Annotated in this window: 185 protein-coding genes, 2 tRNA genes and 3 pseudogenes (1 of these 190 cut by a window edge); 91 read left to right on the plus strand and 99 right to left on the minus strand. The window is 58.4% G+C overall.

Features of this window, described 5'->3' with window-relative positions:
• The 7 genes in view from ACO07N_RS17825 to ACO07N_RS17855 are tightly spaced (at most 55 nt apart) and all read left to right on the plus strand, a layout consistent with a single transcriptional unit that may run on beyond the window.
• On the plus strand, positions 1–73 hold the 3' portion of the coding sequence (locus ACO07N_RS17825; RefSeq protein ID WP_421982311.1) for a TRAP transporter small permease. It extends 452 nt beyond the left edge of the window; 73 of the gene's 525 nt are visible here — the last part of the coding sequence; the start codon falls outside the window, past its left edge; its stop codon occupies positions 71–73.
• Between the two features lie 5 nt (positions 74–78).
• Positions 79–1,455, plus strand: a complete 1,377-nt coding sequence (locus tag ACO07N_RS17830) for a TRAP transporter large permease (RefSeq protein WP_421984448.1) — start codon at positions 79–81, stop codon at positions 1,453–1,455.
• Between the two features lie 16 nt (positions 1,456–1,471).
• Positions 1,472–2,254: a coniferyl-alcohol dehydrogenase gene (locus tag ACO07N_RS17835; protein WP_421982312.1), complete on the plus strand. Its 783-nt coding sequence runs from the start codon at positions 1,472–1,474 to the stop codon at positions 2,252–2,254.
• An 11-nt stretch (positions 2,255–2,265) separates the two neighbouring features.
• Positions 2,266–3,060 carry a nuclear transport factor 2 family protein gene (locus ACO07N_RS17840; protein WP_421982313.1) on the plus strand — a complete coding sequence of 265 codons (795 nt, stop codon included), beginning with the start codon at positions 2,266–2,268 and terminating at the stop codon, positions 3,058–3,060.
• A gap of 10 nt (positions 3,061–3,070) precedes the next feature.
• Positions 3,071–4,582, plus strand: coding sequence for an aldehyde dehydrogenase family protein (locus ACO07N_RS17845; protein ID WP_421982314.1), 1,512 nt, complete (start codon positions 3,071–3,073; stop codon positions 4,580–4,582).
• A gap of 53 nt (positions 4,583–4,635) precedes the next feature.
• Positions 4,636–5,817, plus strand: coding sequence for an OsmC family protein (locus ACO07N_RS17850; RefSeq protein ID WP_421982315.1), 1,182 nt, complete (start codon positions 4,636–4,638; stop codon positions 5,815–5,817).
• A gap of 55 nt (positions 5,818–5,872) precedes the next feature.
• Positions 5,873–6,637 carry an SDR family oxidoreductase gene (locus tag ACO07N_RS17855; RefSeq protein WP_421982316.1) on the plus strand — a complete coding sequence of 255 codons (765 nt, stop codon included), beginning with the start codon at positions 5,873–5,875 and terminating at the stop codon, positions 6,635–6,637.
• Positions 6,638–6,687: 50 nt separating this feature from the next.
• Here the strand turns inward: ACO07N_RS17855 and ACO07N_RS17860 are convergent, their stop codons facing one another.
• The gene (locus ACO07N_RS17860; RefSeq protein WP_421982317.1) at positions 6,688–7,524 is read right to left on the minus strand and encodes a helix-turn-helix domain-containing protein; all 837 of its coding nucleotides are present in this window, start codon (positions 7,522–7,524) and stop codon (positions 6,688–6,690) included.
• Positions 7,525–7,658: 134 nt separating this feature from the next.
• Between ACO07N_RS17860 and ACO07N_RS17865 the strand changes: the two genes are divergently transcribed.
• The 7 genes from ACO07N_RS17865 to ACO07N_RS17895 all read left to right on the plus strand — a co-directional run bounded on the left by ACO07N_RS17865 (position 7,659) and on the right by ACO07N_RS17895 (position 17,962).
• The gene (locus ACO07N_RS17865) at positions 7,659–9,302 is read left to right on the plus strand and encodes a sulfatase-like hydrolase/transferase (protein ID WP_421982318.1); all 1,644 of its coding nucleotides are present in this window, start codon (positions 7,659–7,661) and stop codon (positions 9,300–9,302) included.
• 3 nt (positions 9,303–9,305) lie between these two features.
• Entirely contained in the window at positions 9,306–10,571 is a 1,266-nt protein-coding gene (locus ACO07N_RS17870; protein WP_421982319.1) for an alkyl sulfatase dimerization domain-containing protein, read from the plus strand.
• Positions 10,568–12,649: a TRAP transporter permease gene (locus tag ACO07N_RS17875; RefSeq protein WP_421982320.1), complete on the plus strand. Its 2,082-nt coding sequence runs from the start codon at positions 10,568–10,570 to the stop codon at positions 12,647–12,649. Before ACO07N_RS17870 ends, ACO07N_RS17875 begins: the two co-directional genes overlap by 4 nt.
• Positions 12,650–12,685: 36 nt before the next feature.
• A complete protein-coding gene (locus tag ACO07N_RS17880; protein WP_421982321.1) occupies positions 12,686–13,660 on the plus strand; it encodes a TAXI family TRAP transporter solute-binding subunit in 975 nt (324 codons plus the stop codon).
• Positions 13,661–15,011: 1,351 nt separating this feature from the next.
• Positions 15,012–15,101: transfer RNA gene (locus tag ACO07N_RS17885), tRNA-Ser, on the plus strand.
• A gap of 411 nt (positions 15,102–15,512) precedes the next feature.
• Positions 15,513–15,890: a YybH family protein gene (locus ACO07N_RS17890; RefSeq protein ID WP_421982322.1), complete on the plus strand. Its 378-nt coding sequence runs from the start codon at positions 15,513–15,515 to the stop codon at positions 15,888–15,890.
• A gap of 29 nt (positions 15,891–15,919) precedes the next feature.
• Positions 15,920–17,962 (plus strand): trypsin-like peptidase domain-containing protein, encoded by a 2,043-nt coding sequence (locus tag ACO07N_RS17895; RefSeq protein ID WP_421982323.1) that lies wholly within the window; start codon positions 15,920–15,922, stop codon positions 17,960–17,962.
• Positions 17,963–18,231: 269 nt separating this feature from the next.
• Here the strand turns inward: ACO07N_RS17895 and ACO07N_RS17900 are convergent, their stop codons facing one another.
• From ACO07N_RS17900 to ACO07N_RS17910, 3 genes are all read right to left on the minus strand, one after another.
• Positions 18,232–19,563 carry a S8 family serine peptidase gene (locus ACO07N_RS17900; RefSeq protein WP_421982324.1) on the minus strand — a complete coding sequence of 444 codons (1,332 nt, stop codon included), beginning with the start codon at positions 19,561–19,563 and terminating at the stop codon, positions 18,232–18,234.
• Positions 19,564–20,081: 518 nt separating this feature from the next.
• Entirely contained in the window at positions 20,082–20,738 is a 657-nt protein-coding gene (locus tag ACO07N_RS17905) for a hypothetical protein (RefSeq protein ID WP_421982325.1), read from the minus strand.
• A 571-nt stretch (positions 20,739–21,309) separates the two neighbouring features.
• Positions 21,310–21,984 (minus strand): exopolysaccharide biosynthesis polyprenyl glycosylphosphotransferase, encoded by a 675-nt coding sequence (locus ACO07N_RS17910; RefSeq protein ID WP_421982326.1) that lies wholly within the window; start codon positions 21,982–21,984, stop codon positions 21,310–21,312.
• A gap of 757 nt (positions 21,985–22,741) precedes the next feature.
• Between ACO07N_RS17910 and rfbC the strand changes: the two genes are divergently transcribed.
• Genes rfbC through rfbA form a run of 4 tightly spaced genes read left to right on the plus strand, consistent with a single transcriptional unit; the run spans position 22,742 to position 26,068 of the window.
• On the plus strand, positions 22,742–23,293 hold the full coding sequence (gene rfbC / locus ACO07N_RS17915; protein ID WP_421982327.1) for a dTDP-4-dehydrorhamnose 3,5-epimerase: 552 nt from the start codon (positions 22,742–22,744) through the stop codon (positions 23,291–23,293).
• Between the two features lie 8 nt (positions 23,294–23,301).
• Positions 23,302–24,357 (plus strand): dTDP-glucose 4,6-dehydratase, encoded by a 1,056-nt coding sequence (gene rfbB / locus ACO07N_RS17920; RefSeq protein ID WP_421982328.1) that lies wholly within the window; start codon positions 23,302–23,304, stop codon positions 24,355–24,357.
• A complete protein-coding gene (rfbD, locus tag ACO07N_RS17925) occupies positions 24,354–25,202 on the plus strand; it encodes a dTDP-4-dehydrorhamnose reductase (RefSeq protein WP_421982329.1) in 849 nt (282 codons plus the stop codon). The genes rfbB and rfbD overlap by 4 nt, the downstream gene beginning before the upstream one ends.
• Positions 25,199–26,068 (plus strand): glucose-1-phosphate thymidylyltransferase RfbA, encoded by an 870-nt coding sequence (gene rfbA, locus ACO07N_RS17930; RefSeq protein ID WP_421982330.1) that lies wholly within the window; start codon positions 25,199–25,201, stop codon positions 26,066–26,068. Before rfbD ends, rfbA begins: the two co-directional genes overlap by 4 nt.
• Positions 26,069–26,113: 45 nt before the next feature.
• Here rfbA and ACO07N_RS17935 read toward each other — a convergent pair.
• The 4 genes and pseudogenes from ACO07N_RS17935 to ACO07N_RS17950 form a co-directional block, all read right to left on the minus strand.
• Positions 26,114–26,233 (minus strand): annotated as a pseudogene (locus ACO07N_RS17935) (transposase); the annotation flags it as partial.
• Positions 26,234–26,388: 155 nt separating this feature from the next.
• Positions 26,389–28,434: an acyltransferase family protein gene (locus ACO07N_RS17940; protein ID WP_421982331.1), complete on the minus strand. Its 2,046-nt coding sequence runs from the start codon at positions 28,432–28,434 to the stop codon at positions 26,389–26,391.
• Positions 28,371–30,998: an AMP-binding protein gene (locus ACO07N_RS17945; RefSeq protein WP_421982332.1), complete on the minus strand. Its 2,628-nt coding sequence runs from the start codon at positions 30,996–30,998 to the stop codon at positions 28,371–28,373. Before ACO07N_RS17945 ends, ACO07N_RS17940 begins: the two co-directional genes overlap by 64 nt.
• 271 nt (positions 30,999–31,269) lie before the next feature.
• On the minus strand, positions 31,270–33,090 hold the full coding sequence (locus ACO07N_RS17950) for an asparagine synthase-related protein (protein WP_421982333.1): 1,821 nt from the start codon (positions 33,088–33,090) through the stop codon (positions 31,270–31,272).
• Between the two features lie 136 nt (positions 33,091–33,226).
• On the opposite strand from ACO07N_RS17950, the gene ACO07N_RS17955 reads away from it, so the two are divergent.
• The 3 genes from ACO07N_RS17955 (at position 33,227) to ACO07N_RS17965 (ending at position 38,059) form a co-directional block, all read left to right on the plus strand.
• Positions 33,227–34,657 carry an oligosaccharide flippase family protein gene (locus ACO07N_RS17955; protein ID WP_421982334.1) on the plus strand — a complete coding sequence of 477 codons (1,431 nt, stop codon included), beginning with the start codon at positions 33,227–33,229 and terminating at the stop codon, positions 34,655–34,657.
• Between the two features lie 649 nt (positions 34,658–35,306).
• Positions 35,307–36,488, plus strand: a complete 1,182-nt coding sequence (locus tag ACO07N_RS17960) for a polysaccharide pyruvyl transferase family protein (RefSeq protein ID WP_421982335.1) — start codon at positions 35,307–35,309, stop codon at positions 36,486–36,488.
• Positions 36,489–37,054: 566 nt separating this feature from the next.
• Positions 37,055–38,059 carry a Coenzyme F420 hydrogenase/dehydrogenase, beta subunit C-terminal domain gene (locus ACO07N_RS17965; RefSeq protein ID WP_421982336.1) on the plus strand — a complete coding sequence of 335 codons (1,005 nt, stop codon included), beginning with the start codon at positions 37,055–37,057 and terminating at the stop codon, positions 38,057–38,059.
• Positions 38,060–38,231: 172 nt separating this feature from the next.
• Here ACO07N_RS17965 and ACO07N_RS17970 read toward each other — a convergent pair whose 3' ends face one another.
• The gene (locus ACO07N_RS17970; protein WP_421982337.1) at positions 38,232–39,581 is read right to left on the minus strand and encodes an O-antigen ligase family protein; all 1,350 of its coding nucleotides are present in this window, start codon (positions 39,579–39,581) and stop codon (positions 38,232–38,234) included.
• A gap of 704 nt (positions 39,582–40,285) precedes the next feature.
• Here ACO07N_RS17970 and ACO07N_RS17975 point away from each other — a divergent pair.
• Both ACO07N_RS17975 and ACO07N_RS17980 read left to right on the plus strand, forming a co-directional pair.
• Positions 40,286–41,218, plus strand: a complete 933-nt coding sequence (locus ACO07N_RS17975) for a glycosyltransferase family 2 protein (RefSeq protein ID WP_421982338.1) — start codon at positions 40,286–40,288, stop codon at positions 41,216–41,218.
• Positions 41,215–42,432, plus strand: a complete 1,218-nt coding sequence (locus ACO07N_RS17980) for a glycosyltransferase (RefSeq protein WP_421982339.1) — start codon at positions 41,215–41,217, stop codon at positions 42,430–42,432. The genes ACO07N_RS17975 and ACO07N_RS17980 overlap by 4 nt, the downstream gene beginning before the upstream one ends.
• Positions 42,433–42,480: 48 nt before the next feature.
• Here the strand turns inward: ACO07N_RS17980 and ACO07N_RS17985 are convergent, their stop codons facing one another.
• The 3 genes from ACO07N_RS17985 to ACO07N_RS17995 form a co-directional block, all read right to left on the minus strand.
• On the minus strand, positions 42,481–43,149 hold the full coding sequence (locus ACO07N_RS17985; protein ID WP_421982340.1) for an FkbM family methyltransferase: 669 nt from the start codon (positions 43,147–43,149) through the stop codon (positions 42,481–42,483).
• Between the two features lie 621 nt (positions 43,150–43,770).
• On the minus strand, positions 43,771–44,889 hold the full coding sequence (locus ACO07N_RS17990) for an acyltransferase family protein (protein ID WP_421982341.1): 1,119 nt from the start codon (positions 44,887–44,889) through the stop codon (positions 43,771–43,773).
• A gap of 441 nt (positions 44,890–45,330) precedes the next feature.
• Positions 45,331–47,955 carry a right-handed parallel beta-helix repeat-containing protein gene (locus tag ACO07N_RS17995; protein ID WP_421982342.1) on the minus strand — a complete coding sequence of 875 codons (2,625 nt, stop codon included), beginning with the start codon at positions 47,953–47,955 and terminating at the stop codon, positions 45,331–45,333.
• Positions 47,956–49,109: 1,154 nt separating this feature from the next.
• On the opposite strand from ACO07N_RS17995, the gene ACO07N_RS18000 reads away from it, so the two are divergent.
• The 5 genes from ACO07N_RS18000 (at position 49,110) to ACO07N_RS18020 (ending at position 56,353) form a co-directional block, all read left to right on the plus strand.
• Positions 49,110–52,013 (plus strand): LamG-like jellyroll fold domain-containing protein, encoded by a 2,904-nt coding sequence (locus ACO07N_RS18000; RefSeq protein ID WP_421982343.1) that lies wholly within the window; start codon positions 49,110–49,112, stop codon positions 52,011–52,013.
• Between the two features lie 562 nt (positions 52,014–52,575).
• Entirely contained in the window at positions 52,576–53,247 is a 672-nt protein-coding gene (locus ACO07N_RS18005; RefSeq protein ID WP_421982344.1) for a polysaccharide deacetylase family protein, read from the plus strand.
• A gap of 336 nt (positions 53,248–53,583) precedes the next feature.
• Positions 53,584–54,477 (plus strand): hypothetical protein, encoded by an 894-nt coding sequence (locus ACO07N_RS18010; RefSeq protein ID WP_421982345.1) that lies wholly within the window; start codon positions 53,584–53,586, stop codon positions 54,475–54,477.
• Positions 54,474–55,229 (plus strand): PHP domain-containing protein, encoded by a 756-nt coding sequence (locus tag ACO07N_RS18015; protein ID WP_421982346.1) that lies wholly within the window; start codon positions 54,474–54,476, stop codon positions 55,227–55,229. The genes ACO07N_RS18010 and ACO07N_RS18015 overlap by 4 nt, the downstream gene beginning before the upstream one ends.
• A gap of 14 nt (positions 55,230–55,243) precedes the next feature.
• Complete coding sequence (locus ACO07N_RS18020; protein WP_421982347.1) at positions 55,244–56,353, plus strand: glycosyltransferase; 1,110 nt, start codon at positions 55,244–55,246, stop codon at positions 56,351–56,353.
• Positions 56,354–56,490: 137 nt separating this feature from the next.
• Here ACO07N_RS18020 and ACO07N_RS18025 read toward each other — a convergent pair whose 3' ends face one another.
• Positions 56,491–56,670, minus strand: a complete 180-nt coding sequence (locus ACO07N_RS18025; RefSeq protein WP_421982348.1) for a glycosyltransferase — start codon at positions 56,668–56,670, stop codon at positions 56,491–56,493.
• A 72-nt stretch (positions 56,671–56,742) separates the two neighbouring features.
• A complete protein-coding gene (locus ACO07N_RS18030) occupies positions 56,743–57,750 on the minus strand; it encodes a glycosyltransferase family 4 protein (RefSeq protein ID WP_421982349.1) in 1,008 nt (335 codons plus the stop codon).
• Between the two features lie 264 nt (positions 57,751–58,014).
• On the opposite strand from ACO07N_RS18030, the gene xrtD reads away from it, so the two are divergent.
• Positions 58,015–59,625 carry a VPLPA-CTERM-specific exosortase XrtD gene (gene xrtD, locus ACO07N_RS18035; RefSeq protein ID WP_421982350.1) on the plus strand — a complete coding sequence of 537 codons (1,611 nt, stop codon included), beginning with the start codon at positions 58,015–58,017 and terminating at the stop codon, positions 59,623–59,625.
• A 283-nt stretch (positions 59,626–59,908) separates the two neighbouring features.
• Positions 59,909–61,252, plus strand: a complete 1,344-nt coding sequence (locus tag ACO07N_RS18040) for a nucleotide sugar dehydrogenase (RefSeq protein WP_421982351.1) — start codon at positions 59,909–59,911, stop codon at positions 61,250–61,252.
• A gap of 141 nt (positions 61,253–61,393) precedes the next feature.
• On the opposite strand, the gene ACO07N_RS18045 is transcribed toward ACO07N_RS18040, so the two are convergent.
• The 8 genes from ACO07N_RS18045 to ACO07N_RS18080 form a co-directional block, all read right to left on the minus strand.
• Positions 61,394–62,146 (minus strand): ExeA family protein, encoded by a 753-nt coding sequence (locus tag ACO07N_RS18045; protein WP_421982352.1) that lies wholly within the window; start codon positions 62,144–62,146, stop codon positions 61,394–61,396.
• A gap of 514 nt (positions 62,147–62,660) precedes the next feature.
• On the minus strand, positions 62,661–63,362 hold the full coding sequence (locus ACO07N_RS18050; RefSeq protein WP_421982353.1) for a VPLPA-CTERM sorting domain-containing protein: 702 nt from the start codon (positions 63,360–63,362) through the stop codon (positions 62,661–62,663).
• A 254-nt stretch (positions 63,363–63,616) separates the two neighbouring features.
• Entirely contained in the window at positions 63,617–64,297 is a 681-nt protein-coding gene (locus tag ACO07N_RS18055) for a CpsD/CapB family tyrosine-protein kinase (protein WP_421982354.1), read from the minus strand.
• Positions 64,298–64,513: 216 nt separating this feature from the next.
• Positions 64,514–66,067, minus strand: coding sequence for a GumC family protein (locus tag ACO07N_RS18060; protein WP_421982355.1), 1,554 nt, complete (start codon positions 66,065–66,067; stop codon positions 64,514–64,516).
• Positions 66,068–66,117: 50 nt separating this feature from the next.
• Positions 66,118–68,568 (minus strand): tetratricopeptide repeat protein, encoded by a 2,451-nt coding sequence (locus tag ACO07N_RS18065; RefSeq protein WP_421982356.1) that lies wholly within the window; start codon positions 68,566–68,568, stop codon positions 66,118–66,120.
• A gap of 259 nt (positions 68,569–68,827) precedes the next feature.
• Positions 68,828–69,400, minus strand: coding sequence for a VPLPA-CTERM sorting domain-containing protein (locus ACO07N_RS18070; protein ID WP_421982357.1), 573 nt, complete (start codon positions 69,398–69,400; stop codon positions 68,828–68,830).
• Between the two features lie 449 nt (positions 69,401–69,849).
• Positions 69,850–70,053: a hypothetical protein gene (locus ACO07N_RS18075; RefSeq protein WP_421982358.1), complete on the minus strand. Its 204-nt coding sequence runs from the start codon at positions 70,051–70,053 to the stop codon at positions 69,850–69,852.
• 301 nt (positions 70,054–70,354) lie between these two features.
• Entirely contained in the window at positions 70,355–71,011 is a 657-nt protein-coding gene (locus ACO07N_RS18080; protein ID WP_421982359.1) for an NADPH-dependent FMN reductase, read from the minus strand.
• 415 nt (positions 71,012–71,426) lie between these two features.
• Between ACO07N_RS18080 and ACO07N_RS18085 the strand changes: the two genes are divergently transcribed.
• The 5 genes from ACO07N_RS18085 to ACO07N_RS18105 all read left to right on the plus strand — a co-directional run bounded on the left by ACO07N_RS18085 (position 71,427) and on the right by ACO07N_RS18105 (position 76,542).
• Positions 71,427–72,680, plus strand: coding sequence for an ABC transporter substrate-binding protein (locus ACO07N_RS18085; protein WP_421982360.1), 1,254 nt, complete (start codon positions 71,427–71,429; stop codon positions 72,678–72,680).
• Between the two features lie 68 nt (positions 72,681–72,748).
• Positions 72,749–73,663, plus strand: a complete 915-nt coding sequence (locus tag ACO07N_RS18090) for a carbohydrate ABC transporter permease (RefSeq protein WP_421982361.1) — start codon at positions 72,749–72,751, stop codon at positions 73,661–73,663.
• 13 nt (positions 73,664–73,676) lie between these two features.
• The gene (locus tag ACO07N_RS18095; RefSeq protein ID WP_421982362.1) at positions 73,677–74,516 is read left to right on the plus strand and encodes a carbohydrate ABC transporter permease; all 840 of its coding nucleotides are present in this window, start codon (positions 73,677–73,679) and stop codon (positions 74,514–74,516) included.
• Complete coding sequence (locus tag ACO07N_RS18100; protein ID WP_421982363.1) at positions 74,513–75,547, plus strand: Gfo/Idh/MocA family protein; 1,035 nt, start codon at positions 74,513–74,515, stop codon at positions 75,545–75,547. Before ACO07N_RS18095 ends, ACO07N_RS18100 begins: the two co-directional genes overlap by 4 nt.
• Positions 75,544–76,542: an ABC transporter ATP-binding protein gene (locus ACO07N_RS18105; protein ID WP_421982364.1), complete on the plus strand. Its 999-nt coding sequence runs from the start codon at positions 75,544–75,546 to the stop codon at positions 76,540–76,542. The genes ACO07N_RS18100 and ACO07N_RS18105 overlap by 4 nt, the downstream gene beginning before the upstream one ends.
• 71 nt (positions 76,543–76,613) lie before the next feature.
• Here the strand turns inward: ACO07N_RS18105 and ACO07N_RS18110 are convergent, their stop codons facing one another.
• The 5 genes from ACO07N_RS18110 to yghU all read right to left on the minus strand — a co-directional run bounded on the left by ACO07N_RS18110 (position 76,614) and on the right by yghU (position 83,864).
• Entirely contained in the window at positions 76,614–77,144 is a 531-nt protein-coding gene (locus tag ACO07N_RS18110) for an RNA polymerase sigma factor (protein WP_421982365.1), read from the minus strand.
• 506 nt (positions 77,145–77,650) lie between these two features.
• Positions 77,651–79,339, minus strand: a complete 1,689-nt coding sequence (locus ACO07N_RS18115) for a calcium-binding protein (RefSeq protein ID WP_421982366.1) — start codon at positions 79,337–79,339, stop codon at positions 77,651–77,653.
• A 238-nt stretch (positions 79,340–79,577) separates the two neighbouring features.
• Positions 79,578–81,011: an NAD(P)(+) transhydrogenase (Re/Si-specific) subunit beta gene (locus ACO07N_RS18120; protein WP_421982367.1), complete on the minus strand. Its 1,434-nt coding sequence runs from the start codon at positions 81,009–81,011 to the stop codon at positions 79,578–79,580.
• 12 nt (positions 81,012–81,023) lie between these two features.
• Complete coding sequence (locus ACO07N_RS18125) at positions 81,024–82,607, minus strand: Re/Si-specific NAD(P)(+) transhydrogenase subunit alpha (RefSeq protein WP_421982368.1); 1,584 nt, start codon at positions 82,605–82,607, stop codon at positions 81,024–81,026.
• A gap of 384 nt (positions 82,608–82,991) precedes the next feature.
• Positions 82,992–83,864: a glutathione-dependent disulfide-bond oxidoreductase gene (gene yghU / locus ACO07N_RS18130; protein WP_421982369.1), complete on the minus strand. Its 873-nt coding sequence runs from the start codon at positions 83,862–83,864 to the stop codon at positions 82,992–82,994.
• A 428-nt stretch (positions 83,865–84,292) separates the two neighbouring features.
• Here yghU and ACO07N_RS18135 point away from each other — a divergent pair, with 428 nt between their 5' ends.
• Both ACO07N_RS18135 and ACO07N_RS18140 read left to right on the plus strand, forming a co-directional pair.
• Complete coding sequence (locus tag ACO07N_RS18135; RefSeq protein WP_421982370.1) at positions 84,293–85,693, plus strand: selenium-binding protein SBP56-related protein; 1,401 nt, start codon at positions 84,293–84,295, stop codon at positions 85,691–85,693.
• An 18-nt stretch (positions 85,694–85,711) separates the two neighbouring features.
• Positions 85,712–86,350, plus strand: a complete 639-nt coding sequence (locus tag ACO07N_RS18140) for a hypothetical protein (protein WP_421982371.1) — start codon at positions 85,712–85,714, stop codon at positions 86,348–86,350.
• 58 nt (positions 86,351–86,408) lie between these two features.
• On the opposite strand, the gene ACO07N_RS18145 is transcribed toward ACO07N_RS18140, so the two are convergent.
• On the minus strand, positions 86,409–87,668 hold the full coding sequence (locus ACO07N_RS18145; RefSeq protein WP_421982372.1) for a M24 family metallopeptidase: 1,260 nt from the start codon (positions 87,666–87,668) through the stop codon (positions 86,409–86,411).
• Between the two features lie 95 nt (positions 87,669–87,763).
• Here ACO07N_RS18145 and ACO07N_RS18150 point away from each other — a divergent pair, with 95 nt between their 5' ends.
• Positions 87,764–88,651: a LysR family transcriptional regulator gene (locus tag ACO07N_RS18150; protein WP_421982373.1), complete on the plus strand. Its 888-nt coding sequence runs from the start codon at positions 87,764–87,766 to the stop codon at positions 88,649–88,651.
• 51 nt (positions 88,652–88,702) lie between these two features.
• Here the strand turns inward: ACO07N_RS18150 and ACO07N_RS18155 are convergent, their stop codons facing one another.
• Positions 88,703–89,488: a substrate-binding periplasmic protein gene (locus tag ACO07N_RS18155; protein WP_421982374.1), complete on the minus strand. Its 786-nt coding sequence runs from the start codon at positions 89,486–89,488 to the stop codon at positions 88,703–88,705.
• 37 nt (positions 89,489–89,525) lie between these two features.
• Complete coding sequence (locus ACO07N_RS18160; protein ID WP_421982375.1) at positions 89,526–91,847, minus strand: putative bifunctional diguanylate cyclase/phosphodiesterase; 2,322 nt, start codon at positions 91,845–91,847, stop codon at positions 89,526–89,528.
• A gap of 646 nt (positions 91,848–92,493) precedes the next feature.
• On the opposite strand from ACO07N_RS18160, the gene ACO07N_RS18165 reads away from it, so the two are divergent.
• Complete coding sequence (locus tag ACO07N_RS18165) at positions 92,494–92,802, plus strand: hypothetical protein (RefSeq protein WP_421982376.1); 309 nt, start codon at positions 92,494–92,496, stop codon at positions 92,800–92,802.
• A 447-nt stretch (positions 92,803–93,249) separates the two neighbouring features.
• On the opposite strand, the gene ACO07N_RS18170 is transcribed toward ACO07N_RS18165, so the two are convergent.
• The 5 genes from ACO07N_RS18170 to ACO07N_RS18190 all read right to left on the minus strand — a co-directional run bounded on the left by ACO07N_RS18170 (position 93,250) and on the right by ACO07N_RS18190 (position 100,067).
• Complete coding sequence (locus tag ACO07N_RS18170) at positions 93,250–93,684, minus strand: universal stress protein (protein ID WP_421982377.1); 435 nt, start codon at positions 93,682–93,684, stop codon at positions 93,250–93,252.
• A complete protein-coding gene (locus tag ACO07N_RS18175; protein WP_421982378.1) occupies positions 93,681–96,308 on the minus strand; it encodes a TRAP transporter permease in 2,628 nt (875 codons plus the stop codon). Before ACO07N_RS18175 ends, ACO07N_RS18170 begins: the two co-directional genes overlap by 4 nt.
• 181 nt (positions 96,309–96,489) lie before the next feature.
• Entirely contained in the window at positions 96,490–97,458 is a 969-nt protein-coding gene (locus ACO07N_RS18180) for a TAXI family TRAP transporter solute-binding subunit (protein ID WP_421982379.1), read from the minus strand.
• Between the two features lie 53 nt (positions 97,459–97,511).
• Positions 97,512–98,381 carry a MurR/RpiR family transcriptional regulator gene (locus tag ACO07N_RS18185; protein WP_421982380.1) on the minus strand — a complete coding sequence of 290 codons (870 nt, stop codon included), beginning with the start codon at positions 98,379–98,381 and terminating at the stop codon, positions 97,512–97,514.
• Between the two features lie 198 nt (positions 98,382–98,579).
• Entirely contained in the window at positions 98,580–100,067 is a 1,488-nt protein-coding gene (locus tag ACO07N_RS18190; RefSeq protein ID WP_421982381.1) for an NADP-dependent isocitrate dehydrogenase, read from the minus strand.
• A gap of 115 nt (positions 100,068–100,182) precedes the next feature.
• Between ACO07N_RS18190 and ACO07N_RS18195 the strand changes: the two genes are divergently transcribed.
• Positions 100,183–101,091 (plus strand): LysR family transcriptional regulator, encoded by a 909-nt coding sequence (locus ACO07N_RS18195; RefSeq protein WP_421982382.1) that lies wholly within the window; start codon positions 100,183–100,185, stop codon positions 101,089–101,091.
• Here ACO07N_RS18195 and egtD read toward each other — a convergent pair.
• Complete coding sequence (gene egtD / locus ACO07N_RS18200; protein ID WP_421982383.1) at positions 101,063–102,010, minus strand: L-histidine N(alpha)-methyltransferase; 948 nt, start codon at positions 102,008–102,010, stop codon at positions 101,063–101,065. The two genes, ACO07N_RS18195 and egtD, sit on opposite strands and share 29 nt — an antisense overlap.
• Positions 102,007–103,272: an ergothioneine biosynthesis protein EgtB gene (gene egtB / locus ACO07N_RS18205; RefSeq protein ID WP_421982384.1), complete on the minus strand. Its 1,266-nt coding sequence runs from the start codon at positions 103,270–103,272 to the stop codon at positions 102,007–102,009. The genes egtD and egtB overlap by 4 nt, the downstream gene beginning before the upstream one ends.
• A gap of 529 nt (positions 103,273–103,801) precedes the next feature.
• Here egtB and ACO07N_RS18210 point away from each other — a divergent pair.
• Together ACO07N_RS18210 and ACO07N_RS18215 are read left to right on the plus strand one after the other, a co-directional pair.
• Positions 103,802–104,401 carry a TetR/AcrR family transcriptional regulator gene (locus ACO07N_RS18210; RefSeq protein WP_421982385.1) on the plus strand — a complete coding sequence of 200 codons (600 nt, stop codon included), beginning with the start codon at positions 103,802–103,804 and terminating at the stop codon, positions 104,399–104,401.
• A 32-nt stretch (positions 104,402–104,433) separates the two neighbouring features.
• Positions 104,434–104,721, plus strand: a complete 288-nt coding sequence (locus ACO07N_RS18215; protein ID WP_421982386.1) for a YciI family protein — start codon at positions 104,434–104,436, stop codon at positions 104,719–104,721.
• A gap of 146 nt (positions 104,722–104,867) precedes the next feature.
• On the opposite strand, the gene ACO07N_RS18220 is transcribed toward ACO07N_RS18215, so the two are convergent.
• From ACO07N_RS18220 to ACO07N_RS18235, 4 genes are all read right to left on the minus strand, one after another.
• Positions 104,868–105,695: an IS5 family transposase gene (locus ACO07N_RS18220; protein ID WP_421979445.1), complete on the minus strand. Its 828-nt coding sequence runs from the start codon at positions 105,693–105,695 to the stop codon at positions 104,868–104,870.
• A gap of 1,412 nt (positions 105,696–107,107) precedes the next feature.
• Complete coding sequence (metG, locus tag ACO07N_RS18225; RefSeq protein WP_421982387.1) at positions 107,108–108,628, minus strand: methionine--tRNA ligase; 1,521 nt, start codon at positions 108,626–108,628, stop codon at positions 107,108–107,110.
• A gap of 745 nt (positions 108,629–109,373) precedes the next feature.
• On the minus strand, positions 109,374–110,369 hold the full coding sequence (locus ACO07N_RS18230; RefSeq protein WP_421982388.1) for a YeiH family protein: 996 nt from the start codon (positions 110,367–110,369) through the stop codon (positions 109,374–109,376).
• Positions 110,370–110,380: 11 nt separating this feature from the next.
• Positions 110,381–111,763: a cytochrome-c peroxidase gene (locus ACO07N_RS18235; protein ID WP_421982389.1), complete on the minus strand. Its 1,383-nt coding sequence runs from the start codon at positions 111,761–111,763 to the stop codon at positions 110,381–110,383.
• Here ACO07N_RS18235 and ACO07N_RS18240 point away from each other — a divergent pair.
• Positions 111,713–112,186 carry a tetratricopeptide repeat protein gene (locus ACO07N_RS18240; RefSeq protein WP_421982390.1) on the plus strand — a complete coding sequence of 158 codons (474 nt, stop codon included), beginning with the start codon at positions 111,713–111,715 and terminating at the stop codon, positions 112,184–112,186. The genes ACO07N_RS18235 and ACO07N_RS18240 overlap by 51 nt on opposite strands.
• Before the next feature lie 457 nt (positions 112,187–112,643).
• Here ACO07N_RS18240 and dctP read toward each other — a convergent pair whose 3' ends face one another.
• Genes dctP through ACO07N_RS18270 form a run of 6 tightly spaced genes read right to left on the minus strand, consistent with a single transcriptional unit; the run spans position 112,644 to position 118,429 of the window.
• Positions 112,644–113,702, minus strand: a complete 1,059-nt coding sequence (gene dctP, locus ACO07N_RS18245) for a TRAP transporter substrate-binding protein DctP (RefSeq protein WP_421982391.1) — start codon at positions 113,700–113,702, stop codon at positions 112,644–112,646.
• Positions 113,703–113,729: 27 nt separating this feature from the next.
• Complete coding sequence (locus tag ACO07N_RS18250) at positions 113,730–115,220, minus strand: TRAP transporter large permease (RefSeq protein ID WP_421982392.1); 1,491 nt, start codon at positions 115,218–115,220, stop codon at positions 113,730–113,732.
• Positions 115,220–115,810: a TRAP transporter small permease gene (locus ACO07N_RS18255; RefSeq protein WP_421982393.1), complete on the minus strand. Its 591-nt coding sequence runs from the start codon at positions 115,808–115,810 to the stop codon at positions 115,220–115,222. The genes ACO07N_RS18250 and ACO07N_RS18255 overlap by 1 nt, the downstream gene beginning before the upstream one ends.
• Before the next feature lie 59 nt (positions 115,811–115,869).
• Positions 115,870–116,385: a flavin reductase family protein gene (locus ACO07N_RS18260; protein WP_421982394.1), complete on the minus strand. Its 516-nt coding sequence runs from the start codon at positions 116,383–116,385 to the stop codon at positions 115,870–115,872.
• On the minus strand, positions 116,385–117,275 hold the full coding sequence (locus ACO07N_RS18265; RefSeq protein WP_421982395.1) for an aldo/keto reductase: 891 nt from the start codon (positions 117,273–117,275) through the stop codon (positions 116,385–116,387). Before ACO07N_RS18265 ends, ACO07N_RS18260 begins: the two co-directional genes overlap by 1 nt.
• Positions 117,275–118,429 (minus strand): LLM class flavin-dependent oxidoreductase, encoded by a 1,155-nt coding sequence (locus ACO07N_RS18270; RefSeq protein ID WP_421982396.1) that lies wholly within the window; start codon positions 118,427–118,429, stop codon positions 117,275–117,277. Before ACO07N_RS18270 ends, ACO07N_RS18265 begins: the two co-directional genes overlap by 1 nt.
• Positions 118,430–118,647: 218 nt before the next feature.
• On the opposite strand from ACO07N_RS18270, the gene ACO07N_RS18275 reads away from it, so the two are divergent.
• Together ACO07N_RS18275 and ACO07N_RS18280 are read left to right on the plus strand one after the other, a co-directional pair.
• A complete protein-coding gene (locus tag ACO07N_RS18275; RefSeq protein WP_421982397.1) occupies positions 118,648–119,358 on the plus strand; it encodes a GntR family transcriptional regulator in 711 nt (236 codons plus the stop codon).
• Between the two features lie 36 nt (positions 119,359–119,394).
• Positions 119,395–120,519: a Gfo/Idh/MocA family protein gene (locus ACO07N_RS18280; protein ID WP_421982398.1), complete on the plus strand. Its 1,125-nt coding sequence runs from the start codon at positions 119,395–119,397 to the stop codon at positions 120,517–120,519.
• A gap of 107 nt (positions 120,520–120,626) precedes the next feature.
• Here the strand turns inward: ACO07N_RS18280 and ACO07N_RS18285 are convergent, their stop codons facing one another.
• A complete protein-coding gene (locus ACO07N_RS18285; RefSeq protein WP_421982399.1) occupies positions 120,627–121,058 on the minus strand; it encodes a hypothetical protein in 432 nt (143 codons plus the stop codon).
• Between the two features lie 222 nt (positions 121,059–121,280).
• Between ACO07N_RS18285 and ACO07N_RS18290 the strand changes: the two genes are divergently transcribed.
• Positions 121,281–123,968: an SH3 domain-containing protein gene (locus tag ACO07N_RS18290; protein WP_421982400.1), complete on the plus strand. Its 2,688-nt coding sequence runs from the start codon at positions 121,281–121,283 to the stop codon at positions 123,966–123,968.
• Between the two features lie 59 nt (positions 123,969–124,027).
• On the opposite strand, the gene ACO07N_RS18295 is transcribed toward ACO07N_RS18290, so the two are convergent.
• Entirely contained in the window at positions 124,028–124,489 is a 462-nt protein-coding gene (locus ACO07N_RS18295; RefSeq protein WP_421982401.1) for an Lrp/AsnC family transcriptional regulator, read from the minus strand.
• Between the two features lie 105 nt (positions 124,490–124,594).
• On the opposite strand from ACO07N_RS18295, the gene ACO07N_RS18300 reads away from it, so the two are divergent.
• Both ACO07N_RS18300 and ACO07N_RS18305 read left to right on the plus strand, forming a co-directional pair.
• Positions 124,595–126,061, plus strand: coding sequence for an aminotransferase class V-fold PLP-dependent enzyme (locus ACO07N_RS18300; RefSeq protein WP_421982402.1), 1,467 nt, complete (start codon positions 124,595–124,597; stop codon positions 126,059–126,061).
• A gap of 15 nt (positions 126,062–126,076) precedes the next feature.
• Positions 126,077–126,862: a class II glutamine amidotransferase gene (locus tag ACO07N_RS18305; protein ID WP_421982403.1), complete on the plus strand. Its 786-nt coding sequence runs from the start codon at positions 126,077–126,079 to the stop codon at positions 126,860–126,862.
• A gap of 35 nt (positions 126,863–126,897) precedes the next feature.
• Here the strand turns inward: ACO07N_RS18305 and ACO07N_RS18310 are convergent, their stop codons facing one another.
• From ACO07N_RS18310 to ACO07N_RS18335, 6 genes are all read right to left on the minus strand, one after another.
• The gene (locus tag ACO07N_RS18310; protein ID WP_421982404.1) at positions 126,898–127,263 is read right to left on the minus strand and encodes an STAS/SEC14 domain-containing protein; all 366 of its coding nucleotides are present in this window, start codon (positions 127,261–127,263) and stop codon (positions 126,898–126,900) included.
• A gap of 94 nt (positions 127,264–127,357) precedes the next feature.
• Complete coding sequence (locus ACO07N_RS18315; protein WP_421982405.1) at positions 127,358–127,978, minus strand: HD domain-containing protein; 621 nt, start codon at positions 127,976–127,978, stop codon at positions 127,358–127,360.
• Positions 127,979–128,027: 49 nt separating this feature from the next.
• Positions 128,028–128,600 (minus strand): helix-turn-helix domain-containing protein, encoded by a 573-nt coding sequence (locus ACO07N_RS18320; RefSeq protein ID WP_421982406.1) that lies wholly within the window; start codon positions 128,598–128,600, stop codon positions 128,028–128,030.
• Positions 128,601–128,723: 123 nt separating this feature from the next.
• Positions 128,724–129,062, minus strand: a complete 339-nt coding sequence (locus ACO07N_RS18325; RefSeq protein ID WP_421982407.1) for a VOC family protein — start codon at positions 129,060–129,062, stop codon at positions 128,724–128,726.
• Positions 129,059–129,496 carry a GFA family protein gene (locus ACO07N_RS18330; RefSeq protein ID WP_421982408.1) on the minus strand — a complete coding sequence of 146 codons (438 nt, stop codon included), beginning with the start codon at positions 129,494–129,496 and terminating at the stop codon, positions 129,059–129,061. The genes ACO07N_RS18325 and ACO07N_RS18330 overlap by 4 nt, the downstream gene beginning before the upstream one ends.
• A gap of 79 nt (positions 129,497–129,575) precedes the next feature.
• Positions 129,576–130,202, minus strand: coding sequence for a DapH/DapD/GlmU-related protein (locus tag ACO07N_RS18335; protein WP_421982409.1), 627 nt, complete (start codon positions 130,200–130,202; stop codon positions 129,576–129,578).
• A 394-nt stretch (positions 130,203–130,596) separates the two neighbouring features.
• Between ACO07N_RS18335 and phnC the strand changes: the two genes are divergently transcribed.
• From phnC to ACO07N_RS18390, 11 genes are all read left to right on the plus strand, one after another.
• Complete coding sequence (gene phnC / locus ACO07N_RS18340) at positions 130,597–131,430, plus strand: phosphonate ABC transporter ATP-binding protein (RefSeq protein WP_421982410.1); 834 nt, start codon at positions 130,597–130,599, stop codon at positions 131,428–131,430.
• A gap of 55 nt (positions 131,431–131,485) precedes the next feature.
• The gene (gene phnD / locus ACO07N_RS18345; RefSeq protein WP_306145461.1) at positions 131,486–132,403 is read left to right on the plus strand and encodes a phosphonate ABC transporter substrate-binding protein; all 918 of its coding nucleotides are present in this window, start codon (positions 131,486–131,488) and stop codon (positions 132,401–132,403) included.
• Between the two features lie 273 nt (positions 132,404–132,676).
• Positions 132,677–133,525 carry a phosphonate ABC transporter, permease protein PhnE gene (phnE, locus tag ACO07N_RS18350; protein ID WP_421982411.1) on the plus strand — a complete coding sequence of 283 codons (849 nt, stop codon included), beginning with the start codon at positions 132,677–132,679 and terminating at the stop codon, positions 133,523–133,525.
• 11 nt (positions 133,526–133,536) lie between these two features.
• A complete protein-coding gene (gene phnE / locus ACO07N_RS18355) occupies positions 133,537–134,874 on the plus strand; it encodes a phosphonate ABC transporter, permease protein PhnE (protein WP_421982412.1) in 1,338 nt (445 codons plus the stop codon).
• A gap of 88 nt (positions 134,875–134,962) precedes the next feature.
• Positions 134,963–135,487, plus strand: coding sequence for an isochorismatase family cysteine hydrolase (locus ACO07N_RS18360; RefSeq protein ID WP_421982413.1), 525 nt, complete (start codon positions 134,963–134,965; stop codon positions 135,485–135,487).
• A gap of 140 nt (positions 135,488–135,627) precedes the next feature.
• The gene (locus tag ACO07N_RS18365; RefSeq protein ID WP_319386831.1) at positions 135,628–136,827 is read left to right on the plus strand and encodes a lytic murein transglycosylase; all 1,200 of its coding nucleotides are present in this window, start codon (positions 135,628–135,630) and stop codon (positions 136,825–136,827) included.
• 139 nt (positions 136,828–136,966) lie between these two features.
• Positions 136,967–137,608 (plus strand): ParA family partition ATPase, encoded by a 642-nt coding sequence (gene parA, locus ACO07N_RS18370; RefSeq protein ID WP_421982414.1) that lies wholly within the window; start codon positions 136,967–136,969, stop codon positions 137,606–137,608.
• 93 nt (positions 137,609–137,701) lie between these two features.
• Positions 137,702–143,239 carry an MG2 domain-containing protein gene (locus ACO07N_RS18375; protein WP_421982415.1) on the plus strand — a complete coding sequence of 1,846 codons (5,538 nt, stop codon included), beginning with the start codon at positions 137,702–137,704 and terminating at the stop codon, positions 143,237–143,239.
• 8 nt (positions 143,240–143,247) lie between these two features.
• Positions 143,248–145,380, plus strand: coding sequence for a penicillin-binding protein 1C (gene pbpC, locus ACO07N_RS18380; protein ID WP_421982416.1), 2,133 nt, complete (start codon positions 143,248–143,250; stop codon positions 145,378–145,380).
• Between the two features lie 666 nt (positions 145,381–146,046).
• Positions 146,047–147,261: a porin gene (locus tag ACO07N_RS18385; protein ID WP_421982417.1), complete on the plus strand. Its 1,215-nt coding sequence runs from the start codon at positions 146,047–146,049 to the stop codon at positions 147,259–147,261.
• A gap of 462 nt (positions 147,262–147,723) precedes the next feature.
• Positions 147,724–148,905: a porin gene (locus ACO07N_RS18390; RefSeq protein WP_421982418.1), complete on the plus strand. Its 1,182-nt coding sequence runs from the start codon at positions 147,724–147,726 to the stop codon at positions 148,903–148,905.
• A gap of 153 nt (positions 148,906–149,058) precedes the next feature.
• On the opposite strand, the gene ACO07N_RS18395 is transcribed toward ACO07N_RS18390, so the two are convergent.
• Entirely contained in the window at positions 149,059–149,979 is a 921-nt protein-coding gene (locus ACO07N_RS18395) for an alpha/beta fold hydrolase (RefSeq protein WP_421982419.1), read from the minus strand.
• A 271-nt stretch (positions 149,980–150,250) separates the two neighbouring features.
• Here ACO07N_RS18395 and dapA point away from each other — a divergent pair, with 271 nt between their 5' ends.
• Together dapA and smpB are read left to right on the plus strand one after the other, a co-directional pair.
• On the plus strand, positions 150,251–151,129 hold the full coding sequence (dapA, locus tag ACO07N_RS18400; RefSeq protein WP_421982420.1) for a 4-hydroxy-tetrahydrodipicolinate synthase: 879 nt from the start codon (positions 150,251–150,253) through the stop codon (positions 151,127–151,129).
• A gap of 32 nt (positions 151,130–151,161) precedes the next feature.
• Positions 151,162–151,640, plus strand: a pseudogene (smpB, locus tag ACO07N_RS18405) (SsrA-binding protein SmpB).
• Between the two features lie 186 nt (positions 151,641–151,826).
• Here the strand turns inward: smpB and ACO07N_RS18410 are convergent.
• The 3 genes from ACO07N_RS18410 to ACO07N_RS18420 form a co-directional block, all read right to left on the minus strand.
• On the minus strand, positions 151,827–152,258 hold the full coding sequence (locus ACO07N_RS18410) for an acyl-CoA thioesterase (protein ID WP_421982421.1): 432 nt from the start codon (positions 152,256–152,258) through the stop codon (positions 151,827–151,829).
• A gap of 23 nt (positions 152,259–152,281) precedes the next feature.
• Positions 152,282–153,445, minus strand: a complete 1,164-nt coding sequence (locus ACO07N_RS18415) for an iron-containing alcohol dehydrogenase (RefSeq protein ID WP_421982422.1) — start codon at positions 153,443–153,445, stop codon at positions 152,282–152,284.
• A 96-nt stretch (positions 153,446–153,541) separates the two neighbouring features.
• Complete coding sequence (locus ACO07N_RS18420) at positions 153,542–153,949, minus strand: DUF2000 family protein (RefSeq protein ID WP_421982423.1); 408 nt, start codon at positions 153,947–153,949, stop codon at positions 153,542–153,544.
• Here ACO07N_RS18420 and ACO07N_RS18425 point away from each other — a divergent pair.
• On the plus strand, positions 153,948–154,862 hold the full coding sequence (locus tag ACO07N_RS18425) for an AraC family transcriptional regulator (RefSeq protein ID WP_421982424.1): 915 nt from the start codon (positions 153,948–153,950) through the stop codon (positions 154,860–154,862). The genes ACO07N_RS18420 and ACO07N_RS18425 overlap by 2 nt on opposite strands.
• 1 nt (position 154,863) lies before the next feature.
• On the opposite strand, the gene parC is transcribed toward ACO07N_RS18425, so the two are convergent.
• The 10 genes from parC to rpoZ all read right to left on the minus strand — a co-directional run bounded on the left by parC (position 154,864) and on the right by rpoZ (position 165,182).
• Positions 154,864–157,116, minus strand: a complete 2,253-nt coding sequence (parC, locus tag ACO07N_RS18430) for a DNA topoisomerase IV subunit A (protein ID WP_421982425.1) — start codon at positions 157,114–157,116, stop codon at positions 154,864–154,866.
• A 149-nt stretch (positions 157,117–157,265) separates the two neighbouring features.
• The gene (recO, locus tag ACO07N_RS18435; RefSeq protein ID WP_421982426.1) at positions 157,266–158,021 is read right to left on the minus strand and encodes a DNA repair protein RecO; all 756 of its coding nucleotides are present in this window, start codon (positions 158,019–158,021) and stop codon (positions 157,266–157,268) included.
• Positions 158,022–158,078: 57 nt separating this feature from the next.
• Positions 158,079–158,978, minus strand: a complete 900-nt coding sequence (gene era, locus ACO07N_RS18440) for a GTPase Era (protein ID WP_421984449.1) — start codon at positions 158,976–158,978, stop codon at positions 158,079–158,081.
• Between the two features lie 100 nt (positions 158,979–159,078).
• A complete protein-coding gene (gene rnc, locus ACO07N_RS18445) occupies positions 159,079–159,786 on the minus strand; it encodes a ribonuclease III (protein ID WP_421982427.1) in 708 nt (235 codons plus the stop codon).
• Positions 159,787–159,816: 30 nt separating this feature from the next.
• On the minus strand, positions 159,817–160,569 hold the full coding sequence (gene lepB / locus ACO07N_RS18450; protein WP_421982428.1) for a signal peptidase I: 753 nt from the start codon (positions 160,567–160,569) through the stop codon (positions 159,817–159,819).
• 116 nt (positions 160,570–160,685) lie between these two features.
• Positions 160,686–161,117 (minus strand): holo-ACP synthase, encoded by a 432-nt coding sequence (gene acpS, locus ACO07N_RS18455; RefSeq protein ID WP_421982429.1) that lies wholly within the window; start codon positions 161,115–161,117, stop codon positions 160,686–160,688.
• A gap of 62 nt (positions 161,118–161,179) precedes the next feature.
• Positions 161,180–161,782 (minus strand): DUF2062 domain-containing protein, encoded by a 603-nt coding sequence (locus tag ACO07N_RS18460; RefSeq protein WP_421982430.1) that lies wholly within the window; start codon positions 161,780–161,782, stop codon positions 161,180–161,182.
• Between the two features lie 37 nt (positions 161,783–161,819).
• Positions 161,820–162,401: an orotate phosphoribosyltransferase gene (pyrE, locus tag ACO07N_RS18465; protein WP_421982431.1), complete on the minus strand. Its 582-nt coding sequence runs from the start codon at positions 162,399–162,401 to the stop codon at positions 161,820–161,822.
• Positions 162,402–162,425: 24 nt separating this feature from the next.
• Complete coding sequence (locus tag ACO07N_RS18470; RefSeq protein WP_421982432.1) at positions 162,426–164,672, minus strand: RelA/SpoT family protein; 2,247 nt, start codon at positions 164,670–164,672, stop codon at positions 162,426–162,428.
• A gap of 108 nt (positions 164,673–164,780) precedes the next feature.
• Positions 164,781–165,182 carry a DNA-directed RNA polymerase subunit omega gene (rpoZ, locus tag ACO07N_RS18475; protein WP_306145198.1) on the minus strand — a complete coding sequence of 134 codons (402 nt, stop codon included), beginning with the start codon at positions 165,180–165,182 and terminating at the stop codon, positions 164,781–164,783.
• 378 nt (positions 165,183–165,560) lie between these two features.
• Here rpoZ and ACO07N_RS18480 point away from each other — a divergent pair, with 378 nt between their 5' ends.
• Together ACO07N_RS18480 and ACO07N_RS18485 are read left to right on the plus strand one after the other, a co-directional pair.
• Positions 165,561–166,157, plus strand: coding sequence for an NYN domain-containing protein (locus tag ACO07N_RS18480; protein ID WP_421982433.1), 597 nt, complete (start codon positions 165,561–165,563; stop codon positions 166,155–166,157).
• 9 nt (positions 166,158–166,166) lie between these two features.
• Positions 166,167–166,832 carry a uracil-DNA glycosylase gene (locus ACO07N_RS18485; RefSeq protein WP_421982434.1) on the plus strand — a complete coding sequence of 222 codons (666 nt, stop codon included), beginning with the start codon at positions 166,167–166,169 and terminating at the stop codon, positions 166,830–166,832.
• 63 nt (positions 166,833–166,895) lie between these two features.
• Here ACO07N_RS18485 and ACO07N_RS18490 read toward each other — a convergent pair whose 3' ends face one another.
• The 7 genes from ACO07N_RS18490 to ACO07N_RS18520 form a co-directional block, all read right to left on the minus strand.
• Positions 166,896–167,663: an arginyltransferase gene (locus tag ACO07N_RS18490; protein WP_421982435.1), complete on the minus strand. Its 768-nt coding sequence runs from the start codon at positions 167,661–167,663 to the stop codon at positions 166,896–166,898.
• A 19-nt stretch (positions 167,664–167,682) separates the two neighbouring features.
• The gene (locus ACO07N_RS18495) at positions 167,683–169,530 is read right to left on the minus strand and encodes an SLC13 family permease (protein WP_421982436.1); all 1,848 of its coding nucleotides are present in this window, start codon (positions 169,528–169,530) and stop codon (positions 167,683–167,685) included.
• A gap of 193 nt (positions 169,531–169,723) precedes the next feature.
• A complete protein-coding gene (locus tag ACO07N_RS18500) occupies positions 169,724–170,410 on the minus strand; it encodes a class I SAM-dependent methyltransferase (protein ID WP_421982437.1) in 687 nt (228 codons plus the stop codon).
• A 2-nt stretch (positions 170,411–170,412) separates the two neighbouring features.
• Positions 170,413–170,892: a pseudoazurin gene (locus tag ACO07N_RS18505; RefSeq protein WP_421982438.1), complete on the minus strand. Its 480-nt coding sequence runs from the start codon at positions 170,890–170,892 to the stop codon at positions 170,413–170,415.
• Positions 170,876–171,649: an ABC transporter ATP-binding protein gene (locus ACO07N_RS18510; protein WP_421982439.1), complete on the minus strand. Its 774-nt coding sequence runs from the start codon at positions 171,647–171,649 to the stop codon at positions 170,876–170,878. Before ACO07N_RS18510 ends, ACO07N_RS18505 begins: the two co-directional genes overlap by 17 nt.
• Positions 171,646–172,719, minus strand: coding sequence for a FecCD family ABC transporter permease (locus ACO07N_RS18515; protein ID WP_421982440.1), 1,074 nt, complete (start codon positions 172,717–172,719; stop codon positions 171,646–171,648). Before ACO07N_RS18515 ends, ACO07N_RS18510 begins: the two co-directional genes overlap by 4 nt.
• A gap of 61 nt (positions 172,720–172,780) precedes the next feature.
• Entirely contained in the window at positions 172,781–173,932 is a 1,152-nt protein-coding gene (locus ACO07N_RS18520; protein ID WP_421982441.1) for an ABC transporter substrate-binding protein, read from the minus strand.
• 265 nt (positions 173,933–174,197) lie between these two features.
• Here ACO07N_RS18520 and ACO07N_RS18525 point away from each other — a divergent pair, with 265 nt between their 5' ends.
• Entirely contained in the window at positions 174,198–174,683 is a 486-nt protein-coding gene (locus ACO07N_RS18525) for a TspO/MBR family protein (RefSeq protein WP_421982442.1), read from the plus strand.
• 53 nt (positions 174,684–174,736) lie between these two features.
• Here ACO07N_RS18525 and ACO07N_RS18530 read toward each other — a convergent pair whose 3' ends face one another.
• The 3 genes from ACO07N_RS18530 to hemB form a co-directional block, all read right to left on the minus strand.
• A complete protein-coding gene (locus ACO07N_RS18530; protein WP_421982443.1) occupies positions 174,737–175,255 on the minus strand; it encodes an RDD family protein in 519 nt (172 codons plus the stop codon).
• Between the two features lie 111 nt (positions 175,256–175,366).
• Positions 175,367–176,620, minus strand: coding sequence for a threonine ammonia-lyase (locus ACO07N_RS18535; protein ID WP_421982444.1), 1,254 nt, complete (start codon positions 176,618–176,620; stop codon positions 175,367–175,369).
• Positions 176,617–177,612 carry a porphobilinogen synthase gene (hemB, locus tag ACO07N_RS18540; RefSeq protein WP_421984450.1) on the minus strand — a complete coding sequence of 332 codons (996 nt, stop codon included), beginning with the start codon at positions 177,610–177,612 and terminating at the stop codon, positions 176,617–176,619. The genes ACO07N_RS18535 and hemB overlap by 4 nt, the downstream gene beginning before the upstream one ends.
• Positions 177,613–177,881: 269 nt before the next feature.
• Here hemB and ACO07N_RS18545 point away from each other — a divergent pair, with 269 nt between their 5' ends.
• The 16 genes from ACO07N_RS18545 to ACO07N_RS18620 all read left to right on the plus strand — a co-directional run bounded on the left by ACO07N_RS18545 (position 177,882) and on the right by ACO07N_RS18620 (position 194,155).
• Positions 177,882–179,021: an acyl-CoA dehydrogenase family protein gene (locus ACO07N_RS18545; protein WP_421982445.1), complete on the plus strand. Its 1,140-nt coding sequence runs from the start codon at positions 177,882–177,884 to the stop codon at positions 179,019–179,021.
• 54 nt (positions 179,022–179,075) lie between these two features.
• Complete coding sequence (locus ACO07N_RS18550) at positions 179,076–180,110, plus strand: enoyl-CoA hydratase/isomerase family protein (protein WP_421982446.1); 1,035 nt, start codon at positions 179,076–179,078, stop codon at positions 180,108–180,110.
• Between the two features lie 18 nt (positions 180,111–180,128).
• Positions 180,129–180,554: a DUF6163 family protein gene (locus ACO07N_RS18555; RefSeq protein ID WP_421982447.1), complete on the plus strand. Its 426-nt coding sequence runs from the start codon at positions 180,129–180,131 to the stop codon at positions 180,552–180,554.
• Between the two features lie 95 nt (positions 180,555–180,649).
• Positions 180,650–181,540, plus strand: coding sequence for a 3-hydroxyisobutyrate dehydrogenase (mmsB, locus tag ACO07N_RS18560; RefSeq protein WP_421982448.1), 891 nt, complete (start codon positions 180,650–180,652; stop codon positions 181,538–181,540).
• Between the two features lie 156 nt (positions 181,541–181,696).
• Positions 181,697–182,212, plus strand: a complete 516-nt coding sequence (gene ldtR, locus ACO07N_RS18565) for a transcriptional regulator LdtR (RefSeq protein ID WP_306145182.1) — start codon at positions 181,697–181,699, stop codon at positions 182,210–182,212.
• 352 nt (positions 182,213–182,564) lie between these two features.
• Complete coding sequence (locus tag ACO07N_RS18570) at positions 182,565–183,884, plus strand: L,D-transpeptidase family protein (RefSeq protein WP_421982449.1); 1,320 nt, start codon at positions 182,565–182,567, stop codon at positions 183,882–183,884.
• Positions 183,885–184,251: 367 nt separating this feature from the next.
• Entirely contained in the window at positions 184,252–184,479 is a 228-nt protein-coding gene (locus ACO07N_RS18575) for a DUF6898 family protein (RefSeq protein ID WP_421982450.1), read from the plus strand.
• Between the two features lie 225 nt (positions 184,480–184,704).
• Positions 184,705–186,003: a serine hydroxymethyltransferase gene (glyA, locus tag ACO07N_RS18580; RefSeq protein WP_421984451.1), complete on the plus strand. Its 1,299-nt coding sequence runs from the start codon at positions 184,705–184,707 to the stop codon at positions 186,001–186,003.
• 26 nt (positions 186,004–186,029) lie between these two features.
• Positions 186,030–186,506 (plus strand): transcriptional regulator NrdR, encoded by a 477-nt coding sequence (gene nrdR, locus ACO07N_RS18585; RefSeq protein WP_421982451.1) that lies wholly within the window; start codon positions 186,030–186,032, stop codon positions 186,504–186,506.
• A 19-nt stretch (positions 186,507–186,525) separates the two neighbouring features.
• Positions 186,526–187,650, plus strand: a complete 1,125-nt coding sequence (gene ribD, locus ACO07N_RS18590; protein ID WP_421982452.1) for a bifunctional diaminohydroxyphosphoribosylaminopyrimidine deaminase/5-amino-6-(5-phosphoribosylamino)uracil reductase RibD — start codon at positions 186,526–186,528, stop codon at positions 187,648–187,650.
• 1 nt (position 187,651) lies between these two features.
• Positions 187,652–188,263 (plus strand): riboflavin synthase, encoded by a 612-nt coding sequence (locus ACO07N_RS18595; RefSeq protein WP_421982453.1) that lies wholly within the window; start codon positions 187,652–187,654, stop codon positions 188,261–188,263.
• 147 nt (positions 188,264–188,410) lie between these two features.
• Entirely contained in the window at positions 188,411–188,860 is a 450-nt protein-coding gene (gene ribH, locus ACO07N_RS18600) for a 6,7-dimethyl-8-ribityllumazine synthase (RefSeq protein WP_319386874.1), read from the plus strand.
• Positions 188,861–188,865: 5 nt separating this feature from the next.
• A complete protein-coding gene (gene nusB / locus ACO07N_RS18605) occupies positions 188,866–189,384 on the plus strand; it encodes a transcription antitermination factor NusB (RefSeq protein ID WP_319386875.1) in 519 nt (172 codons plus the stop codon).
• A gap of 1 nt (position 189,385) precedes the next feature.
• Positions 189,386–190,384: a thiamine-phosphate kinase gene (gene thiL / locus ACO07N_RS18610; RefSeq protein WP_421982454.1), complete on the plus strand. Its 999-nt coding sequence runs from the start codon at positions 189,386–189,388 to the stop codon at positions 190,382–190,384.
• 190 nt (positions 190,385–190,574) lie between these two features.
• Entirely contained in the window at positions 190,575–191,798 is a 1,224-nt protein-coding gene (locus tag ACO07N_RS18615; RefSeq protein WP_421982455.1) for an MFS transporter, read from the plus strand.
• 218 nt (positions 191,799–192,016) lie between these two features.
• Positions 192,017–194,155: a sodium-translocating pyrophosphatase gene (locus ACO07N_RS18620; RefSeq protein WP_421982456.1), complete on the plus strand. Its 2,139-nt coding sequence runs from the start codon at positions 192,017–192,019 to the stop codon at positions 194,153–194,155.
• A 96-nt stretch (positions 194,156–194,251) separates the two neighbouring features.
• On the opposite strand, the gene ACO07N_RS18625 is transcribed toward ACO07N_RS18620, so the two are convergent.
• The 3 genes from ACO07N_RS18625 to ACO07N_RS18635 form a co-directional block, all read right to left on the minus strand.
• A complete protein-coding gene (locus ACO07N_RS18625; protein ID WP_421982457.1) occupies positions 194,252–195,229 on the minus strand; it encodes a glycosyltransferase in 978 nt (325 codons plus the stop codon).
• A gap of 6 nt (positions 195,230–195,235) precedes the next feature.
• Positions 195,236–196,180 (minus strand): UDP-glucuronic acid decarboxylase family protein, encoded by a 945-nt coding sequence (locus ACO07N_RS18630; protein ID WP_421982458.1) that lies wholly within the window; start codon positions 196,178–196,180, stop codon positions 195,236–195,238.
• Between the two features lie 359 nt (positions 196,181–196,539).
• A complete protein-coding gene (locus ACO07N_RS18635) occupies positions 196,540–196,977 on the minus strand; it encodes an outer membrane protein assembly factor BamE (protein ID WP_421982459.1) in 438 nt (145 codons plus the stop codon).
• A 114-nt stretch (positions 196,978–197,091) separates the two neighbouring features.
• Between ACO07N_RS18635 and ACO07N_RS18640 the strand changes: the two genes are divergently transcribed.
• From ACO07N_RS18640 to ACO07N_RS18665, 6 genes are all read left to right on the plus strand, one after another.
• On the plus strand, positions 197,092–197,640 hold the full coding sequence (locus ACO07N_RS18640) for a ubiquinol-cytochrome C chaperone family protein (RefSeq protein WP_421982460.1): 549 nt from the start codon (positions 197,092–197,094) through the stop codon (positions 197,638–197,640).
• A gap of 21 nt (positions 197,641–197,661) precedes the next feature.
• Positions 197,662–198,231 carry a YceD family protein gene (locus tag ACO07N_RS18645; RefSeq protein WP_421982461.1) on the plus strand — a complete coding sequence of 190 codons (570 nt, stop codon included), beginning with the start codon at positions 197,662–197,664 and terminating at the stop codon, positions 198,229–198,231.
• 213 nt (positions 198,232–198,444) lie between these two features.
• Positions 198,445–199,509 carry a phosphate acyltransferase PlsX gene (plsX, locus tag ACO07N_RS18650; protein ID WP_421982462.1) on the plus strand — a complete coding sequence of 355 codons (1,065 nt, stop codon included), beginning with the start codon at positions 198,445–198,447 and terminating at the stop codon, positions 199,507–199,509.
• Entirely contained in the window at positions 199,506–200,483 is a 978-nt protein-coding gene (locus ACO07N_RS18655; RefSeq protein WP_421982463.1) for a beta-ketoacyl-ACP synthase III, read from the plus strand. The genes plsX and ACO07N_RS18655 overlap by 4 nt, the downstream gene beginning before the upstream one ends.
• Before the next feature lie 143 nt (positions 200,484–200,626).
• Positions 200,627–200,941, plus strand: a complete 315-nt coding sequence (locus tag ACO07N_RS18660; RefSeq protein WP_023003819.1) for an integration host factor subunit alpha — start codon at positions 200,627–200,629, stop codon at positions 200,939–200,941.
• Positions 200,942–200,950: 9 nt separating this feature from the next.
• Entirely contained in the window at positions 200,951–201,532 is a 582-nt protein-coding gene (locus ACO07N_RS18665) for a MerR family transcriptional regulator (RefSeq protein ID WP_421982464.1), read from the plus strand.
• A gap of 13 nt (positions 201,533–201,545) precedes the next feature.
• Here ACO07N_RS18665 and ACO07N_RS18670 read toward each other — a convergent pair whose 3' ends face one another.
• The 3 genes from ACO07N_RS18670 to ACO07N_RS18680 form a co-directional block, all read right to left on the minus strand.
• Positions 201,546–202,955 (minus strand): hypothetical protein, encoded by a 1,410-nt coding sequence (locus ACO07N_RS18670; protein WP_421982465.1) that lies wholly within the window; start codon positions 202,953–202,955, stop codon positions 201,546–201,548.
• Positions 202,956–203,055: 100 nt separating this feature from the next.
• Entirely contained in the window at positions 203,056–204,309 is a 1,254-nt protein-coding gene (locus ACO07N_RS18675; protein ID WP_421982466.1) for a glycerophosphodiester phosphodiesterase family protein, read from the minus strand.
• An 87-nt stretch (positions 204,310–204,396) separates the two neighbouring features.
• Entirely contained in the window at positions 204,397–205,632 is a 1,236-nt protein-coding gene (locus ACO07N_RS18680) for a cytochrome P450 (RefSeq protein WP_421982467.1), read from the minus strand.
• Positions 205,633–206,346: 714 nt separating this feature from the next.
• Here ACO07N_RS18680 and ACO07N_RS18685 point away from each other — a divergent pair.
• Entirely contained in the window at positions 206,347–207,051 is a 705-nt protein-coding gene (locus tag ACO07N_RS18685; protein ID WP_421982468.1) for a hypothetical protein, read from the plus strand.
• Here the strand turns inward: ACO07N_RS18685 and ACO07N_RS18690 are convergent.
• Entirely contained in the window at positions 206,978–207,490 is a 513-nt protein-coding gene (locus ACO07N_RS18690; RefSeq protein WP_421982469.1) for a hypothetical protein, read from the minus strand. The genes ACO07N_RS18685 and ACO07N_RS18690 overlap by 74 nt on opposite strands.
• Positions 207,491–207,820: 330 nt before the next feature.
• Positions 207,821–209,263, minus strand: coding sequence for a hypothetical protein (locus tag ACO07N_RS18695; RefSeq protein WP_421982470.1), 1,443 nt, complete (start codon positions 209,261–209,263; stop codon positions 207,821–207,823).
• A gap of 346 nt (positions 209,264–209,609) precedes the next feature.
• Between ACO07N_RS18695 and ACO07N_RS18700 the strand changes: the two genes are divergently transcribed.
• A complete protein-coding gene (locus ACO07N_RS18700) occupies positions 209,610–210,212 on the plus strand; it encodes a VPLPA-CTERM sorting domain-containing protein (protein ID WP_421982471.1) in 603 nt (200 codons plus the stop codon).
• Positions 210,213–210,309: 97 nt separating this feature from the next.
• Here ACO07N_RS18700 and ACO07N_RS18705 read toward each other — a convergent pair whose 3' ends face one another.
• Complete coding sequence (locus ACO07N_RS18705) at positions 210,310–212,184, minus strand: adenylate/guanylate cyclase domain-containing protein (RefSeq protein ID WP_421982472.1); 1,875 nt, start codon at positions 212,182–212,184, stop codon at positions 210,310–210,312.
• A 714-nt stretch (positions 212,185–212,898) separates the two neighbouring features.
• Between ACO07N_RS18705 and ACO07N_RS18710 the strand changes: the two genes are divergently transcribed.
• On the plus strand, positions 212,899–214,524 hold the full coding sequence (locus ACO07N_RS18710; RefSeq protein WP_421982473.1) for a P-loop ATPase, Sll1717 family: 1,626 nt from the start codon (positions 212,899–212,901) through the stop codon (positions 214,522–214,524).
• Between the two features lie 58 nt (positions 214,525–214,582).
• On the opposite strand, the gene ACO07N_RS18715 is transcribed toward ACO07N_RS18710, so the two are convergent.
• The 10 genes and pseudogenes from ACO07N_RS18715 to ACO07N_RS18760 form a co-directional block, all read right to left on the minus strand.
• Positions 214,583–214,993: a hypothetical protein gene (locus tag ACO07N_RS18715; RefSeq protein WP_421982474.1), complete on the minus strand. Its 411-nt coding sequence runs from the start codon at positions 214,991–214,993 to the stop codon at positions 214,583–214,585.
• 7 nt (positions 214,994–215,000) lie between these two features.
• On the minus strand, positions 215,001–217,421 hold the full coding sequence (locus ACO07N_RS18720; protein WP_421982475.1) for a restriction endonuclease: 2,421 nt from the start codon (positions 217,419–217,421) through the stop codon (positions 215,001–215,003).
• 175 nt (positions 217,422–217,596) lie between these two features.
• Positions 217,597–219,204, minus strand: a complete 1,608-nt coding sequence (locus ACO07N_RS18725; RefSeq protein WP_421982476.1) for an Eco57I restriction-modification methylase domain-containing protein — start codon at positions 219,202–219,204, stop codon at positions 217,597–217,599.
• Positions 219,201–219,854, minus strand: a complete 654-nt coding sequence (locus ACO07N_RS18730) for an N-6 DNA methylase (RefSeq protein WP_421982477.1) — start codon at positions 219,852–219,854, stop codon at positions 219,201–219,203. The genes ACO07N_RS18725 and ACO07N_RS18730 overlap by 4 nt, the downstream gene beginning before the upstream one ends.
• Before the next feature lie 800 nt (positions 219,855–220,654).
• Positions 220,655–221,386 (minus strand): annotated as a pseudogene (locus ACO07N_RS18735) (IS3 family transposase); the annotation flags it as partial.
• Positions 221,387–221,646: 260 nt separating this feature from the next.
• A tRNA-Pro gene (locus ACO07N_RS18740) sits at positions 221,647–221,723 on the minus strand.
• Between the two features lie 52 nt (positions 221,724–221,775).
• The gene (locus ACO07N_RS18745) at positions 221,776–223,056 is read right to left on the minus strand and encodes an O-antigen ligase family protein (RefSeq protein WP_421982478.1); all 1,281 of its coding nucleotides are present in this window, start codon (positions 223,054–223,056) and stop codon (positions 221,776–221,778) included.
• Positions 223,053–224,660 carry an undecaprenyl-phosphate glucose phosphotransferase gene (locus ACO07N_RS18750; RefSeq protein WP_421982479.1) on the minus strand — a complete coding sequence of 536 codons (1,608 nt, stop codon included), beginning with the start codon at positions 224,658–224,660 and terminating at the stop codon, positions 223,053–223,055. Before ACO07N_RS18750 ends, ACO07N_RS18745 begins: the two co-directional genes overlap by 4 nt.
• Positions 224,660–225,889, minus strand: coding sequence for a glycosyltransferase (locus ACO07N_RS18755; RefSeq protein WP_421982480.1), 1,230 nt, complete (start codon positions 225,887–225,889; stop codon positions 224,660–224,662). The genes ACO07N_RS18750 and ACO07N_RS18755 overlap by 1 nt, the downstream gene beginning before the upstream one ends.
• Before the next feature lie 105 nt (positions 225,890–225,994).
• Positions 225,995–226,552: a polysaccharide biosynthesis/export family protein gene (locus ACO07N_RS18760; protein ID WP_421982481.1), complete on the minus strand. Its 558-nt coding sequence runs from the start codon at positions 226,550–226,552 to the stop codon at positions 225,995–225,997.
• A gap of 196 nt (positions 226,553–226,748) precedes the next feature.
• Here ACO07N_RS18760 and ACO07N_RS18765 point away from each other — a divergent pair, with 196 nt between their 5' ends.
• Complete coding sequence (locus tag ACO07N_RS18765; RefSeq protein ID WP_421982482.1) at positions 226,749–229,187, plus strand: exopolysaccharide transport family protein; 2,439 nt, start codon at positions 226,749–226,751, stop codon at positions 229,185–229,187.
• Positions 229,188–229,310: 123 nt separating this feature from the next.
• On the opposite strand, the gene ACO07N_RS18770 is transcribed toward ACO07N_RS18765, so the two are convergent.
• Positions 229,311–230,519, minus strand: a complete 1,209-nt coding sequence (locus tag ACO07N_RS18770) for a GNAT family N-acetyltransferase (RefSeq protein ID WP_421982483.1) — start codon at positions 230,517–230,519, stop codon at positions 229,311–229,313.
• Between the last annotated feature and the right edge of the window lie 167 nt (positions 230,520–230,686).

Below are 230,686 nucleotides of genomic sequence, written 5' to 3' on the forward strand. Positions count from 1 at the left end.
TCTGGCGAGCGACGCCGTGCAACTGATACTGCGCGGCAGGATCAGCCAGCTCAGCCTGGGGGAAACGTCGTGATCAGCATGACCGCCCTCGGGGTGCTCGGCCTCCTGTTTCTGTTTCTGCTTCTGGCGCTGCGGTTTCCGGTCGCGCTGGCCATGATCCTTGTCGGTGTTGCCGGGACGATCGTAGCAACCGCCAATCGCTTCCTGCTGCTTGGCATGAGTTCGGAGCAGGCATGGGCGCGTGGCCTGAAAACCGCGATGTCGAACCTCTCCGGCGAAACCTTCGAAGCCGCCTCCAACTACAATCTGCTCGTCATTCCGATGTTTGTCCTGATGGGCAATCTTGCCGGCGTGTCCGGCATGTCCGCGGATCTGTTCACGGCAGCCTATCGCTGGATGGGTCACATGAAGGGCGGTCTTGCCTCCGCGACGATCGCGGCCTGTGCCGGGTTCGCCGCCCTTTCGGGTTCCTCTCTCGCCGCCGCCATCACCATGGGCCGGGTCGCGCTGCCGGAAATGAAAAAGTTCAAGTATTCGGACAGCCTCGCAACCGGGTCGGTCGCGGCAGGCGGCACACTCGGATTTCTGATCCCGCCCTCCGGCGGCATGATCATCTACGCGGTGCTGACCGAACAGAGCATCGGGCGCCTGTTCATGGCCGGCGTCATTCCGGGCATCCTGATGACGCTTCTGTTCATTGCCGCAATCTATCTCACCGTCCTGCGCCGGCCGGATGCCGGGCCGCCCGGGCCGCGGGCAAGCTGGCCGGAACGCCGGTTGGCAACGCTTGCCGCGCTGCCTTTCGTTGCCGTTGTCGGGCTCACGATCGGCGGCATGTATACCGGTTTCTTCACGCCTGTCGAAGCCTCGTCCGTCGGCGCGTTCCTGACGCTGCTGGTCGCCCTCTGGCGCCGGTCGCTGTCCTTCAGGGCGCTGCGCGAGGTGGTCCTTCAGACCGTGAAGGCATCGGCGACGGTCTTTCTGATCATCATCGGCGCATTCATTTTCATTCCGTTCATGTCGATCACCGAATTGCCCGGCCAGCTTGTCAGCCTGATGACCTCACTGCCGATCGGCGACTATGGCATCCTGCTGATCATCATCCTGATCTACATGTTCCTGGGCATGTTCCTGGAGGGGATAGCCATGCTGGTCCTGACCATTCCGGTGGTGCTTCCGATCATCGCGGCGCTGGACTTCGGCTTCGATCCGTCCATGGCGGACATGAAGATGATCTGGTTCGGGATCGTCGTCGTGATCGTGCTCGAAATGGGCATGATCTCGCCGCCGGTCGGCCTCAACGTCTTTGTCGTGAAATCCATCGCGCCGGGCGTGCCCATGGGGCAGATCTTCAGGGGCATCTGGCCGTTCTGGTTCGCCATGGCCTTCATGCTGCTGCTGCTCGCGCTGTTTCCGCAAATCGCAATTTTCCTGCCGCAGACGATGGTGGGCTGACCTTGGGAGAGTTTTCATGAACAATGGCAAGACATTTATCGTGACGGGCGCTGCATCCGGCATCGGAGCCGAAACCTGCCGGCTGCTCAAGGAACAGGGCGCAACCGTCATCGGTGTCGACCGCAACGAGACCGGCAACGCGGATCAATTCTTCAGGGCGGACCTCGGCGATCCCGCTTCCATCGATGCCCTTTTGGAGCAACTGCCCGCGGGGGCGGACGGCCTCGCCAACATTGCCGGTGTGCCGCCGACGATGGCGGCCGAGGCGGTTCTGAAGGTCAATCTTTATGGCCTGCAGCGGCTGACACTCGGCCTGGTTCCGAAACTGGCGGACGGCGCTTCGATCGCAAACCTGGCGTCCCTGGCCGGCTTCGGCTGGCCCAATGCAGTCGATCAGGTCAAGCGCACCATGGACCTGTCGCTCGAGGATGACGTGGCATCCTTTTGCGAGAAGGAAGGGCTCAACGAGGCCGAGGGCGGGCGATCCTACTTTCTATCCAAGGAAGCGCTGATCGTCTGGACACTCCAGAACCGCTGGACCTGGCGGGAGCGCAACATCACCATGAACTGCATCAGTCCGGGACCGGTCGATACGCCCATTCTCGGCGATTTCCTTCAGACCCTGGGGAAGCGGGCCGAGGAGGACCGCAAGCACATGGACCGGCCGGGAACCCCGCAGGATGTAGCGCCGGTCGTCGCCTTTGCCCTCAGCGATCATGCGAAATGGTTCCGCGGGGCAAATCTTACCGTCGACGGCGGCATGTCCGGCCATATCCTGAGCAACGTTCACCAGCTTTGAGGCGGCAAGAGATGCAATCGCAGACCGGCAGCAACAAGTTAAAGCACGCCAAGGGGCTTTACCTTGAAGGAATCCGCGACGGCAGGATTTGGGAAGCACTGAACGAACATACCGGCGACCGCTACACCCAGCACTCGACAGGCGTCGGCGACGGACAAAAGGGATTTGCCGACTTCTTCGGACCGTTCCTGGAGCGCAACCCGGAGCGCCAGATAGAGGTGGTTCGCACCGTCGAGGACGGCCCGTACGTTTTTCTGCATGTCTTTCAAAGCCTCAATGGCGGCGAGAGCAGGTGGGTCACGGGCGATCTCTTCGACACGGATGAAAACGACAGGGTGATCGAGCACTGGGATGTCATCCAGGCCTTCGAGCCGGCCACGAAGTCAGGCCGCTCGATGACAGATGGTGCCACGCAGATCGGGGATCTCGACAAGACCGATGCCAACAAGGCGCTGGTGCAGGAATTCTGCGAAACCTGCCTTGTCGGCGGGGCGTTCGAGCGCGCGCCCGAGTTCATCTCGGACACCTACCTGCAGCACAATCCGCATGTCGATGACGGGTTGGCGGGATTTGCAGCCTACGCGGGCGAACTGGCCGAACGCGGCGAGGCGATGCGCTATTGGAAGGTGCACAAGCTGATCGGCCAGGGCAATTTTGTCGTCACCTTCAGCCATGTGCAGATGGGCCTGAGCCACTATTGCGTCTTCGATATTTTCCGTCTCGAGGACGGACGGATCGTCGAACATTGGGATGTCACCGAAAAGATCCTTCCCCCCGAGGAATGGAACAACCAGGGCAAGTTCTGAGGACACGAGCATGAACAACATGGATCAAGCGATCACCACGGACATCTTCATCAACGGGGAGGGGCGTCCGGCGACCGGCAACGCGGTTTACGACCTCTACAATCCGGCAAGGCCATCGGAACTCGTCGGCCATGCGGCGGCAGCGAGCCGGGAGGACATGAACGCGGCCGTGGAGGCAGCACACGCGGCGTTTCCGTCCTGGGCGGCGCTCGGGTTTCAGGAGAGGGCACGCAGGCTGCGCGAGATTGCAGCGGCACTGGTGGCGGACGAGGAAGATGTCAAGTACCGCTCCCGGCTCTTTACCCGCGAGCACGGCAAGATCGCGCGCGAGACGCTCCTGGAAATGAGCCGGTTGGGCGACCGTTTCCTGCAGGCCGCTGCTTACGGCGAGCGCATGGCCGTTGACGAGGAGCTCGGGCCGGCAGAGGTCGGTCCGAGGTTCGACACGATCATCACCCGCCAGCCGCGCGGGGTCACCGCCCTGATCGTTCCCTGGAACTGGCCGCTCTCCATCCTCGGCGCGAAACTGCCGCAAGCGCTCGTTACCGGCAACACCGTTGTGGTGAAACCATCGGAGGACAGCGCCATGGCACCGGTGCTGACCCTCCAGATCATCGCCCGGCTGCTTCCGCCGGGCGTGATCAACATCGTGACGGGCGATGCAAAGCAGATCGGCGACACGCTGACGGGACATCCCCTGGTGCGCATGGTCAATTTCACCGGCTCGGTCGGTGTCGGCCGTCACGTGATGAAGGTTGCGGCGGAGAACATCACGCCCGTGACCCTTGAACTCGGCGGCAACGACGCGGCGCTGATCCTTCGGGACGCCGAGCTGAACGAGGAGGCTTTCAACAAGATGTATTGGGGCGCTTTCGGTTCTTCCGGCCAGATCTGCATGGCGCTGAAGCGCATGTATGTTCATGAAAGCCGCTATGACGAAGTCGTCGACGGCTTCACCGCAGCCTGCGAACGGGCTGTCGTCGGCGACGGCCTCCTTCCCGAAACAACCATGGGCCCGGTGAACAATCCGCGGCAGCTGAAAGTCGTCCGCGATATGATCGCCGAGGCAAGGGCGCAAGGCGCGGATCTGAAGGAATGCGGCCAGGCGCCCGATGAGGACCTATATCGGGGTGGCGGTTACTTCCAGAAACCGGCGCTAGTCTATGATGCCGATCCGTCCTTGAAGATGGTGCGCGAGGAGCAGTTCGGACCATGCCTGCCGATCATGAAATTCCGCACCGAGGAAGAGGCCGTCGAAAAGGCCAATGACAGCGATTTCGGCCTGTGTTCCTCCGTCTGGACAACCGATGCCGAACGCGCGGTGCGCATCGCGCGCCGGCTGGAGGCAGGCTACACCTACTTGAACGGCCACGGGCCGATGGCGCAGGACGGCCGGGGTCCTTTCGGCGGGTTCAAGCAGTCCGGCATCGGCCGCAACCTTGGATATGATGGCGTTCTGGCATTTGCCGAACCGCATTCCATATCCGCACCGGCAGGGTTCCTGCTCGGTTCGAAACAATAGATCCGGTGACCTTTCACTGGTCGCGACAATCAGAATTCCGGGAGACGAAAGCAATGGCGAAGCTGGGCGAAAACATCATCGGGGAAAGCAGCCTTGCACCCTTTTTCAAGGTGTCGAATGCCGATGAGGTCGGCATAAACGCCCCTGAGAACCGCAAGGGTGACGCGCTTCGCACCTGGGTCCGGTCCCTGTCCGGCTTTCAGAAGGAAGCTCTGGTCAGGTCGGCGCGGACCGGAGACACCTGGCGGCTCGTGTCCGACGAGGGGCCTTACCTCAGCGGACATGACGCGGCGCCCTGTCCGCTTGCCTTTCTGACGACCGGCATGATCGCCAGCTACATGAACGAGATCGTCGCCCTGGGCGAAATTCAGGGCGTCCGGATCCGCAAGCTGAGGCTGATCCAGGACAATTATTATACGATGAGAGGCTCGATGCCGAAGCGCACCATGGTGGGGGGCGCCGAGCCGGTCGAACTGACTGTGGAGATCGATTGCGATCTGGACGACGGAGCGCTCAATTCGTTCCTGATGAATGCGGTTCACGCATCGCCGCTGAACGGCCTGATGCGCGGCAAGCTGGAAAGCCTCTTCAAGCTCGGCAAGAACGGAACCGAACTGCCGACCGCAAAGGTTGCCGAACTGGAGGGAGATCTCTTCCCCGATCCGGGAAACCACTTCGCGAAAGCGCGGGACCTCGCGTCTGATCTGACGCTCGTCGAGCCGGTCGGCATGACACCGAAAAAGGAGGTTGCGCTCGGAACGGCAGCCGCCGCCTCCAGCCTTGCCGATGAACAGGACCGTCGGCTGAACCCGGGCGCCATCGCCGTGCTCAGGCCGGACGGCATCAAGGACATCCAGCAACTGCTCTATTCGCCTCACGGCACGAGTTTTCGTTTCCTGAGTTCCGAAGATGGCAGGGCACCGGATGCCGGCACGTTGATCAGCGCGGGTATCGGTTTCTGTTTCATGACCCAGTTCGGGCGGTTCGTCTCCATGCTCAAGCTGAACCTGCCGGACTATCGTATCGTGCAGGACACCCACTTTTCACTCGGCGGTGCTTCGGGCGGAACCGGCAAGGCCGGCGAGGCCGATCCGATCGAGACCCACGTCTATCTCGAGACGTCCGAGAGCGATGAAATGGCCCAGGAGATGCTCGACATTTCCGAACAGACCTGTTTCCTCCATGCCTTCTGCCGCACCGACCTGAAAACCAGGCTGAAGGTCGTGCGGATTTGACGGAAAAAGCCCTTGGGCGGAAGATCCGCAACGAAACAGGTTTGGGAGGATCGGCATGCGCGTGGCGTTGACAGGCGGCTCATCGGGGATCGGGGCTGAAGTCGCCCGGAAACTGACGGAACTCGGGCACGAGGTCACGGCGTTCGATATCTCCGAGCCGGAGGTTCCGGTCGCACGCTGGATTGAAACGGATTTGAGCGATCCTGCCTCGATCCGTGCTGCCATCGAGGCGGCAACCGGTCCTTTCGACGCGCTCCTCAACAATGCGGGCCTGCCGCCGCGTGACGGGCTGGAAGAACTTGTTCTCAAGGTGAACTGGTTCGGTTTGCGCAGCTTCATGGCCGGCATGCTCGACAAGCTCGAACCCGGCAGCGCCATCGTCAACACGGCATCGCGCGCCGGCGCGATGTGGCGGGAAAACCTGGACGAAGTCAGGGCCCTGATGGCGCTCGAACCGGACGGGCTCGCCGATTTCATTCAGCGGCGCGGCATCGATGCAACGAGGGCCTACAATCTCTCCAAGGAAGCGGTGATCGTCATGACGATGGCGGAGACGGAAAGCATGATCGCCCGGGACTTGCGGATGAATTCCGTCAGCCCCGCAGCTGTCAGTACAGGGATCCTGAAGGATTTCGCCGCTGCCTTCGGTGACCGGATGGCGAGAAACGTGGCGCGCGCAGGCCGTCCGGGCCTGCCGGAAGAAGTCGCCGACGTGATCATCTTCCTGGCCTCTCCCGAAAGCGCCTGGATCAAGGGCCAGGACATCACGATTGACGGTGGCATGAGCGCCATGTCGGTGAGCGACAAGCTGGAGCTTTGAGCAAGCGGCGTATCAAGGGTGCGCGCACCAGCGTTGAATGCCCTTGCCCGTTAGAGGGACAGAATATCAGGCGCCCGGATGCGTTCCCGGTCAAGCACGTCCGCCACGCGTTTGGCCGCCTTTTGAAGATCGTCCAGGCAGCCGAAGGCCAGCACCTCGTCGATGCGCATATCATCGACCATCCACAGAATACTGATGGACCCGTGCACGCCCGACTTCGAGATGATCGGGACCGCCATGGCGCCGAGTTCCGGGCCGGGATCGAACGGAGCCTGCCAGTAAGCGGCTTCCCTGAGGCCGAAGCCGCGTGCGCGCGTCTCGGCGATTTCGGTTGCCAGGAAACCGCTCTCGATCAGGCGCAGTTCTTCCTTGCTGGCAATATTGCGGAGGCTTTCAAGATGTTTCCGTGCAACGGCTTCCGGCGAGAAGGCAAGAATGGCGCGTCCGTGCGCGGACAGCACCATGGAAGGCCGGATACCGAGGGCCGTGCGGGTCGGCGCCATGGGGCCGCGCAGACGCGTGCTTTCGATGATCTCGATGCGCCCTGGGCCGGTCACCGCATTGAGGTCGGACGGCAATCCGGTCTGCCGTCCCTTGAGATCGAGGAGAATGGGCGCGGCCAGTTCCGCAAGCGGATGGGCGCGGGCCTTTTCCCCCAGCACCTTGCCGATCGAATGGGAGAGTTCGTACTGGCCCTCGACAATGTTTCTGCGGACCCAGCCCCTGTGCTGGAGGCTGGACAGAAGCCGCAGCAGCGTCGCGTTGGAATAGCCTGTCGCGCGGCGCAGGTCGGCGAGGGACGAGCGTGTGTGACGCGAGAGAAATTCGATGATCTCGAGCCCGCGCTCTAGGGATCTGACGCGTTCGTTTTGAGCGTTTTCTGTCATCGTTCAATCGGTCCGCCTAGCGGACTGAAGATTAGACAGGCCGGAAAAGAAGGGCAATACTTCTTTCACAAACGGGCCTTGCCCGAGGGAGGAAGCTGGCTTTGAAGGCCGGCAAAAAGTGGAGAAATCCGCGCTTGAATATTCTGTTCATCATGTATGACCAGCTGCGATTTGACTATCTCGGCTGCGCCGGGCACCCGCATCTGGAGACCCCGCATTTCGACCGCGTTGCCGCGATGGGCGTCCGCTTTACCAATGCCTATGTCCAGTCGCCGATCTGCGGGGCAAGCCGGATGAGCTTTTACACCGGCCGGTACGTTTCCTCGCACGGCGCGGCCTGGAACGGCTTTCCCCTGCGTGTCGGCGAGTTGACGCTCGGCGACCACATGCGTGCGGCTGGCATGGATTGCTGGCTGATCGGCAAGACCCACATGAAGGCCGACAAGGACGGCATGAAGCGGCTCGGCCTGTCGCCGGACAGCATGATCGGCGCGCGCCAGGCCGAATGCGGCTTCGATGTCTGGATCCGCGACGACGGCCTTTGGGGCTATGGCCCAGACGGTTTCTACGACGAGAAACGGTCGCCCTATAACGAATACCTGAAGTCGAAGGGCTATGCCGGCGAGAATCCCTGGGCGGATTTCGCCAATGCAGGAATAGACGAAGACGGCGGGCTTGCCTCGGGCTGGATGTTTGCCAATGCCGACAAGCCCGCCAATATTTCCGAAAAGGACAGCGAGACGCCCTGGCTGACCGCCCGCACCATCGATTTCATCGAGGAGCAGACATCCCCCTGGTGCGCCCATGTCAGCTACATCAAGCCGCATTGGCCCTATATCGTGCCCGCGCCCTATCACGACATGTTCGGTCTGAACCACGTTCCGGCGGCCTGCCGTCACGAGGTGGAACGTGAGGACGCCCATCCGGTTTTTGCCGCCTATATGGAAAACAAGATCGCGGCAGCCTTCCAACAGGAAGAGGTCCGCCGGAAGGTCATCCCCGCCTATATGGGCCTGATCAAGCAATGCGACGATCAGCTTGGCGTGCTGCTCGATTATCTGGAGAGAACGGGCCGGATGAAGGACACGATGATTGTCCTGACCTCCGATCACGGCGACTATCTCGGCGATCATTGGCTTGGCGAGAAGGACCTTTTCCACGACCCGTCCGTGAAGATCCCGATGATCGTCTATGATCCTCGACCCGAGGCGGACGCGACCCGCGGCACGATCTGCGATGCCCTCGTGGAATCCATCGATCTGGCACCGACATTCGTCGAGGCCGCCGGCGGCAAGGTTGCCGATCATATCCTGGAGGGCCGGTCGCTCTTGCCGTTGCTGCGGGGTGAGACACCGGACTGGCGCGAGTATGCAATTTCCGAATTCGATTATTCGCCGACCCAGCAGGCCGTGAAACTGGGGCTCGACCCCAAGGACTGCCGCCTCTTCATGGTGTTCGACGGCCGCTACAAGCTGATGCATGCCGAGGGCGGTTTCCGCCCGATGCTCTTTGATCTTCAGGAAGATCCCGAGGAATTCCACGACCTGGCAAAGGGCACGTCGCACATGGACGAAATCGACAGGCTCTACACCGCGCTTGCCGAATGGGGCAGGCGCTGTGCCCAGCGGGTCACGCGTTCGGACGATGACATCCGGGGCATGCGCGGACGCTCGCTCCGCAGGGGAATTCTGCCCTTCCTGGTCGACGGCTCGGAAGTGCCGGAGGAACTGACCGAGAAATATCGCGGCCCAGCGCTGCAAAGGCACACGGGAGACTGATTGATGCCCAATGCCGCTCTCCTCCACCACAATGAAACCCAGTTCCGCAAGTCGATCGTGGAACTGGCGCCCGGACTGTGGACGGCTGTCGGTTTCGCGGCATCGACACAGCACGTGATCGAGGGCGAGACTTCGCTGACCGTCGTCGACACGTCGGAGAGCACCGGCGCCGCTGGAAACGTGCTCGCGGAAATCCGCAAGCTGACGGACAAGCCGGTCGGACGGATCATCTACACCCACAGCCACAGGGATCACATTTCCGGCGCCGCCGTCTTTGCTGAAGGGCGCGACATTCCGGTGATCGCCAATGCAAGGTTCAAATCGGATCTTGTCGGCCAGGACGCGGATGAGATTGCGCCCCATCAGGCCTTGAACCGCCGGACCGCGGCGCAGTTCGGCATCGGTCTTTCCCCGCAAGAACGCGTGTCGCTCGGCTGTGGTCCCGGCGATCGGCCGATGGAGGGTCTGGGCGCGGGGTTCCTTCCGCCGACGCTTTTCGTCGGCGAGGACCGGGACATCGATCTTGACGGTGTCAGGGCGCGGCTGATCATGGCCCCCGGTGAGACCGAGGATCACATGGCCGTCTGGCTGGAGGATGCCGGCGTTCTCATCCCCGGCGACAACTGGTACCACGCCTTTCCGAACCTTTACGCCATTCGCGGCACGCCCTATCGCGACTTCGCCGCCTGGGCAGACAGCCTGGCGCTGCTGGAAGGTCTCGGCGCTGCCGTGCTGGCACCAGGCCATACCATGCCGGTCTTCGGCCGGGACAAGGTCAGCGAAGTCCTGACGACGACGCGGCGGGCCATCCGTCACGTGATGCGCCACACGGCCGACGGCATGAATGCGGGCCTTTCCCTGGACGACATCGCCGCCACCTTGCAGCTGCCGGACGATATCGCCGACAAGCCCTGGCTCGGCGAGTACTACGGAAAGGCCGGCTGGTCCGCCAGGGCCTTTGCCACCGGCACACTCGGCTGGTACGACGGCAACCCGACCCATCTCGGAACCCTGTCTTCCGCCCAAAGGGCCGCGCATGTGGCAGAGCTCGCCGGCGGGCCGGAAGCGCTCATGGCGGCAGCGCGAACCACCGGGGATCTGCAGTGGAGGCTTGAACTCTGCGATCACCTGATCGCCCTTGGCGAACCGGCTGAAGCGCTGAAGGCCGAGGCCCTGGAAAACCTCGCCGAGGATGAGATCAACGCGACGGCCCGCAACACCTATCTATGGCATGCCCGGCGTTTGAGGAACGGGGAGGTGGCCAGATGACACCGGTCCGGTTCGAGCAGCGCGTTGCCGATCTCCTGGCGTTCCTGTTTGCCATGGTCATCCTTGTCTACGCCGCTTCCGGACCGCTGTCCGAATTCGTGCGCTGGGTCATCGAGGCCACGACTCCCGGCTTCGACGAACTGTCACGGCGCCAGCAACGGCTTTTGATGCGCGAGCACTGGCTCGGGGGCTCCTTCAGGTCGTTCGAACGGACGTTTCTTCTGCCCACGGGTCTGATCCTGGGGCTGCCGATCCTGTTCTCCTTCGCGGTTTCCTTTCTCAATCTGCCTGGAACGCGGCCTTGGCTGAGGTGGACGCTGGCGGCGCTGTCTACGGTTGTGTTCTGCATCTGGGTGGCAAACCTCTTTGCCGTTGATGGCGGCGCCCTGCCGTCGGCACAGCCGCTCGACTTCGTGCTTTTCCCGATTGCGACCGCCCTCGTTCTCTATCTGACATGGCGCGGCTTCGGCGGTTTCATCGTCGGGTTCTGCCTCTTCTGGATCATCTATTTCTTCGTGCGTGGCTGGCTGCCGGACTGGACCGGCATTCTTGCCGGCTCGGAGGCGACGCTGGCGCAGAGCATGCGCTCCATGGTTCTGAATTTCTGGTCACAGACAGGCGGCATGTTCGGGCAGCCGCTTCAGGTCGTCTCGGGCAACGTCTTGATCTTCATCGTCTTTGGCGCGGTGCTCATGGCGAGCGGGGCAGGGGATCTCCTGATGAAGATTGCCAACAGGCTGACCGGAGGGCTGACCGGGGGCGCCGCCCACGCAGCCGTCGCCAGTTCCGCGCTGTTCGGGACCTTGAGCGGGGCGGCGATCTCCAATGTCGTCTCGACCGGTGTCATGACCATTCCGGTCATCAAGCGCTCCGGTTTCCGGCCCGCCTTCGCCGCGGCGGTGGAAGCGGCCGCCTCCACCGGCGGGCAGGTGATGCCGCCGGTGATGGGTGTCGTCGCCTTCTTCGTGGCCGGTCAGATCGGCCTGGAATACCGCTACATCGTCATTGCGGCGATCATTCCGGCGATCTTTTTCTATCTCGGCACGTTCCTGACGGTCTATTTCGAGGCGCGCCGTCAGGGCGTTGGCCCGCTTCCGGCAGAAGAACGTCCGGCCCTGACGGGCATTGAACGGGTGCAGTGCCTTGTTTTCGTTCTGCCGCTGGGCGTCCTGAGTTACTTCCTGTTTGCCCAGCCTTCGGTGCCGAAGGCAGGCTTCTACGGCTTCATCGTCGCCCTTGTCAGCGCCCTCGTTCTGTTCCGCGGTTTCCGGTCGCCGGAAAAACTCTACAAGGCTTTTGTCAGTGCCGGGCGCATGTCAGCGTCGATCATCGTGATCGTCACGGCGATCGGCCTGATTGTCGGCCTGATCCAGGTATCCGGTTTCAGCGGCCGCCTGTCGCTTCTTCTGGCGCAGCTCGCCGGAGGACCCTTGTTCGCGACGCTGGTTGTCGTCGCCCTTGGCGCGATCGTCCTCGGCATGGGACTGCCGCCGGGAGCGACCTATTTCATCATCGTCATCGCGCTCAGTTCCGGCATCGATGCCGTCGGTATCGCGCCCCTGACCCTGCATCTCTTCGTCGTCTTCTTTGCCGTGATTTCGACCGTGACACCGCCGGTGGCGCTGGCTGCCTTTGCGGCGGCACCGATTGCAGGGGCAGACCCGGTGCGCACGGGATTTCAGGCCGCGCGGCTTGCCCTGGCGGGCTTCATCATTCCCTTCGTCTTCGTCTATCACCCTGCTGTTCTCTACAAGCTCCAGGTGCTGTTCGGCTGGTTCGGCGGCGAAGTGCCGACATCGAAGGCCATGATCGATATCGCGACGGTGAGCTGGTTCGACCTCGGCTGGATCGTGGTGGCCTTCACCCTTTCCATGTGGCTCCTGACTTCGGCCTTGACCGGCTTTGAGAAGAACAGGCTCAACATGATCGAGCGCGTCCTGAGGGTCGCGGCGGGAGGTGCGCTCCTGATCCCGGACCTGGCGATCGCGGGGCCCGCGCTTGCCGCTGGGATCGGGCTTGTCGTCGGACACAGGTTCCTGGGGGGAGATCCGTCACCGGTCGATGCAAGATCGGCCTGAACACACATGAACTGCATATTTTAGGGAGGAAATCGCATGCGGAAACTGGCACTGGCTGCAAGCGCAGCCATGATCTGGGCGGCATCGGCCCAGGCTCAGGACACACTCAAGATGGCAACGATCGCGCCGAGCCTCGGCCAGGCGATTACCATGGCGACCTTCGCCAACATCGTCACCGACAATCTCGATGATGTTGAAATCGAGGTCTCCGGCGGCGGCGCGGCGACGCTGCACATGATGGAAGTGGCGCGCGGCAATCTCGACATGTCGATGACCAGCCCGGTGATCTACAACCTCATGTCCGCCGGCAAGGCGATGTATGCCAAGGAGCCGGACGCACCCGAACTTGCCAAGAATTACCGGCTGCTGATGTGGTTCCCCTACGGCCAGTACCACTTCGCGGTCCGCGGCGACAGCGACATCCAGGTGCTGGACGACATCGAGGGCGCGTCCGTCTTTCTCGGGCCCCAGGGCGGCGGCGCCTACAACGCCGCGCGCGGCTGGGTCGAGGCCACCACCGGCCTCGTCGTCGGCGAGGACTACGACGCCATCAAGGCCAACTGGCAGACCGGGTTCCAGGCGTTTCTCGACGGCAAGATCGACGTCTACGTGAACGGCTGTCTTGATCCCTGCGGCCAGTTCATCCAGTTCACGGAGACGGAAAACCTGCGTTTCATCGGTCCGGAGAGCGATGAGGGCGAGGAGGTCGACACCTGGCTCGGCAAGTGGCGCTACCGTGCCGAAGTGCCTGCGGGCATGTATGACGGCCAGACCAACGAGGGGCCGGTGATGTCCTTTGACACCGCCGTCGGCATCGGTGTGCGCGCCGATCTGGACGACGAAACCGTCTACAAAATCACCAAGACCTTCTGGGACAATCTGGAGCAGGTGACTTCCGAGGCCCCGTGGGCCAAGGCGCTGGACGTGAAGTTCGCGGCATCCAAGCGCGGCCTGATGGAACTGCACCCCGGTGCGGAGCGCTACTACCGCGAAGTCGGCGCAACGGAGTGACCGGAAGGGACGGCGCGCGGGGAATTGTTCCCCCGCGTTTCGTGCCTGAGGGGGCGAAGACTGCATGATTCCGTCCGGCACCAAGTCATCATACAGAATTGTTGTCCCGGTTTGCCGCGAAAGCGGCAAGACCGGGAACCAGTATCTCTTGTGGTCGGAGAATAAAACCAACCGGAATCCAGTGGTTGCTGGGTTCCGGTCTTCCGCTGCGCTTCAACCGGAATGACAAGATCATTGATTGGTGATCGTCTTGCCAGATCCATTTCGGGTTAATCCGGACAGCAAAGGGTGGTCACGCTGAGTGGCGCTGGGCGGATGGGCGCTGGGTGAGTTTGACCGATCAACCGACCTATCCCGCATCGAACGGCCTTGTCCGTTAAGCCTTGCGGAACGCTGTTCAGCTGACCGGTTTGGGCATGTGTGTTGCCACGTTCACGATCCTGCCGTCGGCACCGTTTTACGTGAGGGCGACTGCGATCGCTTTCGTGATGTCCTGCTGCGCTTTCTTGGTAAAGGCATGCGTATCTGCAGGCAGATTTCTAAGGTCGATTTCCAGTCTGATCTTCATGGCTCTCTCCTGTCTGACACATGCTCATGCGCAACGTCGATCGCCGCGTGGTACGGCTCTTTTCACGAAAAAATTCGAATGGTTTTGCTGACCGGAAAAATGCTTCTGCCTGGCCCGAGAGGCGCCGGCGCGGTGTCCTTTTGCAGGAAATGTCCGGCATGCTGATCAGAGTTGCAACAGGTTCAAGCCCTGGGTCGCCAGTGCGTGTGATCGAGAACGAAAACGGGACGTGAACCTGCGTTCGGCTTGTGAAAACGAGCGCGTCGGGACCGTCACTATCTGAAAGAAAAAATGTCTGATTGGACATGCGTTCGCCTCGCAAAGGATTTGCTGACTTTCTTTGTTGAGGCTAAACACTACCTAGCGTCACTGTTATGCGTTTTGCGCGAAGCCGGCATCGATTCCTGTTTCGTAATACCCTGGCATCCGCACCAATTCGCCAGTCCTATCTGGCTCCTTTCGTGAGAGTTGTTATGGCCGGTTAGCTTTGGAAAAACGTCCAGTTGCTTTCCAGGCGCAACGGGTCCCGGCCTCCTGCCATGTCACCCGGGAAAACGCGTGGTTATGCGATTCGCGTCAAAAGAGGTGGGCCCGAAAAGCGAGATCCGGCAGCGGCGCTCCGGCTGGCGAAGCGTTGTGCGGACGTGAATCGCTTCAACTCGTTTTTTCTTTCCGCAAACCGCGGGAGCACAACCCGTTCTCGATCGAACCTTGTTGAAACAGCCTGATACGACCGAAAATTGATCTTGCAATACCCTCAGAAATCAAGGAAAAGGGCGGAACGGAGAGGTGGCCGAGTGGCTGAAGGCGCTCCCCTGCTAAGGGAGTATACCGGGAACGGTATCGAGGGTTCGAATCCCTTCCTCTCCGCCACCCTTTCTTTTAAGAAGCTGAAAAGTGTAGAGAAAACGGTTTAGCTGAATTTCAGTCCGTTGCTCGGCCCATCCTCCGTGATCGGTCCTCATACTTTGCCGCGCATCGAGTGAACCAATCGCGTGTGGTTCTGAGCGGTCTCGTCCGTGATTGGCGATCCAGCTTCAGATGTGCCCGGGGGCCGGCACTTCACTTGCCAATCCGGCACTGAGCGCGAGGCGCGCATGCAATGCTGATCACCGGCATTGCGGGGTATACTGGCGGCTTGCATCATCATGCACAGTCAACGCGATCGGGGTCCGAGCGACGAAACGGGCTCTTGTTATCCTTGCCTACTTGCGAGCGCTGCCGAGCCTTGCAGCGGCTTGCGTGAACCGCGATAGTCTCCTGGCACAGACCAGGGGAGGCGAGATGTCCGACAAACAGGAATTCCAGTCAGTGTTCGACGCGTATGTCGGCTGCTATCGCTCCGGAGATGCTGCCGGATGTGCGGCCCTGTTTTCTCACGACGCGGAACTTTTCTCCCCCTATGGTCCGCCGGCGGTCGGGCGGGCGGCGATCGAAGCGGCGCACCTGGAGTGGTTTGACGAGGACGCCGTCAACAAGAAGATCGAGGTGACAGGTGCCGGCAGATCGGGCGACCTCGGCTGGTGTCTTGCGCATTACAGCGAAGGGGACGAAGGCCGGGGCACGTCCTTGAATGTGCTGCAGCGCCAGGCCGGCGGAAACTGGTTGATCCTGCGCTGCAGTCTGAATGAAATCCCGGTTGCGGGGCCGATTGCGTCCTGAATGCGAAACGTCAAGTGCGGAACAAGCCTATGAAACTGATCTGCCGTCTTTCGATATTCGCCGGCCTGCTGGCCATGGTGGCCGCAGGCTCCCTCCCGGCAAAGGCATCGCCGGAAGAAGCGTTTGGCCATGTCGTTTCGGTTCTTCCTTTATGGCCTGGCAAGCCGCAGGGCGGTGCCGGTACGCGCCCCGGGGCCGCACCTGAAGGCAGCGGCGTGGTCATCCGGCCGGATGTGATCGCGACCGCCTTTCATGTCGTTGAACCCGCGGAGCGTATCGATGTGCGCCTGTCCGACGGCCGGATCCTGCCCGCGCGGCTCATCGCCGGCGACGCGGCAAGTGACATTGCGCTTCTCAGGGTGGACGCCGGCCTTGCGCCCATCGAATTCGGTCCGGACCCCGGCCTGGCGCAGCCTGTCTGCGCGATCGGCAACGCGTTCGGTCTCGGTCTCTCGATCACATGCGGTGTCGTTTCGGCAAAGGCGGTGAACAATGCAGGCTTCAACGCCGTGGAGGACTTCATTCAGACGGACGCAGCGATCAATCCGGGAACTTCGGGCGGTGCCTTGATCGACAAGGACGGGCGGCTGATTGGTCTCGTGTCCGCCATTTTCGCCTCCGGAGCGGACGCGAATATCGGTGTCAATTTCGCCGTTTCCAACGCGTTGCTCCTTCGCGTGACGGATGCACTGCTGTCGTCGGGATCGGTTGACTACGTGACGGCGGGCTGGCGTCTTGGACTTGCCGACCGTGCGCGGCTGGCCGCGGTCGCGGCGCCGGAAGTGCAGTTTGTCCAGCCGGGTGGGGTTGCCGCCTCGGCGGGCATTGAGGCCGGCGATCTCATCCTGCAGATCGGTGAGCGGCAGACACGCACGCCCCGGGACACCGTCACCGCTTTGGCGCTGCTTCCCGCTGATACTTTGAGCGTTCCGGTGGTTCTGCAAAGGAGCGGGGATCGGCTCACCGTCAGTCTGTCGTTCGGCGTCAAGCCGGACGCGGACACGACTGTTTCCGATGCGCCCGATCCGGAGTGTCCGCATCCAGAGCCTGTCTGCCGGCAGCGCCAGGCCGTTTTCCCCGTCTCTTCCTTCGATCCGGCCGCGAGCGCGACGCGGATTGCAAGTGACCTCCTTGTCACCAACAGGCATGTGGTCGGGGACCGGCGGGAGGTGACGGTCCACACGCCTTCTGGCCCCAGGACGGCAAATGTCGTGCCCTCTGCCTATGTCGGGGATCTGGTTTTGCTGGAAGTGGAGGGTTTGCCCAGCGATGGCGCGGTGCTCGAACCCGCTGCCGAATGGGGCGAGGCCGATCTTTATTTTGCGATCGGCGCGGATGTGGTGCGCCGTGAGATCCGGGTGTTCGAACCGGGCGAGCTGATCATGCTCCCGGCCGAAGGGGCGGAGCTCGGTCGCCTGCACGTGAGGGCGCATATGCAGCCCGGCGTGAGTGGCGGCGCTCTTGTGGATGAAGGCGGACGCCTGAGAGGGATCGCCGTCGGCGGGGGCGAAAAGCGCTTCGAAGCGATCCCGGTTTCTGCTGTCGAAGAGCTGTTGCGGCTGCGCGATGATCCCGAGGCGGAGCGGACTACCAGCCGGCTCGGGATCAACTTCGCCGCTTGTGCCGCGGCGATCGCGGGTGCGGCAGACGCTCAAGGCGCAGCGGGACCGGCGGATCGACTGCCGCAAGCCTGCGCGCGGTCCTCAAATCATGGCCAACTTCTGGAAGCTGGGCGCTTGCTGGCCCAGTCCGGTGAGTTCGACGCGGCGGCGGCGTTGCACCGGCAGGCGGTCGAACAGGTGCCCAACTCGATCAATTCAAGAGTGTCCCTGCTTGTTTCCCTGCAGCTGGGCGCGCGGTTTGAAGAGATGACGGAACACGCCCAATGGTTGGTGGAGGCCGTGCCTGACGATCCGCAAGCGCTGCGTTTTGCCATTCAGTCCGGTGTCTGGGGCGGTGATCCTGAACTTGCCGAGGCGGGATACCAGGCGCTCCTGAAGGCGGACCCCCTGCAGGCGCAGGCCGCAAGGCGTTTCATTGATGCCGCGCCGCCCAGACCGGAGCGCCGCTGACGGGTTATACCAACCTTCATAGATAGAAACCCATTTCACCGGGATTGTTTTGCCACAAGGCAAGGCGCGGTTTGCGCGGTAGTGCCGGCACTACAAGCAAATCGCAACGCGGCATTGGGGCAAAAGAACCCGGCCTCCGGTGGCATGAAACCGGCCATCGGCTGCGTTGTGGCGCTTGCCCGATGCGCCGGCATCGCGCTGCGCACCACGCCTGACCGAGTGGACCGGTTTGATGCCATGAAATGGGTTTCTATCTATGAAGGTTGGTATTAGTCGGCTTCCGGGTCGGGAATCCACCCGGATGACACGAGCCTGTCTTTCTGGAACGGCGACGGGACCGCACGCTCGAGGATTCTGGCTTTCAACTGCAACGCCGTCAGATCCGGTTCCTTCGCCAGCAGGCGGGCGGCGAGGGCAGCGAGACGCGGCACGGCATAGCTGGAGCCGGAAGCAACGCCCGATGCACCGCGAAAGTCAATCACGTCCATGTTTTCAGCGGGCAGCATCACGTCGACGCTCTTGACGCCCCAGTTGGAGCCGCGCGCCAGGCGCCCGAACGCGTCTGCCGACGTCACCGTGAGTATGTTGTCGAGGTCGAGACCTGCCGGATAGACGGGATCGGCGTCAATGTCGCGTCCGTCATTTCCCGCGGACACGATCGCAAGGATATCCTGATCCTTGAGCGCTGCGGCAAAAGCCTCCCAGTCGGCCGGTTTCCGGCTGCCAAGCGGCATTGCCAGGATCTTGATATCGTTTTTGAGAGCGTGCTTCACAAGCTTTTCCATTCGGCTCATGTCGGGTCTCGGATAGCGATAGGGAACAAGAGCTGCGCCGGGGGCTTCGCGGGCAATGATCGACGCGACTGCAGTTCCGTGACGGATCGGCAGAAAAGCCCCGCGCGACGTGTCGCCGTCGTAAGGAAAAGGATCCAGATCCCAGAAGTCATATCCAAGCGGTACATCGTCCGGGTCGCGCGCAAGCCGGTCTTGGAAGAGAGGCAGGTCATAGGCCAGACCTGAATCGACCAGTCCAATGCGCACACCGCCGGGATCTTGACCTTGCGGCCATGGCGCCTGCAGTGTTTCCGTCCATCGCAGCGTCTGGAGGTCTCCGTCCAGTTGATCGAGGAAAATCCAGGGATCGTCGCCATCGCGGATTTCACGCGCCGAGCGGACCGTGCAGCTGCCATCGGCGATTGCCAGGAAGCGTGGCTTGAGGGCTTGGCCGGTCTGCACCGCCACCGACGCACGGAACTGCCGCAGGACGCCATTCGCAAGGCGCGATTCAAGAACGAGTTCGTCGCCTCCCGGCAGTGCGAAGCGCGTCGTCACCCGAGCCGGGTTTTCCGGCGATGGTTGGCGCAGTTCTTCCAGCAACCAGCTGCCGGGCAGCGCGTTTTGAATGTCGAACCCGGGCCTGTCCGGATTGGCGCAGGCGTTTTCGACTGCGAGGGCAATCCAGTCGCGCACCGGTGTCCGGGAGGCCGCGAGGACGGGAGAGGGGGCGGACAGCGCTGACTGCGCCAGAAAGCACACAAGCAGCAGCAAACCGCCCGGGTAAGTGCGGACTTGCACCGGCAGCAATGATTTCACTGCGATCATGAAGCAACCTGAATTAGACAAAAAAGGCACGCGGTCCGGCAGCTCCCGCCCTGTTGCGTTGGTGAGAAACATTCAGTGTAAATCTAGGGTGCCGCAGTCTTCCGGTCCACGCAGCAAAACAGCAGGGATTGGCATCTCCGGTGTTTGAATCATGCCGGGTGCTGGCGCTCTGCGCATGGAGATGCCGTTTTGCGGCGGGAGTTACCTGCAGGCGGGCTTCGTCGAGACCCGTCCTCGCTTTGCCAGCCTTCTCCCCAGTTGGCGCGCTAAGAACTCGACGCCATCAAACTGCGTGAGCATCGAGCGTTTTCCTTCTGGCACCGACGTCCCGGGGAAAGCACCTTGCGCTTTCGGCAATCCGGATACACCCGGGTGTTCTGTAATCCACCTCCGGATTGCACTTGGCGCTCGACACCAACAAAAACGCGGGCTGGTTTGCCCAGCCCGCGAATATCTTGTGCCACGATGACCGCCTTCACGGTTTCATGACTGATCTTCGAAAGTCGACGGCCAAGCGCTTATGCGCTGCGGCGTTTCCTTGCGGCAAGGCCAAGGCCTGCAGCACCAACGAGCAGCAGACCGAGCGGAGCCGGCAGCGGTACCGCTGACACTTTGATCGATTCAAGGTAACCGGTGAACCCGGTCGAAGACAGTGAGATCGAGGTGATGCCGCAGAAACCGGCATATGATCCGCACAGATCACCTTGGCCGGCACCTTCTGTGCCTACTCCGTCAAACAGGTCTGCTGTCGAAGACAGCGGCCCGAATGTGAACGCACCGGAAGCAGCATCCGTGTGTCCATCGTTGAGCGTGAAGCCCAGGATGTTCACAGCCTTGTTGAATGTCAGGGTAAGAATTTCACCGACACCAAGGTTGTCGCCGTTCGGGCTTCCATCTACACCAAGACCACCGTGAGCCGGATGATCCTGGCGAACCACCCGATCGGCACCGCCGGACGATCCGGTTGCAGTAACCGTCAGGCCACCTTCTGTGAAGATAATTCCAACAATGTTGCCACCATCTATGCCACGGATATCCGAGGGAAGTCCGTCGAACACGAAAGTCGTCATGTCGCCGCTGGTGGAGTGAAAACTATCATACCCGGCTACCGGAGCTGCATGAGCAACTCCAGAGGCGCAGGCAAGTGCTATTGCGCCAACCAGTAGTTTTTTCATCATACGCTTCCTTTGCTGTTAAGCACACAGTGATTGAAATAAAGCAGACGCTCTCAGGCGCTGCTGAAGTATGGAATTCCAGGCATTGTTCAGTGTTTATTGTTTTTAGCCTTGCACCCTGAACATTGATTTCAAAACCTAAGGCTTGCATCAAATATCGAAGCGCCTTTCAAAGATCCGCCTGAATGAATCTCTGCAACCAAGTTTGCAACCTGCCGCAGGGCAGGTCAAGGAAATTGGTGCAATTTTTTACAAAATTCGACAAAAATTTAAGAAAAAAGCCAAAATTTTCAAGAAATAAATATGTAAAAACTCCCTCGCTGAGATGCAACCTAATCAGCGAAGACGTAAATTTTTAACTGTTCCAAGCCGCAATCAAAGAAATTATTGTTATTAAATGATTGTGGAAAATTGAATATGCCAAAAATACGAAAAATAGTGGTCAAGTTAGCGTGTTTTATATTTGATCGTACAGCAAGTCATTGTGGCGCTATCAGAATACGACCAATTCATTCTCCCGTTCTCTAACTTCAATCTCGGCTCTCAAGACGTCAACATGGCGCACCCGGCCTCAGTACCCTTTTCCGCCAAAGAACTCCTGGATTACCGTGCTCACGATAATCTTCACATCCAGAAAAATTGACCGCACCTCGATATATTTAAGGTCGTAGTAGAGGCGCATGGAGGCTGCGTGAGCGGTTTTTGTCTCGCCACGAAAACCATTGACCTGAGCCAGGCCGGTGATTCCCGGCTTCACACGGTGGCGCAACTGATAGCGCGGGTCGAACTGCTCGTAGGGGAGGCCGTTGGCCAACATACCTGGTACGTGCGGACGTGGCCCCACAAGTGACATCTCGCCCTTGAGCACATTCAACAACTGCGGCAGTTCGTCGAAATTGCTCTTGCGCAGGAAACGCCCGATCGGAGTGATCCGCGGATCGTCCTTGACTGTCTGCCGGACGCCCGATTGATCGCACTGGTCAACATACATCGACCTGAACTTGTACGCCTTGAACGTCTTTCCATCGAGACCGTGGCGGTTCTGTTTGAAAAGGACGGGCCCCTTGCTCGTTACCTTGATCGCAGCCGCGAGGATGACGAAGAGCGGCGTCAAAAGCAAAAGCCCGCACACCGCACCGAAAAGGTCCAGACTGCGCTTCAAGGTGTTGGAAGTCTGAGAGGAGCCAGCCGGATCGACCGCATGACCCAAATCCGTATTATGAAAACCATAAACATTGTCAGTCATTCTCAAAACTCATACTTTTTTATCGCAAATGCTCGCTAAAACGCGCGCATCAGGCATTGTCAGAAAACTGCCCACCACTAAAAAAAAACGTGGTACCCATAAATTTAGTTAATCGAACGTTAATCGATTGCGTTGCGCGATGCAACTTCAATTTTTTTCCTGGTTGAGCGGCAAACTAAAATTCATGCGATTAATCAGAAAGCTAGAGCGCTTCATCATTTGCCATTGAAAGAAATTCTGAGGCGCTGTCATTCTTGATCTACGGAGTATCACGTCACGAACGGGCTGATTTTCAAACTCAGCTGTTCCGATGAAACTGGAATGCATTCGCTGGTAGTCAGGGGAATTCGTCAGCCCGCAGCGGGAATACGAAGCAAGTACAGGTCAAGCACAATTTTTGACGGTCGAGAGTCATTGGATGATCGGAATTTTGCGCGCAAAGGGAGCGTGACCGTTGCAAATCTCACATCACATTTTTCCTGTGACAAATGTGATGCAATGCGACCTAAGGGAGGGAAGCAAAGCCCGTCGAAGGATGTGAATAGGATTTTCATCAAGTTTACCAAAAATCCAACGGATCGAAGAAACCTTGTGTCTTCTTTTGTCGATATGGCTATAGTCGCCGCGACGACGGTCGATTGAACGGCTGGCTCAAGCCGGTCGCGCGGCTTGCCAAATACGATCTGGTTGACCCGCAAGGATTGAGCGTCTCCAGGAGCATGCATTTTTGCTTCGGAAGGTCTGTTTTGAGGTTGAAATGATTGTCGAGCAAACCGGCCTGTCCGGTGTTTTGTTGATTACACCCAGGCGGTTTGGCGACGAGCGCGGGTTTTTTTCCGAAAGCTGGAGCAAGCGCGCGTTTGCGGAGTGCGGTATCGACATCGAGTTCGTGCAGGACAATCATTCCCTGAGCGCCACAACGGGAACAGTGAGGGGCCTTCATTTTCAAGCCCCGCCGCATGCGCAGGCAAAACTCGTCAGGTGCGGACGTGGCCGGATTTTCGATGTTGCGGTCGACATACGCCGGGGGTCGCCAACCTACGGTAACTGGTACGGAACGGAACTCAGTTTCGAAAACGGCAGGCAACTGCTCGTGCCGGCCGGTTTCCTGCACGGGTTCATGACACTCGAACCGGATAGCGAGATCGTGTACAAGTGCTCCGACTTTTATGCACCCGACTGCGACGGTGCTGTCCGTTGGGACAGTTGCGGGATTGACTGGCCGCTGGCAGGCATCGAACCGGTTCTGTCGGAAAAGGACGCGGCCGCGCCAACGCTTGCTGCATTTGAAACACCTTTTGAATATTGAGGGAATTGATGAAGATTCTTGTCACGGGCGGAGCAGGCTTCATTGGCTCGGCTGTAATCCGGCTCGCCGTCCAGCGCGGTCTGAATGTCGTCAATCTAGACGCTCTGACCTACGCTGCGTGTCTCGACAATGTCGCCCCGGTTGCCGACAGCCCTCTATATGCGTTCGAGCAGGCCGATATTCGCGACAGGCAGGCCCTGAAGCGGATTTTCGCCGAGCACCGTCCCGACGCGGTCATGCACCTTGCCGCTGAGAGCCACGTGGACAGGTCCATCGACGGTCCCTCGGACTTTATCGAAACCAATATCACCGGCACCTTCAACATGCTTGAGGCATCGCGGACATATTGGCAGGAAGCCGGCAAACCCGAATCGTTCCGGTTCCACCAGATTTCGACCGATGAAGTCTTCGGCTCGCTTGGCGAGACAGGTCTGTTTACCGAGACAACGGCATATGATCCGCGCAGTCCTTATTCGGCGTCGAAGGCGGCGTCTGATCACCTCGTTCGGGCATGGCACGAAACCTATGGGCTTCCGATTGTCCTGACCAACTGCTCGAACAATTACGGTCCGTATCACTTCCCCGAGAAGCTCATCCCCGTTGTCATTCTCAACGCGCTCGCCGGCAAGCCGATCCCCGTTTACGGCAAGGGCGAAAACGTGCGCGACTGGCTTTATGTCGAGGATCACGCCGATGCGCTTCTCCTGGTCCTGCAGAAGGGTGCTCCCGGCCGCAGCTACAATGTCGGCGGTGAGAACGAGCGCCGGAACATCGACCTGGTGAGGACCATTTGCGATCTGCTGGATCGAAAACGCCCCAAGGCTGACGGCTCCTATTCGGATCAGATCACTTTCGTGACGGATAGGCCCGGCCACGACATGCGCTATGCGATCGACCCGACGCGCATACGTGACGAACTTGGCTGGAAACCGAGTGTGAACGTCGAGGAAGGCCTGGAAAAAACCGTCGAGTGGTATCTGACCAACGAGAGTTGGTGGCGGGCCTTGCAGGATCGCAAAGGGGTTGGTCAACGGCTCGGCGTGAAAACGGATCTCAAGTCATGATCCTGGTTTTTGGTTCCTCCGGTCAGGTGGCAACCGAACTCCGGGAGCGCCTGCCGGATGCGATGTTCTTGGGAAGGGCGCAAGCCGACCTCTCGAAGCCTTCCGACATCGTCCGGACGATTGCGGAAATCAGGCCGGAAGCGATCATCAATGCAGCTGCATATACCGCCGTTGACAAGGCCGAAGAGGAAGAAGCGCTTGCCTTGAAGATCAACGCGGATGCACCCAGGATGATGGCACAGGCCGCGGCAAGTCTCGATATCCCGCTGGTTCACATCTCGACCGACTATGTGTTCGACGGCAGCGGCGAAGAACCCTTCCCGACGGACGCAGAGACAGCGCCGCTCGGCGCCTATGGACGCACCAAACTGGCGGGTGAGGCTGCGATTGCGGCCATCGCCCCCACCTGTGCGATCCTGCGGACCAGCTGGGTTTTTTCCCCGCATGGCGCAAATTTCCTCAAGACCATGCTGCGCCTTTCTGAAACGCGCGACCGTCTGACCATCGTGGCGGACCAGGTCGGCGGACCGACACCCGCCTCCGCGATCGCTGCGGCTTGCGTGAAGATCGCGGGGCTTCTGAAGGACGATCCGTCGAAGGCCGGCACCTTCCACTTTTCCGGCGCGCCGGATGTGAGCTGGGCCGATTTCGCACGCGAAATCTTCAGACAGGCAGGACGGCCGGTCAGCGTTGAGGATATCCCGACATCGGCCTATCCGACGCCGGCAAGGCGTCCGCTGAATTCGCGGCTGGATTGCCGGTCGCTTTCTGCAGTCGGGCTGGATCGTCCGGACTGGAAAGCGGGTGTTGCAGAGACTTTGGCTAAACTGGGTGTAACCGCATGACAAATCGTAAAGGCATTATTCTCGCTGGAGGATCCGGCACACGGCTTTTCCCTCTGACGATGGCCGTTTCAAAGCAGCTGATGCCGATCTACGACAAGCCGATGATCTACTATCCGCTGTCCGTTCTGATGCTGACGGGTATTCGGGAAGTTGCGATCATCACGACCCCGGAGGATCAGCCGCAATTCCAACGCCTCCTGAAGGACGGCAGCCAATGGGGCATGCGGTTCGAGTATATCGTTCAGCCAACGCCGGATGGCCTGGCGCAGGCCTATATTCTTGCCGAGGATTTCCTCAATGGAGCCGCGTCCACGATGGTTCTCGGCGACAACATCTTTTTTGGTCACGGCCTGCCGGAAGTGCTTGCTGCGGCTGACAGCCGTGAGCGGGGAGGGACCGTATTCGGATATCACGTCGCGGACCCGGAGCGGTATGGTGTCGTGAAGTTCAACGATGCTGGACTGGCGGAAGAAATCATTGAAAAACCCGCTGTTCCGCCGTCCAACTACGCTGTCACCGGCCTTTACTTCCTCGATGGCGATGCCCCGCGCCGCGCACGTGAGGTGAAACCATCCCCGCGCGGCGAGCTGGAAATCGTCACGCTCCTCGATACCTACTTGCGCGAAGACGCATTGAACGTGGAACGCATGGGCCGCGGCTTTGCCTGGCTGGACACCGGCACGCACGAATCGCTGCTGGACGCCGGAAACTTCGTCAGGACGCTGTCTGTCCGGCAGGGCATGCAATCAGGCTGCCCGGAGGAGATTTCCTTCGCGAACGGCTGGATTGATCATGAAAAGCTCCTTGAACATGCGGAGCTGTTTGGGAAGACGGAATACGGGAAGTATTTGGGGAGCTTGCTTTAAGGAGGCACGCTGCGGGCAGCTTCATCGGTTTCGCGATCGCTCATAAAGTGCTTTCAGCCGCTTTGCCCCATAAAGCTCCATGCGGCCATACTTTGAACACCACTTGAAAAACGTCGCATCGCTGACTGCTTGTTTGCGGCAAAGCTCGGCGGTCGAAAGACCTATCTAGTGTTTTTCAAAATGCCGATGCTGGGCTTCAGCGCCCCCTGGATCGCTTTATTGTCTGTATCATTCAGTTGGAAACAGTTTGACGTCAAAAAGCGGAGTTTTCAGAAGAGCAGGCCAAAACGTTCGTGGCAGGCTTGCGCGAACGGTTGTGGTCAGCTTTGCGGGTCGCTGCTGCGCTCAAATTGCTCGAGCGCTTCGATTATTTCTGACACAAGCCGTTCTGAACCCAGGTTGTTAAGGTGATTTGAATCGGCAAAGAGCGGCCGGTTGCTATCGTCAACAGGACGACATTTGTCAGAATCACAGTAAAGTTCGCCGCTTTCGATCTTGATCAGATTGTTCGGCCAGTCAACTTCGCTGAAGATCCTTGTTACTTCTTCGTTGCGACGCTCATAGTCTTTGATTGGCAAGTCCAGACGCGCAGGGTCAAGTTCTAAATGAAGCAGCATCGCTAGCTTGTGAGGAACGTGAAACTGATACTCCGGCGTTGACTTGGCAAACACGATGGGGATTCCAATTTCTGATAGTCGATCGAGCGTGGCCTGGAGTGCTTGCGCCATCTGACTTGGATTGTTCGCGATCCTCGAATTGCCATTGTCCCCAAAGGTGAATGCTGACGGGCCCGAATCCCCCCACCGTCCACCAGACGTGTAGTTTGCCCATTCAGCAAACATTACGACCGGTAATCGAGTTTTTTCGATGTTTGCCAAAGCAGCTTCAATTCGGGATCTGCATTCAGGGTTCTTTCTCGTTGTTGCAGTACCAAAGCGTGTCAATGGCGCGCACCAGCCGGAAGTTATCACGTATGCGGCCTTCCCTTGGTCTGCTAGCTCTCTTGATAGAACAGGCGTCAACGCTGATGAATGGCTATCTCCAATCAAGTAAAATGCGATCGGTGCCTCGAGATCTCCAATCCTGCACATTTCGCCGGCAGCAATCCGTTCAACACTCGGTACGCCATAACAGCGGTTGTTTGCCCCCCCGCTCGGAAAACTCCTAACTTGGTTCAGTGTTTCGGCGTCGAACCTAATTGTATCAAAGAATCTGGACTGCATGGCCCCCCCAAGGCTTGCGCAAATAAAGATCACCACGACGGAAGCCGCCAACAAGCTCGATCTCGCCTGAAACACTCCTCCACGTTTTCTGAACGGCCTTTCAACGAACCGCCATGAGAACCAGGCTAAGATGACGGAAAGAACAGCCATCGCAATCATGATCGTTGCTTCAGGCGGGTTTATGCTCCGGATCCTTGCAAATGCCATGAGTGGCTGATGCCACAAGTAAAGACTGTAGCTGATCAAACCGATGGCGACGAACGGTTTCCAGGCAAGAATTTTTGCTGCGATTGTTCCCGCTTGACCGAAAAGCAATACCAGTGCGGTGCCCGCTACCGGCAGAAGGGCATAGGCAGAGGGAAATGGAAGTTCCTTGTTCAAAAAGACTATGGACAAGACCACCATGAAGATCCCAGCAAGCGAGAGGACTTCGTTGGGAGCCGTCGGGTTTCGCAACACCCAAAGGGCGCATAAGGCTCCTACGAATAACTCCCAAGCTCTTGCCGGCAATAGATAGAATGCTTGTTCGGGAAAAATGTTCGTGGAGTAAACACACCATATGAAGCTCGAAATTCCCACCAGCGCAACCGTGTGGATCACAAGACTTGGGCGCCACCTCCAGACAATGATTAGGATCACAGGGAAGAGGATGTAGAACTGCTCCTCGACTGCAAGGCTCCAAGTGTGCAGCAAAGGCTTTTCTTCCGCAGCTGCCGCGAAATAGTTGTTTTCTCGCCAAAACAGAACATTGGATAGAAACAGGCTCACGGCTAAAACACTCTGCCCAAAATCGCGAAACAATTCAGGTGGCATCCACGCAAATGCGAAGGGCACGCACGCGAGGACAACCACTGTCAGCGCAGGCAAGATACGTCTGGCTCGCCTCTCGTAAAACGTCAGAATTGAGAAGGTGCCTTGACGCAGTTCTGTTGCGATGATGGTGGTGATCAAGAAACCGGAGATTACAAAGAAAACGTCCACTCCAGCGAACCCGCCCGGGAAGAGGGGAAGGCCGGCGTGAAAAAGAACCACTGGAACGACCGCTAGGCAACGAAGCCCGTCAATCTCGCTCCGGTACTTCATCGTTGATGCACCAGAATTTTCTTCGCGACAGATGTTTTGAGTGCGAGCGCTTCCATCCACCTGAATATCTCCAGCACGAGCCAGGAGATCGAGAATGAAAGCAGAAGTGCCAGCAATATATAGACAGGTTTGCCCAAAACAGGTTCGATCAGATTGTCGTAGCGCATGAAGTGAAGCACGATCGGGTGCAGGAGGTAAACGAACAGTGCCGTTGCTGCCATCTGACGGGCGACACGCCCAAGCCAGAGTGGAGTTCTTACCACGAGACCCGACGCGAGCATTGCTCCGCCAACCAGCAAGGTGATGACATGGGCGATCGACAGTGTCGGGAAAACGAGCGTGTTCAGAACAACAGCACCGAGAAGCAAAAAGAGGCGCTCGCGCTCTTGGTTTGCGGCGATCATGATGCCTAAAGCGACCATCGGCAGGCATGTGAGGGGGCTACCAACCCGGTAAATGCTATCGAGATTGTGATCAACCCCGTCAAACCAGCCGGCGAGCCAGGCCTGCCACATCAGCGAACCAACGAGAGATATGGCGAAAATAGTGGTCGTTACCAAAAACGGTGTTTGCAGCGTCCTGCGCCTGAGCGGTTCGATTGAAAACAGGAGAACGGCGAAAATAACAAGCTGGACATAGAGGCTGATAAACCAATTGAGATTAATGATAAACGCAGTGTCGTTACTGCCAAGATTTGCCGTGAGGGTAATTATCGGAGTCGGCACATCTTTTCCGGCTGCGAGTAAGGCGAATACCATCAAAAAATAAAGTGGCAGAACAGGATAGAACATCTTTAGCAAGACACGTACAGGCGACAGCGTTTCAAGCGCAGGAACCTGAAAGCGGTAGAAAGATGCGCCGAGAGCCATGAGCAGGACCCAGGTTCCACCGTTGAAGCCGCCATTCGCGGCATGATTGATCACGATCAGGCTAATGGCCAAGATCCTTACAATCACGTCCATCCCAATCTCGGCGCGTGGTTTCGCTGCCGGTTTCTTTCGCATCAATTCACCGACCGGCACGGTTTCCCAGCCTTCCGGCAGATAGCCCAATCGCGCTTCAATCGCCATTGTAACCTGCAAGTAACCCAGTGAATCGCCTCCCAGGTCTTGGAAACTTTCATGGTCCTTCACAACGCCGCTGCGGGTTGCTTGTGCCATGACTTCGCGCAGGTCCATTTTGTCGGAGGACGGATCGCGCACTTGCCGGGCAACTTCTTCTTTTGCGATCCTGTCGAGCGTCTTGTAGTCAACTTTTCCGCTGGGAAGCAGGGGCGGCTCAACCAGTGTGCTCACAAGGATATCGCTCGGCGGCACACCTATAAGACCGGAAACGATCTCAACAGCACGAGCCTCTTCCGACTTTGTGTCCACAAACAGCACGAGGTGTTCGTCATTTCCAGCAGCGAACGCCGTGATGCCGTGCGCATTCAGATGGGTTTCGACTTGGTCAAGGCTGACGCGCATGCCGTAAAGCTTCACGAACCTCTTCAACCGTCCGACGATGCGGGCAAGACCCGTCTCGGTCCACTCGGCCAGATCACCGGTAGAGAGAAAGTCTGTTTCTGGGCCCCGTGCAAGTTCCTCATCGGTGCTCGCATAGCCCATCATCACGTTGGGGCCGGAATAAATGAGCTCGCCCGGCTTACCAGGCTCCGTGATGTTCGAACCGTCATCGGCTCTTATCTCGAGCCGACCGCCCGGAATTGCCCGTCCTATCGCGTTCGCAGCTTCGGGCAGAGCTTCAGGAGGGACATATGCTATGCGCGGCGATGCCTCCGTCTGACCGTACATAACGAAGAACTTCCAACCACCTTGCAGACCGAGTTCATTCATTTTGCGAACAAGTTCAACGGGAAGGCGGCCCCCTGCCTGGGTGACATACTTAAGGTCGGGCAGGGGATAGCCAGACATGGCAGAACGGTCGATCAGTTGCACTTGATGAGGAACAAGTGCCAGGCTGGTTGCTCCGTGAAGGCGGGCTGTTTCCCAGAAATCAGGCTCCGTGACAGAAGCCTCTGTAAGAATGAGAGCGCCTCCGGCGGTCAATTGGCTGTGCAAAACCGACATTCCATAGGAATAGAACATCGGCAGGGTCGTGATCGCACGGCTGTCCGCAGAGAGTTCCAGGTAGTCAGCGATGGCCGACGCATTGGACTGAACTGAAGCTGCTGACAAGCGAACCAGCTTCGGCTCTCCGGTGCTGCCGGATGTCGACAGAAGCAGAGTGAGATCTTCATGCAGCGTGACAGGAGTGTCCGCGCCCTGCGAACTGAACTCTACCTTGAGTTCGCCCTCTGAAAACGAGATGAAACAGTCAAAACCAAACCGGGTCGCGATCGGGTTTTGGGTATCGAGAATGCTGCAATCGCATAGCAAAATGACGTGCCCGGCGCGTAACGCACCCAGGTAAGCCGCAATGACATCAATGTTTGGAGACATGACCAAGGCAATGAGGAGCCTTTTTCTTCCCTTTGCTTGGTCTGCAAGATCTTTTGAAAAGGCGTCCCCCTTTGCAGCGAGTTCGGCGAAACTGACAGTTTTGGACGACGTGATCAGGGCGATACGGCTTCCGTGACTTTCCAATGAATGCCAGAATTCTTTGAGATGACCCTCGGTCTGCATGCACCAATCTCGCTTGATATGTACTTGAATCTTCTCGACGTAAAATGCTCTAAAAAACGCTTAAGAAAGCAGAAGAATTGCTGAGAAACTAAGAGCATTTGTTTCGTAGAAGATCAAGATTTTTCAAGAAGTTTACGTTAACACTGAGCAATGGGTGTGAGAATGCCAAATGCCGGGTATGGACTTGCAACCCTGTTCAACGAAAGTCACAGTGTGAACAGCGCTGACGCATGAACGCGGACAATCGGGGAGCGCGACTGTCCAGAGACAGTCAAGGCGAAGCGATATGCGTGATGTTGGGTTCGACATCGTTTCGGTCAAAGTACTCAAGCTGAAAATTGAGCGGAAGAAAGTAGCCGACAGTGGTGCGGCTCCCGCTGATATCGGACGATTTAAGCTGTTCGATCGTCCTTTTGTCGAACAGATCGATATCGCCGATAGCCGACCAGTCGAGTCTTTCGATCAAGTCTGTCGACGACAGTTTCTGCTGGAAATTTTTGCCGCCGAGATTCAGCTTCCTTGAGCCGCCAAAGCGCTGAAGCAGTTTCTTCTCGAGTTTCGTGACCTTCTGCCTGAACCTCGCGAACTTCATTGCAAACCCGCCGCTCGCGATCGCGGCAGGCAACAAGCCGCTGTCGAGGGGTATGTTGGCAAGATTTGTATCAAGGCCTTGCAGAACCTGGCACAACGCGACCGAATCCTTCTTCGAAGAAGCTGAGATGCCCCGGGTCCACTTGATATAGTCGGTATGAAAGAAGGGTGTGAGGACAACGCGGTCTGTCATTGCGCGGGAAATGGCGCTCCCGGCCCAGCGTCGCATTCTCTGGTTGAGATAAAAGCGGTCGAGGGCGCTTCCGAGTGTCTCCTGGTGATCGGCGACAAGCCGGGTCACCAGTTCACCAAGTTGCGCTTGAAATGCTTCTTTTTTGTCGCGGTTGAAAACGGCTTCGGGAGCTGCATCGTTTGTCGTCAGCCTCCAGGTCAACAGTCTGTTGATGCTTTCCTGTGTGACCGGTTTTTCAATGGGCATGGCGGCATAATAGAAACCTCTCGCAAACTCACCGTTGACCCCTCCGATACGGGACGTTTCCAGCAGGAAGTCGTCGACACAGTCAATCGTGAGGCGATCGTAGATGTTGGTTGAAAAGTCGTCGCGGTAAGCGACCCTCCGGCTTCGATTCCAAACCGTTTCTGTGGACTCGCTGTTGAATTGCGTGAGATCAACGATTTCGTGGGACAAACCGCAAATCTCTGCGAGCTTCTTGGCGCTTTCGATGTCCGGCGAGCCAGGGTAGCCGATCGTAACGGCGCGTCTGCCTGTCCTGAGTTGTTCAGGAATGGCGCTCAGAACAACACGTGAATCCAGGCCGCCGCTCAGTTCCATTCCCGCGTCGGGAAGCGCGTTCACGCAACGCTCAACGGATTTGCGAACGAGATCCACTCCGTCTTCAATTCTCAGGCTTTGCGGTTCCGCCGAGTGATCGTAATTTTCCCGAAAGGACAGCTTGCCATCACTGAGATGCGCGCTCGATCCCGCCGGAACCATGGCGACATCTTCGAACAGGGTCGTATTGTCGAGGAGATGTCCCACTGTCATCTGCTGAAAAAGACCGAACTGGTTCAAAGGCCGTGCAAAGGTCCGGGCGATCGCCGATGCAGATGTGCCGACGGCGGCGCAGCCATCGCCCTGATACGAAAAAATCTGTCCGAGACCCAAAAAATCCGAATGTGCCGATGCCGTCTCTTTGTTTCCAGTGATCGCCACAAATGGTGGTTCTAGCTCATTCAGGTGATCGGCACCGTTTTCCGTGACCATTGACAACAGCGCATTCGCATCAAGCAGTCTGCCGTCCGTTGTCAATGCCATCTTGCTGTGCAAGAACAGCCACTGATCGCCTTTTTGGGCAATTTTTTCAGACGGATAATTTGAAAGGATCGTTGTCGCATCGTCAATTGTGGCGACAGAAACATCGTTATTGCCAAATCCTGCTACGGCTGCAGCAGCTTCGTTAATGATTTTCTGTTTTTTGTCTGGTGCGAACCTTCTCGAAAACGACAAAGCCAAGATACAAGATTGGACTCGTGCGATCACTGGCATGTTCTCCTGAATGAGTTCGGTTTATGTGCTTTGAAATATTATGAAAATTTACGAGCAAGGAACGATGGAATAATGTGGGTTCAAGCAAATAGATACTGTCCGAATCCGGACACGTTTTAGAGACCGATTTATGTTAAAGCAAGCACTTTCCCTAAGCGCAAGCAACGGTGTCATTGCATTAGTTAATCTATTTCGCAATATCTTGATCGCTCGACTTATAAGCGTCGAAGACTTCGGTATCGCAAGTACTTTTGTTGTCACGATGTCTTTGATCGAAATGACGAGCAACTTCGCCCTGGACCGCATGCTCGTGCAGACGCCAGACGGCGGATCCAGCCGATTTCAGGCGAGCGTGCAGATGTTGCAGGCATTGCGCGGCGCCGTTGGCGCGGCGATCATGTTCTTTGCCGCCGGACCGATTGCTGCACTGTTCGGCGTGCCGGACGTGGCATGGGCCTATCAGCTTCTTGCGATTGTGCCGTTGCTGAGAGGACTTGCCCATTTCGACATGTTCCGGCTGCAGCGGAAACTCGAGTTCAAGACCATTGTCTATGTCGAAATGGGGGCAGTCCTGTTGGCCACGGCATCCGCCTATCCCTTGTCGATCTGGTTGGAAGACTACCGCGCCATGCTCTGGGTGCTTTTGCTGCAACAAACGACCTACACGACATTGTCGCACGTGCTGGCGAAGCGTTGGTACCGTTGGTCGTTCGACCAAGCAGTCGCGCGCCGAGCTTTTACGTTCGGTTGGCCGCTTCTTCTGAATGGCATCCTGATGTTCGCGATCTTCCAGGGCGACAGGGTGTTGGTCGGCAGCATGATCGGCATGAGAGAGCTTGGATGGTTCTCTGCTGCGCTCACGCTCGCGATGGCGCCGACCGTCGTAATTGGAAAAACGATGGACAGGTTCTTCCTGCCCCAGTTGAGCAAGGTGCAAAACAAGCCTGAAAAATTTGAATACCTGTATCTGGCGGCAACGCAAGCTGCGCTATTCTCGGGTGTTATCCTGGCGCTGATGGCAGTTCTGTTCGGCGATCTACTGATTCATGGTCTGTACGGGACAAGATATGAACCTGCGGTGCCCTTGCTGGTCATCCTTTGTGTCGCCCAGGGCCTGCGAATTAGCAAGGCCGGCGCGTCGATCGCTGCGATAGCAAAGGCGAATACGACCAACCCAATGATCGCCAACGCATGCCGTGTGCTCTCATTGCCTGTTGCGTGGTTCGCGCTCACCCAGGGTGCCGGAACCTATACGATCATTTGTTTTGCTATTGCCGGTGAAGCGCTTGCTCTCGTCGTTTCTCTGGTGATGCTGCACAAGCGGCAGAAGCTGCCATCGAAGCCGCTGCTGATGCCCCTTGCGCTCTCCGCACTCGCCTACAGCGCTGCGACCGCAAGCGGCCTGTTCGTTACTGTGGGCTCAATTGAAACCTGGTTGGCACAGGCGGTGTTCATCGCGATCCTTATCGCCTTGATCCTTTGGTCGATGCGCGAGCTGCGTGTCTGGGGCAAGCAGATGCTGATCATGAACCGGCCGGTGGGCGACAAAGCGACCAATTGAACCGGGAATGGCTTGGAAATCGGCCAAGTCTTCCCACCGGCAGCCCAGTGGCACAAGCGCTTGTGTCACGCGTCGAGCATTTGCGAGTAGCTGACTTTTCCTGTTGTTCTGCCCGATGTCTGCAGATTGTAATTGCTCGGCTCGAGTAAGTGCGCTTCTTGGAAGACACGGCCGAGGCAAGCGTGTTCGTGATCTGCTGGTCCTTTGGAGCCCTTATGGTCGCTTCGTGTCTTAACCATGCGACCCAAAACTCTGCAGCGGCACTTTGTGTGAAGCACCGGGACGGGTTATCAGAACGTGAGTGCGATCCGTCAAATGGCTGCGGCCGCTGACGAAAGCAAACCAAGTTGGGGCCGGTGAGGTTTGCAGCGAGCCGGGCAGGTTGCAAATCGGTTGGGAACGGGGCAGTAATTGGCGCGGGTTTTGCGAACGCGTGATGTTCTGGCCAGGATGGCTGGCTGGTGCGATCGCGGCGAAACTCCAAGAAGGTATCGTGAAGACATCGTTGGTCCCTCGTTCGGACAGCCGCAATGGTGGGGCGGAGGACAGGACATTTTCGCCGATGCAGAGAAGGTGGTTTTTACAGCCGTTGTTGTAAAAAACATATTTGAATCAGAAATTTAATGATATCGAAGAAGTTTAGCCGCAGATGACAGACAACAGTGTTCTAACGATAGGCCTTTTGTGGCATTCCACGAATTCCGACAACTTGGGGATAGGGGCGTTAACGGCCTCCCAGATCGTGATACTCGAGGAGGTTGCCGCTGAGCTGAATTTGAAACTGACGTTCAAGATTCTTGGCTGGCGAGACCCTGAACCGTCTTATATCAACGGACCCAACATACAGGTCGTTCCGATGCGGGCGAGGGACTTGTTGAGCCCGTCGGGTCTCTGGTCATCGGCGCGCAGTTGCGATCTGATTCTCGATATCTCCGCTGGCGACAGTTTTGCCGACATCTACGGTCGGCAGCGCTTCTTGTACAACATCATATCGAAGACGAACGTTATTGCCTCCCGGCGCCCGCTCATTCTCAGTCCCCAGACCATAGGTCCGTTTCAAAGATGGTGGACCAGGCTTCTGGCAACTGTTGCGATGCGTGGTGCCCGGAAAGTGCTGACACGCGACCGGCTCTCCAGCGACTACCTGAGCGAGCTTGGGTTGGCAGACCGATTGATTGAGTCCACTGATGTGGCCATGCGACTGCCTTATGAAACGCCCGCGCCGCGCGAAGATGGAAACGTGAGGGTCGGGCTGAACGTGTCCGGTCTTCTATTCAACGGGGGCTACAGCCAGGACAATATGTTCGCGCTCTCAGCGGACTATGCGGCGGTTATTCACGCACTTTGCGAGTATTTCACCAAGCAACCTGGCGTGGAGTTACATCTCCTGGGCCACGTCAATTCGCGCAACCACGAGGTCGAGGATGACTACCGGGTCGCGGAAAGGCTTGCCGAGAAGTATCCTTCGGCGGTGCTCGCGCCACGGTTTGAAAATCCGTCGGCTGCAAAAACGTATATCGCGACCATGGATTTTTTCGCAGGCGCCCGCATGCATGCGTGCATCGCAGCTTTTTCTTCCGGCGTTCCCGTGCTGTCCATGGCCTACAGCCGGAAGTTTGCGGGTTTGTTCGGCACGCTTGGTTATGACCATCTTGCGGATTGCAAAACGCAATCGACGGAAGAGATTATCGAGGTCGTTACCGACGCATTCGCGCGACGGCAGGAACTGAAAGCGGATGTTGACAACGCGTTTCAGGAAGCAGAGCGTAAGCTCTTACACTACAAGGACTATTTGCGGGAAGTGATGAAGAACGCCAAGCTTGGCTCCTAGAAACCCGGCAGTTGCTGCATCGCGCCCCACGCGGCAGGCGGTGAGCGCCCACGCGAGGTTTTGAGAGCGCGCTGCATCGGATTTCGGTTCAGGCGTTTGTGTGAGACGGTACTGAGTTCGGACGCCGGTTCTGGTGAATGCCGTTCTAGACACGAAACTGGATCAAGCACACGATTGCCTTGATCTGCGTTGCCAAGGCGGCAAATTTGCAAACGGTCGCAGTGGCGGGCGAGGAATGCTTATCTGGCAGGGGAAGCACTTGATCGGCGGCACGCGACCAGCGTAACTACCATTGACAACGAATTCCAGTTAGCGATTGACGGTTAATGAGTTTAGAGACTGATATCAAGCGCCTCACCGATCCGCGGCTGTGTCTGGGCTGCGGTCTGTGCTCCTATCTTTGTTCCAGGGACGCGGTCTCGATGATCGATATCGATGATCTTGGAGTGCGTCCCAGGTTTTCCGACAATGTGAGTCCGGCTTCGGTAAAGGAAGCGATGTCGGCCTGTCCGACTGTCTCCACCGACTTCGGAATGCTCACGAGGAGAAACGACTACCAGCCTGTCGTGGACGCCAAGACCGAGATGGCCTGGGGGGCGATAACAGGGATCTGGGAGGGGTACGCCAGCGACAATGAAACCCGGTACAAGGCCAGTTCCGGTGGCGCACTGACCGCGATCGCACAATATTGCCTTGAGGTGTTGGAAATGCCCGGGGTGTTGCATTCCGGCGAAAATCGGGATGATCCAATTCGAAACAAAACCAGGCTGTCGCGTTCCCGCGAAGATCTTCTTGAAGTCCTGGGTTCCAGGTACTCTCCGGCCTCGGTCTGCGACGGGCTGGACTTGGTGGAGCAAGCTTCGGGGCCGTGCGTTGTCATCGGTAAACCGGTTGAAATCGCGGCAACACGAAATGCAATGACGCTTCGGCCCGCTCTGGAAAAAAATGTAGGTGTGACGCTTTCGTTCTTTTGTGCGGAGACACCGCCGACCAAGGCGACGAGATCCCTTCTGGAAAAACTGGGTGTGGTGGCCGACACGCTGACAAGTCTGCGCTATCGCGGTCATGGATGGCCAGGGTATTTCGTGACGCAGAACGCCTCCGAAGAGCCAAAACAGCATTGGATCTACGACAAAACCTGGGCTTATCTGCAACAGTATCGGCCCTGGGCCGTCCACCAGTGGCCGGATGGGTCGGGTGAGCTGGCCGACATTTCCTGCGGAGATCCATGGTACGAGGAACCGGATGGTGAAAATCCGGGTTTCTCGCTGGTCGTCGCGCGAACCAAGCTGGGCAAGGAAATAATAGAAGGTGCAATCGAACACGGTTATCTGACGGCGTCTTCAGCTGAAGTCTGGAAGCTTGAGAAATCCCAGGCTGGATTGTTGAGAAAGAAGGCCGCCGTGTGGGGCCGCAGACAGATGCATCGCGTTTTGTGTATGCCGATCGCGAATTTCAAGGATCTGGACCTGTTCACACTTTGGCTTGACTTGCCGTTTCGCACCAAGGTTCGTTCCACGTTGGGAACGATGCAGCGGATCCTGCGACGCCGTCTTTGGAAGCTTCCATAGTCATCCGCATTAGAACTTTGCAGAGCGACGTGCCAACGACAGATCCGGCTTGAAACGGCGCCCGAAAAGAGGCAACGCGGGCGTGGTCAACCGTTCCAGCGGGCAGATCATGTCCAGTGCGCAAGCATCCGAAAACAGGGCTGCTGCTGGCTCCTTGTCGCGCAAAGGAGCGTCAGGAGAGGCTTTGGTCTCCGCTTTGTCTTTGAAGTCTGTGTGCCGACCGTGGTCCTCGCGTGTATGGCAGCCTGCGCTTTTCGGGCTTGACCTGGACATTGGACTGCATCGCTGCGTTGCCCTCTTCGGCCGGGATCGCGTGCATTCCGAGGTAGAACACGAACACGATGATCGCCGCGCCCCACATGTGGACGGTAATGATGGCGGTGCCCAGTCCGACCAGCATAATGATGTAGCCTCGCCGGAACGCGATTGCCATTGGATCAACGAAGTCTTGCTGGATGAGATATCGGATTGCGAAGATGAACGCCAAGAAGAAAAACAGGAAACCGACGATTCCGTAGTTGAGCGCGATCACCAGCCAAAAATTGTCCGTACTTGCAGAGTGCATCCACGCCGGACGGTCCCATTCATTGAAGCCGATACCGAAGATTGGGTTCCTGAAGAGGTCATCTTGCGAAAAGCGCCAGATGAGTATTCGATTGTAGGCGGATCCGGAGCTGAAACTGAGATAGCTGATCAGGACGGCATAAGGCGTTCGTGTGGAAAGCAAGTCGACCGCCACATAGGCCGTAGCCGCCAGGGCTGCTAGAATTTTCCAGCGGTTTTTCGCCTTGACGACCATGTCCCAACCCATCAAGCCGATCTGGATTGCGACGCCGGCAAACGCTCCGGATGAAAGCGAAGTGAACGCACATACCAGTGGGATCGAAGTTCTCAGGATTTTTTGGAAAAACGACTTGCCGTGAGCGAGCAGGTAGTATGATGGTGCCAAAATACTCCCTGCAAACATTCCCAGTAGTATCGGGTGGTCGAATGCGGCCTGTGCCCGAAAGAAACCAAGACGGGTATCTGCCAATACCCTGGCGGGTCCGATGGGTCCCAGGAACGTCTGAAAGAGACTTCGGTTCGTGACACTTTCAAAAAGTGCGAACGGCAACAGAAACAGAACACCAAGCCACAACAGCATGAACGCATCCCTCGCTGCCTTCACGCTTCGAATCTGTGTCCTTGCGATAAAGTATGTTCCGCCAATCTCGATAAAATAGATCGCCATCTTCTCGATGAGGACAAATCCATGATTGTGCAGCGTGGCAATCATCGACCAGATGACGTAAATCAGCATGAAGTAATCGGATTTGGTTTTTTTGCCGGCTGCGCCCGATAGCCAATTCATCATTACTGGCGCAATCGCAATCAATATTACGATCCGGTATGGCGTCAAAAGCAGGGAGCCAACGTTCAGTTTGACCGGAATGAAAAGGGAAATGATTAAGAGTTGCGCAAATAATCCGATACTTTGATTTGAGCCAATGTCATCCAGTGTTCGATCTTGGTTCATGGCCATGGACAATGAGTCCTTCTCGGTGTGGACAGTCTGGGAAATGACATAAGTGAAAAAATGCTTGGTGACACGCAGTCGCGGAATTAGGAGTGTTTTCGTCGCCTATGTGGATTCATCGCCCTGACTCTGTTCGGCAAGTGGCGGATCCGGGATCTTGCACGGTTGCGCGTCGGTATATTGGGCTTTCTGCAGTTGCCAACCCTGGAATACATGACACGGTCGTCTCTGCCGACCGCCTTCATGCTACCAACAAATAGTATACCCTTCCTGAACGTGTCTAGGCTGGCACGTGTGCTGAAACATAAATTGTCCGTGCGTTATTCGTGCGGTCGGGTTCAAAAACTGGCGATGTGGCGGTTTCCGCTCAATAGGCCCAAAAAGCGGAACAAAGGCGCCCTACGCTGAGTTGTAATGGCTCTGGTTTTGCGCAATTGTCTCCCGGACGCGATCAGGTAGCATGCGTCGCGATTGCCGTAAGCAGAAAAAATGACCAACCGGATACTTTTCAAGGAGCAGGGGACGGGGAATACCTGTCCGCCGGCACTCGGAACGGCAAAAATTGTTTGTTAAGCATCATTCCAATTGATAGATGCATGGAGAACCGGGGGATAACCTCTGGTACAATTTTTGATGTTACACAATGCGTATCTCACTGAAAACAACTAGCGAATTTTCAATTGAGCGCTAGTGAGATCATGGAAACCGGCATGGATATTTCGATCATTGTTGTGAATTGGAATACAATCGATCTGTTGAGGGACTGCTTGAGTTCAGTCGTGCAGAATCTTGGTAATCTCGATGCGGAAATCATTGTTGTCGACAATGCGTCCAGCGATGGCTCCCAGGAAATGGTGGAGCGCGAATTCCCGAGCGTCGTACTCGTCCGCAACTCGGAGAATGTCGGATTTGCCGCTGCAAACAATCAGGGTTTTCTCATTGCGCAAGCGGACTACGTCCTGCTGTTGAATTCCGACACCATCGTTCACGGCGATGTCTTGCAAAAGTCCGTCGACTATCTTGAAGAACATCCGGATGCGGGAGCAATGGGATGCCGCGTCTTGAATACGGACGGCACCGTTCAGCTGACCTGCAGCGAATTTCCCACGTTGACCAATCTCTTTGTCATGTCGTCCGGATTGTGGAAGCTTAAATCGCCGAAATGGTTCGGAAAGTATCTGATGACGGATTGGCAGAGAGACAGCGAAAGGTCAGTGGAAGTCATTTCGGGTTGCTATTTGCTGGTCCGCAACAGTGTCATCCGCGAGATCGGCCCGCTCGATGAGCATTTTTTCTTTTTCGGCGAAGAAACTGACTGGTGTTACCGAATGCGTGAAGCAGGATGGCGATTGATGTTTGCTCCAGTCGGAGAAATCACCCATCACGGTGGTGGTTCCGTCAAAAAGCTCAATCACAAGCGTGACATTCTTCTCACCAATTCGAAGGTCAAGCTGCACAGGAAGCACGGTGGCCTTGTTGCCGCGTTCGCATGTTGGTTGATCTTGGCTTTTTTCAACGCGACACGTGCTGTGTTCTGGACGCTCCGCAACATGCTCGCCTCGTCTCCCGCTGCAAAGGAACGTGCCGTTCACTTTAGACGCGTGTTTTTGGCGCTGGGAAATGCGTGGAGCGGCAGAATATGACTGCGAGGCTGAGGGCAGTGATCCTCGCGCCGCATCTCGATGCACATGATGTCGGAGAGAGCCTGACCCGGTTTCGTCTCGTCGAGGAACTTGCGAAACTGGCGGACCTGACCATCCTGGCACTGGAATGTACCAAGGGTCCGCCGCTCTCTGAGCAATTGCCGAACGCCGAAGTCGTTACCTTTGAAGAACCGGAATGGCTACGCCGTTATGAACGCATGCGAGCCATGTTTCGTCCGAACATATTTTACGTCGCCCGGTTTGCCGAACAGTGGCTTCGCAATTCGCTGTCGAAGGGAAGAACGTGGGATGTCGCACACCAGATTCTCCCGGCAGCACCGCGGTATCCGACGATTTTCCGGAAATTCGACATTCCCTACATTATCGGATCGCTTGGCGGCGCTTTGCCGACACCGAAAGCCTTCGCGAAGGAATGCGGTTCCGCCAGCTGGTACACGCGACTGCGCGGCCTGGACCAGGCACGTTTCAGGTATGACCCGTGGCTGAGGTCGAGCTATGGAGCAGCGGAGCTCGTTCTCGGCGTGGCGCCTTACATGAACGAGGTTCTGAAAACGGTTCCCAAGAAGCGTTTTGAACCATTTTTGGCAATTGGCGTCGATAGTATAGAGCCGCAAGTTGAGCGCCAGGTCGTGCCAGACTCGTTGAAACTGTTGCATGTCGGGCGCGCCGTAAGAACGAAAGGATTGCGCGATGTTGTCCGCGCCATGGGACACTTGAAAGACCTTTCGGGCGTGACCCTGACGAGTATTGGAGGCGGTGAGGAAGTCGCGATCTGCAAGGCTGAAGCCGAGAATTTGGGGATCGCGGACAGAGTACAGTTTCTGGGTAAACTGCCGCGCGAGGAAATCGAAAAGCACTATCTTGAGAGCGACGTTTTTGTGTTTCCGAGCTTCCGCGAGTCCATGGGAGGCGTTTTGTTTGAGGCGATGCGCTGGGGTCTCCCTATAATAACCGTAAACGCCGGCGGTCCGGGCTTCATTGTCGATGAAGAGACGGGCTTGAAAGTTGATCTGACCGATCCGGAGAAGATGCCGAGAGACCTTGCCGATGCCATCAGGCAACTCCTCGCCGACCCGTTGTTGCGTGGCAAACTTGGAGAAGCAGGACGGCAAAAACTGTTGACGGAGCAACTTTGGCGTATCAAGGCGCAGGAAATGCTCAAGCTGTATTCTTCAGTGAAACGGTCGGGCTGAATCAACTTTCAAAGCGCAGCCCTTCTGCTTGTCAGTCGGCAATCGGCACTATGTGGGTCTTGCAATCGTATAAAAAGTGCACTCTTCGACCTGTTTTTCGCTGCCGTCTCCGTTCAGGTGGAATATCTCGTACTGATGGGACCTGAGAAGGTCGCTGACCTCAGCCGCATTGTGTGGGGAAACCTCGAGATAAAAAACCGGCCGTACTTCTGACAACAGCCGTTTACTGCCTCTCAGGGCAAGTAATTCAGCACCCTCAACATCCATTTTTACGAATCCAGGCGGCGACCAGTATTCAAGAAGGTCGTCTCCGGAGACCGTGATAACCTGTTTTTGGTAGGCAGTTCGAAATCCTTCGTCATCTGAGATGCCGAGCAGCTTGCTGCGCGCGTGCCCCTTGTCGGCAACACCGAAAGTCATGACGCCGCGTTGGTCGGCGATCGCGGCACACAGAACGGTTATCGGCGCGTAAGTGTTGGGGAGCTTGCTCGCCGTCAGGCTGATCATGCGCGCATACTCAGGATCGGCCTCAAGAGCGAACACGGAGCCCCCGGGCCCTGCCTTGCTGGCAGCCATGGCAGACAGAATGCCGAGATTGGAACCGACGTCCCAAACGCACATGTCCTTTTCGACGATGTTTCGGACTACGAGCATCAGGTCCAGGGCACACGCCGTCCAGCCCGGCTTCAAGACGCGCACATCTGAACGTCCGGTCACGAGCACACGTCCGTTTCCGAACTCGGCGGGAAGTTTCTTTCTGAATTGAAAGCTCAACAAGTCCCTAAGGGGCATAGGTTCAAACCTCTTCTTTAACGGCTTGTGGCTGGATCTACGAAACAGTTTGGTCGCACGATCTAGTTATCAGGCCTTACTCGACAGCGTTTCCGGGACATAAACTCGAATAGCACACGGGCCAAAGTCATTGATACGATTGCGTTATGATAGATACGAGTTATGAATTTGGGGTGTATGAATATGGTGTTTGTTCAAACTGCGTGGCACAGATTTCTGCCGTTTGGCTCAAGAGCTGGACCATGTCATTAGCTGATCATGACGACACAAATCTAGCTTTTTTGCTCCATGACGATGCCCGGTTCGGCGGAAGGGCAGTTTTCTCGTTTCGCCCGACATTCGCGCCGGAACGGCATTGGAACCGGCAAGGGAAACATTTCCGCGCAGCCTGGGACGTTGAAACAAGTGATGTGTCTCCACACTGATGCCTAAAACATGATGGGCGCCATGCGCCAGACCATAGGCGCGTCGCTTGAAAGGGTGCGCAATCAACTGCCCACCGGACAGCGGAGCGTGCGTGAGGTGAGTGTGGTGTTGATCTCTCAATCACCCCGGAACGCCGTATTTTCTGGTGGAAGTGATCGACCTGTAGCGTTGCGCCAGCAAGCTGGTGATTGGCTTTTCAACGACGCGATAGAACACATAACCGGCTATAGCGCTGATTGTGATCATCAAGGCAATCCCGATGTCCGGATGCAGAAGTGCGATATGGTCGACCCGGGTCTGGATCAGCGCCAGCGCCGGCAGCGTGAATATATGGGTGAGATAGATACTGTAAGAAGCGTTCCCGAGTCCAAGGAGCCACTTCGGAACCTTGAGAGACACCAGTCTCGGGCAAAGCACAAACGCCGTAACGATGCTCGCTGCCGGCAAACCCCACCACATGAAGCGCTGGAAGCCCCTTATCTCCTGGTCTGCGCCTGTGATAATCCACGTCAAAAGGGTCGCCAACGCGGCCACGATCAGAAGTATCGCAACCGGCAGGGGCAGTTTGTTGTATCCGGATTTCAGAGCGTAGCCGATCAGGCATCCAAGGAAAAATTCGAGCAAAAGCCAGTTCGTTATCAGGATGACGAACAATTTCTCACGTACGATCAATTCGCCGATCAAGATGCTTGTTCCAAAAAGCAACAGCATGAAAGGCAGCAGGAATTTCCTTGGAAACAGCAGGCAAAAGGCGAAGACAAGATAGAAGTACATCTCGTAGTTCAGTGTCCAGCCGGGGCCCAGGAGCGGGGTCGCCACACCGGTTTCGGAGCGGACTGGAAAGAACAGGAACGAGGAGACGATCCACTGAACATCCAGGGACCGGGCGTGATAAAACAGCGTTGGTTCTATGAACAAGAGCCCGAGCGCCACCGCGGTAAGCAGCCAATAAATGGGGACAATGCGGATCAGCCGCTTCACCATGAACTGGAAAGGGGCGTTCCGGTTGCCAAAGTCGTCGTAGTGCACGTAGATCATGATGAAGCCGCTGATGACGAAAAACAGATCGACTCCGGCATGTCCGATCCAGCTCAGCCCCCCGAAACCATCAATGAACGACTCTGGCATCAGCGACGGGTAGGTACGTTCCATGCGGCTGTGAGCGTGGGACAAGACAACGCTCAGAGCTGCGACGGCCCTCAGGGCCTGGATATTTTCTAGTTTTGTGACAGCCGCCATCTGAGTTAGTGATCCTTGCTTACCGCTGGAAGGTCTCGGGATTGCCATTGAACGAAGCAATGGTCTTTCCGTTTATGCACAAACAAACAAAAAATTGCGTTACTACAAATTCGATTTGATGCCGCACGTCGAAGAGCCGCAAATCAAAACATGCGCTCCCTTAAGTCAACGGGATCCGGATCCGGTATTCCAATTTGCCCTAGGGCTTCTTTTTCAGGGCAGAGCGAGCGGTGAAAAGCAGGCCGCAGTCTTTCGGTTTTAGCCGAAATAGCCCTTGAAGCTGCCTTGGGTGACGAATTCGTAGTTTGCCTGCACGAATATTTCAAGGACGCGGCTTCAGGCCGTCTTGGTCCCGGTCTTTTCCGGCAATTCTCGATGTTCTCAATAGGCCTGAAGGTCTGCAGGGCATTTGCCGCAAAGGAGCAGGGCCCGTTCGCTGGGTCACGCACTTCGCAATTCAATGGCAAATGATGTTGCGGCCCCTTGGGGTGCCAACCAAGACGCGGTTTTGGAATAGGTGCCTGGTGAGGCCGCCAATTCGTAGGCATAAGCCAGCCGAAGCGTGTTGGACGGATGCCCCCGTCCAGTTGGCTCTTCAATCAGTGTCTTGCCGCCATCCCAGGTAATGGGGTCTTCATTGCCATCGTATCGGCTGACTGCATAGAGGACCAGCGTGTTGGCCTTGCTGGTTTCTATCGTGGGCGAAAGATGTGTCGGTTTTGAACCGCCGCTGACCGGACCAACGGCAACGCTGTCGAGACCATCCACCTCGAGAACGGTGAGGTGAATGTTTGACCAGTTGTCGTCGCTTTTGACCTGAAGCGTGCGCGGGCCGGTCCCCGGTTCAAGGATCGTTGCAAGCGTAAGCTGGTTTCTTGTCCGTAAAGCCGTTTCCGGATTTATGGTCAACTTTTCGCCCGTGCCGTTTTCCCTGCCTTTGGTCCCAATGGTCACGGAAAGGCGGGCAGGTTCTCCAAGCACACTGTTCAAAGTTGACACAAGCACCAGAAGAGGTTTGTCGGAGGCTGTGAAAGTGTCAGTTTCAAACCAGTAGCCGGCCGCAAACTTGCGCGCATCAACGGCACGCGGGTTCAAAAGGCTTACCGGCTCGGCGATGGGGAAAGACTCTGCGACCGGTGCGGTCATCAGGGATGATGCGTGTACGCCCATCATCGAGGTGCGGCAAGCAAGATACTTGCCCAGGTCTTTCGCGGCAGGTGCGTAGGCTGCCGAAGTTGCCCCGTCGATGGGTGTCCACGCGTCTTGCGGGTCATACACGTCATCTGCGAGATACCACTGATATGAGCGAGGCGCATGGCCGAGAGCCATCACGTATCCGTCGTCGACCTTGACTGTGCCTCCGACAATCGGCGCGCCTTCGATTTCCGGCCGTACGATCCAGATCGGATCGAGACGCTCAAGATCGGTGAGGTCGCGTGCCGGTCCGATCGGCGGCTTCGCAAGATCGATGGGTTTGCCCGAAATGTCGACGCCAAAGCCGTCGAAATCGGGAAACTTCTCCTGGAGCGAAATACGCCCATCGCTCCCTGGAAGCGTATCGATCGCGGTAGAAGGGGCGAGGAGAACCCGGCTGTCCTTCCTGACGGCGATGTCACCCCTTGTCACGTCCGCATAAACATCGCTGAACGGAAGCACCCTGTCAGTTACATCGAATGGCTTCCCGTTGGTGTAGACGTTGGTTTTGACACCATCGCGAATGAGCCTTTCTGTGACGAAGCTTGCTCCATTGACGATGTTGTTCATCACGGCGAAATTGATCGCGTTTTCGCTTTTTGACCCTAGAATGAGCGAGTTGGAAAAGGCGGCGGCATTGCGCCAGGGTACGAGTATGTTGTTCAGGAAATAGCAATCGCCGTTTATTCCCTGGCCGGTCGCAGGAGACAAGTTCTTGATCTTGGACGTCCTGTCGAAGTTCTGGTCTTCAACGGCGCGGCCATTCGTGTCCGAAGTATCGCCGTGGATGAAGTTGAAGCCGAAGAATTGAGCTGATGAGCGCTGGAACGTCCAGTAGCCGGCGCAGGCCCACCAGTAATTGTGCCACCAGAGACCATTATGACCTCCTTGGTAGATATTGCCCTTGTTGGCATGCGCAGCTTGTCCGCAGTCTATGAAACGGTTTCGGGAAACGATAAAGTTCTCAAGCCCGAACAATCGTATCGGGGTCTGGTCAGATCGGAGAACGATGTTGCGGTCCATGACGCAGCCTTCGACAGCGCCAGCATGCTTGTTCCAAAAAGGTCCGGCGCACTGAATTCCAAACTGGTTGATCGCATCGGAAACCGTCGAATTGAGCACTTTGAATTTGTTCACATAGCGAGCCAGGATCGGGGCGTAGCTTGATCCGTCCCGGTACGTGTCCCTGATCCAGCAATTCTCCAGCGTGACATCGGTCGAATATGGTGGACGGGCGGAGTTGCCGAACGTGACTGCATAGAGGCCGTTGGTGCGGTGCCCAGCTGCGCTGGTTCGTTCGCAAATGATAGAGCGCACTGCCAAGTGACTTTGACCGTGACCTTCGATGCAAACGGACCGGCGGGAATACTCGATGTTTACATTGACGCTAGCGGGGTCGTAGGGCCAGAAGTAAATGTCGACGGTCGCTCCCTTGTCGATGAATCCCCATTGACCCTTCCGCATCTGCGGGAGCAGGTTCACAAGAATAAACTTGTTTTTGTTCCTGTTTGTTTCAGCGGTCAATGACTGGTCGGCGAGGAAGATCGTGCCGCTTGCCGCATCGAATGCAGCCACCGTCGTTCGCGCGTCACGGTTGGGAAAACGATGAAAGAGAATATCGCAGTTTTCAATTTGTTCAGGCGTGAACCGATCGGTGAAACTCGGGAGCCGATGACCAAGCACAAGGTTTGGATCGCCCCCGCTCGTGACCAGTTCGTTGGCCTCCAGCCAGTCCTTCGAAGCCCTTTCCGTATGCGGATATTGCGGATTGGGCTGCCGGCCCATGCACGGGAGCAGGCGCTTGTCACCCTCGTAGAGAAATGCGGCCCGCGGGTCGCCTGAGGCTATATCTTCCTTTGCAAGCCCGGTCACCTTGAAGATCGATGCAAAGTTTTCTCCCAACAGGCGTTCATCTTCAGCGGTGCATGGAACCGCTCCGGTCAGAAGCTCCGCCCCCGTTATGACAGGTTTCTCCGTTCCAAACCCGGACAAGACGGTCTTGTTGTCAGGCGTTCCCGACGGGATTTTCACGTGTTCCCTGTACTTGATGCCTCCAACATTGCGGACCTTGACAACAGAGCCGGGTTTGGCAATCGACAGGGCTGCGGCCACGGTTGCTTTTGCTGTCGCAACGCTCGTACCGGAATTGGAATCCGAGCCATTTACGTTGTCGACAAAGAGGTCTCCTTCAGTGCCTTCATCCTTGTCTGCCCGGAAACCGTAGCTAACGTCAGACGGCATTGCCGCGAAAAGGGACGACAAGGCAGTGCTGCTGGACAGCGCCGCCAGGCTTACAGAGGCACCAAGAAAAGCTCGCCGACTGATTGGCAGATTGAATTTTCCGAATGTATTCATGTTTGTTCAATCAAGTTCGACTGCGGGATCGGCATGACCGCATGGTTCTAATATAGGTGTTGAATTTGAATTGGCTTGTTGGGCAACTCATGTTTTTCCGCTGGCGCGCCCGTCGATCAACTGAGGTCGCTTAAGCGCCCGGGCGAACTGAAGCTTATATGCCGTATCGTACCATCAAACCTCCTGAACAGTAAGACTGACCCACCGATTTGGATCTCGGTGGCTGGTCTTTGCTTTCATGCGCGGACACAAATAGTGCGTCTTGCATCCACACATCTCGGTCTACGTTTCTGTGTCATTGAAGCAGTGCCGCGATGCCCCGGTCTTTTTTCTCTGGCCCGAACCGAGAAGCTGCATGGGGTGATGGTCCCGTTCAAACTGACGTCGCAATAAAGCCGCTTGGAGGATCTCACGGAAGCACGTTCAGTTCTGCGACTTCTGAAGCTGTGCAGAGCAGCAAACAATGTATTGACGGACAAAATGTTGACTTAGTTCGTGCTCATGAGCCAGCTTCTTTGATAAGTCGACAAAAAATATTACGCAATTGTAGAAGCTTACTGAAGAAAATAAAAATACTTAAAATTTTCCTCAATATCACTCGCAAGGTTAAACCGCATATCAACAGCGGCTTGGTAATTTCCTCTCAACTTGGCAATCATGAGGAATTTTACATGTCTGGACTTGTGGTGAATGACACGCTTTCAAATGCTCCCACGATTACAGTTTCGTCAGCCAGTGAATTAATGGAAGCCGTCGAGAACGCGGTAGGTGGAGAAACCATTCTCCTTGAACCCGGCCACTACGGGGACATTCTGTTTCACAAGATTTATCCAGATGCAGAAATAACAATCAAATCGGCTGATCCCACAGATCAAGCCGTTTTTTCATCGGTCAAGATCCATTCCTCGTCAAACATCACGATGGATAGCGTTTTTGTCGATTTTGTTCCTGACGAAAACACGACAAGCCTCACGAAAGCCGTCGACCTCAAGTATGCGTCGAACATCACATTTCAAAACTCGACGATCGAGGGCGGTGAGGCCGTAAGCGGGATTGACCCGGATTCCCCGGTCGGAACCGAAAACCCGTCTGGCAGCGTTCTTGGCCTTCCTGCAGGCCGCGCCGCTTCGATCGTGTCGTCGAATGACATTGTGTTCGACAACATGGAAATTTCGGAGTTTCACAAAGGCATCCTGCTTGCGGAGGTCTCTGACTTTACGCTGCTGGATTCGGAGATTCACAGCCTCCGCACAACGCCGATTCACGGCGGTCAAGTAACGGATGTGTTGTTGCAAGGTAACCACTTCCACAGTTCGACGCCGTGGAACTTGGGTGGCGCAGGCGATCATGGGGACCACGTCCATTTTTGGATCAGCTCGGACCAAACGTTTGACAGCGACAACATTGTCATTCGCGACAACTTCTTTGAACAGGGTGAAGGCGCAGCACTTCTGGGCATCTACCTCGACAACAATGCGAACACCGAGGGACCTCAGTTCAAGCAAGTCCTGATTGAAAACAACGTGATTTTCAATGGCGACATGCAGGGCATTCGGATGGAGGGCGTTGAAGACCTCTCCATTTTGAACAACACACTGCTGCAAAGCACGGGTGACGAGCAGGAAGGTCCGACCATTGTTCTCAAGTTCGGAACCGAAGGTGCGATCATCGAAGGCAACATTTTGTCCAGCGACATAGCAATGGACAACGACAATCAAATGATTGGCGACAACGTCTACGTTCAAAAACATGACGACGCGCAACCCAACTACGTGGGCGATTTGTTTGTGAACGCTCTCGACCCGCTTGCGCTGCTTTCAGAGTTGAAGGCGGTCCCTGGTTCGATCGTCGACGGCTACGGTGCGGAACTCACTCTTTTCGACACAACGCCCGACGGCGTTGCAGGCTTTGTCGCCGCGGAAGACAACAGTGGCCGCGATGCCTTGCTTGTTTCCTTCGACGCCAGCCACGTATATTCCGAGGCCGGCCAGCTCGATCAGGACAATCTCGATGTTGTCTGGACCTTTCCGGATGGGACGACGAAATCCGGTGTGCAAGTTGATCACCGCTTTACCGAAGGCGGGACGCACGAGGTCAGTGTTTTGGTCACGCTCGAGGATGGGCGCACACTGGAACTTCAGAAAACCATCTCAGTCGAGTCTCCAAACTTGTTTGATCTTGATCTGAGCAATGGTGTGACTGACAGCAGCGATCTCGCAAACTCGGTCTTGGCGGGCGAGGGAGTAAAAGTTGTCGAAATTGATGACCGCGCCGCGCTGCGTTTGAACGACGATACCGTTCGAGTTGATACGACTCCCGACTTTTCAAACAATGATAGCTACACGCTTTCCTTCGATTTCAAGAAGGATGATGCCTCTGCGACCGGCAGGCTGATTGACTTCCCTGGCTCTTTTGCAGTTTTCATCGGTGAAACCGATATGCCGATTGCCGTGGGAACGGATCAGGGGACACAATGGCTGAAAGCGCCGCTGCCACAGATCAATGACGACGGCTGGCACTCCGTGTCGCTGACATTCTCCAGCGAGAAAGGGTTGCTTACGCTCTACGTTGACGGTGAGATTGTCCAACAGATTTCAGGCCTCGAGGGCGCGTTGCAGGACGGCACGTCTCCGGCGCTTTACCTTGGTGATCGGTTTGGACGGGATCACTTTGAGGGCGTGCTGTCGGATGTTTCCTTCCTCGCCTATGACATGACCCAGGACGAAATTGTCCACCGGATCGATAACCCGGACGAAGATCCGGTCACGCCCGTTGACCCGGTTGACCCGGTCGGAGACGATGAGCCGGCGACCGATGACGGTGGCACTGGAGATACCGGCGATACGGGCGACACTGGCGACACCGGCGATACTGGTGATACTGGTGATACTGGTGATACCGGCGACACGGGTGATACCGGCGACACGGGTGATACCGGAGATACAGGACCGAAATTTGATGTTGTCGGCGATGCGCAAGGCAACAGGATCAGCGGCGATAATGACGCGAACGCTTTTGCCGGTGGCGGCGGAGATGATATTCTCGCTGGATATGATGGCGATGATCTTCTCGTCGGCGGAGACGGGGCCGATAAACTAATCGGAGGAAAGGGCAACGACATCCTTGTTGCCGACATGGATGACCTTCGCGTCGACGGTGGCAGTGGTTACGACATCCTTCAATTCGAGACCACAGATGAGGTGTTGGATTTTGCGTCCTTTGCCGGTTATCACCGGAACATCGAGGAAATCGATATCAAGAACAATCAGGCGGACACACTGAGGCTCCAGCACCTGAGTGAAAACGGGTCAGAGACAGGTTATCTGCGCATTAGCGCGGATGCGGATGACACCGTCATCTTCGATGACTCGGCGTCTTTCAGCACGGCAGAGTTCATCGGCACGGTGGAAATCGATGATATGATTTTCAATGCCATCGAAACGACACGCTACAAAAACGAAGCCCTGTTCCTGGTCAGCGCGGAAGCGACGATTGTCACTGACGATGGAACGGTTCTGGCGAACGGCGACCTGCCGAGTACCGCACAGTTCCAGATCGAAGATCTGATTTTCTAAAGCTGGGTGCCTGGCGGATAGAGTGATCGCAAGGGTGTCGTCCCCACAGGGAAACACTGATCCGGTTACAGCATTCACCTAGAGCCAGAACGCATAAAATCAGGCGCTGCAATTCTTGATCCTGAGACCAATGGCCCGCTGCGAGATGAGCACACTTCTCGCAGCGGGTTATTCATCTGCGTCATCGGGTGTCTGTTTCTTCCAGCATTGGGTGCCGTCGCCAATCGTCTGATCGGAAGGCGGTGCGTGGATCGCCTTCCGTCCCCACGGATTACGCACTCATCGAGCCTCGTCCTTGCCGAGTTTACCTTGATGAGGATGGGCACGCCGAGAGCGTTGACTGCAAGGCTGCAGATTGTGCACTAGTTGGTGCGGGCAAAGCCCGATCTCCGCCAGTTGAGGCAAGGGTCGGTCGCCCGTCGGCGTGGAAAGCTTCATTCCATTGGACCACAAATCGATCATGCACTAACAATCAACACGGACGATTTGTGCAAAGCCGATCAGAACAGAATAGTTTGAGCGATATTGAAGCGCTTCCTGAAGCGTCCGGGTTTTAAGTAACATGCAAAACAGCAAACTCCGCATCATCAATTTTCATGGAATCGGAACTCCGAAGCGTCCACTGGAAGAAGGGGAGGAGCACTACTGGATCAGCGAACAGCAATACAGTGCGTTCCTCGACCTCGTTGCGCCCGTCAGGGACAGAGTGCTGATCACATTCGATGATGGCAATCTGTCCGACTTGGAAACGGGTGCCAAGGGACTGCAAGAGCGCGCTTTGACGGCGACATTCTTCCCGCTTGCCGGGCGACTGAACGAGCCCGGCGCCCTCGGCAAGGATCAGCTGCAAGAGCTCCTGAGCCTTGGACACAAGATCGGATCTCACGGATATGATCACGTCAGCTGGAAACACTTGGACGAGGGCCAGGCGAGAAAGGAATTATGGGACGCAAAAGCGCTGTTGGAAGACAGTATCGGGCAACAGATATCCGAAGCGGCAATACCTTTTGGAATGTATGGCAAGAGGACACTTCGCCAGCTCAGGTCGGCAGGGTACGAGCGCGTGTATTCAAGCGACGGCGGGTCTTTTCAAGGGTGTCCATTTCCCATCCCTCGTTGGTCCGTAAGGGCCGACACCACCGAACTGCAGGTCGCGGATTTTCTGGATGGTCAAGAGCCAGCCGCCAGTCGCGTGCGCCGCTATCTCGGCAAACTCAAAAAGCAGATCATCTAGAGCATGACAACACCAACACCCTCAAAGACGGTCCTCATGGGTTTTGCCGATGCTTTGGCCGCACCGGAAGTGTTCTTCGGGTTGTATCACAAGGGCTACAAAGTCCAGGTTTTTCAAAAGAAGGGGGCTGAAACCCCACTTTCGAAACACCTGGCTTCCGGTCCACCGCTGTACATTACGCCTCCTGAGGAAAATGCGGGAAAGGCGGTATCCGATCTTGCTGATGCGCTTCGAAGCCGGACTGACATAGACATTGTGCTCGCTCTCGATGATACCAGCCTCTGGCTTGCAAACGAGGCTCTGTCTGGGTTTGCTCAAAAAGAAAGGCGGCCTGCGTTGGCCAATGCGCAAGGCGCGCAAAGGGATATTGCGCTGGACAAGGCGTTGCAGATCGAAAAGGCGAGAGCGGCCGGACTTGACGTGCCCCCGACGATCGTGGCGCACAACAGGGAGGAAATTTTCAAAGCCAGCCAATTCCCGGCAATCGTGAAACCGGCTCTTGCAATTGCAATGGACGAAACGGGAAAGCTCAAGAAGGGTGATACCGTTTACGTTTTCGATGAATCCGATCTTGAAACCCTGCCGGAGGAAAGGGCTTTCTCCTTCCCGGTGCTCGTTCAGCCGCTCATTCACGGCACAGGCGAGGGGGTGTTCGGTTTCGCCTCCAAGGAGCGTGTCACGCATGTGTTTGGCCACCGCCGCGTTCGCATGATGAATCCGCATGGTTCCGGCGCAAGCGCCTGCTGTGCGATCGAGCCTTCACCGGAGCTTGTTGAAAAGGTCACAACCTTCATTACGTCAATCGATTGGCAGGGGCCGTTCATGGTGGAACTGTTGACGGATGACGAGGGAACCAGCTGGTTTGTTGAACTGAACGGGCGCATGTGGGGGTCAACGGCACTTTCGCGACGTTCGGGATACGACTACGCCGGCTGGGCGGTTGAACAGGCACTGGATCCGGAATTTTGCCCGAGCACGTTTCAGCCGGAGGGCGGGCCCAGGTTCGTCCGTCACTTGGGCCGTGAACTGATGCATCTGCTTTTTGTCGTCAAGGGTCCGAAAAGCAGGTTTCACGCCGAAAGGTGGCCGAACCTGCTGCGCTCGATCGCAGGCGTTTTTGCACCGCGATCGCCTTCCGGATTCTACAACTACGATGCAGCCTTTCCGTTGTTTTTTCTGCGAGACGCAGCTGCGACGGTGTCGAAGGGTATTCGGAGGCGCAAGCGGTGAAGAAATCCCTTAACGTCGTTCTTCACGCACATTCGGTATGGTCATATGACGGCCGCTGGACGCTTTCCCAGATCGCTGATTTCTTCGGGGCCAGGGGTGTCGACGCGGTTATGATGAGCGAACATGACACAGGCTTCGACCCTCAGCGTTTCGGAGAGTACCGGGACGCATGCGCTGATGCCTCCAACAGCAAGTGCACGCTCGTGCCCGGCATTGAGTATTCCTCGCCTGAAAACGATATTCACATTCTGACCTGGGGGCTCGACCGGTTTCTGGCGGAACATAGGCCCGTCATTGAAACGATCGCCAGCGTGAAAGATCTGGACGGCGTGTCGGTCTTTGCGCATCCAATTCGGCGCAATGCCTACGAAAAGTTTGACGATGCGTTTATTCCCTATCTGGACGGAATTGAAGTCTGGAACAGGAAATCAGACGGCGTCGCGCCTGGACACGAAGCAAAGAAACTGGCTGCAAGAACGGGACTTGCACCGACGGTTGGAGTCGATTTTCATCACGTCCGCCACTACTGGCCGCTGACGCATCGTGTCGAGGTCACAGGTGACGACTTGGAAAGGGAGTTGGTCAATGCCATTCGGCAGAATGAGCTGGATCCACTGATTGCCGGAAAGCGCATTCGCGACGCGCAAGACCAGATCTCAACGCCAGTTTCTAACGCACTGGAGAAGGCCAGAAAGGGTCTGAAACGCCTCAAGCCGGGCTCGAAGAAAGCCATGCCAAAAAAGCAAGGATAAGGACCGCGTTTGAAATGGCTGATGTGATTGTAAATATTTCGGGCGATTACCCGGACACTGTCCAACCCGGCAAGACAAAGGCGGTGAGCAGTCTGATCGACGCCACGCGCGATGAGTTTGTTCAAGTCGTCTACAGCATCAACAGGGTCTCGCCACCTGCATCGGACGTTGTCACGAAACTGGCGCGGCATCCGGTGCGTCCGCGGTTCGACATACGGTTCGAGCCGGAGCAAGACGGCTTGACCGCTGTCCGCTACGACGGACTCAAGGCTGGGCTTTTCATGGAAGCCGCCCTTTTGCACCTTTCAGAGCGCATTGCTGCGGACATAAGCAGCAAGGGTATAAAGCCGGATCTCATACATGGCCACAAGCTCACGCTTGAGGGCCTGATTGCGGAAAAGCTGAGTTCGTATTTCGGGTGTCCCTATGCGCTTTCCGTGCAGGTGAACACCGACCGCAAGATCCTGAAGTTTCGTCCGGATCTTCGAAGCACCTATCGACGCATCTATCAGGGGGCGGCAATTGTCTTTCCGTTTTCCGTAATGGGGCAGCGTGTGTGCGATGGTGCTCTTGGGGTGCGAAGCGGCCCGACAATCATATTGCCGTGCACGTCACCAGAGGACCGGATCATCGCTCCGCAAGTTGCCGAGCCAGTTTTGACGTCGGTTTTTCACCTTAAGGATTATCGCAACAAGAACGCGGCTGCGCTGGTGGAGGCGAGTGCTGCGCTGCAAGGCCGTCATGAAGGCTTTGCCTTTCATCTTTACGGCGGCGGACCGGAGCCGGACGAGCAGGCGATTGACGGCCTGATTGCGAAAAACGGGGCGACATCATTTGTGCGCAAGGGACCGATCGCACATCGTGACGTTCAAACAATGCTCAATGCAGCATGCGGGTTTGCAATGGTTTCGAAGCGCGAGACGTTCGGAATGGTCTTTCTTGAGGCACTTCTGGCAGGCTGCCCTGTGGTCTTCCCGAAAGACTGGGCAATCGACGGGTTCTTCGATGAAGCGTCCTTTGCGCTTGGAGCTTCTGCAAATGATTTCGGATCAATTGAAAGCGCGATGGAAAAGATGATCGTTGACCAGCGATCAATGAAGCAGGAGCTGGCGGATTGGCAGTAGAGCGGAAAACTCGCACGGTTCCAGAGGAGCAGCGTCGTTCAGACTTACACGACGGCTATTGCAGATCTGCTGGCCGTTGACCGGTAGCCGCTAAGTTTGGGCCACCGGTCAGGCGGGAAGCCGGGGCAATTACCCGATCATTGAGATACGCTCAGAGAATTCTCGATTTTCTCAGGCGCCTTCGGCTGCAGAAGCGTGCGATACGCATCTAGCATCGAGTGTTTTTCTATGTCCCAATGAAATTCCCGTTGGGCCCTGTCAGTCGCATAGGCGGCCATCTGTGCGCGGCGGTCCGGATTGGCCAGAAGATCCATCATGCCCTTCGCCAGGCTCTCAGGCGTGCATTCCGGCACAATGTGAGCGGCGTCTCCGGCGTCGATTTTTGCCTGCTACAGATCGAACTGAACGAACGGCATGCCGAGCGCCATGTATTCAAAAACCTTGTTCATCGACAGTTTGTCATTGCAGACATTCGGCGGATCGGGGATCACGCCTATGTCGCATGCCGATAGTTTTTCAAGCAGCGGCGCGCCGCTCATATAGCCGGTAAACTCAACGTGGTCGGTGAGGTTCAACTCCTGAGACATTTCTCGCAGTCTGTCATAGTCAGGACCGTCGCCGATGATGACGCAGCCGATATCGTCGCGCCCTTCGACGTTGACAATATGGTTCATCGCCTTGACCAGATACTCCACACCGTCCTGCTCGGCCATGATCCCGACATAGCCCGCCAGAAACTTGCGTCCGCGTTTTGCAGCTTCGTCCGGTTCGGTTCTTTTGAAACGTTCAATATCCGGGAAGCTTCTGACGACCCAGACTTTGTCAGCCGGCATCTTGCCGGTATGGATGGCCCGGTCTTTCAGGGTTTCGTTGGTTGCCAGGCTGCCATCTGCAAGCTTGAAAGTGCACTTTTCAAAAAATGTCAACAGGCGGTGAAAGAAGCCTTTCTTCCCGAATTTGACCTCATAAAGCTCCGGATTGATGTCGTGCTGGTCGAACAGGAATTTCTTGCCGAAAAAGAGCTTGTAAAACAGGGCGATAATGAAAATAAGGTCCGGCGGATTGCAGGCGTGGATCACATCGAATCCATGTCTCCGCAAAACCTTGATGGACAGCCGCATTTCATGGAAAAGTGCAGCGGAATATTCCGCCAGGTATCCGAGCGCTCCCGTTGCCTCCAGGGGCAGGTTGTGCCGGTAAATGTGAATACCGTCCAGCGTCTCTTCAAGTGACGTGTGTTTCTTCCCCGTCGGGCAGATCACCGATACCTCGTATCCTGCCTGACGCAGCGCGGTCGCTTCCTGCCAAACACGGCGGTCGAAAGGCACAGGCAGGTTTTCAACTATAATTAGGACCTTGCCGGCCACAGGTTGCGGTTTGCTGTTCGCTTCAGCCAACGATCCAACTCCTCAACACGAAATTTAAAAAAAACATGGCTGATATAGGGCGAATGTGATCGCGAGGTCAAACGGAACCTGACCCAACCGCAGCTGCTTTGCAAATTAAGATTAATTCGTCAAATTTTTTAGTAAAATTTGCATGATCCCCGCATATTCACCAATAATTTAGTTACAAAGTGGGCTGGGATATGAGATTTAAGAGCCTATAATTTGAGGGCGGTTCAAACGCCGCTAAGGCATCGATTTTGAACGGAAACATTCATGACTGCCGATATTCGTAGCAATAGTGCCGGTTTAGCCAATGACTATTCATCGTTGGTGATGCGCGCCATACCCTGGATCATCGTCGCGTCCGTGGGCGCGGCGGCGTTCTACTGGGACGGATTGATATCTCTGGGGGCCGCCTGGTCGCGCCCGGAATACAGTTACGGACCGCTTGTTCCGCTGATCACCCTCTACATGACGCTGCTGGAAATTCATCGTCACCCGGTGAAGCCAGATCACGGCAGCCGAGCGGTTGGCATCGCGGTTTTTGTGCTTGCTCTGTTTGTCGGCCTGATTGGCAATCTCGTTGAGATACCGGATATCATCACATACGGCTTCATTCTTTACGTTGGAGCCTTCATCTTGCTGCTCGCCGGTACACGAGAAGGATTCAGGTTCTGGCCGGGATGGCTCCATCTGATTTTCATGCTTCCGTTGCCGTCATTCATCTATCTCAAGATTTCAACGCATCTTCAGGCGCTTTCCGCCGAGATCGGCGTTGGTGTCATCCAGTTGATGGGCATTCCCGTGCTGCTCGACGGCACGGTTATCGACCTCGGTGAATACAAGCTCCTTGTGGCAGAGGCCTGCAGCGGCCTGCGTTACCTGTTCCCGCTGTTTAGCTTCGGCTGGCTGATGGCGGTGCTTTACAACGGTCCCAACTGGCATCGCGTCCTTATCTTCCTGGCCACAATTCCTGTCACGATTTTGATGAACTCGTTTCGGGTCGGCATGATCGGGGTGCTCGTCAATCACTTCGGGATCGAGCATGCGGAAGGGTTCATTCACTACTTTGAAGGCTGGGTGATTTTCATCTCCTGCACCGTGATCCTCTACCTCATTGCTTGGGTGCTTTCGCGGTTCTTCTCCTTTGGTCGCGCACGTCCGAAATACATCATTGGGATGGACTATGAAGGCGTGCTAGGCCCGCTGAAGAAGTTTCCTGCGGTGAAGGCTGGCAAGGCCTTTATCGCAGCGTCGATCGTGGCGCTGTTTGCCGGCCTTGCATGGCAGCTGACGCCGTCGCCCGCACCGGCCTCCATCGAGCGTCTTCCCCTGGGGATCTTTCCGATGCATGTGGAGAACTGGCAGGGCAGGGCGACGATCCTTGACCGGAATATTGAACGGGTCTTGGGCGCGGACGAGTATCTTCTCGCCGACTACCGGAATGAAGACTCGGACGTCAATCTTCTGATGACGTTTTACAAATCACAGACCGAAGGGTCCGGCATTCACTCACCGGAGATCTGCCTGCCCGGAGGCGGCTGGGAAGTCTCCAAGTGGGAACAGAAAACAATCAATATCGGAGCTGGAGACAACATGAAAACCATGAAGGTCAACCGGGCTGTCATTCAGCTTGGCCTTCAGCGCCAGCTCGTCTATTTCTGGTTTGAGCAGCGTGGCCGCCAGATCACCAATGACTTCGAAGCGAAATTCGTGTCCATGTGGGACACGTTCGCGGAAGGCCGTTCAGACGGTGGGTTGGTTCGCGTTGTCACGCCGATTGCACCGGGCGAAGACGTGGAGCGGGCCGACGATCGCCTGCAGACCTTCCTTGACGGCGTCGTGCCGATGCTGTCGCAGTACTTCCCGGCGATCGAAACCTAGTTTCCGGATTAACGAGAGCGGCCCGGCGTGCCGGGCCGCTCTTGCACCAGGACATTCTCCAGCAGCGAAACAACGTTTGGTGCGCGCCTCCGCAACGAAGTGCGCGCCTTGAGACCGGCCCCTGCCGGAAAGCTGCACCGCGCGCCGAACGGGCTCTTCCTGGTGGCCAGGTCGCGGCACGTCTCGGTTTTTTGATGCATGGCGCTTAAAATCGGATAAGAGGGAACGGCGGGTCGGTCGCAAGACCTGACCAAGTGATTTCCAGGACGGACGACGCCGAAAAATGAAATCTGAGACCCCGAAGCATTCCGGTTTGCTTGACAGGATCCTCGACAAAAGTGCGCGAGTTGGCGTGATCGGCCTCGGCTATGTCGGACTGCCGCTGGCCGTAACAACAGCCATTCGCGGTTACGCCGTGTCCGGCTTCGATATCGATGAGAGCAAACCGCACAAGCTGAACGCCGGCGAGAGCTATATTGCAGCCGTCTCGCACGACATGCTCAAAAGCGTACGCGACAATGGCAACGTCACGTGGACCCCAGATTTCTCCGGTCTGTCGGAGTGCGACGTCATTGTCATATGTGTCCCGACGCCTTTGACGAAGCACCGTGAACCCGACCTGACATACGTGGAACAGACGGCGCGGACGATCGCGGAGCATATGCGCGACGGCACCCTGGTGGTTCTGGAATCCACGACGTTTCCGGGAACGACAGAAGAGGTCCTGACGCCCATACTTGCCTCACGTGGGCACAATCCGGACAGCGATTTCTGGGTCGCCTTCAGCCCGGAACGCGAGGACCCGGGCAACGAGACCTACCGGACTCATTCCATTCCCAAGATAGTCGGAGCGGACTCCGAGGCATCAAGAACGCTCGCCGCAGCATTTTACGGGAATGTTGTTGACAAGGTTGTACCGGTTTCTTCGGCGAAGACCGCAGAAGCGGTCAAGATCACGGAAAACATTTTCCGCTCCGTCAACATTGCACTCGTCAATGAGCTTAAGGTCATCTACGATGCGATGGGCATCGATGTGTGGGATGTCATAGAAGGAGCCGCGACAAAACCGTTCGGATTCATGCCCTTTTACCCGGGGCCGGGTCTGGGCGGTCACTGCATCCCGATCGACCCGTTTTACCTGACCTGGAAAGCCCGCGAGTTCGGCCACGCCACGCGTTTCATTGAACTGGCCGGTGAAATCAACGTAACCATGCCCAACTTCGTCATTTCCAAATTGCGGGAAGTGCTTGATCTGCATTGTGGCAAGGGCTTGTCCACGTCCAGGATCCTTTTGGTCGGGATCAGCTACAAGAAGAACGTTCCCGACATGCGCGAAAGCCCTTCGGTCACGCTGATGGATATCTTGCTGAAAAGCGGTGCCCAGGTGGATTTTCTGGATCCCCATGTCGCGCAAATTCCCCGGATGCGGGAGTTTCCGCATCTTCTGGACAGAACCTCCGTTCGGATGGAAGATGTCTCGTCCGACACCTATGACGCGGTCCTGATTTCAACCGACCATGATGCGATTGATTACGGGCAACTGGTGGCGCTCGACATTCCGATCGTGGACACACGCAATGCGGTCGCCTCGCGTGGCCTGGCAATGAAGCGGGTGACGAAGGCCTGACAGAGGCCTTTGACAAGCGGTTTCAGAGGCAAACCGCAGCGTTCGCGGGGCATTTGGTTAAAACAGAGAGCTTTGCCGCTGTCCCTGCCGTGTAGAGCCTTCGGTGGCCGCCTCCGGCCACCATTCAGCTACACTGCCGTTCTATTGCGGAAGGGCCATGTCGGGTTGCACGGCAAATACGCCAAACCGCCGCTTGTCGTCCAGGACGCGCTTTACGATATCGGGCGTGATCTCTTCGGCTTCGGTCGCAAATCCGTAAAGAAGCGCGGTATCGCAAAGGGTGTTGATAAGGCGGGGGGTTCCCTGCGTCGCGTAATAGATCAGGTCGCAGGCGCCTGGTGTGAACAGCGACCGCTTGGCCCCTGCCACCTTAAGCCTGTGAGCGATATATCCGGCCACTTCCTGCTGTTCGAGAAATGACAGATGAAAGTCAGAGGTCACGCGTTGAACGAACTGCCTGAGGCTCGGTGCGGCCAACAGCGTTTTCAGCTCGGGCTGCCCGCTCAGTACAATCTGGAGCAGTTCGCGATTATGCGTGTTGATGTTCGACAGCATTCTCAGTTCTTCAAGGGTTTCCGAACCGAGATTTTGCGCTTCGTCAACGATCAAAACCGTCCTGCGGCCCTGGTCATATTGTTCGATCAGGAAGTCCCTGAACTGTTTGTAGAGCTTCACGTGAGAGTCGGTGTCAAAGTCCTGATCAAACGCCATCAGAACCCACTGCAGCAGCTCCCCGCTTCCGCCGGTATTCGACAGGAGCCCGACACAGATATCGCCCGGCAGCTTGCTGAGCAGATGCTGAATGAGCGTCGTTTTGCCCGCGCCTACCTCTCCAGTGATGACGGTGAAGCCGGCATGGTTGACAATGCCGTATTCCAGCATCGCAAAGGCCATGCTGTGAGGCCCCGCCCAATAAATGAAGCGTGGATCAGGTACAAGCGCAAATGGCTTCGTCAAGAGACCGTAATACGGCTCATACATCATCGACCCCGAGGTGCGTGACTGTTCAAATTCTGTTTCTTGTTGCATCGTTCACTATCGGTAAGCTTGCAACATGTCGTATCTAAATTATGAAGCTTACCTTACCGTTTCGTTTTTAGTAGATAAGTAATTTTCTCGCACACTTTCAAGATTTTACTCGGAAAATGGTAAAATCGTTATTGCACCCTTTTAGCACATCACACTTGTCCGGAGCTAGCCGATTTTTGCCTGATGTGGTTCAGAGCGCCATGTCGAAATATCAATTAAATAAGGCGAAAACGAAGCAGCTAATAATATTGATTTCAAATAAAGGCGTGAGCAAAGTAATTATGATTACATGTTTGTATAAAAAACAAATATATACATCGCTTTACTGATGGATCAGGATTGGATTTTAGTAAGCCTTGCAAAACAAGCGGTCAGCCACTCAGGATTTCTTGCGCCTGCCGGTCAAATAGAGACCTGCCAATCCGCACCCAAGCAACAAGCCGGCGGCAGGCAGGGGGACTGGTGTGACGCTCACCAGGTTCTGGCTGAACCTTGTTCCGTTTTTGTAGCCGAGCGACTCGTAATAGTTGACCTTGTATGACTGAATGACCGGTCCGCCAAGATTGTCGAGGAAGCCGTTCGCAGCATCGACTGCACCCATACTCGCCACTGTGCTGAACGTTCCGTTTTCGACATCAAGCGTGCCAGACGTCTCATTAGTTATTTCCCAAAGCGCAAGCTGGAAGCCGGCAGATTGACTGTTGTTGGTGAGATCCAGATCGCGATACGCCGTTTCAAAAAGGCTCGCAATATTGTCTTTTTGCGATTGGCTGAAGGAGAACGTGTTCGAAAATGGAGCACTGGTGATCTCGTAGAGCCCCTTCAAAGTGAGAGAGTGTGCGATATCAACGCACCATGCGATCAGGTCGATATTGTTTGTCGTATCGGTAACCCGAAAACCTCCGGCTCTGACCCGTGCATCAAGGTTCGGCGTTCCCGTATTGACAATTCTAAGCGATTCATTCCCGCCGCCCCCGAAGATGTCGCTGTAGGTTTTTTCCAGCTTAAAGGGAGCCGCCGAAGCAGCGACAGAACTGATTGTCAGGAGCCCACAGGCCGACAACATTGAAATAAGCTTCATGGCGAAGAAAACCTTAAGTACAATCGTTGATCACATATAATTTTATTCAAATTCATCTATCATGTGCGGTTCTCACGTACAAGCAAATCCCGCAATTTCTAGCGCTTGTTCTGAAATAATGGTTACCGGCGACAATGAATGCAGACTTGAACGGGGAGGTTTGTCTCACCTGACTGGCCTCATGCGGCCAAACAACAAGCCGCGCGCAACTGCGCCTCTTCGCTTTTTCTCATGGAATAGGCCGCGCATCTGACTCAGTAATAGTAGTCCTCGGCTTGCGCATCCTCGCACTTGTTGAGAACGATACCGAGAAGTTTGTCGAGTTCGCTGATTTGCAACTCGCATTCGTCGACCTCGGCTGTCGTGGTCGTTCCAGATGCAACAACAAGCAGGGACGTATCCACCCTTGGCAAGAAGCCAAGTGCGTCGTCGCTGCTTTTCATGGGCGGAAGATCGAACAGGACGATTTCCGGAGACAGTTCTCGGTCGATGTAGTCGAACAACTCAAGCATTCTCGGCGCCTGCAGCAGTTCGGACGACGCCGGTGTATGTCCGCTATTCAAGCCAAGAATGAGGTTCGGGTCGACTTGAACGAAGCAATCGCGCGCCTCGTCGGACCTTTCAAGGAGATACTGTGCGATCGACCGGTCTGGTTCGATCTTCAACGTTGGCGCGATTGACGGTCTCCTGAGATCAAGGTCGACGACAACCGTTTTCAGTCCCGGATTGCGCGACAAACTGAATGCAAGATTGAGCGTGACCATCGTCTTGCCGCACCCGGGCGTCGGTGACGTTATGGCGATCGACTTCCATTTGTTGTCGGACATTGCCTGACGGACGCGCGTGCGAAGAAGATTGAAGGCGATATGGTTTGGGTCGTCCATCGACTTTGAGACGATCCGCCTTTGCTCCAGGTGCCTCTCGTCAATTTCCACCTGACGGATTGGTTTCTCTTCTTTGGTTTTCGCGTCTTCCGCAGTCGCAGGCGTCGGTACCGGGGCCTCAACCTTTCGGAGCGGAGGGGGAGGGGCGGTTACGTCACTCGGAGCTATCGGTGCAGGTTCAAGGGCTGCACTGTCCGTAACGCCTGCCTTCTTTAGCGCACTCTTGATGTGTTCCACGCATCAACTCCGTATGTATTTGGGCCGCAGTTACGGCAACAAGAAACTTGGCAAGAATGGCTGCACTTTCGTCACCGTCCGCTCGACAAGAAGGTCGATTGGCGTGACGTAGAAGTGCACGATTGCTAGCGCTGCCACTATAGCGGCCAAAATAATCAGAAGAGTTAAAACCCTACGTGTGATTTTGCGAATGCGTTCCTTCCGCGTTGTAACGTAAGGAATGACCGCAATCGGACGCAGCTTCAGGCGACGCTCCAGATCTTTCGCAGTGCGTATGCTGTTGTCCAAGAACTCCAGCAAGAGAACCAGGGCGGCACCCACGGCGATCGCGCCGCCGCCACCGGCGGCGACGATCTGGATCCGGTTCGGCGCTGCGGGCTGTTCGGGAACCGTAGCCTGTTCCAGAACTTCGAACCGTTCAGCCTGCCGATCTTGTTCCAGCCGCTCGCCGATCTCGGCATCCGTGAGTTTCGCCTTGGTTTGCGAGTATTCGCTGCGCAAGTTTTCGTAGTCCCGAACCATCGCGGACAGTTCGACTTCTACCCCGGGGGTCTTGAAAATACTGTCTCTGAGGTCATCCGCTCTTTTTTGCAGCGCGACCTGTTGTGACTCAAGAAGTTTGACGCGCGTGCCCGGATCCGCCGTAAAGCCTTGCTGGGACATCTGCGATTTCACCGAGGCTATCTGGATCTCGGTCTGCGCGATCGATCTTTCAAGATCATCCATAGTGCGCTGGGAAACAAAGCCTTTTTCCAGCAGAGGAGCGAGCAATTCACGCCGTTCAGTAAATGCCTCGTGGTTGAGTTCCAGGGACTGAAGCTGGAAAGCAAGCCCTTGCGTGTCCGATTCCTGCGGAACCTGCTGAGTTCCATCCGACTCGTTTATCAGCCGGAGTTGCGCCGCAATGGCCTCGAGGTTAGCGTCGATCTGGGCGAGTTTCTCGCGGCGAATACCCAGGGTTTCGGGCAATGCAGACTCATTGACCCTCTTGAATTCCGCCATTTCGCTTTCTTTGGTGGCCAATTCCCCTTCAAGATCCCGCAACTGCTGCTGGAAAAACTCACCGGTTTCGGCGGCCCGGCTTAGCCTGGTCTCGATGTTTTGTGAGAGAATCGAGTTGACCAGCTGATTGGCGACGCGAGCTGCCGTCGTGGCGCTGGTATAGCGGAATGCGACGTCGAAGCCGACGACTTGTGTGCCCCTGCGCGACCGGGATACCGAAATCTGATTGATTTGGATCGCTCCGCGCATGTTTTCAACGATCACTGACGGGGAGGGTGTGACACCATCGTCCCGATACAATTCAAACTGGCTTGCAATGCTCAACAGGTTGTCACGCGCCAGCAGCCGCTGCTCGATAACCTTCAGTCTTTCGCTCGAGTCTGCGGTGACCGTCGTGAGCGCCAGCTGGCTTGGAATGCGTTGCGACTCAATGAGGATCGTTGCCTTCGCTTCGTAGCTCTTCGGCAGCAAATAGGCGACCGTTACCGCAATGCCGAACACGACAACAACGGGTATGAGAAAATACAGAAACCGTCTTTTTGCGATTGATACGATCGCACCTAGGTCAAAACTCTGTTCCATCAATCCTAAACCACATTTAATTGAACCCTCGCCGAGAGGGTGCCAACAAGCTAGTTGGACTCTGTTGCCGCTTCCGGTTTGTTGAGCTCTTCTATCGTCGCGCGGGCGAGGTCCTGGTCCTCTTGTGTCATAAGTGTCTTAAGAACCAGTGCCCTTTCGAGCGTTTCCACGGCCTCTTGCTTCTGCCCAAGCGCGGCAAGCGTCATTCCGTAGTGATACTGAGCAAGCCCCATCTGTGAAAGCTGTTGAGACGCACTCCGCAGCAGCGGCAACGCAGAGGAGTATTCCCCCCTCAGATAGTAGATCCAGCCCAGGGTGTCCTGGTATTGGGGCACCTCTGACGTTCTGAACCGTTGCGCAATGTCGAGTGCGCGATCGAGAGAAGCCTCGTCGCCGCGCCGCTCCGAAAGAAGACTGGCCAAATCGTTTGCGACGACGGTTGAGCCTGGATCGCGCTCGAACATCTCTTCGTATATGGCGATTGCATCATCAAAGCGCTCTGTTTGCTGGAACAACGTCGTGAGCATCATTCGCAGCGCAGTACTGTCGCCGTCTTTCTCGAGACCGGCGCGAATGGCTTCTTCAGCTTTATCCAAGTCTCTCGTTGAGAAGTAAAATTGTGCCAACGCCGTATTGCCGGACGCGTTGCTTTCGCTTGAGGCGGCCTGTTTGAAAACCTCTTCTGCCTTGGCGTTGTCGCCACTTGCCATATGGACGGCACCGAGCAGCACGCGCGCTTCGACATCATCGGGGTTTTCGTCAAGGACAGTGTTCAGTCTCTCCTTTGCAAGATCGTGCTTCCCGGATCCTACATAGGCACGAACAAGATCCGACAGCAGCGCACGGTTTTCTCGCTCGGACTCTCCCATTGAGTTCTTCAGAAACTCCAGGCTTTCGTCATGCTTGTCCTGTCCTCCGAGCGCCGCGGCCGTGATCCGGTCTGCAAAGCCTGCAGAATCGCTATCGTCGGTTTTGCGAAGTGCGTCCGCGATCTCCTGGGCACCGACGAAGTCACGTTTCGCCAGCTTCTGCTGAGCGAGCAACGCGAGGACCTCACGGTTTGTCGGGTTTTGTGCCCGGATGGCTTCCAGGACACGCTCGGCCTGTTCTGCTCTGCCATGGCTCAACAGGTATCGAACCATAGGCAGACCGGTTTCTGCCGACTGATTGTCCAATGCGAAGGCTTTTGCGAATTCTTCTTCCGCAAGCACCGAAGCGCCGTTCCGTTCATGCGCATTGGCAAGCATCACGCGCAATCGCGCGTCGTCTGGCGCTTCGTTCAGCGCAAGCAGAATATCATCTGCTGCGCCGGCGCTGTCGTTGTTCGAAAGCTTGATGGAGGCGCGCATCCGGAGTGCTTCGACGTTCTTCTTGTCCGTATCGAGGATTTCGGTCACATACCCTTCGGCCTGCTCAATGTCGGCTGTTTCGATGAGCATAGCTGCCAGGATCAGCCGCGCCTGGTTTTCCTGTTCGGTTTCTTCCGCCTCGGCCAAGACCGATTTCATGAAATCGATCGCTTCCGATCGTTCATCCGTGGTGAACTTCAATTGCGCGAGTGCAGCCTGAAGCGGGAAGGGGTCCGCGTCGCTCTGCTTGCGGGCCTCAATCATTCGTTCCAGTTCGGTTCGTGCCGTCTCTAAGCCACTTCTCGAAGCAAGAAATGCCACCAAACGCAACTGCGCGTCGGTGTCTTCGGGCCTGTCTTCGGCGACTTGACGCATGACCCTCTCGGCATCTTCGTGCCGATCCTTGCTCTGGTACCACTGCGCCCAGGCGACCGCAAATTGCGGCGAGTCAGGGAACTGTTCAACCATGTGGGCAAGTTGGGCCTCAATGCTCTCGTCGTCACCCAGGTTGTCCAGGACGGACAGCCGCAGGACCTGCATGCCGACATTGTTACGGCTGCTTTCTGGCGCCTTGTCGAGATACGCGAGCGCACCTTCGAAATCCTGCGAGGCGATCCGCGACGACGCGAGGACGACGAAGGCGTCTTCAAGCTCCGGATTGGTTTTCAGAGCTTGTTCGGCAAGGCGCTCTGCTTCTTCAGGGTTGTTGGCTCTGAGCGCATATGTGGCGTTGGCGACCAGGACTTCCGGTTCATCGCCTCCAAGTTCGCTGGCCTGATCAAGGAATTTTCGTGCTTGCTCGGTCTGGTTGGCTGTCAGGAGCATGTACGCCAGCTTCAGGCGCACCGGAACATGGTCACTGGCCTGTTCGGCGACCGCATTGTAAATCCGGAAGGCAGCTTGATGGTTGCCCTGCCGTTCCTGGATTTCGCCAAACGCAAACAGAGCGTCAACGTGATCCGACTTAAGCTTGAAGGCATTCCGGAATTCGAGGCCAGCCTTTGTAAGTTCGCCTTCTTCAACCAGTTCCAGGCCACGTTGGTAATGTGCCTCTGCTCGTTCTTCAGACGAACTGCAAGCAGCCAGAAACAATACACCCACAGACAACACAAAACCTGTCGCCATTTGCCTCAAACGGGGCGCGGTGGTCATCAAGCCAACTCCTGCAATATTTCAACTAAATTATGCCCTTAAGATAAGGGCATACTCGTTAAAGTTCGAGTAACCAATTTGTAAAAAGTGACTCAGGGTTAAAGCATGTCCCTGCTTGTCTATGTCGTCAAAATTTCAGTGTCTTTATCATCAAACAAATTAAAAGGGGGATCAACCCTTCGGTGTGATCCCCCAATTCCGGTTTGTCTCCGGCGACAAGGCCTCAATTGGATTGAGGCCTCACGCGCTTGGATTAGCTTTAGGCGGCTGCGGCAAGCTTCTTGCGGCGGCGAGCAGCTGCGCCCATGCCGACAAGTGCGCCACCGAGCAGCAACACGGATGCCGGAAGCGGAACGTTGGTCGTCGAAGACGAGAAGGAAGCAGTAGCGCCGAGCGTGTTCGCCGTCAGCGAAAACAGTCCTTGGGTGTCTTCAAAACCAGCGGCCGACAAAGTGCCTACAGCGAAGAGTGTGCCAAGTGCACCTGAAGTCGTGAGCTGGGTGAAGGTGTTCAGAATAACGTTCGTGATCTCGAAAGAGAAGCCGCCTACGGACCATACTGTCTGCGTGAACGGAGCAGAAAGGTCAGTCATGATGACGTTCGTGTTTCCAACGAGGCCAGCGAATGCGCCTGTGCCCTGCTCGACTTCGCCGTTGCCGTCGAAGGCAACTCCAGACAGCGTACCAGGAGTTACGCCACTTTCAGTGATGCTTGAAATACCACCGGTGATATCGATCGAGCCGGTGATCGGAGCAGCAATGGCAGCACCTGCCATCCCGATGCTCACAACGGCCGCAATTGCCGCCGTCTTTACACTCTTAAATACGTTCATTTATACGACCTTTCCAGTTTAAAAAGCGCCTTTCGCTGCAACGCAGCAAACCTCATATACCGCATTAACACAACGTAAACCAAAAATTATCTGCAAAGTCAATCGTGTTTTTTCAGTTTGTAGAAGGGTTTGAATGGAGAATTTCCCGCTTGATCCGGGCGTTCAGGGCGCTGTCAGTGTTAAAAAAATGAAAATTAACCATTGTAAAATTTTCATAAAAATTTAGCGGGATTTGGAACCGGCGCCTGTGACAAGTGGTTTTTGGGCGATGAATCCCCGAATTTGGTGCTCCGCCACCTTGCGATGATGAAGGATAAGGCGTCTCTGGCTGCGCCGATTTCGCACTGCACCCTTGCTGTCTGCTTTTTCCGGATTCCTGCCGCGGCAACAATCGCCTGTTCCAGCGTTAAGGGCGAAGCCGCGCGGCGAACTTCGTCGAATTCATTCTCTCAGGGATGCCGCTGTCGCGTCATGGCCACGGTCAGCGACAGGATCAGTATCGTCAGCGGCCAGAAGACCGCAGCCAGCAATGCACTGAGAATGCGGATCGTGCGCACCCGCCCGGTTTCCACCAGTTCCGTCGCGCTGATCGTGAAGAAGGCAAACGCCACGCTGAAATAGATCAGCAATCCTGCGCCAATGAGCAATGACATTTTTAAAATACCTTGGTTGCCTGAACGAGTGTCGCACCCGTACACACACGTTTAGGTTAACAGACTATTGCTGTCCGAAAAACTCCAAAATGAAATTTTGCCTGCACATCACGCCGATATGACTGGTCGCGAGAGGGGGCTACACGATGTCCGCATTGGTCCGCTTCGGCCATCGCGCCCCGATAACCAGGGCAGATGTCGAACGACATGCCTTTGAAAACCAGGTGCGAAAAGTAGGTTTCGGCAGCGATGGGAAATCGGTGGACATCTGGACGTCCGTGAAGTGCCGCGGTGCGAGGCTTCAATAACCCGGAGCGTTTCTCTGCGATGGTGCCTTGGTGAATGCCGCAGGTATCTCGGCGGTCCCATGAGCGCGCTGCCGGGCAGCAGCTTCCGCCCACCAGAGAAGCTGCTGCATGGTGCGGTCGATATAACCATCCCAGCGCTCGGTTTCGGTTTCCTCAAGATAGTTCCCCGATTCGCCGAAAACCTCTTGTGCCTTGGGCACATGGACCATCGCTGAGACTGGGAGACATCCAAGTTCCGCGAGGTAGGTCCGCATGTTGACCGCAGCTCTTGCACCGCCCCATTGTCCTGCAGAGTAGGTCACGATCGCGCTCGGTTTGTAGGAAAACAGAGAACTGCCGAAGTGATTCAGCAGGTGTGCAAGTGCAGGAGACATGGAATGATTGTATTCCGGGCTCACCATGACGTAGCCCTGTGCAGATGCGATTTTCCCGGCAAGCTCTTCAAGTTCTTGCGGTGCTCTACCGCCCGCATATGAGAAATGCGGTTTGAACGGGCTGGGCAGGTTGATGGCGAGCGGGTCCACGAATTCAAAATCCGCGTCATTTGCTTCAAGCCGGACTGCGCAGGCCCTAGCAACCCTTTCGCCCAACCGGGGCGGGTGCGGTGGTGTGCTTTGTCTTTCCGAACCGATGAATACCAGAAATGTCATGACATCCTAACCTGTTGTGCGCGTCCACTGACCATAGAAGCAGGATATGACGAATTGAATTGGATCGAGGTTTGTTGGGCATCCGAATTGGGAAAATAATGTGTTAACAACGTAATACCTTTGCAATGCCTTTGACGCCGGAAGGACGCTGCGAAGCGCGGAAAATGCGGGTTCAGATCGCGCAATTGCTGAAAATGCGAGCTATTTCCCAAAGGGAAAACTTAACAGTCGACAAATGGTATTAAATAGGTATTATATTTCCAATGACCGACGGGGGGCTTGCCCGTTGCCTGAACTGAAAAGAGCGTGAAGGTGAGGCTTGGCGCTGGGCAAGGGCGGGCAGGCGTGCATCGCGTCCTCGCGTCGGACTGGATCGAACAAGAAGAAACCAACGTTGAAAACAGGGAACAGCGCAATGACACGTAAGTTACTCTCCTTGGCCTTGATCGGTACGGCCCTTGCAACAAACAGCGCCTTTGCGGAAGACGTCACGCTGACGATCGAAAGCTGGCGCAACGATGATCTGGCACTCTGGCAGGAAAAGATCATTCCGGCATTCGAAGCGGCCCATCCCGGCATCAAGGTGAATTTCTCACCGTCCGCGCCGACGGAGTACAATGCGGCCTTGAATTCCAAGCTGGACGCCGGCTCTGCGGGCGATCTGATCACCTGCCGTCCATTTGATGCCTCGCTTGCCCTGTTCGATGCGGGCCATCTTGTCGATCTCGACGACATGGAAGCCATGAACAATTTCTCCGATGTCGCCAAGGCTGCCTGGCAGTCCGATGACGGTTCGGCGAGTTTCTGCGTTCCGATGGCCTCCGTGATCCACGGGTTCATCTACAACAAGGATGCGTTCAACGAACTCGGTGTTTCCGTCCCGGCGACGGAAGAGGAATTCTTCGCCGTTCTGGAAAAGTTCAAGGAAGACGGCAACTACATCCCGATGGCGATGGGTACCAATGACCAGTGGGAAGCGGCCACGATGGGCTACAACAACATCGGCCCGAACTACTGGAAGGGAGAGGAGGGGCGCAACGCACTCATCCGCGGCGAGCAGAAGCTGACCGACGAGCAATGGGTCGCACCCTATGCGACGCTCGCCAAGTGGGGTCCTTATCTGGGTGACGGCTATGAAGCCCAGACCTATCCGGACAGCCAGAACCTGTTCACGCTCGGCCGGGCGGCGATCTACCCCGCCGGAAGCTGGGAAATTTCAGGCTTCAACAGCCAGGCCGATTTTGAAATGGGTGCGTTCAAGCCGCCGGTCCGCAATGCGGGCGACACCTGCTACATTTCCGATCACACCGATATCGGCATCGGCATGAACGCGGCGACTGAACATCCTGAAGCCGCGAAAACCTTCCTGGCCTGGGTTGCCTCGCCGGAATTCGCCTCGATTTTCGGCAATGCACTGCCGGGCTTCTTCCCGCTGTCGAAAACGCCGGTTGAACTGGAAGATCCGCTTGCCAAGGAATTCGTCGGCTGGCGTGACGAGTGCGAAAGCACGATCCGCTCGACCTACCAGATCCTGTCGCGCGGCACGCCGAACCTGGAAAACGAGACCTGGGGTGCATCCGTGGCTGCCATCAAGGGCACCGAGACGCCGGAAGCACTTGGCCAGAAACTGCAGGACGGTCTGGCCAGCTGGTACGACAAGCACAAGTAAGCTGCTTCACTGAAAACCAAACCCGGGCGGGGACCTCCTCGTCCGGGAAGCACTGACCGGAGCTTCGAATGAGCAAGCCGCGCTTTCGATGGCATATCGTCGTGTTCCTGGCCCCCGCGGTCCTCGTCTACACGGCCGTCATGATATTCCCGCTTTTCAACACGTTGCGTCTTGCTCTTTACAGCAAGATCGAGCAGGAACGCGTGTTTGTCGGGCTGGAGAATTTCACGACGCTGTTCGGCGATCCCATCTGGGCGGACCAGTTCTGGAACGCGCTCGGCAACAATTTCTGGTTCTTTCTGATCCACATGCTGGTTCAGAACCCGATCGGAATTGCGCTGGCGGCCATGCTCTCGCATCCAAGGCTCCGGTTCGCGGCCTTCTACCGCTCCGCGATCTTCATCCCGACGATCCTGTCCTTCGTGATTGTCGGATTTGCATGGAAGCTGATTCTGTCTCCGATCTGGGGCATCGCGCCGTCGATGCTCGACGCCGTCGGCCTGAAATCGCTCTACGCGCCCTGGCTCGGCAAGGAAGAATATGCGCTGACGACCCTGTCGCTGATCTCGGTCTGGCAGTTCATCGGCATTCCGATGATGCTCATCTACGCCGCGCTGCTGTCCATTCCCGAGGAAATCCTGGAAGCAGGCGAGATTGACGGAATTACCGGAATGTCCGCGTTCTGGAAAATCAAGCTGCCGCTGATCCTGCCCTCCATCGGGATCATTTCGATCCTGACATTCGTCGGCAACTTCAACGCCTTCGACCTGATCTACGCGGCCCAGGGCGCGCTGGCCGGTCCCGATTTCTCCACGGATATCCTCGGCACCTTCCTCTACCGCACGTTCTTCGGCTTCCAGCTGCAACTGGGCGATCCCTACATGGGCTCGGCGATTGCCAGCGCGATGTTCGGGATCATCCTGGTCGGGGTGTGCATCTATCTCTTCGGCATCCAGACCCGGATGCGCAGATACCAGCTGTAGGGGGAGGCGAGCGATGAACAAGGCACGTTCCAATCCGGTCAACACCGCCGCAATGCACGGCGCGCTGATCCTGTACACCCTGATTGCGCTGTTTCCGGTTTTCGTCATCCTGATCAACAGCTTCAAGAACCGGAAAGCGATTTTCCGCGAGCCGCTGAGCCTGCCCAATGCCGACAGCTTCTCCATGATCGGCTACCAGACGGTGATGAAGCAGGGGGACTTTTTCCTCTATTTCCAGAATTCGATGATCGTCACGGTCGTCTCGCTGTTCTTCATTCTGCTTTTCGGCGCCATGGCCGCCTTTGCGCTCAGTGAATACAGGTTTCGCGGCAACATGCTGATGGGTCTTTATCTGGCGCTCGGCATCATGATCCCGATCCGGATCGGTACCGTGGCGATCCTGGAAATGATGGTGGCGACGGGCCTGGTCAACACGCTGACTGCGCTCATTCTGGTCTATACGGCGCAGGGCCTTCCCCTTGCCGTGTTCATATTGTCCGAATTCATGCGCCAGGTTTCCGATGATCTGAAAAATGCCGGCCGGATCGACGGGCTCTCCGAATACACGATCTTCTTCCGCCTGGTTCTGCCGCTGGTGCGCCCGGCCATGGCGACGGTGGCCGTCTTCAACATGATCCCGATCTGGAACGATCTCTGGTTCCCGCTCATTCTGGCGCCGGCCGAGGAAACCAAGACACTGACGCTCGGCAGCCAGGTGTTCATCGGTCAGTTCGTGACCAACTGGAACGCGGTCCTGTCCGCACTCAGCATGGCAATCCTGCCGGTTCTCATTCTCTACGTGATCTTCTCGCGCCAGCTCATTCGCGGCATCACTTCGGGAGCGGTCAAATGATACGTGTCTTGATTGCAGGCCTCGGCAACATGGGGCTCTCGCACGCTTTGGCTCACCACAGGCATGGAGCGTCCGAGATTGTCGCGCTTGTTAACCGATCCGGTGAGGTCGGTCATCCGGAACTCGCCGGCTATCCGGTGTTCAACGACTATGCCGTCGCCCTTGAAAAGACATCTCCCGATCTCGTGGTGATCGCCACCTATTCGGACAGCCACGCGGACTACGCGGTCGCAGCCATGCATGCCGGCGCGCATGTCTTTGTCGAGAAGCCGCTCGCGACAACCGTTGCGGACGCACGAAGAGTGGTTGCCTGCGCCCAGGAAACACAGAAGAAACTCGTGGTCGGCTACATCCTGCGCCATCATCCCTCGTGGGTCCGGCTCATCGAGGAGGCACGCGCGCTTGGCGGTCCCTACGTCTTCCGCATGAACCTCAACCAGCAGAGTTCGGGAGCCGAGTGGGAAACGCACAAGGCCCTGATGGAAACCACGGCGCCGATCGTCGACTGCGGTGTGCACTATGTCGATGTCTGGTGCCAGATCACGGATGCAAAACCCGTCAAGGTCAACGGCATGGGGCTGCGGCTTTCCAATGAAATCGCGCCGGACATGTACAATTACGGCCAGTTTCAGGTGATTTTCGAAGATGGCTCCGTCGGCTGGTACGAGGCCGGTTGGGGCCCGATGATGTCGGAAACAGCCTTTTTCGTGAAGGATGTCGTTTCGCCTGCCGGCTCGGTGTCGATCGTCGAAGGCAACAAGGGCGCCTCGGCGGATGTCGACGGTCACACCAAGGTTGGTGGCCTGCTCGTTCATCGCCCGGAAGGCGACACGAACATCGATCTTCCGGGCGAGCCCGGCCATCAGGAACTTTGCGACGCGGAGCAGGCCTACGTTCTGCGCGCGATAACCGAAAACCTCGATCTTTCCCGGCACATGCAGGACGCTGTGAGTTCACTGGCAATCTGCATCGCCGCAGATGAAAGCGTCCGCACGGGTCACCCCGTTTCATTGAAGGAGCCATCGTCATGACGGCGCTCACGCTCAAGAACGTCAACAAGTCCTTCGGGTCCGTTCATGTCCTCAAGGATGTCAACTTGGACGTCGAGGACGGCGAATTCGTCGTTTTCGTCGGACCGTCGGGATGCGGCAAGTCGACCTTGCTGCGCGTCATCGCCGGCCTGGAGGATGTCACGTCGGGCGACATTCATATCGGCGGCGAACACGTCAACTTCACACCGCCCTCAAAGCGCGGCATTGCGATGGTGTTCCAGAGTTATGCGCTTTACCCGCACCTGAATGTCCGGGGCAACATGTCGCTCGCCCTGAAACAGGAGCGCCAGCCGAAAGACGTGATCGACCAGCGTATCGCGGAAGCGACCCGCATGCTCAATCTGGAGGACTACCTTGACAGGTATCCCTCGGAGCTGTCCGGCGGCCAGCGCCAGCGCGTGGCCATCGGGCGGGCGATCGTGCGGCATCCGAAACTGTTTCTGTTCGACGAGCCGCTCTCAAATCTCGATGCCGCGCTGCGCATGAACACGCGTCTCGAGATCGCCAACCTGCACAGGCAGCTCGAGGCGTCCATGATCTATGTGACCCACGACCAGTCCGAGGCGATGACGCTGGCGGACAAGATCGTTGTGCTGCGCGACGGTTATGTGGAGCAGATCGGCAGTCCGATGGAGCTTTACAACAACCCGGTCAACAAGTTCGTCGCGGGCTTTCTTGGATCGCCTGCCATGAATTTCCTGCCTGCCGGTCTCCTGAGTGAGGGCGATGAACGTACCCTCGGTGTGCGTCCGGAAGACCTGTTTCTCGCCGAAGGCGGCGGACTTCAGGCAACGGTCGAGCATGTCGAACATCTTGGCGGCGACACCAACGTGATTGCGATGGTCAAGGGACACCAGGTCACCGCCCGGCTTTTCGGGCAGCATTCCATCGAGCCGGGCAGAGATCTTGATCTCGGGATCTCCGAAGGCAAGTCCTACTACTTCGACGCAGCGGGAGACCGCTTGAGCGCTTGAGATGCGGGACGTCTCCGGTTGCCAGAGACGATAAGCCGGAAGTCAAGGGCAGCCCGGCCGGGCAGGGCCCATCAGGCTGCGCAACGCAAGGCCGTTCGTTCCGGGGCTTCACGCAGGAGATGGCGCAGTTGCTGTTTGGCTCTCAGGGACCGCGTCTTGACGGTCCCCACCGGGCAGCCGAGCATCTCCGCGATTTCCGCATGGCGGTAGCCCTGGAAGTAGCTGAGCTCGATGACCGCCCGCAACTCTGGCTTCAACCGGTTCAGTGCCTTTAAGACATCGCGCTTTTCGATCGTCCGCGCGGCCAGATCCTGGTTGTCGCTGATCGCACAGGCATCGATATCGACGTCCAGGTGCCGGCGGGCCAGCTTCTGCCGCTTTTTCCGGGCTATCCGATAGGCGATACCGAACATCCAGGTTGAGACTTTCGAGCGCTTCTGAAAGCTTGCGGAGGATCGCCAGATGACGAGGAATGTGTCGTTGGCCACTTCCTCTGCTGCCGCGCGGTCGCCAGTGACCCGGTGCGCGAAGGACGTCAGCTTCACGAAATGCCGTTGATGAATTGCCTTGAACGCACGCTCGTCGCCCTTGGTTACGGCCATCAGAAGCTGGAGATCATCCGGCCGCCTGAAGTGGGCATTGCCATTTTGAGTAGAACCGGTGTGTCCCATCGCAGCTTTCGAACCTCAAGCATGAAACGAGCGTTCGCCGACATGGGAGAGCGCCGGCGTTCACGGTTTCCTGTTGTTAAAGAACTGACGTTCCAGGGTGTTCCGAAGAACCTACGCTTACGATGAGGGAATGTGCCCGCAAACGCTTATGACGCGCGTCACAACCAATGGGCGGTCTGCCGCGCAGGCGCACCTGTCCGACACCGGACCGGTCTCCGCGCCGGAACCGAGGAACGACGAGGTTCTCCCTCAGCATTTAGCCTCCAGACGCTGGGAATACGGGTTCCCGGCCATGCCGCTGACACGGCAAACCGGGACGACAAAACCGGAGGGCAGCCGGTCTGGCGCGGGGGTGACACCTGCCTGCAATCGGCCGAAAAAAAATCCCGCCGGCCTGGGGCCGGCGGGAACCGTGAAAGCTGTTGCTGGTGTTAGCCTCAGGCGAACAGGAAGGCGTCGGTGCTGAAATCCTCAACCGACGCGTTCTCGAAGGTCAGCAGCTTGCCGTTGACATCAAGCTGCACGTCGTCGCCGATCTGCGTGAGCTGGTCGACCAGGTCGGCCGCCGTCAAACCCGCATCGGTCACGAAAAGCAGGCTGTCGACACCGATTTCGAAGTCGGTGATGATCTTGACACCCGTGTCGTCCTGGGTGAACACGAACGTGTCGGCGCCAGCACCGCCGGACAGGATGTCCAGACCGGACCCGCTCTGGATCACGTTGTCCTGATCATCGCCCGCGATGACGTCATTGAAGTTCGTACCAATGACGTTCTCGAAATTGACGGCCGTGGAGCTGTCGCCAAGCGAACCGGTCGCCAGGTCGACGTCGACGCCCTCGGAAGCTCTCGAGAGGTCCAGGGTGTCGATGCCGTCGCCGCCATCGAGATCGAGTTCAATTTCCTCCAGAACGGTGTCGACGATCTGCGCGGTGTCGTCACCGCCGCCGAAGTTGGTTTCAAGTGCTTCCGTGTTGCGGATATCGAGCTGGAACAGGCCGTTGACGGTCTGGTCGTTCACCTCAACCCGCGCGAATTTCACACCCTCAGGGGTCACCGAAAATTCCGCCACGTCCTTGTTCTGAAGATCGTCATTGACGAGATCGGTGTTGAAGTTGACCTGGACGCGGTCATGGTCGGCACCGCCATCCATCAGGTCCGAACCATCGCCATTGTTCCACACAAGCAGGTCGTCACCGTCTTCACCGAAGACGAAGTCGTTGCCCTTGTTGGCGACAAGGATGTCGTTGCCGCCGCCGCCGTAGATGGTGTCGACGCCGCCAAGCCCGGAAATGAAATTGTCCTGGTCGTCGCCCGTGATCTTGTCGTCGAATTCCGTCCCGATGACGTTTTCGAAATTGACCGCCTTGGAATCTTCGACCGTACCTGCATCGAGATCGACTTCGACGCCTTCGGCAGCTCTGGAGAGGTCCAGGGTGTCGATGCCGTCTCCTCCATCCAGGTCGAGCTTGATTTCGTCCAGAACGGTGTCGACGATCTGCGCGGTGTCGTCGCCGCCGCCGAAATTGGTTTCCAGAACCTCGGTCTTGCGAATGTCGAGCTGGAACAGGCCATTGACGTTCTGGTCGTTGAGTTCAACCCGCGCGAACTGGACGCCCTGTGGTGTCACCGAGAACTCGGCGACATCCTTGTTCTGAAGATCGTTGTTGACGAGATCGGTGTTGAAGTTGACCTGGACGCGGTCGTAACCGCTGCCGCCATGCATGAGATCGGACCCGTCGCCATTGTTCCAGACCAGAAGGTCGTCACCGGAACCGCCGAACATGCGGTCATTGCCTTTGTTGCCGACCAGGCGGTCGTAGCCCTTGCCGCCGCGCAACGTGTCTTCACCGTCGCCGCCATTCAGGTTGTCGTTGCCGTGGCCGCCGAAAATCTTGTCATTGCCTTTCCCGCCGAACATCAGGTCGTGGCCGAATCCGCCAAAGATCTTGTCATTGCCGTGGCCACCGAAAAGAAAGTCGTTGCCGAAGCCGCCGAAAATCTTGTCGTTACCGCCATTGCCGAAAATGAAATCAGACGCGAAACCTCCGAAGAGCAGCTCTCCCTTGTCGGAGCCGTTGATGAACTGGGGTTTGAAGAAATTCAGAAAGGAATAAAGGAAGCTCATTGCAGATCTCCTGTTGTATGAAACACACCATCTGCGCCCGCCTCAAACGGCGGCTTAAACTGAAACGGTCAAAATGGATCACGCGCTGGTGTCCCCGCTTGTGCGAGTACCTCTTGGTGTCCCGGGCGCGTGGAAAGGTTCAAAAAAAAATCGCAAGGCGTCGTTTTCCTGAACGAGGCACAAAAAAACCGCCCGGGTTTCCCCGGGCGGTGGTCGTTGAAAAGACTGGCCTGACGGCTTACTCGATCATTGTGAGCAGCTTGTCGAGGCTGGCCTTGGCATCGCCGTAATACATGCGGGTGTTTTCCTTGTAGAACAGCGGGTTTTCGATGCCGGAATAGCCGGTGCCCTGACCGCGTTTGGAAACGAACACCTGCTTGGCTTTCCAGACTTCCAGAACCGGCATGCCGGCGATCGGTGAGTTCGGATCTTCCTGTGCCGCCGGATTGACGATGTCGTTGGACCCGATGACGATCGCAACGTCCGTTTCTGGGAAATCCTCGTTGATCTCGTCCATTTCCAGTACGATGTCGTAAGGCACCTTCGCTTCGGCCAGAAGCACGTTCATGTGGCCCGGCAGGCGGCCGGCAACCGGGTGAATGGCGAAGCGCACGTTCTTGCCCTTGGCACGCAGGCGTTTGGTGAGTTCGCTGACAGACTGCTGCGCCTGGGCAACCGCCATGCCGTAGCCCGGAACGATGATGACATTGTCGGCATCATCGAGAGCTGCCGCGACACCGTCGGCATCGATGGCGATCTGCTCGCCCTCGACTTCCATCGCCGGGCCGGCCGTGTTGCCGAAACCGCCGAGAATGACGGAGATGAACGAGCGGTTCATCGCCTTGCACATGATGTAGGACAGGATCGCACCGGACGAACCGACGAGCGCGCCGACCACGATCAGCAGGTCGTTGCCCAGAGAGAAACCGATGGCCGCCGCCGCCCAGCCTGAATAGCTGTTCAGCATGGAGACAACCACGGGCATGTCCGCGCCGCCGATCCCCATGATCAGGTGGTAGCCGATGAAGAAGGCCAGCAGCGTCATGAGAATGAGCGTCCAGATCCCGGCACCGCTCAGGAACAGGATCAGGAGCACGAAGGACAGGATGGCAGCGCCGGCATTGAGGGCGTGTCCACCCGGCAGTTTTTCCGCCTTGGACGTGATCTTGCCCGCAAGCTTGCCGAAGGCAACGACGGAGCCCGTGAAGGTGACCGCGCCGATGAAGACGCCGAGGAAGACTTCGACCTTCAGGATCGCCTGCTCGGCGCTCGTCTTCTTGGCGAGAAGCGCCGCAAAGCCTTCCAGCGCCTTGCGTTCCTCTTCGCTCATCGCGAGCACGCGGCCAAGCTCGATATAGGCGTTGAAGCCCACGAACACGGCTGCGAGACCGACAAGCGAGTGCATCGCCGCGACCAGCTGGGGCATTTCCGTCATCTGGACGCGCTGGGCGACGAAATACCCGATGACACCGCCGGCGGCGATCAGGAGCAGGGAGAGCAGCCAGAGGCCGGAGCCTGGACCGATGAGCGTGGCGACGACGGCAAGCGCCATGCCCGCGATGCCGTACCAGACGGCGCGTTTTGCGCTTTCCTCACCCGAGAGACCCCCGAGCGAGAGAATGAACAGAACAGCCGCAACCACGTAGACGGCAGTGGTGAAACCGAATTCCATGGGTCGGGCTCCTTAAGACTTCTGGAACATGGCGAGCATGCGCCGTGTGACGAGGAAACCGCCGAAAATATTGATCCCGGCCATGAAGATGGACAGTCCCGCCAGCAGGATGATGAGGAACGACCCCGACCCGACCTGCAGCAGCGCGCCGACGATGATGATCGACGAAATCGCGTTGGTGACCGCCATCAGCGGCGTGTGCAGCGAGTGGCTGACATTCCAGATGACCTGGAAGCCGACGAAAACGGCCAGCACGAACACGATGAAGTGCTGCAGGAAACTCGCAGGCGCGATCAGACCGACAAGCAGCATCAGGATGCCGCCGACCGTGAGCAGGGTGACCTGCTGCTTGGTCTGCGCCTTGAAGGCAGCAGCTTCCGCGGCCCGCTTTTCCTCCGGTGTCAGTTCCTTCGGCTTTTCCTTCGATTTCGCGGCAATTGCCTGAACCTTCGGAGGGGGAGGCGGGAAGGTGATTTCACCCTGATGCGTCACCGTCGCGCCCCGGATGACGTCGTCTTCCATGTCATGGACGAGCTGACCGTCCTTTTCCGGGGTCAGGTCCGTCATCATGTGGCGGATATTCGTCGCGTAGAGGCTGGAGGACTGCGATGCCATCCGCGAGGGGAAGTCCGTGTAACCGATGATCGTGACGCCGTTGTCGGTGACGACCTTCTTGTCCGCCTCTGTGCCTTCCACGTTGCCGCCACGCTCGGCGGCAAGGTCGATGATCACCGAACCCGGCTTCATGGCCTTGACCATGTCCTCGAGCCAGAGCTTCGGCGCGGGGCGGTTCGGAATGAGGGCTGTCGTGATCACGATGTCCATCTCCGGCGCCAGTTCGCGGAACTTGGCAAGCTGGGCCTCGCGGAACTCCGGCGACGACACGCTGGCATAGCCGCCAGTGGCCGCCCCGTCCGTCTGTTCTTCCTCGAAGTCGAGATAGACGAATTCCGCACCCATGGATTCGACCTGTTCGGCGACTTCGGGCCGCACGTCGAAGGCGTAGGTGATCGCACCGAGTGACGTCGACGTGCCGATGGCGGCAAGGCCTGCAACACCGGCGCCGACCACCAGGACCTTGGCGGGCGGGACCTTGCCCGCGGCGGTGATCTGTCCGGTAAAGAAACGCCCGAAGTTGTTGCCGGCCTCTATGACCGCGCGGTAACCGGCGATGTTGGCCATGGACGAAAGCGCATCCATCTTCTGGGCGCGCGAGATGCGCGGCACCATTTCCATCGCGATGACGTTGGCGCCCTTTTCCTTCGCGGCTTCAAGCCCGGCCTCGTTGCCGCCCGGGTTGAAGAACGAGATCAGGGTCTTGCCTTCCGTCAGATACCCCAGCTCCTTGTCTTCCGGCTGGCGCACCTTGGCGACGATGTCGGACTGCTTCCAGAGGCTCGGAGCGGTCTTGACGATTTCGACACCGGCTTCCTTGTAAGCCTCGTCGGAAAAACCGGCTGCTTTGCCGGCACCGCTCTGAACGAGACAGGTGTAGCCGAGCTTCTGCAGCTGCTTCGCTGAGTCCGGGGTCATGGCCACGCGGGCCTCCCCGGGGAAAATTTCCTTGGGTGTGCCGATCTTTAGGGCTTCTGACATATGTCGCTCCAAGATGGTGACCAGGACATGGCCGAGAGTGTGGGATCGTGGGCGAAAGGAAACAGAAGTGTCCCCCGCATGCCCCGATTTTTGTGCGTGGCTGCATATAGAGACGAAAATTATACTTATGACAAGACGTGTTTCCGCGGGAAGGGGCGTGTATTGCGCAGCCAACCTTGGATCAGGTTTTGAACTGTTTTTTTAAGAAAAATGCGGTGGCGGGTATTGTAGTCTTGGCGCCCGCCGCAATTTTCGCTCTGAATACTCGGATTTAGGTGGGAATTAGTAATATTTTCTGAGCGCATTCGCGGCACTGCGATGGCTAATCGTTCGCGCCCATGGTGAAGTGGCAGCGACCTGTCGACGCAGGCCGCTGCCGTTTGGTTATTCCGCCGCCGTCTCTACCGGCTCCTTGGGGTCCAGGTCCGACGCGCTGTGCCGCTCGTGGAATTGCTCGTGCTCTTCGCCCCAGGCCTTGTTGACCCTGCGACCCCGGATGACGGCCGGACGGGCGTCGATCTTTTCGGCCCAGGCTTTGACGTTCTTGTAGTCATCCACGGAGAGGAATTCGGCTGCGTTGTAGAGCCGCCCGAGGACAAGTCCGCCATACCAGGGAAAAATCGCCATGTCGGCGATCGTGTAGTCGTCTCCGGCAATGTAGGGACGAGCGGCCAGCGCCTTGTCGAGAACATCGAGCTGACGCTTCGTTTCCATCGCGAAGCGGTCGATTGGGTATTCAAACTTTTCCGGCGCGTAGGCATAGAAGTGTCCGAAACCGCCGCCGAGATAGGGAGCGGAGCCCATCTGCCAGAAAAGCCAGTTGAGCGTTTCGGTTCTGGCGGCAGGATCCTTCGGCAGGAATGCGCCGAACTTTTCCGCCAGATACATCAGGATCGACCCGGACTCGAACACCCGTGTCGGCGTTTCGGTGCTGTGATCCACCAGAGCCGGGATCTTCGAGTTGGGATTTGCGCCGACGAAACCGCTCGAGAACTGGTTGCCTTCGTTGATGCGGATCAGCCAGGCATTGTATTCGGCCTCCGTGTGGCCGAGCGCCAGTAGCTCCTCCAGCATGATCGTCACCTTGACGCCGTTGGGGGTTGCCAGCGAATAGAGCTGCAGCGGGTGATCGCCGACCGGGAGGTCCTTTTCGTGGGTCGCACCGGAGATCGGCCGATTGATGCTCGCAAATTCACCGCCGTTCGGCTGTTCCCACGTCCAGACTTTGGGCGGGGTATAGGTCGAGGTATCGCTCATTGGAAAGCTCTCCGGAAGATTGAAGGCAGGCTTGGTTACGCGTGCGCCCCGGGATCGGAACCCATCGCAATATTACGATTAGATAGGACGTTGGGAGAAGTTTGCCTAGGCCGAGTTTGCAATAAGGTCGGTTTTTTCATGAAAGACGCATTTGTTCACCCGCGCGTTTGTTGAAAAGCCTTCGCAGCCCCCGTCACTTTGCGCCTAACGTCAAGAATTTAGAAAATTTTTGCTCTCGACCTGACAGTAACGTTAAGGCATCCTCTTCTTCCCGGGGCTTTGAACGACGCAATAAGAACGCGCATCTGTCCCGACCGATCGGCAAGTCACGAGAACCAGACCGGAAGGAAAAGACGGAACCGTAAACCACGAAAACCACAGTTGCGGGTAACCCGTCTTGATAATTGTCGCAATTCAGGGAGGACGACATGAATTTGAGGCCAGATCCGAGTTTTTATCCGACTGCGCAGATGGCGATGGAGGCCCCGGTTGAAAAACTGGCCTTCACGCTGATGCTGAGCCCGGATTTCACACAGCCAGACGGCCTGGCCGTGGTGAATGTCGATCCCGAGAGTTCCGACTACGGCAAGATCGTTCACACGGTCATGATGCCCAACACGGGCGACGAATTTCATCATTTCGGCTGGAATGCCTGTTCGTCGGCATTGTCCCCCCTGACAGGCCACGCGTTTCTCGAACGCCGTTATCTCATCATTCCCGGCATCCGTTCCTCAAGGATCTACGTCATCGACGTCAAGGAGCCGCTCGACGCGAAGATCCACAAGATCATCGAGCCGGAAGAAGTCTTTGCGAAGACGGGATATTCCCGGCCGCACACGATCCATTGCGGTCCGGAGGGGATTTATGTCTCGACGCTGGGCGGCGGCGGCGAGGATGGAACGGACGGACCTCCCGGCATTTTCATCATGGATTGCGAAACCTTCGAGATCCGGGGCCGCTACGAAATGGACCGCGGCATCCAGGACAAGCACTATGATTTCTGGTGGAACCTGCCGCGCGACTACATGGTGTCTTCCGAATGGGGCCTGCCGCCGCAATTCGAAAACGGGCTGGTGCCGGAAGATCTCCTGTCCAACAAGTACGGGCACCGGATCCATTTCTGGGATCTGAGGGCGCGCAAGAACGTACAGACGATTGACCTCGGCGAAAACCACCAGATGGCGCTGGAGATCCGGCCGGCGCATGACCCTGCCAAGCAGTACGGCTTCTGTGGCGTTGTCGTCGACACGACCAATCTGCAGGGCTCAATCTTCACCTGGTGGCGCAATGACGACGGCACCTTTGAAGCGAAGAAGACGGTCACGATCGACCCGCAGCCCGCCGATCCCGATGACTTGCCGGACATGCTGAAGGGCTTTTCCGCGGTGCCGCCCCTCGTCACGGACATTGACCTCAGCCTCGACGACAAGTTTCTCTATGTCGCCTGCTGGGGCACGGGCGAAATGCATCAGTACGATGTCTCCGATCCGATGAATCCCAAGCTTGCCGGCAAGGTGGAAATCGGCGGGATCGTGAAGAAGACCAAACATCCAAACGGAAAGGACTTCGGCTACGGTCCCCAGATGGTCGAGATCAGCCGGGACGGCAAGCGGGTCTACTGGACCAACTCCCTCTATTCCACCTGGGATGACCAGTTCTATCCCGGTGACCGGGGCGCCGCGATGGTCATGGCGAACGCGGGTCCCAACGGCGGCCTGACGCTGGCCGAGAACTTCTGGGTCGAATTCCCTCAAGGCTACCGGTCACACCAGATCAGGCTGGAAGGCGGCGACTGTTCGACGGACAGTTTCTGCTACCCGTCGGTCTAGAAATTGGAAGGAATGAGCATGACGGCCCTCTGGCTGGCCGTCATCGGCTCTGGCCTCTATCACGGGCTCAATCCCGGCATGGGGTGGCCGCTGGCCGTCTCGGCGGCGCTGATGGAACGGCGCGCGCAGGCCTTGCCGCGCGCGCTGCTGTCACTGGCCGCAGGTCACTTGCTGGCCATGTTGGCGATTCTGCTGCCGTTTTCCGCCATGATCACGCTGGTCAGCCTTGAGAACGAGATAAGGATCTTTGCCGCCTGCCTCGTGATCGGTCTGGGGCTCTATCTCCTGATCACCAACAGGCACCCGCGCTTTCTGGCGCGGGTATCGCCGGCAAAACTGGGGCTCTGGTCTTTTCTCGTTGCAATCGCGCACGGGGCGGGGCTGATGCTCGTGCCCATCTATCTCGGGATCTGCTCGGTGCAGAACGAGGGACATCAGGCTGCCGGCACGCTGATGGGGGCCGACGTGCGCATGGCGCTTCTTGTCTCGGTGGTGCATACGCTCGCCATGGCGACCGCCGGCGGCCTGATCGCCTTTGGCGTCTATTCCTGGCTCGGACTGAAATTCCTGCAAAAAGCCTGGTTCAACCTGGACCGGGTGTGGGCCATCAGTCTCATCCTTGTCGGCATCTTCGCGCTCGCGCTTCCGCACACCTGAACGGTAGGGGTGCAGCGCGCCGGCGACGCGGACGCGGTGAGAGCCGTGATTGCCGCGCTCAGTTCAGCAATTCATCTTCAAACGGAAACAGGGAAAGGAGGCCGATCCCGGTCTCCGTGATCAGCACCTGCTGTTCCAGCTTTACGCCTTCCTTGCCGCCGTCCGCGCCGATGAAGCTTTCCACGCACAGGGTCATGCCCGGTTCCAGCACGCCGTCATAGCCCGCATCCGGGAAGTCGCCGTGATGGTAGAGGTAGGGATATTCCCCGGTCATGCCGACACCGTGCGCGGACAGGTAATACCGGTTCTTGTAGAACTTGTCCGGAATGTTCCAGGCCTTGTCCGCGTAGTCCCGGAAGGTCATGCCCGGGTGGAGAATATCCATGTTGTGGTGCACCTGTTCGAAGGCGACCTTGTAGAGTTCCCTCTGCGCCGCGCTGGGCCTGTCCGGCCCGGCGTGAAACGTGCGCGAGAAGTCGGCATAGTAGCCGTGGCACCCGACGACATCCGTGTCGAGCGCGATCAGATCGTTGGCGTTGATGACGCTTGCGGAGGCCTCCTGGAACCAGGGGTTCGTGCGTGCACCGGCATTGAGCAGCCGCGTTTCGACATAGTCTCCATTCTGCGCAATGATCGATTGATGCAGCACGGACCAGAGTTCCGCTTCCGTCTGTCCCGGCCGGATGGCCTCCCGCAAACGCGCCACGCCCGTTTCCGTTGCGCGCAGCGAGGCAATCACGCAGTTCATTTCCTCGGGCGACTTGAGCGCGCGCGCCATCTCGACGGGCTGCTGTGCATCGACTACGGTCAACCCGGCCTCCTGAAGCGCGAATTTCGAGCCGGCGTTCAGGCGTTCCACGCCGACGGTCGCCTTTCGCTCACCGGTGAGCTCCCGGATCAGGGCGGCCATTTCCAGGCCCCATTCCTGTTCACGCTCGGCGATGTGCGGGCCGGCGGCGACGAAGCTCGCGGTTCTGGCAGGCCGCACTTCGTCAACGGTTTCAAAGCCGTGTGCCAGATGCTCGCATCCGGTGAACTCGAACAGGATCGACCGGTTCTGGGTCATCACCAGGTAGCGTGACGGCGTGTTGCGCATGGAAAAGACCTGCATGTTCCGAGTGCCGGTCGCGTAGCGGATATTAACCGGATCGGACAGGATCACCGCATCGACCCCATGGGCAAGCATCTGCGCGCGCACGCGGCCCTGCCGGTAGGTTCGCACCGCGACATGGTCGATGCCGTCATCTGACGGGCTTCGGTCCAATTGCGCCAGTCCGTCGAGGTCGCTGCGCTCAGCGTGCCAATCCAGTTCGGCCATTGCCGCTGTCTCCTTTTCTTACGAAAAGGAATATCAATTCGGAACAACTTCAATAAAACCATGGAAATTCTCTGCAGATTGGATAACTTTTCGGAATGCAAAACTATCGCAAGTCCTTGCCGCCGCTGGATACGATCGTGTTTTTCGAAGCGGCCATGCGGCATCTGAATTTCACCGAGGCCGCTGACGAGCTCTATGTGACGCAGGCCGCCGTCAGCAAACGCATCAAGCAGCTGGAACTTTGGCTCGGCGTCGATCTGTTCGTGCGCAGCGGCCGCAAGCTGGTTCCGACGGAGGCCGGAGCGTATCTCGCGGAAAAGACGGGCATGACGCTGGATTACCTGGATTGGGCCTTCCGGACCATAAAGGTGCCTGCGCAGCCCGTGGTCCAGATTGCCTCCGTCACGGCGCTGGCGACGTTCTGGCTCCAGGCAAAACTGCGTGACTTCGCCTTGTCCGACGAGGCTTGTCCGTTCAATCTGAGCACCGCCGACGAACTGGGCGACCTGCTCAGACCGGAAAACGATCTCGTCATCCTGCATGGTGAGGAGAGGCTGCCGGGCTGGAACCTGGAACTGTTGTTCGAAGAGGAAATCGTTCCGGTCGGGACTCCCGCCGTTGTCAAGAATGCAAGCGCTCAGGAACCCGCGTCGAGACCGCCGCTCCTGAATTTTGCGCGCATGGCGCCGAACTGGACGGACTGGCCGGTCTGGATCCAAAGAACCGGATGGACGGAATTCGAGCAAAACGATCGCGTCGATTGCGCCAGCTACAACCAGACAATCGGCCGGGCGCTCAGGGGAGACGGTCTGGCCCTCGGAGCGCTGCCGCTGCTGGCGGACGAAATCGCGTCAGGTGCGCTGGTGGCAATGCATGACCGCAAGATGATCACGGGGAAGGGGTACTATATCGCCTGGCCTCAGACACGCCCGCTCGGTGAGGAAGCCGTCAGGCTGAAGGCGGTGCTGTCCCGCATGACGTGACCCGCCCGGCGTCAAGTGTGTGCGAGGCCGGTTAGATGCGCTATCCTGGGCTCAGGAGTCCGAAGAGCGTATGCCGTATCCTTTCAGGATCTTGTCATGGGCGCCGTCGCGGACCATGGAATCGAACGCTTCCTGCAGAACATCAATCACGTCGCCTGAGGTCTGGTGATGGAGCGCGAGATAGAGCTCGCCGCGATTGAGGTCGTAGACGGTCTCATATTCGCTGAGATCGGCACCCATCTGCTGCAGGCCCCAGCGTGTCACTTCGGTTTCATAGGAAATGGCGTCCACGCGGCCGGCAATGAGCTTCCGGAAATTCTGTTCGTTTGACAGGACGGGTTCGATGCGATCGTCCGGAACACCCTGGGCGCGCAGGAGCAATTGCCCCACATCGTCCTTGACGACGCCGATACGGATCTTGGCAAGATCATGCACAGTTTCGATTTTCAGGTTGCGGTCCTTGCGTGCCGTCAGGCCGACCACCGTCGAAACGAATGGGCCGACCCACCGGAACAGGCTTTCGCGGTCCTGGGTCCGCGTGGTTGAAAAGAGCGCATGTCCCGGTCTCTGCAGGGTGAGATTGTAGCCCCGTGCCCAGGGAAGAAGCGCGATGTCCTTCCGGGTGTGACCCGACATCGTCCGCTTGAAGATCTCTTCCATGATCTCGACGCTGATCCCGCGCAGGGCCGTTCCGTCATGGTAGTTGAAGGGCGGATACTCCTCCGTCATGACCTTGAGGGACACAAGCTCGCTGTCCGCGCTGGCGGAACCGGCGACGGGCATGGTGGTGACGGCGGTGAGGCCGGCGACAACGGATCTTCTCGTCAATTTTCGCATTGCTTGATCCTCGATTGCTCGGGTCCGTCAGTCAGTCCTATCCGGTGTTTCGCAGTTTCTCGTCCGGCAACAGCGGCTTTTCAGAGCGTCCGGTATCGTGCTCCGAAAGGTGCGCTGCAAGCGGTTCGGCTTTACCGAACAGGAAGCCCTGACCGGTTTCAACGCCCAGCTCGACAAGGCGGTTGCACTGGGCCTCGGTCTCGATGCCTTCGGCGATGACTTTCAGCTTGAGCTTTTGCGACAACCCGACAACCGCCTCGATCAATGCGGCAGTCTTGTTGGTGCGCTCGATGCCTGACCGTTCGTCCAGCCCTTTGATGAACGACCTGTCGATCTTGACCGTGTCGACCGGGAAGCGATGCATGTAGCTGAGAGACGAGAAGCCTGTCCCGAAATCATCCAGCGCGAAGGTGCAGCCCAGTTTCCGGATGTCTTCAATGAGCCCGTCCAGCCCCATGCTGTTCTGCATGAGGGTCGTTTCGGTGATCTCGAGAACCAGCCGGCCCGGATCGACGCGATGCGCCGTCAGCTTTTCCCTGAGATTGTTTGCCAGGTCCGGCAGAAACTGCGCGGCGGAAAAGTTCAGGGCGACATAGGCGGTGTTGCAGTTCTGGCTGGCCTGCATGCGTTCAAGCGCATCGAGACCCAGCTCCAGAACCAGATCGCCGATCTCCAGGATACCTCCGGTCTGTTCGGCAGCGCGGATGTACTCAAGGGGAGGCAGCACGCCCTTTTGCGGGTGGACCAGGCGCAGCAGCCCTTCATAGCCGATCGGCGTTCTGCTCTTCAGATCGACGATCGGCTGGAAATGCAGCTGGAACCAGTCATTCTCCAGGGCCTCGGAGATGACTTCCTTGACCTCGAGCTGCTGACTGGCCTCCTTGCCGAACTGTTCGTTGAAGACGCAAAAGCCGTTTCGCCCGCTGTTCTTTTGCCGGTACATCGCGACATCGGACGCCTTGAGGAGTTCTTCCGCGCTTTTCGCGTTGTCGGGATAGAACGAGATCCCGACGCTGGCGGAAATCTGCAGCGTCCGGCCGCCCAGATCGATGGGACGGTTCAAGGTGCGATTGATCCTGGTGGCAAGTTCGACGGCCCGTTTCTTGCTCGATTCGCACGACAGCATGATCGCGAATTCGTCGCCGCCGAACCTGCCGAAACAATCGTCGTCCTCCAGCAGTTCCGCGATTTCACGGGTCACCGACTGCAAAACGCGGTCGCCGGCGAAGTGCCCAAGATTGTCGTTGACCCACTTGAAGCGGTCGAGATCGAAGAAGAGGACCGCGATATCGTCAGAGCCGTCCGAACTTTCTATCGCCGCATTCAGGCGGTCCGCAAACCCTTCCCGGTTTACCAGTCCCGTGAGGTAGTCGGTTCGCGCCTGCCGCAGGATTTCCGCCTCGGCGGCCTTCAGCTTGCTGATGTCGGTCATGACAGACGGGGAGCTGCCACCATGCGCACTATCGTCGAAATCCTTGGTTTCCGTGATCAGCACATCGAGACAGCTGCCATCCGCCTTCTGGAAGACCGACGTCAGTTCCAGCGTCTCGTTCTTGCCGTCCGAGAGCATGCTCCGGTTATTCAGGTAGTCGCATTTGAAGTCGTCATGGATGAACTCACAGAACTTGCGGCCGATGACGTTCTTGCGGCTGTAGCCCGTCGCGTGCAGCCAGTAGTCCGAAACGTTGCGAATGTTGTCGTCGCTGTCGATGGAATACAGCATCACGGGCGTGTTGTTGTAGAGAAACGTCAATCGTTTGTTGGCCCTGATCAGCTGCGTCTCGTCCTGGTCCAGTCTCTCCTGCATTTCATTGAAGGCGCTGGTGACGCGGCCGAGTTCGTCCGAGGAGTTCCAGTCAACCTTCCGGCGGGTGCCCGAGCGTTGCGTGGCTTCGATCGCATCGTTCAGGCGCAGCAACGGCCGCGTGATCATGAAACGGTTGGCAATCAGCGCGGCGACGAGCACCGATATGGTCGACACGACAAACAGGATCGCCGATTTGACGACTTCCCGGACCGCTGCATTGCTGATGTGGCTGGACATGAAGCGGATGCGCAAGGTGCCGACGCTATGCTCGACCCCGTCCACCCTGTGCGTGATTTCCTTTGAAAACAGGGCATTTTCCCTGCTGAGCGCGGTGTCGGTGCTGCCGTCCTTGGAGATCAGCGCCAGAGACTTGTCGTTGTCGTCGAGGATCTCGATGCTGAATATGTCGCGATCATTCGCGATCGCGCCGGCCCATTTTCTCAGGTTGTCATAGTCAAAGTCCCACAGCGCCTTGCTCAGGGCCTTGCTGTTGGCATCAAGCAGAACCCGTTTCTTCGCGATCATTTCGCGCTCGACCGAGTTTTTTGTCATGACAAAAAACGTAATCAGCAGCGGTCCGTTTACGGCAATCAATGCCGCGAACATGATCGCGAGAAACTTCCTCTGCGTAGATTTCCTGATAAGCCCAAGCATGCAGCAAATTTACCCCGGTTGCGGTAAACAAACCTCTTCCTTTCTGGTTGAGGAAGGTTGCTTTGCTTAATTTTTGGTAGCTTCTGCTATTCGAATTCTGTGTTCGAAGTGCTGAACATATAGTGATTCGCGCTCTGAATCTCGAAGGTGTGAGTGTTGTGGAGTAGTGCGCCAAATCGGGTCGTATTGCGCGCGAGCTGAAAAACTACAAACCGTCGTGCATTGGTCCTTTCCTTGCACTGTTTGTAAGGAAACGGTTGCAAGACGCTAGGTTATTCCGAAGCGAGAGCATTGTACTAGTACTCTTGAAAGAGTCGTAATTTGCATTGAGCGAAAATCAAACGCCGTTGGTAACATTGAAAAAATTTTGCGAATTTACGGTAGTTTTGACGATGAATCTTGCAAGCAAACCATGATCGGACGCTGCTAATTTTTATTGCGCAGAGCTTGAAAAACACTGCGCTGCGAGCATAACGCCGAGCACATTCGGCTAATACAACCTTAAAGAGAGCTCGAGTGTTGAGCGCTTTTGAGGGAGGTTCCTATGTCGGATGCAGAGAGACTGAATTGGATTGTAGAACTGAACGAACGCACACTGAACGATCTTTACCGGGATCTGGAGGACCACGTTATTGATCCTCAGAAACTGGCTATCATTCTTCACCACCACCTTGCGCATATTCCTTCGACAAGCGACGATGACTTCATCCTTATGTCGCGTGATGAGTGGAAGTATTGGTTTCGTGTAGCTCAACACATGGAACGGTCAGATCGTCTTAATTTCGCTAGCACGGCGAACCTGGTCGGCAAGCTGATGAGAGACGACGAGTTTCCCCATGCGCCGCGCCGCTAGCTCGACAGAGCCCACACAATCGACCAACTCATTGCGTAGATCACCGTCGGCCCGATCGTTGCCGTCAGTAGGATTGTCCAGAGCGAATAAGCTGCTCCCCGCTGAAAGCAGATGATATAGAAGCCCGGCCGATGGAAATAGTCGGCAATCAACCAGCCAACTCCGAGGGTCGGGATTGTCCAGAGCGGCCATCCTGCAGCACCGGCATATGCGCAAGCGCCAAATATCAACCAGAATAACACCGCCGCTCGCCTTTCTACCGTGTCCGTTCACCGTGTTCACTTTCGCGTATGAGTTGCCGACGCTGTTAGGCGATTTGCGCAGCATGCCTTTCTGGACTTCTAGCTTAGTCATCAGTCAGAAAAGAAGCCGTGGAACCCTTCATCGGCCCCACGGCTTCAAACCTGTAAAGACGTTTACGTCACTTGCTGGTGTCGACCCGCAACACTATTCCCGGACGATATAGACCGAACATTGAGAATGACGCGCGACCCGTGCCGCGTTCGGGCCGAGGAGAAACTCCTTTAGATGGGGCTTGTGCGCGCCGATGACGATCAGATCGGTGCCGGCTTGCTTCGCCGCCTCCAGGATCTCCTCGTAGATGGAGCCGGCCGCGACGATGTGGCGAATGGATTGGTTCCGCTCGTCACCCAGCACACGGGTGACCATGTCGTTCAGGGCCGATTTGGTTTTCGTGACCAGCTCGCCCTGAAAGTTCTCGTCGAAATAGGAGTTGACCAGCGTCACGCCATAGTTCGGCACGACGGTGATGACGTCCAGCTGGGCTCCGTCGAGACGCGCAAGCTTGTCGCCCGTTTCAAGCACCTGCACATCATCCTCGTGTGAAATGTCGACTGCACACAGCACTGACTTGATGCTCATGCCGGCACTCCTTTCTCGCGGCCAGCGCGCGCGCGCTGGATCAGATAGACCACCACCAGCAGCAACAGGCCGGGGATATAGACAAGTTCCTTGGGCATCTGCTTGACCTCGACTTGTGCCTCCTTGGCAATCACGGGATCGTCGCCGTAGAAGTCGAAATCGCCGAGCTCCTCGAAGTAGGGGGTGCCGGGGAACGGTTCGTCGATCTTCAGGACGCCATCCTCGTCGAGAACGGTTAGGCCAAGCGCTTCAAGCCGTGCTTCTCCCCCGTCCTCCGTGCCGGGATTGACGATGATCGTCTTCTCGGTTGTTTCCCCGGTGTCGAAATCAGGCCCGCTGACGGTCACCCGGATCTCCTGGCCTGCCGGTGCATTGCCGACCGCCTGCACGAACTGCGCCGGCGGGATCTGCTCGAACGGAGGCTGGATGCGGTTCATGAAGAAGTCCGGCCGGAACAGGACGAATGCGATCAGCACCAGGGCAACGCTTTCGTAGATCCGGCTCTTGGTGACGAAGTAGCCCATCGTGCCTGCGGTAAAGACGAGGATCGCGATTGTTGCGACCACGAAAACAAGCGTTCCCTGCAACCATCCGACATCGATCAGCAAAAGATCGGTGTTGAAGATGAACATGAAGGGCAGGGCAACGGTTCTGAGCGAGTAGAAGAAGGCTGTGAATCCCGTGCGTATGGCGTCGCCTCCGGACACGGCCGCCGCGGCGAAGGACGCCAGGCCCACCGGAGGCGTCACGTCCGCCATTATCCCGAAATAGAACACGAACAGGTGCACGGCGATGAGTGGCACGATCAGGCCGGACTGCGCCCCCAGTTCAACCACCACACCGGCCATGAGTGAGGAGACCACGATGTAGTTCGCGGTGGTTGGAAGACCCATGCCGAGGACCAGTGACAGAACGCCCACGAACATCAGCATCAGGACCAGATTGCCGCCCGACACGAACTCGACAAGGTCGGCCATGACCTGCCCGATGCCCGTCAGGGTGACGGTGCCGACGATGATGCCTGCGGTCGCCGTCGCCAGGCCGATGCCGATCATGTTGCGGGCGCCGTCGATCATGCCATGGACAAGATCGTTGACGCCTTCCTTCAGTTCGTTGACGGTTTCGCTTTCCCCTCGGAAAATCGCCTTGATCGGCCGCTGTGTCAGCAGGATCACGAAGAGCAGGGCCGTTGCCCAGAACGCCGAAAGACCGGGCGATTTCTGTTCGATCATCAGGAAGTAGACGAGCACCACGATCGGCAGCAGGTAATAGAGGCCTGCCTTGTAGATCTCGGAGATTTCCGGAAGCGTGATTTCCTTCTCGTTGGGATCGTCCGGATGCAGGTCGTCGACCGTCGCCGCAAGCTTCAGGAGGGCGAGATAGGCGACGAACACCAGCACGGCCAGGATCCAGCTTGCCCCTTCGGGAACGGCCGCGACGATCCAGCCGACCGGGAACTTGACGCCGTAGCAGAGCGCCGCGAACCCGGCAAAGAAGAAGAACATGCCAAGCACCGTGCGCAGCGTTGAGACGGTCTTGTGGCCGATCGTCGGCATGTTCCGTTTCACGGCTTCAAGGTGCACGATATAGACCAGCGCGATGTAGGAAATGACCGCGGGCAGGAAGGCATGCGTGATCACGTCGACATAGGAGATGCCGACATATTCGACCATCAGGAACGCCGCGGCCCCCATGACCGGAGGCATGATCTGGCCGTTCACCGAAGACGCCACCTCGACCGAGCCGGCCTGTTCCGATGAGAAACCGACGCGCTTCATCAGGGGGATCGTGAAGGTACCGGTCGTGACAACGTTTGCGATCGAGGAACCGGAGATCAGGCCGGTTGCGGCGGAACCGACAACGGCGGCCTTGGCGGGGCCGCCCTTGAGGTGCCCGAGTGCGCCGAAGGCCATCTGGATGAAGTAGTTTCCGGCCCCCGCCTTGTCGAGAAGCGCGCCGAACAACACGAACAGAAAGACGAACTTGGTGGAGACGCCAAGGGCGATGCCGAAGACCCCCTCCGAGGTGATCCACATGTGGCTCATCGCCTTTTTCAGCGACGCACCTTTCCAGCGGATGACCTCCGGAACCCATTCGGAGGAACCGAAGAAAACATAGAGCAGAAACACGGTCGCAACCGCCGCCATCGCGGGGCCGAGCGCGCGCCTTGCCGCTTCGAACAGGACGACGATGCCGGCAAGCGCAAACCACTTGTCCATGTCATCGGCGAGGCCGCCGTTATTGACGATTTTCTCGTAGAAGAAAAATCCGTAGAGCGCGATGAACGCACCGAACAGCGCGAGTATCCAGTCCTGTATCGGAATGTAGTGGCGCGGACTGCTCTTGAGCGCGGGATAGGCCATGAAGGCCAGGAACATCGCAAAGGCAAGGTGGAACTGGCGGCTGTTGTTGATCAGATCGCCGGGAAGGATGTAGTAGGCGACCGGGGAGGCAAGAAGAACCTGGAACACGGACCACAAGAACGCGACCCCTGCCAAAAGCAGGCCGACGCTTCCGGCCGGATTGCGCGAGCCGGAATCGGAAGCGGCAACAAGTTCCTGAAGCTCTTCTTCCGACAGACCTCGCCTTGAGTCCTGATTGCTCGGTTGATTCTGATCCGCCATGAAAATCCCCCATCCAACAGCTCGCGACGGAGCTGCGCCCATAAATTCCCGGGTGTTTCGGGCCAGCGGCCCTCAGAAAAACGTGACATGCAATTCGTTTGCGCCCGCGTTTTTTCTGACGTTCTTCGGCGCAAAGAAGTGGGTCCGGAGAGATGATCCCCGGACCCGAAGCGGTTCTGGATTAGTTGATCCAGCCTTGCTCTTTGTAGTACTTGGCAGCACCCGGATGAAGCGGTGCGGACAGTCCGTCGGCAACCATTTCTTCCGGCTTCAGGTTTGCAAATGCGGGATGCAGCTTCTTGAAGGCGTCGAAGTTCTCGAACACCGACTTGACCAGCGTGTAAACCGTGTCGTCGGCAACATCTGCGGACGTGATGAAGGTCGCACCCACACCGAAGGTGTTCGTGTCGCCGTCATTGCCGCGGTACATGCCGCCCGGAATGGTCGCGGTCCGGTAGTAGCTGTTGTCGCCGACAAGCTTGTCGACGGCACCGCCGCCCACGTTCACCAGAACGGAATCACAGGCGGTCGTTGCTTCCTGGATGGAGCCGGAGGGGTGACCGACCGTATAGACCATTGCATCGATCTGGTTGTCGCAGAGAGCTGCGGACTGCTCGGCGGCTTTCAGCTCGGTTGCCTGGGCGAAATCTCCGGTGGTCCAGCCCATTGCTTCCATCAGCACTTCCATGGTGCCGCGCTGACCGGAACCCGGGTTGCCGATGTTCACGCGCTTGCCCTTGAGATCCTCGAAGTTCTTGATGCCGGAATCGGCACGCGCCACGACCGTGAACGGCTCGGGATGAACAGAGAAGACTGCGCGCAGGTTCTCGAACGGACCTTTGTCTTCGAATTTCGAAGTGCCGTTGTAGGCATGGTACTGCCAGTCAGACTGTGCGACACCGAACTCGAGCTCGCCTTCACGAACCGTGTTGATGTTGTACACGGAACCGCCCGTGGATTCGACCGAGCAGCGAATGCCGTGGTCCTTGCGGCCCTTGTTGACGAGACGGCAGATCGCACCACCGGTCGGGTAGTAAACGCCAGTGACGCCACCGGTTCCGATCGTGATGAATTCTTCAGCCGTTGCTGCTCCGGTGAATGCGATGCTGGTCGCCAGAACAGCACCTGCAAGGTTCATTTTCATCATCATTTGACTAGACTTCCCCATTGTTAAAATTCTTAAGTCAAGCGTGGCACACCACCCTAGACATTTTCAATCTCGTCGAGCAAGCGATTATGCTTCTCAACTTCCTGGATCCGTGCCTCGGCATCGGACCCGGCCCGCGCAACCAGCATGCCCGTGATGGTCTCTATCAGGACGAGCGTGGCTGCGTAAGACGAAAAAAAGTGTGGACTTTCAGTTCGTTGAATGAAGTGATAGTCGGCGTATTGCAGGCCTGGAAAGGCGCGGCTGTCGGTCAGAACCACGACCGTTGCACCTTTCCCGGCCGCAATCTTGGCGGCGCGCACGGACCTGTGGGCATAAGGATGCTTGGAGATGATCAGCACCGTATCCTTCCCGTCCAGACCAGCAAGCGTGCTGCCCAGTGTGGTTCCGTTCCGCCCCGCGACCGACCAGCGGTCATCGAACCATTTGGCAAGGTAGGCGAAATAGTCTGAAAAACCGGCCGAGCCGAGGGCGCCGATCAAAACAACCTTGCGCGAACCCGAGAGCTGCTCCACCACCGCCTCGAGTGTCGACGGATCGATATCGGCAATCAGCCCCTGAATGTTGTCGATACAGGCGGATACCTGGCGTGGAAGGAGCGGCTGGTCGGCGTCCGATTGGAGACGGCGCGCCTTCTCCCGGAAGCTCGCTTGTTCGCGCGCCGTCAGTTCTGTGCGCGCCTGTTCCCGCAGGGCTTCATAGTCCGTGTATCCCAGCGCGCGTGCGAGGCGCGTGTAGCTTGCCGGTGAAACACCGCTTGCGGAAGCGATGGACCGCAGGCTTCTGGTGGCGATTTCCACCTGGTTTTCGGCAATATAGTCCGCGGCAACGCGCAATGCGTCGCTCAACTCGGCGTAACTCGCCGAAATCGCTGTCCGGATTTGCTGCTGCGGCCTGGCTCCCATCGGCGCACTGTTTCATTTGTTTTTTGTCTTGTCAAACCCTGAAACAAATGTTTCTTTCCCGGCGTTTTCTTTGCTGCCCGGCGGAGCGGATGCAATGGGTTCGGCTCCGGATACGGACTGTGTTTTCACAAAAAAAACCTTCCGGCAGGGAGTTCTGCCGGAAGGAAAGTTGGCGGATGGGGTCGTTCTGTTTTTCTCTTATTGTCCCTGGCCGAGCGAGTAACCCGGGACACCGTTGAAGGTATAAAGGTTTTCCGTCTTGATGACCTCGACCTCCTTCTGGCTGAGAGCCATGATGAGGTCGGCGATGTCGCCTTGCTTGAGGTGCGCTTCGTCGCATTCGAAGCGGCACCGCCAGTGATCCGTCTTGAAGGTTTCGGGCAGGCCTGCCGGCCAGACCTTCACGCCCCGGTTGGTGATCATGGTCAGTGTGGCGGCACATTGCTGGGTCGCTGCGATCAGCCGGACGGCCAGGTTGTCCGGATCGACCACCGTGTCGCGCACGAAGAGATCCACACCGACAAGTCGCCGTTGCGCCGGAACCGGACGGACGGGCGGCGCGATCGCCGGCGCGGGCCTTTGGCCCTGAAGGGCGGCAGGCTTGAGCCGTTTGGGCAGTTCGCCGATCCTGTCGATGACCGCATCGGCGAATTCGTCCGTTCCGACCTTCATCCGGCTTTGCTCCTTTGAATGAATGTCTGCGGTGTGAATGCCGCTTTCGATCGTTTTCAGCCAGGCGTTTTGGAGCCTCGACGCGGCCTGCTGCTGCCCGAGATGCCCGAGCATCTGCACACCGGCAAGGATCAGCCCCGACGGGTTGGCGATGCCTTTCCCGGCGATGTCCGGTGCCGACCCGTGAATGGCCTCGAACATGGCAAAGCTTTCACCGATATTCGCCGACGGTGCGATCCCGACAGATCCGCTGATTTCTGCGGCGATGTCAGAGATGATGTCTCCGTAGAGGTTCGTCGTGACGATGACGTCGAACAACTCCGGCGACGCGGCGAGCTTGGCGGCCCCGATATCGACGATCCAGTGATCCGCAGCGATTTCAGGGTATTCTGCCGATATCTTCAGGAACATCTTGTGAAACAGACCATCCGTCAGTTTCATGATGTTGTCCTTGGAAAAACAGGACACTTTTCTGCGTCCGTTCGACCGCGCATATTCGAAGGCCTGCCGTATAATCCGCTCCGTGCCCGGGATCGAGACAAGTTTGAGGCACTGGAACACCTCGTCTGTCTGGCGGTGCTCGATGCCGGCGTAGAGATCTTCCTCGTTCTCCCTGAAGATCACGACGTCCATGCCCGGATGGTTCGACGCGACGAAGGGCGTGAGGGCGGCGCAGGGGCGGATGTTGGCGAACAGGCCGAGCGTCTTCCTGATGGTCACGTTCAGCGACTTGTAGCCGCCGCCCTGGGGCGTGGTGATCGGGCCCTTGAACAGGACACCGGCGGACCGCAAGGTGCTCCAGCTGTCCGGCAGGATCCCGGATGTGTGGCCGGCCTCATAGACCTTTTCGCCGAGCATGACTTCATGAATGTCCAGGTCCGCGCCCGCGGCGTGCATGCATCGCAGGGCGGCGCGCATGATTTCCGGACCGATACCGTCACCATAGGCAACGGCGACCTGCGCCGTTTCAGCGGGTGCTATGGAATAGGCGGCCTGCGCGCTGTGAACGTTCATGTCTGTCTCCTGACGTTTGAAAACTGTGTGCGCGCCACATGTAGGGGCTGCAAATGAATTGCAGAAATTAATAATCTTGAGTATTTGGATTTGAAAAACTCATGAATGGATTGCCATGGACACGATTGATCCGGCCTTGCTGAAGGCCTTTGTTCTGACGAGCCGCACCGGGAGTTTCACGAAGGCGGCGGAAAGCCTCTTCCGCAGTCAATCGGCGGTCTCCCTGCAGATCCGAAAGCTTGAAGACCTGCTGGGCGAGCGGCTCCTGCGCCGCAGCGCCCGCAATGTGGTGCTGACACCGGCGGGAACCCGGTTTCTCGACTATGCGCAGCGGATCCTGGAGCTGAACAACGAAGCGCTGTCTGCATTTCGGGCGCACGAGGTCACCGGCCTGGTGCGTCTGGGAACGCCCGAGGACATCGCGACCACCTACCTGCCCAGGGTGCTGGCGGACTATGCCGAGGCCCATCCGGGGGCCAGTCTCGAAGTGACGTGCGACCTAACGCTCAATCTCCTGGAGCAGTTCCGTGCCGGACTGCTGGATGTCGTGCTCTTGAAACGCGAACCGGCTGCCGCCATCGGCGGTCAACGCGTTTGGAGCGAGCCCCTGTTGTGGGTCTCGGCGGATCCGGCGCTCCTGAAGCCCGGGGAGGGCATGCCCCTAGCGGTCAGTCCGGAGCCCTGCGTCTACCGCAAACGCGCCTTTGAGGCGCTGCGCAAGGAAGGGTTCGAACCGCGCGCGGCCTATGTCTGCAGCTCGCTTGCCGGCACGCTTGCCGCCGTGCGCGCGGGTCTGGGCGTCGCCGTCCTGCCGAGCCACATGGCGCCGGAAGATCTTGAAACGGACAACGGGCTGAAAATGCCGTCTTTGGAAAACACCGAGATCCTGCTCGCGACCGCGTCCGATGCGGGGCTTGCCGCAAGACGCCTCGCGAACGTCCTGGAAGCCGCGTTCGAGGCGGAAGCGAGCAGGGATCTGGAACGGGCGATGGGAACTACTGCGCCTGAAGCGTCAGGACGCTGAACAGCCCGTCCGGGTCCGTGTCGGTATCAAGCACCCGCCAGCCGCTCCGGCTGGCGATCTCCGCGAATGCCTTGTCGTCGTACTTGTGCGAGTTTTCCGTATGAATGGTCTCGCCGCTGGCAAAGCGGATCTCCGTGTCACCGATCCGGACGGTCTGGTCCGCCAGGCTTTCCAGGTGCATTTCGATACGGCTTTCCTCCGCGTTCCAAAGTGCCCTGTGCCCGAACCGGGACAGATCGAAGTCGGCACCGAGCGACCGGTTGATCCGCTGCAGGAGATTGAGGTTGAAAGCCGCCGTGACGCCCGCCGGATCGTCATAGGCCTCGACCAGCACCGCTTCGTCCTTCGGCCTGTCGACGCCGATGATCATGTGCGCTTCGGGCATGGCGTCCCGGATGCTTTTCAGGAGAACGACCGCTTCGCTCTTTTCGAAGTTGCCGATGGTGGAACCGGGAAAGAACACCAGAACCGGCAGTTCGGGCAGAAGCGGCAGCTTCCCCAGCGGCTGGGTGAAATCCGCTGCAATCGGGATCACCGCCAGGGACGGGTAGGCGCGCCGGACCCTGCCGGCGGCCTCCTTCAGGTGATTGGCGGAGATGTCGATCGGCATGTAGACCGACAGGTCCGGGAAGGCCCCGAGCAGCAGATTGGTCTTTCGGCTCGATCCGCTGCCGAGCTCCACCATCGCGCCGCGCGCACCCGGCAGCCTTGCAAAATCGCGAAGCTTGGCCTCCAGAATGCCCAGTTCCGTGCGTGTCGGGTAATAGGCATCCAGCTCCGTGATGGCCTCGAAAAGATGCGACCCGACATCATCGTAGAGCCACTTGCTGCTGATGGCTTTGCGTTCGGCGCTTAGGCCCTGAAGAATCTCCGACCGGAAATCCGTGTCCTGCTCTGCGGGAGGTACGTGTTTGGTCATTGATCTGCCGCCAGTCTCAGTCCCAGCATCTGCCAACGCTGGTGGGGATAGAAGAAGGTTCGATAAGAAGAACGCATTTGAAGCCTGGGGGTTGCACAGGAGCCGCCGCGCAGAACCATCTGGTTGACCATGAACTTGCCGTTGTATTCACCGATCGCGCCTTCCGGTGGACGAAAACCCGGATAGGGAGAGAATGCGCTGCTGGTCCATTGCCAGACATCGCCCCACAGCCCGGCTTCACGTCCGAGCGGCATGAAGGCACCGCTTTCCAGGAAGTTGCCGGCAATGTCGGTATGCTGGGCTGCCGCTTCCCACTCCGCTTCCGTCGGCAGACGGTATCCGGCCCACCGGGCGAAGGCATCGGCTTCGTAGTAGCTGACGTGAACGACGGGTGCCGCAAGGTCGACCGGACGCGGTCCCTGCAGCGTGTAGGTCCACCACTGGCCGTCCTGCTTCCACCAGTATAGCGGAGAGTCCCAGCCGTTCTGTTCGCGCACGGCCCAGCCTTCCATCAGCCAGAGCGGCTGTTTCCCGTAGCCGCCATCATCCATGAAGGCGATCCACTCGGCATTGGTCACCGGGCGGTCCGCAAGCCGGTAAGGTTCCAGCCAGACCCGGTGCCGGGGGCCTTCGCAGTCATAGGCGAACCCGCTGCCATCGTGCCCGATTTCCAGGAGACCGCCCTCGTGACGTGTCCAGCTCCGGTCCGGAACGCGCTCGACAGCTTCCGGCTGTGGCGGTGTGTAGGCGGGCAGGAGAGGGTTGTGGGACAGCGCGTGCAGGAGATCCGTGACCAGGAGTTCCTGATGCTGCATCTCGTGGTGGCAGCCGAGCGTGATCAGCGCATCCAGCTGCTCCGGTTCCAGCGCGAACTTGTCGTAGATCATGCCTTCGCGCAGCGCGTCTTCCACATGGGCCCTGTAGGAGGTGACTTCCGTCACGCTCGGCCGCGACAGAAGTCCGCGTTTGGAACGGGTATGGCGCGGGCCGGCCTGGACATAGTAGGAATTGAACAGAACGGCGAACCGCTCGTCCCGCGGCTTGTAGCCGGGCAGATGGGGCTTGAGGATGAATTCCTCGAAAAACCAGGTCGTATGCGCCAGGTGCCACTTCGGCGGGCTGGCGTCTTCCATGGATTGAAGCCCCATGTCTTCGTCGCTGAGAGGGGCGGTCAGGCTTTCGGTCTGTGTCCTTGTGTCGTAGAAAAAATCCAATAGATCTGTGTCGGAAGACGGGTCGTTCCGTTCATCCAGGTAAGTCATATCTGTCCCTCCACATGGGCATCGGCGTGATTGCCTTCCGCCAGCCCTGTGACTGCCACCAAGCGCTGTGAACGTAGGCATCGAGGGAGGGATTCCAACGGGGCAAAACGCACCGCACCGGTGCAAAAATGCGCATTGCTGACACGCGTACCCTGTGTGTTGACGAAAAACATCAGTGTTCCGGAATTCATCGCAATTGGCACCACTTTTGATTTAATTCAGCAAGCCGTTGAAATCAGACGCGAAAAAGCGGGGTTGCGTCTGGTTGCTCGCTGTTGTCGATGCCGCGGAAGGTAACGGACCCTTCCTGACAGCTGTCTGTCAGGATTGTTTGACAGCAGGCTTCACAAACGTGTGAGCGGGTGCGGATGCCAACCTTGGGCTGTGTGGCCGGTCCTCCGCGTTTGCGGCCCAATCCCGTTTCCATCTCCGCAAATTCGGGAATTGACGTTATGGGACATTTGTCCTAATCAGAATTAGGTCAGTTGTCCTAATTGCCGTTTGAACCCGTCTGGAGGATTGGGAACACATGAAATCGAGTACAACGAGTCGGCAGATCATCGATGCGGCGGATGAGCTGTTCTACGCGCAGGGGTTCGGGGAAACCTCGTTCGCCGACATTGCCGAAGCAGTCGGCATCTCGCGCGGAAACTTCTACTACCATTTCAGGACCAAGGACGAGATCCTCGACGCGGTCATCGCAAAGCGCCTGTCCGACCGGGAAAAGATGCTTCGCGACTGGGACGAGATGTCCGCGGACCCGGCCCGCCGGATTGCCTGCTTCGTCCGCATCCAGATCGTGAACCAGACCAGGATCTTCGCTTACGGCTGCCCGGTCGGGACGCTGACGGCGGAACTCGTCAAGCTGGACCACGCCGCGAAGGACAAGGCGAACCGGATCCTGGCGCTGTTCCGCGACTGGCTGACCCGGCAGTTTGACGCGCTTGGCGACGCCGCGGACGCCGAGGCGCATGCACTTCACGTGCTCGGCTGGAGCCAGGGTGTCGCGACGCTCGCGCAATCCTTCAAGGACGAAGCCTATGTCGCGCGGGAAGTCGATCAGATCCTCGCCTGGGTCGACCGGGTTGCGCGGCAAACAGGTCCTGCGAACCGTCAGGCGGATGCCTGACGTTCCTTCAACCAAGTCCAAAGGAGACTGAGATGTTTGTGATTACGCTGAAATTTTCGGACAACAAGGCCCGGGCGGGCGAACTGATGGACGGACACAAGGCCTGGATCAAGAGCGGCTTCGATCAGGGGCTCTTCCTGATGGTCGGCAGCCTCCAGCCGAACAGGGGCGGTGGCATCATCGCCCACAACACGAGCCTGGAAGACCTGGAAGCCTTCGTCGGCAAGGACCCGTTTGTCGTGCAAGGCGTCGTCAGCGCCGAGATCCTCGAAATCACCCCGGCACGGCTGGACGAACGCCTGGAGTTCCTGGCGGCGTAAGCGACGCGCACGGCGTGCAGCGCGGCACCAAATCCTCATCCTGAGGACGTGCACAAGCGCTGTCTCGAAGGATAGCCGCGCCTTCCGAATTTGCCGCCCATCCTTTGAGACAGGCCTTCGGCCCTCCTCAGAGTCTGACTCGAAATTCATTCTTGAGCCTTTGCCAAGCGCCTGATGATGAGTTCGATGCTAGCGATGTACAGCCAAGCGGTCTGTGTTTCTTGTTTGACTTCAAAGTCCTTTGCAAGACGCCGCCGTCGCCCAAACCAGGCAAATGTTCTCTCAATGACCCATCGTCTTGGCAGAAGCGCGAATCCTTTCACCCCGGTTGGCCGTTCGACGATCTCAATCGTCCACGGTCCACAATCCTCGATCTTTTTCAATAGCTTCGGCCCTCGGTAGACCCGATCGGCGAAGATATGAGCAAGGTTGGGATAGGTCTGCCGCAGGCTGCGTAGCAATGGCACCGCTCCGTGGACGTCCTGGACGTTGGCGGGATGAACCAGAACGTCCAAAAGAAGCCCGTCCGTATCAGTGACAATGTGGCGCTTGCGACCTTTGATGCGTTTGAATGGATCAAGTCCCCGAGGACCGCCGACTTGGATTGTTGCGACGCTCTGACTGTCAATGACACCGGCGGTCGGAGTAGCATTGCGCGCTTGTGATTGGCGATGCCGCTCAACCAGCCGCCGGTTCAGCGCTGGCCATAACGCATTGTCACGCCACGCATAAAAGTATCTCTGCACTGTGGAACGTGGTGGGAAGTCGGCAGGCAGAAACCGCCAGGGACAGCCTGTGCGCAGCAGATAGAGAATGGCATTGACGACTTCCCGCAGCGACGTGGTGCGCGGACGACCTCGATCTCGTCGGGCTGGCAGATGGGGACAGATGAACCTCCATTCTTCGTCCGTGAGATCACTTGCGTAACGCAAGCTGCGACGGTCATAGTTGGCGCGGGTGGTCTCGGTCCACATGGCGAAGCTCCGTTCTGTTAGCGCAAAAACGGAATCACATGCGACCGGGATCACTCAACTAATTTCGGGCCAGTCTCTCAGGATGAGGTTGAAGATAGGCGCGGCCTCGTATGGCACCAAGGGCGTCCAGTTAAAGTTCAGGAAATCTTTCCCCAATTTGTCGTCCCGGTTTGCCGCGTCAGCGGCAAGACCGGGAACCAGTACTCCAAGTGGCCGGAGGTTGTGGGAAGAAGGAGAAACAGGTGGGTACTGGGTTCCGGCCTTCCGCTTCGCTTCAGCCGGAATGACAAGTTCATTGACTGCGGTCCGCCTCACGAGATCAATTCCGAGCCAAGCCGAACAGCCATGGAGCTGATCTGGCAATCCATGCCGTTGCCTTTCGGCGAGGCAGGGCTGCAAGACCGGAAATGGAACGGCGTGGATGCCATGGTCAAGCCATGGCATGACCTTGAAGCGAGAGGTTCGTATCGGGTTGCTCCCTCCTGCGTCACCCCGGGCGAGCGACGTGAGGCCTGGGGCCGGGGAGCCCGGGCGCAGGTGATGGCCACCGCGAGACCCGACAGGTCCTTGCCTCCCCGGTCCCGGATCTTCGCTGCGCTCCGTCCGGGATGACGGCCGAAAGAGAGAGCGCTGTCTCAAGGGGCAGGACGGTGTATTGACCACAACCGTCTCAGCCGTCATTGCCAGACTTGATCTGGCAATCCATGCCGTAGCCTTTCGGCGAGGCAGGGCTGCAAGACCGGAAACGGAACGGCATGGATGCCATGGTCAAGCCCACTGCTGTCCGGTTTAGAAGGTACTGTCGAACTTATGTCGTTGAGAATGCGGCATAGTTCTGTGCGGCGCCAAATCGGGATACGGAATTGTTCCCCCGATTTGTCGTCCCGGTTTGCCGTGAAAACGGCAAGACCGGGACCCAGTACCCGTTGCGGCCGGAGACTGCAACAAGACGGAAAATCCGGTGGTTACTGGGTTCCGGCCTTCCGCTTCGCTTCAGCCGGAATGACAAGTTCATTATCTGCGGAGCGCCTCGCGAGATCCAAGTTGGGTTAAACCGGACAGCAGTGGGTCAAGCCATGGCGTGACCTTGAAGCGAGAGGTTCGTATCGGGTTGCACCCTCCTGCGTCACCCCGGGCGAACGACGTGAGACCCGGGGCCGGGGAGCCCGGGCGCAGGTGATGGCCACCGCGAGACCCGACATGTCCTTGCCTCCCCGGTCCCGGATCTTCGCTGCGCTCCGTCCGGGATGACTGATAAATCTTGACACCGTCATCCTGAGGAAGCGCGTCAGCGCTGTCTCGAAGGATGGGCCTAACTCTTCCAGACGGGCCATCGACCCTCCTCAGGATGAGGTGCGGACAAAAGAAAGGCGCCCTGTTGGGCGCCTTTCAGATCGTTCGGAGCATCCCGCTTACTGAACGCGCGGGAACAGGGACTCGATCTCGCCGAGCTGCCCGTTGCCTTCAAGCCTGTCGAGGACCGGGGTCCAGGGGCGGGGGGCTTCGGGGGCATTCAGCATGGCGAGCGCCTTGTCGGCGGAGCCCGGGATGACCTGCTGGAGGGCCTCCATGATCACGCGCAGGCAGTCAAGGGTCACGTAGATCACTGTCTGGCAGCGCTCGCGGGTCTCTTCGCTCTTGAACAGCGTCCACGGTGCCTGCTTGTCGATATATTCGTTCATCTCCTCGGCCAGCGTCACGATCGCCTGCGCGCGCGCCGGAATGTCCTGAAGATCGATCCAGCGGCTGAAGCCGGAAGCCGCCTCGACGACAGACTTGCGCAGCGCCTCGTCGTCCGCCGTAAGGGGGCCGGGAGCAGGGACCTTGCCATCGAAGTTCTTGTTGGAGAACTTGGCGACGCGTGACAGCAGGTTGCCGATCTTGTTGCCCAGTTCGCTGTTGTAGGTCTGGGTGATCAGCTCGACCGAGATCTGGCTGTCGCTGTCCGCGCGCATGTGCCGCGCCAGATACCAGCGAAGGGCATCGACGCCGAGCTTCTCGACAACCTCGATCGGGTCGACGACATTGCCGATCGACTTCGACATCTTGACCCCGCCGGCACCGACCCAGTGGCTGTGCACCGAGAGTTTCTTGGGCAGCGGCAGGCCGGCGGCCATCAGCATGATCGGCCAGTAGACGCCGTGCGGCTTGAGGATGTCCTTGCCGATCAGGTGCTCGCACTCCGCCCACCAGCCCTCATAGCCGTCTTCCGGCCAGTCGATGTTGGTCAGGTAGTTGGTCAGTGCGTCGAACCAGACATAGGTGACGAAGTCCGGGTCGAACGGCAGATCGACACCGAGGGTGACGCGCGATTTCGGCCGGGAGATACAAAGGTCTTCCAGCGGTTCGGCGAGCATCTGCTTCAGCTCGTTGCGGAACGCCTCGGGCTGAACGAAATCCGGGTTGTCGGCAATGTGCTGCAAGAGCCGTTCGCGGAAGGGCTCCATCTTCAGGAAGTAGTTGGTCTCTTCCGTCTGTTCGACCTGCATGGTCGGATGCAGCGGGCACTGGCCGTCTTCGGTCAGGTCCGATTCCTTCTTGAACTCCTCGCAGCCCTTGCAGTAGGTGCCGGTATAGTTCTTCTTGACGATCAGATCCTTGTCGAAAATCGTCTGTTCCATCCCGGCGACGGCCTGCTTGTGGCCCTCGCGGCTGGTGCGCACGAAATAGTCGTAGGAAATGCCGACAAGATCGAAGACGCTCCGGAATTCCTTGCCGCGCATGTCGAGAAAGTCCTGGTAGCCCATGTCGAGTTCGGCAGCGGCTTCCTGGTTCTTCTGGCCATGCTCGTCGACACCGGTGGACAGCATCACGTCGCACCCCAGCGCCTGGCGGTTGCGCTTCAGGATATCGGCCATCACGGAGGTGAAGGCGTGTCCGATATGCGGAGAACCGTTGACGTAGTAGATCGGGGTCGTGATGTAGCTTTTCATCCAAACGCTTTCGAAGTTCCGGGGCGAATCTGGCGCACTCGGTTGAATGCAAGCCATGCGCCCATTGACGCGGTCCCGAACCTGGGACCGCAGCTATATTTCACACTCAAGGGATCAAGGAAACCCCCGGGCCGGGTTTCCGACATCAATGTGGGGTTTCTGGATCGAAACACAATGTTCCGGCCATGCCTGCCTTGCCTGTCAATCGAGAAAGGTGATGCGACGCCGATCGCTGATCCGGAGTGACGCCATCTTCCAGCCGATTGTTTTCTCCCTTGTCATCCCTGCACCCGCTTTCGCGGGCGTAAACTCCGGCAGGGATCCATTATTCGCTTGTCCGAGCGTCCTGATCGATTGCTGTCCACACGGGATACTGGTTCCCGGTCTTGCCGCTTGCGCGCCAAACCGGGATGACAATCTGGAGCTTGTCGTTTTGGTCCACCGTGTCATTGCACCGCCCTCCAGGATCAGCCCGCGCGCGAAGGGACCAAACGCCACTATCCGTTCTTGCGTCATCCCGGACGCAGCGCAGCGAAGATCCGGGATCGGTGAGCCACGATTTTTTAGCCGCGTCGAGGCTCGGGCTCCCCGCCTTCCGGTTCGCGCTGCGCTTGACCGGAATGACGAATTGATGGCTGGAAATCGCCTGCGGTTCGTCCACGAGCCGGCAAAATAGCGCAAACAACACACTGAAATGCTGACTGCACCCCCGGCTTCAAACGGAAGGCGGCGGGATGGAACCCTGTTACCCGATCAGCCAGATGCCGCCGAGGACGAACAGCGCCAGGAACACGGTCTGGGTCACCACCATCCAGATCGCCGGACCGCCGACCTCGAGGAGCTTCGGGATCGAGGTCTTCATGCCGACGGCGGCGATGGCCGCCAGAAGCGCCCAACGCGAGACCTGGCCGGCCAGCTCCTTGGCCGTTTCGGGAACGAGGCCGAAGGAGTTGAACGCCGCCAGCACAAGGAAGGCGATCACGAAGGCCGGCATCAGGGGCGGGCGCGAAGTGCCGGGCTCCGCGCTGCCGCGCAGGATCAGGGCCGCGACGAGAACGATCGGCGCCAGCAGCGTCACGCGGATGAGCTTGACGAGCGTGGACAGGTCCCCGGTTTCTTCCGAAACGGAGAACCCGGCACCGACCACCTGCGCGACATCGTGAATGGTGCCGCCGAGGAAGACGCTGGTGGCATCGAGCGACAGGCCGAGATTGCTGGTCAGGATCGGGTAGACGATCATCGCCAGGGTGGACAGGACCGTCACCGTGATGACCGTGAAGGCGAGGTCACGTTCTGCATGTTTGCGTTTCGGCAGGATCGAGCCGATCGCCATCGCAGCCGATGCGCCGCAAATGGCGACCGCACCGCCGGACAGGAAGGCAAACAGCCGGTCCTTGCCGAAGAGGTTCCCGATCATCAGCGAAAAGGCGATGGTTGCCAGGACACCCAGAATGACCAGCAGCAGGAAGGGGAGCCCGAGGGCTTCGACCATCTCGATGCTGATCCGAACGCCCAGAAGCGCGACCCCGATGCGCAGCAGCGTCCTGGCGGCAAAGGCAATGCCTTCCGACGTGCGCTGTTCTTCGGAAAGAAAGTTCAGCGGCATGCCGAGCAGGATCGCCATCAGCATCGCGGGCGCGCCGTAATGCTCGTTCAGGAATTGCGCTGATATGGCGACGAGCCCGGCAATGGCGATGCCGGGAAACAGGTCGCTTGCCCGGTGCTTGAAATTGTCCAGCATGGGGTTCCTGTTCAGGGTCGGTCGATCGGAAGTCCGCTTGGAACACTGTCGGGGATCCCGAAAGGGGGATTGGAAACGGAGGCCGTTCCCGTCAGGGCTTTCAGAAACGCAACAAGGTCGGAGACTTCGCGGTCGGTGAGGTTGGTCGGCTCTACATCCCGGAACCGGGCGTGTCTGGCCATCTCACGTTTGTCATTCCAGACGACGAAGTCAATGGCTTCCAGCCAGGGTGCGTCAGGAAGCGCGGCCTTTTCCGGTTGCCAGCTGGCCAGCATCCCGTCCGGATCGAGGTGGTGGCGCACGATGCCCTCGAGCGTCGGATAGGCACCGTTGTGGCCGTAGGGCGCCGTCAGCTCGACATTGCGCAGCATCGGCGTGCGGAACCGGTAGGCATCTTCCAGGCGGTCGCTTTCCCCCATGCGGCCGACATCGCGCACCATCGGGTCGAACCGGCGTGTGCGGCCCGGGCCGAAAGGCGGCAGGCCGAGCGCGTGGAATTTCTGGTCGCTGAGAAGCTTGCCCGAGTGGCAACCGGCGCAATTCGCCTTGCCGTAAAAGAGGTCCAGCCCGCGTTTCTGATCCGCGGCAAGAGCGGTGCCGTCGCCGGCAAGATACTGGTCGAAGGGGCTGTCGAAACTGGTCCACTCGATCGCCTGGAAGGCAGCCAGTGCATTGGCGATTTCGGCAATCGTGACCTGTTCGGGTTCCTCGATATGGTCAAACGCCTCAACGAACATCTGTCCGTATTCGGGGATCACCCGGACCCGTTTGGCAAGGATCGGCCAGGAGGCGTCGATCCGGTCATGGACCGCACCGGCGATCTCGTTTTCCTTCGGATTGCCGGCCATCTCGAACTGGGCGACGAGCGGAAAGATCGCCTGGGCGCCCAGCAGCGTTTCAAGGCCTTCGGGCAGCCATTCCTCGGCGGGCGAGTTGAATCCGTTTTCGTAGTCTTCGGAAATGGAAAGACGGCCATCGTGGAACAGCGTGTGAAGCTCTTTTGCCCCGAGATTCCAGAGACCTGGCGCGTTTCGCGGAATCCGTTTCTTAATCCGGTTTTCAGCGACCAGCGCGGTCCGGTTCCGTCCAAGTCCTTCACCGCCTTCGCCAATGCCCAGGGAGAGCCCGTCACCGGTCCCAAGCGTTGGATGATGGCATGTTGCGCAGGCAATATTTCTGTTGCCCGAGAGGATCTTGTCGTAAAAGAGGAGCTGACCGAGCGCGGCCTGTTTCCTGTCGAAGGCAATGAAATCATCCGCGCCGAGCGGCGCGGGCAATTCAGCCGAAATGGCCGGTGCCGAGAGAAGAACGACAAGAGGGATTGACCGAAGCAGATGAGAAAGATGCTTGAAGCCGCCGTGTTCGGCCTCGTTCTGTTGGCGATGCCTGCGCATGCCGAGATCGAGGCGGCGCGCGACCTGATGGAAGCGGGACAGTTTGAACAGGCGAAGAAGGAACTCTGGCCGGCGGCGCGCTCCGGCAACGCGGACGCCGAGGAACTGATCGGCGTCATGTACGCGATGGGGCTCGGCGTGGAGCGGGACGACCAGCGGGCGTTCGAATGGTATCTCAGGAGCGCCATGAAGGGGCATCCGGGCGCGCAATCCGGTGTCGGCTGGTACTACGAGGTCGGCCGCGGCATGCCCGCTCCCGATCTCGTGCGCGCCTACATGTGGTACACGCTGTCCGCCATCGGCGGCGACCCCGATGCCGCGATCTCGCTGGAAGAGGTCGTCAAGAAAATGACCAAGGATGAAATTGATAAGGCGCATATTCTGGTCGATGACTACAAGGTCTGGATGTATCCGTTCCGGTAACGCGGTCCGCCTCTTCCAACGTCATCCCGGCCAAGCGGAGCGCGTGCCGGGATCGGGGTGCTTCGGAGCCACGCTCGCGCCCTATGATGACGCTTGTTGACAGTTGCAAGCCTTCCCATGGCTCGGCCCACTGCTGTCCGGTTTAGGATACGGACCCTAACCCGGAATTGATCAGGCGTGGCGGTCCGCAGTCAATGAACTTGTCATTCCGGCTGAAGCAAAGCGGAAGGCCGGAACCCGGTAATCACCTGTTTCTCGTTCTTCGCACAACCTAGGGTCATCTGGAGTACTGGTTCCCGGTCTTGCCGCGCTTGCGGCAAACCGGGACGACAAATCTGAGAGACAAGTCTGTATCCCGGTTTGGCACCGCACAGCAGTGGGACACGCCCTGCAATGACGGTATTCCCCGCCCGGTGTCGCACCTGATCGAGACAGGCATGACACCGGGCTCAAGGGTTTAGTTCACGTCGGCGTCGCGCGCACCGTTGATGTCGGTTTCAGCTGCCTTGACGGCCTCTTCGAGCGCACCGAAGATTTCCCCGCCACGGCCGACATTGGACTTGAACCAGTCATAGACCGGCGAAGCGGCTTCCTTGAAGGCGGCCTTTTCTTCCGGCGTCGGCACGTAGAGATCACCACCGCCGGCCACGAAGTCCTCATAAGCCTGGATGGACTTGCGCTTCGGAGACGCGAAGGTGGCTTGCTGCAGGGCGTAGAACCCGTCGACAACGACACGGCGCATGTCTTCCGGCATGGACAGGAACTTCTCGTTGCTCATCCACCACAGCGCGCCCATGTAGGCATGGCCGTCGAGCGTGACATATTGCAGGCCGGCATCCGGGAATTTCATGCCCATGATGTCGGTGATGCCGTTCTTGGATCCTTCAACGACGCCGGTCTGGAAGGAGGTGAACAGCTCCGGCCACGGGATCGGCGTCGGAGACGCACCGAGCGCCTTCACCAGCTCCTGCGGCAGGTCGGCGACGACCGTGCGGATCTTCAGGCCTTCCATGTCGGCAGGGGCGGCGACGCGGCGCTTGGTGTTGGCAAAGTTCCGCCATCCGCCGGTGTTGCCCACCGTCATCAGACGGATCGTGTTGTCGGAATCTTCAAGCGCCATCGCCCGCATGGTGCGCACGAAATCGCCGGAAAGAACGTGCTCGGCGATACGGTCATCGGACATCATGTAGGGCAGGTCGAGGACCTGAACATACGGGAAGATGCCGGAAGCGCCGCCCGATGTTGAGATGTAGATGTCGATCGCGCCGCCGGCAACGCCCTGAAGGCACTCGGCGCCGTTGGAGCAAAGCTGCGTGCCGATGAAGAGTTCGACTTCGATCGCGCCGTTGGAAGCGGCTTCGACGAAGTTCTTGAAAACGACAAGACCGTCATAGTCTTCATCGTTTTCGTTGGAGTTGGCGGTTGCGCGCAGCGTGTAGTCCGCGGCAACGGCACTCAGCGACGACCCGGCAAGCATTGCCGCGACGGTGAGTGTTTTCAGGGCAGATTTGAGCATCAGGTACCTCCCATATTAAGCTCAATATCAGTTGGCAAATCCGGTCAATCGCGGGATCGTCATCGAAAGTGCCGGTATGTAGGTGATCAAGAAGATCACCGCGATTTCCACCGCCAGGAACGGCAGAATGGCTTTTGCAATGGTTTCAACCCTTTCTTTTGAAACCGATGCGGCAACGAATAACACCAGTCCCATGGGTGGCGTGGCAAGACCGATGGTCAGGTTCACGCTCATGATGATGGCAAAATGAATGGGATCAACACCCAGTTCCACGAAAATCGGGCCCAGGATCGGTCCGAGAATGATGATGGCAGGGCCTGCATCCAGGAACATGCCGACCACGAACAGAAGCAGGTTGATCAGGAACAGCAGGATCAGCGGGTTCTCCGACAGGGACAGCACGAAATCGGCCATGATCTGCGGCGCGTAGCTGAGACTGACGACGGTCTTGAACGCCATTGCAGCACCCACCAGCAGCAGGACGACGGCCGACGTGATGCCGGCCCTGTTCAGGATGCCCGGAATTTCCTTCATCTTGATGGAGTGCAGGACGAAGAACCCGATGAGCAGGGCATAGGCGACGGCCACCGCCGCGGCTTCCGTTGGCGTGAACACGCCGATCAGGATACCGCCGAGAATGATGATCGGCGTCTGCAGCGGGGCAACGGCCTTCTTGCACACCATCCTGAAATCGTCCGAAACGGCACCGCGAAGGCCCATCAGGATGAAATGCGAAATCGCCAGCAGTGCGACGAACAGGATGGCTGTCATGCCACCTGTCAGCTCCAGTGACATCTGGCCGGAAATCGCGAAGGCGATGGCAAGCAGAACGGACGCAAGATTGATGCGCAGGAGCACGAGCGAAACCCAGTATTCCACCGGTGCCATCTTCTGCCCCGGGTTCACGATCCGCTGCGCCTTGGGCAGATCGTATTTGTCCGCCATGAGCCGCACCACGAGCATCAGCCCGATACCCACCATGACGCCCGGCACGATGCCGGCCAGGAACAGCGCGGCAACGCTCTCGCCCATGACATAGGCGTAGATGATCATGATGCCGGACGGCGGAATGATCGGTCCGATCACAGAGGAGGCCGCCGTGACGGCAGCTGCGAAGCGCCGCGTGTATCCCTGCTTTTCCATGGCCGGGATCAGCATGGAGCCGAGCGCGGACGTATCGGCGACCGCGGAACCGGACAGGCCCGCGAACAGCATGGAAGACAGGATGTTCACATGCGCAAGGCCGCCGCGCAGATGCCCCATGAGCGCCTGGCTGAATTCCACCAGGCGGGTGGTGATGCCCCCCTTGTTCATGAGCTCGCCGGCGAGCATGAAAAACGGAATCGCCATCAGAGGAAAGCTGTCCATACCGTTGTAAACGTTACGGTAAAGCAGTGTGATGTCGCGCTCCTGACCGCTCATCCACAAAAGGATGCCCGGTGCTGCGAGCAGGCCGAAAAACACCGGCAGCCCGATCATCAGGAAGAACAGGAAGACAGGAAGGAACCAGATCAGCATCAGTCAGCCCCCGCCATGTCTGCGTCCGGAATGGCCGGCAACTGGTCGTCGCCGCCGACAATCGAGATCACGCTCCGCAGGATCAGCTCGATGTTCACCAGGGTGAGCAGGATCACGCCGACAAAGAGGGACGTCATCATCCAGCTCCGCGGCACCCGGATCCACTCTGTGAGCGTCAAACTGCCGGGAACGTAGAGAGACGCCGTGGCGAATTTGCCGCCGAACCCGGTCACTTCGGCATAGCCGATCTGTACGGCGATCACGAGAACCAGGAGCGATATCAGGAGCAGAAACAGCGAGAGCAGTTTTCCGATGGACCGGGGCAGGGCGTGTCCGAGCATGTCGATCGCCACGAAGCCGCCGCGCCGGAAGGCGGTCGGTGCCATCAGGCCCGTCATCCACAACATGCAAAAACGCGCCGCCTCGTCAGGCCAGGGCAGCGCGTTGTTGAACACGTAACGGAAAACCACCTGTATCAGGATCGCCAGGACCATCAAGGCCACGGCAACGATGCCTATCGCTCGGCCGACTCGCAAAAGCTGCGAATTGACGAAAGCAAGCGGTGCAAGAACCGCCAGCAATGCCCCCATCCGGGCTCCTCCCTAGTACTTCTTTTGTCACCGGGCGGGGTCCGCCCGGCATTGGACTCCTATTCTGGAGCGATTTGTCCGAGTTTGCCCGCAAAAAATGTCAGCGCCTCCCCGTGACGCATTTCTGCCTGCATGACCTGTCCCAGGACGATCAGGTGATCGCCGCCCTCATAGGCGGCAAAACGCTTGCATTCGAACCGCGCCAGGCAATGGTCCAGAAGCGGCACGCCGTTCTCGTCGATCGTGTGCGGCAGCTGGTCGAAGGCGTGGGCGTTTCTGACGAACCCGTTGCACACTTCGGCCTGATGGTGGCTGAGAACATGGATGGCGTAGTATTCCGCCGTTTCGAAATACTGGAACCGGCGCGATCCCTTGTCCGGCATCCACAACACCAGCGGCGGGTCCAGCGAAACCGACGAGAAGCTGTTTGCGGTGATCCCGACCGGGCCGTCGTCAGACCCCGTCGTGACAACGGTGACACCCGTTGCAAATCGGCCGAATGCATCGCGCAGAAGACGGGTATTGTCCGTGTGCGGCGCAAAGGTAACGGGATGATTGGCGTTTTGCATGGTCATCAGGGTACCTCGTTTCCAAGGGCGGCTTCGTAGAGCCGGTACCAGGTTTCACGATCCAGTGTGACTTTCAGCGCATCGGAGATCCTGGCGATGCGCTCGATGTTGTTCGTCCCCATGACGGGAAGAAGCTTGGCAGGGTGGGCCAGCAGGAAGGCAACAGCGACCGCCGACCTGTCGACACCGAAGGCCCCGGCGATCTCGTCCATGACCGCGCCGAGCTGTCCGCTTTCGGTGATCAGCGATCCGCCACCCAGTGGCGACCAGGCCATGAGCTTCGTGCCGAGACGCTGGTGAAAGGCGAGGTCGCCATTGGTGAAAGGAGAAATCTCGGCAAGCGAAATTTCGATCTGGTTGGTCACGAGCGTGCTGGACATTGCCGACTGCAGCAGCTCCCAGTCCCATGGACGGAAATTGGAGACGCCGACATTGCGGACCTTGCCGCTCTTGACGAGATCGTCGAGCGCTGCGCCGGTTTCATGGTGATCCATGAGCGGGTCCGGACGGTGAATGAGCAGGAGATCGATCGTGTCGATGCCCATTTCGCTCAAGGACGTCTCGACCGATTTCTCGATATGCGCACGCGAGGTATCGTAGTGTTTCACCTTCGCGTCGGCGTAGCGGCCGACCGGGGCGACGATGTCGCATTTGGTGACGATTTCCATGCTGTTGCGCAGGGCCGGGTTGGCTTTCAGCGCGCCGCCGAGAACGGCCTCTGCCGCATAGCCGCCATAGATGTCGGCCTGGTCGAAGGTGGTGATTCCCTGATCGAGACAGGCCTGGATCTTCTTCTCCACATAGGCCGCGGACGTATCGGAATCGTCCCCAAGCCGCCACATGCCGTAGATCAGGCGGGAAAATTCCAGAGTGTCGGAAAGTTTGACACGTTCCATTAGCGGCGGACTCCATTGCCGAGCGGGGTTGCTGGTTTATCGGCCGGAACCCGGCCGTAAGCGTGGGGCAGGGAGCAGGTCTTCAGGTTCGGCAGCACGCGTGCACCGAAATGCTTTGCCTCTTCGATGTGCGGGTAACCGGAGAAGATGAACGCCCGGATGCCCATCTTCTGATAGGCCTCGATCTTGGACATGACCTGGTCGGTCGAGCCGACAAGCGCTGCGCCGCATCCCGAACGGGCCCGGCCGACGCCGGTCCACAGGTTCGGCTCGATGTAACCGAACTCGTCGGCGACTTCGCGGTTCTTGGCCTGATGGCTGACGCCGAGCGACTTGGCGTCGAGCGCCCGCTCGCGAATGGCCGTGCCCTGGTCATCGTCGAGCTTGGAAACGATGTAGTCGGCGTATTCCTGGGCTTCCTTTTCCGTGTCGCGCACGATCATGTGCACGCGCAGACCGTAGTCCAGCGTGCGATCGTAATTTTCGGCAACCGCGTTCACGGCCTTCATCCGGCCTTCCAGCTCCTCGACCTTTTCCGGCCACATCAGGTAGACATCGCAATGCTGGCCGCACAGTTCCAGAGCCGCCGGAGAGTAACCGCCGAAGTAAAGCAGCGGACCGCCGGTCTGGTAGGGTCTAGCAGGATCGGTCGTCAGACCGGCGAAGTTATAGACTTCGCCTTCGTAGTTGATCTCGTCTTGCGTCCAGGCCTGTTTCAGGATCTCGACAACTTCGCGCGAGCGCTGGTAGCGGTAACCGCTGTCGGCCTTTTCACCGGGAAAATCTGAGGAAATGATGTTGACCGTCAGCCGGCCCTTGAGCATGTGATCCAGCGTCGCGATCGTTCTGGCGAGCATGATCGGCTGCATCTCGCCGCAGCGCACGGCGGCCAGCAGGTTGATCTTCTCGGTGATCGGAGCGCAGCCGGCGACGAAGGACAGCGTGTCCTGGCCGACCTGGTACGAGGACGGGCACAGGATGTTCCGGAAACCCTGTTCCTCGGCGGTCTTCACGATCTGCGAGCAGTGGTCCCAGGAGGAACGCAGATCGCCCTCCGGAACGCCCAGGAACTGATAATCGTCGGAACACAGCGCAGAGAACCATGAGACCTCTGCTGCATCCAGATCCGGCGATGTCACTGGGACAACTGTCATAAAATTCCTCCTTGGGGATGTCCGAGCGGACACGGGCCCTAACACCTTCATTTCGATCGGCTTTGCCCGATTGCGGCTCGTGGGGAGCCCTTTGCGGGGATCGAACTTTCGTTTGATTTCGAACGGCTTCACTTTACCGTCGATTTATTCTTGCTTATCATCCGGTTTGATGTAAATCAATAGTGTATCAATTTTAAAAATCAGAGCCCCTGACCACCATGCAAACATCGTCGCAGACCTCGAATGCGCTGCCGCTTTATTTGCAGATCAGCGAGCTTTTGATCAGGGATATCGCGGCGGGACGGCTGATCGACGGCGAACGACTGCCACCCGAACGCGACATGGCGGACGAACTGGGAATTTCCATCGGCACGTTGCGCAAGGCGCTCGCCGATCTTACGGAGAAAGGCTTACTGGAGCGCATTCAGGGCTCGGGAAACTACATACGCCAGGCCGGGACCCATGAAAGCATCTACGCGATGTTCCGTCTCGAGCTTCTCACCGGTGGCGGATTGCCGCGCGCCGACATTCTCAGTGTCGAGCGCACGCGCAAACCGGAGGAGTTTCCAGCTTTTGGCACGAGCGCGGAAGGCACACGCATCCGGCGTCTCAGATATCTGAATGACGTCATCATTGCAGTCGAGGAGATCTGGCTCGACGGCGATGCCGGTCACGTGAAGCGTGAACTGCTGTCGGATTCGCTCTACCGGTTCTACCAGAAACATCTCGGCTTCTGGATCGTGCGCGCGGAGGACCGGGTCACGATTGACGCCGTTCCGGAGTGGGCACCCGAACCGTTCACGCTCAAGCCCGGAACGATCACGGGATTCATCGAAAGGTTCAGCTGGGCGGACGGCCCTGAGCCTGTGGAATATTCACGCACCTGGTTCGATACGGCCAGGGCGCACTATGTACAGCGTTTGAAATAGGCAGGTCGGAAGAAATCTGCCGAGAAGGAGACTTTGATGCCTGCGAAGGTGAGATACGGGGTTATCGGCTGCGGGATGATGGGGCAGGAGCACCTGCGCAACATCGCCTTGCTGCCGGATACGGAAATCACGGTGATCTTTGAACCGGACACGGAGATGGCCGCCAGGGCGGCCGGGATCACACCGGGTGCGAAACTCGTTTCGTCGGTATCCGAGTTGCTGGACGTTCCGGAACTGGACTGCATACTGATCGCCAGCCCGAACCACTGCCATGTGCCGCAGATGCAGGAAATCCGGCAGAAGCGGCCGCTGCCCCTGCTTGTCGAAAAGCCGCTGTTCACCGACCCGAAGGAACACGCGGAACTGGAGGCGTTCAAGGCCGCTTATCCCGCCCCGATCTGGGTGGCGATGGAATACCGCTACATGCCGGCGATCGCGGCGCTGATCGACCAGGTGGAAGAGGCGACCGGCGGCATCAAGATGCTGACGATCCGCGAGCACAGGTTTCCGTTCCTGGAAAAAGTGGGGGCCTGGAACCGCTTCAACCGGTATTCCGGCGGCACCTTTGTCGAGAAATGCTGCCATTTCTTCGACCTCATGCGTCTGATGATGAAATCCGAACCCGTCCGCGTGATGGCATCCGCCGGTCAGGATGCCAACCACAAGGACGAGACCTATGACGGCGAGCAGCCGGACATTCTCGACAACGGTTATGTCATTGTCGATTTCGAGAACGGATCGCGCGCGCTGCTGGATCTGTGCATGTTCGCCGAAGGATCCAGGTACCAGGAAGAGGTTGTCGCGGTCGGTCCCACCGGAAAGATCGAGGCCTTTGTTCCCGGGCCCGGCCGTTTCTGGCCGGAGGATCTCGGCGAACCGCCTGTCGCGCAGCTTGTCGTTTCACCGCGCCGTCCGAAGGGACCGCGCACGCTGGAGATCCCGGTCGACCCGGCTCTCCTGGACGCGGGCGACCACAACGGCTCGACATTTTACCAGCACGAGAGATTTGTCGCGGTGGTGCGCGGTGAAATCGATCTGCCGGAAGTCACGCTGGAAGACGGCCGACGTGCGGTCGAGATGGGGCTTGCCGCGCAACAGTCGGCGCGCACGGGGCAGGTCGTGACACTGTCCTCCCCGGGTGTTTCTTCTGTCGCTTGCTGAAGATCCGGGTGTCAGTGAAAAGGGACATGGAGTTGCGGCGGTGACTTGCCGCTTCATTGGAAATTTGAACGGACCGGCGCGAATGCGGACGCGCCGGTCCGTATTTGCTACCAGCGGTCGACGGCACGCACGAGGGGGGCAGTATTCGTGCTGTAACCGTTACGCCCGCGGCGCAAATTGAATTCCTTGATCGCGACCTTGTACTCGCGCCCGTTATGCGTGTTCTTGCATTGCTGGGTGCGAAGCGCGAGGTTGTCGGGCACGCCCTTGTGGTTCTGCACGAGAACACAGAACAGGTCATAGCGGCCGTTGAGCGCGACCCTTTTCCGGGCTCCCTGCGCGAGAATGATCTGGCTGTGCCGGCTGAAGCTGGCGTCAAAGAGCAGGAAATTGCAGTATTTCGCCACGCCGTTAGGTGTTTGCGTGCTCTCGCAGATGAAGGTTTCAGCGGATGCCGGAGACGTTGAGAACGCTGCGGCGAACAGGGCCAAGCCGGCACCGAACAAGCTGGTTTTCAAGGCGTATTTACCTGGGAACATTGTCAAAACCTCCTAGCCTTACCGGGCTTCACAATCTGTGTCATGGTGGCGTGAGAGCAAACTAACGCGGCGTGCGTTTCCGCACCTGTGACGCAGGACACAGGCAATGCACGCGGTCGAGGACGGCTCTTGAGGGTCGATTGCAGTCGCTGGAAGTTCAGCCGGTGGCTGCATATCATCCGAATGGGTTCAATATGCATTTTCCGCCTTTGGGAGGGCCAGATGCGCAAGGCTATTTCGGTAATTCTGTCTTCAGCATTGATTGTGCAAACCGTATTTGTGAACGGCGCTTTCGCCGCTCCGGCGGTAACAACCGCCAACGTGAATTTCCGCCAGGGACCGGGCACAGGGTTCGGAACGCTTGGCACCGTGCCGAACGGAACCCCGGTCGAACTGGAAAACTGCGACGACACCGGCGCCTGGTGTTCGATCAGCTACAACGGCCAGAACGGGTTTGTCAGCGGCCGGTATCTGCAGCTGACGGAGCCTGAACAGACGACCGGATGGCCCCGCTCGTTTGAAACCGACGGCGGCGCCACCCTGATTCTTTACCAGCCGCAATTCACCGAATGGACCGACTTCAAGACGCTCAAGGCCCTGGTCGCCGCCGAATACATCAAGGACAAGGACGCCAAGCCGGTTTTCGGCGTGATCGGCGTCAGCGGCACGACGGTCGCCGATCCGCAGAACGGTGAGGTTGACGTCAGCGACATCCAGGTGACCCAGCTGGACTTTTCCTCCCTGGACAGGAGTTCCCTGACCGACCTCACCCTGCAGGTCGGCAAGATCATGCCGACGGGCACGGTAACGGTGAAGGAAGACCGGATTACCGCGGGTCTCGCCGAGTACCAGCGCATGGAAGATGTCGAGGGCCTGAATGCCGAGGCGCCGCCGATTTTCGTGGAGACCGAACCCTCGATCCTGGTCCAGACCGAGGGCGCACCGATCCTGGCACCTGTGAAAGGCGACCAGGGATTGAGCTTTGTGGTCAACACAAACTGGGACGTCCTGAAGATCGACGAGACCGAAGAGTTCTATCTGCGCGATGAAAAGTCCTGGCTCTCCACCAAGGATGTCGCCAGCGGCTGGCAGCCGGTGTCGGAGCTTCCGGACCTGATCAAGAACCTGCCGGATGACGACAACTGGTCGGAAACACGCGAGGCGATCCCGCCTCAGCCGTTCCCCGACAACAAGCCGCCGAAGATCGTGTACTCCGACAAGCCGGCCGAGATGATCGTCTTTGACGGAGAGCCCAAGCTTGAGCCTGTCGGATCCACGGATCTTGAATGGGCATCGAACACGGAGAGCGACGTCTTTTTCCTGAAGTCGACATCGACCTGGTACATCCTTGTATCCGGACGCTGGTTCAAGTCGGCGTCTCTCGACGGACCCTGGGAATTCACCACGCCGAGCCTGCCGCCGGAATTCCAGAATATCCCGGAAGACGCCCCTTATTACTCGGTGCTGTCATCCATTCCGGGCACATCCGAAGCCGCGCAGGCGCGCCTGAAGGCAAGCATACCCACAACGGCGCGCGTCGAGGTCGGGTCCGTGAGTGCGGACATCGCCTATGCCGGCGATCCGGAGTTCGAACCGATCGAAGGGACATCGATGTCCTACGCCGTCAACACCAATGATCAGGTGATTCAGGTCGGCGCGAAATACTACGTTCTTCAGGATGGCGTCTGGTTTGTCGGCGACAGCCCGGAAGGTCCGTTCGTCGTGGCAACTGCGGTACCGGACGAGATCTACACGATCCCGCCGTCGTCTCCGGTCTACAACACGACTTACGTTCGTGTTTATGAATCGGAACCGAATGCAGTCTGGTTCGGCTACACGATGGGGTATCTGACCGGGTTCCTCGCCTGGGGCGTCTTTGTTTACGGCTCCGGCTGGTATTACCGTCCCTGGTATCGCCCGGGCATTCGCCCCATCTATTTCCCGCGTCCCGTCACCTACGGAATCGGCGCGTTTTACAATCCCGTGCGCGGCACCTTCGGCAGGTATGGCTATGCCTATGGCCCGAGGCGCGGTATCGCCGGTGGTGGTATCTATAATCCACGCACCGGCGGATACATTCGCGGCGCGGCCATCAGCGGTCCGCGCGGAAGCGCCGGGTTCATCACGGCCTATAACCCGCGCACGGGCAACCGGATCGTCGCCGGCGGCGCGCGCGGCATCTACGGCTCCTGGGGCGGCGCGGTTGTCTCCGGCCCGCAGTGGTCGCGCACACGCGACATTCAGGCCGGTGCCGCCAAGCGCTGGAAGGAAAGCGGTGACCTCGGCCGCATCGGAAGCCTGGACCGCAGGGGCGATGTCTTCGCCGGACGCGACGGCTCGGTCTACCGCCGCGATGGCGAGAACTGGAAAAAGTTCGAGGGCGGACGCTGGGGCGATGTCGCCGCACCGTCGCGCGACAACATCCAGAACCGCCTGGGTGAGATCGGTGCCGGGGCGGCAATCGGCGCCGGTGCAGGCGCGGCCATCGCCAACCGTCCGGCGGGCGACCGGATCCAGAACCGGCCCAATGCCGGGCAGGGGAACTTGCAGCGTCCGCAGAACCGCCCCGCGGGCGACAGACCGAATGTAAACAGGCCGGCAGGTGACCGGCCGGCGGCGCAACGCCCGAGCACGCAACGGCCCGCCCAGCGACCGGCGACGCGGCCGGCCCAGACGAAAAAGCAGGCGCCCGCGCATCTCAATCGGGATCGGAAGGCGCGCAACGCGGGCAACAAACAGGTGAACCGGAACCGCAACGTTCAGCGCAACCGTCCACAGCAGACGCGCCCGCAACGTCAGTCCCGGCCGCAGCAGACGCGCCCGCAGCGTCAGGCGCGTCCGCAGCAGGCCCGGCCGCAACGGGGCGGCGGTGGCGGTCAGCGGCGCGGTGGCGGACATCGCAGGCGGTAACGGCGCTGCCTGCAGTTGCCGTTAGGCCGGGCCGGGCTCAGATCCGGGCCGCCAGATCCTTAAAGTGGCAGATCGCGGGCGTCCGCGATCGCCTCCATCGTCATGTAGGACGTAACCGTGTCCAGATCGACTTTCTCGATCAGGCGCTGGTAGACCCTGTCGAAGGCGTTCATGTCTTCGGCAACGACTTTCAGCATGTAGTCGTAGTCGCCGGCAACGCGGTAGAAGTCGATGACGTTCGGGATTGCCGATACCTCGTGCCGGAAGCTTTCCAGCCAGTCTTTGGAATGATGGCGGGTTCTGATCATCACGAAAACCGTCAGGTTGAGCCCCAGCAGCGCCGGGTCCAGCCGGATGGTATGGCTCTTGATCAGGCCGTTGTCGTAAAGAGCCTTCAACCTGCGCCAGCACGCGTTCTGTGAAAGCCCGACAATATCCGCGAGCTCCCTCTGTGAAAGACGGGCGTCCCGTTGCAGAGCCCGAAGCATCGCCCTGTCAATTTGATCGATTTTTTTCTCCATATTCGATCAAATGACACGAAAATTCCTGTAAAACAAACAAAATCTGTGAAGTTCTCCCAGCTTAAAAGGTCATATGATTGCCCAAGCGCAAGTTTGGAGCAGTAAATGACACACAAGACCGGAACGGCAATCGATCATTTCAAGGCCGTCTTGGACACACCGGATCTCGTTGGGCAACTGCGGGCAGGGCTGATCGGCGAAGGCACGATGATTACAGGTCCGCTCGGTGATCGCGAGATGATCTACGCCGACTATGTCGCGTCCGGCCGGGCGCTGCGCCAGATCGAGGATTTCGTTCTGGAAGAAGTGCTGCCTGTTTACGCCAACTCTCACACCGAGGCGTCCTATTGCGGCAGTGCCATGACACGCATGCGCGAAGCCTCGCGGGCCGAAATCGCGCGCGTCTGCGGCGCGGACGGTTCATACGCCACCATTTTCTGCGGTTCCGGTGCAACGGCCGGTCTCAACAGGCTGGTTCACCTGCTCGGTGTGAGCGAGGCAGTCAGGACGGGCGAGCGGCCGCTGGTTCTCCTCGGCCCCTATGAACACCATTCGGACATTCTCCCGTGGCGCGAAAGCGGGGCAGAAGTCATCGAGATCGGGGAGGACGAGGCGGGCGGTCCCGATCTTGAGGACCTCGAGGCAAGACTATTGGCCTGTGGCAGGAAGAGACTCGTGGTCGGCGCCTTTTCCATGATGTCCAATGTTACCGGCATCGTGACGGACGATCTTGCCGTGACTCGTCTGCTCAGGAAACATGGCGCATTGAGCGTCTGGGACTGCGCCGGCTCGGGTCCGTATCTTCCGATCGACATGCAAAGCGGCACGGACGCGCAAAAGGATGCCGTCGTGGTGTCGCCGCACAAGTTCCTCGGCGGTCCTGCGGCCTCCGGCGTGATGATCGTCCGCAAGGACGCCGTGAGGCGGGATGTGCCGGTGTTCCCGGGTGGCGGCAGCGTCCGCTTCGTGTCTCCCTGGGGCCATGACTACACCACCGACTTGTGCGCACGCGAAGAAGCCGGAACCCCGAACGTGATCGGAGATATCCGCGCCTGCCTTGCCTTTCTTGTGAAGGAAGCCATCGGGCAGGACCTGATGGACGCCAGAAACGCCGCCTGGCGGGGCAAGGCGCTGGCGGCCTGGCGGGAAAACCCGGCGATCGAGATCATGGGCAATCCGCATGCACGCCATGTCCTGCCGGTCTTTTCGTTCCGGATGCGCGATCTTGAGCGCGGCGGTTACATCCATCAGCAACTGGTGACGCGCATGCTTTCGGATGCTTATGGTATCCAGGCTCGGGGAGGGTGTGCGTGCGCCGGGCCTTATGCACACCGCCTGCTTTCGATCGGACCGGACGAATCGGATAGATTGCGCAAGGGCATCCTGGCTGGGCAAGAACTGAAGAAACCGGGGTGGACGCGTTTGAATTTTTCCGTTCTGCTCACCGCGGACAAGGTGGACAGGATCATTTCTGCGGTCGATGACCTCGCACGCTCACCCTATCCGCTTGCGGACTGGTATGAATGCGACCGGGAAACGGCGCGTTTCAAGGCAACCAGAACCGCTGCTTGATGAGGATTTGAAGAAATGTGCCGATGGGCGGCCTGGAGTGGCGCACCGAGATATCTGGAAGAGGTCATTTGCGACCCGGCCCACTCGCTGATCGATCAAAGCCGGAATGCGCTGTCCTGCAAGACGGCCGTCAACGCGGACGGGTTCGGTGTCGCGTGGTACGGCGACAGGGAAACACCGTGTCTGTACAAGGACGTGCGCCCGGCCTGGTCAGATCCGAATCTCCTTCAGATCGCAAGGCATATCCGCTCGGGACACTTCCTGGCGCATGTCCGCGCGTCGACGGGCACGGCAACGACCCGGGACAATTGCCATCCCTTCACCCATGAACGCTGGGCATTCATGCACAACGGACAGGTCGGCGGTTACGAAAAGGTCAGGCGGCGTCTCGACAACATGATCCCGGATGACCTCTATCGGCACCGCATGGGCGGTACGGACAGCGAGTGTCTGTTCCTGGTCGCGCTCGCCTATGGCCTGCGGCTGCATCCGCGCGCCGCCATGGCGCGGGTGGTCCACGAGGCGGAAGCGCTGTCCCGCTACGCCGGAGAAAAACCCCATATGCGCTTTGCCTCCGCATGGTCGGACGGTGAAACGCTCTATGCCGCGCGCTACGCGTCCGACAATCACCCGCCGACGCTCTACTACCGGCAGTTCGACGACGGGGTCATGGTTGTTTCCGAGCCGCTCGACGAAGCGCCCAGCCGCTGGGTTGAAGTTCCACAGGGACACATGATCGAGGTGAAGGACGGCGAGGTTCGGCAGGTCGCCTTTCTGAGCGAGGAACATCTGGTCGACTGAGGGGGCGATCGCACCCCGGCCCGGGCAACCAGGCGTCAGCTCTCGATCCAGTGCCAGGCGGTTTCGATCTCGTCAGTAGAATAATGCATTTCCTCGATGCCGGCGGCTTTTGCAAAGAACGCATCCACAGACACGAGGGCCTGGAGAAACTTGCTGTCGGCAACGATGGCGACTTTCCGCAAGTGACGCATGTGGGTCAGCATCCACTTGATATCGGAGGCGGCGGCCTCGAATGAAACGCTGACCTGATCTCCGAGCACGACCAGAATGCTGATCTTCTCGTGTTCCGCAATCAGCTTTTCAGCTTTGCCGGTCAGCTCGTTTTCCTGACCAATGTCGAGCTTGCCGGAGATCTCGACGCCGAGAACCGGACCGTTGCTGCGCGGGAGGATCTTGTACATGGCACCATCCTTGAACCGGGGCTTTTCTTCCTGACCGGCCGCCAGCTTAGGGCACGCGTTTCCCAGCAATCAAGGGCACGCGGTCGTGCGCTGCTCAGCCGTTTCTGTCTTGAGCTTCTGAAACCAGCGCGCGTGTCCGGGCATCAACGATCTCCCGGATTTGCCGCGTCAGCGGAAACTGTTCCGTTCGGGAGGTTCCGTAGGTCAGGTTGAAGGCGTGAAACTCGGCGCTCTGCGGCGGCATCAGGTGATGCTGCAGGATCGTCTCCAGCTTGTCGAACGCCTTTGCCAGCCGGGCCTCGGCAGTCGCTGCTCCGGCATATTCATCCCAGAGGCTGAGAAGATCCTCGCTGATGTCTTCAGGAAGACCGTTGCACAGGGTCTGAAAGTCCTGCCGCTCGCGCGCTTCCCGGTCGTCGCCGTCCTGCTGAAGCGGTGCCGGGATGTCACCGGAGATCGCTTCGCCGAGGTCATGCACCACGCAAAGTTTCACCAGCTTGAGCAGATCGATCCCGTCCAGTTCCTTCTCGAACAAAAGGACCATGAGCGCCAGCCGCCAGCTATGCTCGGCGGTGCTTTCCGGCCGTCCCTTGCGCGTCGAGCCGGATCGGATCGTGTCCTTCAGCCTTTCGGCTTCCTGCAGGAAGGTCAGGATGCCGGCAAGCCTTTGCGGCGCCATCGTGTCCGCCGGGAATTTGGGAACGTCTTGGGTCATGCCGGTGATCGTAACCGCTTGAACGGGACGTTGCGATGCCCTGAATAAATTATGCGGGCGTGGAAATCTCGTCGCGGACAAGGCGCGCAAATCGTCCGTCGGACAGGGCAAGCCGCGAAATGCGGATCCGGCTTTCGGGGATGGTCAGTTCCGCGAATTCGGCGCGCTCTGTCTGGTAGACGATGTCGGGACCCAGCGGTTCGAACCAGCCGCTGTTCGCCAGACCGTCCTCGGCCACTCTTATGCCCTTGGACGCAAACCGCCACAAAGGCGTGTCGATGAGGTCGGAAACCGAGACTCGCCAGTCTTTCGTGCGGGCAGGCGAGGCGGCGAGCAGCCTGTGTGTCAGGTCACACACGAGATGAACGGGTGTTGCGGCCTGCGTCACGAGATCCAGCAGGGCTCGGTCCGCTGCCGTCTCGGGCCGCGCGCGAAGCAATTTCGTGATCTGCTGCCGCTCGAACCCATCCGGTTCTGCCTGTCCGCTTTCCCAGCGCGATATCCTGCTTTGGGACACGCCGAGATCCCGGGCCAGGGCTTGCTGCTTGACCCGGTTGAGGACGCGCCACCGGCGCAAGGAAGGGCCGAGGCTGGAGGAGAGAACGGCGGTTTCGGTTGTCATGGTCACAGTGTACAGCCGCTTGCCCTAAAGCGGGAGTGGCAATCGCGGCAATCAGACCGATTTGAAGGCCCGGCTGGAGATCTGGAGAGCATTTCCGTCCGGGTCCTTCGCATTGGAAAAAGCTTACCCGTCCGCCTTGTGAATGGTTCCGAATTTCAGGCCCTTCTTTGCGGCCTGTTCCCGGAACGCGGCAACATCCGTGACATCGAAGACCAGCTTGACGGCAACCTGACCCAGTTTTTGCGCCTTTCCGGCCCTGTGGAGCAAGAGGTGCGCCCCGCCATTTTCCGGAACCAGTTCGGTGATGCGGTCCGTCGGTGTCGTCACCGCCCTGAACCCGAAGAAAAACGCATAGAACGAGGCGCTGATATCCACGTCGCGCACATAAAGGATGATTCGATTGAGCCCTGCGGACACAGTCACGCCGCTACAGGAGGGGGCACTCAGATCGCTGTCGCTCATTTCCGGAGTTCGCCTTGTGTGAACGCGATGGACGGATCGGATGAGTGTTCGATGCCGTCGATCCCGATCTCCACCCAGGGATGCTTGCGGTGTTCGTAAACCGAAAACCGTGGCGCTGGAAACGAAGGATCTGCAAACGCGCCGACGGGAATGGCGGTGACACCCGGCCAGCCCTCGATGACGAAGGCGAGGGTCGACCCGCACACCGGGCAGAAACGATAGGTGGCGACATGACCGCTGTCGCAGTCACGGTTCCATTCCTTGAAATCGCCTGCCAGGCGGACATTTTCGTCGCGCCAGCGCGCCTGCACCGCGAAAACGCTTCCGGTCCGCTTCTGGCATTCAAGGCAATGGCAGGCAGAAATGCGCACAGGCTCGCCGCTGCACTCGGCACGCAGCTGTCCGCACCTGCACGTTGCCGTTCGTGTGCTCATCGGTTGGCCTCCGTTTCGGTCTGCTCTCAAGCAAAGCACCGGCACGCGAGGCGCACAATAGGTCTCGCGCAGAAGAGACCTATCGATATTTTTCAATAAACGCGTCGATGGAAAGCTCCCGGAAGTCCGGCAGACGCTCCTTCAGCGCGGCGTGCGGCCAGTCCCACCAGCAGATGTCCATCAGCGCCTGTTCCTGCCGTTCGCTGAAGCGTCGCTTGATCGGTTTGGCGGCGACACCGCCGACAACCGTATAGGGGGCAACGTCTTTCGACACGACCGCGCCCGCGGCGATGATGGCACCCGTGCCCACCGTGACCCCGGCAAGCACGGTCGCATTGTGGCCAATCCACACATCGTGTCCGATCGTCACCCAATCATCCTTGCGCCACTGAAAGAAGCCGGCATCGTCCTCACCGAGGTCATAGGCCGCGGCGCGATAGGTGAAATGGTGCTGGGACGCGCGCCAGATCGCGTGATTGCCCGGATTGAGGCGCACGCGCCGCGCGATGGAACAGAACTTTCCGATGCTGGACCAGACCACGTCACCGTCCTGAACGATGTAGGAATAATCGTCCATCTGGCTTTCGCGCATTTCTGTACGTGCGCCAACCTCCGTCCAGATCCCGAGTTCGCAGTTCAGAACCTTGGCTTCGGGATGAATATTCGGAGCCTCGCTCAGCGAAGGTTTTTGTGTGGGCGCGGACATCTGGTCTCCATCGGAATTGATCAATACGGGCTGTGTTTCTAGCGGGCCGGAGCGCCTCTCAAGTGAAGTTTTGATGACAATGCCATGACGAATTGCGTCAGTTCCCATGTGCATACACCGTGGAAAACAGGGAGTGCCTGTTTTTGCGGCGGAAGGGGGAAAGGTGCATTGCCTCAAAAACAGGCGGTTTGTGTGCAAGGTTTCGGCCGTTCAATCCACGAAGGAAAATAGGAAAAAAATATTACCCGTCTAATTTACGCTCACGACGAGTGCCTCCATGTCACTGAAAAGACATAAATTCTTAGCGTGAACGTCAAGAACCTGTCATCTGACTGTAATCGACCAATGGCTCTTTCCCCCGGGCGCTAAGCATTTTAACGGACAGGGCTGTCGGGTGATTGAATTCCAGAATGTAACCAAGACCTTCGGGTCTCGGACTGCTGTTAACAAGGTCAGTTTTAACATCTGCAAGCCGCAGATGGTTGGCATTATCGGCCGGTCCGGCGCGGGCAAGTCGACCCTGCTGCGGATGATCAATCGGCTGACGCCGGCAACGTCCGGGGAGATCCTGTTTGAGGGCAGGGACATTCTTCGCCTGAAAGGCGCCATGATGCGCCGATGGCAGCGCGACTGCGCCATGGTGTTTCAGCAATTCAACTTGGTTCCGCGTCTCGATGTCGCCACCAACGTGATGCTGGGGCGTCTGAACGGCCACGGCACGATCAAGAGCCTGTTCAACATTTTCAGTGCCGCAGATGTCGCTGATGCCCTTGAGGCCCTCGACCGCCTCGGCATCGTCCAGGAAGCGACGAAGCGCGCCGAGGAACTGTCCGGTGGCCAGCAGCAGCGCGTCGCGATTGCCCGCGCGCTGATGCAGAACCCGCACATGATCCTCGCCGACGAACCGATCGCATCGCTCGATCCCATGAACGCGAAAATTGTCATGGACGCCCTGCGCGAAATTCACGAGCGCGACAACAAGGTGGTCATCTGCAATCTGCACACGCTCGACACCGCCCGCAGCTATTGCGACCGCGTGATCGGAATGCGTGACGGTTTCATCGTTTTCGACGGCAAACCGGAAGAACTCACGACAAATGCAGCCCGCGAGATCTACGGCGCGGACGAAAGCTTCAACGAGGCAGCCACATCCACTGCCATCGATGCCGGCAACCCCGGCGCTCAAGAATCCGCCGGTGCGATGACCCCGGCGGCAGCGGCGGTTTGAACCGCCCGCGCACCTAATAACGTCATCGGATTCAGTCTCTCGGGGAGTGTCCCAAATGAAAATCGTATCCAAAGTTGCTGCGCTTGCCGCTGTCAGCATGATCGCGCTGAACGCTTCGGTTGCAGGTGCAGAAGAAATCACCGAATTCCGCATCGGCATTCTTGGCGGCGAAAACGCCTCCGACCGCCTGCGCGCTTATGAGTGCCTGGAAGAAAAGACCGCTGACCTTCTCGGCGTTCCGGTCAAGCTCTTCGCGCCCGCCGACTACAACGGTGTGATCGAAGGCCTGCTCGGCGGCAACCTCGATCTTGCCTGGCTCGGTGCATCCAGCTACGCCAAGGTTCACCTGACCGATCCGGAAGCCGTTGATCCGGTTCTGGTCAAGGTCAACGTTGACGGCGGCTACGGCTACTACTCCATCGGTTTTGCCCGCAATGACAGCGAAATCAACTCGCTGGAAGACATGAAAGGCAAGGTTTTCGGTTTTGGTGATCCGAACTCGACATCGGGCTACCTGATCCCGTCCATCGCCATCCCGCAGGAAGGCTACTCGATGGAAGCTGGAGATTACTTCGGCGACGTCGTCTTCACCGGCGGTCACGAACAGACCATCGTTGCCGTTTCCAATGGTGACATCGATGCAGGTGTGACCTGGGCGGACGGTCTTGGCGAATGGGAAGACGGTTACAACTCCGGTGCTCTGCGCAAGGCATCCGACGCCGGTCTGGTCGACATGACCGAATTGCGCCAGATCTGGCAGTCCCCGGTGATCCCTGAAGGACCGATCGTTCTTTCCAAGAAGCTGCCGGAAGACGTCAAGATCAAGATGACCGGCCTGATCGCGTCCCTGAATTCCATCGATCCTGACTGCGCCTACAACATTGCAGCTGGTGAGACGAAGGGCTTCATGCCGATCACACACGAAGCTTACGTGAACATCGTTGAAGCCCGTAAGGCCAAGAACAAGAACTAAGGTTCGAATGAACCAGGACACGGGCCGGTTGCCGGCCCGTGTTTTCTTCGGTCAACGCGTTGATTTCACTTCAGGTTCAAGCAAGGAACCGGGCCGAGATCCAGTGCTCACAGGACCGTTTTTGAAAACCGTCACCCCTGCGCCTGTGGTTACCGGATCTCTGCCGTAGTCCTTGCCTGCTAGGGCGGGTGCAGGGGTTAAGAGACCAAGACCGCTCTGGGCAGCACGACGCTGCCAACATGCCAGAATTCGTTCACAGAAGGCTCCTAGAACATGGCCGTTGCCGCTCTCGAACAGGAAATCCTGATACTGCGCAAGCGCCGCCAGCTGTACTCGCTGATCGGGTTGCTGCTTGTCGTTGCAGTGCTTGTTTCCGGTTTTTCGAAATCCAACGAGATGAATTCCGGCGGCTTCCTGCAGGGGCTTTCAAAGTTCTTCGACTATCCCGGCGAAATTGTTGCCGAAGCCTGGCAGGCCGGGCCCGCATTCTTCGGGCTCATATTGACCTTTGTCCCGGCAATGCTGGAGACGTTGAACATAGCCGCGGTCGCAACGCTTCTGGGAGGTGCAATGGCGGTCGTGCTGGCCATGGCTTCCACGCGCAATGTCGACAGTTGGGGACCTCTCATCCCGGTCGTTCGCCGCGTCATGGACATCACAAGAGCGTTTCCAGAGCTGATCATCGCTCTGTTCCTGATTTTCGTTCTCGGCTCCAGTCCCGTGCCGGCAATGATCGCGGTTGCGGTCCACACGGCGGGTGCTCTCGGAAAACTCTTTTCTGAGGTCAATGAAAACATTGATCGCAAGCCGATCGAAGGTTTGTCTGCCTGTGGTGCCAGTTGGCTGCAGCGCATCCGCTATGCCGTGATGCCTCAGGTCGCCCCGAATTACCTGAGCTATTTTCTGTTGCGGCTCGAAATCAATGTGCGCGCCTCGGCCATCCTCGGCTTTGTCGGCGCGGGCGGTATCGGCCAGGAGCTCCGCCGCACGATCGGCTGGGGTCAGGGCGCAGGGGACGAAACAGCTGCGATCTTCGTGCTTCTGTTCTGCACGATCATGATGATTGACCAGGTCTCGTCCTACCTGCGTGGCAAACTCGTTGGCTCCGGCCGCGCACATTGAGGAACTTCGTTATGGCTGTCGACACGCTCAATGAACCTGTTTTCGACCGCGACACTGTTTTCCGCAATGTGCGCCGCCGGGCCTGGCTCACCATCGGTGCGCCGTTGGCGATCGTTCTTTACCTGACCTACACATGGTTCGCCTTTGGCGTGCCCGAATTGCTTTCAAAAGCGCAGCCCGAAAGAGCGGTTATCCTGGCGACCGACAGTGTCGCCTACAAGGTTCATGTCACCAAGCTTTTGCGGCGCGACATCATGGAGGTCGCCATCGAGGGGGAGCGCCGGGCGACCTACGCTCAGGAGGACCTGCCCGAATGGGTCGACGTTGACGGCACGAATGCGATTGTCGATCTCGGCGACGGTTACGAAGTGGCGATAACCGGCAAGGTGATGGAGTTCACCGTTCCCGACTACGGCACCATAAAGGTCACGGCAACAAATAGCGGCGTGACAACCGAATTGCCGCCCGGTCCCGTTCCGGAATGGCTCAAGGACGATCCGAGAAAGTTCGATGCCCGTCCGACACTTGATCGGCGCGTTCAGGTGACGAAAACCAAAATTGAGGTGCACAACTACTTCGGCGGCTGGGAAAACTTCTGGTTTTCTTTCCAGTCCGAGCTGCACGGCATGTCCTTCAGCCAGCTCTGGGCCATCGCGCTCTCCAATGAACGCATCGATCCGTCGCAATCCAACATGTCGCTGATCATGCACGACTTTCTCGGAAATCCCGACTGGCAGCACGGTGAGGTTTTCACCGCACTCTTTGAAACGATCATGATGGCTGTTCTCGGCACGCTCATCGCTGCGTTTGTCGGTTTGCCCCTGGCGTTTCTGGCCGCACGAAACTTCACGCCGTCTCTCCTGCTGCGTTTCGGCACGCGCCGCCTTTTCGACTTTCTCCGAGGCATCGACATGCTGATCTGGTCCTTGATCTTCATTCGCGCCTTTGGTCTCGGACCGTTGACCGGAGCGCTTGCAATCGCATTCACCGATACCGGCACCCTCGGCAAATTGTTTTCAGAAGCGCTTGAAAACATCGACAACAAGCAGGTGGAGGGCGTCCGGGCGACGGGTGCCAGCCAGATCCAGCGCTACCGTTTCGGTGTCATCCCACAAATCCTGCCTGTCTTCGTGTCCCAGGTTCTTTACTATCTGGAATCCAACACCCGCTCGGCGACCGTGATCGGCGCGCTCGGGGCAGGGGGCATCGGTCTGATGCTTGTCGAAACCATGAAGACGTCCCGTGACTGGGAAAATACGAGCTACATCATCATCCTGACGATTCTGGTCGTCATCATGATGGATCAGGCCTCGGGATGGCTGCGCAGGAAGCTGATCGAGGGCAAATAGGAAAAACGTGTCCGTCCATCGGTTCATGTAACGGCTTGCGCAAAGCGCAGCGCTGTGGTCGCCTGTCAGCCACGAGGAGGCGGCCACCATGCAGGCTCATGTCGGATTGTTGATCGTGGATGTCCAGGCCGGTTTCGTCGGCGCAGGGACGGACCATGTTCCGGGTATCGTCGAGGATCTGCAGCAGAACTATAGCCACGTCGCCGCTTCCCGTTTCGTCAATCACGAAAACTCGCCGCATCGCCGGTTTCTGGACTGGAACAGGTTTCTGCCCGGCACCGGCGAAGTCGAGCTTGCCTTCAGGCCCGGCTCCAACGCCTTCGTTTTCGACAAGCCGCACTATTCGGCGGTCTCCTACGATTTGCTCAGATGGGTTCATCTCAATGGCCTGTCCGAAGTGCATCTGTGCGGGATCGACACGGAGATCTGCGTGCTGACGTCCGCCACGGCGCTGTTTGAGGTCTCGATCAGGCCCGTCGTCCTGGAATGGGCTTGCGCTTCCGGCGGGGGCGGGAAGGAAGGCCACGCCGCCGGGCTGATCGCCTTGAAACGGCTGATCGGACGTCAGAATGTGTGGGCCGACAGCTCCGGAAGACGGTTTTTCGGCGAATGAAGGGCCCGCACAGCGCGAATTCGGAACCGGGATTTGCAGCTCTTGTGGGATTAAGTGCGCTCCCATCCCTTTTTCGCCGCATTTCCATCGTGCGATAATCAAAACATCTCGCAGAGGAATCAATGCTCTTGGAGGGGCTCATGCCGGGATTTGGGTTGAAAAGACTGGCGCTGATTGCGCTCGGGTCGGGTCTTGTCTGGACCGCCGGCTCGCAGAACGCCTTTGCCATTGAAAGCTGCGTCGCATCGCTGAAACGGGAAGCGGTTTCCGCAGGCGTTCGGCCGGAGGTCGCCGAGCGAATGCTCAAGGGGGCATCTTTCGATGAGAAGGTGATCCGGTTTTCCACGTCGCAGCCGGAATACAAGACCGAAATCTGGGACTACATGGCCTTCCTTGTCGATGCGGAGCGGATCAAGGACGGCAAGAAAAACCTCCGCAAGCACCGCCAGACCCTCTCGGCGATCGAAAAGCGCTACGGCGTCAACCGCCACGTCGTTCTGGCCGTCTGGGGCATCGAGAGCGATTTCGGCCAGTTCAAGGGGGATTTCTATACGCCCCATGCGCTTGCCAACCTGGTCTGCGCCGGAAAACGGCGGCAGAAATATTTCCGTGGCGAACTCATCAAGACCTTGCAAATTGCCTCGCGCGGGGACGTTCCCGTCAATGATTTCCAGGGGTCCTGGGCCGGCGCATTCGGTCAGACCCAGTTCATGCCCAGCACCTACAACAGCCTGGCGGTCGATTTCGACGGAGACGGCCGCAAGGACCTGGTCAATTCCGTTCCCGATGCCCTGGCATCGACGGCGAATTTCCTGAAAAACGCGGGCTGGAGAGACAGTCGTGCCTGGGGCTACGAGGTCAAGGTGCCGTCCGGCTATTCGGGACCGACAGGCCTCAAGAAACGCGCCTCGCTGTCAACCTGGGGCCAGCGCGGTTTCAAGAAGGTCGGCGGCGGCAGCGTCTCGGGCAAGACCGAGGCGGCTCTGATCCGCCCGGCCGGAGCGAACGGCCCGGCTTTCCTGGTCACGCGCAATTTCAACGCCCTGCGGTCCTACAACGCGTCGACATCCTACGGTCTTGCGATTGCGCTCCTGTCTGAACTCGTTGCAGACGGCGAACCGTTCAAAACGCCCTGGCCGACGGACAATCCCGGCCTTTCGCGGGCACAGCGCCTTGAATTGCAGAAGCTTCTCAACAGGAACGGCTTCAATGTCGGGGAACCTGACGGCAAGGTCGGACCGCTGACCCGTGCGGGCATCCGCAAGGCCGAAGCCAAGTATGGCTTGCCGGTGACCGGACGGCCGTCGTGGAACGTCTACAGCGCGCTCGGCGGAAAATAGCCGTGTGTCAGGTGCGCCGTGCGCCGGGAACGCAGGGTTGAGAAGGCCTCTCCCGTGATTTATGTCGTATTGCACCATTGTTTTGTTGCGCTGCGAAAACTTGCGTCGCACAATGCAGGTCTCATTCTGGAGAAGTGCGATGTCAGGCCGAATATTGACAGTAGCCCAGCAAAAGGGCGGATCCGGCAAAACCACGCTGGCGGCTCACCTTGCGGTTGCGCTCGCCAAACACTCAGGCGAGCCGGTGGCGATCCTCGACGTCGACCCGCAAGGATCACTCGGAACCTGGTTCGAAGCGCGTGAGGCAACCCTGGGGGAAGACGAGACCGGACTTGAATTCCGCACGGCGTCCGGCTGGGGCGCACGGCGCGAGGCGCGGTCTCTGGCACGGTCGCACGGTTATGTCGTCGTCGACACGCCGCCCAAGACGGATACCGATGCGAAACCCGCGATCGACGCGGCGGATTTCGTCATTGTGCCGGTCCAGCCGACCCCGGTCGATCTGTGGGCGACGTCCCAGACAATCGATCTTGCCAACCGGGAGAGCACGCCGGCGCTGCTCGTCTTGAACCGGGTACCGCCGCGCGCTTCGCTGACGGGAGAAATGGCGGAAGCGATCGCCGAGTCGGGCTATGAGACATTGAACGCGCGACTCGGCAACCGAACCGTATTTGCCTCCGCGATGGGGAGGGGCATTGCAGTGACCGAGGATGCGCCGTCCAGCAAGGCGGCGATCGAGGTTGCCTCGCTGATTGACGAGTTGCTCGACCGGATCGGCTGAGGTCCGTTCTCCACGGTTCCAGACTAAATTTGCCTTGTCCTTGTCACGTTCCGGTGCCTTGATAGAGAAAATTCTCGGTCCGGGAGGACAGGCATGTTTGTTTCATTCAACACTTTCAACCCAATCAATTTCTTCACGGCGCGTTTGAAAGAGCGCATTTTCAAGGCATTCACGGCACCATTGGTCCTGGCTGCAACGATCGCGATGGTTCCAGCGGCCCATGCCCAGGACCGGCGCATCTTGACGATCGATGATGCGGACTTCTTCGGTGGCGACTATCGAACCGTCAAGGATGTCGACCTGAATGGCTGCACCAGCGCCTGCCTTGAGGACAACCAGTGCCGTGCCTTCACGTTCAACACTTCCGCGGGCTGGTGTTTCCTCAAGTCGGATTTCGGAGAACTCCAGAGTTTCCAGGGTGCCATCGCGGGCCGCGTCGTCGAGGTTCAGGCACCGCGTGCCGACGAAAGCGCCGACCGCAAGGCCGAGCTGGCCTTTGTGCCGCGCGCGCAGCTGGAAAGCGCGGAAACCTATTCGCAGAGCCTCGCTAATCTCAAAAGGACAACGCGGGCGACGGTCGAACAGCTGCGTGCGGAAGGTCTTGCCGCCCTCAGGAACCGCAACGCAGCGCTCGCAGAAGCAGATTTCGCGCAGCTGATCGTCCTCGAACCGGGTGATTTCCCGGCCTGGACCCAGCTCGCCCTGGCCTTGCTGGCACAGAACCCGGAGAGTTGGCAGGAAAGGGAAACCAAGCAGAAAAATGCGGTCTCGGCGGCGATCAACGCCTACCTGCGGTCCATTACGCCGCAGGAAAGGTCTTACGCGCTGGACTTGCTCGGCAGCGCCCTGGCCCGCAGAAGCGAATTCAAGCCGGCGATCAAGTCGCTGAGAGCGTCGCTTGCGCTCGGCGAAAATCCGGACCTGCGCCGCCGCTACGACGAGCTTGTCGCGCAGCACGGCTTCCGGATCGTCGATCATCAGGTGGATTCCGACAGCACGGCCCCGCGGATTTGCCTTGTCTTCTCCCAGAAACTGCCGCTTGGCGAAGACCTCTCGCCCTATGTCACGGTCCGTGGTCCGACGACGTCCTCTATCGAGGCCGAGGGAACGCAGATCTGTGCCGACGGCCTTGAACATGGCGCCCGCTACCAGGTCACCGCGCGCAGCGGACTGCCGGCGGCGGACGGCGAGAAGCTGGAGAAGACCTCCGAACTCTCCATTTACGTAAAGGACCGGTCGCCATCGGTTCACTTCCTGAGCCGGTCCTACGTCCTGCCCTCCGGCGGCAACCCGACGATCCCGATCGTGTCGGTCAACACGAACGAAGTCGAGACCACGATCTATCGCGTCGGCAACCGGTCGGTCGCCGATGTGTTGCGCGACAACAGGTTTTTGCGCCAGCTCGACCCGTGGCAGGCGGACCGGATCCAGGACGAACTGGGCGAGAAGGTCTGGTCGGGCGTCCTTGAAACGGAGAACCCGCTCAATCAGGATGTGACCACGGCCTTTCCGGTCGCCGAAACCGGTATCGACCTCAAACCCGGTATTTACGCGCTGACGGCCCGGTCGAAACTGGACGTCAGGAACAGGTGGGGAACACTTGCGACCCAGTGGTTTCTCGTTTCCGATCTCGGGCTGACCGCGCTCAGCGGCGACAATGGCATTGCCGCCAATGTCCGATCGCTCGCTTCCGCGGAAGCCCTGGAAGGCGTGACGGTCAGGCTGCTGGCCGTGAACAACGAGATCCTGGGTGAAACCGCCACAAATCAGGACGGATTCGCCGAATTCGCGGCCGGACTGACTCGCGGGCGGGGCGGATCCGCGCCGGGCGTGCTGATCGCCGAGACCGCCAGGGGCGACTATTCGTTCCTCGACTTGCGCAAACCGGCTTTTGACCTGTCAGACCGTGGTGTCGAGGGCCGCACGGCGCCGGGACCCCTGGATGTCTTCGCCTGGACCGACCGGGGGATCTACAAGGCGGGCGAGACGGTTCACGCGCAGGCGCTTCTGCGCAATTCCAAGGCCGTTGCCCAGGAAAACTTCCCGCTGACCTTTGTGTTCAACCGCCCCGATGGTGTGGAGCATGCCCGTTTCACCGTTTCCGATGCCGGGCTGGGCGGACATCTGCAGGATCTCGACCTCGGGACATCTGCGCAGCAGGGTATCTGGTCGTGGCAGATATTTGCCGATCCGAAGGGCCGCGCCCTTGCCCAGGAAACCTTCCTCGTTGAGGACTACCAGCCCGAGCGCGTCGATTTCGAGCTCGAATCCCGGGCTTCAGCCTTTAGCAGAACGTCGCCGACACCTGTCTCACTTGAGGCGAAGTTTCTGTACGGGTCGCCAGCCAGCGGCCAGACACTCGAAGGTGATGTGATCGTCCGTCCGGTGCGAACGATGACGGATCACCCGGGGTATGTCTTCGGGCTCGAAAGCGAAGAAACCTATGCGCGCCGCGGTGAAATTCCCTCTGGCCTCAAGACCAACGGCGAGGGCAGATTGACGTTCGATGTTGCCATGCCCGCATTGCCCGAGACGACCGCTCTTTACGACGGCACGCTTGTCGCGCGGCTCGTCGAGGCTGGCGGACGCTATGTCGAGCGCGACCTCGAACTGCCGGTTGACCTGGACGGTCCGCGCATCGGCATCAAGACAGCGTTCGACGGCGGCGTCGACGAAGGCGGACCGGCCGCCTTCTCGATCATTTCCGTCGGCGAAGACGGCAAGCAGATTGGAGCGTCCGGGCTGACCTGGACACTTTCGAAAGTCAACCGCCGATACCAGTGGTACCGGCTGGACGGACGCTGGTCCTTCGAACCGATCACGACCTCGCAGCGCGTTGCCGGCGGTGAACTCGAAACGACGGCAGCAAGTCCCGCCACGCTATCGCTGCCGGTGGAGTGGGGCGAGTACCGCCTTGACATCAAGGGCAGCGGGGCGCTCCAGACAGCGACGAGCGTCTCCTTCAATGCCGGATGGTACTCGGCGGACGCGACCAGCGACACACCGGACTATCTCGATGTGGGTCTGGACAAGTCCAGCTACCGGCCGGGTGAGGTTGCGAAACTGCGCCTCAAGCCGCAGATGGCGGGCATCGCCGTCGTGAACGTGGTCGCCGGCGGTTTACTTGCAAGCCAGAGTGTTGAGGTGTCTGCCGCGGAAACCGAGATCGAGATCCCGGTCAGCGACGACTGGGGCGCGGGCGCCTATATCACGGCCAGCCTGTACCGGCCGATGGACATCGATCAGAAGCGCATGCCGTCCCGATCCGTGGGACTGTCCTGGCTGCAGATTGATCCCGGCGATCGGACCATCGACGTCGACGTTTCCGCACCGGACCGGATCCTTCCGGAGACGACGCTCGACGTGCCCATCAGGCTTGCCAATCTCCAGGCCGGAACGCGCGCTTACCTGACGGTTGCCGCCGTCGATGTCGGCATCCTCAACCTAACCGACTACGAAACGCCGAACCCGGATGAATGGTATTTCGGTCAGCGCCGGCTCGGAACGGATATCCGGGATCTTTACGGACAGCTCATCGACAGGATGGCCGGCACGTCCGGCCGGGTCAGGTCCGGCGGCGATGCCATGTCGCTCCGCCTCGATTCGCCACCGCCGGACGAGGAGCCCGTGGCGCTGTTTTCCGGGCTTGTGGAGGTCGGACCCGACGGTGAGGCCTCGGTTTCGTTCGATGTGCCCGCCTTCAACGGTGCCTTGAAACTGATGGTGGTTGCCTGGACAGCCGACGGTGTCGGGCACGCAGAGCAGGAAGTGGAAGTTCGCTCGCCCGTGGTGATGACGGCAAGCGCGCCTGCATTCCTCGCGCCCGGCGACGTGTCGCGTATCGCGATCGAGATCGACAACGTTGACGGCGCATCCGGAACTTATGAACTGGAAGTCTCGGCGGGCGACGGACTCACGGTCGACAATGCGCCGAGACAGGTTCGGAGCCTGGGCATCGAAAACGGAGACAAGTCACTCGTGCTTCTGCCGGTCGGTGCGGGCGGCGCGACCGGCAAAAGCGAGCTGGTTGCAGCCCTGACCGGCCCGGACGGCGCAAGCTTCGTCAAACGGATAGGGCTCGATATCAGGGATACCCAACCGGAAACCGTGCGCCGGTCCTCGGTCCAACTGGCCGCAGGCGGGCGTTTGACCCTGAGCAGCGACAGTTTTGACGGTCTGAAGGCATCTACGGTCGACGTGACCCTCACGGCCGGCGGTGCCGCCAGCATCGACCTTGCCGGTCTTCTTGCGGCCCTCGACCGGTATCCCTACGGATGCACCGAACAGACAACAAGCCGCGCGCTGCCACTGCTTTACCTGAGCGAGGTTGCCGAGAGCGCTGGCCTGGGAGGCGACGACGCCATCCGCGAACGTGTGGTGAAGGCAATCGCCGCGGTTCTGGCCAACCAGTCCTCGTCAGGCGATTTCGGTTTGTGGAACAGCTATGGCGGCGGCGACACGTGGCTGTCCGCCTACGTGACCGACTTCCTGACCCGTGCGCGCGAAAAGGGATACAAAGTTCCCGATCTCGCCTTCACCACAGCCCTGGACAATCTTGAAAACCGGCTCTCCTACGCCTCCGATTTCCAGAATGGTGGGGAGGATATCGCTTACGCGCTCTACGTCCTTGCCAGGAACGGCCGGGCGTCCATGGGCGACCTGCGCTATTATCTCGACGCGAAACTGCAGGATTTTGCGACGCCGCTTGCCAAGGCACAGGTTGCCGCCGGTCTTTCGCTGTATGGCGAGAGGGAACGGGCTGCGATCGGCTTTTCCGCCGCACTTGCCGATCTCCCGCGCGATACGTCCAACATCTTCAGGGACGACTACGGCTCGCGCCTGCGCGACAGTGCCGCCGTCACCGACTATGTGGTCACGGCGTCTGCGGGCACGCAACTCGAGGACGAGGCCGTTGACCGGCTGGAAGAGGCCCAGGGGCAGACGCCGAACCGCTCTACCCAGGACATGGCCTGGCTGCTTCTGGCGGCGAACGCTCTCAACCAGTCGGCCGAGGAGGCACGAATTTCGGTTGCCGGCGCGGAAACGCCGGGGCGCCTTGCGTGGTCGCTGGCGGGATCCGAGATTGCCGGTTCGCCCGTCGAGGTCGTCAACAACGGCACTGCTGCAACGGATCTGCTCGTCTCCGTTTCCGGGCAGCCCGCTGTTCCCGAACCCGCGGGTGGCCGCGATTATTCGATTGAACGCACGATCTACGATCTGGACGGCAATCCGGTCGATCCGGCGGCGGTTCCCGTGAACACGCGTCTCGCGGTCGTTGTGAAGGTGCGGGCTCTCACGGGGCAGCCCGGGCGTTTGATGGTGGTCGATCGCTTGCCTGCAGGCCTGGTGATCGACAATCCACGGCTGGTGAGGTCCGGCGATATCGGAGGGCTCTCGTTCCTCTCAACGGTTGATTCGCCCGAGCATGCCGCTTTCTACGACGACCGGTTCGAGGTTGCCGTGGATCAGAACCGTCAGAGCGGCGAGGAACTTAACTTTGCCTACCTGGCGCGCGCCGCAACACCGGGCACGTTTGCACATCCCCCGGCGTCGGTTGAAGACATGTATCTACCGGACAGGAGAGCGATCACCGCGACGTCCCGCTTCACCGTGCTCGGACCGACCCGGTAAGTCCCGGCATGCTGAAGCGTTCGCGACAAAAGAAGAAGCTGAACTACAGGCGATCGCTCGTCGCCGCCGGTTTCCTCTGCGCCGTTTCCTCCGCTTTGGCTGCGTGGAAGGTCCACGGCGACTACACGTCTCTGCCGGAGCCGCCCGGTGTTGCGGACCTGCCGCTCTCGGTCGTTGTGCTTGACCGCGATGATCGTCTGCTGAGGGCCTTTGTCAGCGACGACGACAAATGGCGGCTGCCGGTGGAACTGGGTGACATTGACCCGCTCTATTTCGACATGCTGCTCGCTTTCGAGGACAAGCGCTTCTTCGAGCATGGCGGCATCGATGCGCGCGCGCTTCTGCGCTCTGCCGCACACAGCGCGCGCGCGGGACGCATTGTGTCGGGCGGCTCGACGCTGACGATGCAGGTCGCCCGCCTGCTCGAGGAAAAGCCGACAAAAAGCGTTCGGCGCAAATACGAGCAAATCCTGCGCGCGATCCAGCTTGAGGAGACGTTCACGAAGGAAGACATCCTTCGTCTCTATGTCATGCGCGCTCCCTTCGGTGGGAACCTGGAGGGCGTGCGGGCGGCGAGCCTGACATGGTTCGGCAAGGAACCCGGACGCCTGACGTCCGCCGAAGCGGCATTGCTCGTCGCGTTGCCGCAAAGTCCGGAAACGCGTAGGCCCGACAGGTTCGCCGAAAACGCGCGCGCGGCGCGCAATCGCGTTCTCGCCGTTGCGGCGTCCCGGGGCGTGGTGTCGCCGGCCGAAGCGGCATCTGCCTCTGCGGAACCGGTGCGGACGCGTCGCTACGCAATGCCGTTGATCGCGCCCCATGAGAGCCGGCACGCGCGGAAAAATGCACCGGAGAAGGCCGCGCATCAGCTCACCCTGGACCGGGACCTGCAGGCAACGCTTGAGGCGCAGGCGCGGCGGCGCGTCGCCGACTTTCCTGCGCCGGTGTCGCTCGCGCTCGTGGTCGCCGATCACGCCAGCGGTGAAATCCTGGCCAGAATCGGAGCCCCCGATCTTCTCGACGAGGCACGGCTGGGACACATTGACATGACGCGCGCGGTCCGGTCCCCGGGGTCGACCCTGAAGCCGTTCATATACGGTCTGGCCTTCGAGGAGGGGATCGGTGTTCCGGAGAGCCTGATTGCGGACAGACCGGTCAGCTTCGGCGGCTATCGCCCGACAAACTTCGATCGCGCCTATCAGGGCACGGTCACACTTCGCGAGGCGCTTCAGCTTTCCCTGAACACGCCGGCAGTGCAGTTGCTGGAGGCTGTCGGCCCGGCAAGACTCATGTCACGTCTCGGGCGGGCCGGTGCGCGGCCGGTCCTGGACAGAAGGAAATCCGCAGGGCTGGCCGTCAGTCTGGGCGGGCTCGGCCTCACGCTGGGCGATTTGACCCAGGCCTATGCGGCATTGGCAAGGGGAGGCGAGAAAACCCGCCTGACGGCTTGCCGCTACACATGCCGGCCAGTGCCTGGCGTTAAGTCCGGCGGACGCGTTCTATCTGAAAAGGCAGCGGTCATGGTGAGCGACATCCTGATCGGCATGCCGCAGCCGAGAAGCGCGCAATCGCACCACATTGCCTACAAGACCGGGACTTCATATGGCTACAGGGACGCATGGGCGGTCGGGTATGACGGCCGTTTCGTCGCCGCGGTCTGGGTCGGGCGGCCCGACGGGTCTCCCGTTCCCGGGCAGACGGGGCAAAAGACGGCCGTGCCGATTCTCCACGAAGTTTTTCAAAAACTCGGTCCGGACCGGGAAACCCTGCCGGCCTATCCTGCGGCTGTCAGTGCGCTGCTCGATGGTACCGTGCCCGTATCCTTGCGCTATGCACGCACATCGGCGAACCGCGCCGCTGACCGTATGGAGGACAAGTTGTCGATCTCCTATCCGCCAGCGGGAGCAGAGCTGGATCTGGGTTTCGGCACAAGTCTGGGGGGGCTTAGGGCGGCACAACCCATTGTCGTGAAATTCAAAGGCGGGACGGGCCCATACGCGATTCTCGTCAATGGCCGGCCGCATCGCCTGGATGCGTTGCAGAATCAACTTGTCTGGCATCCGGAAGCGCCAGGTTACGCACACGTGACGATCCTCGACGCGATTGGCGGAAGTGCATCTGTTTCGTTCATTATGCATTAAATTATTGAAAAATATAGTAAAATTCTTCCGTCAAACTTGCTGGCAGCACGGGTCGCCGTTACAATCCGCGGCCAGGAGAGCGTATCCGCGCGCATTCTGAAAAGCTAACTTAAGGTAACTGAAAGTAACGATCGCTCGCGTATTGCGCGCAGATCGATTGCACAAGTATAAAATAAATAAATATAAAAATTAAATATCAGAATAAATGAAGGATAATTATAGATTCCACTAAAAATGGCCATTTTTGATTAATTTTCATATTAAATATACAAAAAATTGTACTTTTGTGACGGTCTAAGCTTGAAAAATACAACCTGAAGATTCGCAAATGGAGATTGTATTTTACAATCTCTGGCATTCTACGTAAAATCGGCAGAATTCTGCGGTATTTTGAAATCTGGAATCGAAAAACAATAAAAAACAGTAACTTAATTTGTTGCCAAAATAACACATCCCGTTTGAGTTGTGCAACCTAAGCATGTTTTTGGCTTGAAGCCGGGGGAGGGATCTGGTTTTAAGAAAGTCGCGATAACGAGTATTCGTCTCGGAAAATAATTCAAATGATGAGCAATTGAGTTGTTTTTCTTGAAAATCGCGGGGGTAGACCTTGTCACGTCATTTTGGGCGGGGTGAGGCTCTAATTGAAATGACTGTTTGGAGGTCAAAATGAAACTCAAGGGCTTGATGCTCGGCGTGGCAGCTGCTGCTACCGCTACCACCGCTCAGGCGGCCGATCTTCCGGTTGCTCCGGAGCCGGTTGACTACGTTCGCGTCTGTGACGCTTACGGTTCTCGCTTCTACTACATCCCGGGCACCGAAACCTGCCTGCGCGTTGGTGGCCGTCTGCGTACGCAGTTCGTTGTCAACAACGTTCTCGACAACGACGACTTCGACACAACGTCCGGCTGGCAGAACCGCGACGCGGACGGCTATTCCTGGCTGACGCGTGGTTACGCATACCTTGATGCCCGTAACGCGACCGAATTCGGCACCCTGCGTGCATATGTCGGTCTGCGTATGGACATCACCAACGGCAACAGCGGCTTCAAGCTGGACGCTGGTTACATCCAGTGGGGCGGCCTGACAGCTGGTTACCTCGGCTCCAACTTCAACATCTACACCGGTCAGGTGTTCATGGGTGTTGTCACGCGTGACTGGTCCGACTCCACGGTCAACCAGCTCGCTTACACCGCTGCTTTCGGCAACGGTTTCTCCGCGACGCTGGCTCTGGAAGACCGTTCCGGCCGCGAAGTCGGCGACTACGGCGGAACCCGTATGCCTGACGTTGTTGCTGCCCTCAGCGTTTCCCAGGGTTGGGGTTCTGCACAGCTCTCCGCTGCTCTGCACCAGGTTTACCCGGACGCTGCCTTCAACAGCACCAACGCTTCTGGCGATGAAGACAGCCTCGGCTGGGCAATCGGCGCCGGTGTGAACATCAACCTGCCGTTCGCGAACTCCGGTTCCAACATCTACTTCCAGGGCTTCTACGCTGACGGCGCACTGTCCTACATCGGTAACGGCATCACCGGCTTTGAAGTCACTACGGGCGGAACGACCTACTCTCCGTCTGACTACGACAGCAACGGTGACACCAACTCCGGTTACTCCCTGTCTGCTGGTCTGTACGTTCAGGCAACGCCGACCATCGGTCTTGCAGCTGACGGTTCGTGGGCTCACATCGACTCGGGCACCTCTGCTCTGGGTGACATTGATCGTTGGGCAATCGACGGTTCCGTACAGTGGCAGCCGGTTTCCGGTTTCGTGATGGGTGCCGACATCGGTTACTCCAACACCAGCTTCGACAACCCTGCCTCTGGCGCAACGGGTTCGACAGATGTTGACGAACTCCTCTTCGGTGTTCGTATGCAGCGCACATTCTAATCTAACGGTTAGAATCCTGACTGAGAGTTTCTGAACTCCGGTCAGTCATGCGGCCCGGCAGGCTCCAATCTGCTGGGCCGTCTCCTTCTGGATTTGTCGAATCTCAGCCCACCTTTTGCGGTGACTCGCCCCTGCTGCGTAAAACGAAAGCGTCGTTTTGTGCCGCTAGGAGAGGCTCTAGAGCGCTCATTTCCTAACAGTTTCTAAAGATCTCCCCCAATTTTGTGACATTCGCGCAACACCGGTTTTTGAAAACAGCGCTCGGGCAGGGTCGAACGCGTATTCGATGTTGAACCGCAAATGTGGATGCGTATGGTCATGGTGCGAGCGGCTTCGAGCCGCACTGGTTTGCATGCCACGGACATCCAACCTCCGATCGGAAGCAAACGCAGACTTAATTCGCGGGGACAAATGGCGCTTCTGTTTTTAGTGCCAATTGAAATGACTGATTGGAGGTCAGAAATGAAACTCAAGGGCTTGATGCTCGGCGTAGCAGCTGCTGCTACCGCTACCACCGCTCAGGCGGCCGATCTTCCGGTTGCTCCGGAGCCGGTCGACTACGTTCGCGTCTGTGACGCTTACGGATCTCGCTTCTACTACATCCCGGGCACCGAAACTTGCCTGCGCGTTGGTGGCCGTCTGCGTACGCAGTTCGTGATCAACAACGTTCTGGATGACGACGACACACCGGGTGCATGGGGCGCTCGTGACTCCGACGGCTATTCCTGGCTGACGCGCGGTTACGCTTACCTCGATGCTCGTAACGCTACCGAATTCGGCACCCTGCGTGCATATGTCGGCCTGCGTATGGACATCACCAACGGTGCAAGCGGCTTCAAGCTGGACGCTGGTTACATCCAGTGGGGCGGCCTGACAGCTGGTTACCTCGGTTCTAACTTCAACATCTACACCGGTCAGGTGTTCATGGGTGTTGTCACTCGTGACTGGTCCGACTCCACGGTCAACCAGCTCGCTTACACCGCTGCTTTCGGCAACGGCTTCTCCGCAACGCTCGCTCTCGAAGATCGTTCCGGTCGTGAAGTTGGCGCTTACGGCGGAACCCGTATGCCTGACATCGTTGCTGCTCTCGGCGTATCCCAGGGCTGGGGTGCTGCACAGCTCTCCGCTGCTCTGCACCAGGTTTACCCGGATGCAGCCTTCAACAGCACCAACGCTTCTGGCGATGAAGACAGCCTCGGCTGGGCAATCGGCGCCGGCGTGAACGTCAACCTGCCGTTCGCCAACTCCGGTTCCAACATCTTCTTCCAGGGCTTCTACGCTGACGGCGCACTGTCCTACATCGGTAACGGCATCACTGGCCTGACCGGCGTATCCGACTACGCTCCGGACGGAGACACCAACTCTGGTTACTCCCTGTCTGCTGGTATTTACGTCCAGGCTACTCCGACCATCGGTCTCGCAATGGACGGCTCCTACGCTCACGTAGACGTAGACAGCTCTTCCTCCTTCGGCGACATCGACCGTTGGGCAATCGACGGTTCCGTACAGTGGCAGCCGGTTTCCGGTTTCGTCATGGGTGCAGACGTTGGTTACGCCAACAACTCCATCGGTGGCACCGGCGGAAACTCCGACAACGACTTCGACGAACTCCTCTTCGGTGTTCGTATGCAGCGTACGTTCTAATCAATCCTCACTCGAGGTTTGATGGAAAACCCGGCGGCAACGCCGGGTTTTCTTTTTTGTTTCTAGACTTAAAAAAAGCCCGGGATTTCAATCCTTTGGGTGAAAAGCGCGCTGTCAGTGCCGCCGGTACCAGAGCAAGTGCGGCTCTCTGGCCTAAAGCTCCTTCAAAAATCGTGCGACCGCTTCGTGCGTCTCCGTTTCCCAAAGGACCGGCGCATGCCCCTGGCCGGGAATTGTCCTGAGCCGGGCATTCGGATGCGTTTCGATCATCCGATTGCAGGTTTCCAGACTGAGCAGATCAGACATTTCACCGTGAATCACCATCACCGGACGATCCAGCAGCCTGTCATAAAGCGGCCAGAGGTCGGGAGCGGGCGCAGCATCGTCCAGGCTGGCGAATTGATGCGCGAGGGCCGGGTCATAATCCATGACGAAACCGTCGGAAGTCTCGGAGGCAAGTTGGCTTGCGAGTTTCAGCCAGTCTTTGCGCTCAAATGCCGGAAACTGGTGTCCGATCGTGTGTTTCAGGTTGTCGGCGACCTCATCAAGTGAGCGCGCGCTCATCCGGTGACACAGTGTCGCCGCGATACGGTGGATCGCGCGCATCTCGATATGCGGCCCGACATCGTTGAAAATGACGCCGGCCATCTGCTCAGCAGAATAGCGGCCGGCCATGACAAGGGCGTGGAGCCCGCCCCGGGACGTTCCGAGGACGGCAAACCGTTTCAAGCCGAGTTTCTCAATCGCAAGAACGATGTCGTTTTCCTCGATCGGAAGCGCATAGTTCCGCCAGTCCGGATCCCAGTCGCTTTTGCCGCGCCCCCGGTAGTCCAGCGCGATGACGTGATGATTCTGCTTCTGGAGGAAGTTGGCTATATCATTGAAATCACGTGAATTTCTGGAAAGACCCGGCAGGCAGATGACCGGAATGCCGGCCTTGTCTTCGGCGACGTCCACAACCCAGTCGCGGCCATGAAGGGTAAGCCCTTCGGCGCTCTGCCAGGTGAAATCCCGCGGCTGCGGCGGCGGCATTTGCGCGCCGGCAGAGTGCGCGTCTTCAGGCGCGGTGCTCATTGATTGTCTCCGAAAGCGTTTCCTGGTTCTGTTTTCCAGAAAGATAGAGGCAGGCCAGATGCTCTGCCAATAGGAAAACAGCGTATTTTGCGGACCGCGCGGAGCGAGGTGTCTCTGAAAAGGCGCATTGCGCCGAATAAAGGGAGCGAATCCGGCTGAAGAGCAACGCAAGCATTGCCCCTTTTGCAGCGGATGAGTATGTTGCGCCTCCAATGAGACAGGGCAATCGCCGTTGCCCTGAAAAACACGACTCATCCAAGAGGAAACCGAGATGTTCAAAGGCTCCATTCCAGCGCTGATTACCCCGTTCAAGGACGGAGCGCTTGATGAGAAACGGTTTCAGGATTTTGTCGAGTGGCAGATACAGGAAGGCTCCAACGGCCTTGTTCCTGTCGGCACCACCGGCGAAAGTCCGACCTTGAGCCATGACGAGCACAAACGGGTGATCGAACTCTGCGTTGAAGCGGCTGCGGGACGCGTGCCGGTCATCGCCGGTGCCGGATCCAACAACACGGTTGAAGCGATTGATTTTGCCCAGCACGCCGAAAAGGCGGGGGCGGACGGTTTGCTGGTCGTGACGCCCTACTACAACAAGCCGAATCAGGCAGGGCTGAAAGCACATTTCAAGGCGGTGAACGATGCAGTCGGCCTGCCGATCATCATCTACAATATTCCGGGGCGGTCGATCATCGACATGACGCCGGAAACCATGGCCGAACTCTACGAGACCTGCGCGAACATCAAGGGTGTCAAGGACGCGACCGCCGACTTGTCCAAGACCAGCCGGCAGCGGCATCTTTGCGGTCCCGAGTTCAATCAGCTGTCCGGCGAGGACATTTCCGCCCTGGCGTTCAACGCACATGGCGGCGTCGGCTGCATCTCCGTCACCGCGAATGTTGCGCCGCGTCTGTGTTCCGAGTTTCAGGCCGCGACACTGGCGGGCGATTTTACAAAGGCACTCGACTATCAGGACCGGCTCGCGCCGTTGCACCGTGCGCTTTTCCTCGAACCGAGCCCCGGCGGGTCGAAGTATGCGCTTTCGATCCTCGGAAAGATCGAAGAGGAAATGCGCTTGCCTCTCGTTCCGGTGACCGAGGAAACCAGGGCCGAGATCCGCGACGCCATGGCGCATGCGGGTCTGATCAACTGAGCGAGCAGGGCGTCATGCCCTGAAGGACGAGAATGGCTTCGAAAAAGGGGGGCGATCCGGGACGGAAAATCATTTCCGACAACCGGAAGGCCCGTTTCAACTACGAAATCGAAGATACGCTTGAAGCTGGTATCGAGCTGCGGGGCACAGAGGTGAAGTCTCTGCGCAACGGGAAGGCGAATATTGCCGAATCCTACGCGGCCGAATATGGCGGTGAAATCTGGATCTACAACGTCTATATCCCGGAATATCTGCAGGCGAACCGGTTCAACCACGAGCCCCGGCGCCCGCGCAAACTGCTTCTGCACAAACGGAAATCGGCAAGCTGGCCGGTGCCGTGCAGAAGGAGGGCAAGACAATTGTGCCACTCAAGCTTTATTTTAACGACAAGGGCCGGGCAAAGCTCGAACTGGCCCTTGCGCGGGGGAAAAAGCTGCACGACAAGCGCGAAACAGAGAAGAAGCGAGACTGGCAGCGCGAGAAATCCCGTCTTATGAAGAACTTGGGTTGACCCGCGTTTTCCACATGTTGAAAACGCACCGCAACCGGGTTTTCGCGTTCTGTTGACATGTTGCGGATAACTTGTGGACTGCCTGTGAGTTTTCACGCCACCATGACGGCGCTGTTCAACCGGTTTTCCCGTGGACAGGCTGACGAAAACCTCTGGACGGGTGCCCGCTCGGCGGGATTGCATTTCCTACGCCATCAAACTTGTTAGAATGCTCCGCGTTTCGCCTGGAATGTGAACCGGCCGGCGGGTTTCCCGGTCGACCAACACGTGAACAAACCGGCCATGGGCCGCTGTCTGGTCTTCTTTGCCGGCAAACAAACCGATGCGGAAAACGACAGAGCTGGAGCCGAGTTTCTCGATTCTGAGACCTGCAGAAACAGTCGACGGAAATGTCAACTCCGAAAAGTAGTGACACCCGGTTTCGACAACGAGAAAGACCTCGGCACCGGTTCGCGGATCGAGAATGCCATTGTCGACATACCAGCCGTTTACGGCCGTGTCGAAGAAGCTCAGGTACTGGACATTGTTCACATGGCCATAAATGTCCACATCCATCCACCGCGTGGGGATTTCTCGAAATACCCGGAAGGCGGTTCGTGAAAGGGGCGTTGGGCGCATATCCTGTGGATAACCTGTGGAATTCATAGCGCGGATCTGTAGATATCCAAGGCGTCGGCCTCTGTCAGTTCGCGCGGATTGTTGACCAGAAGCCGTGTCTGTTTCATTGCGTCCCGCGCGAGTTTGGGAACGTCTTCTTCGCTGATGCCCAATTCGCTTAGCCGGGTTTGCAGTCCGAGCTTCGCGGCTAGTTCCGACAGCTTTTCGGCAAATTCCTCAGCGCGCGCATACGGGTCCGCAACGCCCGACAATTCTGGAAAGAGGGCGGGGGCAATCTCGGCATAGGTTGCCGACGCAACGCTGTTGTTGAACCTCAAGACATGCGGCAGCACCAGCGCGTTCGAGAGCCCGTGGGGAATGTGGAACGTTCCGCCAAGCGGATAGGCTAGCGCGTGGACGGCCGCGACCGGTGAATTGGCAAAGGCCATTCCGGCAAACATGGAGCCAAGCAGCATGCTGCCCCTGGCGTCTTTGTTTCGAGGCGTGGTGACCGCCGTTTCGATATTTGCCCCCAGAAGGCGCAGCGCTTCGACCGACAGTGTCCGTGAGACGGGATTGTTGTTCGATGACTTGGAGGCATAGGCTTCGATCGCGTGCACCATGGCGTCGATCCCGGTCGCCGCGGTAACGGCGGCAGGCAATCCCAGCGTCAGCAAAGGATCCAGCACAGCGATATCCGGCAGCAGGAGCGGGGAGACCACACCGCGTTTTTCTTCCTCGCCAACCGTAATGATCGATATCGGCGTGACCTCGGATCCGGTTCCCGCAGTTGTGGGGATCAGAATGAGCGGCAGGCGCGGGCCCCTGGCGTTGCCGATCCCCCAGGCGTCGTCCAGATCTTCACCGCTCTGCGCCAGCAATGCGACGAGCTTGGCGACATCGAGAGAAGACCCGCCGCCGAAGCCGACCACGGATGTTGCCTCGTGCGTTTTCGCAGCGGCGACCGCGTCTTCGACAAGCGCTCTTGGGGGATCCGCGACAACGTCCGTGAACTGCCCGATGTCGAGCCTTGCCTGCGTCAGTGCATCCAGAGCGGGTGCGTGCAGACCCAGCGAAACGATCCCTGGATCGGTGACGATGAAAGGCCGTTGTCCGAGACAGAACGCGGCGACGTCTGCAAGTTTCGACGCTGCTCCGGTCTCGAACACGATGCGTTGGCTGGTATTGAAGGTGAAAGGCGCGATCATGTCTTCCCCTGACTCGGTCGGCAGACAGATTGCCCGCTCCGGCCCGATCCGTCGAGGGGGACCATCGTGAAATATGGCAGAAACTGACAGGGGCCGTCAGGCATGCATGCGCGCGCCCTTGGTGATCTTGTCGGCAGTTTTCTTGTCCGCATGAAACGCGATCCCGACCACGCGCGCATCGTCCGGTGCGAACTTTTCGAAGACCGCCCGGTTCGCAACGTCGTGCCCGGTCGCAAACATGTCTTCGATGTATAGACTTGATTTCACGTCTCTTTGAAGCGCTCTTGCATGGATCTTCCGGATCAGCATCTCGTCGGCGGACAGGATGATGATTGGCTGGATGCTCATGGAGTGATAGCTGTTACCGGCAGCGTCGCGGTAGGCTTCACCGATGAGGTCCGGCTTTGCCGCGGCGATTCCGGTCGACAGAAACGCCGTTACATTGAGCTTTTGCCAGACGGCCATGTCTTCACGGACAACGACGACGAACTTGGTATCAAACATGAGGGAAAACTCCACGAAGGGCATCAGATCGGCAAGGGTTCGCGCCAACCTTGCGCCGGATGGAGACGCGGGTCTTGAACGTTTGTGCACCACGGACAGTGACTTAATCCGGATTGCCCCAGTCGAGAGCGGAATCGAACGGATCGAAGCCAGGTTCACGGGCAAGGGTTTCGACCCGCACAGGCATGATACCTACGCGATCGGTCTGACGCTGAACGGTGTGCAGACATTCCGCTATCGCGGGAGGTCGCATGCCTCGCTGCCGGGGCAGATCATCGTCATTCATCCAGACGAACTGCACGACGGAGGCGCAGGAACGGAAAGCGGTCTGCGCTATCGCATGATTTACATTCAGCCGGAAGACATCCGCAATGCGCTGGAAGGGCCCGGGACGGGGAGCCTGCCTCATCTCGCGGATCCCGTTTTCAGCGACCCGCAGCTGCAGGCAGTCCTGCGGGAAACGCTTGAAGACATCGAGACGGAAATGGGGGACCTCAGGCGCAGTTCGGTTCTTGCCGAGCTTGCTGCCGGCCTTCGCAGGTTAGGCGACACTGGCACCAGTTGGTCTGAGGGCCCATCGGACCGGACCGCCCTGGAAAAGTGTGCCGACTTCCTGAAGGAAAGTTTCAGGGACCCCGTCCGGGTAAGCGATCTGGAAAGGCTGGCGGATCTCGATCGCTATTCATTGTCGCGGCAATTCAAGCGGGCTTACGGTACAAGCCCGCACCGGTATCTCCTCATGCGCCGTCTCGCGCATGCAAGGCAGCTGCTTTCGAACGGGGAACCCCTTGCGGCGGTGGCAGTTGAAAGCGGCTTTGCCGATCAGAGCCACATGAACCGGCATTTCAGGCGCGCGTTCGGCATGACCCCGGGCGCGTGGCGGCGGCTGACCGCCACCAGTGCTGAAAGCTAGTCTAAAGCGATCCCGGACCGAACTTGTTGGAACGCGGGAAGCCGGTCGGCGGCAGACGTCCGGCATTGCCGCGATCCCCGCGCCAGTCGGCGAGTTCGTCCATCGTCCGCGTGAAGCTGCGGCCCGAACTGTCGGTCCAGGTCAGGCCGTCTTCCGCCTTGAAGACCCGGATGTCGGCGACTTTTCCGTCGCGGTAACGCTGCAGCCGCACGCCGCGGCCACGGCCCATCTGCGCCACCTGTGCGAGTGGGAAGACAAGAAGCTTCCGGTTTTCGCCGATGATCGCAACGTGATCTCCTGTTGCGTCCACGCAGAGCGTTGCTTCCGTTGGTGCGGTGAGGTTGAGAACCTGTTTTCCCTTGCGGGTGTTGGCGATCACGTCGTTCTCGCCGACGACGAACCCGCGTGCCTCGTTGTTGCACACAAGAAGGTTGCGCCCGGGCTTGTGAACGAACGCATTCACCACGTCCTGCGCCTCGTCCATTTCCACCATGAGCCGGATCGGTTCGCCGTGCCCGCGCCCGCCCGGAAGGCGGTCGGCGCCAAGGGTGAAGAACTTGCCACCGGTCGAGAAGACGAGGATCTTGTCCGTCGTTTCGGCGTGGAAGGACAGCTTCAGCTTGTCGCCCTGCTTGAAGGAGAGCGTGGAAAGATCGCTCTGATGCCCTTTGAGCGCACGGATCCAGCCCTTTTCGGAAATGATGACGGTGATCGGTTCCTTCTCGATCATGGCCTGCTGGATGTCGACAAGGTCGGCCTCGGGAGCTTCGGCCTTGTCCGTGCGTCTCTTGCCGATCTCGGTCTCTGGCCCGTAAACCTTGGAAATTTCCACGATTTCCTTGGAAATGCGCGTCCATTGGCGCGCGTCCGAACCGAGCAGCTTCGTCAGTTCGTCCTTCTCCTCGGTGAGTTTTTCGTGTTCCTTGCGGATCTCCAGCTCTTCAAGCTTGCGCAGGGATCTCAGCCGCATGTTGAGGATGGCTTCTGCCTGCACGTCGGTGAGCTCGAAGGTCCGGATCAGCTCGGCCTTGGCATCGTCTTCCTCGCGGATGATCCGGATCACCTCGTCCAGGTTCAGGTAGGCAATCAGATAGCCGGCAAGAACCTCCAGGCGGTGGTTGATCTGTCCGAGCCTGTGCTCGGAGCGCCGGATCAGGACGACCTTGCGATGGTCGAGCCATTCGCGGAGCACCTGCTTCAGGCCCATCACCATGGGCACCTTGCCCATCGACAGGACGTTCATGTTCAGCGAAAACCGGTTTTCCAGGTCGGTCAGCTTGAACAGCGATTCCATGAGCAGATTTGCGTCGACATTGCGCGACCGTGGCACGAGCACGATGCGGATGTCTTCGGCCGATTCATCGCGCACATCATCAAGCAGCGGCAATTTGCGCGCGGTCAGCAGTTCGGCGATTTTTTCGATCAGCCGCGATTTCTGCACCTGATAGGGAATTTCCGTGACGACGATCGACCATTGGCCGCGGCCGAGATCCTCGACCTCCCAGCGCGCGCGGATGCGGAAGCTGCCGCGCCCGGTGGCGTAGGCTTCGCGGATCGATCCCTGATCGGAGACAAGCAGCCCGCCGGTCGGAAAATCAGGACCCTTGATGAACTCGAGCAACTCGTCGACTTCGGCCCTGGGATTCTTGATCAGATGCAGACAGGCCTGGCACAGCTCAAAAGCATTATGCGGCGGGATCGAGGTGGCCATGCCGACGGCAATGCCGGAAGATCCGTTGCCGAGCAGGTTCGGAAACCCGCCGGGCAGGACGATGGGTTCCTTGTCCTCGCCGTCATAGGTCTCGCGGAAATCAACGGCGTTTTCATCAAGACCGTCAAGCAGGCGCTTGGCCGTGTCGGTCATGCGCGCTTCGGTGTAGCGCATGGCCGCGGCATTGTCGCCGTCGACATTGCCGAAGTTGCCCTGGCCGTCGATCAGCGGATAGCGCTGCGCAAAATCCTGGGCAAGCCTCACAAGCGCATCATAGACCGCCTGGTCCCCGTGCGGGTGGTACTTACCGATGACGTCGCCGACGACGCGTGCGCATTTCTTGAAGCCTGCTCCGGGATCCAGCTTCAGAAGGCGCATAGCATAGAGCAGGCGTCTGTGAACCGGTTTCAGCCCGTCGCGGACGTCAGGCAAAGCCCGGTGCATGATCGTGGAAAGGGCGTAGGCCAGATAGCGTTCTTCAAGCGCATCCTTGAGGTTGATCCCCTCGATGCCGCTCGGTGGTGGTGTCGTCTCTTTTCCCATATCTGTTTGCTAACCGTTTCACCTCCGCTCCGCAATTCGAGACCGGGCAATTGGCAAGCGGAATGGCTGATTTTCAACGGATTTCGCACTTGAAACACGCACGGAAGTCGCACAGCATCGTCGTATGCCGGTTGCGCTGGTCCGGCCTGTCAGAAATTCCAGGGAAAGTCCTCGCGGTAGCGCCGCTCCAGGGCGCCGAGTAGCTGCTGGCGCGTGCCGGGATCCGGATTGCCGCGCTCGCGCAGATGGCCGGACACGAAGAACGATGTCAGGGCAAAACCTTCCGTGACATCTTTCCAGGTCAGTTCACTGCCGGCCTGGCGCTGGCCCTGCAGCAGGAACGAGGGCAGGGGCAGCATCCTGTCGTGATAGGGCTTGCCCGCGTCGCGGCTGACCGCGCGCCCTGATTTCGGAGAAACATAGACAAGGTCTTCGCTCTGCCCCGTCGCCGCGCAGGACGTGAGATCAAGCCCCATGCCCAGATCGCGCAGCAGTTCCAGTTCGAAGCGGATGAGCAAGGCAGCGGCCGCGTCGGGCGCATCGAGATGCTCCAGAACCACATTGAGCGCGTCATAAAGATGCGGGTAGGGGTGCCGCTCCGGCAGGAGTTTCAGCAGGAAGGCGAGATGCTGCAATCCGGCAAGGCCGATCGCGTTCGTCATCAGCTGGCCTGCGCGCAGCGTCTGCGGCTCGAGCGCGAATATGCCGAGATGGTCCGAAAGGCGTGCCTTCCAGGTCAGGTCGAGTTCGTTTCCCGGCTGCAGCACGGGCCGGTTGCGCTGCGAGCGCCCGCCGCGCACCAGTCCGAGATGCCGTCCATGGTCGAGCGTCAGGGCTTCCAGGATGACATCGTTCTCGCCGTGTTTGCGCGTGGTCAGCACCACCCCGCGGCTCGTCCATTCCAACGGAAACACCTTGTTCTGCCGCCGGACTGTCCCGATCGTGCCCGGCCAAACACCCACCTATTTGGGAAACTCGAGACCCATTTCCCGGTAGCGCTCAGGATCGTCCGCCCAGTTTTCGCGCACCTTCACGAACAGGAACAGGTGCACGGGGGCTTCGATGATATCGGACAGCTCTTCCCGCGCGGCCTTCGAAATCGCCTTGATCGTCTGGCCGCGCTTGCCCAGAACGATGCTTTTCTGGCTGTCGCGCTCAACATAGATCGTCTGTTCGATGCGCGCCGATCCGTCCTTGCGGCTTTGCCACTGCTCGGTTTCCACCGTCGAAATGTAAGGCAGTTCCTGGTGCAGGCGCTCGAACAGCTTTTCGCGCGTGATCTCCGCCGCCAGAATGCGCAGGGGCAGATCTGACGGCTGGTCATCCGGATAGAGCCACGGGCCGTCCGGAAGCTTCGACGCGAAATGGTCCAGGATCGTCTGGGTGCCGTCGCCGGTCAGGGCGGACACCATGAAGGTTTCCTCAAAGTCGAGATATTCGTTTGCCTGCTGGGCAAGCTGCAGCAGCTTCTCGCGCCTCGCGACATCCGTCTTGTTGAGGATCAGCACCTTGGGCGCGGACTGGTTCTTGAGACGCTTGAGGATGTTCTCCACTTCCTCGTCTATGCCCTTGCGCGCATCGATCAGCAGCGCGATCAGATCGGCGTCGCGGGCACCGCCCCATGCGGTATCGACCATCGCCCGGTCGAGGCGGCGCTTGGGCTTGAAGATGCCCGGCGTGTCGATGAAGACCAGCTGCGCATTGCCGTGCATGGCAACGCCGCGAATGATCGAGCGCGTGGTCTGAACCTTGTGCGTGACGATGGACACCTTGGTGCCCACGAGCTGGTTGATCAGGGTCGACTTGCCGGCGTTCGGCGCGCCGATCAACGCGATGAAACCGGCTTTCGTGTCTTTCGGCATTTCGCCGAGCGGCGCAGGCAGGGGAATATCAAACCGGCCCTTTTCCGGAACGAATTCAGTGTCCTCGTCGGTGGATTTGTCTTCTTCACTCAATGGAACGTCATTCCTTCCAGACACCTTCCCGGCGCAAGACGGTCTCGGCCGCGCTTTGTTCGGCGATCCGCTTGGAGCCGCCGCTGCCTTCGCCCGGGGCCAATCCCTGCACGATGACCGCGACCGTGAAATTCGGGGCGTGATCCGGCCCGTCGCGGTCGGTGACCTCGTACCGCGGCGTCGGCAGGCTTTTCGATTGCGCCCATTCTTGCAACGTCGTCTTCGCGTCCCGCAACGGACCGGTCCAGGATAACATACGTGGCTCCCAAAGGCGCCTGACGAAGGTTTCCGCCGCTGCATACCCGCCGTCAAGGTAGATTGCGGCAATCACCGCTTCGCAGATATCGGCGAGCAGGGCCGTCTTTTTCCGGCCGCCGGTCTGTGCTTCCGCAAGGCCGATCCGCATGGCGTCTCCGACACCCAGCTCCTGCGCGATCTCGGCACAGGTCTCGCGTTTGACCATGTGGTTGAAGCGGCGGGCGAGTTCGCCTTCATCGGCCTTGGGAAAGTGCTCGTGCAGCATGGAGGCGACGACGAGCCCCAGGACCCGGTCGCCCAGGAACTCCAGTCTCTGGTAGCTTCCCGAAACGGTCTCGGACGGGGCGAGGGCGCTTGCATGCGTCAGCGCGACCCGGAGCAGCTCCAGGTCGCTGAATTCGTAGTGCAGCGCCGCCTTGAGGGCCGATACCGCGTTTTTCTTCTGGTTCTGTGTCATACGGCCTGCTTTGGCCTGCTGCGGCTTGTCTTAGAGGGTCTTGCCGATCCGGTCCCAACGCACGGTCCATGGCCAGGTCCAGATTTGCCAGGCCGGCGTTCCGTCGCCGATGGAGAAGAACAGGATTTCCGCGCGTCCCATGAAATTCTCGAGCGGCACGTATCCCACCTTGGACAGGACACGGCTGTCGACCGAATTGTCACGGTTGTCGCCCATCATGAAATAATGCCCCTCGGGCACGGTGTATTCGCGGGTGTTGTCCAGTTGACCGCGCGTGGTCAGGTCCAGCGTGTCGTAGGATACGCCATTGGGCAGCGTTTCCCTGAAACGCGGCACCCGGCGCACTGCGCCTGATGCAGACGTTTCGATGTAGTCGTCGATCTGCTCGCGCTTGACCGCTTCTCCGTTGATGAAGACTACACCGTCCCGAACCTGGATCGTGTCGCCGGGAAGGCCGATCACGCGCTTGATGTAGTCGATGGACGTGTCGGTCGGCAGCTTGAAGACGGCGACATCGCCGCGCTTGGGTTCGGCGGACCAGACGCGGCCCGAAAAAGGCACGATCCCGAAGGGAAACGAATACCTCGAATACCCGTAGCTGTATTTGGATACGAAAAGATAGTCGCCGATCAGCAACGTGTCTTTCATGGAACCTGAGGGAATGTTGAACGGCTGGAAAAGAAAGGTGCGCACGATCAGGGCAAGCAACAGTGCCTGGACGACAACCTTCACGGTCTCGTACAGACCGCCGTCCTTGTCTTTCTTGTTTTCAGACACGCTCATGTTTTCCCTTAAAGCAATTTGCGGTGGACCGGGTTTTCGGGGCGACACCCGAGCGCGACTCTTAACGGTTCATGCCGATTGACGCAATGTGCTGTCTACCGTCGTGAAACCGCAGGTCACCGGGAATCTGTTGATGGCGGCAACGGCCAGTCCGGGGGCCATGCCGAGATCACGACAAATGCCTGGGCGAGCGGAAAATCGTCGGTGATCGTCAAGTCGATTGTCGTCCTGAAGCCGGTCGGCGTCATAGCGGCCAGCCTCTCGGCCGCGCCACCCTGCAGCGAGATCGTCGGCTTGCCGCTCGGCAGGTTGACCACGCCCATTTCCCGCCAGGCGACGCCCATCCGGATTCCGCTTCCCAGCGCCTTGGAACAGGCCTCCTTGGCGGCGAAACGCTTCGCATAGGAGGCGGCACGCTGCGCGCGCCTGTCGGATTTTGTCCGTTCGATTTCCGTGAAAACCCGGTTGGTGAACCGGTCGCCGAAGCGTTCCAGCGTCTTTTCGATCCGCCTGATGTCGATCAGATCGCTGCCTATCCCTAAGATCATTCTGTCGCGGACCCGTTTCCTGAGAAGTTCTGGGCACTTAATTGGGGTCGTTCCCGCAAAACTCAACCGCTGCCTTCATCCTCGACCGTTGAGGCACCGCCCGAATAGGGGTTTTTGCCCCTGTCGGCGAGGGTCTGACGCCTCTTGCGTTGATAGACCTCGACGCTCTTGAACACGATGACGTAGGAAACCGTACCGACCACCAGCCCGAGCGGGACGCCGCCGATGAACATCGGCTTCAGCATCGGCCAAAGCGAATCCAGCGAGCGTTCGAACAACCCTTCCTGGAAACGCTGATGCACCTGATGCGGGTCTGCCTTCGGGGCCCTTCCGTGCAGGATCCACTGGCCGATCTTGAAGGTCGATGCCCAGATGAACGGAAAGGTCAGCGGATTGCCGATGGACGTGCCGAGCGCTGCCGCAATCATGTTGCCGCGCACGATATAGGCAAAAACGAACGCCGTCAGGAAGTGGAAACCCACGAGCGGGGTGCAGGACGCAAAGGCGCCGGCGGCGAAACCGATCGCGATCGCATGCGGCGTTGCTGTCAGGCGCAAGACACGTTTGCCGAAATACCGTGTCGAACGGGACCAGCTGTTCCGTGGCCAGACTGCAACGCGAAAGCGCTCGATGCGCGAGGGTCTATTTCGGCGTTGGAACAGCATGAATTCGTGTCGCGTCCTGTCAGCAGCTTATTGTTGTTCAGCTCAAGCCCCGGCTTCCCGGTTTGACCGCGGGCAGGGCGGCCAGTTCCGGTGGAAGATTGTCCGGCTCGTAAGCAGGTACCTTGTATTCGGCCAACGCGACGATGGGAACAGAGGCATCGGCTTCGCCTCCGGACCGGTCGATCAGGCAGGCCACGGCAAGGACTTCAGCACCAAGAGCTTTCAACGAAGTTACCGTCTCGCGGCTCGATAGACCTGTGGTAACTATATCCTCAACAACGATCACCCGGGCACCTTCGGGCATGTCGAATCGGCGCAGTCTGAATTCGCCGTCTTCCCGTTCCACCCACATGGCCGGAACCTGCAGATGCCGCGCCGTTTCGTAACCCGGTATCAGTCCGCCGAGGGCCGGGGAGACGATATAGTCGATCTTTCCAAGACCGCTGGCCGTGATCTTTTCGGCGAGGGCCTTGCAGAGTTTTTCCGTCTTGTCCGGGTACATGAATACCCTGGCCTTCTGGAGGAAGACCGGACTGCGCAGGCCCGACGTCAGAATGAAATGTCCCTCAAGGATCGCACCTGCTTCGCGGAACAAGGCCAACACTTCGTCACGGTTCATCAAAATCTCCCTGTCATGTTGCGGCTATCCATTAACCCGGTTGACGCTTGATACATTAGGTTTTGAGCGCAACTGATTGATGATCCGGTTCAGGTGTTTCAGGTCCCAGACCTCGAGATCGATCACCATCTGGTGAAAGTCCGGGGCACGTTGAACCATTTTCACATTGTCGATATTTCCGCTGTTCTCTCCGATTACCTGTGCAATCGCCGCAAGTGATCCCGGTTCGTTGGCAGCCGATATGTCCAGTCGCGCCGGAAAGCGCTCCGGATTGTTCACGTCGATGTCCCAGCGGACATCGACCCAACGTTCGGTCTGGTCGTCGAATTCCTTGAGCGACGGCGATTGTATGGGATAGATGGTCAGTCCCTCTGACGGGGTCAAGATACCGACGATCCGATCGCCCGGAACCGCTCCGCCATCCGGCGCGAAGCTGACGGGTATGTCGCCGGACAGGCCGCGGATCGGCAGAGCCGGGCCTTCGCTCGCCTGGTCGTCCTCGTCGGCCTGCGGCTTGCCGTTGTCGAGTTCCCCGGGTGGGATGCGGAACTTCAGTCCGTGCCCCTGTTTCAGTCCGAACCAGCCCTCTTCCATCGGCGGCCCAGCCATGGCAACACGTTCATCCTGATAGTCGGGATGCGCCGATTTCAGCACCAGTTGCGCGCTGAGATCGCCGCGCCCGACCGCCGCCAGAAGATCGGCAACGCTCGACTGGTGATGCTCGCCCAGCACGGCTTCGAGCAGATCTTCCGAAAACACCTTGTCTGCCCGGGCAAAGGCGCGTTTCAGGATGTGTTCGCCGAGCGCACCATATTGCTTGCGGACCGATTCACGGGTCGCGCGGCGGATCGCGGCGCGTGCCTTGCCGGTAACCGCAATCGCTTCCCAGGCCGGCGGCGGGGTCTGCGCGGCGGAGCGGATGATCTCGACCTCGTCGCCGTTGTGGAGCTCCGTCACCAGCGGCATGATCTTGCCGTTGATCTTGCACCCGACGCAGGTATTGCCGATGCCGGTATGGACCGCATAGGCGAAGTCGATCGGCGTTGCGCCGCGCGGCAGCGCAATCAGCCGGCCCTTCGGCGAGAAACAGAAGACCTGGTCGTGAAAGAGTTCGAGTTTCGTGTTTTCCAGGAATTCTTCCGGCGTGTCGCCCTGGGCAAGCAGTTCGGTCGTGCGCCGCAGCCATTCGAAGGCGCGGCAGTCTTCGGTGTGGCGCGCGATGTTCCGTCCGCCCAGCTCACCATCCTTGTAAAGTGCATGGGCTGCGATGCCGTATTCGGCGACCCGGTCCATGGAGATCGTCCGGATCTGCAGTTCGACCCTCTGGCGCGAAGGCCCGACGATGGTGGTGTGGATCGACTTGTAGTCGTTCTGCTTCGGCGTGGAGATGTAGTCCTTGAACCGTCCGGGAACCGTCGGCCATGTGGTGTGGATGACACCGAGCACGCGATAGCATGCCTCCACGGTTCCCACGGTGACGCGGAAACCGTAGATGTCCGAAAGCTGTTCGAACCCGATCGCCTTGCGCTGCATCTTTCGGAAGATCGAGTAGGGGCGTTTTTCCCGGCCCCTGACTTCCGCCGCCATGCCGCGTTCGCTGAGCCGCTCCGTCAGGGTCGTTTCGATATCGGCAATGAGATCGCGGTTCTTCTCGCGCAGATCGGCCAGGCGGTCGGTGATCGTCTCATAGGCTTCCGGGTTGAGCGTATGGAACGATATGTCCTCGAGCTCTTCGCGCATGTCATGCATACCCATGCGGCCGGCGAGTGGCGCATAGATTTCCATTGTTTCTTCCGCAATGCGGCCGCGCTTGTGGGCGGGCATGTGCTGAAGCGTGCGCATGTTGTGCAGCCGGTCGGCGAGTTTGACGAGCAGGACACGCACATCATCCGCGATGGCAAGCAGCAGCTTGCGGAAGTTTTCCGCCTGCTTGGCCTTCTGCGACACCAGATCGAGCCGCTTGATCTTGGTCAGCCCTTCGACAAGCTTGCCGATTTCCTCGCCGAATAGCGCGTCGATCTCGGCGCGCGTCGCATCGGTGTCCTCGATCGTGTCGTGAAGCAGCGCGACGGCGATCGTCGCGTCGTCGAGACGCAGATCCGTCAGGATCGCGGCGACTTCGAGCGGGTGTGAAAAATAGGGGTCACCGGATGCGCGCGTCTGCGGGCCATGCTTCTGCATGGCATAGACATAGGCCTTGTTGAGCAAGGCTTCGTCTGCTTCCGGGTTATAGCGTGTAACCCGTTCAACGAGTTCGTATTGACGCATCATGGCCGCAACCGACCCAGGCAACCGGCTGAGACATCAGCAGGAAAAACAAAATCCGCCTGAAACGCGTGCACCTTGCGGTTGCGTTTCAGACGGGAACTTGACGATAATTCAAACGTCGTCGGTGCGCTCCGGCGGCACCAGACCTTCCAGACCGCGCAGAAGATCTTCTTCCGACATGCGATCAAATTCCACGGCACTGTCGTCGACAGTGTTGACCTGGGTAACCTGGTGCTGGTTCGCGGACGGAACGACAGGCACGGCTTCGGTTTCCGGCTCGTCCACTTCCACGAATTTCTGGAGGGAGTGGATCAGGTCTTCTTTCATGTCTTCCGGGCTGACGGTCTGCTCGGCGATCTCGCGCAGTGCGACGACAGGGTTCTTGTCGTTGTCACGGTCGATCGTGAGCGGAGATCCGCTCGAGATCATGCGGGCCCGATGCGCAGCAAGCAGCACCAGCTCAAACCGGTTTTCGACCTTGTCGATGCAGTCCTCGACGGTCACGCGCGCCATTCGACGTCTCCATAGGCTAAAGGAACTTGAAAAAAAAGCGTATAGTGACCACAATTCCAAAAAGCAACCCCTGGGAGGATTTCAGAGGAGATAGCCGCATTTTGCAGGTTTTTTATCGATTTTTTTTGGCTCCAATGTCTTTTGCATTGCAGCGGTCCAATCTTTTAGTGTAGGGCACTACTGGGGACCTATAAGAATCAATAGGGTCGGTGGGAAAAACAAAACAATAAGCTGAGCAAAACGGCGATGGGCGTTAAATGTATTCTCAGCAAAAATGCGTTTGCCGGGTGAAAGGCACAATGGGTCTGGCTGCGGGAGCCCGATCAACCATTCCTTTACATTCAAAAGCGCATTTAACTCGGAAAGGTTTCACTTAATATGTTTGACGCTAGAGAAAAAGTTGCTTTGTTTATCGATGGAGCCAACTTGTACTCGACGGCCAAGGCGATCGGATTTGATATCGATTACAAACGGCTGTTGAAGGAGTTCCAGGGACAGGCATATCTGCTGCGCGCATATTATTACACCGCGCTTATTGAGGATCAGGAGTATTCGTCGATCCGGCCGCTCATCGACTGGCTGGATTACAACGGTTACAAGGTCATCACCAAGCCGGTGAAAGAATTCGTCGACAGTGCCGGGCGCCGCAAGGTCAAGGGCAACATGGACATCGAACTCGCGGTCGATGCGATGGAACTGGTCGAGTCCGTCGATCACATAGTGCTGTTCTCCGGCGATGGCGATTTCCGTTCGCTCGTCGAGGCGCTTCAGCGCAAGGGCAGGAAGGTCAGTGTCGTTTCGACGCTGAAGACCCAGCCGCCGATGATCGCCGATGATCTTCGCCGTCAGGCCGACCATTTCATTGATCTGGCAAGCCTTGCCAACAAGATCGGCCGCGATCCGTCGGAGCGCCCCGTGCGCCCGCAGATGTCGTCTCACGTCGATGATGACGACGACGAGGATGATGACTACTAAGCCGCCGTCATGCCGGCTCAGATAGACAATCAGATACCCACGGATCCGCCGCCGGACTGCCCGGTCTGTCCGAGGCTCGTCGCCTTGCGTCACGAGCTTCAGGCGGCGCATCCGGATTGGCACAACGCGCCTGTGCCGTCGTTTTCAGCTGAAAACCCCAGATTGCTGGTCATCGGGCTCGCGCCCGGCATGAAGGGTGCCAACTGCACCGGGCGGCCGTTCACGGGCGACTTCGCAGGTGACCTTCTTTACAAGACAATGCTCGAATACGGATTTGCGGAAGGAACATACGCTGCGCGTCCGGATGACGGCCTCGTCCTGAAAGATGCCATGATCACCAACGCCGTGCGCTGCCTGCCGCCGCAGAACAAGCCGACCGGCCCGGAAATCAAGGCGTGCCGCCCCTATTTGCTTGCAACCCTGTCGGCCAACCCGTCGATCCGCGCCGTCCTGGCGCTTGGAAGGATCGCGCACGAGACCTTCCTGACAGCGCTGGACCTGCGCCGTGCCGCGTTTCCGTTTGCGCATTGCGCGGAGCATGAACTGCCAGGGCACGGCATGTCACTGTTCGATAGCTACCACTGTTCGCGCTACAACACGAACACGGGACGTCTGACTGAAGACATGTTCCGGACGGTGTTCGAGAAAATCCGACAGCATATTCCTCCGCAATAGCCTGCATCAGCCAGCTATACATTGCGGTTTGTGCAATTGTCGTCGGAGATTGGCGGGAGGACGCTAACCCTTGTCTGCCGCGTCTGCGTCGACCACCGTCCAGCCGTTCGGGCCAAGGTGCTCCTGCGGCTTGAACCGGGCCTTGTAGGCCATCTTTGCCGACCCCTCGACCCAGTATCCCAGGTAGACATAGGGAAGCCGCATCTTCCGCGCCCGCTCGATGTGGTCGAGGATCATGTAGGTGCCGAGCGCTGTTTCCGTGTAGGCGGGGTCATAGAACGAATACACCATGGACAGCCCGTCGGAGAGCTGATCGCTCAAGGCGACACCGAGCAGCGGGCCTTCACCGGTGCCGGTCACGAAACTGTCCGGTCCGCGTTGTCGGTATTCAAGCACGAGGGTCTCGACATGCGTGTCCTCGACCATCATGGCGTAGTCGAGCACGCTCATCTCCGTCATGCCGCCGTCTTCGTGGCGTTCCTGAAGATAGTCTCTGAAAAGGTCATACTGCTCCGCCGACGGGCTGGCGGGGAGGCGCGCGCCGATGAGGTTTGCGCCGGACTTCCAGACGCGCCTGAGCGATTTGCTCCACTTGAAGTCGTTCACGCGCACACGCACCGATATGCAGGACTGACACTGTTCGCATGCCGGACGGTAGGCGATGTTCTGGCTGCGGCGGAAACCGCCCTGCGTCAGCACCTCGTTCAGCGCGGGCGCACCGTGGCCTACCAGATGCGTGAACACCTTCCGCTCATGCTTTCCCTCCAGATAGGGGCAGGGCGCAGGGGCTGTAAGATAGAACTGCGGATGGTCGGTCGGGTGTCTTGTCACCTTGTTGTCCCGCGATACCTCAATGCGTTGCTGACATTCCATAGTACCATGGCGCGACCAACGAGAACGTCAACCATAAAATGAGCGCTAGTGGGACACCTGCGCGGATGAAGTCGATGAACCGGTAGTGGCCCGGTCCCATCACGATCAGGTTTGTCTGGTAGCCGATCGGTGTCGCAAAGGACGTGTTGGCCGCGATGATCAGGCAGACGACGAATGCCTCTGGCGGCTGCCCGATCTGGTTGGCCAGATTGATCGCGATCGGCGTGAAAAGAACCGCGGCGGCGTTGTTGGAGAGAAAATTCGTCAGCACCATAACGAGAAAGAACAAGGCCGAAAGAATGACGGGCGCGGACGCCCCGTGCAGTGCGTAGACGAGGGCGGAGGCAATCGCCGTCGCGCCGCCGGTTGCTTCAAGTGCGACGGCGGCGGCCAGCGAGGCGCCGACCAGCATGAAGATCCGGCTGTCGATCGCGCGCATCGCCTGACGGATATTCAGGCAGCCGGACGCGATCATCGCGAAGGTTCCGCCGATCGCCGCCGAAACGATCGGAACCAGCCCGGACGCTGCAAGCGCGACGACGCAGGCAAAGATCGCCAGGGCCCTCGGCGCATAGCGCCGTCTGGGCACCTCGGCCGTCGACCAGTCGAGCAGCAGCACGTCCCGATTGCCGCGCAGACGCGAAATGTCCTCTTCGCTGCCGGCGACAAGCAGGACGTCGCCGGCTTCGAGCCTGATGTCGTTCATCGCCATGCGGGGCATTCGGCTGCGTCTCTGGATGCCCATGACGAGACAGCCCGTGTCGGCATAGAATCCGGATTGCGGCAGCGTTCGTCCCATCAGCCTCGACGCGGGTGCGACGACGACCTCTGCAAGGCTGATCGACCCCGGCTGAACGGCTTGCTGGTCCCGCCCGGGGCTGGCCTGTTCCGTCTCCGCCTCCATAAGCGGTTGCCGGCGCGCGAGTGCGTTGGCGAGCGCATTTCTGGTCGCTGCGACGATCACCGTATCGCCGGGCGAGAGCACGACGTTCTCGAACGGCGGCAACAGCGGTTCCTGACCGCGCTGCACGAGGCGGACCGTCATGTCCTTCAGCTTGGGGAACATGCCCGAAACCGCCTCGACGCCGACGAGCGGATGCCCGTAGGTGATTTCGATCTGCGCAATGAACTGCTTGCCTGACGTTGCCTGGAATTCCTCTGCCATCGTCTTGCGGGTCGTCATCAGGTGCGGCATGACGAAAAACACGTAAAGGGAACCGACGCCGGCAATGATCAGTCCGATCGGCGTGAAGCTGAAAAAGCTCAACTGGAGGTCGGACGATTGCGCGGCGTAATTGGCGACCAGCAGGTTGGTCGACGACCCGATGAGCGTCGTCATGCCGCCGAGGATCGCGATGAAGGACAGAGGCATCAGAACGCGCGACGAAGACTGCCCGACAGTCGCGGCGACCGCTGTCAGGATCGGCAGAAACATGACCACCACGGGCGTGTTGTTCAGGAAGGCGCTCAGGACGGCGACTGCCAGCAGGATCGGTATCGTCGCCAATGCGGACCGGCCGCGCGTCATCCGGACGATGGCCTTGGCCGGCCCCTCCAGCGCATCGGTCTGGAACAATCCCTGGCCGATGATCAGCAGGCAGATCACTGTGACCAGCGCGGGATTGGCAAAACCCATGAGAAAATCGGCTGTGGCAACCTGATGGCCGTCCGGAGTTTCCACGGGAAAGATTGAAAAGATGACGATGAAGGCAGTCACGGACCCGAGAGCGACCGTCTCGATGGGATAGCGCTCGACGGCATACAGGATGACGGTCGACGCGATGACCACGAAGGTCAGCGCCATCGCGATATCAACAGAATGCATTCACCTGCCCAAGCCTTGCGTGGCCACTCTTGACGAACGCACAGTGTAGAACAGGCGGTCCGCTCATTGAAAGAGCCTTGAATTCAACGGCCCGTTGATACGGAGTGGATCGTCCTCTGCCTAGCGGTTTTGAGAGAAAAAAGTTTCTTACACACCGTATTCGAAACCCGTGGGCAGTGATCGTGGTCTGAGCTCAACCCGTTGTTTCGAAGCGGAACATGAGTTTCCATCGGCTGTAGGTTTCCAGGCGGTCCACGTCGGTTGGAAGGTAGTCGCTCGGCGCTTCCATCGGGACGAAGGCATTGGCCAGAAAACGGCGGACGGAGACCGCGAAACCTGCTGTCCGGAACGCCCCGGCTATGTCGGCAATGCTGTGATTGGGCACGGGAATGTTCGAAAACTCCTGTATGCGGGCGCGCCACATCGCCCAGAGCGGGCTGTCGCGGTGACAACAGGTGACGGCATAGTAGCTGCCGCCCGGTTTCAGGGCGCGGGCCATTTGCCGTGCATGCGCGTGAAGATCTGCGAGCAGGTAAATCACCTCATGTGAGAACGCGAGATCGAACCGTTGATCGGTATCCGATAATTCGGCGGTTGCGCGGTACGAGATCGGACGGTTTCCCTTGAGAGCCTCGGCGATTTCGATCGGACGGCGCGCGATGTCGACGCCGGTGCCCGATCTAAAGGGGCGCAGGTCATGCAGCAGCCGGAGAAAACCGCCCTGATTGCAGCCGAAATCAAGCACGTCCGCATTGGACAGGTTGGTTTCATCGATGGCATCAATCATTTCACTCCAGATCCAGGTGTGCTCTTCCGTCATCGCGTCTTCTTCGGACGGGAGGCTTGACCAGTGTTCGATCAGGTTTGTTTCCACGGCCATACCTATGCCTTTGCTTCCAGGTCTTTCAGGAGCGCGCGGAACACCTGGCGAGCGCTGCCGGGGTGCCTGATTTTCTTCACTGATTTCAGATTCGAGAGGTCGTTTCCGACGACGATCAGGCCCACCATCCCCCACTCGTAATGGGGAACGCAGATGTGTCCATAGATGCCCGGGACGGTGAATTCGACGGTCAGGGTTTCGTCGACGGCACCGTTCCAGGGCGCTGCGCCGTCCGGGATCATGCCGCGCTTGGACGCCGAGTTGTGGCCCGCATGCGTCGGTACGAATGTAACGCTGTCGCCGGGGTTGATCCGAAGGATTGCCGGCTCAAAGACATTGGGCGTGTCCGGGTCACCGCAGGCCGCATTGAGCATGAGCACGCCGTGTTCTTCGCCTGAGGATGCAGGGGCGGGGCAGGCGAGAGCCGATCCGGTTCCGGCCATCGCTGCCGCCGAAAGAATAAATTCACGGCGCGTAAGCATGGACGATAAGCTCCTCTCTGGGGCCTTTCGACGTTTCGATCGCGACCCCGTAGGTGTTTGATATTGCATCGGCCTGCAGCACCTCGGCTGGCGATCCCTGGGCAAGGATCCGGCCTTCGCCAAGCAGGATCAGATGGTCGGCAAAGCGCGCGGCAAGGTTGAGATCATGAAGGGCTACGACGCCGATCGCACCGCGTTGCACTATCGCCGATCTTATCCGGCCGAGTACCTCGAGCTGGTGGCGCAGGTCGAGCGCGGATGTCGGCTCGTCGAAAAGATAGACATCCGACTTCCTGATCAAGGCCTGGGTCACGGAGACCATTTGCGACTGACCGCCCGAGAGTTCGCTGACATAGGCTTCCGAGAGGTGCCCGATGCCGGCGGCCTGCAATGCCGTGCCGACGGCGATCATGTCAGCCTCGTTCACGCGCCATCCCTTTAGCTGCTTGTGGGCCATCATGACGACGTCGAAAACGGTGAGGGCGGCATTGGCTGTAAAGAACTGCGGCATGAAACAGACACGTTCCAGGCGTGCCCGCGTGGAAAGGGTGGCGAGGTCGGCATTGCCAAGATGCACCTGGCCGCGTTCGGTCTTCAGCAGACCCGCGATCAATCGGAACAGCGTCGATTTACCGGCGGCATTGGGGCCGATGAGGGCGGTCAGCCTGCCGGGCGAGATCGGGTCCAGGTCGACGTCATCGAAGATCCGCCGGGATCCGTAGGAAAACGAGAGACCTCTTGCGGTGAGCGCAGTCATTGCCAGTGCCTCTTGCGTTGCCCCAGGATCAGGAGGAGGAAGAATGGAATGCCGATCAGCGACGTGATCATCCCGATCGGGTAGACGATGCCCGGCGTGATTGCCTTGGACGCGATCGATGTTCCGGACAGGATGAGCGCGCCGCACAGGGCGGAAAGAGGCAGAAAACCGCGCTGATCCTCGCCGACGATCATGCGCGCGATGTGCGGGCCGACAAGGCCGACAAAGGCGATCGCCCCGACGAAGGAAACGGCGACGGCTGCGAGCAGCGAGACGCCGGCCAGAACCGTGATCCGCAACAGGCCGACATTGACGCCGAGCGCGGCCGCCTTGTCCTCTCCCATGCGCAGCGCAGTGAGGGCCCAGGACCGGCTCATGAACCAGGGCAACATCAGCAAGAGGATGGCAAAACAGATGCCGACCTTGCCCCACGTCGCCCGCGCCAGCGAGCCCAGTTGCCAGAAGATCAGTTGAGCAAGCTGAATTTCCGACGCGCCATACTGCAGGAACGCCAGCAGCGCGTTGAACGTGAACAGCATGGCGATCCCGACCAGAATCATGGCCTCCGGCGTGACCCCGCGCAGCCGCGTGAAGACAAAGAGCGCGCAGGAGGTCAGCATGGCGAACACGAAGGCGTTGACCGAAACGAACAGACCACCGACGCCGGGGATCACGGACCAGCCGAGCACGATGGCAAGGGCGGCACCGAAGCCGGCCGCCGAACTGAGGCCGAGCGTGAACGGATCAGCGAGCGGATTGTTCAGGATGGTCTGCATCTCCGCGCCCGCAACGCCCAGCATCGCGCCGACTGCAACGGCCATGAGGGCAACCGGCAGGCGCAGTTGCCAGATGACGACATCTTCCTTGGGCGTGGCGACGGAGCGGTCCAGAATGACCTGGATCGTGCGCCAGATGGAGAGATCGGCCGGGCCGGTCGTAATGTCGATGACGACGAGGCCGGCCAGCAGGAGAAAGGCGGAACAGATGAGCAGGACCCGCCGCAGGTGGCGGAGTTTGTAGGCGCGCACCAGCGCCAGGGCGTTGCCCGATACGAGTGTGCTGTCAGACATGTCAGATCCGGTGCGCGCACCCCCGCTGCGCGTTGGAGCGGAGGTGCGCGGGAAAGAAGGCCTAGTTTTTCAGGGTGATCCAGAACTGCCCGGACGGTTCGTACGGCAGGAACCGGTCATGCAGTTCCTTGAACGTCGCCTCGGGATCAAGATCCTCAAAGTCTTCGGGGTGCAGCCATTTCGCCAGAACCTGGACCGCGATGAAATGGTAGGGCGAGTTGTAAAACTGGTGATAGATCGAGTGGAAGCGGCCCTCCTTGACGGCGCGCAGATCGGCAAAGCCTGGGCGTGCGGCCAGCGCGGCGAGGCGGTCGCCATTCACTTCCGGGTCGCCGTCATAACCGAGGAGCGTCGATGCCACTTCCGGGCGCGCTTCCTTCCAGTTCGCGCCGGTGCCGAAAACGACATCCGGATCCGCCTCGATGATCCCCTCCAGGCTGAGGTCAACCCTGTAGGCGTTTGCGAGCGTCGATCCGTAATTCTTGCCGCCGGCAAGTTCGACGAAGCGGCCGTAGTTATACGGGCCGAATGACCAGCAGCAGAAATCGGTCTGCCATCCGGCGGCATTCTCGACCACCACGAGCGGTCTGTCTGCAGCCGGGATCGTATCGACGACATTCGTCACCTTGCGCATCTGGGCGATGTAGAAATCGATGAACTCCGCCGCGCGCTTCTCTTCGCCGAAGATCCGGCCGAGGATCAGCATGGACGGAACGGCGTTCTCGGTCGCATTGCGGCGGAAGTCGATGAAAGCGACCTGCACGCCCGCGTTGCCGAGCTTCTCGATCAGAGCGGTCTCTTCGGCCTTGAAGAGGTTGCCGACATCGAGCAGCACAAGGTCGGTTTCCGCTTCAAGGACGGCTTCGATGGAAAAATCACCGGCGTAGGGGTTGCCGAAGTCGATCATCCGCGCCGTATCTTCCGGAAACGCGCCCTGGTACTTGCGGAACGCATCCGGATCGTACTGCACAAGATCGCTTTTCCAGCCCACGATCTTTTCGAACGGATTGCCATCGATGAGCGGCGCAATACCGTACATCATCCGGCCTTCGCCCAGAATGATCTTGTCCGGCATCTCAGGCAGAGTAACTTCGCGGCCGGCAATATCGGTGAAGGTGAGGGCCTCGGCCAGAGCAGTTGAGAAGGGCGCGGCCAATAGGGAACCAGCCACGAACGCGCACGTCAGTGCGCCGACGCGTTTGAAGAAAGTCATAGCGTTTTCCGTTAGTTAGATTGCGCTGCAGCAATAACAAACTCAGCAATTAAAGTCGACTCAAATATTCAGGTTTTTTCTTTTTTGTTGTTCGTGTCTCGGTAGAGTGCGGAAAGATCAGCGAAAATGTCATGGCGTCCGCGAACGCCGGGCACGGGAATAATCGAAGCCGGACAGGGAACATGGCAACGGAAACGAAGGGGTCTGGTCATCAGGCCTGCACCGTGAAAAGCTGAAGCCCGGAAACAGGAAAGCACTTTATGCCATGACGACCGCATCGCCGCTGAAGATGAATACGCCAAGCGCAATTGTGACGCTGATGGCCTTCGTCGTGGTCGTTCTGGGGATGGGAACTTTCATCGGCACGCAGTCGGCACCGGGCGACTGGTACGAGACCCTTCTGAAGCCGTCCTTCAATCCGCCGAACTGGATCTTCGGACCGGTCTGGACCTTGCTTTACCTGTTTATCGCCGTTGCCGGCTGGCGGACATTCAGGCAGGCGCCCCGCTCGGCGGCCATGAAGCTCTGGGTGACCCAGATGGTGCTGAACTGGGCGTGGTCACCGGTCTTTTTCGTCTTTCACCAGCTGTGGTTCGCGCTGGCGATCCTTCTTGGAATGTTGGCCGCGATCGGTCTCTTCATCGCCAACCGGTGGCAGCCGGACAGGACTGCCGCGCTCCTGTTCTGTCCCTATCTGGCCTGGGTCGGATTTGCCGGTCTGCTCAATCTGTCCCTTGCACTGCTGAATTGACCTCTCTGAAGGCCAGAGGCCGGATTGGCTTCCGGCTGTCCTGAACGGATCTATCAGTGCGACGCCTGAAACCGTACGTCCACATACTGCTGATGATACGCCGAGTTCACGACGACGACCCCGAGGATCATGTCGTGGAGCAGGCGCTTGCGGTCCGAGAACAGCGACACTAGCAGCACCAGCGGGGTCAGCAGCGAAACCGAGAACCAGAACAGCAGCGCATGGACGGCGGCGAGCAGGGGGTAGGGCTTTGCGCCGTACCAGAGGCGCATTTCCAGGCCCATGGCGCGCATTCCAAGCGTCGAGGCCTGCGGCCCGCCGAGCGTGAAGGCCACGTAGAGGAGCGCGACCGCTGCCGGCAGGATACCGTAGAGCAGGAACCCGAGCCCAAGCGTGAAAACGCCCAGGAAGAACACGAGAATGCCGGCCCCGAAGGTTATGAGAGCGATCACGATCACGTCGATGAAGAACGCGAAGATCCGGCGGCTGCGCACGCCGGAAAACAGTTCCGGATGCAGGGCGGGATCAAAAACGTCTTCGCGAACATGGTCGGTCGAAGTCTCGGCGGACATTAAGCGGCTCCTTGAATTGTGATGAGCCTCATGTGGGCATTCACGCCGCAAAACGCAAATTCAGCGGGGCTGAAGTCGCGGGACGCCGCGAGCCTGCGGCCCGCTTCCGCATTATCCCATGCGCTCGCCGATTTCCAGATAACGGACAACAAACCCGCGGTCCCGAAGGGCTGCGACGATCCGCTCGCCATGGTCCCGGTCGAACGCTTCGAAGGAAACATCGAGCGTCGCGCCCTTTGCAGGCACGTTCAAAAACAGCCTGTGGTGCTCGACGTCGACGACATTGCCCTGCATGTCGCCGATCACGGTCGCGATCTCGCCCAAGGTTCCGGGCCGGTCGGGCGTGTCGATCCGGATGGAGACGAGCTTGCCGTCCCGGGCAAGTTCCCGGACCACGATCTTGGAAAGAAGACGCGGATCGATGTTGCCACCGCACAGAACAAGACCGACCTTTCTGCCTTCGAAGCGCTCACGGTCCGACAGGAGGGCTGCCAGACCGGCAGCACCGGCGCCTTCGGCAATCGTCCGCTGCAAGGTCAGATAGGCATTGATCGAACGCTCGATGCTGCTTTCGGACACCAGAACCACGTCGTCGACGGTTCTTTTGACGACCTCGGTCGTCAGAACGCCGATGTCGCGCACCGCAATCCCCTCGGCAATGGTCGCGCCTTCGCAAACGACCTCCTTGCCGTAGAACGCACCCCACATGCCGGGATAGAGCGTGGTTTCGACACCGATGACTTCGACCGTTGGTTTCAGGGCCTTCGCGGCCGTCGCGATCCCGGCGATCAGCCCACCGCCGCCGACTGGCACAACGATCACATCAAGATCGGGGTGTGCCTCCAGCATTTCGATCGCAATCGTGCCCTGTCCGTGAATGACATGGGCGTCGTCATAGGGGTGAACCCAGACCAGATCCTTCTCTGCGGCCAGCCTGTCGGCCTCTTCCTTGGCCTCCGCGAGCGTGTTGCCCGCCAGGATCACCTCCGCGCCATAGCCGCGCGTGGCGGAAATCTTCACGAAAGGCGTCAGCACCGGCATCACGATCGTGGCCGGAATGCCGAGGCGGCCGGCGTGGTAGGCGACCCCTTGCGCATGGTTGCCCGCCGACACCGCAATGACGCCGCGGTGTTTTTCATCGGCGCTCAGACTAGACAGTTTGACCAGCGCCCCACGTTCCTTGAAGGCGCCGGTTACCTGCATGTTCTCGTATTTGACGAAAACATCCGCACCTGTGAGCTGCGACAGGCGCGGTGCCGGGAGGCACGGTGTCTTCAGAACAGCACCTTTTATGAGGTTTGCCGCTGCCTGAATGCTTTCGAAGGTAACTTGCGAGTGGTCATCCGGACCGGCAACGGACGTCATGTGCGCCCGGCCAGCATCGCGGCAACCTTGGGGGCGAAATAGGTCAGGATCCCGTCTGCACCCGCGCGCTTGAACGCCAGCAGGCTTTCCAGCATCGCGCGATCACCGTCGAGCCAGCCATTGGCGCTGGCTGCCTTGATCATCGCGTATTCCCCCGACACCTGATAGGCGTAGGTCGGGACCTGGAACTCATCCTTGATGCGCCGGACAATGTCGAGATAGGGCAGGCCAGGTTTGACCATGACCATGTCCGCACCCTCGGTGATGTCCAGCTCCGCTTCCCGAAGTGCCTCGTCCGTATTCGCCGGATCCATCTGGTAGGTGCGCTTGTCACCCTTGAGCGTTCCTGACGATCCCACCGCATCCCGGAAAGGTCCGTAGAATGCGGAAGCATATTTGGCGGAATAGGCCATGATCTGGGTGCCGCGATGGCCCTGGCTGTCGAGCGCCTGGCGGATGGCGCCGATGCGGCCGTCCATCATGTCGGACGGCGCGATGACGTCCGAGCCGGCCTCCGCCTGCACAAGCGCCTGGCGGCACAACTGGTCGACGGTCTCGTCGTTGAGGATCGTATCGCCCTCCATCAACCCATCGTGTCCGTGGCTGGTATAGGGGTCGAGCGCGACATCGGTCATCAGACCGGTGTTCAGTCCTTCCGCCTTGATGGCGCGCAGCGCGCGGCAGGTCAGGTTGTCGGCGTTGAGTGCCTCGCTGCCGCTATCGTCGCGCAGATCCGGATCCGTGTAGGGAAACAGCGCAAGCGCGGGAATGCCGAGCTCTGCTGCACGCGTTGCCTCACGGACGGCTTCGTCCACGGACAGGCGGACGACATCCGGCATGGAGGCGACGGGTTGCCGGACATTTTCACCGTCCACAAGGAAGATCGGCCAGATGAGATCGTCCACCGTGAGCGTGTTTTCACGCACCAGACGCCGGGACCAGTCGGTCTGCCGGTTGCGCCGCATGCGGGTGCCTGCCAGCAGGGTGTCCATGTGATCTGACGTAATCGGGGGGAGCGGCTTTTGGGACGTCATGGCGGGTTCGGACTCGGGTTTCGGAAGGACAATGCACATTGTGCCGGATGTTATGGCGCAATCTATCACGCAGATTGACGCATTCCAACATTCTGTAAAATAACTGAAAATAATAACGAAAAAGAGATTGTTTGACGTTTGCGTCAAATATGGTTTAGTGCATCAGCCGCAGCGGAAAACGGATGGCTGTCACCTTCGCCGGGTGAGGCTCAGTTGGGAGGAACGACGTGGACTTTGCACCGAACGAAGATCAGCGCGCTTTTCAGGATATGGCGGCCAGCTTCTCAAGGGAGGAGCTTGCCCCCTATGCAAAGGAGTGGGACGAGGACAGCATTTTTCCGGTTCCGACCCTGCGCAAGGCGGCCGAACTTGGGTTCGGCGGGATTTATGTGAAGGAAGACGTGGGCGGGTCCGCGCTCGCACGCCTTGATGCGGCGCTGATCTTCGAGGAGCTCTCCAAGGGCTGCACATCGACCGCGGCCTATCTGTCCATTCACAACATGGTCGCCTGGATCATCGACACATATGCGTCCGACGCGCTGCGGCAGAAATTCCTGCCCAGGCTCTGCACGATGGAACTCCTGACGAGCTACTGCCTGACCGAGCCGGGCTCCGGGTCCGATGCCGCGAGCCTGCGCACCAGCGCAAGGGACGATGGCGACCACTACATTCTCAATGGCTCCAAGGCCTTCATTTCCGGCGGGGGAGTGAGCGATCTTTACGCCGTCATGGTTCGCACGGGCGGCGAGGGCCCCGCGGGCGTTTCCTGTCTTCTCGTCGAAAAGGGAACTCCCGGCCTGAGTTTCGGAGCCAACGAAGTCAAGCTCGGCTGGAAGAGCCAGCCGACCGCACAGGTCAATTTCCAGGATTGCCGCGTTCCGAAATCGAATCTCGTCGGTGAGGAAGGGCAGGGCTTCAAGATCGCCATGTCCGCACTGGATGGCGGACGTCTCAATATCGGAGCCTGTTCACTCGGTGCCGCGCAGGCCTGTCTGGATCACGCGCTGGACTACATGAAGGAGCGCAAGCAGTTCGGCAGGCCGATCGCCGATTTTCAGGCCCTGCAATTCCGGCTGGCCGATATGGCGACCGAGCTGGAAGCCGCACGCCTGCTGCTCCACAAGGCGGCGGCTGCCGTGGATGCTAAGTCCCACGAAGCGACAAGGCTGGCGGCCATGGCCAAACGGCTGGCGACGGACACCGGGTTCAAGGTCGTCAACGAGGCGTTGCAGCTTCACGGCGGATATGGCTATCTGCGCGACTATCCGATCGAACGTTTTTTCCGCGATGTCAGGGTGCACCAGATCCTGGAGGGAACCAACGAGGTCATGCGCCTGATCATTGCGCGCCATTTGCTGAAGGACTGAGCGAAGCCTCTCCTTTTACCCATTGAAACGACTCGCATTCCACAAGGCAATTCAATGAACGACGAGATCCTGTTCGAGGTGCGCGGCAAGGCGGGGTTCGTGACCCTGAACAGGCCGAAGGCGCTCAACGCACTGACACATGACAAGGTCAGGGCGCTGGCCTCGCAGCTGGAACGCTGGGCGGACGATCCCGCAGTCTGCCACGTGGTTATACGGGGCGCAGGCGGCAAGGCCTTTTGCGCCGGAGGCGACATCCGCAGCATCTACGATGCCGGGCGTGCCGGTGAACTCGACGGTCTGAAGACCTTCTTCCGGGACGAGTACACGCTGAACGCCTATATCAAGGCCTATCCGAAGCCCTACATCGCGCTGATCGACGGCATTGTCATGGGTGGCGGTGTCGGTGTGTCCGTGCACGGAAGCCATCGCGTCGGAACCGAAAACACGCTGTTTTCGATGCCGGAAACCGGGATCGGGTTCTTCCCGGATGTGGGCGGCACGTATTTTCTGCCGCGCATGCCGCGCAAGACCGGCGTCTATTGCGCGCTGTCTGCCGGAAGGCTGAAGCAGGCGGACGCGCTCGCTTGCGGTGTCCTGACCCACGCCGCCGCGCAGGAAAACCTCACGGATCTGCAGACAGCACTCGAATCGACAGACGATGTTGACGCGACGCTGGAGCGTTTTCTGGTGTCTCCTGAAGCGGGACCCGTGGAAAAGAATGCAGAACTGATCAAACATGCGTTCTCGGCCTCTTCCGTCGAAGAGATTCTCGGCCGTCTTGACGCCGTCGGCGACGAGTTTGCACAAAAGACCGCTTCCGCGATCCGGGGAAAGTCACCGACCAGCGTCCTGATTGCCTTCGAGCAGATGAAGCGTGGCGCGGCCCTGACCTTCAACGACTGCATGAAGCTGGAATACCGGATCGTCTCGCAGATCCTGAAGGGTGAGGATTTCTTCGAGGGCATCCGCGCTGTCGTGGTCGACAAGGACCAGTCTCCGAAATGGCAGCCTAATCAGCTCGCACAAGTGGACAGGGCCGGGCTGGCGTCGTATTTCGAAGAACCGTCTGACGGAGATCTTCTTTTCTAAGGCCCAATCGGATCGCACATGATCACAAGCTTCCAGGACCTCATTGACGCCCGCCCTCCGTGGAGCACGATCCTGATCCTCTATCTGCGCTGCATCGCGCTGATTCTCATGGGCGGGGGCGTCATCTACTGGGCGCGCATCATCGGCATCGTCGAGTGGCATGGCAATTTTTTCTGGGACATGCCGATCGCCCTGCAAGGAGCGACCGTCTTCTTTGCCGTGCTGGACCTGGTTGCCGCGACCGGTCTCTGGCTGACCGTTTCCTGGGGAACGGTGATGTGGATATTCAGGTGTTTCTGCCAGATCCTGATGCACACGGCCTTTGCGGATCTCTATGGCCGCCGGCCCTACGAGATCACCTTCTATCTGATCACGATCGCGATCTACGCGGCGCTGGCCTATCTCATGCACAAGGAAAACCGGGTGGCAACGGCAACCGGGTGACCGACGCCTGCGACGGCCGATCAGCTGACTCAAATCATAAGGAAACCCGCCCAACCGACTCTGGAACAAGGCGGAATGCATCTGGGAGAGACGATATGACAAGCACAATCGGTTTCATCGGTCTGGGAAACATGGGTGGGCCCATGGCCGTCAATCTCGTCAAGGCCGGGCACAGGGTCCTCGGGTTCGACCTTTCGGAAGCAGCGGTGAGTGCGTTTGTCGAGGCCGGCGGTGAAAAGGCGGACGGCGTTGCAGACCTTGCCGGCGAAGCGGATGTCATCGTCACGATGCTGCCGGCGGGCAAACATGTCCGCCAGATCTACCAGGCTGAGGGCGGCATTCTGGACAATGCGAAGGCCGGAACGCTCCTGATCGATTCCTCGACCATCGACGTCGACAGTGCCAGGGCGGTTTCGGCAGCTGCGGCAGGGAAGAACATGCCGATGGTGGATGCACCGGTTTCCGGCGGCGTCGGCGGCGCCACGGCCGGCACGCTGACATTCATGGTCGGCGGCTCCGAGGACGCGTTCGCGTCCGCCAGACCGTTTCTCGACATCATGGGCAAGACGATCGTGCATGCCGGCGGTGCCGGCAACGGCCAGGCGGCAAAGATCTGCAACAACATGATCCTCGGCATTTCCATGATTGCCGTGAGCGAGGCATTCGTGCTCGCCGAAAAACTGGGACTGGATGCGCAGAAGCTGTTCGACATCTCTTCAACGGCGTCCGGCCAGTGCTGGTCTCTGACATCCTATTGTCCGGTACCGGGTCCTTTGCCGTCCTCGCCGGCCAACCGGGATTACCAGCCGGGATTTGCCGCGGCGATGATGCTCAAGGATCTGAAGCTCGCCCAGGAGGCGTCCAGCTCCGCAGGCGCGGCAACCCCTCTCGGAGCCGAGGCCGCGGCGCTCTATGCGCTGTATTGTAACTCAGGGGGAGATGCTAAGGACTTCTCAGGTATCGTGAATTTCCTGCGCGGAACGTGATTAACAAAAGATGAAACAGGGTGCTCAAAAGCGGTTCAAACGTTAACGAACGATTCAGCGTGTCTCTTAAGCGGATTTTAGAAACACTCGGTTAGATTGAGTGTCAAGGCGGGAAGATATCCGCCCATCAACAGGTACTATAAGAGGCGCAAACACATGATCACCGCAAGTAGGGCAGTCGACGCTGTTTCACCGAGCGAAGCGGACGAAGTGGAAATCAAGCCACTTTACCTTGAAGCTCTGACTCTTGTCGAAAGACTGCATCGGCGTCTTCTGGACGTCATCAAGGATGAATTCGACCGTATGGGTCGTTCCGATGTCAACAGCGTGCAGGCTCTGCTGCTGTTCAACATCGGTGACGCGGAGCTCACTGCCGGTGAGTTGCGTACACGCGGCTACTACCTCGGATCGAACGTGTCCTATAACCTGAAGAAACTGGTCGAGACCGGATACATCCACCACCAGCGTTCCCGTATGGACCGCCGGTCTGTGCGTGTCAGCCTGACCGACAAGGGCCAGGAAGTCGCCAAGATCGTCAACGATCTTTATGAGCGGCACATCCTGTCCGTCGAGCAGGTTGGCGAGATCGGTGCCGAGGACTTTGTTGCACTCAACAAGTCGCTTCGCCGCCTCGAACGCTTCTGGACCGACCAGATTCTCTACCGGCTCTGATTCAAGCGGCATATCCGGATGACAAAGCACCGCCCACCGGGCGGTGCTTTTGTTTTGGGTCTTCACGCATTTGTGGCTTTTATTCCTTTCCTTTTCTTCTTATCCGATGGTCTGGGCACAGCTCGTCTGAAAACGACTGAGATCGCCCGTATTTTGTGTGCTGCGGCTGTTCGGTGACATCTTGTGGTCACAAAAGAATGGCTTTGTTCAGCGCTCAAGGCGGCAGCATGGTTAAAAATTCAAGCGATTTATTAACCTCTGCCGAATAGAAATTTGTTTTGGAACAGGAAGCCGGAGCTGTTTTACTGGCCCGCTTCAATACCACGAGATCTGAAGGCGTAGGGCGTTGCAAATGAAGTTGGCGATGCACATGAAGGTCGGCCAGTCCGGAAAAGAGGGTTTTGCCGCGTGGCGTGCCGGGAAGTCGTTCCTGGGCGTGTGCGCCCTTGGAATAGGCGCTTTGCTGGCACATGGCGGCCCGGCAAGTGCACAGACGGCTTTGCAGTCGCTGCAGCAGAACCGGCAGAATGTCGAATGGACCGATAACTTCGATATCGCCACTGAAAACATCACCGAGGTGAATTCCTCCGCGCCGACCCTGTCCCCGGAAACAGCCGACTATATCGCTGTCGCGATCGACCGCTACCAGCGCATCGTTCAGGCCGGCGGCTGGGGAACGGTGACCGGCGGCGGCAAGGCGCTCCGCATCGGCGCAAAGGATCCGCGCGTTGTCGAATTGCGCCGCCGTCTGATCGCATCCGGCGACCTGGAACAGCAGGCCGGATTGTCCGACGCATTCGATTCCTACGTTGAAGCAGCGCTGCGCCGGTTCCAGCTGCGCCACGGGCTGATCCCCGATGGTGTCATGGGCAACGACACCGTCCAGGCGCTCAACGTCCCGGCCCACGTCCGGCTGGGCCAGCTCGAAACCAACCTGGTGCGCATGCGCTCCATGTCGGGTTTCCTCGGCGACCGCTACGTGATGGTGAACATTCCGGCAGCGGAGATCGAAGCCGTTGAAAACGGCAGGGTTCGCTCGCGCCACACGGCCGTGGTCGGCAAGATCGACCGGCAGACGCCGATCCTGAACAGCAAGATCTACGAGCTGAACTTCAATCCTTACTGGACGGTCCCGGTCTCGATCATCCGCAAGGATCTCATTCCGAAGATGAAGGAAGATCCGGAGTACCTGTCAAAGAACAACATCCGTATCTTCGACTGGAGCGGCAACGAGCTTGCCTGGCAGCAGATCGACTGGAATACGGATGAAGCGACGCAATATCGCTTTACCCAGGACCCGGGCGCGGAAAACTCGCTGGGCTCGGTCCGGATCAATTTCCACAACAAACACCAGGTGTATCTGCACGATACACCGTCCAAGACGCTGTTCGGCGAGAGCCAGCGTTTCCATTCTTCCGGATGCGTCCGCGTCCAGAACGTCCGTGAGCTTGTCACCTGGATGCTCCAGTCGACGACACCGGACTGGAACCGCACGCGCGTGGATTCGGTCATCCGGACAGGCGAGCGCGAGGACGTGAAGCTGAAAAAGTCGATACCGCTTTACATGACCTACGTGACCGCGTGGGCCAATGCGGACGGCGTCGTCCATTTCCGCGACGACATCTATGCCAGGGATGATGTCCTTGCCACCGAAACACAGGCGCGCCTCTAGGGTACGGACCCATAAATGAAGCCGATTTGGCGGCAGAAATGGCAAAAATCTCGCGAGGAAGTGTGCGCAGAGCGGGCTTTATGCCCGGTCAAGCGCGGTGACGTTGCGAGGTGAAGCCATTTTGCCGTCCTTCGGATTTGGCCGTTTTGGCCATCTGCCACGTCGCGAAAGGCTTGAAAATGAACCACATTTCCTGCGCTTTCGCTCCTCGCAGCTGGTCAAAACGATCCAAACCAAATTGAATTCATTTATGAGTCCGTACCCTAGGTTTTTCAGCGCTTGACAGTTGTGTGGGTACGAAACGCCGGTCTTGATAAGGCCGGCGTTTCGTGGCTTTTAGGAGACGACTGCAGCAGGGAGATGCCAGATGAGTCGCGAGCCGCGGCCAGGCGAGATCTATCTCGAGTTTCATCCGATCGGCCGGCAGGTGAAGGTCACCGCGATCGATGCTGCAACCGGCATTGAAGTCTCCACGTTCGGACCCGCAACGACGGCCCAGGAAGACCTGCAGCGCGTTGCGGTCCGGAAACTGATGCGCCGGATCAGCCAGATCGCCGATCGCGACGGCACGGCACGGGACCCGTCCCTGTATTGACGGAAACTTTGCCGTCGAACGCCGGAAATCCGCGCAGGCGAAGGCTTTCGAGAGGGTCATCTGTCGTTTTCCCAACTGGCCGCGTCGGTATGCCCCTTGGTTCTGCAGGGGGGCTGTGTTACTTCCTCGCGCCATGTTGGCCACGCGGCCTGGCCTTGCCCGGTTGGGTAAGGGCCGGGGCCTGGTTCCTCGTCAAACGAATACAGGGAAAGTGCGATGTCTTTGATGGAAAGCTCCGGGCAGACTCATTCCGGTTTCTTCACAAGTACCCTTGCCGAAGTTGATCCCGATATTTTCGGAACCGTTCAGCAGGAGCTGGGACGCCAGCGCCACGAGATCGAACTGATCGCTTCGGAGAACATCGTGTCCCGCGCGGTTCTGGAAGCCCAGGGATCGATTTTCACCAACAAGTACGCCGAAGGCTATCCGGGCAAGCGCTACTACGGCGGTTGTGAATTCGCGGATGTTGCCGAAACACTCGCCATCGAACGTGCCAAGGAACTGTTCGGTTGCCAGTTTGCCAACGTCCAGCCGAACTCCGGCAGCCAGATGAACCAGGCGGTGTTCCTCGCGCTCCTGCAGCCAGGCGACACCTTCATGGGTCTCGATCTCAATTCGGGCGGGCACCTGACGCATGGCTCACCGGTGAACATGTCCGGAAAATGGTTCAACGTCGTGTCCTATGGCGTGCGCAAGGATGACCACCGTCTGGACATGGAAGAGGTCGAGCGCCTTGCGACCGAACACAAGCCCAAGCTCATCGTTGCGGGCGGCACGGCCTATTCGCGGTTCTGGGACTGGGCGAAATTCCGCGAGATCGCCGACAGCATCGGTGCCTACCTGATGGTTGACATGGCGCATATTGCCGGCCTTGTGGCGGGCGGTGTGCATCCGTCTCCGGTGCCGCATGCCCACGTTGTCACCAGCACGACGCACAAGTCGCTGCGTGGTCCGCGCGGCGGCCTGATCCTGACAAATGACGAGGCAATCGCCAAGAAAATCAACTCGGCAGTGTTCCCGGGACTGCAGGGCGGCCCGCTGATGCACGTCATCGCGGCGAAGGCGGTCGCCTTCAAGGAAGCGCTGCAGCCCGAATTCAAGGCCTATGCCCGCGCGGTTGTCGACAATGCCAAGGCGCTTTCCGAAGCCTTGAAGGAACAGGGCCTGGATATCGTTTCCGGTGGAACGGACAACCACTCCATGCTTGTCGATCTTCGCCCGAAGAATGCCACCGGCAAGGCGGCGGAAAAGGCGCTCGGGCGCGCGAACATCACCTGCAACAAGAACGGCATTCCCTTCGATCCGGAAAAGCCATTCGTGACATCGGGCATCCGGCTCGGCACACCTGCGGCCACCACGCGCGGCTTCGGTGTTGCCGAATTCAGGGAAGTTGCCGCTCTGATCACGGAAGTGTTGGATGGTTTGAAGGCCGCAAACAGTGAAGAGGGCAATGCGGCAGTTGAAGCAGCGGTCAAAGCCAAGGTAGAAGCACTGACGGCCCGGTTCCCGATCTACGGGGGATAATCCGGCCCGGTCAGGAGCTTTGAGAAATGAGATGTCCGTTTTGCGGTGGCGAGGAAACCCAGGTCAAGGATTCCCGTCCGACCGAGGACAACACGACCATTCGCCGCCGCAGGATCTGTAACACCTGCGGCGGCCGTTTCACGACATTCGAGCGGGTTCAATTGCGTGAACTCATGGTCCTGAAACGGTCCGGTCGCCGTGTGACGTTCGACCGCGAGAAGCTGATGCGGTCCGTCCAGATTGCGGTGCGCAAGCGACCCGTAGATCCCGATCGCATCGAACGCATGGTCAGCGGCATCGTGCGGCAGCTTGAAAGCTCCGGCGAAACTGAAATTACCGCCGAGACCATCGGCAATCACGTCATGGAGGGGCTGAAGGGCATCGATGATGTCGCTTATGTCCGGTTTGCCTCTGTCTACAGAAATTTCCGAGAAGCCAAAGATTTTGAAGCGCTCCTGGACGAACTCAGCGATTCAGAGAACGCGCCACTAAAAGACCAATGATCTTTGCGATTTGATTGACATGTCTTGTGTAACCACGACCGATACGCGGTTCATGGCCGCGGCCGAACGTCTTGCCCGCCGCGGACTGGGACGCGTCTGGCCGAACCCTTCCGTGGCCGCCCTGATCGTCAGGGTAGAGCAGGGCGGACCGATACTTGTAGGCCGAGGCGTCACGTCCCGGCCGGGCATGGCACATGCCGAAGTGAATGCGCTCAGGAACGCCGGCGACCGCGCGCGCGGCGCCACCTGCTATGTCACGCTTGAGCCGTGCTCCCATTATGGCCGCACACCGCCGTGTTCCCTGGCACTCATCGAAGCCGGGGTCTCGCGTGTGGTCATCGGGATGCCGGATCCCAATCCGCGTGTCGCCGGACGAGGCGTGAACATGTTGCGCGATGCAGGCGTTGAAGTCGTTGTCGGCGTGCGTGAAAAGCAGATGAGGGATCTCTACAACGGTTTCACCCTCCGCCAGCTCAGGCAGCGGCCGCATGTCTTCCTGAAACTGGCTGTGTCGAAAGACGGCTTTATCGGCCGCTCCGGCGAGGGACAGGTCAAGATTTCGGGCCCCTTGTCGATGCGCAAGGTGCACGGGTTCCGTGCCGAGTACGACGCCATACTCGTCGGAACCGGAACCGCGCTTGCCGATGATCCGCAATTGACATGCCGATTGCCGGGGCTCGCACAGCGCTCGCCGGTGCGCGTGATCGTGGACCGGTGTGCACGCCTGCCGCTGGAATCGAAACTCGTCCGCACCTGTGTTGACGTTCCGGTGTGGCTTGTCTGCGGCAACGACGCCGACGCGGACAAGATCGAGCTGCTGGCCGCCGCAGGTGTCAACGTGATCCGGGTGCCGGCCGGGGACTGCTCCATCGATCCGGGAGTGGTGTTGAGCGCGCTCGCAACAAGGGGCATTACCCGGGTGATGGTCGAGGGAGGCGCGCGCATGGCGTCGTCTTTCCTGGAGGCAAACCTTGTCGACGACCTGTGTGTCGTTACAGGAAATCTGGAGATCGGTGAGGGCGGAATCCCGGCGCTGCGGGACCTTGCGCTTGAAGATGTGCTTGCAGACCCCAAATTCGAGCGGGTCGATACCGGCGCGTTCGACCAGGACCGTTTCGTATATCTCAGACGCCGTGGAGGCTGACATGTTTACCGGCATAGTGACCGACATGGGCGAAATCATTGCCATTTCCGACATCCCGGCCGGCAAGCGGACGCGGATTCGGACGTCCTATGACACGCAATCCTTCGACATCGGGGCGTCGATTTCCTGCTCCGGCGTTTGCCACACGGTCACGCGGAAGGCGAATGAGGCGGGCGGAAACTGGTTCGAAGTGGAGTCGGCCGCCGAAACTCTTGCCCTTACGACCGTTTCCGACTGGCGAGAAGGCCAGAAACTCAATCTGGAACGGTCCCTCACGCTTGGAGCAGAACTGGGCGGACACCTGGTTCTGGGCCATGTCGACGGCATAGCGCGCGTCGTCAAGCGGGAAGATCATCCCGACTCTGTCTACTTCCAGTTCGACGTGCCCGAGGACGCGGCGCCATTTATCGCAAAGAAGGGATCCGTTGCGCTCGATGGCACCTCGCTCACCGTCAACGAGGTTGACGGCTGTCTTTTCTCCGTGTTCCTGATCCCCCACACGCTCGAAGTCACGACCTGGTCGGACCGCCACGTCGGCGACGGGATCAATCTGGAAGTCGACATGATGGCCCGCTACGCCGCGCGACTTGCGGAATTCGGCAAGAACGGGTAGGGGACGTTCCAACCTATCGCAGGAACACGCCATCGCTGGTCCGGCTGCGCGCATGTCGTCCGGTTCTGGCTGCATTGCACGATTGACGCTGGACAAGACGTGACAGACGTGGTTCCTGTCGCCGCCCCATTTAGGATAGACTGACCCATGAGCGCTGCATCGAAACTGTTGATCATCGAAGCCCGGTTCTATGACGATCTGGCCGACGCGCTTGCCGAGGGAGCCATCAAGGAAATTGAGGCTGCCGGTGCGAGCTACGACCGCATCGCCGTTCCCGGGGTGCTCGAAATTCCGGCGGCGCTTTCCATGACGATGACGGCGATGGAAAGTGACGGCGTTCTGTATGACGGTTTCGTTCTGCTTGGTGTGGTCATCCGCGGCGAGACCACGCACTACGACATCGTCGCGAACGAATCCAACCGGGTTATCATGGATCTGATCGTTGACGCCGATCTTGCCGTCGGAAACGGCATCCTGACCGTCGAGAACGATGAACAGGCCTGGGCGCGTGCGAAGGTCGGGGACAAGAACAAGGGCGGTGCCGCGGCGCGGGCAGCCCTCGACATGATCGCGTTGCGCGAACGCCTTGGAGTGTAGGAAGAATGACCGGCAAGGCCGACCTGGACCAACCTGAAAAGACCGTGCGCCCCGCCAACAAGCGCGGTGTTGCGCGGCTTGCCGCCGTCCAGGCCCTGTACCAGATGGACGTCGGCGGTGCGCCGCTCACAAGCGTCGTCAGCGAGTTTACCGCGTTCCGGCTCGGCAAGGAGATAGACGGGGCGCAGTATCGCGATGCCGATGAACAGTGGTTCAAGCAGATCGTCGCCGGGGTTGTCGAGGACCAGAAGTTTCTGGATCCCTACATCCACACTGCGCTGACCGAGGGGTGGCCGCTGAAGCGCATCGACAGCCTGTTGCGTGCGATCCTCCGGTCGGGCTCCTACGAGCTTCTGCGCCGCAAGGACGTCCCCGCCAAAGTGATAATCTCCGAATATATCGACGTGGCGAAAGCCTTTTTCGAGGACGATGAACCGGGCCTCGTGAACGGCGTCCTGGATCGGCTCGCACACGAACTGCGCAACGCGGAACTCGACAGCGGCAAGGCGGACGGCGCCTCCTGACATGTCGAAGGACCGTCCCGGCGAATTCGAACTGATCAAGCAGTTTTTCGCGCCGCTGGCTTCCGATCCGGGCAGTCTGGGACTGACCGATGATGCCGCGGTGTTCGTGCCGGAAGCCGGATACGACTTGGTCCTGACGAAGGATGTGCTTGCAGCCGACGTGCATTTCTTCAAGGACGATGCGCCTGAGGCAATCGCGTCAAAGGCGCTCAGGGTGAATCTCTCGGACCTTGCGGCCAAGGGCGCCCGGCCGCGCGGCTACCTCCTCGGCCTGGCGTTGCCCTCCGACTGGACAGAGGCCTGGCTTGAGCGGTTCTGCGCCGGACTGGCGGCGGATCAATCGGCTTTCGACGTCCGGCTGCTCGGCGGAGACACGATACGCTCCGGCAACGGCCTGCAGGTTTCCATTACCGCGATCGGCCAGGTTACGGCCGGCCGGACGGTCCGGCGCTCAGGTGCGAAACCGGGCGATGTCCTCTTCGTCACGGGCACGATCGGCGATGCGGCCGCCGGCCTCAAGATACGCCTCAACAAGCTGTTCTCCACAGAAAACAAGCTGACGGACGCGCAGGAACGTCATCTGCTCGACAGGTACCTCATCCCGAGGCCCCGGTTAGCCTTGAGCGATCTCCTGACCGAATTTGCGTCGGCTTCGATGGACATTTCCGACGGTCTGTTTGCGGACAGCGCGCATATGGCAGCCGCTTCCGGCGTGGATCTGGAAATAGAGCTTGCGCGAATTCCCGTTTCGCCGGCCTTGCAGCAGCTGCAATCGACATCCGGTGACGCCTATAAAGCTTGCCTGAACGGCGGCGACGACTATGAAATTCTGGCGGCCGTCCCCGTGGCCGGAGCACCCGCGTTTCAGACCCGGGCCGCGGCAGCCGGGTGTCCGGTAACGGCAATCGGAGCTGTCGTAGACGGCCGGGGGACTGTAAACTGCCGTGAAGACGGGACGATATCAGCCTGGCGCGACGACGGCGGATTCACGCATTTCTGAGTAGCGGGACGCCATGTCGACGCATGTTGTCCGCTAGTCACCTGAATCTGAAGCTCGCTTCGGAGACTGCTTAAGCAATGATGCGAACTTCAAATTCACCGTACGAGCGTTTTACCAGCGGATCGGACCGTGTTACCCGTTCGCCTTGTTTCCTTCCATGCCGCAACCGGACAATCCAGAGACTTGATGCATGACCACCGCGCAGCCGGAATACTTCGTTGATGATCACCTGGCCAAACGCAACGCCCTTTTGCTGTCGCTGGCACAGGCTCTTGGCGGGGCATCGGCGTCGATCGTGATCGCGACGGGGCCGCTGGTCGGCTACATGATGCTCGACCAGGACAAGTCCCTCGCCACACTGCCCGTGTCCGCAATGGTCCTGGGAACCGCGTTCGGGACGATCCCGGCCGGAATGATCATGCGCCGGTTCGGCCGCAGGGCAGGCTTCACCGGCGCGGCGATTCTCGGGGTGCTTTCCGGACTGCTTGCGTCGTTCGCGGTGTTCCGGGACAACTTCCTCTTGTTTTCGCTGGCCTGCTCGATGGGCGGCTTCGCCGGGGCTTTCGTGCAGCAATACCGTTTCACCGCCGCGGACACTGCGAGCGATGCGTTCAAACCCAAGGCGATCTCCTGGGTTCTGGCCGGCGGCGTGTTGGCAGGCATCGTCGGTCCCCAGACAGTGATCGCGACAAAGGACATGTTCGCGCCGATCATGTTCGCCGGCACCTATCTGGCGCAGGCCGGACTGGCGCTTGTGTCTCTCTTTCTGCTCGCCTTCATCAGGATACCGAAGCCGCCGGTTCAAAGCAGCACGAAAGCAGGCGGACGGCCGCTTCGAACGATCATGGCGCAACCCAGGTTCATCGTCGCGGCTGCCTGCGGCATCTGTTCCTACGCCCTGATGAGCCTCGTCATGACCGCGACGCCGCTTGCCATGATCGCCTGCGGCCTGTCGGAGACAGACGCGGCGCTCGGCATCCAGTGGCACGTGCTGGCCATGTTCGGGCCGAGTTTCTTCACGGGCAGCCTCATTGCACGGTTCGGCAAGGAACGGATCGTTTCAATCGGTCTGAGCCTTCTTGCCGGCTGTTCGGTCGTTGCCCTGATGGGGATTGAGCTGGCGCATTTCTGGACTGCGCTGGTCCTGCTCGGACTGGGCTGGAACTTCGGTTTCATAGGTGCCACGGCCATGCTGACCGATACCTACCGTCCGGAGGAACGCAACATGGTTCAGGCCGTGAACGATTTTCTGGTGTTCGGTTTTGTCGCCGCGGCCTCGTTTTCCTCCGGAGCGCTTCTCAACGCCTTCGGATGGGAAACGGTCAATGTTCTCGTTTTTCCGTTTGTTGTGCTTTGCATCGGATTACTTGTCTGGCTGGTCCTGGCTGAAAGAAAAGCAGTTACAACCGCTTAAAGTACCTTCCTGAATCTCTTTCGTCGGTGCAGCAAAAATACTGCACTGCAACAAATCTTGTCGCAACGGAAGAGTGAAATTAAACGATGTGAGAGCTTGACGAAACGCTCCGCTTTGTTGCTATCGTGTGCGCGCCTCACGCTGAGGAATCTGTGCGGGGCGCGATCTGGCGGCAAAAACAACGATAACAAGTATCCGCCGCAGTTCTGGGAGGAAGTATGATCGAGCTTGTCATCATTGTTGTTTGTGGCCTCTTGTCCATTGCGTATGGCGCGTGGGCGATCCAGTCCGTCATGGCGGCGGACGCGGGAAATGCCCGCATGCAGGAAATCGCCGGAGCGATTCAGGAAGGGGCCAGCGCCTATCTCAACAGGCAGTACACAACCATCGCCATCGTCGGCGCGGTTGTTTTCGTGCTCGCGTGGATACTGCTGTCCGGGCCCGCGGCAATCGGTTTTGCCATCGGGGCCGTCCTTTCAGGAGCTGCCGGTTATATCGGCATGATGGTCTCGGTTCGTGCCAATGTGCGCACGGCGCAGGCCGCGAGCCAGAGCCTTGGCGCCGGGCTGGAAATCGCCTTCAAGGCCGGTGCCGTCACCGGCCTTTTGGTTGCGGGCCTGGCGCTGCTGGGTGTCGCTGTCTATTACGCCATACTGACAGGCATGATGGGATACGAGGCGACGGACCGGACGGTGATCGATGCACTTGTCTCATTGGGCTTCGGTGCCTCCCTGATCTCGATCTTCGCACGTCTTGGCGGTGGTATCTTCACCAAGGGCGCCGACGTCGGTGGTGACCTTGTCGGCAAGGTCGAAGCGGGTATCCCGGAGGATGATCCGCGCAATCCGGCAACGATTGCCGACAACGTCGGCGACAATGTCGGCGACTGTGCAGGCATGGCGGCCGACCTGTTCGAAACCTACGCGGTGACCGTGGTGGCAACCATGGTTCTGGCATCGATCTTCTTCACCGGCGAAGCCGCGACCGACCTGATGCTGCTGCCGCTTCTGATCGGTGCAAGCTGCGTCGTGACGTCGATCATCGGCACCTTTTTCGTCAAGCTCGGCGAAAACAACTCGATCATGGGCGCGCTCTACAAGGGCTTTATCGCGACATCTGTGCTGTCGGCTGTTGCCCTGGCCGTGATTGTCTTCGGCTGGCTGGGATCCGGCACCGAGTACACCACGTCCGGCGGAGCCACCTTCACCGGTTTCGACCTGTTCGTGTGCGGTATTGTCGGCCTTATTGTGACCGGACTCATCATCTGGGTGACGGAGTATTACACCGGGACGGAATACCGTCCGGTGAAATCGATCGCCCAGGCCTCTGTCACCGGTCACGGCACCAACGTGATCCAGGGTCTCGCGGTTTCTCTGGAGGCGACAGCGCTTCCGGCGATCATCATCATCGCCGGTATCCTGGTGACCTACAGCTTTGCCGGATTGTTCGGCATCGCGATCGCGGTGACAACGATGCTTGCCCTTGCCGGAATGGTCGTGGCGCTTGATGCCTTCGGACCGGTCACCGACAACGCGGGCGGTATCGCGGAAATGGCGGATCTTCCCGCAGAAGTGCGCACGACAACGGATGCGCTCGATGCGGTCGGGAACACGACCAAGGCCGTCACCAAGGGCTACGCGATCGGTTCCGCAGGCCTGGGTGCACTCGTGCTGTTCGCGGCCTACACGGAGGATCTGAAATACTTCTCCAGCACGGCTGAGGAAGGATCGATCTTCGCGGGCATCAACGTGGACACGCTGTTCACGCTCTCCAACCCCTATGTCGTCGCCGGATTGCTGTTCGGCGGACTGCTGCCGTATCTCTTCGGCGGTATCTCCATGACGGCCGTCGGCCGCGCTGCCGGCGCGGTGGTGGAGGAAGTCCGCCGCCAGTTCAAGGAAAAGCCGGGCATCATGGAGGGCACGGAGCGTCCGGACTACGGGCGCGCCGTGGACATGCTGACCAAGGCCGCGATCCGCGAGATGATCATACCCTCGCTGCTGCCGGTCCTGTCGCCGATCGTCGTGTTCTACGTCGTTCGCGCGGTCGCCACGCCGGCGGATGCGTTCGCCGCGCTCGGCGCCATGCTGCTCGGCGTGATTGTGACCGGCCTCTTCGTGGCCATCTCGATGACGGCAGGCGGCGGTGCCTGGGACAACGCCAAGAAGTCCTTCGAGGACGGCTTTACCGACAAGGACGGCGTCACCCACGAAAAGGGCGGCGAAGCGCACAAGGCGTCCGTCACGGGCGATACGGTCGGCGATCCCTACAAGGACACGGCCGGTCCCGCGGTGAACCCGATGATCAAGATCACCAACATCATGGCGCTCTTGCTCCTGGCGATCCTGGCACACTGACGGAAATCTTCCGCTCGCCCGGCGAGCGGGAACGCTTCTGCCGAAACAAAAAGCGGCGGGTCTCTCAGGAGGCCCGCCGTTTCTTTTTTGGATGGGTCAGGAAACGATTTTGCTCTGGGGCGAGATTTGCCGGCTGACCAGGATTTCATCGATGAAATCCTGGTAGTCGAGTTCCGACGTGACCGTTCCGCTGCGGACGACCCCGGTGAGCATGAGGGTCATGAGCGCAAGCACACCGGTCTGCAGGAACATGAGGATCATGATGCCGAGCACGACCGATGCCCAGCCGGGCGTCGAATAGCCGATGGTCTTCAGGATGACGGCCGTCGATCCGAAAACGACACACAGCGCCGCAACGATTGCCGAAGCGATGCCGACGCGCACCAGAACGTCCTCGGCGAAGACCATCATGCCCTTGAAGCCATGGAGCGCCAGGCCGACGAAGTTCATCTTCGACTGGCCGGCATAGCGCGGACCGCGGTCCTGGGGGCAGGTCGCAATCCGGAGCTTGGACGCGAGAACCGCGGAGGCAACATGGATCGACAGCTCCGGCATGGCCGCCAGCCGTTTGACGCCCATCGGCTTCATCGCCATGAAGTTGCCGAAGCTGATCGTCCGGCCCGTGATGATGCGGAACAGGCGTTTGTAGATCTTGTAGAAGGTCTTGAAGCGCATCGTCTCGAAGCGGCTCTTGCGCCGTGCAACGACGACGTCGACATCGTCCTTGCTGAGCACGCTCAGCAGTTTCGGTATGGAAGACGGGAGATCCTCTCCGTCGGAATCCATCACCACCACCAACTGGTTCTCGCTGATATGCGTTGAAACATACCCGACGCCGATCGCGATCGCCTTCTGGTGGCCGACATTGCGTCTCAGCTTCAGGACGGTTCCCCTGGCGCCTGCCTGATCCATGCTTGAGGTATCAAGCGGCTGTTTGACCGAGCCGTCGTCGACGGCAACGATATAGACACTGTCACCGAGTTCTGCCTGCAGCTCCTGGAACAGCCGGCTGCTGGCCTCAAAGTCTTCGTAGACCGGTGTGACGATAATGATGCGGGCGTCCGTCGGGATCATCAAGGTTCACAGTTCCCTGAAATAGGCGATGGTCTTTTTGAGTCCCTCTTTGAGGGGGATTTTGGGAGCCCAGTCAAGTTCCGACTTCGCCAGCGCGATGTTCGGCTGACGCTGTTTCGGGTCGTCATGCGGAAGCGGCCGGTAGATGAGTTTCGAGCTTCCGCCGACGAGGTCCAGGACGGTTTCTGCGAGTTCGCGGATCGTGAATTCGGACGGATTGCCGAGATTGATTGGCCCGGTCAGCTCACCGGGTGAGGCCATCAGGCGGACGAAACCTTCAATGAGGTCGTCGACATAGCAGAAGCTGCGCGTCTGAAGCCCGTCTCCGTAGATCGTGATGTCGTTGCCCTGCAGGGCCTGCACGATGAAATTGCTGACGACCCTGCCGTCATTGGGGTGCATGCGCGGCCCGTATGTGTTGAAGATGCGGGCGACCTTGATCTCCAGGCCGTGCTGGCGGTTGTAGTCGAAGAAGAGCGTTTCCGCGCAGCGCTTGCCCTCATCGTAACAGGATCGGACGCCAATCGGATTGACGCGGCCCCAGTAGTCTTCGGTTTGCGGGTGTACCTCGGGGTCTCCATAGACCTCGCTCGTGGAGGCCTGAAAGATGCGTGCCCTGGTGCGCTTGGCGAGGCCCAGCATGTTGATGGAGCCGTGGACACTCGTCTTGGTCGTCTGGACAGGGTCGCGCTGGTAGTGGACGGGCGACGCCGGGCAGGCGAGGTTGTAGATCTCGTCGACCTCCAGATAGATCGGAAACGTGACGTCGTGCCGTTGAAACTCGAAATGGGGGTTTGCGAGCAGATGGGAGATGTTGTCCTTGGTGCCGCTGTAGAGATTGTCGATGCACAAGACATCGGCGCCTTCGTCCAGAAGACGCTCGCACAGATGCGATCCCAGAAAACCGGCGCCGCCCGTGACGAGAATTCTTTTCCTGTTCGCAATTTTCATGAATTGAATTCCCGCGCCCTGGGTTCTGTTTCTTTGTTTTGGTCACGTCCGCACCCCGAACCTGGGTGAGGAGTCCTGATACGTCGCAACGGAAGGCTGTTCGCGCCGCTGCCTTGCAGGCGCAGGCGCCGTTCCCTTGAACACATGCGGTTTACTCTGAAAGCGGCAGCTTTCACAAGCTCGGCCTTATGCGTGGGTGTAGAGCAGGCGAAAGGCTGGGTTCCAGGCACACTGGTTCCGCCGGCACTCAATGGAACAAGGGCCGAAGGAGCGGGCGGTTGTCGCGCAGGAAACAAATTGCGTTTCACGAGGAGGACAGGCGCTGCAGCGAACTGGCCGGCCGCTTCGCGCCGTCGCTGCTAGAGCCCAAGACCCGGGTTGGTCGCACCCCGGAGGATCTGCGTCAGGAAGCCGTAATCCGCACCGCCCGTGCGGGTCTTGCGGGTGACGATATCGACGATCTTGCCGTCTTCGAGCGTGTAGTTGCCGATATCCTGAACAAATCCGTCATCGTCGAAGTAGATTGCCACGACGCGTTGCTCGACGATGTCGGGTGAAAGAAAGGCCGTGGTCGCCGTTTTCTGGGAGATATAGTAATAGGCATCCCCGCTCAGGCTTGAAGTTGTCGAGGGCGAGCCTAGAACCAGTTCAACCTGCTCTCGGCTGGAACCGACCTGCACCTGGTTCAACATGGATGTCGTCACCACATGTCCATGCGTATAGGTGGAGGTGAAGCAACCGCCGAGCGGCAGGGTCGCCAGAAGCGGAAGGATCAGGGCGCTCGCCTTGAAGTTCATCTAAGAAGTCCCGTTTCGCCAGGCCACACTGGCCGATCTTGTATTTCGTTGCTTGGCAAACTCACTATCGTGGGATAGGGCACAAGGCAACACCTGAGTCAAATGGAGACGGTCATGGTATTCGGCCTGTTTCGCCGCCGGTCCACAGAAGCTGAACACGAGGTCTATTGTGAAATCGTGGCTCAAGCGCGGCAGCCGGAGTTTTATACAGACTTTCTCGTACCGGATACGATTGACGGCAGATTTGATCTTATCGTTCTGCACGCTGTGCTTTATTTCAGGCGGATGCGCGGCGAGGGCGCGAAGGTCTCGCAATTCGCCCAGGCCGTATTCGATCTGTTTTTCCAGGACATGGACGCCTCCCTCCGGGAAATGGGCGTAAGCGACACGCGCGTTCCGAAGAAGGTCAAGGTGATGGGGGAAGCCTTCTACGGCAGGGCGGATGCGTATATTCCCGCCATTGACGCTGCCGACGCGGAAGCGCTCGCAGCCGCGGTGGGACGCAATCTGTTTCCCGACAATCCCGAGCCGATGGCGCAGATGCGTCTTGCCAGGTATATGCTGGACGCAGCAGACAAATTGTCGGGACAGGCAACCGCTGACCTCATGCAGGGAAAGCTGATTTGGCCGGATCCTGGAGCCTACAAGGATTTGCCCGTGTAAAACGGCAGCGGAAAACTGAAAATGAAAAAAGAAACATTCCCATACGCATTCAAGGTGAACGCGAATCGGGTCGTCGACAAGGATGAGACGATCGCCGTGAAGCCCGATGCCGCCGCTTTGGAAGCAATTGCCGCCGCGTATGACTTCGTGCGCATCCGCGACCTGGAGGCCCGCTTCACGCTGAAACCCTATCGCAAGGCCGGTGTCCGGGTCGTCGGCCCGGTTCTGGCGTCGGTGACGCAAACCTGCGTGGTGACGCTGGAGCCGTTCGAAAGCGAGCTGAAACTGGAGGTGGACCGGACCTTCGAACCGGCGTCAAGCAGGTCCGGCAAGATCCGGGATCTGAACGAAGACGGCGAGATCGAGATCGATCTCGAGGCTCTGGATCCCCCCGACCTTGTGGTTGACGGCGTCGTCGACCTCGGAGCGGTCATCTGCGAGGAACTCGCGCTTTCGCTCGATCCGTTTCCGCGAAAACCCGGCGTCGAGTTTCAAGGTGGCGAAACGGAAACCGGGGAGGAAGACGAAGGCGAGAAGGAACCTTCGCCTTTCGCGGCGCTGGAGGCTTTAAAATCCAGGCAGGAAGACTGAAATAATGGGTTTCGCGGTGCGTGTCGGGCATCTGTGCAATGTCATGGGTGGATGTTTTGGGCGTAAGTTCGGAAAGAGTTCAGGAAAACGGTTGTCACTCCGGGCAAAACCGTTATGTTCGCGCCCGACTCCAGCCCCTCCGCGAAGGGTGTTGACCCGTAGGTGCGCTGACCTGTGCCGTCCTTTTGTGTGAAACGTTAAAAGACCTTCTGAATGGCGAAGACAATTACGATTTCCTTGGATGCCATGGGCGGCGACAGCGGGGCCGAAGTCGTTATTCCCGGTGCAGAGATCGCACTTGTTCGTCACCCCGAGATCCGCTTCCTGCTTTACGGAAACGAGAACGTCATTCGCCCGCTGCTGGAACAGTACCCGCGGGTGCGGGACGCGTCGGTCCTGCATCATTGTGATGTTTCCATCGCCATGGATACGAAACCGAGCCAGGCACTGCGGCAGGGCCGCTGGCGGTCCAGCATGTGGCGATCCATCGAGGCGGTGAAATCCGGTGATGCCTCCGTGGCCGTCTCCGCCGGAAACACCGGTGCCTTGATGGCCATGTCGAAATTCTGTCTGCGCACGATGGCCAATATCGAACGGCCAGCCATCGCCGCGATCTGGCCGACCACGCGCGGGGAGTCGGTCGTTCTGGATGTCGGGGCGACGATCGGCGCCGACGCGCAGCAACTGATAGACTTCGCCATTCTCGGCGGCGCGATGGCACGTGCGCTGTTTGGCGTTCAGCGTCCGAGCGTCGGTCTTCTCAACATCGGTGTCGAGGAGGTCAAGGGGCTCGAGGACGTCAGGACCGCCGGGCGGCTTCTGCGGGAAACACCGCTGCGTTCCCTCGAATACGCAGGTTTCGTCGAAGGGGATGATCTCGGCAAGGGCACAGTCGATGTCGTCGTGACGGAGGGATTTGCAGGCAACATTGCGCTCAAGACAGCCGAAGGCACTGCGAAGCAGATCGGCAGTTACTTGCGCTCCGCGATGAATCGAACCTTTATGTCCAAGATCGGCTATCTGTTTGCCAAGGGTGCCTTTGATCTCCTTCGTGAGAAAATGGATCCCCGCAAGGTGAACGGGGGCGTGTTTCTCGGGCTGAACGGAATTGTGATCAAAAGCCATGGCGGCACGGACGCTGAAGGCTATGCTTCGGCGATCGATCTGGCCTATGACATGGTGAAAAACGAGTTGACGCACAAGATTGCGCAGGATCTTGTGCACTACCATCGCGGCCGCTTCGCTGAAGCCGCGCCGACAACGGAAGGTGATTTGTGAGCGTAGTCCGTTCGACCGTGACCGGGTGCGGCAGTTATCTGCCCGACAATGTTCTTACCAATGACGATCTCGCAAGGCAGGTCGACACGTCCGACGAGTGGATCGTCCAGCGGACCGGCATCAGGCAACGTCACATTGCCGCCGAAGGCGAGGTGACGTCCGATCTCGCGTTGGAGGCGGCGCGCCGTGCGCTGGAAAGCGCCGGACGCAAGGCGGAAGACATCGATACGATCATTCTTGCAACGGCAACGCCCGACAACACGTTTCCGGCAACCTCCGTGACGGTGCAGGCCAAGCTGGGCATCACCCAGGGCTTCGCCTTCGACGTGCAGGCCGTCTGTTCTGGTTTCGTCTTCGCCATGACCACGGCGGACGCCTATATTCGCGCAGGCGTGTCCGAGCGCTGCCTTGTCATCGGAGCGGAGACTTTCTCCAGGATACTTGACTGGGAAGACAGGACGACCTGCGTGTTGTTCGGCGACGGCGCGGGAGCCGTGGTGCTGGAGAAAACCGGCGGCACGGGCACGAATGCCGACCGGGGAATTCTCACCAGCCACCTGCGTTCGGACGGCCGTCACAAGGAAAAACTCTATGTCGACGGAGGACCATCCTCGACACAGACGGTTGGACATCTTCGCATGGAAGGCCGTGAGGTCTTCAAGCATGCGGTGGGCATGATCACTGACGTTATCGAGGACGCATACGCGGCAACGGGACTGACGTCGGAGGATCTGGATTGGTTCGTGCCGCACCAGGCGAACAAGCGCATCATTGACGCGAGCGCGAAAAAGCTCGGCATCGCTCCTGAAAAAGTTGTCACAACCGTACAGTTGCACGGCAACACCTCTGCAGCTTCGATCCCACTGGCGCTCGACACGGCGCTGAAGGACGGACGTGTCAAAAACAACGATCTCGTGATGCTCGAGGCCATGGGTGGCGGCTTCACCTGGGGATCGGTTCTCCTGCGCTGGTAATCGGCGGCAAGTCCATTGCCGACAAATATTATCTTGAGGTGGAGTTCCGGTTGACCGACCCGCCGTGAGGCAATACCGTAGGGCCTTGCGTTGGAGTTCCATTGCAAAATCAGCCAGATCGCTGGCATCTTTGTGGAGGGGTCATGGGCAATCGGACTATTACCCGTGCGGATTTGTGTGAAGCCGTTTATCAAAAGGTCGGCCTCTCGCGAACCGAGTCGTCAGAACTGGTCGAGCGTGTACTTTCTGAAATTTCGGACTGTCTTGTTACCGGCGAATCGGTAAAATTATCAAGCTTCGGTTCATTTGTGGTCCGCTCCAAGGGTGAGCGTATCGGCCGCAATCCGAAGACAGGTGAGGAAGTACCGATTTCACCGCGTCGCGTGATGGTGTTCAAGCCGTCAAACGTTTTGAAGCAGCGGATCAATGATGCGCTGACAGGGCAGGCCAGCAAATAAAACGACCGGATGACTTCACAGGAAAAAAGCCCGGACGCCTTTCGAACGATAAGCGAAGTCGCAGAAGATCTGGACTTGCCGCAACATGTCTTGCGCTTTTGGGAGACGCGGTTTTCTCAGATAAAGCCGCTGAAGCGCGGCGGCGGACGCAGATACTATCGTCCCGACGATGTCGAACTTCTCAAGGGTATCCGGCATCTTCTTTACGGTGAAGGCTACACCATAAAGGGCGTACAACGCATCCTGAAGGAACAGGGCCAGCGCTTCGTGACCCAGATCTGGCGCGAAGATGCCTCGCCATTGGCCACGATGACCGTCCAGACCGACGAAGCTCAGCCGGCCGCCGCATCCGAAACAGCTCCCGTACCGGAAGAAGCCTTGCCCAATGGCGTTCTTCCGGAAGATAGCGAAGAGACATCTTCGCCGCCTGCGTCCGGCGGGATGAATTTCCTGAACAGGCTCAGGGGGGAAAAGCCGACACCGGGTTCGGCAACGGGGCCGTCAGCGGTTTCCAAGGAAGATATCCGCCGGCTGCAGGCCACCCTGTTTGAATTGCTGGAATGCAAGCGGACCCTGGATCAGGCCAGGTAACGCGCGCAACCGGTCAGCCTGCTTTTCCGTTGAACATCTTTCCGATAAAGCCGCGCTTTTTTGTCGAAACGTCCCGGTCCTTCTGGGCGACCTGAGCTTCTTGCGCGAAACTCCTGAGTTCGGCCATGGACATGCGCTTGGGCTGAGGCTTCTTTGGTCTTGGCCGTTGCCCGGCCTCGGCACTGTCCACCGCCTGATCGCCGGCGTCTGCCAAGACAGGTTCGGGAGCTGGTTCTGCCGCAACCGCAACCGCAATCGGAGCCGGTTCGTCTTCCGCTGGCGTCGAAACGTCTTCCCCGGCGGTGGCGTCTTCTTCGTCCGCTCCGGTGTCGTTCAGCTCTGCCAGCCGCTGCAGGATGGCAGCGTCGACCGGATTGTCCGGGTCCAGCTCTGCGTCGTCATCATCGAAATCCCGGAAATCGGCTGTTGCCGGAAGCCGGTGCTGCGCGGGAGCAGGTGGCGGATCGAGGGGAACAGGATCGGTTTCTTTGGCGGCCTGGGCAGGAGGGTCTTGCGCAAGTGCGCTCTCGCCTTCGTCTGCGCGCGCCTGTTCGTCCCCGTGCATGACCTGCAACAGGATCCGCCCCGGGGCGTAACCCTCGGATGGTTCCATCCGGATCTCGATCTTTTCGTCTTCGTCTCTGCCGAAAGACAGTCCGTCGGTTCCGATGCTGCCGGACTTGAGCGCCGTGCGAACGAAATCATAGACTTTTTCGACGAGATACTCGGGCGGTTGCGAACACGGTTTGATCTCCACGTACCGTCCCACAAGCCATTGGGCACCGGCGGCGACGACACCGGTCAGTGTTTCGCCGGTCTTCGGATCGTCTTCGGAATAAAGGTGACAGTGCAGGTAAAGGAGCAATTCTTCTTTTGCCGCGGCCAGCCGCCTGAATGTCTCCGGTTCGAGCAGAAAGGTGCTCGGACCCCAGAAGACCGAGACAGAGTCCGTCTCCGCCAGAAGGCCCGTTACGATCGCCTTGGCGAACGACATGGCCCGGAGCGCACTCTCCGTATCCTCGAAAACAGCCTGATTGCCGGCGCCCGGGGCGTCGGAACCATTCAGAGCCGTCACATTGTCACCGGAAACCGGTTGGATGGAAACATGCGTACAGGCTGTCACCGCATCGTCGATGCGCTGGTCGCCCTTGATGAAGTTTTCAAGCGAAAACGTGTCGAGGGCAACCTGCAGATAGTCGTCTTCGGCAAACGGGATCGACTGCACGACCGACACTTTCAAATCCGCGACTTGAAGGGAGATGTCGTGTTCAGATCCCGTCTCCAGCTGAACGCAGTCCTCCGCATTCAGCCCGACATGTCCGGCCGCTTCGGCAAGGATCAGCCGGATCCTGTCACCGCCCAGTGGCCGGAATTCTTGATGCAGGATCTGGCTGTCGACGCTTGAAAGAGGATGTATTTTCAACTCATTGACCGCAGACTGTTTTCAACGCTGCGTAAGGGTAAACAAAATCGGTGAACAAGGTATTAGCAAAGTGCACAATCCCGGCGGCGCAGGCACAGCCTCATTTCAATCCCATGCAGCTGGCATAAAAGCTCGTCGTTGCCGGCCAATCGGAAAAAATGCCTTCCACACCCACGTCTTGCGCAAGGACGTGCATGACGTCCATCATGTCTCCGTCACCGCCGATGGCCTCTCCCACGGTCTGGTAGTACCAGCCGCCGCCCGCTGTAAGCGGGCCCGAACGCTCCAGCGTCCAGGTGATCAGTTTGAGCCCGGCTGCCTTGGCGGCTTCGGCGTAGGGCGAGGGGACAATCTTGCCGTCTTCCAGGGTCAGGAGCACGAAAAGTGGCGGTGCCACATAATTGACGCCCATCTCCTTCAGTTCGGCCATGGAGGGCGAGAAAGTCGATGGGTCGAGGGGATTGAGGTCGCGCCGGCCGTCGAGATAGACCGCTTGTTTCCCGAATTCCGGCTCGTTTTCGATCCAGTAGAGAACGTCTTCGAGATTGAATGACTGGGCGAACACATCTTCAGCAGGCACACCGGCGGCCTTGTAGTCGTCAATCAGCTTCTGCGCATAGTCGGCTTGCGAAAATCCGTCGAACGGCATGGCAACCTTCGGTGCCTTCAGTTCCGGTGTGAACTTGACGCCGAGCTCCTTGAAGAGGTCGATCGACTCCGCATGGGTCATCAGGGTTCCCGTATGACCGTACAGTTCGGTCCGCCAGTCCGCGGTTCCCTTCAGGTAGTCGTCGACGGATTGTGCGGTCTTGTCGGCACTGTCCATCTTGCCGCGCAAGGTCCTGAACTCGGAAAGGCTGATGTCCGAGGTCCGGCACTCGGCGGAGGCCGGTGCGTCACCTTGCGCCGGTACGAATGCGCCGGTGCATTTTCCGGCCAGATCCGTCGCCAGAATGTCCGTCGTCGTATGCAGATCGCTCTGCGAATGGCGGCAGACAAGTTCCTTGTCCTTGGTGAAGGTGACGTCGCATTCCAGGATGCCGGCACCCATCAGCGCGCCTGCGCGGTAGCCTTCCTCGGTGTGCTCGGGAAACTGCAGCGGTGCCCCGCGGTGGGAAATCGAAAACAGGGTCTGGCCGACCGGCTGGCCAATGCAGCTCTCAAGCTTTGTTTTCAGGTCGCTGTCCGCCATCTGGCTGACGAGATAGGCGGGGCGGGGGCCGACCGAAACTGTTTCCGCTGTGCCGGGAGAAGGCGATCCGGCGACCGCCAGCCCGGCGAGACAGGCGGAAGCGGTCTGTTTGAGAAAACCGCCCTTGCGGGGGTGCTGTCGAAAATTCGCTGGCAAGGACATGGCAGGTTCTCTCGTTTTCAGGTTTGTCCGGGAGCGGATCGGGAGGTCTCGCCCAGGATTTCGGGAAGTCCGGGACACATGCCCGGCTCAGATGTTTTTCCATCGAATACGGAGCGTTTCAGGTCCCCTGACCGATAATCCCCGTTTGTAGGTCACAGTCTCTTCTACAAGTTCTATCGAATTGAAGCGTTTCAGCAAAGTCGAGAAAATGATGTCCATGTCGAGCCGCGCCAGGTGATTGCCGAGGCAGAAATGCGCGCCGCGCCCGAATGCTATGTGCCAGTTCGGTGCGCGCCCGACATCGAACCGGTCGGCGTTCGGAAACTGCTTCGGGTCCCGGTTCGCCGAACCGTACAGGACACCGAACTTGGTCCCGCGCGGAAAGTCCTGACCGCAAATCTCGACATCCTCCGTGCAATAGCGGTGGAAAAAGGGCAGCGGAGATTCGTACCGGAACATCTCCTGTACCGCTGTTTTCATGAGGCCAGGCTCGTCGCGCAGGCGCTGCAGTTCGGCTGGGAATGTCAGAAGCGCGTGCATGCCGCTGCCCAGAACGTCGATTGTCGATCCGTGCCCGGCCATCAGGATCAGCATGGCCGTGGAGAACAACTCGTCATGCGACATGTGACCCTGTCTTTCCGCCTCGATCATGACAGAAAGTAGATCGTCCCGGGGTGCTTTCTCGCGGGCTGCCTTCAGGTCGAGAAGATAGTGATAGAACTCGGTCGTATTGCGTTCGGCGAGTGCCTTTCGTTCATCCGATCTGTCGATATCGAAGAACTGGACGATGTTTTCCGACCACGTCCGGAGCTGCGGGCAGTCCGCGTCCGGCACGCCGAGGATACGGCCGATGATGTGCCCCGGAACGTGTGCCGCCAGATCTTCAACGAAGTCAATGCCGGTTCTGTCCGCGAGCGCGTCGAACAGCGTGTCAACATAAGCCTGAATGCTGGTGCGCAGGTTGTTGACCATCACCGGTGTGAACAGCTTGAAAACCTGCTTTCGCAAGCGGTCATGCACGTCGCCGTCGCTGTCGAGCAGGGAGAACTGAACGAATCGGCTGTGATGCGGCATGTCGTGCCAGTTGCCTGCACGTTTCTGTTCGGCGATTTCTTCAGCGCCGGCAATGTGATCCAGCGAGCGGACCATGCTGTCATTCATGACGATGTCCGACACATCGTCGAACCTTGCTGCCAGCCAGACATCGAAATCCTCGAAATAGGTCAGGCCCGGCTGCGCCCTCAAGGCGTCGTAATAGGGGTAGGGATCTTTCGCGAACGCATCGGACAGGGGATCGAAGGCGGGGAGCGGCGACGGGTTCATTCGGGGCTCACTGATCTGGAAGGGACGAATGGTTGGCGGTGGTTCATTTCAGGGTCTGGGATTTTTATGAGGTGTTGCAAGGGATCACCTCCTGAAATCCGGCATTGAGGATTGGTTTGCAAGGTCCTTCTATTTTGCAAGGCGGCCGGGAACCGCAGGAAAAGGGGAAAACGCGCCAATGCCACTGGGCGACGCTTCCCGTTTTGTCGGCAAATAGGGTCTCGCCGGGCGAAGAAGCAGGGCGCCTGTGTGGATTAGGTTCGGCACCAGGTCAGCTTGGCCTGCGGAAATTAATCAATAACTGCAGCAGATGCCTGTATTTGCGTTTCGACCCCACCTCTATTCAGTTTAAAGCGTGCGAAAACATAATTTATCGAGTATATTACCGGGTGTGATGACTGCATCTGCGGTACTTTTGTGGCTGCTTTGAAGAAAGCTGCTTGCAATACGGAAAATAGATAAAATTTTACTGGAATTTAACAGTCTTCATTTTCCAAATAAGTTCCAATTTATGGTAAATTCGCCGTTTTTTTCTAGTCAAAACAGCGAATAGGGAATAATACTGTGGCTGTGAGGTCCGGACCGATCCTGTTGCAGGAGCGGAGCGGCTTCTGGTGTCCGCTCTCCACGGAAGACCGTTAGGAATATCATCCTGTTCATTTCCTGCTGATCGCGATCATGCGGACCTGCGACTTGACGTAATTGGGGGGTTCCTTGGGACCTGAAGACGTTTCGATCTTGTTCAATGCGTATTCAGCGTGCCGGGCCAGGCTCTACGGGCTCGGTTGCACGGCCCGTGTCCTGCGGGATTTCAGCGAAGTCATTCCGGCGCTTGAAAAGTGCGGCAAGGACGTTACCCCCTTTTTCCAGACGCGGTTTTTTGACTTCAACGGCCACAACGGTTTCTGCCACGTGGCCTTTGCCGACGACGAACCTGTTTCATTCTATTGCAGCCAGCTGTTCGATACCGGCGCGATGCAGTATCTCGACTACCACAGGGTGCAACTGTCCCGGATTTACGGACCGGAGTATCCGATCGACGAATCCTGGGTGTGTCCGCCTATGAAGGAAATACAAGGCAAGGTCATCTACTCCGGGGACGCGTTGAATGTCTCGGGTCACGGCTCGGCCCGGCTGTCTCTGGAGAGGTTGGCGCTCATTGCGCGGATGAACCTGTATCTCGGGCTGGCGACGTGGCAGGACGCAAATGCGTGCGTCGGCCTCGCAAGAGCCGACAGGGTGCGCAAATCCCTGGGGGATATCTACGGGGCGTTCCACAGGTATCCCTACGCCACAAGATGGCTGAACCCGCCGGAGGACAGGAAGCAGGACGACATGTTCCTGTTCAACTGGCCGTCAGACGTTCTCTATCTTGCAAAAATAGATGCTCATGAAACTGCGCCGTCGTCGGCAGGGTGAGGTTCACGAGCACCGGCTTCGGCGTGCCGAGCCACAGCCTTTCGATCAGACGGTAATAGCTGACCGGTATGTTGGTGAGCGCGCCGGGAGGCGTCACCTCCATCTCAACGAGTTCGAAAACCCTGTCGCCCTGAGCGGCCCTTGCGAACCCGCCGGCAACGGCCTGGTCGAATTTGGGATCCTGGCTCCGGATGGCCGACGCGAAATCGCTGCCGAACTGGCCTTCCATGACTTCCTTGATGTAACTGCTCTGTCCGACATATCCGATCTGCGGGATATGGTCGCCATTTGCGGCGATCGACGTGAAGACGACACGATGAAACTGGGGCATGTCCGGCCGGAACTTTCCGTCCGTTGCCCTCAGGAACGCTTCAAGCTCCTGTATGTGCTGACCCGCCAATCCTTTCATGTTCGCCGGATCAACGCGCTTGATATGCATTCAGTTTCCTCCGCCTGTCACCGGAAGTCCCTTGGTCCGTGACAACTCAGAACGATTCTGCCGGATGTCTGTCCGGCACGGTCTTTCTTATAGGTCTTCATCGCGGCTCTGGAAGCGGCTGGATGAAAACACGCTTAATATAGCCATTTTCGATCAAGTTTGCACCAATCTCCGTGCCTGACAAAGCGACAGCCCGACTCAATTTCGAAAGACGGGAACATTACGATCCGTCGTGGCCCGGATGAAAGCACATTTGCGGGAGCGAACCATGTTCGGCCCGTGTCGCGACTTGATGAAACCACGAAAACGCGACGTTTTTGTGCGCAGGCTTCACTTCACGTCAACGACCTCGACATTGCGCGCATCGATTCCATCGCGAAGGTCCGACTGATCCACCGTCAACGTGCCCTCGCCGTCGCCCTCTCTTGAAACGCGTATGCCCGTATCGTTGCCGTCGTCGTTTCCGGCGGTGGTGACCCTGTGGATGGTTACCGTGACCATTCCCTGGCCCGCTTCGTCGAAGCGCAGTCCGTTGCCGCCGTTTTTCCACGCGCCGACTTCGTAGACGACTGCCGTCAGGTCGCCCGGGCCTGATTCTGACGTCCGAAATCCGTCATCCGTATTGTGATCGGCAAACGACCTGACATGGGAGATGACGGCATTGCCTGCGTCTTCCTCGTCCAGGTCGACACCTTCGTCGAGATTGCCGGTGATTTCGCTGTCGGTCATCGTCACGACCAGGTCGCCGTCACCTGCTTCGTCGATGTCGATGCCGTCATCAAGATCGATTGAGAATTCATACTCTTCGACGAACCCGGACGCATGAAGCGATATCTCGCGTTCAAAACAACGGTCGTCCGGCGAGCCGGTTACGGCTGCAGGGAGGTCGGCTTCGCTTTTCTCCCCATCATCGAACTCCCCATCGGGCTCATCGGGCAGATAGCTGTGCAGGATCCTGGGGTCGCAGTAATCGCCGTTGTCCAGAAACCGGTTCTCGACGGCAGAGGCGTAAACGCTCCCGGCATCGCCTTCATCAAGTTCCACGCCGTCCGCGCCCACCTTGCGGAAGACGGAGTTGTAGGAAACGAACGTGATGTCGCCGTCCCCGCGTTCGTCGACCCGGATCCCGTCGGCGTCAAACGCGCCGAGACCCACTCTCTCAATTCTGACATCCGTAAGCTGCGCATTGATGGAGGCCGGGGCACCGTCGCCACCGCCGCCGCTGCCGCCGCCGCATGCGTCGGCAAGGTCGCAATCCGAAATATGTATGCCATGATAGGCAACGCCGGACACCGAGACGTTTTCAAGCGCCATATGAACGACCCCGGTCTGATCGTCTCTCACATCGAGAAAAATGCCCTTTCCGCCTGAGCCGGCTTCGTCGCCGCGGTTTTCGATGCTGAAGCCGCCCGGGCCCTTGAAATGGAGTTTCGAAACGGAAAGGTCGGCACCCTCGGAGATTTCGAGCAGCGTCACGTTTTCCCGGGCATGAACCGTCTGTCCGTTGCCGTATATTTCAAGAGGTGCGCGGCCCGAATAGGCAAGGGTTGTTTGAATGTCGATGTCATCACCCGTCACGATGAAGATCGGCCTTGTCTTGGTGTCCCGGGACGCTGTCTCAAGTGCCGCACGAAAGGACCCTTCGCCGGTGTCTGCGCCGGTCGTGACGAGAAGTGGAGCGGAGGCAGGAGAAGGCGATACTGCAAGCGCCAGCAGAATTGGTGCGGCGCACGCGCCCGCGCTGGACAACAGACGGTTCCTGATCATGGTCATTGGCAAGGCTCCTTTTCAGTTTCCGCGTCCTGGTCCGGCCCATCTTTTTCAGCGGACTGAAGCCGGCCTGGGCATGCAACTTGGGCGTCGCAGCGCCGGTTGGAGCAGCCTACACCACAGCCTAAGGTATCTCCAATCCGCAACGATTTGATCTGTCCCGATGGCAGTGGACAGTCCCGTGCGACGTGTGAGGACGGGCGGATCGCGTGGAGCGCATTAACTATGAAGTATTGAACGACGCTACGTAAGGTTAAAGAAGGCCTGAAATGCGTTGACACATCAGTCGCCAAGCAGCTACGAAGCAGCTGTAATGCATAAAAGTTGAATCAATAAAAGAGATTTTCAGATGCTTGGAACTGTGCGCGCTGCGATTGCAGCAGGAATTCTGTTCGCGGGGTCAGCTGCCGCCACCGCGGCACCCATGTGGAATACGGTCGGGGCCGGCGGCTTTGACAACGGCTACGCGACCTCCATCACGTATGATTCCAACGCGGCACGCGGCAGCGCAAACGATCGCGGCAACGCTGAGAATGCGCTCGGTGCGCATGACGGTTCGTTTTTCGAGATCGGTTTCGGAAGCTATATCGACCTGACTTTCGGAACGCTTTTCGATACGAGCGTGTCCGTTTTCGAAATCACGTTCGGAAATGTTCTGAACTGGCCTGAGGCTGCCCAGATCTTCGTGGGCGACGGGATCAATTTCCAACTCATCGCGTCCATCGGCAATGACGATGCCCAGGGCGGCGGAGTGGTGCCGATAGCGCTGGCCGGGACATTCGACACGGTGCGTATCATGGACACGTCTCCGACCCGCGGATTGTCGACCGGTGGCTTCGACGTCGACGCTGTGCGCGTCACGCCGGTGCCGCTTCCGGCGGCCTTGCCACTTCTGGGAGCAGGGCTCGCGGTACTTGGATTTGTTGGCTGGAGGCGGCGTCAGGCTGCGTAAGCCTGCGTCCCGTTCAGGAATTCGAACCCGCTCGGCATCGTGATGCCGGGCGGGTTTTTCTTTGCCTGCCGGATGGCCTTCGGCGCGGGCAAGAGCTCTAGCCGGCGTCCTTTGTATGCGCCGCCGTCAACTCGAACACTTCGATGGTGTCGTCGTATCCCTTGACGCGCGCGTCTCCTGCCGAGCGGACCTGGATGCGGCCTTCAACGCGCTTTGCGAGCTCTGCACTGACCAGGATGCTGGTTTTCTTTTCCCGGTTGAGTCCCTCGAGCCGCGAGGCGAAATTCACCGTGTCGCCAAGCGCCGTGTAGTTCAGGCGGTCCGAACTGCCGACATTGCCGACAATGGCTTCGCCGGAATGAAGGCCGATGCGGGTCCTGAGAGGCAGGATGTCCGCGTCGGACCAGGAATCCGTCTCGGCCTTGCACGCCTCGATCACGGCAAGCGCGGCGCGGCAGGCTTTTACCGGGTGATCGTCGACATGGTTCGGTGCGTTCCAGAATGCCATGACGGCGTCACCGATGAACTTGTCGATTGTCGCCTCGTGTGCCAGGAGCGTCTGCGTGACCACCTCGAAATACCGCGACATCCGGTTCATGACTTCTTCCGGCGGGAGCTTCGACGACATGGCGGTGAAGTTCTCTATATCCATGAAGAGGACGGTGACATCCCGCTTCTCGCCGCCGGGTTCGGGTGTTTCCTGCCGCTTGATCATCTGCTGAACAAGGGCCTTGGGCACATATCTGCCGAAGGTCAGAAGCGATGTGCGCATCTGGTCCAGGGCTGTTTCGAGCTGGAAGACCTCGTTGACCACGGATGAGCGCGAAAACGGCCGGTCGAGATCGAAGTTGCGGATGCGCTGCGTGCCTTTCGCCAGGGTCTTGAGCGGGCGTGACAGCGAGCGCGAGACGAGCCAGATGAACGGGATGCTGCACAGCGCGATAAGTGCGGACACGAGGATCGTCCGCTGAGACGCCCGGGTGATCTCGCCGATCACGTCGCGCGACGGCAGGGCAATCGCGAGGTTTTCGCGCTCGCCCGCGCCAAGCCCGATCGCCGATATGTGCGTCATCCACGGATGGCCGCTGACTTCGACGGTCTTGATCGTGTCACGCTCCGGATTGCGCACCTGCTCCTGCAGGGCCGCCAGGGCAGCGTATCTGTCGTCGCCGTCCGGGCTGTCCTTGAGGGAGGAGTGCGCGAGCAGCGTGCCCTCATGGCTGATAATCGCGAGAACCCCGGTTCTCGCCTGGGGTTCGGAATCAAGGAACGAACTGAGGTCCGACAGCGTGATATCGACGCCGACGACGCCGCGCGCATGCCGCTTGCTGACGGTCAGGCCGGGTTTTTTCGAGCCGGTGAACAGGTAGACGTCCGTCCGCTCCACCAGGGGACTGTCGATGGCCTGTTCGTACCAGGGCCGCTCCCGTGGATCGTAGGAAATCTCGTCCTCGTTTGAATTGGTGTGCAGCGTGACGCTGTTCTCGTCCAGAAAGCGCTCGATCTGGATGGGCCTGGTCCGGTCGCCCCTCAGGATGATCTGCTCTCGAAACACTGTGCCCTCCGGCGCACCCATCTCCTCCAGGCGGGCTTCGGGCAGCGTGCGGGTGGCGCCGACAAGATAATTGCTGCCGTCCTCGTAGCCGATATAGATGTTGGCGATCTGCGGCATCGCCGAGAGAAACGAGATCAGCCGTTTGCGGGCAGGGTGGCCGCTCGCCTTGGGGTCGATATTGACGTCGAGCCAGTCTCCCGAATAGTGCGCGATGGCGTTGATCGGCTCGATCAGGGAGGCCGTCTGCAGCCGCACGACTTCGGCGGACCGCTCCATGAGCTCGCGCCCGGCCGTCAGCGCCGTCTCGCGGTTGGCATAGTGCGTATAGGAAATGATGGTTGCCGCCAGCGCCAGGGCAACGCTCAACGTCACCGTGAACAGGCTGACGGTTATGGAAAATCTGGAAAACGGTTTCATCGGCCCCTTGCGTCGCCCCACGACGAGCGCCTGCACCCGGCGCCTCATGCCGAAGCTATTGGCCCGACAGGACCTTTGCAAGGGCGGGAAGAGGCGGGGAAGGTTTAGGCAATAGGAGATTTTGCCTTTTTGCCGTTGAAACGGCTTGGTCGGGCAGGCCGGATTTGAACCGACGACCCCTTCACCCCCAGTGAAGTGCGCTACCAGGCTCCACCGCCTTCGGCTATCATAGAAGACTGAATGAATTCAGCTGTTTATCGCAGTCTACGATCTTCTATTCGCTACTGCAAGACCCAAATATTTTGTGCCAACACTGCCCGTGCTGTGCCAAGAGTGTGCCAGAGCCGTTGGAATATACACACCCATGCGGCACTCCCGCTTCTCGGATTTTGTGCTTTACAGGAAAACGGGCGGGGGATGCTGCCACCCCGGGGTATAGGGATACTGTATATGACCCCACCACAATTTCAGTTCCTAAAAGTCGTTCAATCCGATGAACGGGATTGGCGAATATCAAACTCAAAAAACTCGCCATTGTCTCAACAGCTACTAACTAGTTGCAGAAGGGACCTCATTCACAAGGGAGGCTTTACTGCGAAAACGCATTGAGACTCGATCATCTAATATATTCCACATTATTTTTCATTTGATAGTTTAAAAAACAAGAAAATAGTGCGAAATTCAATTTATGATTGTGTCGGCATTGGAAGAAATATGAAGCGGAAAATACTATACAAGAGCGACTCCCATATTGGAGAAATTGCTGCAGAATATGACGATGTGTTTCTGCAAAACTGTTTTGTATCAATCCCGGTGGTAGATCAGCTTCTGGATATAGAGAGCTCAAAGTGTATTTTACTAGGGAGAACAGGTTCAGGTAAAACTGCAATACTGAATCATATTGAAGAATTCGAGCACCACACGGTAAGAATAGAGCCAAGCAATGTATCATTTGATTATATTGCAAACTCAAATATAATTCAATTTTTGAGAGAAAACGGTTTTGACTTCAAAGTATTGTTTCTATTTCTCTGGAAGCATATTATCTTCAGCAAGTCCGTTCAGTGCTTCTTTGACAACCAAAGTTCTTTTAACTTTCAGCTTGACAAGCTGACTGGAAGAAACACGGAGGCGCGAAAATACTTAGATTCGCACAACAAGAATTTTTGGATTGAGCAAGATGAAGTAGTAAGAGAGATTTCACAGGGGTTGGAAGAAAAGATCGAAACCCACCTTAGGGCAATCTTGGGAGACAGTTTTGCCAAAATAGAGGGTGGAGCAAAAGCAGAAGCAAAGATCGACAGCAGTCAAAGCGTACAAATCAAAACACGACTGCAAAAAGCAGTCAACGAACTGCAATTTCGTGATCTTCAAAGAGCAATGTCGACTCTGAATGACCTGATGGCGAACAAACACAAGAAATACTACATTCTGATTGACGATTTAGATTTGGACTGGGCACCCGAAGAATTGAAGTACGATCTGATTAACTCGCTGATTGAAGCTATCAATGGGTTTCGAAAAGTTAGAAAAATTAAGGTACTTGCCGCAATTAGGTCAGATCTATATGAACGCTCCATTCGCCAAAGGAATACTGATGGATTCCAGCCTGAAAAGTATGAAGGCACTCTATTAAACATTAAATGGCGCGAAAATGAATTGCGACACCTTGTAGACGAAAGGGTAGGCTTTCTTTTTAAAGATAAATATACTAAACAGGGGATTAAATTTAAGGATATTTTTCCAAATGAGATTAGAAATATTAATTCCTTCAAATTTATTTGCGAGAGAACACAGTACAGACCAAGAGATATAATTGCATTCGTTAATGATATACTTGATAAGGCAGCGGGAACCTCCGATATTGTATCAAGATATGTAGTGGATGCGGAGGCTGTATACTCTAACAAGCGTTTGGATGCATTATATCACGAGTGGAAAGGCTTACATCCTTGCTTGAAAGTCTATGTTGAAAGCTTACGTGGGAAAACGGGAAAGATTACGTTTGGTGAGCTTGCAAATCGAGACTTTGTTTCCGAGCTGTGCCTTCGAACAATGGATCATCAAGAGGCTCAAAAAAATCCAGATTCCGTTGTCAGAGAATGTAATATTTATAGTATGCGTGAAAATGAAAGAAGATTACACCAAGTGGTGCGGGAGTTAGTTGCTGTATTATACAAGGTAGGCGCGGTGATGGTTCGCCTTCAAAAAGGTGACAAAGAAAAGACTTGCTATAAAGACGACGCAACCATTACGCCAAGCGAAGTAACCGAGACCACTTCCATAAAGGTGACGCCTGTGTTTTGGAGAGCGTTGGGCATTACTCCAAATATTGGATGAAAACACCAATGACATTAAACGGTCAAGTAATTGAGTGGTAGTAGCCATTAACAAATTTCTAACTCAAGATGACATGTATAGTGAACGTTGTAGCGACAATTACCGCGGCAAAAGCAACGAATACTTGCTTCAATATGAAGCACACTGATTGAAGAAGGTACGCTGGATGATTGCGATTATACCGGTAACCTTGGCTTTTTCTTGATAGTGCATGGTTAACCGAAAAATATGCGCAAAGGTATTGAAAGTAGTCAAATGTAATCGCGACGATAGCCAGAACTCCGGCCGCATTAATCCAAAGCTCATACGTAGATACATATGATTTTGAAAACTCAGCGTCTGAAGACTGAACCGCAAAGACCCATGCAATTATACCAAAGGCAACAAAACGCGTCGTTTCACTCAAACGCGTGGTCACAACACTCTTTTGCTCCAAGCGTTTTTTACGGGCTTCCTGCTGTTCCGTCATTCTCTTATCACTCTAGGTCTCGGATCATAGGTCCAGGATCATCTGTGTTGGGATCATCCTCATCATCACCTGTGCTTTCCTTCCCAACTACAGTATCGTAAAGACCGTAGTGCGTGAGTCCTTCGTGGCTCTCAATTCCGGTGTACCTTAGAGAGGCATCCTCGTACCTTCGGAACGCAAAGACAGCTTGGTTCATCTGCTCAGTGTTGAACACTTTTAGCTGAACGAGCAGATGGAAATCTCTGACAGTTAATCCTGTAACCGCCAGAAAGAGTTCTGGCTCCAGTTTTGTAATTACGTCTTGTAGTGTGTTTTCGCGAAAATCCGTCAAGTACATAAACGCAGGGATCCGAGTCGCGAACTTTATCAACTTTTCCTGAATTTGCTTGCGCTTCGACTTGTACTCTTTCTCCTCGGTCGTGAGTTCTCTCTTATCACCTTCAGAAAGATCACCTGTTTTAGCTTTTCTCTTAAGTTCTTTGACCTTTTCACTTTTGTTTATAATCGTCTCAATGATGTTATCGCCAAGCGAACGCCAACCCTCAATTCTTTCAACGGCCGCGATTGCTTCTGGATTTTCAAGAACCCGGCGAAGGGTTTCATTATCGACGTTAACCAGCATCGCGCTTTCCCATTTTCGCGCGAGCAAGGTGGCGGAGGTTCCAGCCATCGCAATGTCCAGTATGCCACCAGCGTCGACCTGGGTCATGTTGGATCCGTCATAGGCCAACACTGGAAGAAACGAGACGAGGTCTTTTACTGCGTTCTCTGGGTTTGGTTCATGAGGAGCCAGCCCAATGCCATACTCAGCAAGCTGACGAAGCGCCCTAGTCAGTGCAAAGTCAAATACAAAGCAGACTGGTTTAAGTATTTCTTCCTCAGCGGGATTATCTCCATTTGGATTCTTTATTGTCCATGGAGATTGAACCCGGAAAGCTGCCTGAAAATAGGTTTCAGGCGACTTCAGGTTCCGGAGCATTAGTATTGAAGACCATTGAGGTACAGTTACACCAGTAGTCAGTTTTCCACATGAAAGCGTGATGGTCTTTGTATCAAACCCACTTCCGATGGCCTTTCTGACGGGAGGCAAAGCATCCAAACCTACGCCTGCAGCAGCGCCTGCTGCAACAACAACCTTGTAGTCGTGCCAGAAGGTGTTTTGCCGCTCAGACAGGAGATTTGCCATCGCATGACATGCAGCCACGTCCGGTAGAAACCAAAACGAATGTTGAAGATAAGGCAGCAAACGAACATCAGAATAAGGAAAAGGAGGCCTAGTCCCCGTTTTTAGGCTCTCAACAGTTCTTGGGGCATACTGCCCGCGGATAATATCCAACCATTTTTGAACCTCATCCTTGTGTGTAAACTGCGAAAGTGGCCCCACAGCCTTCGCTGAAAAGAACTCGTTAAGATCGAATTCGTCAAACTCTCCGTCACTTGCAACAGCCAGCAATTCATCAGGCATTTGATAAGTAAGTAAGCGCAACTGTGGAAGGGCGGCATATGGATTCCATTCAGTAGGATTTTCGTGCGCGAAGCGTTCTTTAGCTCGCTGTTCATCCGTGTAGGTCCAGTTGAAGATTTGCTCTTCTATGAACTCGCCCGTCGCCAAAGCCTTAAACGGAGTTCCCGAAAGGTATAAATAGGCCCGAGTTGTAATGGGTAAGAATTCTTTTTCTTCGCTGGAGAGAACATTAAGGTCTTCGTTTACCTCTCCGAGCCCTGCCGCATACTCAAGCTTTGCTTCCTTTTTGGAAACTGAGCCCTCTTCCCCTTCAAATAACTCCTTCGCTGTTTCTCGCCAGGCACCAAAATGATATTCATCAAAAACAACCAAATCCCAATTAATGATATGCAACCATTCATTTTTAGGTTTGATGTTTCCAGCCCAGTCCCTACCAAGCAAATCTTGAAATGAACCGAAGTACACAACTGGTTTAGATCGATCTATTTCCGTGGGGTCGGTCCGTGAACTCTTCGAGAGGTACTGCCAACCGTCAAAGTCCAAATGAGCTTCTAGATCAGTTTGCCAAGCATCCTCGACTGCCGGCTTGAAGGTTACTACTAGAACCCGTTTTGCCCCCAGCTTTCGAGCGAGTTGATACGTTGCAAACGTTTTTCCAAATCGCATTTTAGCGTTCCAGAGAAAACGAGGTACTGCATGCATATCTTCTGCCCATCTGGAAAGAAAATAGCTGTGCGTTGCATTTACCGCGTCTGCCTGCTCTTGACGCATTGGAAAGCTCTGGTGGCGGGATCTGCCGACACGTTTGCCGGTTCGTAGTTCAGTTAAAACGCTTTGTACGTCTTCAAAGGAGCAACGCATCCACTCTAGTTCGGTGTTCTCAAATCCCTTAGTGACTAGAGCCGCCCTAACTTCATGATCGGTGAATACAGTGCCATCTTCGCGTTCGGCACTCTCATCCAACTCAATTCGGTAGTTCCTTATGGCCGCGGTTCTAAGTTGCTCTGAGACCCGTTGTCTGACGTCTCTGGTGGTTTGGCCGATCTTAAGGAGCCCAGCATGCGCTTCGTCTGCGATTGAATACGCATAGATCCTAGGCCGCGCCTTTGGCTTGGGAGCCAGAATGTCGTCAATCGATCTAGTCATTCTGTGAGGCTGCGCTTGCACCCATTGGTCTAATCATCGCCTCGATATACTTCTGCTCTCGAGATGAAATTGAGTACTTTTTGTAAAGTTCAGCGTCCGTCCACTGTCTGTCCCATGATTGAATTGGAACCCATCCGTACATTCCTCGGAAGACGTGTTGAGCAGGTTTCCTCAGTGAAACCAGAAATCTCGCAAGGCGGGTCTGCAAGTAGCTTTCAGCGCTTTGCACCTCTGCTTCTGAAGCAAATGGACCTGCGGCGAGATAGGTCTGCGTGCATACTGAACCTGGCTCTGCAACTATCGGAGGTCCAAGCACAACGTCCACTCCGGTTCGCTCTCGTTCGCGACCCGATCCAGCTACAGGCAAGAGGAGTTTCCAAACATCAATGAGATGTTCGTTTTTTCGTATCCCCTCGCGGGCCAGCGCGCCTTTGACCCTTTTTGTGCCCTTGTTTGCATAAATTCGAATTTGACCACCGACAGGATCGCTATCACGAGCGTAAGCCGAGAAGTTGGTTGCCAATCCAAACGGCGTGTCGCCGCTGACAAGCCCATCAAACATCGGTTCTTTAAATTTCAATACTTTACGCAGAATATCTACAGAACGCTTGTCTCGGACAAAAACGTCGAACTCGTCCAGCTGACGTTCATCCGGACCGACTACTTCACCGTTCTTGTGATACTTGCTCTCGCAAGAGCCTGGATTCTCTCGATCCCAAAGGAAGTAACAAATTCCCCCGCCGATCCCAACTGTGGGAAAAGGCTCCTTAGCATTCTCATAGTCGACCAGTTTGCGGACATGATTATCGCCAAGAAACTCTGCCCGAAAGTCTCCCAAACCGCGCCCTCCCGCCATCCATCTAGATGGAATAACCATGCAGAGGTAGCGCGGCTCGAGTGCCTTGGCTTGCCGAACAAAGTGTTGGTAGATAGGAGAGTCGTTGGTCCCTCCGCCTCCTCCGGACATTTGGTACGGAGGGTTTCCAATTACGACGTCGAACTGCATATTGTCTCCAAATATCTCTGCGACTCGAGATTTGACATTTTCCGTGTGAATGAACGCATAAGCATGCGTTTCAAGGGAGTCACCTCGGTCCATCGCTTGTTGGCTTGCTCCGCAAAATACGCATCGGCCTTGAGACCAAGTGTGCTTCGTCCGTTCGAACCAAATGTTACCATCTTGGGAATTGAAGCGCCTCGAAATCGAGTGCTCGCTATTCGCATGCTTGGAGCAGTACACGCTTCGCCTGGCGAGCATACTTGTCAGGTTTGTTATACCAATTCCGAATACTTGCTTGGACAGAATATGGTCTACTCGATCTCGCAGGTCAGGAAATTCATCAACTAAACCCTCAGTAAGGCGGTTCGTAATTTCACGCAAAAAGACACCAGATTTTGCACACGGATCAAGAAACCTAACGGCCTTATTTGACCAGAGATTTGCTCCAGCATGTGCTTCGGCCCAAGCTTTCGCCAACTCGTCCAGCATCTGGTTTGCGAACTCGGGAGGCGTAAAGACTTCGTCGTTCGATAGATTTGCGATGCATGTCAAAACATCCGGGTTTCGTCCACGCAATCCAAAACTGGCTTGGTTACTCATGCACACTCCTTCGGAAGCCTGCTTCCAAGCTCGGCTATTTCTCGAACTTTCATAGGTGGGAATGAAGCAACTGGTGTGAATAACTCATGCTTACCTGGATTTACGTTCAAAAGACTACCTGAATGGAAGTCAGCGGATCTTGTGAGGGATTCCAAGCGAAAATCACGACGCTGGAATTTGCCTCGACCCAAATAACCCCACTCCGAGAAAACAATGTGAGACCCATCGATCGCGCGCATACTAAGCGCGTCACCATGAACGAGATTAAGAGAAAGTACCGCTGAGGCTGCAGAACAAAACTCCTCAGTGCTCTGCACGCCAAGGTACTCCGCAAACAACTCAATGATATTGTTGTGGCACTCTGAAATATTGTCTTCCAACAGTTCGATGCCATAAATTGACATCAAGCCATAAAGGGCAAAGTGCTTTCTATCGAAGTCCGACCTTCCATATTTCATTTCAACTGCAGCGAGCTTTCGGCGCAAAACCTGCACCAGAAAGTTTCCACTTCCGCAAGCGGGCTCCAGGAACCGCGAGTTTATTCGATCAGCTTCGTTTTCAACCAAATTAAGCATTACCTCCACCAGCCAGGGTGGGGTGAACACTTCACCATGGTCAGCAACTCTCTTCTTTGAGCGTATCAAACTCATTTTCTTACAATCTCTATCCGTTCGCCTGATGCATGACTAAGACGATCGGCGACGGCTGATCTCAGCACCGATGACACCAGTTCCTGCAACGACATGTCGTCAGTGGCCGCAATGATCCGAAGATTACGGTGAACTTCCGCGTCGAGGCGGATATGGAGCATCTTCTCCCTGGAAGACATCTATTGCTTCTCCTCACTGGACATCGCTCATGCTCTTTCCATAGCGATGTTACTCTTGTAACATACCTACGAAGCCAGCGCGGGCAAGCCGAAGGTCGGCCAATGCCAGATCCATTTATGATTCGAATTTTTTTCCTGATGGAGACCCAGAAGGCATCAGGTTGATTGACCATTGTCACGCCGGTCGCAGAGCATGCCCATCGCCTCAATTTCAGGACCATCAGAGGTTGTTCAATCGACGTTTGCTTCTCCGACTCGGGCACGGAAAAGCTATCGCCGGTCACAATTACCGTTAGGTAATTGTGAGAAACCCGCTCTTTTTGATCGTTTGGGCGAAGGATCGGTGCAACCATAATTTATAACCAGATATTTACCTATGGTTGCAGACTGTTGCGCAGAGGCAGCGTTTCGTCAATTATTTTTCAGTCTCTGCATGGCAATTTGTTAGAACCACGAGTAGGCAAAAGCAAAGATTACTTCCATTCAGAAAGCACCAGATCAACAAAGGACGATCAGATGCCGATAACAAAAGGGCATGGTAATCCGAATTGGACATTCGAAGAAACGGCGTTAGCTCTAGATCTATTTGATCTGCCCCACCTGAGTGGTCCATTTTGATTGTTAGTGCACGACTGGGCTTTGGTCCATCCGGACGATGGTCTCCGGTGCCGGTGGTCGGTAGCCCAATGCGCTGTGCGGACGCTTAGTATTGTAATGTTTCCTCCATTGTTCAATCAGGATTTGCGCTTCCTTCAGGCTGTAGAAGATTTCTCCGTCCAGCAGTTCGTCACGGAGCCGGGCGTTGAAGCTCTCGCAATATCCGTTTTCCCATGGCGAACCTGGTTCGATATAAGCGGTCTTGGCACCCACAGCGTTGATCCAGTCCCTGACGGCTTGAGCAACGAACTCCGGCCCGTTGTCTGATCTGATGTTGGCTGGAACACCTCGAAGGATGAAGAGATCCGTCAGCACATCAATCACGTCGGTGGAGTTCAGCCTTCGCTTCACCCGGATTGCCAGGCACTCTCGGGAATACTCGTCCAGGATGTTCAGAGTCCGGAAGGCCTTTCCTTCATTGGTTCGGCAATGCACGAAGTCATAACTCCAGACATGATTGGGATACTCTGGTCGCAACCGGACACATGATCCGTCGTTCAGCCAGAGCCGCCCTCTCTTCGGTTGTTTCATAGGAACTTTCAGCCCCTCTCGTCGCCAAAGTCGCTCAACACGCTTGTCATTCACATGCCAACCGGCCTCTCTGAGCAAAGCAGCAATCCGACGGTAGCCGTAACGGCCAACCTCATCCAGATACCGGGTAATGATGTCACCCAAGGTGTACTTTTTGAGATCTGCCTTGGTGCTCTCCAGCTCGCCTCTGTCCGCTTCAAGCTCCTTTTGTCGAGCCCATTCTTTTGCATCTTTGAGGTGGGAAAAGCTCTTTGTCTGCTTTGGGAAACCCTGCCGCCTGACCTGAACGTGATATTTGCCAGAGCGCTTTCTGATCGAAGCCATGATTGAACCTGCTGTGCCAAGAGTGTGCCAAGCAGCTTTGTCAAATCGGAATTCTATGATGCAGGAAGAGTAAAATAGACAATAAGTTCAATTGTCTAGAATGGTCGGGCAGGCCGGATTTGAACCGACGACCCCTTCACCCCCAGTGAAGTGCGCTACCAGGCTGCGCTACTGCCCGAACGGGTTCTACCTATCTTGTTCGCTTTCCAAGCGCAAGCCGCTTGTTGGGGTCAGGACCGGCTTTGTCCACCCATCCGGCTCCCTATCGCAAAACCGGAGCGGGATCGCCGGGTCTCAATCCTGTCGGCCGCAATCAGGCCCCAGGCGAGCCCGTAGAGCATGTACATGTGCCGCCAGCGGTCGGTATCGATGATCACCGACAGGATCAGGTGAGCGAGGAAAACGGCGAAGACGCACTGGGTGAACCCGGTCCAGGGCCGCGACTTGAACAGGAGCGGCACCATGGCTGAAACCGTCCAGAGCGCCAGCACGATATAGGTGACGCCGCCGAGCCAGCCATAGGTCGTGAAGCTCTTCAGGTAGACATTGTGGGTGTCTTCCGGGAAATAGTTCCGGAAACCGAGCGTCCCGAGGCCGAGCGGGTGTTCCATCACCAGCTGAAAACCGAGCGCATAGCGCGCGAACCGGCCAAGCCGGGCGCTGTCGTAGTCCTGGACCAGGCGAGCCCGCTGTTCGAACATCTCCGCAACGGTATCGATGGAGAGCGCGGCTGCCAGAAGCGCGAAGACGGCCAGCACGCCGGTAAATCCCATCATGATCAGGCGCATCCTGCGCCGGTTGCTTTGCTCCGCCACCAGGGCAAGGAAATAGACGACCAGCACGCCGGCGAAGAGCACGCCCCAGGCCCCCCTGGAAAAGCTCAGGAAAATGCCGAGCAGCAGCACCGTCAGCGGGAGCAGCAACAAGACGTTTTTCAGAACCGACTCGCGCAGCAGCTTTTGAATGATCAGCAGCGCCGGCAGGACAAGAAACGGCCCGAAAACATTGGGATCCTTGAAGGTGCCGCGCGCCCGGTCATAAAGCGTGAAATAGTCCGCGCCCGGGAACAGCTGAAAATAGCCGGCGATGCCGACCGAGGACACCAAGACGGCGCTGACCGTGTATCCGTTCTGGATGATGCGGAACCGCTCCGGCTTTTCGGCCAGGATCGCGGCATAGAAGATGGCGGTGATCGCCAGGAATCCGGACACGGCCATGTACATGGACGCGTCGCCGAAGTCGTTCGCGATCGGGACCGAGGCGATGCCGCCGGTGATGTAGAGCATCAGGCAGATGATCAGCGGTCCGAACTCGCGCCGCAGCTTCAGCCCGCAGGCGAGCCAGACCACCGTGAGCAAAGCCATGTAGAGCTCGTAAGGGGCGGGCTCCTCGATCACGAAACCGGACAGGAACGCGGCAAGCCAAAGCGCGCCGTTGCCCAGGCTCCTGACAGGCAGGCCAATCGGCGCGTGCGGTCCGTAAGCGCCAGAATATCCGGCAACGGTGCTCAATAGGCGTTCTCCGTATTGAGCAGCCGGAACGGTGTCAGCAGGAGGATTTTCAGGTCGAACAGGATCGACCAGTTCTCGATATAGTAGACATCGCATTCGACCCGTTTTTCGATCTTTTCCTGCGTGTCGACTTCACCGCGCCACCCGTTGATCTGGGCCCAGCCGGTCACGCCCGGCTTGACCTTGTGTCGGGCGAAGTAGCCGTCGACCACATCGTCCCAGGTGGTGTTGTCGGTATGCGCGTTGACCGCGTGCGGCCGCGGGCCGACAAGCGACAGCGTGCCCGCCAGGACGTTGAAGAGTTGCGGCAACTCGTCGATCGACGTCTTGCGGATGAAACGGCCGACGCGGGTGACGCGCGGGTCGCCTTTGGTCACGACCTGCTTGGCGTCGGGATCCGACATCTCGGTATACATGGACCGGAATTTCAGGACTTCGATGATCTCGTTGTTGAAGCCATAACGTTTCTGACGGAACAGGATCGGCCCCTTGCTGTCGAGGCGAATGGCGATCGCCGCTGCAATCATGAGCGGGAACAGCGCCACGATCGCCGCAGTCGCGAACACGAGATCGAAGATGCGCTTGCCGACCATGTCCCAATTGGCGATCGGTTTCTCGACGACGTCGACAAAGGGAACCGTGCCGATGAAGGATGTGCCCCGGTTGCGGAATCGGACCTTGTCCGTGTGTGCGGACAGACGGATGTCGACCGGCAGGATCCAGAGCTTCTTCAGAAGCTGCAGAACCCGCTTTTCAGCGCGCAGGGGAATGCAGACGATCAGCATGTCGATCCGGGCAAGGCGCGCGAACTCCACGAGGGCGCTGATGTTTCCAAGCTTCGGATACCCGGCCACGACCGGAGGGGACCTGTCGTTGGCGCGGTCGTCGAAAATGCCGCAGATACGGATGTCGTTGTCGGGCTGGGCCTCGATCTCGTGGATCAGTTCCGCCGCCGCCGTTCCGCCGCCGACGATGATCGCGCGCCGTTCGAGCCGGCCGCGGGTCATCCAGTGGCGCACAAGCGAATAGACGACAAGGCGCGACAGGCAGAGCCCCGTCAATCCGAGCGCGAACCATGCGCCGATCCAGGGGTCGGGCAATCCTGTGCCGATCCCCGTGGTCGAGCGCAAAAGGGCAAACATCGCAAAGACAAGCGTCCACCCGGCCGCAACGCGCCCGAGCTGCGACAATCCCTGGCGCATCACCGAAACCTGGTAGACGTCGGCTGCCTGGAAGAAGGCGAGGGTGAACAGAACGGCTGCCAGGGTCGCAAAGACGGCGGACCAGCCGGCGGCGAGGTCGCCGCCGCCAGCGAAAACGGCGGCGCCGGCGCTGAGCATGATCAGAACCACGTCGGTCAACCTGACGAGCCCGGTCAGGACGGGAACGGAGATCCCCTTGCCGCCGAGACTTTGGGCAAGCTGCAGCGCGGCAACGGAAAGCCCGTTTTCGGCCGTGGGCAACGCATGAAAGTTCTGCGGGCCGATCGCGTCATCGACGCTGTGCCGGAACTGCCTTTCCAGGTTCTGCCGCAGATCTATGCCGGCATTGCCTTCCGGCTCCCGGTGGACGGTCTGAGAAGGTTTGAGGGCTGGATTGCTCATTATCGGTTGCTCGATCTGGCATAGACGGATTGAGGCCTGGCGCGTGCGCTGACGGTCTCTTTCGCACCTGAAACGGAAACCTCCTGGGGCTTGAGGCCCTTGATTTCCTGGTAAAGTGTGGTGATCCGGTCGCTCATGAGCTCGACGGAAAATGTCTCGGCGAGGCAGCTGCGCAGTTCCTTCGCGTCGGCGGCCATACGCTCCGGTTCCGACAAGGCATTTTCCATCGCGACCGTGAGCTTCCCGATATGACCCGGTTCGATCAGGCGGTCAGCATATTTTCCGAAAACCTCCGGAATGCCGCCGACACGCGTTGCGATCAGGGGCCGCTGCGCGGCAACCGTTTCCAGGATGATGTACGGCATGGCCTCCGCGCGCGAGGGCACCACGACGGTGTTCGCCAGCTTGAAGGCGTCGGGCGCGGCAAGAGCGCCATGGAACGTGATGGACTTTTCCAGCCCGAGAGAGGAGACCAGCTTGCGGTAACGCTCTTCGTCAGGTCCCTCGCCAACGATATGGGCGCTGGGCGCAGTGCCGGTCTTCAGGCGGATGTTGTAAAGCGCTTCGATGAAGAGATCCGGTCCCTTCAGATCCCGCAGCATGCCGATATAGAGGAAGTCACCCGCATCCGCGCTGGCTGGGATGGGCGTGAACTCGGCAGGTGTCAGGCCGTTATAGACCATGCGCGTCTTTGCTTTCGGCAGGCCGACCTTGCTTTCATACGCCGCCGCCTCGTAATCGGAGACGAAGACGATGCCGTCGGTCAGACGCCCGAGCAGGTATTCGAGCGTATGATAGACGCGGCCCTCGAACCGGTTCGGATCGTAGTGAAGGCTGCCGCCGTGCGGACAATAGACGCGCGCGACCTTGTTGCCGCGCACGCGCAGCACCGTCCCGATCAGCCGGGCATAGGCTCCGCCCTTCGCGCCGTGCCCGTGCAGGACGTCGGGACGAAGGTCGCGCACGTGCCGGTAAAGGGTCAGTGCCGCGGACATGTCCTGAAAGGTGAGTTGCCGTTGCATCGGAAAGCGTGCCAGACCGAGAGAGAGCCTTGGCCTGATCTCGTCCATCAGCCTGTTGTCGAATTCGCTGCCCGTACTGCTGTCACAAATTACGCCGACATCGTGCCCGGCTTCCGACTGAGCGGTCGCCAGATCGCGTATATGACGGAAAATCCCGCCAATAGGCGAACGGACACAATGCACGATCCGCATTGGGGTCGTTGTCATGGTGCAGTTTCCCTGTTCTTACCCCCGGGTTTCTTTTTGAACCCGTGAGGTATTGAGGCTGCACCGTATCAAACGGAGATGAGTCCACCGTTAATGGGGGGCGTTTTAGAAATAGCGTTCCCGAACGTAAATGGTGTCTCCCGGGCGGATCGGGTCCGAAATGGGAACACGGCCGTTTAGAACTTCACCATTAATCTGCCGGGTGATGTCGACGTTGGTCTGCTGTGCTCTGGAGCTGAAACCGCCGGCGGTGGCGATGGCATTCTGCACTGTCATGCCCGCCACATAGTTGTACTGGCCTGCATTTTGCACTTCGCCCATGATGAAGACCGGGCGATAGGTATCAACTTCCACGGAAACATCCGGATTGCGGATATATCCCTGCCGCAATTTGGCGGCAATCTCGGCGGCAAGTCCCTGCTGGGTTTTGCCCCTTGCAGCAACACTGCCGATAAGTGGGAAGGAAATATAACCAGCCTGATCAATGACATAAGTGTTGGAGAGGTCGTCCTGGCCAAACACGATGATGCGCAGCCTGTCGCTGGAGTCCAGGCGATAGGGCTGTGTCAGCGTTTCATGAAACGCCGTTGGCGGCTGTCTGTATCCACTGCACGCGGCAAGGCCCAGGCACAAGGCCAGAACAACAAGCGCTCTCGTACGCATCAGCGACTCTCCTACAATTCCAGGACAGCATCGCGTGTTATGGTTAATTGAGCGTGAAGAGCGTTTTTGCGCAGGCCTGTCAAAACAACCGAGGCCGATGCAAAGATTAACGCCGGCGAACATGCAATTGCAGAAAGCTTAACCGATCGCTTACCCTAATTCGCGATAGTTTGCCGGAATGTGGAGACAGAACCCAATGAATGCTGATCGGCAGACCCACCCTGAAGACGACATGGCGCTTGATCTGGGCGGATTGTTGCGCGCGATCGGCCGTGCCTTGGGCTGGCTCCTGCCATTGACGCTTCTCGTGGCGGCTGCCGTTTTCGTCGGATTGCAGTTCGTCGCACCCAAATACAAGAGCGAAGCCAGGGTTCTGATCGAGAGCACCGACAGCAAGTTTCCCGGGGCGTCGCGCGGTATTGAAGAGGAGAGGGCGCTCCTGGACGCCGAAGGGGTTGCCAGCCAGGTGCAGTTGCTCATGTCCGCGGACCTCGCACGCAGGGTGGCCTCAAAGCTGAACCTGGCGGCGATCCCCGAATTCGATGCCAGGGGCGACGGGTCTCTCATCGGTGATCTCCTGACCGCGATCGGCCTGAAAAGCGACTCGGCGGGCAACAGCGCGGAGGAGAGGGTTCTCAAGCACTTTTACGAGAATCTCGATATCTACCAGCTCGAGGGCTCCAGGGTCATCGCGGTCGACTATTCCGCTGAAAACCCCGTTCTCGCCGCGAAGGTCGCCAACACCATCCTGGACGAATATCTCTCGCTGCAATCAAGCGCCAAGAGAGAAACCACGGAACTGGCCTCCGCCGCGCTTGAGCCGCAGATCGTCGAGCTGCGCAAGGAGGTTCAGGCAGCGAGGCAGGCCGTCGCCGATTTCAGGGCGCGGGCGGATCTTCTGATCGGTGCCGACAACATTCCGCTCAACCAGCAGCAGCTGGCCGAAACCAGCAGCGACTATTCCGCGGCGCAGGCCTCCAAGGCCGAGGCGCAGGCAAAAGCGGATCTGCTCAGGGAATTGCTCAATTCCGGCGGATCGCTCGAAACGGCGAGCGATGTGCTCAATTCGACCCTGATCCAGAGGCTGCGGGAGCGGCAGGTCGAGATCCAGTCGAACATTGCCGAATTGTCGATCACGCTGTTGCCGAACCATCCCCAGCTCCGTTCGCTGGAGTCTCAGCTTGCCGACTATGACCGGCAGATCCGTTCGGAAGCGGGCAAGATTCTCCAGGGACTGGAAAACGATGCGAAAGTGGCCAATCAGCAGGCGCTTGCGCTGGAAGCACGGCTTGAGGACCTGAAAACGGCGGCCGCCCGGACCAATGCCGACCAGGCGCGCCTCAGCGAACTGGAACGGGAAGCGAACGCCAAGGCCGCGCAGCTCGATCAGCTCATGCTCAGCTTTCAGGAAGCTGATTCCCGGCTTCGTGCACAGGTGCTGCCGGCAGACGCACGCATCATTTCGCGCGCCAGCGTCCCGGTGGAGCCTTATGCGCCGAAGATCATTCCGAGCACGATCATCGCCGCTCTTGTGACCTTCATACTCGGCTGTGCCCTCGTGCTGATGCGCGCCTTTCTCTCAGGCGATGCCCTCTACCGCGTGAATGCCTCTGGCGCTTCGTCATCTGCGCAAATGCACGCGCGGCCGGACCGGCGTACGCCCGCCATGGAGCCTTCGAGCGGCGGGCAGTTCATGAGCGCCAACCTGTCTGCGCGCGATCCTCTGGGATGGTCACCGGGATATGGCGTGTCTTCGGCAAGTTACGACCTTTCACCTGACTTGAAGCGCGGGCAGCCGCGCGAACAGGCACCCGATGCCGAACGCGTCGTTGATCTTGCGGGCATTCCTTCATCGCCGCGCCGGACGCGCACGCGCCACCGGGGCGAACCCGTCGATGCCAGGAGTGATTACGATCAGGATGTGTCGCCCGACTGGCTGGACAATCTGCGCGGCAATGATGAACCGGCGCCTGCAAAGGACGAGCCGAGGCCGCCGCTGGACAAGGAAACCGCCTTAGAGCCGCTGGCGGACAAGACACCTGGCATTCCCTGGAAGACACAGCCCAAGGCATCCTTTTCCAAGGATATCGATGTGACGGGGCGGATCGTTGTCCTGAGCGTCGACGACGAAAACCTGTCGCACGAGTTGGCTTTCGATCTTGTGCGCAAGGCAGCCGGAAACGGGGCGTCTGCCCTGGTTGTCGAAGTCTTCCCCGACCAGGCCGACAACCGGGCCGCGGAAGGGTTTTCGGACGTCGTGTCCGGCCGCATGCCGTTTGCCAAGGTGGTTTACCGGGACGCGGTGTCGAAGGCCCACATCATCGAATCCGGCCGCTTCGCCATCACCGACGACATGGTCAGGTCGGATCGCTTCAGGCTCGCCCTTGATGCGATCAAGTCCACCTATGAGGTGGTCGTCGTCGATCTGGGTGCAATTGACGGATCGCTCGCAAGTGCACGCATGCTGAGCTTTGCCGACCGCGTGTTCATCGCCGCGAGCGCACCGGATCACGGGCACGAGCTGCAAAGCGCCGCCAACCTGCTGGCACACAACACCGGAGCCAGGGTGGAAGTCCTGATCGCCGGGGACTTGACCCCGGATCCCCGCCGAAACGGAGACGGACACGCAGCGTGAGGCACCGGCTGCCAGATGCCCGTGCCGAAACGTTCCCGTGCGCGGGCAACATGCTTGACGCGCATCGGCGACCGGTATGAAACGGGCCTAGAGTAAAAGCTGAGCAGGGTGGGAGTTTTCGGACTACGATCCGCTGCCGGCAGACTTCCAGCGGCGCATCTGCCGCACCAGCGGCCAAAGCACATCTGAATTCCGCACCGCGGATTTTGCCTGCAACCGAAGCGCTTCCAGGTTCTTCTTGATGTTGCCTTTCAGCGAAACGGCCATGCGGCTATCCCTGAGAGGTACGGGTTCAGCCCAGGACGTCTTGTACCGCTCTTCGCCCAGCCCGAGATCGAGTTCCGTCGTCTGCGGATCAGAACAGGCGCGTTCGACGATTTCCTTGATCAGGACCAGGCCGGGGCTGTTCGGCAACAACGCGTCATGTGCGACGCTGTTGCTGTAGGCATGGATCGTGCCGCCGCCCTGCGCACACAGGTAGGTTGACCGGATCTTGCCGTCCGCCTCGAGAAACCAGAGGTCCAGATCCCGGTGGGCGGTTTCCGTGCCGGCAAGCCCGAGAATCCTTTCCAGGAATTGCCGCGCGGATGCGGTTGCGAAAACATTTGGAATGCCGGCCTCTTGCGCGCGTTTTGACCTTTGTTCGAGAAAAGCTTCGAACCCGTTGCGCAGATCCGTTTCGGTTTCGGCCCTGATCACGCGGTATCCGTCGACCGACTGCAGGTGCCTTTGTTTGCGCAAGAGGTTCTTTCGCGAAGATTTGCTGTGCGTCTCACGGAAAAGCGTCTCGAAGTCATCGGCGAGCCGGCGGGTGAAGATCGGGCTCGGACTGGGTGTCGCTCCGTCGAGGACAAGCGGATGGCGCCGGCCGTTCCAGGTCTCCGGGACGTTTTGCAGGAGCAGCAGATCGGCCTCGGCATCTCTGCACACACTGGTCAGAACCTCCGAGATCTGCCTTTCTGTCACGCTCCGGTAAAACTCCCGATCCCAGATCGCGGTGTTCTGGTTTCCGTTCTGATAGCCAAGGAATGACAGCGTTCTGGTGCCTGCGGAATTCTGTAGCCCAAGCGGAAGTAGAAGAACCGGCTTGTCGTCAAGTTGCACGGTCACGATCACGGGCGTGACATCGAGGTCCCGGCCGATCGTTTCGCTCCAGGCTGCAAGCCAGCCGGGGGACTGATAGGGATTGCCGAAACCGCCAGCCATCATCTGTTTCCAGCCGGACGCTGCCGCCTGAATGTCTTCTGACAAGACGGTCTGCAGGGCTTGCGATTTCTGCACGAAGCCGCCTTCATCTCCTGAGTTCAAGCTGGTCGCATTTGCCGCTGACATAGGGGTAATCCATTTTAAACGATCATTGACGAAAACTTTGGGTTGTGCTGGCCGGGCAATCTCGAGCCCGGTAGACTTAGCAACAATTGTTAAAGAATACGTGCCTTAATGGCGCTTAATTCATAAACGGGCATCGGCGCCATATGGGCATTCGTCAAAAAGCAGTT

The sequence above is a fragment of the Roseibium sp. genome, from assembly GCF_965229775.1.
Lineage (GTDB): Bacteria > Pseudomonadota > Alphaproteobacteria > Rhizobiales > Stappiaceae > Roseibium.

Coding starts and splice junctions, on each gene's coding strand:
- acpS (WP_421982429.1), bottom strand. CDS start 161,117: ATGATCTTAGGGATAGGCAGCGATCTGATCGACATCAGGCGGATCGAA.
- ACO07N_RS18365 (WP_319386831.1), top strand. CDS start 135,628: ATGCCGGGATTTGGGTTGAAAAGACTGGCGCTGATTGCGCTCGGGTCG.
- ACO07N_RS17905 (WP_421982325.1), bottom strand. CDS start 20,738: ATGAAAAAACTACTGGTTGGCGCAATAGCACTTGCCTGCGCCTCTGGA.
- ACO07N_RS18115 (WP_421982366.1), bottom strand. CDS start 79,339: ATGAGCTTCCTTTATTCCTTTCTGAATTTCTTCAAACCCCAGTTCATC.
- ACO07N_RS18090 (WP_421982361.1), top strand. CDS start 72,749: ATGAGCAAGCCGCGCTTTCGATGGCATATCGTCGTGTTCCTGGCCCCC.
- ACO07N_RS18710 (WP_421982473.1), top strand. CDS start 212,899: ATGAAGCGGAAAATACTATACAAGAGCGACTCCCATATTGGAGAAATT.
- ACO07N_RS18185 (WP_421982380.1), bottom strand. CDS start 98,381: ATGGGAGCCAGGCCGCAGCAGCAAATCCGGACAGCGATTTCGGCGAGT.
- ACO07N_RS18045 (WP_421982352.1), bottom strand. CDS start 62,146: ATGGCCTTTGCGATGCTGGAATACGGCATTGTCAACCATGCCGGCTTC.
- ACO07N_RS18300 (WP_421982402.1), top strand. CDS start 124,595: ATGACACACAAGACCGGAACGGCAATCGATCATTTCAAGGCCGTCTTG.
- phnD (WP_306145461.1), top strand. CDS start 131,486: ATGAAAATCGTATCCAAAGTTGCTGCGCTTGCCGCTGTCAGCATGATC.
- ACO07N_RS18665 (WP_421982464.1), top strand. CDS start 200,951: ATGACTTCACAGGAAAAAAGCCCGGACGCCTTTCGAACGATAAGCGAA.
- ACO07N_RS18525 (WP_421982442.1), top strand. CDS start 174,198: ATGACGACCGCATCGCCGCTGAAGATGAATACGCCAAGCGCAATTGTG.
- ACO07N_RS18210 (WP_421982385.1), top strand. CDS start 103,802: ATGAAATCGAGTACAACGAGTCGGCAGATCATCGATGCGGCGGATGAG.
- ACO07N_RS17835 (WP_421982312.1), top strand. CDS start 1,472: ATGAACAATGGCAAGACATTTATCGTGACGGGCGCTGCATCCGGCATC.
- ACO07N_RS18595 (WP_421982453.1), top strand. CDS start 187,652: ATGTTTACCGGCATAGTGACCGACATGGGCGAAATCATTGCCATTTCC.
- ACO07N_RS17960 (WP_421982335.1), top strand. CDS start 35,307: ATGACAGACAACAGTGTTCTAACGATAGGCCTTTTGTGGCATTCCACG.
- ACO07N_RS18260 (WP_421982394.1), bottom strand. CDS start 116,385: ATGACCATGCAAAACGCCAATCATCCCGTTACCTTTGCGCCGCACACG.
- egtD (WP_421982383.1), bottom strand. CDS start 102,010: ATGACCAAACACGTACCTCCCGCAGAGCAGGACACGGATTTCCGGTCG.
- ribD (WP_421982452.1), top strand. CDS start 186,526: ATGTCTTGTGTAACCACGACCGATACGCGGTTCATGGCCGCGGCCGAA.
- ACO07N_RS18750 (WP_421982479.1), bottom strand. CDS start 224,660: ATGAGCAATCCAGCCCTCAAACCTTCTCAGACCGTCCACCGGGAGCCG.
- ACO07N_RS18265 (WP_421982395.1), bottom strand. CDS start 117,275: ATGGAACGTGTCAAACTTTCCGACACTCTGGAATTTTCCCGCCTGATC.
- ACO07N_RS18770 (WP_421982483.1), bottom strand. CDS start 230,519: ATGTCAGCGGCAAATGCGACCAGCTTGAACTCAGGAGATGAAGGCGGC.
- nusB (WP_319386875.1), top strand. CDS start 188,866: ATGACCGGCAAGGCCGACCTGGACCAACCTGAAAAGACCGTGCGCCCC.
- ACO07N_RS18100 (WP_421982363.1), top strand. CDS start 74,513: ATGATACGTGTCTTGATTGCAGGCCTCGGCAACATGGGGCTCTCGCAC.
- ACO07N_RS18575 (WP_421982450.1), top strand. CDS start 184,252: ATGAGTCGCGAGCCGCGGCCAGGCGAGATCTATCTCGAGTTTCATCCG.
- ACO07N_RS18005 (WP_421982344.1), top strand. CDS start 52,576: ATGCAAAACAGCAAACTCCGCATCATCAATTTTCATGGAATCGGAACT.
- ACO07N_RS18660 (WP_023003819.1), top strand. CDS start 200,627: ATGGGCAATCGGACTATTACCCGTGCGGATTTGTGTGAAGCCGTTTAT.
- ACO07N_RS18285 (WP_421982399.1), bottom strand. CDS start 121,058: ATGTTCCCAGGTAAATACGCCTTGAAAACCAGCTTGTTCGGTGCCGGC.
- rfbB (WP_421982328.1), top strand. CDS start 23,302: ATGAAGATTCTTGTCACGGGCGGAGCAGGCTTCATTGGCTCGGCTGTA.
- ACO07N_RS18070 (WP_421982357.1), bottom strand. CDS start 69,400: ATGAACGTATTTAAGAGTGTAAAGACGGCGGCAATTGCGGCCGTTGTG.
- ACO07N_RS18375 (WP_421982415.1), top strand. CDS start 137,702: ATGTTTGTTTCATTCAACACTTTCAACCCAATCAATTTCTTCACGGCG.
- pbpC (WP_421982416.1), top strand. CDS start 143,248: ATGCTGAAGCGTTCGCGACAAAAGAAGAAGCTGAACTACAGGCGATCG.
- ACO07N_RS18510 (WP_421982439.1), bottom strand. CDS start 171,649: ATGACTGCGCTCACCGCAAGAGGTCTCTCGTTTTCCTACGGATCCCGG.
- ACO07N_RS18060 (WP_421982355.1), bottom strand. CDS start 66,067: ATGGAACAGAGTTTTGACCTAGGTGCGATCGTATCAATCGCAAAAAGA.
- ACO07N_RS18495 (WP_421982436.1), bottom strand. CDS start 169,530: ATGCATTCTGTTGATATCGCGATGGCGCTGACCTTCGTGGTCATCGCG.
- ACO07N_RS18725 (WP_421982476.1), bottom strand. CDS start 219,204: ATGAGTAACCAAGCCAGTTTTGGATTGCGTGGACGAAACCCGGATGTT.
- ACO07N_RS18160 (WP_421982375.1), bottom strand. CDS start 91,847: ATGACAAAAAACTCGGTCGAGCGCGAAATGATCGCGAAGAAACGGGTT.
- ACO07N_RS18480 (WP_421982433.1), top strand. CDS start 165,561: ATGTTTGACGCTAGAGAAAAAGTTGCTTTGTTTATCGATGGAGCCAAC.
- yghU (WP_421982369.1), bottom strand. CDS start 83,864: ATGAGCGATACCTCGACCTATACCCCGCCCAAAGTCTGGACGTGGGAA.
- metG (WP_421982387.1), bottom strand. CDS start 108,628: ATGAAAAGCTACATCACGACCCCGATCTACTACGTCAACGGTTCTCCG.
- ACO07N_RS18175 (WP_421982378.1), bottom strand. CDS start 96,308: ATGGCGGATCAGAATCAACCGAGCAATCAGGACTCAAGGCGAGGTCTG.
- ACO07N_RS18555 (WP_421982447.1), top strand. CDS start 180,129: ATGATCACAAGCTTCCAGGACCTCATTGACGCCCGCCCTCCGTGGAGC.
- ACO07N_RS17970 (WP_421982337.1), bottom strand. CDS start 39,581: ATGGCCATGAACCAAGATCGAACACTGGATGACATTGGCTCAAATCAA.
- thiL (WP_421982454.1), top strand. CDS start 189,386: ATGTCGAAGGACCGTCCCGGCGAATTCGAACTGATCAAGCAGTTTTTC.
- ACO07N_RS18250 (WP_421982392.1), bottom strand. CDS start 115,220: ATGCTGATCTGGTTCCTTCCTGTCTTCCTGTTCTTCCTGATGATCGGG.
- rfbC (WP_421982327.1), top strand. CDS start 22,742: ATGATTGTCGAGCAAACCGGCCTGTCCGGTGTTTTGTTGATTACACCC.
- ACO07N_RS18095 (WP_421982362.1), top strand. CDS start 73,677: ATGAACAAGGCACGTTCCAATCCGGTCAACACCGCCGCAATGCACGGC.
- ACO07N_RS17890 (WP_421982322.1), top strand. CDS start 15,513: ATGTCCGACAAACAGGAATTCCAGTCAGTGTTCGACGCGTATGTCGGC.
- parC (WP_421982425.1), bottom strand. CDS start 157,116: ATGGGAAAAGAGACGACACCACCACCGAGCGGCATCGAGGGGATCAAC.
- ACO07N_RS17990 (WP_421982341.1), bottom strand. CDS start 44,889: ATGGCGGCTGTCACAAAACTAGAAAATATCCAGGCCCTGAGGGCCGTC.
- ACO07N_RS18615 (WP_421982455.1), top strand. CDS start 190,575: ATGACCACCGCGCAGCCGGAATACTTCGTTGATGATCACCTGGCCAAA.
- glyA (WP_421984451.1), top strand. CDS start 184,705: ATGGAAAGCTCCGGGCAGACTCATTCCGGTTTCTTCACAAGTACCCTT.
- mmsB (WP_421982448.1), top strand. CDS start 180,650: ATGACAAGCACAATCGGTTTCATCGGTCTGGGAAACATGGGTGGGCCC.
- ACO07N_RS18700 (WP_421982471.1), top strand. CDS start 209,610: ATGCTTGGAACTGTGCGCGCTGCGATTGCAGCAGGAATTCTGTTCGCG.
- ACO07N_RS18520 (WP_421982441.1), bottom strand. CDS start 173,932: ATGACTTTCTTCAAACGCGTCGGCGCACTGACGTGCGCGTTCGTGGCT.
- phnE (WP_421982412.1), top strand. CDS start 133,537: ATGGCTGTCGACACGCTCAATGAACCTGTTTTCGACCGCGACACTGTT.
- ACO07N_RS18315 (WP_421982405.1), bottom strand. CDS start 127,978: ATGACCCAAGACGTTCCCAAATTCCCGGCGGACACGATGGCGCCGCAA.
- ACO07N_RS18270 (WP_421982396.1), bottom strand. CDS start 118,429: ATGACAGTTGTCCCAGTGACATCGCCGGATCTGGATGCAGCAGAGGTC.
- ACO07N_RS18120 (WP_421982367.1), bottom strand. CDS start 81,011: ATGGAATTCGGTTTCACCACTGCCGTCTACGTGGTTGCGGCTGTTCTG.
- ACO07N_RS18145 (WP_421982372.1), bottom strand. CDS start 87,668: ATGGCCGAACTGGATTGGCACGCTGAGCGCAGCGACCTCGACGGACTG.
- ACO07N_RS18705 (WP_421982472.1), bottom strand. CDS start 212,184: ATGAAACCGTTTTCCAGATTTTCCATAACCGTCAGCCTGTTCACGGTG.
- ACO07N_RS18360 (WP_421982413.1), top strand. CDS start 134,963: ATGCAGGCTCATGTCGGATTGTTGATCGTGGATGTCCAGGCCGGTTTC.
- ACO07N_RS17875 (WP_421982320.1), top strand. CDS start 10,568: ATGACACCGGTCCGGTTCGAGCAGCGCGTTGCCGATCTCCTGGCGTTC.
- dapA (WP_421982420.1), top strand. CDS start 150,251: ATGTTCAAAGGCTCCATTCCAGCGCTGATTACCCCGTTCAAGGACGGA.
- ACO07N_RS18385 (WP_421982417.1), top strand. CDS start 146,047: ATGAAACTCAAGGGCTTGATGCTCGGCGTGGCAGCTGCTGCTACCGCT.
- ACO07N_RS18460 (WP_421982430.1), bottom strand. CDS start 161,782: ATGCTGTTCCAACGCCGAAATAGACCCTCGCGCATCGAGCGCTTTCGC.
- ACO07N_RS18680 (WP_421982467.1), bottom strand. CDS start 205,632: ATGAACCCGTCGCCGCTCCCCGCCTTCGATCCCCTGTCCGATGCGTTC.
- dctP (WP_421982391.1), bottom strand. CDS start 113,702: ATGCTCAAATCTGCCCTGAAAACACTCACCGTCGCGGCAATGCTTGCC.
- ACO07N_RS18640 (WP_421982460.1), top strand. CDS start 197,092: ATGGTATTCGGCCTGTTTCGCCGCCGGTCCACAGAAGCTGAACACGAG.
- rfbA (WP_421982330.1), top strand. CDS start 25,199: ATGACAAATCGTAAAGGCATTATTCTCGCTGGAGGATCCGGCACACGG.
- phnE (WP_421982411.1), top strand. CDS start 132,677: ATGGCCGTTGCCGCTCTCGAACAGGAAATCCTGATACTGCGCAAGCGC.
- ACO07N_RS17880 (WP_421982321.1), top strand. CDS start 12,686: ATGCGGAAACTGGCACTGGCTGCAAGCGCAGCCATGATCTGGGCGGCA.
- ACO07N_RS18675 (WP_421982466.1), bottom strand. CDS start 204,309: ATGTCCTTGCCAGCGAATTTTCGACAGCACCCCCGCAAGGGCGGTTTT.
- ACO07N_RS18180 (WP_421982379.1), bottom strand. CDS start 97,458: ATGATGATGAAAATGAACCTTGCAGGTGCTGTTCTGGCGACCAGCATC.
- ACO07N_RS18065 (WP_421982356.1), bottom strand. CDS start 68,568: ATGACCACCGCGCCCCGTTTGAGGCAAATGGCGACAGGTTTTGTGTTG.
- ACO07N_RS18620 (WP_421982456.1), top strand. CDS start 192,017: ATGATCGAGCTTGTCATCATTGTTGTTTGTGGCCTCTTGTCCATTGCG.
- ACO07N_RS17840 (WP_421982313.1), top strand. CDS start 2,266: ATGCAATCGCAGACCGGCAGCAACAAGTTAAAGCACGCCAAGGGGCTT.
- ACO07N_RS17910 (WP_421982326.1), bottom strand. CDS start 21,984: ATGACTGACAATGTTTATGGTTTTCATAATACGGATTTGGGTCATGCG.
- ACO07N_RS18240 (WP_421982390.1), top strand. CDS start 111,713: ATGCTTGAAGCCGCCGTGTTCGGCCTCGTTCTGTTGGCGATGCCTGCG.
- ACO07N_RS18280 (WP_421982398.1), top strand. CDS start 119,395: ATGCCTGCGAAGGTGAGATACGGGGTTATCGGCTGCGGGATGATGGGG.
- ACO07N_RS18165 (WP_421982376.1), top strand. CDS start 92,494: ATGTCGGATGCAGAGAGACTGAATTGGATTGTAGAACTGAACGAACGC.
- ACO07N_RS18635 (WP_421982459.1), bottom strand. CDS start 196,977: ATGAACTTCAAGGCGAGCGCCCTGATCCTTCCGCTTCTGGCGACCCTG.
- ACO07N_RS18110 (WP_421982365.1), bottom strand. CDS start 77,144: ATGGCCGTAACCAAGGGCGACGAGCGTGCGTTCAAGGCAATTCATCAA.
- ACO07N_RS18485 (WP_421982434.1), top strand. CDS start 166,167: ATGCCGGCTCAGATAGACAATCAGATACCCACGGATCCGCCGCCGGAC.
- ACO07N_RS18290 (WP_421982400.1), top strand. CDS start 121,281: ATGCGCAAGGCTATTTCGGTAATTCTGTCTTCAGCATTGATTGTGCAA.
- ACO07N_RS17945 (WP_421982332.1), bottom strand. CDS start 30,998: ATGCAGACCGAGGGTCATCTCAAAGAATTCTGGCATTCATTGGAAAGT.
- ACO07N_RS18420 (WP_421982423.1), bottom strand. CDS start 153,949: ATGTTTGATACCAAGTTCGTCGTCGTTGTCCGTGAAGACATGGCCGTC.
- ACO07N_RS18470 (WP_421982432.1), bottom strand. CDS start 164,672: ATGATGCGTCAATACGAACTCGTTGAACGGGTTACACGCTATAACCCG.
- ACO07N_RS18275 (WP_421982397.1), top strand. CDS start 118,648: ATGCAAACATCGTCGCAGACCTCGAATGCGCTGCCGCTTTATTTGCAG.
- ACO07N_RS18755 (WP_421982480.1), bottom strand. CDS start 225,889: ATGACAACGACCCCAATGCGGATCGTGCATTGTGTCCGTTCGCCTATT.
- ACO07N_RS18220 (WP_421979445.1), bottom strand. CDS start 105,695: ATGTGGACCGAGACCACCCGCGCCAACTATGACCGTCGCAGCTTGCGT.
- ACO07N_RS17830 (WP_421984448.1), top strand. CDS start 79: ATGACCGCCCTCGGGGTGCTCGGCCTCCTGTTTCTGTTTCTGCTTCTG.
- ACO07N_RS18075 (WP_421982358.1), bottom strand. CDS start 70,053: ATGTCATTGCTCATTGGCGCAGGATTGCTGATCTATTTCAGCGTGGCG.
- ldtR (WP_306145182.1), top strand. CDS start 181,697: ATGATCACCGCAAGTAGGGCAGTCGACGCTGTTTCACCGAGCGAAGCG.
- ACO07N_RS18715 (WP_421982474.1), bottom strand. CDS start 214,993: ATGACGGAACAGCAGGAAGCCCGTAAAAAACGCTTGGAGCAAAAGAGT.
- ACO07N_RS18515 (WP_421982440.1), bottom strand. CDS start 172,719: ATGTCTGACAGCACACTCGTATCGGGCAACGCCCTGGCGCTGGTGCGC.
- ACO07N_RS18625 (WP_421982457.1), bottom strand. CDS start 195,229: ATGATCCCGACGGACGCCCGCATCATTATCGTCACACCGGTCTACGAA.
- ACO07N_RS18390 (WP_421982418.1), top strand. CDS start 147,724: ATGAAACTCAAGGGCTTGATGCTCGGCGTAGCAGCTGCTGCTACCGCT.
- ACO07N_RS17895 (WP_421982323.1), top strand. CDS start 15,920: ATGAAACTGATCTGCCGTCTTTCGATATTCGCCGGCCTGCTGGCCATG.
- ACO07N_RS18150 (WP_421982373.1), top strand. CDS start 87,764: ATGCAAAACTATCGCAAGTCCTTGCCGCCGCTGGATACGATCGTGTTT.
- ACO07N_RS18000 (WP_421982343.1), top strand. CDS start 49,110: ATGTCTGGACTTGTGGTGAATGACACGCTTTCAAATGCTCCCACGATT.
- ACO07N_RS17855 (WP_421982316.1), top strand. CDS start 5,873: ATGCGCGTGGCGTTGACAGGCGGCTCATCGGGGATCGGGGCTGAAGTC.
- ACO07N_RS18570 (WP_421982449.1), top strand. CDS start 182,565: ATGAAGTTGGCGATGCACATGAAGGTCGGCCAGTCCGGAAAAGAGGGT.
- ACO07N_RS18730 (WP_421982477.1), bottom strand. CDS start 219,854: ATGAGTTTGATACGCTCAAAGAAGAGAGTTGCTGACCATGGTGAAGTG.
- ACO07N_RS17955 (WP_421982334.1), top strand. CDS start 33,227: ATGTTAAAGCAAGCACTTTCCCTAAGCGCAAGCAACGGTGTCATTGCA.
- ACO07N_RS18020 (WP_421982347.1), top strand. CDS start 55,244: ATGGCTGATGTGATTGTAAATATTTCGGGCGATTACCCGGACACTGTC.
- ACO07N_RS18690 (WP_421982469.1), bottom strand. CDS start 207,490: ATGCATATCAAGCGCGTTGATCCGGCGAACATGAAAGGATTGGCGGGT.
- ACO07N_RS18505 (WP_421982438.1), bottom strand. CDS start 170,892: ATGCTTACGCGCCGTGAATTTATTCTTTCGGCGGCAGCGATGGCCGGA.
- ACO07N_RS18695 (WP_421982470.1), bottom strand. CDS start 209,263: ATGACCATGATCAGGAACCGTCTGTTGTCCAGCGCGGGCGCGTGCGCC.
- parA (WP_421982414.1), top strand. CDS start 136,967: ATGTCAGGCCGAATATTGACAGTAGCCCAGCAAAAGGGCGGATCCGGC.
- ACO07N_RS18395 (WP_421982419.1), bottom strand. CDS start 149,979: ATGAGCACCGCGCCTGAAGACGCGCACTCTGCCGGCGCGCAAATGCCG.
- rnc (WP_421982427.1), bottom strand. CDS start 159,786: ATGACACAGAACCAGAAGAAAAACGCGGTATCGGCCCTCAAGGCGGCG.
- ACO07N_RS18255 (WP_421982393.1), bottom strand. CDS start 115,810: ATGGGGGCATTGCTGGCGGTTCTTGCACCGCTTGCTTTCGTCAATTCG.
- ACO07N_RS18550 (WP_421982446.1), top strand. CDS start 179,076: ATGAACGACGAGATCCTGTTCGAGGTGCGCGGCAAGGCGGGGTTCGTG.
- ACO07N_RS18170 (WP_421982377.1), bottom strand. CDS start 93,684: ATGAGCATCAAGTCAGTGCTGTGTGCAGTCGACATTTCACACGAGGAT.
- ACO07N_RS18215 (WP_421982386.1), top strand. CDS start 104,434: ATGTTTGTGATTACGCTGAAATTTTCGGACAACAAGGCCCGGGCGGGC.
- ACO07N_RS17870 (WP_421982319.1), top strand. CDS start 9,306: ATGCCCAATGCCGCTCTCCTCCACCACAATGAAACCCAGTTCCGCAAG.
- ACO07N_RS18040 (WP_421982351.1), top strand. CDS start 59,909: ATGAAATCTGAGACCCCGAAGCATTCCGGTTTGCTTGACAGGATCCTC.
- ribH (WP_319386874.1), top strand. CDS start 188,411: ATGAGCGCTGCATCGAAACTGTTGATCATCGAAGCCCGGTTCTATGAC.
- ACO07N_RS18190 (WP_421982381.1), bottom strand. CDS start 100,067: ATGAACGTTCACAGCGCGCAGGCCGCCTATTCCATAGCACCCGCTGAA.
- rpoZ (WP_306145198.1), bottom strand. CDS start 165,182: ATGGCGCGCGTGACCGTCGAGGACTGCATCGACAAGGTCGAAAACCGG.
- ACO07N_RS18155 (WP_421982374.1), bottom strand. CDS start 89,488: ATGCGAAAATTGACGAGAAGATCCGTTGTCGCCGGCCTCACCGCCGTC.
- ACO07N_RS18125 (WP_421982368.1), bottom strand. CDS start 82,607: ATGTCAGAAGCCCTAAAGATCGGCACACCCAAGGAAATTTTCCCCGGG.
- ACO07N_RS18330 (WP_421982408.1), bottom strand. CDS start 129,496: ATGAGCACACGAACGGCAACGTGCAGGTGCGGACAGCTGCGTGCCGAG.
- xrtD (WP_421982350.1), top strand. CDS start 58,015: ATGACTGCCGATATTCGTAGCAATAGTGCCGGTTTAGCCAATGACTAT.
- ACO07N_RS17850 (WP_421982315.1), top strand. CDS start 4,636: ATGGCGAAGCTGGGCGAAAACATCATCGGGGAAAGCAGCCTTGCACCC.
- ACO07N_RS18335 (WP_421982409.1), bottom strand. CDS start 130,202: ATGTCCGCGCCCACACAAAAACCTTCGCTGAGCGAGGCTCCGAATATT.
- ACO07N_RS17860 (WP_421982317.1), bottom strand. CDS start 7,524: ATGACAGAAAACGCTCAAAACGAACGCGTCAGATCCCTAGAGCGCGGG.
- ACO07N_RS18760 (WP_421982481.1), bottom strand. CDS start 226,552: ATGCGTACGAGAGCGCTTGTTGTTCTGGCCTTGTGCCTGGGCCTTGCC.
- ACO07N_RS18765 (WP_421982482.1), top strand. CDS start 226,749: ATGAATGCTGATCGGCAGACCCACCCTGAAGACGACATGGCGCTTGAT.
- ACO07N_RS18645 (WP_421982461.1), top strand. CDS start 197,662: ATGAAAAAAGAAACATTCCCATACGCATTCAAGGTGAACGCGAATCGG.
- hemB (WP_421984450.1), bottom strand. CDS start 177,612: ATGGACACCCTGCTGGCAGGCACCCGCATGCGGCGCAACCGGCAGACC.
- ACO07N_RS18295 (WP_421982401.1), bottom strand. CDS start 124,489: ATGGAGAAAAAAATCGATCAAATTGACAGGGCGATGCTTCGGGCTCTG.
- nrdR (WP_421982451.1), top strand. CDS start 186,030: ATGAGATGTCCGTTTTGCGGTGGCGAGGAAACCCAGGTCAAGGATTCC.
- ACO07N_RS18085 (WP_421982360.1), top strand. CDS start 71,427: ATGACACGTAAGTTACTCTCCTTGGCCTTGATCGGTACGGCCCTTGCA.
- ACO07N_RS18425 (WP_421982424.1), top strand. CDS start 153,948: ATGAGGGAAAACTCCACGAAGGGCATCAGATCGGCAAGGGTTCGCGCC.
- ACO07N_RS18530 (WP_421982443.1), bottom strand. CDS start 175,255: ATGTCCGCCGAGACTTCGACCGACCATGTTCGCGAAGACGTTTTTGAT.
- ACO07N_RS17900 (WP_421982324.1), bottom strand. CDS start 19,563: ATGATCGCAGTGAAATCATTGCTGCCGGTGCAAGTCCGCACTTACCCG.
- pyrE (WP_421982431.1), bottom strand. CDS start 162,401: ATGAACCGTGACGAAGTGTTGGCCTTGTTCCGCGAAGCAGGTGCGATC.
- ACO07N_RS17975 (WP_421982338.1), top strand. CDS start 40,286: ATGGATATTTCGATCATTGTTGTGAATTGGAATACAATCGATCTGTTG.
- ACO07N_RS18535 (WP_421982444.1), bottom strand. CDS start 176,620: ATGACGTCCGTTGCCGGTCCGGATGACCACTCGCAAGTTACCTTCGAA.
- ACO07N_RS18305 (WP_421982403.1), top strand. CDS start 126,077: ATGTGCCGATGGGCGGCCTGGAGTGGCGCACCGAGATATCTGGAAGAG.
- ACO07N_RS18500 (WP_421982437.1), bottom strand. CDS start 170,410: ATGGCCGTGGAAACAAACCTGATCGAACACTGGTCAAGCCTCCCGTCC.
- ACO07N_RS17845 (WP_421982314.1), top strand. CDS start 3,071: ATGAACAACATGGATCAAGCGATCACCACGGACATCTTCATCAACGGG.
- ACO07N_RS18320 (WP_421982406.1), bottom strand. CDS start 128,600: ATGACAACCGAAACCGCCGTTCTCTCCTCCAGCCTCGGCCCTTCCTTG.
- ACO07N_RS18025 (WP_421982348.1), bottom strand. CDS start 56,670: ATGATGGATCTTCTGGCCAATCCGGACCGCCGCGCACAGATGGCCGCC.
- plsX (WP_421982462.1), top strand. CDS start 198,445: ATGGCGAAGACAATTACGATTTCCTTGGATGCCATGGGCGGCGACAGC.
- ACO07N_RS18410 (WP_421982421.1), bottom strand. CDS start 152,258: ATGCGCCCAACGCCCCTTTCACGAACCGCCTTCCGGGTATTTCGAGAA.
- era (WP_421984449.1), bottom strand. CDS start 158,978: ATGCCGAAAGACACGAAAGCCGGTTTCATCGCGTTGATCGGCGCGCCG.
- lepB (WP_421982428.1), bottom strand. CDS start 160,569: ATGAGCGTGTCTGAAAACAAGAAAGACAAGGACGGCGGTCTGTACGAG.
- ACO07N_RS18415 (WP_421982422.1), bottom strand. CDS start 153,445: ATGATCGCGCCTTTCACCTTCAATACCAGCCAACGCATCGTGTTCGAG.
- ACO07N_RS18140 (WP_421982371.1), top strand. CDS start 85,712: ATGACGGCCCTCTGGCTGGCCGTCATCGGCTCTGGCCTCTATCACGGG.
- ACO07N_RS18135 (WP_421982370.1), top strand. CDS start 84,293: ATGAATTTGAGGCCAGATCCGAGTTTTTATCCGACTGCGCAGATGGCG.
- ACO07N_RS18310 (WP_421982404.1), bottom strand. CDS start 127,263: ATGTACAAGATCCTCCCGCGCAGCAACGGTCCGGTTCTCGGCGTCGAG.
- rfbD (WP_421982329.1), top strand. CDS start 24,354: ATGATCCTGGTTTTTGGTTCCTCCGGTCAGGTGGCAACCGAACTCCGG.
- ACO07N_RS17980 (WP_421982339.1), top strand. CDS start 41,215: ATGACTGCGAGGCTGAGGGCAGTGATCCTCGCGCCGCATCTCGATGCA.
- ACO07N_RS18105 (WP_421982364.1), top strand. CDS start 75,544: ATGACGGCGCTCACGCTCAAGAACGTCAACAAGTCCTTCGGGTCCGTT.
- ACO07N_RS18235 (WP_421982389.1), bottom strand. CDS start 111,763: ATGCGCAGGCATCGCCAACAGAACGAGGCCGAACACGGCGGCTTCAAG.
- ACO07N_RS18325 (WP_421982407.1), bottom strand. CDS start 129,062: ATGAGCGACAGCGATCTGAGTGCCCCCTCCTGTAGCGGCGTGACTGTG.
- ACO07N_RS18195 (WP_421982382.1), top strand. CDS start 100,183: ATGGACACGATTGATCCGGCCTTGCTGAAGGCCTTTGTTCTGACGAGC.
- ACO07N_RS18630 (WP_421982458.1), bottom strand. CDS start 196,180: ATGAAAATTGCGAACAGGAAAAGAATTCTCGTCACGGGCGGCGCCGGT.
- ACO07N_RS18050 (WP_421982353.1), bottom strand. CDS start 63,362: ATGAAGCTTATTTCAATGTTGTCGGCCTGTGGGCTCCTGACAATCAGT.
- ACO07N_RS18230 (WP_421982388.1), bottom strand. CDS start 110,369: ATGCTGGACAATTTCAAGCACCGGGCAAGCGACCTGTTTCCCGGCATC.
- egtB (WP_421982384.1), bottom strand. CDS start 103,272: ATGACTTACCTGGATGAACGGAACGACCCGTCTTCCGACACAGATCTA.
- ACO07N_RS18080 (WP_421982359.1), bottom strand. CDS start 71,011: ATGACATTTCTGGTATTCATCGGTTCGGAAAGACAAAGCACACCACCG.